This is a genomic window from Vibrio sp. MarTm2 (assembly GCF_027587055.1).
In the GTDB taxonomy this organism is placed as follows: Bacteria; Pseudomonadota; Gammaproteobacteria; order Enterobacterales; family Vibrionaceae; genus Vibrio; species Vibrio sinaloensis_D.
The window spans coordinates 57672-288357 of sequence record NZ_JAPPTK010000002.1; the positions used below are offsets into that span (position 1 = coordinate 57672).

At 46.5% G+C, this 230686-nt stretch carries 215 protein-coding genes, 1 tRNA gene and 1 pseudogene (2 of these 217 only partly in view); 130 read left to right on the forward strand and 87 right to left on the reverse strand.

The features are described 5' to 3' along the window. Together purL and OH458_RS04675 are read left to right on the forward strand one after the other, a co-directional pair. On the forward strand, positions 1-3250 hold the 3' portion of the coding sequence (gene purL, locus OH458_RS04670) for a phosphoribosylformylglycinamidine synthase (RefSeq protein ID WP_269977438.1). It extends 647 nt beyond the left edge of the window; only the last 3250 of its 3897 coding nucleotides appear in the window; the start codon falls outside the window, past its left edge; it ends in the stop codon at positions 3248-3250. A gap of 208 nt (positions 3251-3458) precedes the next feature. Then, complete coding sequence (locus tag OH458_RS04675) at positions 3459-3785, forward strand: DUF3622 domain-containing protein (RefSeq protein WP_269977439.1); 327 nt, start codon at positions 3459-3461, stop codon at positions 3783-3785. A gap of 72 nt (positions 3786-3857) precedes the next feature. Here OH458_RS04675 and OH458_RS04680 read toward each other — a convergent pair whose 3' ends face one another. From OH458_RS04680 to purM, 5 genes are all read right to left on the reverse strand, one after another. After that, positions 3858-4049 (reverse strand): DUF4250 domain-containing protein, encoded by a 192-nt coding sequence (locus OH458_RS04680; protein WP_269977440.1) that lies wholly within the window; start codon positions 4047-4049, stop codon positions 3858-3860. Beyond that, complete coding sequence (locus OH458_RS04685; RefSeq protein WP_005476399.1) at positions 4049-4255, reverse strand: YaeP family protein; 207 nt, start codon at positions 4253-4255, stop codon at positions 4049-4051. Before OH458_RS04685 ends, OH458_RS04680 begins: the two co-directional genes overlap by 1 nt. Before the next feature lie 106 nt (positions 4256-4361). Beyond that, positions 4362-5018, reverse strand: coding sequence for a tellurite resistance TerB family protein (locus OH458_RS04690; protein ID WP_269977441.1), 657 nt, complete (start codon positions 5016-5018; stop codon positions 4362-4364). A 103-nt stretch (positions 5019-5121) separates the two neighbouring features. Then, complete coding sequence (purN, locus tag OH458_RS04695; RefSeq protein WP_269977442.1) at positions 5122-5766, reverse strand: phosphoribosylglycinamide formyltransferase; 645 nt, start codon at positions 5764-5766, stop codon at positions 5122-5124. Between the two features lie 2 nt (positions 5767-5768). After that, positions 5769-6809 (reverse strand): phosphoribosylformylglycinamidine cyclo-ligase, encoded by a 1041-nt coding sequence (gene purM, locus OH458_RS04700; protein WP_269977443.1) that lies wholly within the window; start codon positions 6807-6809, stop codon positions 5769-5771. Between the two features lie 178 nt (positions 6810-6987). On the opposite strand from purM, the gene upp reads away from it, so the two are divergent. Continuing rightward, on the forward strand, positions 6988-7614 hold the full coding sequence (upp, locus tag OH458_RS04705; RefSeq protein WP_045953772.1) for a uracil phosphoribosyltransferase: 627 nt from the start codon (positions 6988-6990) through the stop codon (positions 7612-7614). Positions 7615-7675: 61 nt separating this feature from the next. On the opposite strand, the gene rluF is transcribed toward upp, so the two are convergent. The 3 genes from rluF to OH458_RS04720 form a co-directional block, all read right to left on the reverse strand. Further along, entirely contained in the window at positions 7676-8713 is a 1038-nt protein-coding gene (gene rluF, locus OH458_RS04710) for a 23S rRNA pseudouridine(2604) synthase RluF (protein ID WP_269977444.1), read from the reverse strand. Between the two features lie 94 nt (positions 8714-8807). After that, positions 8808-9389: a DNA endonuclease SmrA gene (smrA, locus tag OH458_RS04715; protein ID WP_269977445.1), complete on the reverse strand. Its 582-nt coding sequence runs from the start codon at positions 9387-9389 to the stop codon at positions 8808-8810. 157 nt (positions 9390-9546) lie between these two features. Further along, positions 9547-9687, reverse strand: coding sequence for a DUF3149 domain-containing protein (locus OH458_RS04720; protein ID WP_005476401.1), 141 nt, complete (start codon positions 9685-9687; stop codon positions 9547-9549). A 265-nt stretch (positions 9688-9952) separates the two neighbouring features. Here OH458_RS04720 and OH458_RS04725 point away from each other — a divergent pair. Further along, positions 9953-10029 (forward strand) — tRNA-Pro (locus OH458_RS04725). A gap of 279 nt (positions 10030-10308) precedes the next feature. On the opposite strand, the gene OH458_RS04730 is transcribed toward OH458_RS04725, so the two are convergent. Continuing rightward, positions 10309-11178 (reverse strand): TraB/GumN family protein, encoded by an 870-nt coding sequence (locus OH458_RS04730; RefSeq protein ID WP_269977446.1) that lies wholly within the window; start codon positions 11176-11178, stop codon positions 10309-10311. 403 nt (positions 11179-11581) lie between these two features. Between OH458_RS04730 and OH458_RS04735 the strand changes: the two genes are divergently transcribed. Further along, on the forward strand, positions 11582-14233 hold the full coding sequence (locus OH458_RS04735; protein ID WP_269977447.1) for a beta-N-acetylhexosaminidase: 2652 nt from the start codon (positions 11582-11584) through the stop codon (positions 14231-14233). Between the two features lie 97 nt (positions 14234-14330). Here OH458_RS04735 and OH458_RS04740 read toward each other — a convergent pair whose 3' ends face one another. Further along, entirely contained in the window at positions 14331-15722 is a 1392-nt protein-coding gene (locus OH458_RS04740) for a peptide MFS transporter (protein ID WP_269977448.1), read from the reverse strand. Positions 15723-16030: 308 nt separating this feature from the next. Between OH458_RS04740 and rfaH the strand changes: the two genes are divergently transcribed. Then, on the forward strand, positions 16031-16528 hold the full coding sequence (gene rfaH / locus OH458_RS04745; RefSeq protein WP_269977449.1) for a transcription/translation regulatory transformer protein RfaH: 498 nt from the start codon (positions 16031-16033) through the stop codon (positions 16526-16528). A 41-nt stretch (positions 16529-16569) separates the two neighbouring features. Here the strand turns inward: rfaH and asnB are convergent, their stop codons facing one another. From asnB to nagA, 4 genes are all read right to left on the reverse strand, one after another. Continuing rightward, positions 16570-18234 carry an asparagine synthase B gene (gene asnB / locus OH458_RS04750; RefSeq protein ID WP_005476726.1) on the reverse strand — a complete coding sequence of 555 codons (1665 nt, stop codon included), beginning with the start codon at positions 18232-18234 and terminating at the stop codon, positions 16570-16572. 221 nt (positions 18235-18455) lie between these two features. After that, positions 18456-20045, reverse strand: a complete 1590-nt coding sequence (locus tag OH458_RS04755) for a cation:proton antiporter family protein (RefSeq protein WP_269977450.1) — start codon at positions 20043-20045, stop codon at positions 18456-18458. Between the two features lie 84 nt (positions 20046-20129). Further along, positions 20130-21344, reverse strand: a complete 1215-nt coding sequence (nagC, locus tag OH458_RS04760) for a DNA-binding transcriptional regulator NagC (RefSeq protein ID WP_038140102.1) — start codon at positions 21342-21344, stop codon at positions 20130-20132. 2 nt (positions 21345-21346) lie between these two features. Continuing rightward, the gene (gene nagA / locus OH458_RS04765; protein ID WP_038140103.1) at positions 21347-22483 is read right to left on the reverse strand and encodes an N-acetylglucosamine-6-phosphate deacetylase; all 1137 of its coding nucleotides are present in this window, start codon (positions 22481-22483) and stop codon (positions 21347-21349) included. A 479-nt stretch (positions 22484-22962) separates the two neighbouring features. Between nagA and nagE the strand changes: the two genes are divergently transcribed. Then, the gene (gene nagE, locus OH458_RS04770; RefSeq protein WP_269977451.1) at positions 22963-24537 is read left to right on the forward strand and encodes an N-acetylglucosamine-specific PTS transporter subunit IIBC; all 1575 of its coding nucleotides are present in this window, start codon (positions 22963-22965) and stop codon (positions 24535-24537) included. Positions 24538-24795: 258 nt separating this feature from the next. After that, on the forward strand, positions 24796-26466 hold the full coding sequence (gene glnS / locus OH458_RS04775) for a glutamine--tRNA ligase (RefSeq protein WP_039624227.1): 1671 nt from the start codon (positions 24796-24798) through the stop codon (positions 26464-26466). Positions 26467-26586: 120 nt separating this feature from the next. Here the strand turns inward: glnS and fcrX are convergent, their stop codons facing one another. Then, positions 26587-27036 carry a ferric iron uptake transcriptional regulator FcrX gene (fcrX, locus tag OH458_RS04780; protein WP_038140106.1) on the reverse strand — a complete coding sequence of 150 codons (450 nt, stop codon included), beginning with the start codon at positions 27034-27036 and terminating at the stop codon, positions 26587-26589. 199 nt (positions 27037-27235) lie between these two features. On the opposite strand from fcrX, the gene OH458_RS04785 reads away from it, so the two are divergent. After that, entirely contained in the window at positions 27236-27736 is a 501-nt protein-coding gene (locus OH458_RS04785; RefSeq protein ID WP_039478002.1) for a DUF4442 domain-containing protein, read from the forward strand. A gap of 47 nt (positions 27737-27783) precedes the next feature. On the opposite strand, the gene fldA is transcribed toward OH458_RS04785, so the two are convergent. The 3 genes from fldA to OH458_RS04800 all read right to left on the reverse strand — a co-directional run bounded on the left by fldA (position 27784) and on the right by OH458_RS04800 (position 29441). Further along, positions 27784-28317 carry a flavodoxin FldA gene (fldA, locus tag OH458_RS04790; protein ID WP_038140110.1) on the reverse strand — a complete coding sequence of 178 codons (534 nt, stop codon included), beginning with the start codon at positions 28315-28317 and terminating at the stop codon, positions 27784-27786. A 44-nt stretch (positions 28318-28361) separates the two neighbouring features. Next, entirely contained in the window at positions 28362-28583 is a 222-nt protein-coding gene (locus OH458_RS04795) for a DUF2788 domain-containing protein (protein WP_004413180.1), read from the reverse strand. 93 nt (positions 28584-28676) lie between these two features. Next, positions 28677-29441 carry an alpha/beta fold hydrolase gene (locus tag OH458_RS04800; RefSeq protein ID WP_269977452.1) on the reverse strand — a complete coding sequence of 255 codons (765 nt, stop codon included), beginning with the start codon at positions 29439-29441 and terminating at the stop codon, positions 28677-28679. A 92-nt stretch (positions 29442-29533) separates the two neighbouring features. Here OH458_RS04800 and seqA point away from each other — a divergent pair, with 92 nt between their 5' ends. Then, positions 29534-30076 carry a replication initiation negative regulator SeqA gene (gene seqA, locus OH458_RS04805; RefSeq protein ID WP_269977453.1) on the forward strand — a complete coding sequence of 181 codons (543 nt, stop codon included), beginning with the start codon at positions 29534-29536 and terminating at the stop codon, positions 30074-30076. An 89-nt stretch (positions 30077-30165) separates the two neighbouring features. Continuing rightward, positions 30166-31812, forward strand: a complete 1647-nt coding sequence (gene pgm, locus OH458_RS04810; protein ID WP_269977454.1) for a phosphoglucomutase (alpha-D-glucose-1,6-bisphosphate-dependent) — start codon at positions 30166-30168, stop codon at positions 31810-31812. 57 nt (positions 31813-31869) lie between these two features. Here the strand turns inward: pgm and OH458_RS04815 are convergent, their stop codons facing one another. Then, complete coding sequence (locus tag OH458_RS04815) at positions 31870-32619, reverse strand: DUF1853 family protein (RefSeq protein WP_269977455.1); 750 nt, start codon at positions 32617-32619, stop codon at positions 31870-31872. A 122-nt stretch (positions 32620-32741) separates the two neighbouring features. On the opposite strand from OH458_RS04815, the gene OH458_RS04820 reads away from it, so the two are divergent. After that, positions 32742-33500 carry a Nif3-like dinuclear metal center hexameric protein gene (locus OH458_RS04820; protein WP_269977456.1) on the forward strand — a complete coding sequence of 253 codons (759 nt, stop codon included), beginning with the start codon at positions 32742-32744 and terminating at the stop codon, positions 33498-33500. Positions 33501-33582: 82 nt separating this feature from the next. On the opposite strand, the gene OH458_RS04825 is transcribed toward OH458_RS04820, so the two are convergent. Beyond that, positions 33583-34872, reverse strand: coding sequence for a citrate synthase (locus OH458_RS04825; protein ID WP_005476008.1), 1290 nt, complete (start codon positions 34870-34872; stop codon positions 33583-33585). A gap of 397 nt (positions 34873-35269) precedes the next feature. Between OH458_RS04825 and sdhC the strand changes: the two genes are divergently transcribed. The 8 genes from sdhC to sucD all read left to right on the forward strand — a co-directional run bounded on the left by sdhC (position 35270) and on the right by sucD (position 44899). Continuing rightward, entirely contained in the window at positions 35270-35662 is a 393-nt protein-coding gene (gene sdhC / locus OH458_RS04830; RefSeq protein WP_038140119.1) for a succinate dehydrogenase cytochrome b556 subunit, read from the forward strand. After that, positions 35656-36000, forward strand: a complete 345-nt coding sequence (gene sdhD / locus OH458_RS04835) for a succinate dehydrogenase, hydrophobic membrane anchor protein (protein ID WP_038140120.1) — start codon at positions 35656-35658, stop codon at positions 35998-36000. Before sdhC ends, sdhD begins: the two co-directional genes overlap by 7 nt. Then, positions 36001-37767: a succinate dehydrogenase flavoprotein subunit gene (gene sdhA, locus OH458_RS04840; protein WP_038190004.1), complete on the forward strand. Its 1767-nt coding sequence runs from the start codon at positions 36001-36003 to the stop codon at positions 37765-37767. 18 nt (positions 37768-37785) lie between these two features. Further along, a complete protein-coding gene (locus OH458_RS04845) occupies positions 37786-38496 on the forward strand; it encodes a succinate dehydrogenase iron-sulfur subunit (RefSeq protein ID WP_005476046.1) in 711 nt (236 codons plus the stop codon). A gap of 96 nt (positions 38497-38592) precedes the next feature. Beyond that, positions 38593-41418, forward strand: coding sequence for a 2-oxoglutarate dehydrogenase E1 component (gene sucA, locus OH458_RS04850; RefSeq protein ID WP_269977457.1), 2826 nt, complete (start codon positions 38593-38595; stop codon positions 41416-41418). Positions 41419-41446: 28 nt separating this feature from the next. Continuing rightward, complete coding sequence (gene odhB / locus OH458_RS04855; RefSeq protein WP_038190006.1) at positions 41447-42655, forward strand: 2-oxoglutarate dehydrogenase complex dihydrolipoyllysine-residue succinyltransferase; 1209 nt, start codon at positions 41447-41449, stop codon at positions 42653-42655. Between the two features lie 205 nt (positions 42656-42860). Beyond that, positions 42861-44027, forward strand: coding sequence for an ADP-forming succinate--CoA ligase subunit beta (gene sucC / locus OH458_RS04860; protein ID WP_004744517.1), 1167 nt, complete (start codon positions 42861-42863; stop codon positions 44025-44027). Further along, a complete protein-coding gene (sucD, locus tag OH458_RS04865) occupies positions 44027-44899 on the forward strand; it encodes a succinate--CoA ligase subunit alpha (protein ID WP_005476019.1) in 873 nt (290 codons plus the stop codon). The genes sucC and sucD overlap by 1 nt, the downstream gene beginning before the upstream one ends. Positions 44900-44963: 64 nt before the next feature. Here sucD and OH458_RS04870 read toward each other — a convergent pair whose 3' ends face one another. The 3 genes from OH458_RS04870 to OH458_RS04880 all read right to left on the reverse strand — a co-directional run bounded on the left by OH458_RS04870 (position 44964) and on the right by OH458_RS04880 (position 47999). Beyond that, complete coding sequence (locus tag OH458_RS04870; protein WP_269977458.1) at positions 44964-46460, reverse strand: diguanylate cyclase domain-containing protein; 1497 nt, start codon at positions 46458-46460, stop codon at positions 44964-44966. Positions 46461-46462: 2 nt separating this feature from the next. After that, entirely contained in the window at positions 46463-47449 is a 987-nt protein-coding gene (locus OH458_RS04875; RefSeq protein ID WP_269977459.1) for a BMP family ABC transporter substrate-binding protein, read from the reverse strand. Positions 47450-47717: 268 nt separating this feature from the next. Continuing rightward, complete coding sequence (locus OH458_RS04880; RefSeq protein WP_269977460.1) at positions 47718-47999, reverse strand: hypothetical protein; 282 nt, start codon at positions 47997-47999, stop codon at positions 47718-47720. 832 nt (positions 48000-48831) lie between these two features. Between OH458_RS04880 and OH458_RS04885 the strand changes: the two genes are divergently transcribed. Continuing rightward, complete coding sequence (locus tag OH458_RS04885; RefSeq protein ID WP_038140142.1) at positions 48832-49350, forward strand: GNAT family N-acetyltransferase; 519 nt, start codon at positions 48832-48834, stop codon at positions 49348-49350. Here OH458_RS04885 and OH458_RS04890 read toward each other — a convergent pair. Together OH458_RS04890 and OH458_RS04895 are read right to left on the reverse strand one after the other, a co-directional pair. Beyond that, the gene (locus OH458_RS04890) at positions 49298-49597 is read right to left on the reverse strand and encodes a DUF3301 domain-containing protein (RefSeq protein WP_039477971.1); all 300 of its coding nucleotides are present in this window, start codon (positions 49595-49597) and stop codon (positions 49298-49300) included. The genes OH458_RS04885 and OH458_RS04890 overlap by 53 nt on opposite strands. Positions 49598-49600: 3 nt before the next feature. Then, positions 49601-50638, reverse strand: coding sequence for a DUF3549 family protein (locus OH458_RS04895; protein ID WP_269977461.1), 1038 nt, complete (start codon positions 50636-50638; stop codon positions 49601-49603). Positions 50639-50714: 76 nt separating this feature from the next. Between OH458_RS04895 and OH458_RS04900 the strand changes: the two genes are divergently transcribed. Together OH458_RS04900 and truC are read left to right on the forward strand one after the other, a co-directional pair. Next, positions 50715-51029 (forward strand): YqcC family protein, encoded by a 315-nt coding sequence (locus tag OH458_RS04900; RefSeq protein ID WP_269977462.1) that lies wholly within the window; start codon positions 50715-50717, stop codon positions 51027-51029. Beyond that, positions 51029-51751 carry a tRNA pseudouridine(65) synthase TruC gene (truC, locus tag OH458_RS04905; RefSeq protein WP_269977463.1) on the forward strand — a complete coding sequence of 241 codons (723 nt, stop codon included), beginning with the start codon at positions 51029-51031 and terminating at the stop codon, positions 51749-51751. Before OH458_RS04900 ends, truC begins: the two co-directional genes overlap by 1 nt. Before the next feature lie 53 nt (positions 51752-51804). Here truC and dxs read toward each other — a convergent pair whose 3' ends face one another. From dxs to xseB, 3 genes are read right to left on the reverse strand one after another with little or no spacing between them, the layout of a single operon-like run. Continuing rightward, positions 51805-53670 carry a 1-deoxy-D-xylulose-5-phosphate synthase gene (dxs, locus tag OH458_RS04910; RefSeq protein WP_269977464.1) on the reverse strand — a complete coding sequence of 622 codons (1866 nt, stop codon included), beginning with the start codon at positions 53668-53670 and terminating at the stop codon, positions 51805-51807. Positions 53671-53690: 20 nt separating this feature from the next. After that, entirely contained in the window at positions 53691-54575 is an 885-nt protein-coding gene (gene ispA / locus OH458_RS04915) for a (2E,6E)-farnesyl diphosphate synthase (RefSeq protein ID WP_269977465.1), read from the reverse strand. Between the two features lie 20 nt (positions 54576-54595). Beyond that, positions 54596-54838, reverse strand: a complete 243-nt coding sequence (gene xseB / locus OH458_RS04920; RefSeq protein WP_269977466.1) for an exodeoxyribonuclease VII small subunit — start codon at positions 54836-54838, stop codon at positions 54596-54598. Between the two features lie 250 nt (positions 54839-55088). Between xseB and pomA the strand changes: the two genes are divergently transcribed. The 7 genes from pomA to rlmM all read left to right on the forward strand — a co-directional run bounded on the left by pomA (position 55089) and on the right by rlmM (position 61805). Then, positions 55089-55853 carry a flagellar motor protein PomA gene (pomA, locus tag OH458_RS04925; RefSeq protein ID WP_269977467.1) on the forward strand — a complete coding sequence of 255 codons (765 nt, stop codon included), beginning with the start codon at positions 55089-55091 and terminating at the stop codon, positions 55851-55853. 10 nt (positions 55854-55863) lie between these two features. After that, positions 55864-56808: a flagellar motor protein MotB gene (locus OH458_RS04930; RefSeq protein ID WP_038217777.1), complete on the forward strand. Its 945-nt coding sequence runs from the start codon at positions 55864-55866 to the stop codon at positions 56806-56808. A 165-nt stretch (positions 56809-56973) separates the two neighbouring features. Beyond that, entirely contained in the window at positions 56974-58422 is a 1449-nt protein-coding gene (gene thiI / locus OH458_RS04935) for a tRNA uracil 4-sulfurtransferase ThiI (protein WP_269977468.1), read from the forward strand. A 379-nt stretch (positions 58423-58801) separates the two neighbouring features. Further along, positions 58802-59710 (forward strand): transcriptional regulator GcvA, encoded by a 909-nt coding sequence (locus OH458_RS04940; protein ID WP_038140155.1) that lies wholly within the window; start codon positions 58802-58804, stop codon positions 59708-59710. Further along, positions 59703-60329, forward strand: a complete 627-nt coding sequence (locus OH458_RS04945; RefSeq protein WP_269977469.1) for an alpha/beta fold hydrolase — start codon at positions 59703-59705, stop codon at positions 60327-60329. Before OH458_RS04940 ends, OH458_RS04945 begins: the two co-directional genes overlap by 8 nt. Next, positions 60319-60717 carry a DUF423 domain-containing protein gene (locus OH458_RS04950; RefSeq protein WP_038140158.1) on the forward strand — a complete coding sequence of 133 codons (399 nt, stop codon included), beginning with the start codon at positions 60319-60321 and terminating at the stop codon, positions 60715-60717. The genes OH458_RS04945 and OH458_RS04950 overlap by 11 nt, the downstream gene beginning before the upstream one ends. Beyond that, positions 60714-61805 (forward strand): 23S rRNA (cytidine(2498)-2'-O)-methyltransferase RlmM, encoded by a 1092-nt coding sequence (gene rlmM / locus OH458_RS04955; RefSeq protein ID WP_038217771.1) that lies wholly within the window; start codon positions 60714-60716, stop codon positions 61803-61805. Before OH458_RS04950 ends, rlmM begins: the two co-directional genes overlap by 4 nt. Before the next feature lie 66 nt (positions 61806-61871). Here the strand turns inward: rlmM and OH458_RS04960 are convergent, their stop codons facing one another. The 6 genes from OH458_RS04960 to queF all read right to left on the reverse strand — a co-directional run bounded on the left by OH458_RS04960 (position 61872) and on the right by queF (position 70020). Next, on the reverse strand, positions 61872-62621 hold the full coding sequence (locus OH458_RS04960) for a DNA/RNA non-specific endonuclease (RefSeq protein WP_269977470.1): 750 nt from the start codon (positions 62619-62621) through the stop codon (positions 61872-61874). Positions 62622-62835: 214 nt separating this feature from the next. Beyond that, complete coding sequence (gene xni, locus OH458_RS04965) at positions 62836-63615, reverse strand: flap endonuclease Xni (RefSeq protein ID WP_269977471.1); 780 nt, start codon at positions 63613-63615, stop codon at positions 62836-62838. A gap of 63 nt (positions 63616-63678) precedes the next feature. Beyond that, positions 63679-65040 (reverse strand): nucleotide 5'-monophosphate nucleosidase PpnN, encoded by a 1362-nt coding sequence (gene ppnN / locus OH458_RS04970; protein WP_269977472.1) that lies wholly within the window; start codon positions 65038-65040, stop codon positions 63679-63681. 173 nt (positions 65041-65213) lie between these two features. Then, positions 65214-66779, reverse strand: a complete 1566-nt coding sequence (locus OH458_RS04975; RefSeq protein WP_038190042.1) for a GGDEF domain-containing protein — start codon at positions 66777-66779, stop codon at positions 65214-65216. 110 nt (positions 66780-66889) lie between these two features. Beyond that, a complete protein-coding gene (locus OH458_RS04980) occupies positions 66890-69160 on the reverse strand; it encodes a tetratricopeptide repeat protein (protein ID WP_269977473.1) in 2271 nt (756 codons plus the stop codon). A 14-nt stretch (positions 69161-69174) separates the two neighbouring features. Further along, on the reverse strand, positions 69175-70020 hold the full coding sequence (queF, locus tag OH458_RS04985) for an NADPH-dependent 7-cyano-7-deazaguanine reductase QueF (protein ID WP_269977474.1): 846 nt from the start codon (positions 70018-70020) through the stop codon (positions 69175-69177). Between the two features lie 82 nt (positions 70021-70102). Between queF and syd the strand changes: the two genes are divergently transcribed. From syd to OH458_RS05010, 5 genes are all read left to right on the forward strand, one after another. Beyond that, on the forward strand, positions 70103-70648 hold the full coding sequence (gene syd / locus OH458_RS04990) for a SecY-interacting protein (RefSeq protein WP_269977475.1): 546 nt from the start codon (positions 70103-70105) through the stop codon (positions 70646-70648). Between the two features lie 2 nt (positions 70649-70650). Further along, positions 70651-71427, forward strand: a complete 777-nt coding sequence (locus OH458_RS04995; protein WP_269977476.1) for a Zn-ribbon-containing protein — start codon at positions 70651-70653, stop codon at positions 71425-71427. Between the two features lie 232 nt (positions 71428-71659). Continuing rightward, positions 71660-73807: a TonB-dependent receptor plug domain-containing protein gene (locus tag OH458_RS05000; protein WP_269977477.1), complete on the forward strand. Its 2148-nt coding sequence runs from the start codon at positions 71660-71662 to the stop codon at positions 73805-73807. 2 nt (positions 73808-73809) lie between these two features. Next, positions 73810-74340, forward strand: a complete 531-nt coding sequence (locus OH458_RS05005; protein WP_269977478.1) for a YfiR family protein — start codon at positions 73810-73812, stop codon at positions 74338-74340. Then, complete coding sequence (locus OH458_RS05010) at positions 74337-76241, forward strand: sensor domain-containing diguanylate cyclase (RefSeq protein WP_269977479.1); 1905 nt, start codon at positions 74337-74339, stop codon at positions 76239-76241. The genes OH458_RS05005 and OH458_RS05010 overlap by 4 nt, the downstream gene beginning before the upstream one ends. A 17-nt stretch (positions 76242-76258) precedes the next feature. Here OH458_RS05010 and OH458_RS05015 read toward each other — a convergent pair whose 3' ends face one another. From OH458_RS05015 to OH458_RS05030, 4 genes are read right to left on the reverse strand one after another with little or no spacing between them, the layout of a single operon-like run. Then, positions 76259-76432, reverse strand: a complete 174-nt coding sequence (locus OH458_RS05015) for a DUF2897 family protein (protein WP_005471631.1) — start codon at positions 76430-76432, stop codon at positions 76259-76261. Positions 76433-76440: 8 nt separating this feature from the next. Beyond that, positions 76441-77115 carry a M15 family metallopeptidase gene (locus OH458_RS05020; RefSeq protein WP_269977480.1) on the reverse strand — a complete coding sequence of 225 codons (675 nt, stop codon included), beginning with the start codon at positions 77113-77115 and terminating at the stop codon, positions 76441-76443. Between the two features lie 2 nt (positions 77116-77117). After that, positions 77118-78251, reverse strand: coding sequence for a succinyl-diaminopimelate desuccinylase (gene dapE / locus OH458_RS05025; RefSeq protein ID WP_005471663.1), 1134 nt, complete (start codon positions 78249-78251; stop codon positions 77118-77120). A 21-nt stretch (positions 78252-78272) separates the two neighbouring features. Further along, positions 78273-78620, reverse strand: coding sequence for an ArsC family reductase (locus OH458_RS05030; RefSeq protein ID WP_038140188.1), 348 nt, complete (start codon positions 78618-78620; stop codon positions 78273-78275). A 201-nt stretch (positions 78621-78821) separates the two neighbouring features. On the opposite strand from OH458_RS05030, the gene OH458_RS05035 reads away from it, so the two are divergent. Beyond that, positions 78822-79109, forward strand: a complete 288-nt coding sequence (locus OH458_RS05035; protein WP_038140190.1) for a winged helix-turn-helix domain-containing protein — start codon at positions 78822-78824, stop codon at positions 79107-79109. On the opposite strand, the gene OH458_RS05040 is transcribed toward OH458_RS05035, so the two are convergent. Both OH458_RS05040 and OH458_RS05045 read right to left on the reverse strand, forming a co-directional pair. Continuing rightward, positions 79106-79459 carry a DUF4156 domain-containing protein gene (locus OH458_RS05040; protein ID WP_269977481.1) on the reverse strand — a complete coding sequence of 118 codons (354 nt, stop codon included), beginning with the start codon at positions 79457-79459 and terminating at the stop codon, positions 79106-79108. The genes OH458_RS05035 and OH458_RS05040 overlap by 4 nt on opposite strands. Further along, positions 79440-79781, reverse strand: coding sequence for a DUF2956 domain-containing protein (locus OH458_RS05045; protein WP_269977482.1), 342 nt, complete (start codon positions 79779-79781; stop codon positions 79440-79442). Before OH458_RS05045 ends, OH458_RS05040 begins: the two co-directional genes overlap by 20 nt. Before the next feature lie 88 nt (positions 79782-79869). Here OH458_RS05045 and OH458_RS05050 point away from each other — a divergent pair, with 88 nt between their 5' ends. Then, positions 79870-80409, forward strand: a complete 540-nt coding sequence (locus OH458_RS05050) for a TPR domain-containing protein (RefSeq protein ID WP_269977483.1) — start codon at positions 79870-79872, stop codon at positions 80407-80409. A gap of 81 nt (positions 80410-80490) precedes the next feature. On the opposite strand, the gene nrfA is transcribed toward OH458_RS05050, so the two are convergent. Further along, a complete protein-coding gene (gene nrfA / locus OH458_RS05055) occupies positions 80491-81858 on the reverse strand; it encodes an ammonia-forming nitrite reductase cytochrome c552 subunit (RefSeq protein WP_005471723.1) in 1368 nt (455 codons plus the stop codon). Between the two features lie 534 nt (positions 81859-82392). On the opposite strand from nrfA, the gene nrfB reads away from it, so the two are divergent. The 33 genes from nrfB to flhB all read left to right on the forward strand — a co-directional run bounded on the left by nrfB (position 82393) and on the right by flhB (position 114335). Continuing rightward, complete coding sequence (nrfB, locus tag OH458_RS05060) at positions 82393-82980, forward strand: cytochrome c nitrite reductase pentaheme subunit (protein ID WP_269977485.1); 588 nt, start codon at positions 82393-82395, stop codon at positions 82978-82980. 1 nt (position 82981) lies between these two features. Then, positions 82982-83674 carry a cytochrome c nitrite reductase Fe-S protein gene (gene nrfC / locus OH458_RS05065; protein ID WP_269977486.1) on the forward strand — a complete coding sequence of 231 codons (693 nt, stop codon included), beginning with the start codon at positions 82982-82984 and terminating at the stop codon, positions 83672-83674. After that, positions 83671-84642 carry a cytochrome c nitrite reductase subunit NrfD gene (gene nrfD, locus OH458_RS05070; RefSeq protein ID WP_269977487.1) on the forward strand — a complete coding sequence of 324 codons (972 nt, stop codon included), beginning with the start codon at positions 83671-83673 and terminating at the stop codon, positions 84640-84642. The genes nrfC and nrfD overlap by 4 nt, the downstream gene beginning before the upstream one ends. Positions 84643-84644: 2 nt before the next feature. Then, positions 84645-86552, forward strand: a complete 1908-nt coding sequence (locus OH458_RS05075; protein ID WP_269977488.1) for a heme lyase CcmF/NrfE family subunit — start codon at positions 84645-84647, stop codon at positions 86550-86552. After that, positions 86530-87078, forward strand: a complete 549-nt coding sequence (locus OH458_RS05080) for a DsbE family thiol:disulfide interchange protein (RefSeq protein WP_269977489.1) — start codon at positions 86530-86532, stop codon at positions 87076-87078. Before OH458_RS05075 ends, OH458_RS05080 begins: the two co-directional genes overlap by 23 nt. Next, positions 87068-87502 carry a cytochrome c-type biogenesis protein gene (locus tag OH458_RS05085; protein ID WP_269977490.1) on the forward strand — a complete coding sequence of 145 codons (435 nt, stop codon included), beginning with the start codon at positions 87068-87070 and terminating at the stop codon, positions 87500-87502. Before OH458_RS05080 ends, OH458_RS05085 begins: the two co-directional genes overlap by 11 nt. Before the next feature lie 73 nt (positions 87503-87575). Then, a complete protein-coding gene (locus OH458_RS05090; protein ID WP_269977491.1) occupies positions 87576-88034 on the forward strand; it encodes a DUF2919 domain-containing protein in 459 nt (152 codons plus the stop codon). An 81-nt stretch (positions 88035-88115) separates the two neighbouring features. Continuing rightward, positions 88116-89018, forward strand: coding sequence for a Dyp-type peroxidase (locus OH458_RS05095; RefSeq protein ID WP_269977492.1), 903 nt, complete (start codon positions 88116-88118; stop codon positions 89016-89018). A gap of 113 nt (positions 89019-89131) precedes the next feature. Next, positions 89132-90265, forward strand: coding sequence for a flagellin (locus OH458_RS05100; protein ID WP_269977493.1), 1134 nt, complete (start codon positions 89132-89134; stop codon positions 90263-90265). Positions 90266-90529: 264 nt separating this feature from the next. Continuing rightward, on the forward strand, positions 90530-91663 hold the full coding sequence (locus OH458_RS05105; protein WP_269977494.1) for a flagellin: 1134 nt from the start codon (positions 90530-90532) through the stop codon (positions 91661-91663). A gap of 259 nt (positions 91664-91922) precedes the next feature. Beyond that, a complete protein-coding gene (locus tag OH458_RS05110; RefSeq protein WP_269977495.1) occupies positions 91923-93053 on the forward strand; it encodes a flagellin in 1131 nt (376 codons plus the stop codon). A 69-nt stretch (positions 93054-93122) separates the two neighbouring features. Then, positions 93123-93551, forward strand: a complete 429-nt coding sequence (gene flaG / locus OH458_RS05115) for a flagellar protein FlaG (protein WP_005471797.1) — start codon at positions 93123-93125, stop codon at positions 93549-93551. 21 nt (positions 93552-93572) lie between these two features. Then, a complete protein-coding gene (gene fliD, locus OH458_RS05120; RefSeq protein ID WP_269977496.1) occupies positions 93573-95594 on the forward strand; it encodes a flagellar filament capping protein FliD in 2022 nt (673 codons plus the stop codon). Continuing rightward, entirely contained in the window at positions 95581-95904 is a 324-nt protein-coding gene (locus OH458_RS05125) for a flagellar protein FliT (RefSeq protein ID WP_038140227.1), read from the forward strand. Before fliD ends, OH458_RS05125 begins: the two co-directional genes overlap by 14 nt. Positions 95905-95915: 11 nt before the next feature. Further along, positions 95916-96326 carry a flagellar export chaperone FliS gene (gene fliS, locus OH458_RS05130; protein ID WP_269977497.1) on the forward strand — a complete coding sequence of 137 codons (411 nt, stop codon included), beginning with the start codon at positions 95916-95918 and terminating at the stop codon, positions 96324-96326. Positions 96327-96583: 257 nt separating this feature from the next. Next, a complete protein-coding gene (locus OH458_RS05135; RefSeq protein ID WP_269977498.1) occupies positions 96584-98050 on the forward strand; it encodes a sigma-54 dependent transcriptional regulator in 1467 nt (488 codons plus the stop codon). Between the two features lie 124 nt (positions 98051-98174). Then, a complete protein-coding gene (locus OH458_RS05140; RefSeq protein ID WP_005471760.1) occupies positions 98175-99233 on the forward strand; it encodes a sensor histidine kinase in 1059 nt (352 codons plus the stop codon). Between the two features lie 2 nt (positions 99234-99235). Further along, a complete protein-coding gene (locus OH458_RS05145) occupies positions 99236-100642 on the forward strand; it encodes a sigma-54-dependent transcriptional regulator (protein ID WP_269977499.1) in 1407 nt (468 codons plus the stop codon). Positions 100643-100739: 97 nt separating this feature from the next. Beyond that, entirely contained in the window at positions 100740-101051 is a 312-nt protein-coding gene (fliE, locus tag OH458_RS05150; RefSeq protein ID WP_005471738.1) for a flagellar hook-basal body complex protein FliE, read from the forward strand. Between the two features lie 75 nt (positions 101052-101126). Further along, entirely contained in the window at positions 101127-102815 is a 1689-nt protein-coding gene (fliF, locus tag OH458_RS05155; protein ID WP_443088496.1) for a flagellar basal-body MS-ring/collar protein FliF, read from the forward strand. Then, entirely contained in the window at positions 102808-103866 is a 1059-nt protein-coding gene (gene fliG / locus OH458_RS05160) for a flagellar motor switch protein FliG (RefSeq protein WP_269977501.1), read from the forward strand. Before fliF ends, fliG begins: the two co-directional genes overlap by 8 nt. Before the next feature lie 23 nt (positions 103867-103889). After that, the gene (fliH, locus tag OH458_RS05165) at positions 103890-104690 is read left to right on the forward strand and encodes a flagellar assembly protein FliH (protein WP_269977502.1); all 801 of its coding nucleotides are present in this window, start codon (positions 103890-103892) and stop codon (positions 104688-104690) included. Beyond that, positions 104690-106012, forward strand: a complete 1323-nt coding sequence (gene fliI, locus OH458_RS05170; RefSeq protein ID WP_005471816.1) for a flagellar protein export ATPase FliI — start codon at positions 104690-104692, stop codon at positions 106010-106012. Before fliH ends, fliI begins: the two co-directional genes overlap by 1 nt. A 6-nt stretch (positions 106013-106018) precedes the next feature. Continuing rightward, a complete protein-coding gene (gene fliJ / locus OH458_RS05175) occupies positions 106019-106459 on the forward strand; it encodes a flagellar export protein FliJ (RefSeq protein ID WP_269977503.1) in 441 nt (146 codons plus the stop codon). Positions 106460-106568: 109 nt separating this feature from the next. Then, complete coding sequence (locus OH458_RS05180) at positions 106569-108818, forward strand: flagellar hook-length control protein FliK (RefSeq protein ID WP_269977504.1); 2250 nt, start codon at positions 106569-106571, stop codon at positions 108816-108818. A gap of 35 nt (positions 108819-108853) precedes the next feature. Further along, positions 108854-109351 (forward strand): flagellar basal body-associated protein FliL, encoded by a 498-nt coding sequence (fliL, locus tag OH458_RS05185; protein ID WP_269977505.1) that lies wholly within the window; start codon positions 108854-108856, stop codon positions 109349-109351. A 7-nt stretch (positions 109352-109358) separates the two neighbouring features. Next, on the forward strand, positions 109359-110408 hold the full coding sequence (gene fliM, locus OH458_RS05190; protein ID WP_269977506.1) for a flagellar motor switch protein FliM: 1050 nt from the start codon (positions 109359-109361) through the stop codon (positions 110406-110408). Positions 110409-110428: 20 nt separating this feature from the next. Next, positions 110429-110839 carry a flagellar motor switch protein FliN gene (fliN, locus tag OH458_RS05195; protein ID WP_005471831.1) on the forward strand — a complete coding sequence of 137 codons (411 nt, stop codon included), beginning with the start codon at positions 110429-110431 and terminating at the stop codon, positions 110837-110839. Between the two features lie 3 nt (positions 110840-110842). Then, a complete protein-coding gene (fliO, locus tag OH458_RS05200; protein ID WP_269977507.1) occupies positions 110843-111259 on the forward strand; it encodes a flagellar biosynthetic protein FliO in 417 nt (138 codons plus the stop codon). After that, the gene (fliP, locus tag OH458_RS05205; RefSeq protein WP_038140250.1) at positions 111246-112121 is read left to right on the forward strand and encodes a flagellar type III secretion system pore protein FliP; all 876 of its coding nucleotides are present in this window, start codon (positions 111246-111248) and stop codon (positions 112119-112121) included. Before fliO ends, fliP begins: the two co-directional genes overlap by 14 nt. Positions 112122-112133: 12 nt before the next feature. Then, positions 112134-112403, forward strand: coding sequence for a flagellar biosynthesis protein FliQ (gene fliQ, locus OH458_RS05210; RefSeq protein WP_005471695.1), 270 nt, complete (start codon positions 112134-112136; stop codon positions 112401-112403). Positions 112404-112406: 3 nt separating this feature from the next. Then, positions 112407-113189, forward strand: a complete 783-nt coding sequence (gene fliR / locus OH458_RS05215) for a flagellar biosynthetic protein FliR (RefSeq protein ID WP_038140252.1) — start codon at positions 112407-112409, stop codon at positions 113187-113189. Between the two features lie 15 nt (positions 113190-113204). Next, complete coding sequence (gene flhB / locus OH458_RS05220; protein WP_005471693.1) at positions 113205-114335, forward strand: flagellar biosynthesis protein FlhB; 1131 nt, start codon at positions 113205-113207, stop codon at positions 114333-114335. A 113-nt stretch (positions 114336-114448) separates the two neighbouring features. Here the strand turns inward: flhB and smrB are convergent, their stop codons facing one another. Beyond that, a complete protein-coding gene (gene smrB / locus OH458_RS05225; RefSeq protein WP_005471744.1) occupies positions 114449-114979 on the reverse strand; it encodes an endonuclease SmrB in 531 nt (176 codons plus the stop codon). Between the two features lie 62 nt (positions 114980-115041). Here smrB and prmB point away from each other — a divergent pair, with 62 nt between their 5' ends. Both prmB and aroC read left to right on the forward strand, forming a co-directional pair. Beyond that, positions 115042-115974, forward strand: a complete 933-nt coding sequence (prmB, locus tag OH458_RS05230; RefSeq protein ID WP_269977508.1) for a 50S ribosomal protein L3 N(5)-glutamine methyltransferase — start codon at positions 115042-115044, stop codon at positions 115972-115974. A gap of 190 nt (positions 115975-116164) precedes the next feature. Then, positions 116165-117250 (forward strand): chorismate synthase, encoded by a 1086-nt coding sequence (gene aroC, locus OH458_RS05235; protein WP_269977509.1) that lies wholly within the window; start codon positions 116165-116167, stop codon positions 117248-117250. Between the two features lie 53 nt (positions 117251-117303). On the opposite strand, the gene OH458_RS05240 is transcribed toward aroC, so the two are convergent. Both OH458_RS05240 and OH458_RS05245 read right to left on the reverse strand, forming a co-directional pair. Next, positions 117304-117528 carry a hypothetical protein gene (locus OH458_RS05240; protein ID WP_269977510.1) on the reverse strand — a complete coding sequence of 75 codons (225 nt, stop codon included), beginning with the start codon at positions 117526-117528 and terminating at the stop codon, positions 117304-117306. Positions 117529-117716: 188 nt separating this feature from the next. Continuing rightward, complete coding sequence (locus OH458_RS05245) at positions 117717-119723, reverse strand: DUF885 domain-containing protein (RefSeq protein ID WP_269977511.1); 2007 nt, start codon at positions 119721-119723, stop codon at positions 117717-117719. A gap of 563 nt (positions 119724-120286) precedes the next feature. Here OH458_RS05245 and OH458_RS05250 point away from each other — a divergent pair. Continuing rightward, a complete protein-coding gene (locus tag OH458_RS05250) occupies positions 120287-122191 on the forward strand; it encodes a bifunctional metallophosphatase/5'-nucleotidase (RefSeq protein WP_269977512.1) in 1905 nt (634 codons plus the stop codon). Positions 122192-122227: 36 nt separating this feature from the next. Here the strand turns inward: OH458_RS05250 and OH458_RS05255 are convergent, their stop codons facing one another. Then, positions 122228-122851 (reverse strand): trimeric intracellular cation channel family protein, encoded by a 624-nt coding sequence (locus OH458_RS05255; protein ID WP_005471875.1) that lies wholly within the window; start codon positions 122849-122851, stop codon positions 122228-122230. A 219-nt stretch (positions 122852-123070) separates the two neighbouring features. Here OH458_RS05255 and OH458_RS05260 point away from each other — a divergent pair, with 219 nt between their 5' ends. Beyond that, positions 123071-123601: an elongation factor P hydroxylase gene (locus OH458_RS05260; protein WP_269977835.1), complete on the forward strand. Its 531-nt coding sequence runs from the start codon at positions 123071-123073 to the stop codon at positions 123599-123601. 74 nt (positions 123602-123675) lie between these two features. Here OH458_RS05260 and OH458_RS05265 read toward each other — a convergent pair whose 3' ends face one another. Together OH458_RS05265 and OH458_RS05270 are read right to left on the reverse strand one after the other, a co-directional pair. Further along, positions 123676-124122 (reverse strand): hypothetical protein, encoded by a 447-nt coding sequence (locus tag OH458_RS05265; protein WP_269977513.1) that lies wholly within the window; start codon positions 124120-124122, stop codon positions 123676-123678. A gap of 10 nt (positions 124123-124132) precedes the next feature. Beyond that, positions 124133-126271, reverse strand: coding sequence for an LruC domain-containing protein (locus OH458_RS05270; RefSeq protein ID WP_269977514.1), 2139 nt, complete (start codon positions 126269-126271; stop codon positions 124133-124135). Positions 126272-126428: 157 nt separating this feature from the next. Between OH458_RS05270 and OH458_RS05275 the strand changes: the two genes are divergently transcribed. Both OH458_RS05275 and OH458_RS05280 read left to right on the forward strand, forming a co-directional pair. After that, a complete protein-coding gene (locus tag OH458_RS05275; RefSeq protein WP_005471697.1) occupies positions 126429-126692 on the forward strand; it encodes a YfcL family protein in 264 nt (87 codons plus the stop codon). Positions 126693-126822: 130 nt separating this feature from the next. Beyond that, entirely contained in the window at positions 126823-127344 is a 522-nt protein-coding gene (locus OH458_RS05280; RefSeq protein ID WP_269977515.1) for an NADPH-dependent FMN reductase, read from the forward strand. Between the two features lie 59 nt (positions 127345-127403). Here OH458_RS05280 and mnmC read toward each other — a convergent pair whose 3' ends face one another. Then, on the reverse strand, positions 127404-129422 hold the full coding sequence (gene mnmC / locus OH458_RS05285) for a bifunctional tRNA (5-methylaminomethyl-2-thiouridine)(34)-methyltransferase MnmD/FAD-dependent 5-carboxymethylaminomethyl-2-thiouridine(34) oxidoreductase MnmC (RefSeq protein WP_269977516.1): 2019 nt from the start codon (positions 129420-129422) through the stop codon (positions 127404-127406). 128 nt (positions 129423-129550) lie between these two features. Between mnmC and fabB the strand changes: the two genes are divergently transcribed. The 10 genes from fabB to purF all read left to right on the forward strand — a co-directional run bounded on the left by fabB (position 129551) and on the right by purF (position 144594). After that, complete coding sequence (fabB, locus tag OH458_RS05290; protein ID WP_269977517.1) at positions 129551-130762, forward strand: beta-ketoacyl-ACP synthase I; 1212 nt, start codon at positions 129551-129553, stop codon at positions 130760-130762. A gap of 248 nt (positions 130763-131010) precedes the next feature. Then, positions 131011-132144: a 4-phosphoerythronate dehydrogenase gene (locus tag OH458_RS05295; protein WP_039477388.1), complete on the forward strand. Its 1134-nt coding sequence runs from the start codon at positions 131011-131013 to the stop codon at positions 132142-132144. Further along, positions 132141-133154: an aspartate-semialdehyde dehydrogenase gene (locus tag OH458_RS05300; protein ID WP_269977518.1), complete on the forward strand. Its 1014-nt coding sequence runs from the start codon at positions 132141-132143 to the stop codon at positions 133152-133154. Before OH458_RS05295 ends, OH458_RS05300 begins: the two co-directional genes overlap by 4 nt. A 203-nt stretch (positions 133155-133357) precedes the next feature. Beyond that, positions 133358-138631: a FimV/HubP family polar landmark protein gene (locus tag OH458_RS05305; protein WP_269977519.1), complete on the forward strand. Its 5274-nt coding sequence runs from the start codon at positions 133358-133360 to the stop codon at positions 138629-138631. Positions 138632-138729: 98 nt separating this feature from the next. Then, on the forward strand, positions 138730-139524 hold the full coding sequence (truA, locus tag OH458_RS05310; protein WP_005471645.1) for a tRNA pseudouridine(38-40) synthase TruA: 795 nt from the start codon (positions 138730-138732) through the stop codon (positions 139522-139524). Between the two features lie 176 nt (positions 139525-139700). Beyond that, complete coding sequence (gene accD / locus OH458_RS05315) at positions 139701-140627, forward strand: acetyl-CoA carboxylase, carboxyltransferase subunit beta (RefSeq protein ID WP_269977520.1); 927 nt, start codon at positions 139701-139703, stop codon at positions 140625-140627. A gap of 44 nt (positions 140628-140671) precedes the next feature. Beyond that, the gene (gene folC, locus OH458_RS05320) at positions 140672-141937 is read left to right on the forward strand and encodes a bifunctional tetrahydrofolate synthase/dihydrofolate synthase (RefSeq protein ID WP_269977521.1); all 1266 of its coding nucleotides are present in this window, start codon (positions 140672-140674) and stop codon (positions 141935-141937) included. Continuing rightward, positions 141938-142489: an SPOR domain-containing protein gene (locus tag OH458_RS05325; protein ID WP_269977522.1), complete on the forward strand. Its 552-nt coding sequence runs from the start codon at positions 141938-141940 to the stop codon at positions 142487-142489. Positions 142490-142552: 63 nt separating this feature from the next. Next, complete coding sequence (locus OH458_RS05330; protein ID WP_269977523.1) at positions 142553-143044, forward strand: CvpA family protein; 492 nt, start codon at positions 142553-142555, stop codon at positions 143042-143044. A 35-nt stretch (positions 143045-143079) separates the two neighbouring features. Beyond that, entirely contained in the window at positions 143080-144594 is a 1515-nt protein-coding gene (gene purF / locus OH458_RS05335) for an amidophosphoribosyltransferase (RefSeq protein ID WP_269977524.1), read from the forward strand. 49 nt (positions 144595-144643) lie between these two features. Here the strand turns inward: purF and znuB are convergent, their stop codons facing one another. Both znuB and znuC read right to left on the reverse strand, forming a co-directional pair. Next, a complete protein-coding gene (znuB, locus tag OH458_RS05340) occupies positions 144644-145429 on the reverse strand; it encodes a zinc ABC transporter permease subunit ZnuB (RefSeq protein WP_269977525.1) in 786 nt (261 codons plus the stop codon). Continuing rightward, on the reverse strand, positions 145422-146207 hold the full coding sequence (znuC, locus tag OH458_RS05345; protein WP_269977526.1) for a zinc ABC transporter ATP-binding protein ZnuC: 786 nt from the start codon (positions 146205-146207) through the stop codon (positions 145422-145424). The genes znuB and znuC overlap by 8 nt, the downstream gene beginning before the upstream one ends. A 78-nt stretch (positions 146208-146285) precedes the next feature. On the opposite strand from znuC, the gene znuA reads away from it, so the two are divergent. The 5 genes from znuA (at position 146286) to OH458_RS05370 (ending at position 154098) form a co-directional block, all read left to right on the forward strand. Next, entirely contained in the window at positions 146286-147164 is an 879-nt protein-coding gene (gene znuA, locus OH458_RS05350; RefSeq protein WP_269977527.1) for a zinc ABC transporter substrate-binding protein ZnuA, read from the forward strand. A gap of 222 nt (positions 147165-147386) precedes the next feature. Beyond that, positions 147387-150713, forward strand: coding sequence for a helix-turn-helix domain-containing protein (locus tag OH458_RS05355; RefSeq protein ID WP_333482662.1), 3327 nt, complete (start codon positions 147387-147389; stop codon positions 150711-150713). Positions 150714-151367: 654 nt separating this feature from the next. Further along, a complete protein-coding gene (locus OH458_RS05360; RefSeq protein WP_005471674.1) occupies positions 151368-151595 on the forward strand; it encodes a FeoA family protein in 228 nt (75 codons plus the stop codon). After that, a complete protein-coding gene (gene feoB / locus OH458_RS05365; RefSeq protein ID WP_269977528.1) occupies positions 151595-153871 on the forward strand; it encodes a Fe(2+) transporter permease subunit FeoB in 2277 nt (758 codons plus the stop codon). Before OH458_RS05360 ends, feoB begins: the two co-directional genes overlap by 1 nt. After that, positions 153868-154098, forward strand: coding sequence for a FeoC-like transcriptional regulator (locus tag OH458_RS05370; RefSeq protein WP_038191740.1), 231 nt, complete (start codon positions 153868-153870; stop codon positions 154096-154098). The genes feoB and OH458_RS05370 overlap by 4 nt, the downstream gene beginning before the upstream one ends. A 45-nt stretch (positions 154099-154143) precedes the next feature. Here the strand turns inward: OH458_RS05370 and OH458_RS05375 are convergent, their stop codons facing one another. Both OH458_RS05375 and argS read right to left on the reverse strand, forming a co-directional pair. Continuing rightward, positions 154144-154572: an HIT family protein gene (locus OH458_RS05375; protein WP_269977529.1), complete on the reverse strand. Its 429-nt coding sequence runs from the start codon at positions 154570-154572 to the stop codon at positions 154144-154146. 106 nt (positions 154573-154678) lie between these two features. Then, positions 154679-156412, reverse strand: coding sequence for an arginine--tRNA ligase (argS, locus tag OH458_RS05380; RefSeq protein WP_269977530.1), 1734 nt, complete (start codon positions 156410-156412; stop codon positions 154679-154681). A 242-nt stretch (positions 156413-156654) separates the two neighbouring features. Here argS and OH458_RS05385 point away from each other — a divergent pair, with 242 nt between their 5' ends. Then, positions 156655-157254 (forward strand): VOC family protein, encoded by a 600-nt coding sequence (locus tag OH458_RS05385; RefSeq protein ID WP_269977531.1) that lies wholly within the window; start codon positions 156655-156657, stop codon positions 157252-157254. 12 nt (positions 157255-157266) lie between these two features. Here OH458_RS05385 and OH458_RS05390 read toward each other — a convergent pair whose 3' ends face one another. Continuing rightward, positions 157267-160041 carry an insulinase family protein gene (locus tag OH458_RS05390; protein WP_269977532.1) on the reverse strand — a complete coding sequence of 925 codons (2775 nt, stop codon included), beginning with the start codon at positions 160039-160041 and terminating at the stop codon, positions 157267-157269. 317 nt (positions 160042-160358) lie between these two features. Between OH458_RS05390 and sixA the strand changes: the two genes are divergently transcribed. From sixA to OH458_RS05505, 23 genes are all read left to right on the forward strand, one after another. Further along, positions 160359-160823 carry a phosphohistidine phosphatase SixA gene (sixA, locus tag OH458_RS05395; protein WP_005471726.1) on the forward strand — a complete coding sequence of 155 codons (465 nt, stop codon included), beginning with the start codon at positions 160359-160361 and terminating at the stop codon, positions 160821-160823. Positions 160824-161023: 200 nt separating this feature from the next. Continuing rightward, positions 161024-163117: a flagellar biosynthesis protein FlhA gene (gene flhA, locus OH458_RS05400; RefSeq protein ID WP_269977533.1), complete on the forward strand. Its 2094-nt coding sequence runs from the start codon at positions 161024-161026 to the stop codon at positions 163115-163117. 30 nt (positions 163118-163147) lie between these two features. Further along, entirely contained in the window at positions 163148-164629 is a 1482-nt protein-coding gene (gene flhF, locus OH458_RS05405; protein ID WP_269977534.1) for a flagellar biosynthesis protein FlhF, read from the forward strand. Positions 164630-164641: 12 nt separating this feature from the next. Beyond that, entirely contained in the window at positions 164642-165529 is an 888-nt protein-coding gene (locus OH458_RS05410; protein ID WP_038141016.1) for a MinD/ParA family protein, read from the forward strand. Next, a complete protein-coding gene (locus tag OH458_RS05415) occupies positions 165522-166256 on the forward strand; it encodes an RNA polymerase sigma factor FliA (RefSeq protein ID WP_038141019.1) in 735 nt (244 codons plus the stop codon). The genes OH458_RS05410 and OH458_RS05415 overlap by 8 nt, the downstream gene beginning before the upstream one ends. Before the next feature lie 43 nt (positions 166257-166299). Further along, on the forward strand, positions 166300-166668 hold the full coding sequence (gene cheY / locus OH458_RS05420; protein ID WP_009600177.1) for a chemotaxis response regulator CheY: 369 nt from the start codon (positions 166300-166302) through the stop codon (positions 166666-166668). Positions 166669-166704: 36 nt separating this feature from the next. Continuing rightward, positions 166705-167424: a protein phosphatase CheZ gene (locus OH458_RS05425; protein WP_005471768.1), complete on the forward strand. Its 720-nt coding sequence runs from the start codon at positions 166705-166707 to the stop codon at positions 167422-167424. Between the two features lie 9 nt (positions 167425-167433). Continuing rightward, positions 167434-169659 carry a chemotaxis protein CheA gene (locus OH458_RS05430; protein ID WP_269977535.1) on the forward strand — a complete coding sequence of 742 codons (2226 nt, stop codon included), beginning with the start codon at positions 167434-167436 and terminating at the stop codon, positions 169657-169659. Between the two features lie 24 nt (positions 169660-169683). Next, positions 169684-170805 (forward strand): protein-glutamate methylesterase/protein-glutamine glutaminase, encoded by a 1122-nt coding sequence (locus OH458_RS05435; RefSeq protein WP_269977536.1) that lies wholly within the window; start codon positions 169684-169686, stop codon positions 170803-170805. 9 nt (positions 170806-170814) lie between these two features. Then, a complete protein-coding gene (locus OH458_RS05440) occupies positions 170815-171591 on the forward strand; it encodes a ParA family protein (protein WP_005471673.1) in 777 nt (258 codons plus the stop codon). Beyond that, a complete protein-coding gene (locus OH458_RS05445) occupies positions 171584-172708 on the forward strand; it encodes a chemotaxis protein CheW (RefSeq protein ID WP_269977537.1) in 1125 nt (374 codons plus the stop codon). The genes OH458_RS05440 and OH458_RS05445 overlap by 8 nt, the downstream gene beginning before the upstream one ends. A gap of 37 nt (positions 172709-172745) precedes the next feature. Next, the gene (locus tag OH458_RS05450) at positions 172746-173240 is read left to right on the forward strand and encodes a chemotaxis protein CheW (RefSeq protein WP_005471655.1); all 495 of its coding nucleotides are present in this window, start codon (positions 172746-172748) and stop codon (positions 173238-173240) included. After that, positions 173240-173734: a DUF2802 domain-containing protein gene (locus tag OH458_RS05455; protein WP_269977538.1), complete on the forward strand. Its 495-nt coding sequence runs from the start codon at positions 173240-173242 to the stop codon at positions 173732-173734. Before OH458_RS05450 ends, OH458_RS05455 begins: the two co-directional genes overlap by 1 nt. Positions 173735-173926: 192 nt before the next feature. Next, on the forward strand, positions 173927-174547 hold the full coding sequence (ccmA, locus tag OH458_RS05460; protein WP_269977539.1) for a cytochrome c biogenesis heme-transporting ATPase CcmA: 621 nt from the start codon (positions 173927-173929) through the stop codon (positions 174545-174547). A gap of 1 nt (position 174548) precedes the next feature. Beyond that, entirely contained in the window at positions 174549-175217 is a 669-nt protein-coding gene (gene ccmB / locus OH458_RS05465) for a heme exporter protein CcmB (RefSeq protein WP_269977540.1), read from the forward strand. A 110-nt stretch (positions 175218-175327) separates the two neighbouring features. After that, positions 175328-176080, forward strand: a complete 753-nt coding sequence (locus OH458_RS05470; RefSeq protein ID WP_038139038.1) for a heme ABC transporter permease — start codon at positions 175328-175330, stop codon at positions 176078-176080. 2 nt (positions 176081-176082) lie between these two features. Next, positions 176083-176289 (forward strand): heme exporter protein CcmD, encoded by a 207-nt coding sequence (ccmD, locus tag OH458_RS05475; protein ID WP_038139035.1) that lies wholly within the window; start codon positions 176083-176085, stop codon positions 176287-176289. Next, positions 176286-176771: a cytochrome c maturation protein CcmE gene (gene ccmE / locus OH458_RS05480; RefSeq protein ID WP_005471672.1), complete on the forward strand. Its 486-nt coding sequence runs from the start codon at positions 176286-176288 to the stop codon at positions 176769-176771. Before ccmD ends, ccmE begins: the two co-directional genes overlap by 4 nt. After that, positions 176768-178726 carry a heme lyase CcmF/NrfE family subunit gene (locus OH458_RS05485; RefSeq protein ID WP_269977541.1) on the forward strand — a complete coding sequence of 653 codons (1959 nt, stop codon included), beginning with the start codon at positions 176768-176770 and terminating at the stop codon, positions 178724-178726. Before ccmE ends, OH458_RS05485 begins: the two co-directional genes overlap by 4 nt. Beyond that, the gene (locus OH458_RS05490) at positions 178726-179280 is read left to right on the forward strand and encodes a DsbE family thiol:disulfide interchange protein (protein ID WP_269977542.1); all 555 of its coding nucleotides are present in this window, start codon (positions 178726-178728) and stop codon (positions 179278-179280) included. The genes OH458_RS05485 and OH458_RS05490 overlap by 1 nt, the downstream gene beginning before the upstream one ends. Next, on the forward strand, positions 179277-179756 hold the full coding sequence (locus OH458_RS05495) for a cytochrome c-type biogenesis protein (protein WP_038192981.1): 480 nt from the start codon (positions 179277-179279) through the stop codon (positions 179754-179756). Before OH458_RS05490 ends, OH458_RS05495 begins: the two co-directional genes overlap by 4 nt. Then, complete coding sequence (gene ccmI / locus OH458_RS05500; RefSeq protein WP_269977543.1) at positions 179756-180973, forward strand: c-type cytochrome biogenesis protein CcmI; 1218 nt, start codon at positions 179756-179758, stop codon at positions 180971-180973. Before OH458_RS05495 ends, ccmI begins: the two co-directional genes overlap by 1 nt. A 64-nt stretch (positions 180974-181037) precedes the next feature. Beyond that, entirely contained in the window at positions 181038-181808 is a 771-nt protein-coding gene (locus OH458_RS05505; RefSeq protein WP_269977544.1) for an MlaA family lipoprotein, read from the forward strand. A 68-nt stretch (positions 181809-181876) separates the two neighbouring features. Here OH458_RS05505 and OH458_RS05510 read toward each other — a convergent pair whose 3' ends face one another. The 4 genes from OH458_RS05510 to OH458_RS05525 form a co-directional block, all read right to left on the reverse strand. Next, positions 181877-183181 carry an outer membrane protein transport protein gene (locus tag OH458_RS05510; RefSeq protein WP_269977545.1) on the reverse strand — a complete coding sequence of 435 codons (1305 nt, stop codon included), beginning with the start codon at positions 183179-183181 and terminating at the stop codon, positions 181877-181879. 324 nt (positions 183182-183505) lie between these two features. Then, on the reverse strand, positions 183506-184816 hold the full coding sequence (locus OH458_RS05515; RefSeq protein ID WP_269977546.1) for an outer membrane protein transport protein: 1311 nt from the start codon (positions 184814-184816) through the stop codon (positions 183506-183508). A gap of 265 nt (positions 184817-185081) precedes the next feature. Then, positions 185082-185813, reverse strand: a complete 732-nt coding sequence (locus OH458_RS05520) for a DUF3379 domain-containing protein (protein WP_269977547.1) — start codon at positions 185811-185813, stop codon at positions 185082-185084. Beyond that, complete coding sequence (locus OH458_RS05525) at positions 185806-186369, reverse strand: sigma-70 family RNA polymerase sigma factor (protein ID WP_038139014.1); 564 nt, start codon at positions 186367-186369, stop codon at positions 185806-185808. The genes OH458_RS05520 and OH458_RS05525 overlap by 8 nt, the downstream gene beginning before the upstream one ends. Positions 186370-186990: 621 nt before the next feature. Here OH458_RS05525 and fadI point away from each other — a divergent pair. The 3 genes from fadI (at position 186991) to OH458_RS05540 (ending at position 191067) form a co-directional block, all read left to right on the forward strand. After that, positions 186991-188298, forward strand: a complete 1308-nt coding sequence (fadI, locus tag OH458_RS05530; RefSeq protein WP_269977548.1) for an acetyl-CoA C-acyltransferase FadI — start codon at positions 186991-186993, stop codon at positions 188296-188298. Next, a complete protein-coding gene (gene fadJ, locus OH458_RS05535; protein ID WP_269977549.1) occupies positions 188298-190421 on the forward strand; it encodes a fatty acid oxidation complex subunit alpha FadJ in 2124 nt (707 codons plus the stop codon). Before fadI ends, fadJ begins: the two co-directional genes overlap by 1 nt. Before the next feature lie 97 nt (positions 190422-190518). Next, entirely contained in the window at positions 190519-191067 is a 549-nt protein-coding gene (locus tag OH458_RS05540) for an NAD(P)H nitroreductase (protein WP_269977550.1), read from the forward strand. A gap of 41 nt (positions 191068-191108) precedes the next feature. Here the strand turns inward: OH458_RS05540 and OH458_RS05545 are convergent, their stop codons facing one another. After that, positions 191109-191984, reverse strand: a complete 876-nt coding sequence (locus OH458_RS05545) for a LysR family transcriptional regulator (protein ID WP_038139001.1) — start codon at positions 191982-191984, stop codon at positions 191109-191111. A gap of 250 nt (positions 191985-192234) precedes the next feature. Here OH458_RS05545 and OH458_RS05550 point away from each other — a divergent pair, with 250 nt between their 5' ends. The 6 genes from OH458_RS05550 to recR all read left to right on the forward strand — a co-directional run bounded on the left by OH458_RS05550 (position 192235) and on the right by recR (position 197946). Then, the gene (locus OH458_RS05550) at positions 192235-193335 is read left to right on the forward strand and encodes a response regulator (RefSeq protein WP_269977551.1); all 1101 of its coding nucleotides are present in this window, start codon (positions 192235-192237) and stop codon (positions 193333-193335) included. A 341-nt stretch (positions 193336-193676) separates the two neighbouring features. Then, positions 193677-194042, forward strand: a complete 366-nt coding sequence (locus tag OH458_RS05555) for a YbaN family protein (RefSeq protein WP_269977837.1) — start codon at positions 193677-193679, stop codon at positions 194040-194042. A gap of 170 nt (positions 194043-194212) precedes the next feature. Continuing rightward, the gene (gene apt, locus OH458_RS05560) at positions 194213-194758 is read left to right on the forward strand and encodes an adenine phosphoribosyltransferase (protein WP_005471880.1); all 546 of its coding nucleotides are present in this window, start codon (positions 194213-194215) and stop codon (positions 194756-194758) included. Between the two features lie 28 nt (positions 194759-194786). Beyond that, entirely contained in the window at positions 194787-196925 is a 2139-nt protein-coding gene (dnaX, locus tag OH458_RS05565) for a DNA polymerase III subunit gamma/tau (RefSeq protein ID WP_269977552.1), read from the forward strand. A 72-nt stretch (positions 196926-196997) separates the two neighbouring features. Continuing rightward, positions 196998-197327 carry a YbaB/EbfC family nucleoid-associated protein gene (locus tag OH458_RS05570; RefSeq protein ID WP_004413339.1) on the forward strand — a complete coding sequence of 110 codons (330 nt, stop codon included), beginning with the start codon at positions 196998-197000 and terminating at the stop codon, positions 197325-197327. Positions 197328-197343: 16 nt separating this feature from the next. Beyond that, the gene (gene recR, locus OH458_RS05575; RefSeq protein WP_005471790.1) at positions 197344-197946 is read left to right on the forward strand and encodes a recombination mediator RecR; all 603 of its coding nucleotides are present in this window, start codon (positions 197344-197346) and stop codon (positions 197944-197946) included. 57 nt (positions 197947-198003) lie between these two features. Here the strand turns inward: recR and OH458_RS05580 are convergent, their stop codons facing one another. The 5 genes from OH458_RS05580 to OH458_RS05600 form a co-directional block, all read right to left on the reverse strand. Continuing rightward, entirely contained in the window at positions 198004-199047 is a 1044-nt protein-coding gene (locus OH458_RS05580; protein WP_269977553.1) for a PKD domain-containing protein, read from the reverse strand. Positions 199048-199062: 15 nt separating this feature from the next. Then, the gene (locus tag OH458_RS05585) at positions 199063-200064 is read right to left on the reverse strand and encodes a DUF2860 family protein (RefSeq protein ID WP_269977554.1); all 1002 of its coding nucleotides are present in this window, start codon (positions 200062-200064) and stop codon (positions 199063-199065) included. A 116-nt stretch (positions 200065-200180) separates the two neighbouring features. Continuing rightward, positions 200181-201779 carry an ATP-binding protein gene (locus OH458_RS05590; protein WP_269977555.1) on the reverse strand — a complete coding sequence of 533 codons (1599 nt, stop codon included), beginning with the start codon at positions 201777-201779 and terminating at the stop codon, positions 200181-200183. Position 201780: 1 nt separating this feature from the next. Continuing rightward, positions 201781-202488, reverse strand: coding sequence for a winged helix-turn-helix domain-containing protein (locus OH458_RS05595; protein WP_269977556.1), 708 nt, complete (start codon positions 202486-202488; stop codon positions 201781-201783). 145 nt (positions 202489-202633) lie between these two features. Then, positions 202634-202882: a YkgJ family cysteine cluster protein gene (locus tag OH458_RS05600; protein WP_072016683.1), complete on the reverse strand. Its 249-nt coding sequence runs from the start codon at positions 202880-202882 to the stop codon at positions 202634-202636. A gap of 134 nt (positions 202883-203016) precedes the next feature. On the opposite strand from OH458_RS05600, the gene OH458_RS05605 reads away from it, so the two are divergent. Beyond that, positions 203017-203454 (forward strand): YcgN family cysteine cluster protein, encoded by a 438-nt coding sequence (locus OH458_RS05605; RefSeq protein ID WP_038138978.1) that lies wholly within the window; start codon positions 203017-203019, stop codon positions 203452-203454. 139 nt (positions 203455-203593) lie between these two features. Further along, positions 203594-205267 carry a mechanosensitive ion channel domain-containing protein gene (locus tag OH458_RS05610; protein ID WP_269977557.1) on the forward strand — a complete coding sequence of 558 codons (1674 nt, stop codon included), beginning with the start codon at positions 203594-203596 and terminating at the stop codon, positions 205265-205267. A 31-nt stretch (positions 205268-205298) separates the two neighbouring features. On the opposite strand, the gene OH458_RS05615 is transcribed toward OH458_RS05610, so the two are convergent. The 16 genes and pseudogenes from OH458_RS05615 to gap all read right to left on the reverse strand — a co-directional run bounded on the left by OH458_RS05615 (position 205299) and on the right by gap (position 221457). Beyond that, positions 205299-205586 (reverse strand): putative quinol monooxygenase, encoded by a 288-nt coding sequence (locus OH458_RS05615; protein ID WP_269977558.1) that lies wholly within the window; start codon positions 205584-205586, stop codon positions 205299-205301. 11 nt (positions 205587-205597) lie between these two features. Further along, positions 205598-205993, reverse strand: a complete 396-nt coding sequence (locus OH458_RS05620; RefSeq protein WP_038212887.1) for a VOC family protein — start codon at positions 205991-205993, stop codon at positions 205598-205600. Positions 205994-206074: 81 nt separating this feature from the next. After that, positions 206075-206380 carry a ribbon-helix-helix domain-containing protein gene (locus OH458_RS05625; protein ID WP_005471854.1) on the reverse strand — a complete coding sequence of 102 codons (306 nt, stop codon included), beginning with the start codon at positions 206378-206380 and terminating at the stop codon, positions 206075-206077. 123 nt (positions 206381-206503) lie between these two features. Then, positions 206504-208081, reverse strand: coding sequence for an alkaline phosphatase (locus OH458_RS05630; protein WP_269977559.1), 1578 nt, complete (start codon positions 208079-208081; stop codon positions 206504-206506). Positions 208082-208247: 166 nt separating this feature from the next. Continuing rightward, on the reverse strand, positions 208248-210137 hold the full coding sequence (locus OH458_RS05635) for a BCCT family transporter (RefSeq protein ID WP_039626200.1): 1890 nt from the start codon (positions 210135-210137) through the stop codon (positions 208248-208250). Positions 210138-210251: 114 nt separating this feature from the next. Continuing rightward, positions 210252-210605, reverse strand: a complete 354-nt coding sequence (locus OH458_RS05640) for a hypothetical protein (protein WP_269977560.1) — start codon at positions 210603-210605, stop codon at positions 210252-210254. A 176-nt stretch (positions 210606-210781) separates the two neighbouring features. Then, positions 210782-211711, reverse strand: a complete 930-nt coding sequence (locus OH458_RS05645; RefSeq protein WP_269977561.1) for a ChaN family lipoprotein — start codon at positions 211709-211711, stop codon at positions 210782-210784. A 79-nt stretch (positions 211712-211790) separates the two neighbouring features. Beyond that, positions 211791-212612 (reverse strand): 23S rRNA (guanine(745)-N(1))-methyltransferase, encoded by an 822-nt coding sequence (gene rlmA, locus OH458_RS05650; RefSeq protein ID WP_269977562.1) that lies wholly within the window; start codon positions 212610-212612, stop codon positions 211791-211793. A gap of 95 nt (positions 212613-212707) precedes the next feature. After that, positions 212708-214744, reverse strand: a complete 2037-nt coding sequence (locus OH458_RS05655) for a methyl-accepting chemotaxis protein (RefSeq protein WP_269977563.1) — start codon at positions 214742-214744, stop codon at positions 212708-212710. A gap of 321 nt (positions 214745-215065) precedes the next feature. Further along, on the reverse strand, positions 215066-215821 hold the full coding sequence (locus OH458_RS05660) for an SLC13 family permease (RefSeq protein WP_269977564.1): 756 nt from the start codon (positions 215819-215821) through the stop codon (positions 215066-215068). Next, positions 215767-216153, reverse strand: a complete 387-nt coding sequence (locus OH458_RS05665) for an SLC13 family permease (protein ID WP_269977565.1) — start codon at positions 216151-216153, stop codon at positions 215767-215769. Before OH458_RS05665 ends, OH458_RS05660 begins: the two co-directional genes overlap by 55 nt. A gap of 278 nt (positions 216154-216431) precedes the next feature. Beyond that, positions 216432-217789: pseudogene (locus OH458_RS22130) on the reverse strand (sigma-54-dependent transcriptional regulator). Next, positions 217776-218072 (reverse strand): ATP-binding protein, encoded by a 297-nt coding sequence (locus tag OH458_RS05675; RefSeq protein WP_269977566.1) that lies wholly within the window; start codon positions 218070-218072, stop codon positions 217776-217778. Before OH458_RS05675 ends, OH458_RS22130 begins: the two are co-directional and overlap by 14 nt. Positions 218073-218176: 104 nt before the next feature. Then, the gene (locus tag OH458_RS05680; RefSeq protein WP_269977567.1) at positions 218177-219262 is read right to left on the reverse strand and encodes a sensor histidine kinase; all 1086 of its coding nucleotides are present in this window, start codon (positions 219260-219262) and stop codon (positions 218177-218179) included. A 197-nt stretch (positions 219263-219459) separates the two neighbouring features. After that, positions 219460-220335 (reverse strand): D-hexose-6-phosphate mutarotase, encoded by an 876-nt coding sequence (locus tag OH458_RS05685; protein WP_269977568.1) that lies wholly within the window; start codon positions 220333-220335, stop codon positions 219460-219462. A gap of 126 nt (positions 220336-220461) precedes the next feature. Beyond that, the gene (gene gap, locus OH458_RS05690; RefSeq protein ID WP_269977569.1) at positions 220462-221457 is read right to left on the reverse strand and encodes a type I glyceraldehyde-3-phosphate dehydrogenase; all 996 of its coding nucleotides are present in this window, start codon (positions 221455-221457) and stop codon (positions 220462-220464) included. A gap of 335 nt (positions 221458-221792) precedes the next feature. On the opposite strand from gap, the gene msrB reads away from it, so the two are divergent. Next, positions 221793-222197, forward strand: coding sequence for a peptide-methionine (R)-S-oxide reductase MsrB (gene msrB / locus OH458_RS05695; RefSeq protein WP_269977570.1), 405 nt, complete (start codon positions 221793-221795; stop codon positions 222195-222197). Between the two features lie 39 nt (positions 222198-222236). Here the strand turns inward: msrB and OH458_RS05700 are convergent, their stop codons facing one another. Then, a complete protein-coding gene (locus OH458_RS05700; RefSeq protein WP_269977571.1) occupies positions 222237-223064 on the reverse strand; it encodes a DUF2989 domain-containing protein in 828 nt (275 codons plus the stop codon). A 105-nt stretch (positions 223065-223169) separates the two neighbouring features. Here OH458_RS05700 and OH458_RS05705 point away from each other — a divergent pair, with 105 nt between their 5' ends. Beyond that, positions 223170-223454 carry a YeaC family protein gene (locus OH458_RS05705; RefSeq protein WP_038138929.1) on the forward strand — a complete coding sequence of 95 codons (285 nt, stop codon included), beginning with the start codon at positions 223170-223172 and terminating at the stop codon, positions 223452-223454. A gap of 36 nt (positions 223455-223490) precedes the next feature. Here OH458_RS05705 and OH458_RS05710 read toward each other — a convergent pair whose 3' ends face one another. The 4 genes from OH458_RS05710 to OH458_RS05725 all read right to left on the reverse strand — a co-directional run bounded on the left by OH458_RS05710 (position 223491) and on the right by OH458_RS05725 (position 226587). Then, positions 223491-223985, reverse strand: a complete 495-nt coding sequence (locus OH458_RS05710; protein WP_269977572.1) for a YchJ family protein — start codon at positions 223983-223985, stop codon at positions 223491-223493. A 14-nt stretch (positions 223986-223999) separates the two neighbouring features. Further along, positions 224000-225214, reverse strand: coding sequence for an EAL and HDOD domain-containing protein (locus OH458_RS05715; protein WP_269977573.1), 1215 nt, complete (start codon positions 225212-225214; stop codon positions 224000-224002). Positions 225215-225307: 93 nt separating this feature from the next. After that, positions 225308-226039 carry a UDP-2,3-diacylglucosamine diphosphatase gene (gene lpxH, locus OH458_RS05720; RefSeq protein WP_269977574.1) on the reverse strand — a complete coding sequence of 244 codons (732 nt, stop codon included), beginning with the start codon at positions 226037-226039 and terminating at the stop codon, positions 225308-225310. A 53-nt stretch (positions 226040-226092) separates the two neighbouring features. Further along, positions 226093-226587: a peptidylprolyl isomerase gene (locus OH458_RS05725; protein WP_038138919.1), complete on the reverse strand. Its 495-nt coding sequence runs from the start codon at positions 226585-226587 to the stop codon at positions 226093-226095. 203 nt (positions 226588-226790) lie between these two features. Between OH458_RS05725 and cysS the strand changes: the two genes are divergently transcribed. Together cysS and OH458_RS05735 are read left to right on the forward strand one after the other, a co-directional pair. Continuing rightward, positions 226791-228173: a cysteine--tRNA ligase gene (gene cysS / locus OH458_RS05730; protein WP_269977575.1), complete on the forward strand. Its 1383-nt coding sequence runs from the start codon at positions 226791-226793 to the stop codon at positions 228171-228173. A 75-nt stretch (positions 228174-228248) separates the two neighbouring features. Then, positions 228249-228827, forward strand: a complete 579-nt coding sequence (locus OH458_RS05735; protein ID WP_269977576.1) for a thymidine kinase — start codon at positions 228249-228251, stop codon at positions 228825-228827. 349 nt (positions 228828-229176) lie between these two features. Here OH458_RS05735 and infA read toward each other — a convergent pair whose 3' ends face one another. From infA to aat, 3 genes are all read right to left on the reverse strand, one after another. Beyond that, complete coding sequence (infA, locus tag OH458_RS05740; protein ID WP_001040192.1) at positions 229177-229395, reverse strand: translation initiation factor IF-1; 219 nt, start codon at positions 229393-229395, stop codon at positions 229177-229179. 80 nt (positions 229396-229475) lie between these two features. Continuing rightward, the gene (locus OH458_RS05745; RefSeq protein WP_269977577.1) at positions 229476-230174 is read right to left on the reverse strand and encodes an arginyltransferase; all 699 of its coding nucleotides are present in this window, start codon (positions 230172-230174) and stop codon (positions 229476-229478) included. Continuing rightward, positions 230164-230686 carry the 3' portion of a leucyl/phenylalanyl-tRNA--protein transferase gene (gene aat / locus OH458_RS05750; protein WP_269977838.1) on the reverse strand. Its footprint extends 206 nt past the window's final position, so only the last 523 of its 729 coding nucleotides appear in the window; its start codon lies off the right edge, out of view — the gene reads right to left on this strand; the stop codon is at positions 230164-230166. The genes OH458_RS05745 and aat overlap by 11 nt, the downstream gene beginning before the upstream one ends.

A 230686-nucleotide genomic window follows, 5' to 3' on the forward strand; every position in this document is an offset into this window, starting at 1 on the left:
GCACTGTCGTCACAAGATCTTCAACGCAGACTGGACTATCGACGGCGTTAAGCAAGAGAAGTCGCTGTTCAAAATGATCAAGAACACTTTCGAAACCACACCAGAAAACGTGCTGTCTGCGTACAAAGATAACGCAGCAGTTATGGTGGGTTCTGATGTAGGTCGTTTCTTCCCGAACCCAGAAACTCGCCAGTACGGTTACAGCCAAGAGAAAGCGCACATCCTAATGAAGGTGGAAACGCACAACCACCCAACCGCTATCTCTCCATGGCCAGGTGCTTCTACAGGTTCTGGTGGTGAAATCCGTGATGAAGGCGCAACGGGTATTGGTGGTAAGCCAAAAGCAGGTCTTGTTGGTTTCACTACATCTAACTTGCGTATTCCTGGTTTTGAACAGCCATGGGAAACAGATTTTGGTAAGCCGGGTCGCATCGTTAACGCTTTAGATATCATGCTAGAAGGTCCACTTGGTGGCGCTGCGTTCAACAACGAATTTGGTCGTCCAAACCTATTAGGTTACTTCCGTACTTACGAAGAAAAAGTTAACTCTCACGCCGGTGTTGAAGTTCGCGGTTACCACAAGCCAATCATGATTGCTGGTGGTATGGGCAACATCCGTGATGAGCATGTTCAGAAGAAAGAGATCCCAGTCGGCGCAAGTCTAATCGTTCTTGGTGGTCCTGCAATGAACATCGGCCTTGGCGGTGGTGCTGCTTCTTCAATGGCATCTGGCCAATCAGCAGAAGACCTAGATTTTGCTTCTGTACAGCGTGAAAACCCAGAAATGGAGCGTCGCTGTCAGGAAGTGATCGACCGTTGTTGGCAACTTGGTGATGCTAACCCTATCGCATTTATCCACGATGTGGGTGCGGGCGGTATCTCTAACGCACTTCCAGAGCTCGTAGACGATGGCGAGCGTGGTGGTATCTTCCAACTGCGTGACGTACCAAATGATGAACCAGGCATGAGCCCACTTGAGATCTGGTGTAACGAATCTCAAGAGCGTTATGTAATGGCAGTTGCACCAGAGAACATGGAAGTATTCGATGCTATCTGTAAGCGTGAGCGTGCACCATACGCAGTTGTTGGTATCGCAACAGAAGAGCGTGAGCTTAAACTTGAAGATTCACATTTCGAGAACACGCCAATCGACATGCCAATGGATGTGCTTTTAGGTAAGACACCTAAGATGCACCGTGATGCGAAAACGCTAAAAGCGAACAACCCAGCGGTTAACCGTGATAGTATCGAGCTAAACGAAGCCGTGGATCGTGTACTACGTCTTCCAACGGTTGCAGAAAAAACATTCCTAATCACTATCGGTGACCGCACGGTGACTGGTCTTGTTGCGCGTGACCAAATGGTTGGTCCGTGGCAGGTACCAGTAGCAAACTGCGCAGTAACAGCAGCAAGCTACGACACTTACCACGGTGAAGCAATGTCGATGGGTGAGCGTACGCCAGTTGCTCTACTAGACTTCGGTGCTTCGGCTCGTCTAGCGGTTGGTGAAGCAATCACAAACATCGCAGCGACTAACATCGGTGATATCAAACACATTAAACTGTCTGCAAACTGGATGTCTCCAGCTGGCCACCCGGGTGAAGATGCAGGTCTTTACGAAGCGGTTAAAGCGGTGGGCGAAGAGCTATGTCCAGCACTTGGTCTGACTATCCCTGTGGGTAAAGACTCAATGTCGATGAAGACTAAGTGGGAAGAGAACGGTGAGCAGAAAGAAGTAACGTCTCCGCTATCTCTAATCATCACTGCGTTTGCTCGTGTTGAAGATGTTCGTAAAACAATCACACCTCAGCTTCGCACAGATAAAGGCAATTCTAGCCTTGTCCTAATCGACCTAGGTAACGGTCAAAACCGTCTAGGTGCAACGGCTCTAGCACAGGTTTACAAGCAGCTTGGTGATAAGCCAGCAGACGTAGATAACGCAGCACAGCTAAAAGGTTTCTACGAAGGCGTTCAAACTCTAGTTGCGAACGATCAAGTAATGGCTTACCACGATAAGGGCGATGGCGGTCTATTCGTTACGCTTGCTGAGATGGCATTTGCCGGTCACTGTGGTGTTAAAGCTGACATCGCTGACCTTGGCGAAGATGCGTTAGCAGCACTATTTAACGAAGAGCTAGGTGCGGTACTTCAGGTTAAGAACGATGACCTAGACGTTGTACTTTCAACGCTAGCAGCCAACGGCCTTGAAGCATGTTCACACGTAATTGGTTCAGTAGAAGCTTCTGATGAGCTAGTGATTACTTCTGGTGAGACAGTGGTTCTTGAGCGTAACCGTACTGAACTACGCACTATCTGGGCAGAGACAACGCACAAGATGCAAGGTCTACGTGATAACCCAGCATGTGCTGACCAAGAGCACGAAGCGAAGAAAGACAACTCAGACCCTGGCCTAAACGTTAAGCTAAGCTTCGATGTAAATGAAGACATCGCAGCGCCATATATCGCGAAAGGCGTTAAGCCTAAGATGGCAATTCTGCGTGAGCAGGGCGTTAACTCTCACGTTGAGATGGCAGCAGCCTTTGACCGTGCAGGCTTTGAAGCAACAGATATCCACATGAGCGATATCCTAACCGGTCAAGCGGTTCTAGAAGAGTACCAGGGCCTAGTCGCTTGTGGTGGATTCTCTTACGGTGACGTTCTAGGCGCTGGTGAAGGCTGGGCTAAGTCTATCCTGTTTAACGAGCAAGCTCGCAACCAGTTTGAAGGCTTCTTCCAACGTGAAGATACGTTCTCTCTAGGGGTATGTAACGGCTGTCAGATGTTATCGAACCTGAAAGAGCTAATCCCAGGTGCAGACCTATGGCCACGCTTTGTTCGCAACGAATCTGAGCGTTTTGAAGCTCGTTTCAGTCTAGTTGAAGTCCAGAAGTCTGATTCTGTATTCTTTGATGGTATGGCAGGTTCTCGTATGCCAATCGCAGTGTCTCACGGTGAAGGCCGTGTAGAAGTACGTGATGCTGACCACCTAGCGGCGATTGAAGCATCAGGTACGGTTACCGTTCGCTACGTGGACAACCACGGTAACCCAACGCAGCAATACCCGAACAACCCGAACGGTTCGCCAAACGCAATCACCGGTCTAACAACTCAAGATGGCCGTGTAACTATCATGATGCCACACCCTGAGCGTGTATTCCGCACAGTAGCGAACTCATGGTCCCCTGAAGGTTGGGGTGAGAACGGTGCTTGGATGCGTATGTTCCAAAACGCGCGCAAGAACTTAGGTTAATTTGAGTTAGTCGAAGGTTCACGAAAATAGTAAAGCGCTGGTTGAGAGACCAGCGCTTTATTTTTGGTACAATACGACGAAAAATTTGCAGCATAGATCTCACTTTTATGCTCTAATACCGCGCTACCAAGGGATGGTGTTAAACAGCTCAGCTTAGATGGAGTGATCAAGTTGACCGAATCCCTGATTAATCCCTTAGGAATGAAAAATGTCTAAAAATAGAAAATTTGCCATCCGTACTACTGAAAAACGTAACGGTTGGTGTGCAGAAATTACTCGCCAAGTTACATCACGTAAGACGACAGTATCAAAGCGTGAATCAGGTTTTGAAACAGAAGCTGCAGCTCAAGAATGGGCAGAAAAAGAGTTAGCGGGTTTCATCAAAAACCAAGCCGCGCGAAATGATCGTAAAGGCGAAGCTCGTAAAGAGCGTGAAGAACGCGAAGCGCGTCTAGCTCAAGAAGCGGCTGAGAAAAAAGCGCGTTATCTTGCGGCAAAAGCAGCACGCGAAGAAGAGATGTTTGACGAAGAGTAATCGTCTAGATTGTCTTAAAGAAAAACCGCCTCAAACAGGGCGGTTTTTTTGTAACTGAATAGAGGATTTTAATTATCTGAATTGGCCAGCATCAGGTAAGAACTCAAAGCCAGCGTTTGCTAATTTTGCTTCAAGTGCCGCTTTGTCGATATCGAAGTAAGCAGCCAGTTTGTGCAGATCACCACCAAAGTCATCACGTAGTTTCATGTTCACGATGCTCATCAACATGATAGGATCCATTGTTTCAAAGTTGGCTAAGTTCATTACTTATCCTCGAAGTCCGAGATAAGTAGATTAGCAGCAGCAAAAGCGGCTTTTTCTCTGGCTTCCTTTGGTAAAGAGTCATCCGCAGCGATGTCATTTAGTGCTCGTACTGCACAAGATATTGCCTGAGGGACATAAGCTTGATCGCCACTACCGATCTGAGCGTACAGCTCACGAACCAATTCACAACAGCCGTATACTTGCATGGCTAATTCTCCAATAAATGATAACTGCTCTCAAATATACACACTCGTCTGAACAAACTCAAAAGCTAAGGTTGTTCTAGCGCAAGACCAAGAGGCTGTCGACCAATTATTGCTCAATACGCAGTTGTGTCTCAAGCTGGTTGATAACTTCTGGCGCCAGTTGCATTTGTTTAGCAAGTTCTTGCAAATAGGCTTTTTCCATAAAGTTCTGCTCGTCTATCACTATCAAGGAGGCGAGGTAAATTTCAGCGGCTTGCTGCGGTGTCGCGGCTAAACGTGCGACTTCATTTGGGTCGAGTGGTTTATTCAGCTCATTGTGGATAATGCTTTGAAGTTGATGGCCAACTCCCGACTCTTTGAGTGCGTTCTCGATGCGCTCCATTTCTTGTGTGTCTACATGACCGTCAGCTTTTGCAGCTGCGATCATGGCTTTTAAGATGAGTTCACTATGTATCGGATCATCTTCGCGAAACTCACTTTGAGGTTCAGGAGACACCTGATTGGTTTGAGAGTCGTTGTATACCTTATAGGCCAGTGCGCCAAGCGCAGCGACACCTCCAATTTTTAACGCATTGACCCCCATTTTTTTGCCAAGCTTCTTGCTCTTCTTGGAGCCCATCAGAAGGTTCACTAATCCGCCGCCAACTGCTCCAGCGCCAAGTGATTTGAGCGTACCTGAGCTGGATTGCTGTTTGAGTTGTTTTTGACCTTGCTGGACTATATCTGAGTTGAGTGCTTGATTGAGTAAACTTTTTAAATCCATGACTATTCTCCTATGCGTTCAATCTGAATTTACCTAACCCAAGATGAACGAGAGATGAAAAAAAGGCGAGCATGAAAGCTCGCCAAACGGATTGAAAACCAAATTACTCTTGGGCAGCGTAGCCATGAATCCCCAGAAGCTCTCCATCAAGGTAGGCTTCCTTTTCATCTTTCATTACTAGGCGTTCTTCCACTAGCCATTTTACGACCAATGGGTAGATTCTGTGCTCTTGCGTTTGTACGCGTTCAGTCAATGTTTCGACCGTATCCTCATCGAAAATTGGCACTTTAGCTTGTAGGATGACAGGGCCGCCATCAAGTTGCTCTGTTACGAAGTGAACACTGGTGCCATGCTCTTCATCACCAGCATGAATGGCACGCTGATAGGTATTTAAGCCAGGGTATTTGGGCAGAAGAGAAGGATGAATATTGATCATACGTCCTTGGTAGTGACGAACAAACTCACCGCTCAGAATACGCATATAGCCAGCAAGTACAACGACATCAGGTTGATATTCGTCGATCTGCTGCATGAGCTCTTTATCAAACGCGTCACGAGTATCGAAAGCTTTAGGATCAAGGAAGTGAGCGGCTGCCCCTGCTTTTTCTGCTCGCTCTAAGGCAAAGACATTCGCTTTGTTGGAAAAGACCGCCGTGACACGACCGTTAGTAATGTCTTTGCTGCAAGCATCAATAATTGCTTGTAGGTTAGAACCGTTTCCTGAAACTAAAACAACGATACTCTTCATGCTTATTTGATCTCTACTTGTTCTTCGCCGGATTCAGCTGAAGCGATCTCACCGATTACCCAAGCGTTTTCACCTTCTGCATTTAGAAGTTCAACCGCTGCATCAGCTTGATCTTTCGGAAGAGCAATCACTAGGCCAACACCACAGTTGAATGTGCGATACATTTCGTGAGTCGTTACGTTGCCTTTCTCTTGTAGCCATTTGAAGATGATTGGCCATTCCCAGCTGTTACCATCAACAACCGCTTTAGTACCTTCAGGAAGTACGCGTGGGATGTTTTCCCAGAAACCACCACCTGTGATGTGAGAAATCGCGTGGATGTCGTGTTTCTCAATCATTTTCAGTGCTGATTTGATGTAAATCTTTGTTGGTTCTAGTAGGTGCTCGCCGATTGTGCGACCTGCTAGCTCTTCGTTTTTGTCTGCGCCAGATACTTCAAGGATCTTACGGATTAATGAGTAACCGTTTGAGTGTGGACCGCTTGAGCCGACCGCGATAAGTGCGTCACCAGCGGCTACTTTAGTACCGTCGATTACATCTTCTTTTTCTACAACACCAACACAGAAGCCGGCAACGTCGTAGTCTTCACCTTCGTACATGCCTGGCATTTCAGCAGTTTCACCACCGATTAGCGCACAGCCTGCCTGAATACAACCATCAGCGATGCCAGAAACAACGTCTGCTGCGGTGTCAACGTCGAGTTTGCCCGTAGCGTAGTAATCTAGGAAAAATAGAGGCTCCGCGCCTTGAACAATAAGATCGTTCACACACATTGCAACAAGGTCAACGCCGATTGTGTCGTGCTTGTTCATATCCAAAGCGAGGCGAAGTTTGGTTCCTACGCCATCAGTACCTGATACCAACACAGGTTGTTTGTATTTTGTTGGCAGTTCACACAATGCGCCAAAACCACCAATACCACCCATTACTTCTGGGCGACGTGTGCGTTTTACTGCACCTTTAATACGGTCAACAAGCGCGTTGCCTGCATCGATATCTACGCCAGCGTCTTTATAGCTAAGAGATGTGTTATCAGCACTCACAGGGAAGTCCTCGGTTTTTAAGTTGGATATGAAAACGGCGCTATTCTAACAGCGGATAAACCCATATAGCAAACGTTTGCGTGTGTTTTTTCTTTTGTCTTTACGCAAGAAATTGAGAACGAAATCGTTTATAATCTGTAGGTTTGTTTAAAAATCACCACATAAGCCGGAGATGGAAATGAAAGTTGTTGAAGTAAAACACCCTCTTGTTAAGCACAAACTAGGTCTAATGAGAGAAGGTGACATCAGCACGAAGCGCTTTCGCGAGCTAGCCACAGAAGTTGGTAGCCTACTAACGTACGAAGCGACTGCAGACTTTGAAACGGAAAAAGTAACCATTGAAGGTTGGAATGGTCCTGTTGAAGTTGACCAAATCAAAGGTAAAAAGGTAACTGTTGTGCCTATCCTACGTGCAGGTCTGGGTATGATGGATGGTGTTCTTGAGCACATGCCAAGTGCTCGTATCAGCGTTGTTGGTATCTACCGTGATGAAGAGACACTTGAGCCAGTACCATACTTCAACAAGCTAGCGTCTAACATGGATGAGCGTATTGCGCTTGTTGTTGACCCTATGCTAGCGACTGGTGGTTCAATGATTGCTACGATCGACCTACTTAAAGAGAAAGGTTGTAAAGCGATAAAAGTTCTCGTTTTAGTTTCTGCTCCTGAAGGTATCGAAGCGTTAGAAAAAGCACACCCAGATGTTGAGCTATACACTGCTGCGATCGATGAGAAACTAAACGATAAAGGCTACATCGTCCCTGGTCTTGGTGATGCAGGCGATAAAATCTTCGGTACGCTATAAGCTATCGATAGTTACTGATTTAAAAAGGGAGCCGATTGTTGGCTCCCTTTTCGTTTGCTAATTATTTCTTCAGACTTAATGTGCCGCCGCGCTTTGGCTTGCTAGGGCGTTGACTATTCTCAGACGCAGGCTTATGGAAGGCCTTCCCTTTATTGCCACCTGGCTTACCTTTAAACTCACTTTGCTTACCGCTGTGGCGACCTTTCTTAGAGTTCGGTGCGTGACGGAATTCATCCGCGTTACGGCCTTTGAAGGTTCGTTGTTTCTGGTTGCGACGAGCGGTCGAGTCTTGGTTTTCTTCTCGGCTATCAAACAGTTTAGCGTCTGTCGCTTTGCGAATACGTTTACCTTTCGCATCGATCTTTGAAGCTTCTTCAGTGTTGCTTGAGTCTTCACACATGGCAAGAATCTCAGCCACTTCTGCATCTGTTAAATAGCGCCACTGGCCATTCGGAATACCATCAAGAGAGATATTCATAATACGCACACGGCGAAGTTTGAATACTTCATAGCCCAAGGCTTCACACATGCGGCGGATTTGGCGGTTGAGGCCTTGAGTTAGAACAATACGGAATGAAAACTTGGTCTCTTTGGTCACTTTACACGGCAAGGTGATGGTATCGAGAATATTCACGCCCGAAGACATTTTCTTGATGAAGTCATCGCTGATTGGTTTATCGACTCGAACCACATACTCTTTTTCGTGGTTATTGCCAGCACGAAGAATTTTGTTAACGATATCACCATCGTTGGTCAGAAAGATAAGACCGTCTGAAGGCTTATCAAGGCGACCAATAGGGAAAATGCGTTTTTTATGGCCAACGAAATCAACGATATTGCCCGGAATATCGGGCTCCGTGGTGCAGGTAATACCTGTTGGCTTGTTTAGCGCAATGTAGACAGGCTTATCAGTGACCGCGTTGATTGGTTTATCATCGACGCGAACATCGTCTCCTGGCATCACTTTTGTCCCCATTTCAGGAACTTGACTATTGATGGTGACGCGACCTTGCTCAATCAATCGATCAGCTTCTCGGCGAGAGCAAAAGCCCGTTTCGCTGATGAACTTATTGAGGCGTTTTGCATTATCTTGTGACATGTTGTTCTCCTAACGTTTCACAACGGCGGTTAATAAAAAATGCTGATGAAAACATCAGCACATTAAGGGCGCGCATTCTAGCACCGTAGGGGCGTTAACCCAATCGTTTTTGATGTCGCTCACGTGTCTCAATCTTCTTCTCAGCGCTTTTTCGCAACAAAACATACACCGCTCCAGTGCCACCATGAAAGCGTTGGGCACTGTGAACACATTGCACCTCTTTGATTTGCATCAGCCACTGCGCGACGAAACTTTTCATAAGAGCTGGTGGGTTAGAGCGTTCACCCTTGCCATGAACAATGACTACGGTGCGGATGTCCAGCCGCATACATTGCTTTAAAAACTTGACGACTTCATCTCGCGCTTGCTCTAGGGTCCGTTTGTGTAGGTCTAGTCTGGCTTGAATAGGGTACTTTGCTAGACGCAGTTTTTTATAGACGCCGTCTTGTACGCCATCTCGCTTAAACTCGATAATGTCGTCAGGCTTGAGCATTTCAGCGTGATCGATAGAGAGGTATTCTGGATCCTCTTCGGTCAACCAAATAGCGCCTTCACGCTTGGCAAGTTGAGCTTCAGATACTTTATGTTGTTTCTTTAGCTCTGCTGTATCGTTATGGATAGGTTTTACGTCGCCCATCATTTGTTGAAAGAGGGCGAAATCGTCATCGTGAGACATAGTGATATCTCAGAGTAGGAAATCAATACCGACATTATACCTTTGGCCGCATAGGATGATCACTATTTGACTGACCAAAAAATAAAAAACCGAAGCAGACAATGTATCTACTTCGGTGCATAGCGAATATCTATTCTGTGAATAGGGCTAAGCGATTCTAGTGAGGAGATTTGTCGTTCATCACTTTGTAGATGATGAAACCGCCATAGAATAGCATTAGACCTAAGGCGCCAAAGATCACAATCATTGAAGATAGACCTACCGCATTACCAAATAGGAGATCAAGCCAAAAGTCCATAGTTCCTCCATCGAGTACAAAGTGAGATGACAGGAGATACCGTAAACTGTGGTCAATTATGCAACACTGATCTGGATCAAATGTTGTTATTAGGTTGCAGCTTTGTTTTTGTTGGTGTGTTTTTGCTCACAGTTTGTGGCCCGTTGATGTTGTTTTAGTCAAACAAACTAATATTTTGAAAAAGTTAATCGATAGGGGTTGCGTTAGCTTCGAGAATCCGTAATATACGCTCTCGTTGACGGGCAATGAGCTCGAAGAAACATCTCGGTGAATAGCGCAGCTTGGTAGCGCATCTGGTTTGGGACCAGAGGGTCGGGGGTTCGAATCCCTCTTCACCGACCACATTAAGAAAGCCTGCTTTTATAGCAGGCTTTCATCGTTTTAGAGCATAGGAAATAGGATTAGAACCCGAGTGGGGTTCGTCTGAAATTAGAATCTGGCTCGTAACCGGTCATATTTAGAGAAGGGCTCTGCAGAAATGCAGAGCCTTTTTCGCATTTGTGGTTTAGATATCCGAGCCGAGGTGGGTTCGCCTGATGTTCAAAGAATGTCTCTTCACTAACCACATTAAGAGAGCGTGCTTTCGTAGCAGGCTAGTGAACTGGCGGGAGACCTGCGGGACTAATACTGAAACTCACAAAATGCCTGTTTACTCTCTGAAAGTTGTTTTACCGCAAAGCCATCTTGTTTGAGTAACTCAATCACACTGTGCTCACCAATGAGGTGTAGTGTGCCGACGACCATCATGTAAGAGCCTTTATTGCCTTTAGACCAAGCTGGATTGGCCAACTGTTTCATCCAATTTAGGTTGCGATCTATTAAAAATGACTGTTCAAACTCTGGTGACATTTCCGTAAGAGAGGAAAACTCGATTAATTTATCTAAGTCACCCGCTTGCCAACTTTTAATCAAGCAGCGAGTTGCGTCTTCAGAGTGGTCAAACTCTTCAATCGCACTCATGAGTAGTTCTTTTCCTGATTGAGTTTGCCCTGTCAGCAAATCGATTTGCGACTGAAGGCTTTCTAGGCTGATGATAGGTGTATTTTTTAACGATGCCTTGTTCATTAGGTGCGTGTCGACTCCCTTCTCGGCTTGATAGCCTAAGTACTCAATTTGTTTCATCTGAATGGCCAAGGCGGCTGCCCATGGCGGTGAGTTGAGTAATTGGTCGGAGTTCAGTTCGAGCAAGGTCGCGATGCCCTTCAACTCATCCTGATGTTTGTTCGTTAGGACATCTTTGCTCAAAAGGGGGATGGGTGGATAACTGATCCCTTGTGTATTTCGAATATCGGCTTCAATAATCAACCCATCGCTCTCCTGAAGCTTATTTGTCACTTTATTGGGGAGAGGGTACATACTCTCATCACCGACATGGACTGAACCGAATATGTAGTAGGTGAGCGCGCCTTTGTTCGCTTGCCAAAAAAGCGGTTCGGCTACCAATGCGGGGCTAGTTAGTAAGCCAGCCAGCGTGGCGATGAGAATTCGCATATGAGATACAGCCCTTACTGAAAAATTGTTTAAACTAAAAAAAACGACGTGTTTTGACGAGTGGAAAGTGTGCGTTAATTCACGCTTTTCACGTCAAGGGTCAATTTTATTTTAAGACATGAATTAAGCCAGTGTGATCTTTATTCGTCATTCAATCTAAACCTAATGAAAAGCTGTGACTTACTTCTCAGTAATCCCGTCAAAATAAGTCCGACGAAATTGACGTTAATTATAAGTTTATGTTTTATATGACTTTAGAAGTTTGTGGATTTATAAAGTTTGAAATTGATCACTTTCGAAGATGATTAATTTTACGATGAAAAATAACTCGAGTTATTGTGATTACATCTTGATTTTGACGCCTACTTTTTCAGGCTTCGCTCCACTTTTAAGGGTAAGTAAGATGTTTAAACAAACGCTCATCGCGACTTCTGTGTTGGCTACGCTAGCAGGTTGCGCATCATTCCAGTCTACTGAACAAAATGTTGTGAACTCACTTGCAGCAAACTTAGATGTTCAATACGAAGTACTCGCTAACCACGGTGCAAATGAAGGTCTTGCATGTCAAGAGATGGGCGCAGAATGGGCTTCTTGTAACAAAGTAAACGTGACGCTAGTTAACCAAGGTGAAGCGGTTGACTCTAAAGATTGGGCTATTTACTTCCACAGCATTCGTCTGATTTTGGATGTTGAAAACGAGCAGTTCAAAATCTCTCGCGTAACGGGTGACCTACACAAACTAGAACCAACAGATAAGTTTGATGGTTTTGCTGCGGGTGAAGAGGTTGTGCTTCCTCTTGTTGCTGAATACTGGCAGCTATTTGAAACTGACTTCATGCCAGGCGCTTTCGTTGCTGCACCAAATGCAGAGCCTAAGATGATTGCTTCTCTTAACACAGAAGACGTTGCATCGTTTGTGACTGGCCTTGAGGGCAACAACCTAAAACGTACGCCAGATGACAACAACGTATTTGCAAACGCTGTGTCTCGTTTCGAGAAGAACGAAGACCTAGCAAAACAAGACGTATCAACCACGTTACTACCAACGCCAATGTCTGTTGAAGCAGGTAAAGGTACGGTAGATATCGCGGCGGGTATCGCGCTGCCTAAAGACGCATTCGATGCGACTCAATACGCAGCAATTCAAGATCGTGCAGAAGTGGTAGGTGTGGATGTTCAAGGCTCCCTTCCTGTAAGCATCACTGTTGTTCCTGCAGACTTCACCGGTGAATTAGCAAAATCTGGTGCTTACGAAATGAGCATCAAAGGCGACGGTATTGCGATTAAAGCGTTTGACCAAGCAGGTGCTCTCTACGCAGTACAATCTATCTTTGGCCTGGTAGATAGCCAAAATGCTGATTCTCTACCACAACTGTCTATTAAAGATGCGCCGCGTTTTGATTACCGTGGTGTGATGGTGGACGTGGCTCGTAACTTCCACTCTAAAGACGCAATTCTTGCAACGCTAGACCAAATGGCAGCGTACAAGATGAACAAATTACACCTTCACCTAACGGATGATGAAGGCTGGCGTTTAGAAATCCCGGGTCTGCCTGAGCTGACTGAAGTGGGTGCTAACCGTTGTTTCGATTTGGAAGAGAAAAGCTGTTTACTGCCTCAGCTTGGCTCAGGTGCAACGACAGACAACTTCGGTTCTGGCTTCTTCAGCAAAGCAGACTACGTGGACATCTTGAAGTACGCGAAAGCGCGTAACATCGAAGTGATTCCTGAAATTGATATGCCAGCGCACGCTCGTGCAGCAGTGGTATCAATGGAAGCTCGTTACGACCGCCTAATGGAAGAAGGTAAAGAAGCAGAAGCGAACGAGTACCGCCTGATGGATCCTCAAGATACATCGAACGTAACGACGGTTCAGTTCTACAACAAGCAAAGCTTCATCAACCCATGTATGGAATCTTCAACTCGCTTTGTTGATAAAGTGATTTCAGAAGTAGCAGCAATGCACCAAGAAGCGGGCACGCCGCTAACAACATGGCACTTTGGTGGTGACGAAGCGAAGAACATCAAGCTAGGCGCTGGTTTCCAAGATGTGAATGCTGAAGACAAAGTAAGCTGGAAAGGTACGATTGACCTGTCTAAACAAGACAAGCCATTCGCACAATCTCCACAATGTCAGACGCTAATTGCTGACGGTACGGTAAGCGACTTTGCTCATCTACCAAGCCACTTTGCAGAAGAAGTGTCTAAGATTGTGGCAGAGAAGGGCATTCCAAACTTCCAAGCTTGGCAAGATGGTCTTAAATACAGTGAAGGTGAGAAAGCGTTCGCTACAGAAAACACACGTGTTAACTTCTGGGATGTTCTTTACTGGGGGGGCACATCATCAGTGTACGAGTGGTCTAAGAAAGGTTACGACGTGATCGTTTCTAACCCAGACTACGTGTACATGGACATGCCATACGAAGTTGACCCGAAAGAGCGTGGTTACTACTGGGCAACACGTGCAACAGATACTCGTAAGATGTTTGGTTTTGCACCAGAGAACATGCCTCAGAACGCAGAAACCTCTGTAGACCGTGATGGCAATGGCTTCACTGGTAAAGGTGAAATCGAAGCGAAACCTTTCTACGGTCTATCAGCACAGCTTTGGTCTGAGACAGTACGTAACGACGAGCAATACGAGTACATGGTATTCCCTCGCGTACTAGCAGCCGCTGAGCGTGCATGGCACCGCGCTGATTGGGAAAACGACTACAAAGTGGGTGTTGAATACTCACAAAATTCTAACCTAGTCGACAAAGCTGCGCTAAACCAAGACTACAACCGCTTTGCGAACGTACTTGGCCAACGTGAACTGGCTAAGCTAGAGAAATCAGGTATCGACTACCGCCTACCTGTACCAGGTGCGAAAGTAGAAGATGGCAAGCTAGCAATGAACGTTCAGTTCCCTGGTGTGAAGCTTCAATACTCTCTAGACGGCAAGAACTGGCTAACTTACGCAGACAGCGCGCGTCCAGCAGTAGAAGGTGAAGTATTCATCCGTTCAGTGTCTGTGACTGGCGAGAAAGCGAGTCGAGTGACTAGCGTGAAATAATTCCCCCTCCCTGCCAATCTAAACAGAATGGAAAGGGAAAAACGCCCGGCCAGTGATGGTCGGGCGTTTTTATTTTTTTATAGCGAGTAGGCTGCTATTAAGCGATTTGCGTTTGCTGTTCTTCAACTTGCTCAGCATTGCTCATTGGGCTTTCTGCGCCATGCATCCAGCGAACTAGCGTGTTTGAGAACAATAGCAAGATGACACCAGATACCGTTGCTGTCACCGCAATACCGCTAAAGATTGCCATTGCACCTAGTTCACCAACGTGAGAGCCCACATAGCCAGCAACGTAGTTGGCAATTGCATTACAGCCAAACCATGCACCCATCATCAACGAGGCTAGACGTAGTGGGGCTAGTTTAGTTACCAGAGAAAGGCCAATTGGCGATAAGCAAAGCTCACCAAGGGTATGGAAGAAAAATGCACCGACTAACCATAGCATTGATGTTTTCACTGCCGTGTCGCCACCTTGTTCCATTACAGCGCCAACCATACATAAGAAGCCAAGCGCTAGGAAGAACATCGCCATTGCAAATTTCACTGGAGAATTTGGCTCACGTTTACCGAGCTTAACCCATAGCACAGCTAATACTGGCGCTAAAGTGATAATGAAGAATGGGTTCAAAGACTGGAACCAAGCGGCTGGAACTTCAAATCCACCAATCATGCGATCGGTGTACTGTTGGGTGTAGATGTTCATTAGGCCGCCAGCTTGCTCGAAACCTGCCCAGAATACGATAGTGAACAAGCTCATCACTAGAATAACTTTGATGCGGTCAAATTCTTCTTTTGTTAGTGGCTGCTTTTGGACCGAGTTCTTAGTCGATAAATCTCTTTTCGCTGCGGGTTCACGGCCAATATCACCGAGCCATGATTGAGCCAAAGTCATTTGCATCACAAGGCTAATGACCATACCAATACCTGCAACGGCAAAACCTGCTTTCCAGCCAAAAGAGGTGGTGACTGAACCTGACACGAACCCTGCTAGCAGAGCACCAATGTTGATCCCCATATAAAAGATGGTAAAGGCGCCATCGCGACGGTTGTCTCCCTCTTGGTACAAATTACCGACCATAGTAGAAATGTTTGGCTTAAACATACCGTTACCAGCAATTAATAGCGCCAGGCCAAGGTAAAAGGCACTGAGGGTATCAAGGCCAAAAGCGTTTGCTGGCATTGCGAGGGTGAATTGGCCACAAGCCATCAGCATACCGCCAATCAAGACAGAGCGACGTTGACCTAAATAGTTATCCGCTAAGTAACCGCCAATCAAAGGTGTAATGTAAACAAGCCCTGTATAAGTACCGTAAAGGTCAAGGGCATCCTTAGTTGTCCATCCTAACCCACCATTTATCGTTGTATCGGTTAAATAGAGCACCAAGATTGCGCGCATCGCATAGTAAGAAAATCGCTCCCAAAGTTCGGTTCCGAACAATAGGAACAGGCCACGAGGGTGGCCAAAGAATTGTTGATGTTGGTTTGACATAAATATTACTAATCTTATCTATTAAAGAATTTTATTTTTGATTACATATACCTCTCAGATTAATTGACTGCAATGGGTGGTTTGATGGTATCTGTTCTCATGTTTACTGTAAGTGATTGAAAATGCGAAATTAAAGCCAAGATAGGGAAGGGGTGGCGCTGTGCTACAAACTAACTTTGCAAAATCGGTGGTTGTAAATGACAGTCAGCTGTTATTTTTCGCGCTTAAATATGCTTGCAATTTTAGCCTTACTAACAATAGTGAAAATTGCTAGGATGTTAGACAAAACAACAGTTGGCTAAATAATAATGAAACAGTGGTATTTGCTTTACTGTAAACGCAGTGAACAGCAGCGTGCGAAGGTGCACTTAGAAAATCAAGGGGTAGAGTGTTACTACCCGGAAATACAAGTCGAAAAAATGGTTCGTGGTAAGAGACAAGTAAAAAAAGAGCCACTCTTCCCGTCATACATATTTGCTCGGTTTGATGTAGAGCAGGGACCGACGTTCACGACGATCCGTTCTACTCGTGGTGTTGTCGATTTCGTTCGTCGAGGAGCGCTTCCTCAAATTTTACAAGGGGACTTGATTGTTACTCTTAAGGAGATCGAAACAGAGCAAGAGGGCTTAATGCAAGCTGGATTACCTGAGAAGGGAGACACAGTGAACGTCGCCACGGGGCAGTTCGCTGGGATGAAAGCGATTTATCAAGAGCCTGACGGTGAGAGACGCTCTATATTGCTTGTCAATATGCTAAGTAAGCAAGTCGAAGTGACGGTCGACAACAAAGATTTAGATTTACAGTAAAGAAATAAGGCTCCTAACATTAGGAGCCTTATTTTTAGAGGTTAGTACGAATCATTGTGGACGCTTTGTACTGCGCGGCCAGATGGGTCTGCCATGTTCTTAAATGATTCGTCCCACTCGATAGCTTTTGCCGAAGAACAGGCGACTGAAGGGCCACCAGGGACACATTCAGCTGCTGACGGTAGTGGGAACAACTCTTCGAAAATTTCGCGGTAAACGTAACCTTCTTTAGTCGTTGGTGTGTTGTACGGGAAGCGGAATGCCGCTGTTTCCATCTGTTGATCAGTGACTTTCTCTTCAGCAACCTCTTTCAAGGTATCAATCCAGCTATAACCTACACCATCAGAGAACTGCTCTTTCTGGCGCCATGCGATTGACTCTGGTAGGTAGTGTTCAAAACATTCACGCAGGATGTGTTTTTCCATCTTACCGTTACCACACATCTTGTCTTCTGGGTTTAAGCGCATCGCAACGTCGATAAATTCTTTATCTAGGAAAGGAACGCGACCTTCGACACCCCATGCAGCCAGTGATTTGTTCGCACGAGCACAGTCAAACATGTTCAGAGCAAGCAGTTTACGTACTGTCTCTTCGTGGAACTCTTTAGCGTTCGGCGCTTTGTGGAAATAGAGATAACCACCAAAGATCTCATCCGCACCTTCGCCAGACAGAACCATCTTGATACCCATAGCTTTGATCTTACGGCCCATTAGGAACATAGGGGTAGACGCTCGAATGGTTGTGACATCGTAGGTTTCGATGTGGTAGATAACGTCACGAATTGCATCTAAGCCTTCTTGAATCGTATAGGTCATCTCGTGGTGAACCGTGCCGATTTGGTCCGCAACTTCACGAGCGGCTTTTAGATCCGGCGCACCTTCTAGGCCGACAGCGAAGGAGTGCAGTTGAGGCCACCATGCTTCCGACTTTTCATCGTCTTCAATACGCATTGCCGCAAATCGTTTCGCTACCGCAGAAGTAATAGAAGAATCAAGACCACCAGAAAGAAGGACGCCGTATGGTACATCGGTCATTAGCTGACGTTTCACCGCGGCTTCCAAAGCTTCCGTCAGTTCTTCTTTACTTGTGCTGTTACCTTGAACAGCAGCATATTCATTCCAGTCACGGATGTAATAGCGTTGTGGTTCTGTATCTGCGCTGCTGTAATGACAACCAGGAGGGAACTCACTGACCGTTTTACACACTGGCACCAGTGCTTTCATCTCTGAAGCGACATAGTAGTTACCATGCTCGTCATAACCTTGGTATAGAGGGATGATACCGATATGGTCGCGACCTACTAAGTATGTGTCTTTTTCTTCGTCATAGAGAACGAAGGCAAAAATACCGTTTAGCTCTTCAAGTAGATCGGCACCCATATCTTGGTATAGCGCTAGAATGACTTCACAGTCGGAATCGGTTTGGAAGTCATATTTACCTTCGTAACGTGCGCGAATCTCTTTGTGGTTATAGATTTCACCGTTTACGGCAAGGATGTGTTTTTTATCTGGGCTGTAAAGTGGTTGTGCACCACTGTTTAGGCCAACGATGGCTAAACGTTCGTGCGCTAGAATCGCTTTGTCTGAGGAGTAGATACCTGACCAATCAGGCCCGCGATGGCGAAGCTTTTTAGACATTTCTAGTGCGATTGGGCGCAGCGCCGCAGCATCACTTTTTATATCTAAAATACCGAAAATCGAACACATACAACTTCCCTTTAATAATTAATTAACTTGCTGAGTTCAATTTGCCATTCTGATTAAAAAAATCAACCGTGATTGATGAAAAAAGTACTACAAAGCGCCTCTTGGTGAATTTTGTTTAATATAAATGGATTTTTGGTGAATGAAATTGATGTTTTGGTGGTTAAGTGAGCGTTTTCTGAAAAAAAAGGCTGCCAAATGGCAGCCTGAGAATTGAGTTTGAATTAACGAAGTGGATTGAACTCGGGTTTCAATTGGTCACATACGTGACGGGCAAAACCGCTACCAGCCTCGTTGTAAATGTTAAAGGCAGCATCAACGCCTTTTTCTGTTAAAGCTTCTAATTGGTCGGGGTATTCTGCGATAGCCGCGATTTGACCTTTAAAGTGTCGGCGCTGTAGCTGCTCAAGTGCGATTTGGTTACCTTGGTGATGGGGCATCGCAAGTAGCACGAGTTTTACGTTTGCCGTGTCGAGAATTCGCTCCCAGAAGTCAGGGTCGGTTGCATCACCCGCAATGACGTTCCTGCCTTGAGCTTTGTGCTCTTTTGCGGCTTCCTCTCGCACTTCAATCCCTAAACTGATTTTTCCGTATCGATTGCGAAGCTCGTCGTACGCGCCTGTTCCAATACGTCCCATGCCCAAGATAAGAATTTGTGCGTGGCCAGGATTAATTAATTGGTCTCGAGTATTGAGTTTTTCTGCGGCAGTCTCTTTTAACCAACGGCTTGAGCGCTGATAAATTTGGTGTCCATAGCGGTTGATTGGCGCAGAAAGAACAAATGAAATCGACACCGCAAGTGCAAGAGCGACCAGAATGTCACCACTCATCCAGCCCATTTTAAAGGCTAAACCACTGACGATTAGGCCAAATTCACTAAAGTTGAACAGGCACAGAGAGGCAAGCAACGAGGTGCGCACGCGGAATTTAAACGCGTTTAAAACCACGAAATAAAGAATGCCTTTTAGTGGCAACAGCAATAAGAACAGAATTGATAGGGCGAAGCCTGACAGGGTTGGCTGCTCAGATAATCCTATATTGAGGAAGAAGCAGACTAAGAACAGTTCTTTCAAATTGAATAATGATTTGGAGAGTTCTGAAGCCTTTTTGTGCCCCGCAAGTAGCATCCCCAATATCAGGGCGCCGAGGTCCGGCTTCATTCCAACGAATTCAAACAAGCCTGCACCAACAACGAGCGCGAAGAATATGCCAAATAGCACTAGCATTTCTCCATGCCCCACCCAGTCTAATAACCGATAGAAGAGTGGACGCATCAATGGAAGTGCGAATAGGGCAATAGCATACCACTCGGGCAATTTACCTGTTGATGCCGTTAGGAATACCACCGCAAAAATATCTTGCATGACTAAGATACCGATAGCGATGGTACCGTAAGTCGCATTCATTTCGCCTTTTTCTTGCAATGATTTCACCGCAAACACAGTACTGGAGAATGACAATGCGAAGCCAAGCAAGACGACTTGGTCAATGGTCATTGCTGCCAGAGAGCTGATCCCGAGAAACTTAAAGCAGAGAAGCGCACCACTAAACAGAGCAGTAGACAAAAGGTTATGTATGGTTGCGCCTGCCCAAATCTCTTTAGACAGTAGAGTTTTGATATCGAGCTTCAAGCCGATAGTAAACAGCAGCAGAGTCACGCCCAAATCGGCGAGAGTGATGATGGTGTCATTAGTTTGAAAGCCGATTGCGTGCAAGCCAAAGCCCGCGAGCAAAAAACCGACTAATGGCGGAAGGTTGCATTTCAGCGCAATAAAGCCCGCGACAAAAGCGGTGGTGATTAAGATCAGTTCCATAGTTGTTTGTATTCTATCCTAAAAAAACAGGGCCATGTTTTTCAACATAGCCCCGTATTCTAACTCAACTAATTGCGTAGGCGATCAGTCTTCGAGTAATTTTTGTAACAAAACGCCGTTTAACATCGCACGTTTGATCATTGCGAATGCACCTAAGGTTGGTTGTTTGTCTATCTGAGAGGCAACAATCGGTAGGTCACTGTGGAACGTTGTTAAAGATTGGTTTTCAACGTTGCGGCGAATTGCAGGGAAGACGATATCCTCACACTGAGTAATGTTACCCGCGATGATAACTTTTTGCGGGTTGAACAAGTTAATGGTTATCGCGATCGCTTTACCCAATTGATTACCGACGCGCACTAAGCTTTGTTTGGCCAGCTCATCGCCAAGATTTGCGTGCTCACACACGTCACCAATGGTGATGGATTCTAAGGCTGTTAAACTCGATTCATAACCTTGCGCAATCAGTTTGTTGACGCGCTCAACAATTGCTGGGTTTGCGGCAACGGTTTCTAAACAACCAAAGTTCCCGCATTGACACTGTTCACCGAGTGGGTCGATTTGAATATGACCAATCTCACCAACATTTCGGTTATAACCAAGGAAAACTTGCCCATTAACAATGATGCCCGCACCGGTACCTCTGTGAACACTGACTAAAATGGAGTCTTGGCAGTCTTTGCTGGCGCCAAAGTAATGCTCTGCGAGCGCCATGCCACGAACGTCGTTACCCACGAAACACTGAACGTGGAAGGTATTTTTAACGAGTTCAGCCAAACCAAGGTTATCAATAGTGATGTTAGGCATGTATTCGACAACCCCTGTTTCTGGGTTGACTAGACCAGGTAAAGAGATGCCGATGGCGATAAGTTGATTGATAATCGTGTGGTTATCAGTGATGAACTGTTTGAGATGAGAGAGTAAACCGTCAACGAGTTCATCTTGGGTGGTGTAGAAGAATTCTGTGTAGTCAGAAGCAAGCTCTTTACCACCCAAGTTGTACAAACTGAATTGGATGTAGTCTCGCCCGATCCTTACCGCTACTGAATGGAACGGTTCCACTTCTGTTGTCAAAGAGATCGCTCTGCGTCCCCCTGTCGAAGCTTGTTGCGCGACCTCCTTAATTAGGCCGCGCTCGAGAAGTTGGCGGGTAATTTTGGTAACACTGGCAGGAGCAAGTTGGCTGACATCAGCGACTTGGATCCTAGAAATCGGGCCTTGCTGGTCAATCAATCTGTATACAGCTGCACTGTTTAGTTGCTTAACTAAATCTACGTTACCTATTTGTCCGCCATTCATTCTTAATTTTGCTCGTATTGTCCGTTAACAACAGTCGCTTGAACATTGAAGTCACGATCAAATACGGTCAGGTTAGCAACCATGCCTTTCTTAACGCGGCCTAGTTTATCTTCCATACCGATCGCTTTCGCTGCATACAAAGTAGCCATACGAAGTGCTTCGTCCAATGCGATTCCGACGTGCTCAACTGTATTTTGAACTGCTTCAATCATAGTGAGTGCTGAGCCGCCAAGTGTGCCATTTTCATCAACACACTTACCATCACGGTAATATACTTTCTTACCTACAAAAATAAAGTAATCCATGTCAGCGCCTGCAGGAGCTGTGGCATCGGTCACTAATACTAATTTTTCACCCTTAATTTTGTGAGCAATACGGATGTTTGCATAATCCACATGGAACCCGTCTGCGATGATACCGGCGTATACGTCAGGCGTGTCGTAGATTGCACCAACGACACCTGGTTCACGACCAACCATTGGCGTCATCGCGTTAAATAGGTGAGTCGCAAAAGTAATACCTGCATCGAAGCTACGGCGAGCTTCCGCGTAAGTCGCATTGGTGTGACCAATCGACACAACAATCCCCGCATTCTTTAAGCGTTCGATGTGTGCTGGCTCATTGTGTTCTGGTGCTAGCGTCACTTTAGCGATGACATCTGCATTTTCACACATGAAATCGATCATGCTGTCATCGGAAGGGCGAATGTAATCGACGCTATGGATACCTTTTTTCGCTACGTTAAGGTAAGGGCCTTCAAGGTGAAGACCAAGTGATTGGTTTTGGTATTTTGCGTGATAGTCACGAGCTGCTGCAACCGCTTGGCGCATGTCTTCATCTGATGAAGTGATGAGCGTAGGAAGGAAGCTTGTACAACCTGACTTAAGGTTAGCTTCGTGCATGATTTGCATGGTGTCTGCGGTGATCTCATCGTTTAGCATAACGCCACCGCAGCCGTTTAACTGTAGGTCAATAAAGCCTGGGCTAACATTCGCGCCGCCAAGATCGCGTGTTTCAATGCCCTCAGGTAGCTCTGAAATTGGGCAAACAGCGTCAATCAACTCATTCTTGATGACGACCGCATGATCAACGAGAACTTCGTTACCGGTATAGATTTTACAGTTAGTTAGCGCATACATGGTTAGCTAATCCTTATGTTTAGATTCTTAATACTTTTTAGTCATCTAATTGAAGTCATTATGCCACAAACTGAGACTTTATTTGTACGCTTCAATTAGGTTGCAAAATATCTTTAGCAAACGAAAAATGATTCAATCTATGTCGTGCTTTCGAGCGACAAAAGCTTGCCACGAAAAGAATAAGAGTAAAAGGATGGGAATCTATTCACCCGTTGTATGGCAATACTTGAAAGCTTTTCTACGATAAGAGAATACTTCGAATCTTATCCGATATTGCTATTTTTTTGTATTGTAAAATAAGTTTTATGATCTAGCTAGCAAAAACCTTCCCGATTGGCTGTTTCTGGTGATTAGGATCACAAATGATGAGGTTTTAATTTGCGGAGCAAAATTAATGTCATAAACTGACCCTGACTAAATTGAGCGACTAAAAAAAGTGGCTCGGCCAAAATACAAAAATCCTATAGGGGGAACTTAAGGTGAATATTCTTGGATATGCGCAAAAGTTAGGTAAAGCTCTTATGCTACCTATCGCAACGCTTCCAGTTGCGGCGCTTTTACTACGTTTAGGTCAAGGTGACCTATTAGACATTCCGTTTATGGCACAAGCTGGTGGTGCTATCTTCAGTAACCTTCCACTACTATTCGGTCTAGGTATCGCGATCGGTCTTTCTAAAGACGGCAACGGTGCTGCAGGTCTTGCGGGTGCGGTTGCGTACTTCGTACTAACTGCTACGGCAACAACAATCGACGCAAGTGTAAACATGTCGTTCTTCGGCGGTATTATCGCTGGTATCATCGCGGGTCACTCTTACAACGCTTTCCACGCAACTCGCCTTCCAGAGTGGCTAGCATTCTTTGCTGGTAAACGTCTAGTTCCGATTATGGCTGGTCTGTTTGCTCTCGTAGCAGGTGCTATCGGTGGTGTTGTATGGCCAACTATTCAAGGTGGTCTTGACGCTCTAGCACACGCAGTATCTACATCTGGCGCTATCGGTCAGTTCGTATACGGTACTCTTAACCGTGCACTTATCCCTGTAGGCCTTCACCACGTTCTTAACTCATACTTCTGGTTCGGTATGGGTACTTGTCAAGAGATCCTAGTTACTGGCGCGCAAGCTGCTGGTCAGGCTCTACCGTCACTACAACAGCTTTGTGTTGACCCAGCTCTAGCGAAGACTCTTGTTGCTGGTCAATCACACACATTCGAGTTCGCTAACTCTGTAACGCCAGAAATCACTGCAACAGTTAAAGAAGTTACTGAAACTGTTAAATCTGGTGACCTACACCGCTTCTTCGGTGGCGATAAAGGCGCTGGTGTATTCATGAACGGCTTCTTCCCAATCATGATGTTCGGTCTACCAGGTGCAGCTCTTGCAATGTACCTAGCAGCTCCTGCTGAAAAACGCAGCCAAGTTGGTGGTGCACTATTCTCAGTAGCGTTCTGTTCTTTCCTAACAGGTATCACTGAGCCGCTAGAATTCATGTTCGTATTCCTAGCGCCAGCTCTATACGCAATGCACGCTGTATTTACAGGTCTGTCTCTAGTTGTTGCTAACATGTTTGGTACGCTACACGGCTTCGGTTTCTCTGCGGGCCTAATCGACTACCTATTGAACTTCGGTCTTGCAACTAAGCCTCTGTTACTGGGTGTAATCGGTCTTGGCTTCGGTGCTCTATACTTCTTCACATTCAGCTTCGCAATCCGCGCTTTCAACCTGAAATCACCAGGTCGTGAAGATGACGAAGAAGCAGCAGGCTCAGCGTCAACTGGCGAAGCGAAAAATGGTGACCTAGCACGCCAATACCTAAAAGCTCTAGGTGGTCACGACAACCTAACTTCTATCGACGCTTGTATCACTCGTCTACGCCTTACTCTTAAAGACCGCTCTGTTGCTGACGAAGCTGTGCTTAAGAAACTAGGTGCGAAAGGTGTGGTTAAGCTAGGTGAAAACAACCTTCAAGTTATCTTAGGTCCTCTAGCGGAAATCGTTGCTGGCGAAATGAAAGCAATCGGTGCAAACGAAGACCTATCGGATGTAAAACTTCCTTAATTACCTCGAGTAAGTAAAGTAATTAACAAAAGCCTCCTTCGGGAGGCTTTTTTGCGTTTATGAGCTTTGTGATGAAATTTGAGGACAAACAATGCTAGCTTCTTAACCAGACAATGAAAAAAAAGGTGTTTTCGATCGAGATATTGTTGTGTATTCCACCAGAATTGTGGATCATTAGTCGCTATGTGCTTGACGGAGGGAGATGCCGTCAAGATAAAGAATTATCTGAACAATACTACAACAATTGAGGTGCTATAGATGAGTGAAGCTGAGGCTCGTCCATCGAATTTCATTCGCCAAATCATCGATAAAGATTTAGCGGATGGTACACACACAAGCGTGCATACTCGTTTTCCGCCAGAGCCGAACGGTTATCTGCATATCGGTCACGCTAAGTCAATTTGCTTGAACTTTGGTATTGCTCAGGACTACCAGGGCCAGTGTAATCTACGTTTTGATGACACAAACCCAGAAAAAGAAGACGTTGAATACGTTGAGTCAATTAAGAATGATGTGAGCTGGTTAGGCTTCGAGTGGAGCGGTGATGTATGTTACTCATCAAACTACTTCGACAAGCTTTATGGCTACGCAGTGGAATTAATTAACAAAGGCTTAGCGTACGTTGAAGAGCTAAGTCCTGAGCAGATCCGCGAGTACCGAGGTACTCTGACTCAACCTGGTAAGCCAAGCCCGTACCGTGACCGCACGCCTGAAGAGAACCTAGCGTTATTTGAAAAAATGCGTGATGGTGGCTTTGAAGAAGGTAAAGCGTGTCTACGCGCGAAGATTGACCTTGCGTCTTCTTTCATCGTATTGCGCGATCCTGTTCTTTACCGTGTTCGTTTTGCAGAGCATCACCAAACGGGTGATAAATGGTGCATTTACCCAATGTACGATTTCACGCACTGTATCTCTGATGCGTTAGAGGGCATTACGCACTCTATCTGTACGCTTGAGTTCCAAGATAACCGTCGTCTGTACGACTGGGTTCTAGACAACATTACGATTGATTGTCAGCCTCGTCAGTACGAGTTCAGCCGTCTGAACCTTGAGTACACGGTAATGTCTAAGCGTAAGCTAAACCAGTTAGTGACTGAGAAATTGGTCGATGGCTGGGATGACCCACGTATGCCAACCATTTCGGGTCTGCGTCGTCGTGGCTTTACGCCAGCATCTATTCGCGAGTTCTGTAAGCGTATTGGTGTAACTAAACAAGACAACATGATTGAAATGGGTTCATTAGAGTCTTGTATTCGTGATGACCTAAACGAAAACGCACCGCGTGCCATGGCTGTTCTTGACCCTGTTAAGATCGTGATTGAAAACTTCGAAGAAGGTAAAGTTGAGTCACTAACGGTTGCGAATCACCCGAACAAGCCAGAAATGGGCGAGCGTGAAGTGCCGTTTACTCGTGAAGTTTGGATTGAGCGTGAAGACTTCCGTGAAGAAGCGAATAAGAAATACAAGCGCTTGGTTCTAGGTAAAGAAGTTCGCCTACGTGGTGCGTATGTGATTAAGGCTGAACGTATCGAGAAAGATGCAGAAGGTAACATCACAACTATCTTCTGTACGTACGACAATGAGACGCTAGGTAAGAACCCAGCAGACGGTCGTAAAGTGAAAGGTGTAATCCACTGGGTATCAGCGGATAAAGGTCTTCCTGCTGAAATTCGTTTGTACGATCGTCTATTTACAGTACCTAACCCGGCTGCAGCAGACAACTTTGCAGAAACGATAAACCCTGACTCTTTAGTTAAGCTTAATGGTTTTGTGGAACCAAGCTTGGCTAATGCGAAAGCTGAAGCAGGTTATCAATTTGAACGTATGGGTTACTTCTGTGCCGATGCTAAAGACTCAAAGCCAGAAGCTCTCGTCTTCAACCGTACAGTAGGTTTGCGTGATACATGGGCTAAGATTGAATCCAAATAATCACGATTTGTAAACGCCATAAAGCCAGTCCTTGAGACTGGCTTTTTTATCGATATCTAAAATGAGTAATAAAAAACGCCAGCTTATCGCTGACGTTCTCATTTGGGTGTTTAGATCGAATTACTTTTTCGATTTATGTGCATCTGGGTTGTCTTTGCAACTGCCATCAGCGCATTTTCCGTATAGGTACAAACTGTGGTTGGTCAAGGTTACATTGTATTGTGCGGCAATTTCTTTTTGGCGCTCTTCAATGACATCGTCTGAAAACTCAATCACTTCGCCACAGTCTAGACACACAAGGTGATCGTGGTGGTGCTGAGTTGAAAGTTCGAACACAGACTTGCCACCCTCAAAATGGTGGCGGGTCACAATACCTGCGTCATCAAATTGGTTCAAGACACGATACACAGTCGCAAGACCGATCTCTTCCCCAAGATCAATCAGCTTTTTATATAAATCTTCAGCGCTAATGTGTTGGCATTCTGGCTGCTGGAGTACTTCTAAAATCTTTAGTCTAGGAAGGGTTACCTTTAGACCAGCATCCTTAAGCGCTTGGTTATTGTCTGACATATACTTTCCTGTTGATGATCTGCAGTAATTAACAGAATTCAATATTCCGATCATTATAGGGCAGTCGCAAGCAACAATAAACCACGAAGTTCAAAGGGTTACTAGGGATTTTTAATAAACAAGGTTTACGTCACTGATATTAGAGGTCTAACCAGTTACAATTGTGTAACATTGTTCATATTTATTCAGGGTAGTTTGAATGGGAAACTGGATGTCTAAGATCTACAAACCGAAGATCGTTAAACTTGCATTGAACAGTTGGCCGCCATTCTGGGGAGCTGGCATTAAGATTCTCTCCATCAGCGATGATTTCCGCGAAGTTAAAATGAAACTTAAGTTGCGTTGGTGGAATAAAAATGCCAATCGTACGCAGTATGGCGGAAGTATTTTTTCGCTCACAGATCCCGTCTATTCTCTGATGCTAATGGGAATTTTGGGTGACCAATACTATGTTTGGGATAAAGAAGCGAGCATCAACTTCATCAAGCCTGGACAAAGCGATTTGTATGCAGATTTTATTGTGCCTTCTGAGCAACTGGAAGAGATACTTCGCCAAACCGCTAACGGAGAGAAGTGCTTTCCAGAGTTTGTCATTCACGTTAAAGATAGAAATGGCAATGTGGTTTCTGAGGTTCAACGTAAGCTGTATGTACGAAAAAAACCAAAATATAGGGAAGAGGCTCAGCAGCAGACGGCATAAAAAAACCTCCGCACGCGGAGGTTTTGAATGTTATATGAAGAAAGCGATTAGTCTTCTAATTCGGCAAGACACATCTCTTCGTGAATTTGCTTACACCAATTGTTTACGCGCTCTTCGGTCAATTCTGGTTGACGATCTTCATCAATACACAAACCGACAAATAGGCTGTCGTCGCCTTCAACCAAGCCTTTAGAAGCTTCGAATTCATAGCCTTCAGTTGATGTGTAACCTAGGATAGTACCGCCTTTTGCTTCAACGATGTCACGAACCGTACCCATCGCATCACAGAAGTACTCAGCGTAGTCCTCTTGGTCACCACAACCAAAAATAGCGACTAGCTTAGTCGAGAAATCGATTTGCTCAAGCTCTGGGAAAAAGTCATCCCAATCACACTGTGCTTCACCGTAGTACCAAGTTGGAATACCTAGTAGCAGAAGATCGAAGTTGTCGATATCTTCTTTGCTGCTTTTCGCGATATCTTGTACGTGAACCAGTTGTTTACCCAGTTGCTTTTGAATCATCTTTGCAACAGCTTCAGTGTTACCTGTATCGCTACCAAAGAAGATGCCTACACTTGCCATAGATTCGTTACCTTTACTAATTTCTGTTGTGGGCACGGATAATATCAGCCGATACCACCACCTTCCCAACTAAGCTGAATAATACCTTTGGCGATAAACCCAGCACAGCCTAGGAAAAGGACTAACCATACAATACGACGACCGAAAGGGGGAACATTACCCGCTTTTAAGACATCTTTTATTGCCATACCGATAAGAAAGAAGATAGACGCAAAAAGTAAATCGAGACCAATTGACTCGAGCATGTTCATGTAGTCGTAGAGCATGGAATCCCTTTATGCCAAATTACTTGCGCCGCACTATACCACTGTTAGTAGATAAAGTTAACGGTGAGAATGTAACTCATCTCTCAATCTTTTTTACCTAAGATGCTTTCGTATTACACGCAAAACTTCGGTAGGTTTTTCTGCGTGTAACCAGTGTCCAGTATTTGCAATCACGTGTGCCTTTACATTGGAAAACTGTTGTTGAACTTGAGTCTGGTGCTCGGCAGTCAGATAGTCGGAATCACCGCCCTTTACGAACAAGGTAGGAGTATCGACTTGTTGGATTGGGGTCCAACCGAGAATCTGCCAATAGTTTTTCCAAAGGCTCTGAACGTTGAAACGCCAGGTAAAGTGATCACCAGAGTTGTAGAGCGATTTTCCGAGAAACTGTCGAACGCCATCTAGCTCAATATGGTTGGCTAAAACTTCGAGTGCTTGTTTGCGACTTGTTGGACGCTCGCTCAGTACCGCTTTTAATCCATTGAACACGTTATCGTGGCGGCTCTGTGTATATTGTACTGGGGCCATGTCAAGGACGATCAATTGTTCCACACGATCGTGGTCGATGGCACATACTTGCATGGCGACTTTACCTCCCATCGAGTGGCCAATAAGAGTGTACGTCTCGAGCTTGAGTTCATTCACCAGTTGGATCAAGTCTTGAGCCATTAAGTCGTATGTGTGTTGGTCGCTTTGAAATGATTGACCGTGGTTGCGCAGATCGACACTAATCACTTGGTAGTCTGCGCGTAGGTCGCGTGCAAGCAATCCAAGGTTGTCCAAGTTACCAAAGAGACCGTGGATCAATATGATCGGATGGCCATTCCCTTCGACTTTGTAGTTGAGCAGTTGTGACATTTTATTATATTCGTAGCAGGTTAACCGTAGAGTCTCTGTAAAGATCTCGCTATAATCCCCCAGAGTTTAAACATAGAGATTGTGAAAAGCGAATGAAAACAATTGAGGTTGATGAGGATCTATACCGTTACATCGCAAGTCAAACCCAACACATTGGTGAGAGTGCGTCCGATATTTTGCGCCGTCTTTTAAATGTTGACGGTCAAAATGCGCAACCAACACCTGTTGCAAATCCGGTTGAGCCAAAAGGCATTATCGTAAGCCGTGATGCAGGTATGGAAGAGACAGTCGATACTGTCAAAGAGATGCGTTCTTTATTGATTTCAGATGAGTTTGCAGGGCTTAAAAAAGCGATTGATCGATTTATGTTGGTGTTATCAACTCTTCATCGCATTGACCCAAATGGTTTCTCCGAAGCAACACAAGTGAAAGGCCGTAAGCGCGTTTACTTTGCCAATGATGAGCAAACCCTTCTAGCTAGCGGCAATACGACTAAACCGAAAGCGATTCCACATTCACCATTTTGGGTGATTACAAACACAAACACGAGTCGTAAACGGCAGATGGTCGATCAACTGATGGGAAGAATGAATTTCCCGTCAGATTTGACAGAAAAAGTTGTCAACTCAATTTAAGGAAGTCTGATAAAAACCTCATAATGCTCAAGTAACTTCCAGTATTATGAGGTTTTTTGTTTTATATAATTTTAAGAAAGGATGTCAACATGGCTATGCACCCACGTGCTGGAGAAAAAGCCCAACAACAGGATTTACACAATATTCCTGCTTTGGTCTCTAACTACTTCTTACTTCAACCCGATCCTGCAAACACTGATCACAAAGTCGAGTTCGGTACATCCGGTCACCGCGGAACGGCGGACAAATCCACTTTCAATGAACATCATATTCTTGCAATCGCTCAGGCAATTGCAGAAGTCCGCGCTGAAAAAGGCACAACAGGCCCTCTGTTTGTTGGTAAAGATACGCATGCGTTGTCTGAGCCTGCGTTTTCAAGTGTTGTTGAAGTTTTGATCGCAAATGGTGTGCAGGTGATTGTGCAGCAAGATAATGGTTACACTCCAACTCCGGGTGTGTCGCACGCAATTCTGACATATAACCTTCAGCATGAAGATAAAGCGGATGGTATCGTCATCACGCCATCACACAACCCGCCGCAAGATGGTGGTATTAAGTACAACCCGACACACGGTGGCCCAGCGGAAGGTGAGCTTACTAAAGCGATTCAAGATCGCGCGAATGTTCTCATTGCTGAGGGACTGCAAGGTGTTAAGCGTATGCCGCTTGCGGATGCAAAAGCGTCAGAACTGTTCGTTCAAATGGATCTCGTTAATCCGTACATTGATGACCTAGTCAATGTTATCGACATGGAAGCGATCCAAAAGGCGAATCTAAAGCTTGGTGTTGACCCACTTGGTGGCAGTGGTATTGATTATTGGCGTCAAATTGCTCAAGCGTACAATCTTGACCTGACGCTAGTGAGCGAAGCCATCGACCCATCGTTCCAGTTTATGTCGTTAGATAAAGATGGCGTGGTTCGTATGGACTGTTCATCTCCTTACGCGATGGCAGGCTTGCTAGCACTTAAAGATGAGTATGATCTAGCGTTTGGTAATGACCCAGATTATGACCGTCATGGTATCGTGACGCCAAAAGGTCTGATGAACCCTAACCACTTCCTAGCTGTATGTATCGATTACTTATACCGCCATCGCGAGGGTTGGGGTAAAGAGGTTGCCGTCGGTAAGACGCTAGTATCAAGTGCGCTGATTGACCGTGTTGTTGCAGATCTTGGTCGCGAACTGTGTGAAGTGCCAGTAGGCTTTAAGTGGTTTGTTGATGGTCTTTATGAAGGTAAGTTCGGCTTTGGTGGTGAAGAGTCTGCAGGTGCTTCATTCCTACGCAAAGACGGTACGCCTTGGTCAACTGATAAAGATGGTATCATCTTATGTCTGTTAGCCGCTGAAATCACAGCGGTAACAGGCAAGAACCCACAAGAATATTACGAAGAGCTAGCAGCGAAACACGGTGCGTCTGAGTACAACCGTATTCAAGCTGTGGCAAATGGCCCACAAAAAGCCGTGTTGTCCAAGCTTTCTGCTGAAATGGTAACGGCTGAGACGCTCGCGGGTGATGCAATTACGGCTCGCCTTACGCATGCTCCAGGTAATGGCGCTGCGATTGGCGGTCTTAAGGTGACCACTGAAAATGGCTGGTTTGCTGCGCGTCCGTCGGGCACTGAAGATATCTACAAAATCTACTGTGAGAGCTTTAAAGGTGCCGAGCACTTAAAGCAGATCGAAGCAGAAGCGCAAGAGATCGTAAATCAGGTATTCGCTAACGCAGGCCTATAGTTCAAGCGATGAACTGTTTTATTTAGGGCTGACAATTGTCAGCCCTTTTTTATACCTTTAATTTGGCCAACTATCAGGCACAACAAACCAGAATTGACCACCTTGGGTCTGAGCATGAACAAATCGGCCATTGGGTTTGTCGATTGGATTATTGAACTCTTCCAAACCAATAGCCCAAAGCGGCTTTTCAAGTTCATATAGCGGTTCGTCTATCAGCTCCCATTGACTTTGATAGCACCAATAACCAGTAATTTGGTTAGGGTTTATCGTAAGCCCTAGGCATTCTTTCGGAGTCGTCTCTGGTGAAAAAGGATTGATATATAGCCGCCCTTGAATTAGCAGACGCTCAGTGAGATCAGAGTAGTGAGGGTACTGTTCAAGGAACTCAGGGGAAGCGCTCATTTTTAGTTGATGAGAGAGCATCCTAGCGAGCTTTTTATCGAGTTGATCATGAGCATTAGGACCATACCAGATCCCTTGGTGTAACAAGTAAAACTTGATGGCGACTTCCCAATGTTCATTTTGTTGGGATTGACGGTTTTTTAAAATGAGATCAATCGCCCCTAATGTTTGGCCTGACGTTTTGTTGATTTGAATCTCTTCTTCTAGCAGCGAGTACTCTTCGCTATTCCTTAAGAGCTCTGTACATAGGTGTTGGTAGATGAAACCGAGTCGAGGGTTTCCCTGATAATCATCTTGTTTTAGAGGAGTGATATTCAGTGCTTTGATATCGACAAATGGTGGAGTTATCTCAAACAGTGACGGCGTCTCATGGACCCAGTGATAAAAACGTTCTAAAGTGTTCATCCTTAAACCTACATCTACTCAAACACCGGTATTGTAGCGAGGTGCTGGTAAGGTTGCTATGGTTCGAATACACTTTGCTCACTAAGATAAAGCACAATGTTAGCAATTAGATGGAAGCTGTCATGAACAACTTGCAATTAGAAAGAATCCTTAACGAGAAGCTCTCTCCACAACTAATCAAAGACTATGCACCGAACGGTTTGCAGGTGGAAGGGAAGGAGCAGATAAGAAAGATCGTAACCGGCGTGACGGCTTCGCAGGCATTAATTGACAAAGCAGTTGAGCTCAATGCTGACGCGGTGTTAGTTCATCATGGCTATTTTTGGAAGGGTGAACCTGAACCAATCCGCGGTATGAAGGGCAAGCGTATACGCACCTTGATTAAAAATGATATCAACTTGTTTGGCTATCACTTGCCGTTGGATATCCACCCTGAGCTGGGTAACAATGCGGAGCTGGCAAGGCTGCTAGATATTCAAGTGGAAGGAGGGATAGAAGGGCACCCTCAATCTGTTGCCATGTATGGTCGTCTCAAGACGGCTATTTCTGGTGAAGAATTTGCTGAGCGTATCAACAAGGTGTTGCAACGTGCGCCATTACATATTGTTCCCGAAGGGGCGGATAAGATGATCGAAACCGTAGGTTGGTGTACTGGTGGTGGTCAAGATTTTATTGAGCTAGCTGTTCAGCAGGGGTTAGATGCCTTTATTTCAGGTGAGATCTCGGAACGTACTACATACACGGCACGTGAAATGGGTATCCATTATTTCTCCGCGGGTCACCATGCGACAGAGCGATACGGTGTGAAAGCGTTAGGCGAGTGGTTGGCACACGAGCATGGCTTGGATGTTGAGTTTATAGATATCGATAATCCCGTATAGGGCCAAGATATTCTTGAATGTTGAAGATAAAAGAAAGGGTTGATGTTTGCGCATCAACCCTTTTTTAGTTACTTGTTAGCGATTATTCACGTTCATGAATAGGCTGGAAGTCACGTTGTACTTCACCAGTGTAAAGCTGACGTGGACGACCGATGCGGTTTAGAGGATCACTGTGCATTTCGTTCCAGTGTGCAATCCAACCGATAGTACGAGAGATAGCGAAGATCACGGTAAACATTGATACCGGGATGCCGATCGCTTTAAGAATGATACCTGAGTAGAAATCTACGTTCGGGTAGAGTTTCTTAGACACGAAGTAATCATCAGAAAGTGCGATACGCTCAAGTTCCATCGCTACGTCTAGTAGTGGATCTTTGATATTGAGCTCTTTCAGTACTTGGTGACAAGTTTCACGCATTACCGTAGCACGTGGGTCGTAGTTTTTGTAAACACGGTGACCAAATCCCATTAAGCGGAACGGATCATCTTTGTCTTTCGCGCGCTCAACATACTCAGGAATGTTTTCAACGCTGCCGATTTCTTCAAGCATCTTCAGACATGCTTCGTTAGCACCACCGTGCGCAGGGCCCCATAGCGAAGCAATACCTGCAGCGATACATGCGAATGGGTTAGCGCCTGAAGAGCCAGACAAGCGAACCGTAGACGTAGATGCGTTTTGCTCGTGATCCGCGTGTAGCGTGAAGATTTTATCCATTGCCTGAGCAACAACAGGGTTAACTTCATATTCTTCACAAGGATTTGCGAACATCATATGTAAGAAGTTCTCTGCGTAGCTTAGATCGTTGCGAGGGTAGATAAATGGCTGGCCGATAGAGTACTTGTAACACATCGCTGCCAGTGTTGGCATCTTCGACAGTAGACGATATGCCGCAATTTCACGGTGCTCGTCATTGTTGATGTCTAGTGAATCGTGATAAAACGCAGCGAGTGCGCCAACCACACCACACATAACCGCCATTGGGTGAGCGTCGCGACGGAAGCCATGGAAGAAGCTTGCGATTTGCTCATGTACCATTGTATGGCGCGTTACTGTGGTTTTGAATTGCTCGTATTGTTCACGGGTAGGGGCTTCACCATAAAGAAGGATGTAACACACTTCTAAATAATCAGCATTATTAGCTAACTGATCAATCGGGTAACCGCGGTGCAAAAGAATACCTTTGCCGCCATCGATGTAGGTGATTTGAGATTCACAAGATGCAGTGGCAAGAAAACCTGGGTCAAAAGTGAAAAATCCATTCGCTCCAAGTTTACGAACGTCAATTACAGGTGTACCTAGGGCACCTTCCATAATTGGCAGTTCGATTGGCGCTTGACCTTCAACATGAAGGGTAGCTTTCTTATCCGCCATAACAATCTCCTTTGTTTTATTATTTAATCCGTCCAGGATGTTTGTGTGACATTTTTGTACGTGTATTCGTTATCAAAGTCAATTTCTCTCCTCTGATGTGTGCACTTGTTATGATTTTTTGAACACGTAAGGTTAAAAATCTGTGCTGTGTAGCAAAAATTGTTACATCAATTGTATTAGAATGTTGCCAGCCGTATAGTGGCGCAGTAAATTTTGGTGGAAACCTAATAAATTCAAGGCTTGAAACAAATGTGAGGTGAAGTTTTTAGTCTTGTTGTTAACAAATATTTTACAAAATACCCAGTCCAATATGAGGGTTGATTGTTAAGTAAATGTTAACTTTTGCAGGTTTTGCAACCAAAATTCGTTCATAACTATAAATGCTCAATGGAGCTGAGTGAGCAAGCCCGTGAAAGAAAGAAAGTCAAGACCTGTTAATTTAGATTTACAGACCATCCGCTTTCCGATCACAGCAATCGCATCTATCTTACACCGTGTCTCCGGTGTAATTACGTTTGTCGCGGTCGGGATCCTACTTTGGTTACTATCCATATCCTTATCTTCTCCTGTCGGTTATGCAGAAGCAGTCGACATCGTAGATGGCTTCTTTGTGAAGTTTATCTTGTGGGGAATCCTAACGGCATTGGCCTACCACATTGCTGGTGGTATCCGTCACTTGTTGATGGATCTTGGTCATTTTGAAGAGCTGGAATCTGGCGCAATGAGCGCTAAGGTTGCATTCGCAGCGACAGCCGTATTGTCATTATTAGCGGGGATCATGGTGTGGTAAAACATATTTCATCTTTTGGTCGTAATGGCGTGCACGATTTCTTACTGATTCGTGCTACTGCGATCATCATGACACTTTACACAATTTATCTGGTTAGCTTTTGTGCTTTCACAGATATTTCTTACGTATCTTGGACTCAGTTCTTTGGTGGCACGTTCACTAAAGTGTTCACGATGCTAGCGCTGGTTTCAGTACTTATCCACGCTTGGATAGGCTTATGGCAGGTACTGACGGATTACATTAAATGCGCGAAGCTTCGTGGTGGCCTCCAACTCGGTGTGATTGCTGTGTTGTTAGGTTATTTCTTCTCTGGTCTATTTATTTTGTGGGGTGCGTAAGTGTCTATTCCAGTTCGTGAATTTGATGCCGTAGTAATCGGCGCAGGTGGTGCAGGTATGCGTGCTGCACTGCAAATCTCTGAGCAAGGCCTTTCATGTGCATTGCTCTCAAAAGTATTTCCAACTCGTTCACACACAGTTTCAGCTCAAGGTGGTATTACGGTAGCGCTAGGTAATGCGCACGAAGACCACTGGGAACAGCACATGTACGATACAGTCAAAGGTTCTGATTACATTGGTGATCAGGATGCGATCGAGTACATGTGTAAGAACGGCCCAGAATCTGTAATCGAACTAGAGAGAATGGGTCTCCCATTTTCACGCTTCGACAATGGTAAAATCTATCAACGCCCATTCGGCGGGCAGTCTAAGAACTTTGGTGGTGAGCAAGCGGCTCGCACCGCAGCGGCTGCTGACCGTACTGGTCACGCGCTTCTTCACACGTTGTATCAACAAAATATCAAGCACAAGACAACGATCTTTTCTGAATGGTATGCGCTTGATCTAGTTAAGAATGAAGATGGCGCTGTGCTTGGCTGTACGGCCCTTAGCATGGAAACCGGCGAAGTTTGTTACTTCAAGTCTAAAGCGACCGTTCTTGCCACTGGCGGTGCTGGTCGTATTTACGCGTCTACCACTAATGCTCACATTAACACGGGTGACGGTGTTGGTATGGCGCTACGTGCGGGTGTACCAATGCAAGACATGGAAATGTGGCAGTTCCACCCAACAGGTATCGCTGGTGCGGGTGTTCTTGTTACAGAAGGTTGTCGTGGTGAAGGTGGTTACCTTCTTAATAAAGATGGCGAACGCTTCATGGAGCGTTACGCGCCTAACGCAAAAGACCTTGCTGGTCGTGACGTCGTAGCACGTTCAATGATGATCGAAATCCGTGAAGGTCGCGGCTGCGATGGCCCTTGGGGTCCTCACATTAAACTGAAACTGGATCACTTAGGTAAAGAAACGCTTGAGTCACGCCTACCGGGTGTTTGTGAACTGTCGCGTACCTTCGCACACGTTGACCCAGTGAAAGAGCCAATCCCAGTAATCCCAACATGTCACTACATGATGGGTGGCATTCCAACGCAGGTATCAGGTCAAGCGATTAAGCAAGACGAAGCTGGCGCAGATGTCGAAGTTCAAGGCTTATTCGCTTGTGGTGAGATTGCCTCTGTATCTGTACACGGCGCAAACCGTTTGGGTGGCAACTCGCTACTCGACTTAGTGGTGTTCGGCCGTGCAACAGGTTTACACCTTGGCGAAACGCTAGCGAAACAAGCAGATGCGAAACCAGCGACTGAAGCCGATATTGAGCGTTCTCTAGAGCGTTACAACCGTTGGGAAAACAGTACTGAAGGTGAAGACCCAGCACAAATCCGTAAAGATCTACAGCAGTGTATGCAAAACAACTTCTCGGTATTCCGTGAGGGCGACGCAATGGCTAAAGGTCTAGAAGAGCTAAAAGTGATTCGCGAGCGTCTGAAAAACGCACACCTTGCGGACAAATCGACAGAGTTCAACACTCAACGTATTGAATGTCTAGAGCTTGAAAACCTGATGGAAACAGCTTACGCAACGGCTGTTGCAGCAAACTACCGTACAGAAAGCCGTGGTGCTCACGCTCGTTTTGACTTCCCAGATCGTGATGACGCGCAGTGGTTATGTCACTCGATTTACAATCCGGAAACAGAAGCGATGGCGAAACGTGACGTGAACATGGAACCTGTTCATCGTGACGCATTCCCGCCAAAAGCTCGTACGTACTAAGGAAAGGAGGACATAATTATGAAACTGAATTTCTCTTTGTACCGCTACAATCCGGATGTCGACCAAAAGCCTTACATGAAAGACTACACGCTTGAGGTAGAAGAAGGTTCGGACATGATGCTATTGGATGCTTTGATTCTGCTTAAAGAGCAAGATCCGAGCATTTCATTCCGTCGCTCTTGCCGTGAAGGTGTATGTGGTTCAGATGGTTTGAACATGAATGGTAAAAATGGGCTAGCGTGTATCACGCCACTATCTGCGCTAAAAGCAGACAAGATAGTGATTCGTCCACTACCAGGCTTACCTGTTGTGCGTGATCTTATCGTTGACATGACACAGTTCTATGATAACTATGCGAAAGTTAAGCCATTCTTGATGGATGATGGTGCGTTGCCACCTTCACGAGAGAATCTACAAACACCAGATGAGCGTGCTCACTTAGATGGATTGTATGAATGTATCATGTGTGCATGTTGTACAACATCTTGCCCATCTTTCTGGTGGAACCCGGACAAATTTATCGGCCCTGCGGGTCTACTTGCAGCGTATCGCTGGCTAATTGATAGCCGAGATACAGCGACAGATGAACGTTTGTCAAATCTTGATGACGCATTTAGCGTTTTCCGTTGCCACGGCATCATGAATTGTGTAAGTGTTTGTCCTAAGGGGCTAAATCCGACGAAAGCTATTGGCCACATCAAGACAATGCTGGTAAACCGCTCCGTCTAATTTAACAACAAAAATTGCCGACCCACCAACGGGTCGGCTCTTAATAGCTCGGCATAAGACCGAAGCAAACGTGAAAACTACTGGTTAAGGGAAAATATGCACAACGGCGTGATGAAGGCATGGCTCGAGTCTTCACACTTGGCTGGCGCCAATGCAACTTATGTAGAGGACCTCTACGAACTGTATCTAAGTGACCCCGATCTGGTAAGTGAGGAGTGGAAACGCGTATTTGATGGTTTACCTAAGCCATCAGAAGAAGTGGTTGAACAACCACATTCGCGTGTCCGTGACTACTTCCGACGACTCGCTCAAGAAACAAAGCATTACAGTGTCCAGGTTAGTGATCCAGATGTCGACGCTAAACAAGTAAAAGTACTCCAATTAATCAATGCTTACCGATTCCGAGGACACGAAGCGGCACAGCTTGACCCTCTTGGTTTATGGCAACGCCCACCTGTGGCTGAGCTTGACCCAGCATTCCACAATCTTACCGAAGATGACCTCGAAGAGACTTTCAACGTAGGTTCTTTTGCCGTTGGCCAAGAGACCATGCCGTTGAAAGATATCTATTCAGCTCTTAAAAAAACCTACTGTGGTTCTATCGGTGCAGAGTACATGCACATGACAGACACAGAGCAGAAGCGTTGGATCCAGCAACGTTTAGAGTCTGTAGTTGGTCAGCCTTCTTTTACTAATGAAGAAAAGCAAACCTTCCTAGATGAGCTGACAGCAGCTGAAGGCCTAGAACGTTACCTAGGTGCAAAATTCCCGGGTGCGAAGCGATTCTCATTAGAAGGCGGTGATGCGCTGATTCCGATGACGAAAGAGTTGATTCGTCACGCGGGTGCGAGTGGAATGCGTGAAGTGGTTATCGGCATGGCTCACCGTGGACGCCTGAACATGTTGGTTAACGTGTTGGGTAAGAAACCACAAGACCTATTCGATGAGTTTGCTGGTAAGCACGATGAAACGTGGGGTACGGGTGACGTTAAGTATCACCAAGGTTTCTCTGCGGATTTCGCAACGCCAGGTGGTGATGTTCACTTAGCGTTAGCGTTTAACCCGTCTCACCTTGAAATTGTAAACCCAGTAGTTATTGGTTCAGTTCGTGCGCGCCAAGACCGTTTAGGCGACACGACAGGCAGTACAGTTCTACCAATTACCATTCACGGTGACTCTGCAATAGCGGGTCAAGGGGTTGTGCAAGAGACATTCAATATGTCGCAAGCTCGCGGTTTCTGCGTTGGTGGTACTGTGCGTATCGTTGTGAACAACCAAGTTGGTTTCACAACCTCCAATCCTAATGACACCCGATCGACCATGTACTGTACTGACATCGCTAAAATGGTACAGGCACCAATTTTCCACGTGAATGCTGATGATCCAGAGGCGGTTGCTTTTGTAACTCGTATCGCGCTGGATTACCGAAATGAGTTCAAGCGTGATGTTGTGATCGATCTGGTTTGTTATCGCCGTCACGGCCACAATGAAGCGGATGAGCCTAATGCGACTCAGCCTCTGATGTACCAGAAGATTAAGAAGCACCCAACACCACGCAAGCTATACGCTGATGTGCTAATGGAAAAAGGTGTTCTCGGTATTGATACCGCTACTCAACTTGTCAACGAGTATCGCGATGCGCTTGACCATGGTGAAGTTGTGGTTAAAGAGTGGCGTCCGATGGCTCTGCATTCGGTTGACTGGTCTCCATACTTAGGGCATGACTGGGACGTAGAGTGGAACAGCAAGTTTGATACGACCCGCTTAGTTGAGCTTGGTCAACGCTTGTGTAACTACCCAGAGAGCCACAAGCTGCAAAGTCGAGTTAACAAGCTCTACAATGATCGCAAAGCGATGGTTAGTGGTGAGAAAGCGATTGACTGGGGTATGGCTGAAACGTTGGCATATGCGACACTTGTCGACGATGGCAAGCGTATCCGTATCTCGGGTCAGGACTCTGGGCGTGGTACTTTCTTCCATCGCCACTCCGTACTTCATAACCAGAATGATGCTAGCACGTTTGTTCCTCTTGCAAATATTCACGACAAGCAAGGCCCTTTCCAGGTCTTCGACTCTGTATTGTCAGAAGAAGCGGTACTCGCATTTGAGTATGGCTATGCGACAGCAGAACCAGGTGGTTTAACCCTTTGGGAAGCACAATTTGGTGACTTTGCCAACGGTGCTCAGGTCGTTATTGACCAATTCATCTCGTCTGGTGAGCAGAAATGGGCGCGCCTATGTGGTCTGACTATGCTTCTTCCACATGGTTATGAGGGGCAAGGTCCAGAGCACTCATCCGCACGTTTAGAGCGCTACCTTCAGTTGTGTGCTGAGCAAAACATGCAGGTTGTTGTTCCATCAACTCCGGCGCAGGTTTACCACATGATTCGCCGCCAGGTTGTTCGCCCAATGCGCCGACCATTGGTTGTTATGTCACCTAAGTCACTGCTTCGTCACCCACTGTGTACGTCGACATTAGAGGATCTGGCGGAAGGTACATTCCAGCCAGCGATTCCAGAAATCGACAACTTGGACGCATCGAAAGTGAAACGTGTTGTGTTCTGTTCAGGTAAGGTTTACTTCGACCTTCTAGAACAGCGTCGCAATAATGAGCAAGACGATGTGGCAATTGTTCGTATTGAGCAGCTATACCCATTCCCGATGGATGAAGTGAAAGCGGCGATCGAACAGTACACCAATGTAGAAGACTTTGTATGGTGTCAAGAAGAGCCTCAAAACCAGGGTGCTTGGTACTGTAGTCAACATAACTTCCGTGCTGCCATTCCAGCAGGTGCAGATCTTAAATACGCTGGTCGTCCAGCATCAGCATCACCTGCAGTAGGTTACATGTCAGTACACTTGAAACAACAGAAAGCGTTAGTTGAAGACGCACTAAACGTGAATACAAAAACTTCGGACTAAGAACTAGAAGTTAAAGGAAGAAACCGATATGACAATTGAAATTCTGGTTCCAGATTTACCTGAATCTGTCGCTGACGCTACAGTAGCGACATGGCACAAACAACCAGGCGACACGGTAGAGCGTGATGAAGTTCTGGTTGATATCGAAACAGACAAAGTTGTACTTGAAGTACCAGCTCCAGAAGCGGGCGTACTTGAAGCAATCATCGAGGAAGAAGGCGCGACAGTACTGTCTAAGCAGCTAATTGCTAAGCTTAAACCAGGTGCAGTTGCTGGCGAGCCTACGACGGACACAACTGAATCAACAGAAGCGTCTCCAGATAAGCGCCACAAAGCGTCTCTAACTGAGGAAAGCAACGATGCGTTAAGCCCAGCTGTTCGCCGTCTTCTAGCTGAACATAGCCTAGAAGCTAGCCAAGTGAAAGGCACTGGTGTGGGTGGTCGTATTACTCGTGAAGATATTGAAGCTCACATAGCGAATGCGAAAGCGGCGCCTAAAGCAGAAGCTCCAGCAGCAGTAGAAGCGCCAGCAGCGGCTCGTAGCCAAAAACGTGTACCAATGACTCGCCTACGTAAGACTGTTGCAAACCGCCTTCTAGAAGCGAAGAACAACACGGCAATGCTAACGACGTTTAACGAAGTGAATATGAAGCCAATCATGGACCTTCGTAAGCAGTACAAAGACCAGTTCGAAGAGCGTCACGGTATTCGTCTAGGCTTTATGTCTTTCTACGTGAAAGCGGTAACGGAAGCACTAAAACGCTACCCAGAAGTGAACGCGTCTATCGACGGTGATGACATTGTTTACCACAACTACTTCGACATCAGCATGGCGGTATCTACGCCACGTGGTCTAGTAACGCCAGTACTGAAAGACTGCGACACACTAGGTTTTGCTGACGTAGAGAAAGGCATCAAAGAGCTAGCAATCAAAGGCCGTGACGGCAAGCTAACGGTTGATGAACTAATGGGGGGTAACTTCACTATCACTAACGGTGGTGTATTTGGTTCACTAATGTCTACGCCAATCATCAACCCGCCGCAATCTGCAATTCTTGGCATGCACAAGATCCAAGAGCGTCCTATGGCAGTTGATGGCAAAGTAGAAATTCTACCTATGATGTACCTAGCGTTATCTTACGACCACCGTCTAATCGATGGCCGTGAGTCAGTGGGCTTCTTAGTAACCATTAAAGAGCTACTAGAAGATCCAGCACGTCTGCTATTAGACGTTTAATATCGCTAAAACGTCTAGTTGCCGTTGGTAACTAGACGTTCGATAGTTTCAAAGGCTAGACTGGCTCAGCGTCTGGCCTTCACTTGAGTCACTATTTGTTGTTGAAATAATTAGTGATTTATTTGAGAAGACCCTACAGACGCCCGCAACATAGCGGCGTTATGGAAATAATAATCCCTTAAGGGAAAATAAACGGAATATCAAAATGAATTTGCATGAATACCAAGCCAAACAGCTGTTTGCAGAATTCGGTTTGCCTGTACCGGAAGGTTACGCGTGTGATACACCTCAAGAAGCTTTCGAAGCTGCGGGTCGTATTTCTACAGAGAAGAAAGTCGTTAAATGTCAGGTTCACGCTGGTGGACGTGGTAAAGCGGGCGGTGTTGAACTGCACGACACGAAAGACGGCGTGAAAGAGTTCGCACAGAAGTGGCTAGGTAAAAATCTAGTGACTTACCAAACAGATGCAAACGGCCAGCCTGTAACAAAAATCCTAGTTGAAGAAGCGTCGAACATCGCGAACGAACTATACCTAGGTGCAGTGGTAGACCGCGCAACGCGTAAAGTTGTATTCATGGCTTCTACTGAAGGTGGTGTAGAAATCGAGAAAGTTGCAGAAGAAACTCCAGAGTTGATTCACAAAGCAGCTATCGATCCACTAGTCGGCCCTCAAGCTTATCAAGGCCGTGAGCTAGCATTCAAGCTAGGTCTTGAAGGCGACCAAATCAAACAATTTGTTAAGATCTTTATGGGTCTTGGCAACATGTTCTCTCAATACGATCTTGCTCTACTAGAGATCAACCCTCTTGTTATTACTGGTGAAGGCAACTTGCTATGCCTTGACGGTAAGATCAACATCGATTCAAACGCTATGTACCGTCAGCCTAAGCTACGTGAAATGCACGATCCTTCGCAAGAAGATGAGCGTGAAGCTCATGCTGCTCAGTGGGAACTGAACTACGTAGCACTAGACGGTAACGTTGGCTGTATGGTTAACGGTGCAGGCCTAGCAATGGGTACGATGGATATCGTAAACCTACACGGTGGCAAGCCAGCTAACTTCCTAGATGTAGGTGGCGGCGCAACGAAAGAGCGTGTAGCAGAAGCATTCAAGATCATCCTATCTGATGACAATGTAAAAGCAGTACTAGTCAACATCTTCGGTGGTATCGTGCGTTGTGACATGATTGCTGAAGGTATTATCGGTGCGGTTAAAGAGGTAGGCGTAAGCGTACCAGTAGTTGTTCGTCTAGAAGGTACTAACGCAGACCTAGGTCGCGAAGTTCTTGCTAATTCTGATGTTGATATCATTGCAGCTGAGTCGCTAACTGACGCAGCTCAGAAAGTTGTTGCTGCTGCGGAGGGCAAATAATGTCTGTACTAATTAATAAAGACACGAAAGTAATCTGTCAGGGTTTCACTGGGGGTCAAGGTACTTTCCACTCTGAGCAAGCTATCGCATACGGTACACAAATGGTAGGTGGTGTTTCTCCAGGTAAAGGCGGTCAAACTCACCTAGGCCTACCTGTATTCAACACAGTACGTGAAGCTGTTGAGGCAACTGGCGCAACAGCGACGGTAATCTACGTGCCAGCACCTTTCTGTAAAGATGCAATCCTAGAAGCGATTGATGCAGGCATTGAGCTTATCGTAACAATCACGGAAGGTATCCCTACAACAGACATGATCGATGTAAAAGTGAAGCTAGAAGAGACTGGTGTTCGCATGATCGGTCCTAACTGTCCGGGTCTAATCACTCCAGACGAGTGTAAGATTGGTATCATGCCTGGTCATATCCACAAGAAAGGTAAAGTGGGTATCGTATCTCGTTCAGGTACACTAACTTACGAAGCGGTTAAGCAGACTACAGACGAAGGTTTCGGCCAGTCTACTTGTGTAGGTATCGGTGGTGACCCAATCCCTGGTTCAAACTTTATCGATATCTTGAAACTGTTCCAAGAAGACCCTGAAACAGAAGCCATCGTAATGATTGGTGAAATCGGTGGTACAGCGGAAGAAGAAGCGGCGGCATTCATTAAAGAGAACGTCACTAAGCCAGTGGTTTCTTACATTGCAGGTGTTACTGCTCCTCCAGGTAAACGTATGGGCCACGCAGGTGCAATCATCTCTGGTGGTAAAGGTACAGCGGAAGACAAGTTTGCAGCTCTAGAAGCAGCAGGCGTTAAGACCGTGAAGTCTCTAGCGGACATCGGTAAAGGTCTACGTGAAATCACAGGTTGGTAATCAAACCTATTAGTAAACAAAGGCTTGGTTTGACCAAGCCTTTTTTGATCGTCGACTCTAACTTCTAAAAGGAGTTTTCAGGGTGTTCACTCGCGTAAACAATACCTGTTTTGCTCGTTTTTGCTAAATACATTGCGGCGTCGGCATTATTTAGGCAACGCTCTAAGTCGAGATGAATGTCGCTGTTAAAACTTTCGACACCAATACTTAGGCTAACGCTAAAGCTTTTGTTTATGTACTGAACGGGCTGGCTGCACGCTGCTTGTATTCTCATGGCGAGATCTTGTACTTCATCTCTTGTGATTGAATCGTGGACGGTTACGACGAATTCATCACCTCCAAGTCTATATACCGTTTGAGTCGACAGCTTAAGTTGTTGCTTTATGCGCTTGGCGATTTCTACCAGCAGATAGTCACCAGCGGCGTGTCCGTACGTATCATTAATCTGCTTAAAGCCATTCAGGTCGATCATCAGCACAGTGACCGTATTTAGCTCACCATTGTTCACTCGCCAGATTAATTGATTAAAACGATAGCGATTAGGTACTTGCGTAAGTACATCTGTAACCAGCTGCGACTCCAAAGTCTGCTTTGCGGTTACCAGTTCGGTGATGTCGAGCGCTGAGCACTCAATTTCATGGTTGTAGATATCACTTCGGTTGATTTGAAAGTATCGTTGTTTACCACCGACGTCGAGTGAGTGTCGAAAGCTCTCGGTGGAGGCGCAGGTAAGCAGTTCATCAACGAAGTGCTGAAGCGCTGATTGTCTGACTGATTGAGGAATTCGCTCGAGTACCTGATTGAACTTTTGGTTTGAACGCACGATCTTGCCATGTTTTACGTTGACAACGAACAAGCAGACTTGAGTCAAATTATAGGTGCGTGAATAACGCTCCTCACTCAATTTTAGCTTGCTGATTGATTCTTTTAACTTTGCACGCATCGTCTCTAACGCGCGGAATATATTGGTGATCTCAACAAAGCTGGAGTCGGTTTTCGAAGGTGTTTGGTAGTCACCACTTGCGATCTGCAGGGCGAACCGCTGTAAGTCTAAAAATGGTTTTTTCAGTGTAGAAGTGAGTATTCGGCTAAACAGCAGTGAGATAGCGCATAAGATAACTAAAAAGCCGATAGCCCTAGGAAGCACATTGTAGATTACTTGAGTGTAATAGGCTGAATAATCCTTGACGACGATGAGCTGGCCGATCTGTTGACGTTGATCATCAAATATAGGGTAGTAAAGAGGGACACCTCTGGTGGAATTGGAGTTGATAATCTCCGCCATTTTCATCCCGTATTGATAGGAGTCGAGCGTAACTGAGACGATGTAATCGAGCTGAGAAATACGCGTTGCCACGAGCTCTGCTTCCAATAAGTCGAAGTTTAGTAGCGCCCGTTTTGAATCGGTTTGTTGCTGAGCGATAACCCGTTGATATTGTGCATTCTCCACATTGTGGGTAAAGTAAATATCGTTTGCGATATCCAACCCGCCGAAAATGAAGAATGGGATGGTGGTCAGCAATAAATAGTTCTTAATGACGTAAGAGTATAGGTTTTGCATCTTTAGCTAGCACAGCGCTGGTCAATTCGTTGAGAGATGACGCTGCTTTTTCCTTTGAGATCGAGCAAGATGTTCTTAACTGCTTGCTTGTCGTCTTCGCTTAAGTTTGGATTGTCTTGATTTAACGAGATGGAGATAACGCCCTGTTTCACGCCAAATTTTTTCTGGTTTCCATTCCAAATACCATTTTTGAGTTGCATTAGAGCGGCGTAAACGGCTAGGTCAACCTTCTTTTCCATCGACGCTAGGGTTGTTTCTGGGTAGCGTTGAGAGTAGTCGTAATCAACCCCGAAGCTAAAGCCATGGCCACTGTTTTTAATGGTTTCAACCACACTTAAACTTGCGAACCCCGCCACAGGGAAGATTACGTCAACCCCCTGGTCTAACAAGGATTGAGTGATGGTCTCAGCCCCTTGAGTATCTTCCCAAGAGAATGCGCCTTTGTTTATATATTGCGCATTAACCGTTGCTAGCGGGTTGGCATCTTGAGCGCCGAGTTCAAAGCCGCAGCGAAACTGATTGATGACATCAACATCTACACCACCGACAAAACCAAGCTTATTGCTTTCAGTCTTACGACCGGCTAGGTAGCCAATGACATAGGCTCCTTCCGCATGGCTGAAAGTAAGGCCGAGGATATTGGGTACGTGATAGGCGACATCGAGCGAAATAAACCGTGTAGACGGATAACGCAGAGCCACATCAGGAAAGGTTGTGATGATGTTCGATTCTTGGACGATGATTGGACTCAATCCGTCTTTGGCCGCCTGCTCGAGCTCAGCTAGATATTTCTCATTATTGGGTTTTAAATGAATTCGCTTAACCAAAATCCCAGTGTTTTGCTCGAACCTTGCCACGCCTTGCTCGATCAGCTGCAGGTATGAGCCAGGCTGAACCTCACCTTGGAACAATACAACAGGCTTAAAGCTGTCATCGCTTGCGACTGCCGAAGTTACCAATGACAGACACAGTGAAAAGAGGAGAAACAAAGGTTTCATCCGAGTGAAATAATGGGGGATTGATGTTTGATTAATTTCATGACCGCATAGCATCATCTTGATACACACTTTTTCGCATAAAGTTAGGCATCACAGATTCAGGAAACAGTAATGCAATTAATAAGTTAAGTGTGGATTTTATTATCAGATGTGACGCTAAACAATGACCTGAATCGCAATTATTGGTGCATATGCGGTGAATTGCATTTCGAATTTGAGATGTCGTGAATGTCAGCTTCAAAAGTGAAGCTGACATCGATTAACTGAACTTTGATTCTAGTTGCGCAATTCGTTTAGTCAGATCGGCGACCTGTTGTTCCAACTCACTGATGCGATCCTGCTCTGTCTTCGACGCGGCTGCCACTTCAACTTTTGGTACTCGTTTGGAGCTCTTCCAACTTTTGATCGTTGTGATCAGGGCTGGCATAGGGACTGAGGTTGTTAGGCGCGCCTTGACTAGCGCAACGGTCGGCTCTTTTCCCTCTTGATGCAGTTGTTCTAATACATCTTTTAGCTCTTGGCTTACGTTTTGTGTGAGCATACTGCCTCCATTTCTATCGTTGGCTTCATATTACTGCGGCCCCCAACATTTGGCGAATGGAAATTTTGGTAACCGCGCGTGCGAGATCTCTTACAAATGATGTAAGACAAGCAGAGTTGATACGAAGAGTTTTCTTATGATTTCATTTTAAGTGTCTGATTTATATTTAAATGATGAGTTGTATAACAATTGTTACTTAAAAAAATGACCATTCCTCCATTGTTTAAATAAGTGGTTGGAGTAAATTGGAAGGTGTCGGAAGGATGCTGACACGGAATAGGAATAACCAAGGATGCGGTTATCTTCAGGAAGAAGATTTGATTGACTAGGAAGTCGATCGCCAGGATGCGAAGGACGCTGTATGGATACGTTCATCGATAGGAAATCGGTGACAAAGGATTGAGATGGACACCTCTTGGAAGAGGCAGGACTGTATCAGGACGATACTAAGGACACCGCTCAAGGAACAAGTGAAGTGCGCTAACGGGGAATGTTGGCTTTCAGGATGATTAGGACACCGCTAGGACGGCGATGAATGGAAATTGCTGATGGAATCAGCAACTATTATGGAAGATGCATGGAGCAACTTTTGTAGCCGGACTGCTGCGAGTAAGACTATAGCCCCGATACGTGAGTGTCGGGGCTTTTCTTAATACTCTTTTTCTTTATCACTTCGACCAAAAAACAACCTAGATCAATAATATATTTGTCCAGTTGGTATAACTTTTCGGCTTTGTTTTCTACCATAGCTCGCGTTTATCATTTTAGTGATGTGAGTTCTCTATGGTGATGATTAAAACAATAGACAGCACGCTGTTTACAAGGATGTCTTATGACAATAGTGACTCGCCGTTCGTTATTGGTCCCCTATAACGAGTCGTTACAATCAGACTTCTTATTACTTAATTGCTGCGCCAAAAACCGTGCTCAGATGAATGGGCCTCATACCGTGTCGTCTGCAAAGCAGTTGTTTGAACGAGTAATGCATGATCCAAATATCTACGCCAGAGCGGTATTAGATAGCCACACTCGCGAGTACATGGGACATGTATTCATTAGTGATTTAGACAACAAACCTGAGCTTGGCTATTTGTTCGATAAAGCATTTTGGGGGAAGGGAATTGCGACCGAAGTACTGGCTGCTTTTTTTCCTAAAGCAGTCAGAGATTTAAACCTGACTCAAGTATCAGCAACCTCCAATGTCGAGCATCATGCTTCTATCAAGCTGCTGAGAAAATTGGGCTTTCAGTTCTCTGCACATAAGCGTGATACATTCGGCCCTTATGACGAGTTTGTTTTCACATCCGATGCGGTGGAAGGTCAATCTTGGTTAAGTGGAATCCCTGCATAACAAGAGAGCCTTGGTAGCAGTCATCGCCTAAAGATGAAAACTCAAACTGATAGATAGAATGCCAACGCCAGATACCCTCTGGCGTTTTTAGTTTATGGCCTTTTAACGCCACACTGATCAGTTGCAACTCCATCTGCTCGCACTTTCTTGCTGCGATCATTTTTGCCAGTTCGGCCTGACGTCGTTGCTGCCAAAAGGCAAAGCAGACAATAGCAAGGGTGAGAATAGCAAGGAGGTCTCCGATCATAGGTTACCCTCGCGCAGCTTGTTGCAATGAAAGAAGCGCTTTTGCGAGTTCTTCTGAAGGACTAGAGTGAAGCAGGGGTAGCAATACCATGCGAAGCTCCGGTAGCATGACCAAATCTGCAAATAACTGATTGAACAAGGTTTGATTGCCTGTTTGTGCCAAGCGCAGTAAGTAAGATTCTGCGATGTCACTATCTGCTAATAGGTGCCAGCTTCGCCCTGCGATGCCAATGAGGACCTCTTGATGACTTAAGCGAGGGGAGCTAAGTATCTGTTGTAAAATTGGCGTAGCGATACTATCTTCCGCGCCAGAGAGTGCTCGACTTAATGCGCCTAGTAAAAAAATATCTGGGTCGTTACTGTTGATTTGATCCATCGCCAGTTCAGCAAGCCGATGGGCCAGTTTGGTCGGTAATGTGCTATGTTCGAGCGCGCCGAGCAGGGCATAGAGAGGCTCATTGGGAAGGTATTTTAACGCTTTACGAATATTCACCCCATTTTGCTCTTGCCCCAACCGAGCACACATATCAGTCACACCTTGCAGACCAACGGTCTGCCACTGATCCCACCCCAAGCCTCCAGCAAAGTAGTGCTGTGCGTGTTCGTAATATTGGCTACACGGTAAATCCAGTTGGGCGCGAATTTGGCTGTGGAAAACCGCCATTTTGTCTTCAGATGGCTTGAAAGTATACGGATTGTTCGACAGTTTTTGTTGTTGCTCTTCGCTCATATCTTGGCTAATGCGAGTACCCATTGCTTCGATAACGTATTTGAGGAAGTTGCCAATATCCGCTTGCTTAAATAGCCCGCGCTCATCCAGTTCGAACTTTAGAAACCAAATCCAAGGCTGTTTTTGCTCATTCCAATAAGCGATGGCAAGGTGAGCCTTGCGTTGCATTGGAAATGGATAGGGCATTGAGCCTTGCTCGACATCAGCAAATACTTTGCTGTCAATATGGCGAATACGACGTCCGAGGTCATAAACTTGATACTGACAGTGACTGTTGGTGAGAAGTTGGGTCAGAGTATGAATGGTTTCCATTAGAGAATAGTCCTAACTTTATTTCTACTATAAATGGTACCCTTACAGCATTTTTCAAGGCCAACACGAACGGTTTATGACAAAAGCACAACAATTGTTACCTCTTTTACAGCAACTTCCTCTAGCAATGCGCCAATTAGGGCTGTGGCAGCAAGACGCCCCATCAACGGAAGAGCTGTCAAGTAATGAGCCTTTTTCTGTCGATACTTTGAAGCCAGAGCAATGGTTGCAATGGGTTTTCCTTCCTAAAATGACGGCTATAGCCGAGCAAAAAATGCCTTTGCCGACGGGGTTTTCGATTTCCCCCTACTTTGAGGAGAGCTGGAAATCTTGCCCAGAATACGCATCTGTGCTCAGTTTATTAGTTTCCATTGATGAGGTGTGCCGATAATGCTCGAGATTATTTATCAAGACGACTACTTTGTTGCCGTCAATAAGCCCGCAGGGATGCTCGTCCATCGCAGTTGGCTCGATAAGCATGAAACACAGTTCGTCATGCAAACTCTACGTGACCAAATTGGTCAGCATGTATTTCCACTTCATCGCTTAGATAGGCCGACTTCGGGTGTGCTGATTTTTGCTTTATCCAGTGAAGTGGCTTCACAGGTTATGCCGATGTTTGCCAACCATGAGATGGAGAAAACCTATCATGCAATCGTGCGCGGTTGGATAGAAGAGTCTGGGCGGCTGGATTACGCACTGAAAGTGGAGCTGGATAAGATTGCCGACAAACACGCGAGCCAAGACAAAGAAGCGCAAGAAGCGATTACGGACTATTGGCCTATTGCCAAAGTAGAGGTTCCTCACTCGACAGGTAAATTCCCAACGACTCGTTATTGTCTGATGGAGATGAAGCCACTGACAGGACGAAAACACCAGCTTAGGCGGCATATGGCCCATTTAAGGCATCCCATTGTTGGTGACACCACTCACGGTGATGGAAAACACAATAAGTTGTTTAGAGACGTGTATGACTCGCACCGATTACTGCTTCACGCGTCAAGTCTAGAGTTTGTTCACCCCTTCACCAATGAGAAACTACTCATTAAAGCGAGTGTGGATGAGACGTGGCAAGCGCTGTGTCAGGAGTTTGATTGGCAGATGCCTAACTAGACAAAAAAGCCCTCACAGCAGTGTGAGGGCTTTTGGATTTGAGAGAGCCTACTTTATTTAGCGAGATACTCTAGGATCGATTTCTCTATGCCCTTGGCGTCTAAGCCGAGCTCTTCATGGAGCTCATCTTGAGTCCCTTGAGCAATGAATTTGTCCGGTAAGCCAAGGTTTAAGACGGGCTTGATGATTTTCTCTTTCATCATAAACTCAACGACACCCGCACCTGCGCCGCCGGCAATAGCATTCTCTTCGAGCGTAACAATTACGTCGTGCTCATCGGCCAGCTGCTTAATGAGTGCTTCGTCGAGAGGTTTTACAAATCGCATATCCGCCACAGTAGCGTTCAATTTCTCGGCGGCTTCTAGCGCGTTCGCCAAGAATGTACCAAAGCTCAATATCGCGACTTTTTCACCTTGGCGAATCAGGCGTCCTTTACCAATCTCTAGTGCGGTAAATTCTTGTTTTATCTCGGCTCCCATGCCTGTACCACGCGGGTAGCGCACTGCAGAAGGGCCAGTATGCTTGTGGCCAGTGTAGAGCATTTGGCGACATTCATTCTCATCGCTAGGCGCCATGATCACCATGTTTGGTATGCAGCGCATGAAGCTAAGATCGAACGCACCTTGGTGAGTCTGGCCATCGGCGCCCACCAAACCAGCACGGTCAATGGCAAACATCACAGGAAGGTCCATGATGGCCACATCGTGGATTAACTGGTCATAACCACGCTGAAGGAACGTTGAATAAATCGCGACGATAGGGTTATCACCAGCAATCGCCATACCCGTAGCTAGCGTCACAGCATGTTGCTCAGCGATCGCCACATCAAAGTATTGGTCTGGATACTCTTTCGAAAAGCGTACCATGCCAGAGCCTTCACGCATGGCTGGCGTAATTGCCATAAGCTTAGGATCTTGCGCAGCCATGTCACATAGGAAATCACCAAAAATCTTAGAGAAACTTGGCTTTCCGCCGCTGCTCTTTGGCAGTGAGTTGTGGCTAGGGTCGAACTTAGGCACGCCATGATAACCGATTGGATCTTTCTCCGCTGGCTCGTACCCTTTACCCTTTTTCGTCATAATGTGGAGGAACTGTGGGCCTTTAAGCTCTCGCATATTCTTGAGAGTTTTGACCAGCTCGTTCACGTCATGGCCATCAACTGGGCCTATGTAGTTAAAGCCAAGCTCTTCAAAAAGTGTCCCTGGAACAACCATGCCTTTCAAGTGCTCTTCTGTGCGGCGCACCAACTCTTTGATTGGCGGAACTCCCGACAGTACTTTTTTTCCGCCTTCGCGAATCGAGGTGTAAAGGCTACCGGAAAGGACTTGTGCTAAGTGGTTGTTCAGTGCTCCAACGTTTTCTGAAATAGACATTTCATTGTCGTTGAGAATCACCAGCATATCAGGGTGGACATCACCCGCGTGGTTCATTGCCTCGAAGGCCATGCCTGCGGTGATAGCACCATCACCAATCACGCTGACAACTTTACGATTCTTGTCCTCTTTGCCTGCACTGATCGCCATGCCCAGCGCGGCACTGATAGAGGTAGACGAGTGGCCAACAGACAAGGTGTCATATTCACTTTCTTCTCGCCATGGGAAAGGGTGTAAACCGTCTTTCTGACGAATGGTCGACAACTGATCGCGACGTCCAGTCAAAATCTTATGCGGGTAGGCTTGGTGGCCGACGTCCCACACCAATTGGTCAAACGGCGTGTTGTAGACGTAATGAAGTGCAACGGTCAGTTCGACCGTACCTAAGCCAGAGGCAAGGTGACCACTAGATTGGCTAACTGAGTTTAAAAGGTAAGTACGTAACTCATCACACAGCTTAGGCAGCACTTCTTTCGGAAGGCTGCGTAACTCATCTGGCGTATCAGCCAGTGCCAGTGTTGGGTACTTTGAAATATCAAGAGTCATAGTTTTGCGCGCTTATTCTGTTAGTTCTTGCGCTCGATGACGTATCGGGCGAACTCTTCGAGTAACTCTGTATTGTATGGGATAGCATCCAAGGCTTGAAGTGCTTCTTTTAACAGAGTGTGAGCTTTGTTAATAGCGCCTTCCAGTCCAAGCAAGGCTGGGTAGGTGCTCTTGTTTAATTCTTGGTCAGAACCTTGCGGCTTACCTAAGGTTTCTGTATCGCTAATGACGTCTAAAATGTCGTCTTGAACTTGAAACGCCAGACCAATCGCGTCGGCGTATTTATCAAGCAGAGGAAGAAACTCAATGCCTTTTTCTCCGGCTGCTAACGCGCCCATACGGATGGCGCATTTCATTAATGCTCCGGTCTTGTTGCGGTGGATTTCTTCGAGCTCTTGCAGTGAAACAACACGGTTTTCCGCCGCCAAATCGAGCGCTTGCCCCATACACATACCTGCAGCGCCAGAGGCTTCTGCCAGTACTTTAACCATCATTATACGTTGAGCTTCTGCCTCAGGGCTCAATTGACCTTCTGCCAAAATTGTAAACGAAAGTGTCTGTAGAGCGTCGCCAGTCAGGATTGCAGTCGCTTCATCAAACTTAATGTGACAGGTTGGCTGTCCGCGACGCAGTTCGTCGTCATCCATCGCAGGCAAATCATCATGGATCAATGAATAGGCGTGAATACACTCAATGGCTGCTGCGGGCGTATCAAGTTGCTCAAGTGAGCAGCCTAGCATTTGGCCTGTAATATAGACCAAAAATGGTCTTGCACGCTTGCCACCGAGCAGCAGTCCGTAGCGCATTGCGTCGATAAGCGATTGTTGCTGGTGAGGGAGCGTGTCAAGCCAACGTTCAAGCTGTTGGTTGCTACGTTGTTGGAGTGAGGTTAGAGCCTCTTGCATAGGGGTATCTTCTAAATCAATTATTCTGGCTGAGCGTTAAAGTCAGTAACTGGTGATTGGTCATCATTATTGAGCAAAATGCTGACGCGCTGTTCGGCATCTTGAAGTTTGCTTTGACCTGAGCGTGCTAGGGCAATGCCGCGTTCAAATTTTTTGAGTGCATCATCTAAAGCTAAGTCACCATTTTCCAAACTGTCTACGATAACATCGAGCTCTTCGATAGTGGCTTCGAAGGTCATATTTTCAGGTTTTTTGCTCGCCATAATATGTCTACGTTGATAAAGATGCACGAAAGTTACCTTAGCGGCCAATGATGGTCAAATTTAACCGAGTAAATTTGTCAGAAAAGTCGAACTGAGACGTTGATAAGCGAGGGAAAGGTCAACAGTTGACGAAAGGCTAGTTTACTAGTTGGGATAAGTATCTATAGTAGAAGTAGAGAAAACACTAAAGATCTGAAGATGTTGCCGATATAATTTGGTAGAAGCTTTGAGATAGCATGAGGAGTGCTTTGTGGATTTAGCAACGCTGGTAGGACTGATCGGTGGTTTTGCTTTCGTTATCATGGCGATGATACTGGGCGGAAGCATCATGATGTTCATCGACGTAACGTCGATTCTGATCGTAGTAGGTGGTTCAACATTTGTTGTGTTGATGAAGTTTACTATGGGCCAGTTCTTCGGAGCCGCGAAGATCGCGGGGAAAGCTTTCATGTTTAAAGCGGATGAACCAGAAGATCTCATCGCTAAAGTCGTCGAAATGGCAGATGCAGCGCGTAAAGGTGGCTTCCTTGCTCTAGAAGAGATGGAGATCACCAACAGCTTTATGCAGAAAGGCATCGACTTGCTGGTCGATGGTCACGATGCGGATGTGGTTCGAGCGGCCCTGCAAAAAGACATCGCCCTCACGGACGAGCGTCACGATTTTGGTTCCAGTGTATTTAGAGCCTTTGGTGACGTAGCACCAGCAATGGGAATGATCGGTACCCTCGTAGGTCTGGTAGCCATGCTGTCCAACATGGATGATCCGAAATCGATTGGTCCGGCAATGGCGGTAGCACTTTTGACCACTCTCTACGGTGCAATCCTGTCAAACATGGTTTTCTTCCCGATTGCCGATAAACTGTCGCTTCGTCGTGAACAAGAAAAACTCAATCGCCGCCTAATTATGGATGGCGTGTTAGCAATTCAAGATGGCCAGAACCCTCGTGTCATTGATAGTTATCTGAAGAACTACCTCAACGAAGGTAAACGTGCTCTTGATGTAGATAACGAGTAAGGGTGAAGGGATGGAAGAAGAAGAACCAAAATGCCCGCCCCCCGGCTTACCGCTATGGATGGGTACCTTTGCTGACTTAATGTCTCTGTTGATGTGCTTCTTCGTACTTCTGCTCTCGTTTTCTGAGATGGATGTACTGAAGTTCAAGCAGATCGCGGGTTCGATGAAATTTGCCTTTGGTGTACAAAACCGTTTGGAAGTGAAAGACATTCCAAAAGGGACCAGTATCATTGCGCAAGAGTTTCGTCCGGGGCGTCCTGAGCCCACGCCAATTGATGTCATCATGCAACAAACCATCGATATTACTCAGCAGACGTTGGAGTTCCACGAAGGGGAGTCTGACCGAGCAGGGGGCACACAGCGTGACCAAGGTAAGTTAACGGGTGGGCAATCGCCAGATACGTCAACCCAGAACAATCAGAACTCGGAATCAGACAGCCAGCAGCAACAGTCAGCGGAAATGTCTCAAGAGCTTGAAACCTTGATGGAAAGCATCAAGAAAGCGCTCGAGCGAGAGATTGAACAAGGGGCCATTGAAGTGGAGAACCTTGGTCAGCAAATCGATATTCGAATTCGAGAAAAAGGCGCATTTCCTGAAGGCTCTGCATTCTTGCAGCCTAAGTTCCGCCCATTAGTGAGGCAGATTGCGGATCTCGTCAAAGACATTCCGGGTATTGTGCGAGTATCGGGCCATACGGACAATCAGCGAATTGAGTCAGAGCTGTATCGTTCAAACTGGGATCTTTCTGCTCAACGCGCCGTTTCGGTTGCCCAAGAGATGGAAAAAGTCCGTGGATTTACCTCGCAGAGGTTGCGTGTTCGAGGCATGGCAGATACTGAGCCTCTCGGTCCAAACGATACTGAAGCGCAGCGTTCGCGTAACCGCCGCGTGGAAATCAGCATCATGCAAGGCGAAGCGCTCCAAAGTGACGAAGTGCCTGTCCTCAATAATTGATCCCCGCTAAACAATGAGACGAGCATCACGCTCGTCTTTTTTATGTCTGTCGCTTAATGTATAATCTTGCGCCCTTAGTGGGTGGTGACCGTACAAATAGTATGACTACTATTATGGTAGCGACCCAAAGCGAATCTACAAACCTGTTAACTTGTGAAGTGAACCATGAAATTTATCGTTAAGCCCCATCCAGAAATCTTCGTTAAAAGTGAATCGGTGCGCAAGCGCTTCACAAAGATTCTTGAATGTAATATTCGCAACATCATTAAAAGCCGCTGTGAGTCTGTCGCTGTTTTCAACCGCCGTGACCATATTGAAGTGACGTCAGAGTCCGATCAATATCGCCAGGAAGTGATTGAAGTCTTAACGCACACGCCAGGTATTCACCATGTTCTGGAAGTGCAGCAGTCTGGCTTTAAAGATCTGCACGATATCTTTGAACAGGTATTGGAACTAAACCGAGACAGCTTGGTTGGCAAAACGTTTGTTGTTCGTGCTAAACGTCGTGGCAAGCATGACTTTACCTCAATTGAGTTAGAGCGCTACGTGGGTGGCGGCTTAAACCAAGCGATCGAAAGCGCGAGCGTTAAGCTGCGTAATCCTGATGTTACGGTGAACGTTGAAGTGTCAGGTGAGACACTCAACCAAGTGATCGCTCGCTACAAAGGTCTTGGTGGCTTCCCACTGGGCACTCAAGAAGATGTGCTTAGCCTTATCTCGGGTGGATTTGATTCGGGTGTTTCAAGCTACCTGCACATCAAACGTGGTTCTAAAGTGCACTACTGTTTCTTCAACTTAGGCGGTCCTGCGCACGAGATTGGGGTTAAGCAAGTTTCTCACTACTTATGGAACAAATACGGCTCTTCAGCCAAGGTGCGTTTCATTTCTGTCGACTTTGAGCCAGTTGTGGCGGAAATTCTTGAGAAAGTGGATGATGGCCAAATGGGCGTTATCCTAAAACGTATGTTTATGCGTGCGGCAGGTATGGTAGCCAGCAAGTTTAAGATTGAAGCCTTGGTAACTGGTGAAGCGCTTGGTCAGGTTTCAAGCCAAACACTGACAAACCTTCGTCATATCGACAACGTGACTGATACATTGATTCTGCGTCCACTGATTAACTGGGACAAAGAAGACATCATCAATCTTGCACGTGAGATCGGTACGGAAGATTTTGCGAAAACGATGCCAGAATACTGCGGCGTCATTTCTAAGAAGCCAACAGTCAAAGCGGTGAAAGCCAAGTTGGATGAGGAAGAAGCGAAGTTTGACTTTGATATCCTAGAGCAGGTTGTTCGTGACGCACGTATGATGGACATTCGTGATATCGCTAAAGAGACCGAGCAAGCAGCACCAGAAGTTGAACAGGTTCAAGCGGTCGAAGAGCACGCAATCGTGCTGGATATCCGCAGTCCTGAAGAGGAAGACGATAACCCGCTTGAAATCGATGGCGTAGAAGTGAAGCACATCCCATTCTTCAAGTTGGGCACGCAGTTTGGTGATTTAGACCAATCTAAAACGTACCTTCTGTACTGTGACCGTGGTGTGATGAGCCGCCTACAAGCTCTCTACTTACAAGAACAAGGTTTCAACAACGTTAAGGTTTACCGCCCTTAGTCGATGAGACTTGCCTTCAGAATAAACAAAGCGCAAATCGTTCATTCGGTTTGCGCTTTTTTCATTGTATTGGGTAATCGCAGGCATAAAAAAAACACCGCCATATAGGCGGTGCTAAAAAATTTGACAGACAGGTCAAAATAAATACAGGAAGTATATGTTTCGTCTCGGGAGACAAAACTTGGTAGAAACCTACCTAACTCGAAATACGAGTTTGCAAACACAACATCGCAACAATATGCCAATTGATTCGAAAAGGAATCAAGCCGTTCTGGCTCTTTGCTGCGGGGTGAAATATAGAATTTCTCTGGTCGTCAGGCAATGGACATTTTATAATGTTTCAGATTAAAAAAACTAATCCAATTTATAGAAGGCCAACATGTCCAGAAGATTGCCTCCACTTAACTCACTAAAAGTGTTTGAAGCCGCCGCGCGCCATCTCAGTTTTACGCGTGCCGCGGAAGAGTTATTCGTCACACAAGCTGCAGTGAGTCATCAAATCAAAGCGTTAGAAGAATTCCTTGGCTTAAAACTCTTTCGTCGTCGAAATCGCTCTTTGCTTCTTACTGAAGAAGGGCAAAGTTACTTTCTCGATATCAAAGATATCTTTACCTCACTAGCAGAAGCGACTGATAAAGTGCTTGAACGTAGTGAAAAAGGTGCATTGACCATTAGCTTACCACCAAGTTTCGCTATTCAATGGTTGGTGCCGCGTTTGGCCGATTTTAACCAACAAGAGCCTGATATCGATGTACGCATCAAAGCCGTTGATATGGATGAAGGTTCATTAACAGACGATGTCGATGTCGCTATTTACTACGGGCGAGGAAATTGGCCTGGGTTAAGAGCCGACAAACTTTACCAAGAATTCCTAATCCCGCTCTGTTCCCCGTCGCTTCTTCTTGGACCCAAACCATTAGAAACGCTAAGTGATTTGAAACAACATACGTTATTGCACGATACATCTCGAAAAGACTGGAAACAATTTGCCAAGCAGAATGGTATTGAGGGGGTGAACGTCAATCATGGTCCTATCTTCAGTCACTCGACAATGGTTCTGCAAGCAGCCGCCCATGGCCAAGGGGTGGCATTAGGGAACAACGTTCTTGCTCAGCCAGAGATGGAAGCGGGGCGTTTGATTGCGCCGTTTGACGAAGTGCTCGTCACTAAGAATGCGTTTTATGTCGTGTGTCACGAAAAACAAGCTGATATGGGACGAATCGCAACGTTCCGAGATTGGATGTTGGCGAAAGCGCAAAGTGAACAAGAGGAGTTGTTGGATGAGTAGCTATCTTATTGATGGGCAGAAAACACAGCCGATTTTTGTTTTCGCGCATGGTGCGGGGGCAGGGATGGATCATCCTTTTATGGCGGCGGTGGCCGAAGGGCTGGCAAGTAAAGGCATTCAAGTGGTGCGCTTTAATTTCCCATACATGATTAAGCGTGCGGAAGATGGCAAAAAGCGTCCGCCAGATCGTGCTCCAAAGTTGCTGGAAGCGTATCAAGCTGTGATTGCTGATGTCGCAGGCCAGAAGCCGGTCGTGATTGGTGGCAAATCGATGGGGGGGCGAATGGCAAGTCTTCTATCAGGTGAGAGCCAAGTGGCTGGAGTTGCTTGTTTGGGTTTTCCATTTCACCCTCCTGGCAAACCTGAAAACTATAAAGGTGCGCACTTAGCCGAACTCGATAAGCCAACACTCATCCTTCAAGGGGAGCGTGACACCTTTGGTAAAAAGGAGGAGTTCTCCGATTTTGACTTGTCTTCAGCGGTGCAAGTTGAGTTTATTCCTGAGGGGGACCACAGTTTTAAACCACGCAAAAGCTCTGGCTACACGGAGCAAGGCAATATTGAGTTAGCGGTCGAAAAGTTAGCTAAGTTCATCTTCGAGGTTCAGCGTGAAAAGTAAGCAGTTACTTACCATCGGTGGTTTGTTTGCGGGTACTGGCGTAGCGCTTGGAGCATTTGCTGCGCATGGGCTAAAGAAAATGCTCTCTCCGTATTTGTTAGATGTGTTTAATACAGGCGTTCAGTATCAATTTATCCATGCTATTGGGATAGTGTTATGCGGCGCTCTGTTGCTGATAAAATTACCACCTAAGTCACAAAAATATTTCTTCCTAGCCGCGATTTGCTTTATCATCGGCATCTTTTGTTTTAGCGGCAGCCTTTACGCTTTAGCCATAACGGGAATCAAATGGTTCGGTCCAGTCACGCCATTCGGTGGATTGACGTTTATGCTTGGGTGGGGAATGTTCGTTTACGCAGCACTACAGATTAAAGAGGTGAATCAGTGAAACAATTAATGCTCTATTGCCGCAGCGGCTTTGAAAAAGAGTGTGCAGGTGAAATTCAAGATCGTGCCACTCAGCTAGAAGTGTTTGGTTTCCCTCGCGTTAAGAAAAACAGTGGCTACGTTATTTTTGAATGTTACCAAGAAGGTGACGCGCAGCGATTGGTTAAAGAACTCGATTTTAAGTCTTTGATCTTTGCTCGCCAGATCTTTGCGGTTGCGGCTGAAATCCAAGAGTTGCCACGTGAAGACCGTATTTCCCCAATCTTGCACGATCTGAGCTATGTAGAAACCATGCCTCGTTGCGGCGATATTCGTGTTGAAACGCCCGACACCAATGAAGCAAAAGAGTTACTGAAATTCTGCCGTAAGTTCACCGTACCTATGCGTCAAGCACTTCGCGGAAAAGGCATTTTGTTTCCAAAAGACAGCCCGAAAAAGCCTGTGTTACACATCTGCTTTGTTGCGCCTGGCCACTGTTTTGTCGGTTACTCTCTGCCAACAAACAACTCGCAGTTCTTTATGGGTATTCCTCGACTCAAGTTCCCAGCGGATGCACCAAGTCGCTCTACGCTAAAACTTGAAGAAGCATTTCATGTCTTCATCCCTCGTGAGGAGTGGGACGAGCGTCTTGCTGCTGGCATGTGGGGAGTGGACCTCGGTGCTTGCCCTGGCGGTTGGACGTATCAGCTTGTGAAACGCTCGATGTTTGTTCATTCAGTTGATAATGGCATGATGGCAGACAGCCTGATGGAAACCGGTCAAGTAAAACATCACCAAGAAGATGGCTTCAAATTTGAACCTGCGCGTAAGAACGTTACTTGGCTTGTTTGTGACATGATTGAAAAGCCGTCTCGCGTTGCTCAGTTGATGGGTGAGTGGATCATCAGTGGATGGGCTAAAGAAGCGATCTTTAACCTTAAATTGCCGATGAAAGGGCGTTACGATGAAGTGCTTCAGGATATTGAAAACCTGAAAATCTTCTTAAAAGACAATGAGGTAAAGTTCAAGCTGCAGGCGAAGCACCTTTACCATGACCGTGAAGAAATCACCGTCCATGTCCAGTGCTTGTCGAATATCTCGCCGCGATAGTTAAACCCACAAAAACGCTCCGATTGGAGCGTTTTTTTGTAGCAGAAGTACTAGGGTTAATAGACCCTAATTAGACGTTGGCCACATTTCCCATAGTTGTGACTCCATCGTGTTTTCAGCGCTGTCACCAATCATCGAGAAGAAATCTAACCCTGTCTGCTGTTCCACGTCATCTACCGTAGTGACAAAGTTTGCTAGCTCGCTGCCAGACACATCACGGTGCGGCACGATAAACGCAATCGCGTCATTAAAGTAAGGGTCTAAGATGACCTTGTAAAACGCACTTGGAATCACCACGCCATTGCCAATGGTGCTTTCATTGCCGTTATAAATTGGTCCGGTGACTACGTACACTTCATTGTACTCATTAGTGACATCGCGCACGTGCTCTTCAAGTAAACGCCATCCTACACGGTTGAACCCCGGAAGTTGTGGCGACATATTACTCATAAGAAAACTCTGCTTCATAGATTCTTGAGTAAAGTCCATCGCCGCTGACGGGGCCAAATGACCGCGGTCGTACCCAGAGCTTCGATAGTCATCCAAGGTTGATTGCGCATAGTCAGGCAGCTCAGCGTCGATTTTAAAGCTGTTGCTCCGCTTGTAACTGGCGTTAACGCTTTCAGCAGTGAGGTGATACGCCACCCAGTCTGCGTTCTTCGTCTGATAGTTGTAGCCAACGGCATATCCGTCACGGCATAACAGTTGATCCGAAAGTTCTGAGGGGGTGCCCATCGCAAGATGCTGACCACATGTAGCAGCCAAAGCGGGTAGTGAGAATAGACACGTAAGGGAGAGAATTAGACCTTTTTTCATTATTGTGCTCCTTATTAGTGGAGCACTAAAAATAGATTAATCAGTAGCGGCTTCTGTGATGAAAGTGCGACTTTACACCGTACTTGGTCGGGTAAGAGTTAGGTAACTGTCGAAGTTGAGAGGGCAACGGTTTACCCAACAGCTAAATTTAACAACCGTAAACTAATCAATAATTTACTAATAAATACGCCGTGAGAACGTGATGTGCTGAGTCTTAAGCGCTTTGCGGACCAGTATAGCGAATCGCTTGCAAGTTAAAGCCGAGTTCAATGTCTGTTTTTAACGCGGCAATCTGTTTGCAACGTCGAGCCGAATCAATGTGTTCGTCGAGCTTCTTCCGATATTTGCTTGGCAACTCGTCGCTGGCGTAGGCGGCTTCGATATCGTTAAACTGGGTCAAGATCTCTTTCGCAGCTTTCGGACCAATACCCGGCACTCCTGGAACTTGGCTCGAACTCACCCCTGTAAGACCCCAGTAATCGGCCAGTTGCTTTGGCGTGACACCAAACTCTTTTTCGATAAAAGGCGCATCTAACCAACGGTGCTGGAAGTAGTCTCGGATCTGCAGTGTTGGAGAGAGCAACTGACAGTATCCTTTATCCGTGGAAATGATGGTGACCTTTTCACCATGATTGGCCACCTTCATGGCGAGCGTCGCGACCAAATCATCCGCTTCATCGCCATCCGACAGGAGTGAATCAATACCCAGTTGCCACCAAGCGTCTTGAATGGACTCTAGTCCGTTTAACAGCGGCTCAGGCATTGGCTTTCGGTTCTGTTTATATTCAGGCAGGATCTCTGCGCGCCAGCCACGTTCTTGGAGGTGGTGATCGAAAACCGCAATCATGTGACTCGGTTGGGATTCTTTGATGATTTTATTCAGCGTTCGCGTCGTGGTGGTGATGGTTCTTGCAATATCGTTAGGATCCGGTTGTGCGGAGTGAACGCGTCGGATTAAGTTAAGGGCATCGATAATAACAAGATGAATAGACATAAAACTCAAAAAAATAAGGGCATTAAGCCCTTATTGTATCGAATGAGAGTGAGAATACCACCGCTAGCCTGTCTTGATCTCGTAGCAAGGCTTGTAAGCTGAGCCTCCAGGCAGTTTCATTCTATCTTGCTCAACGAAATCGCGGAGTAACTTGTCCATTTTCTTCATTAAGCTGCTATCGCCGTCGAGTTTGAATCGACCGTGACGCTCAATTTCACGAATGCCTTCTGCTTTTACGTTACCCGCGACAATACCTGAGAAGGCTTGGCGTAAAGCGGCGGCGAGATTCTCTGGTCTTTGATTAAGATGCAAATCGAGGCTAGCCATATTGTCATGGGTTGGCTCAAAGGGAAGCTGAAACTCAGGTTCGATTTTGAGCGACCAGTTAAAGCTGTAGGCATCACCCGTATCTTTGCGATACTGGCGAACATCCGTCATGCTTTGCTTCATGATTTGTGCAACGCGAGCTGGATCATCGACCACGATCTCATAGTGTTTTTGTGCATCTTCACCCAGAGTCTCACCGATAAAGCGGTCAATAGAGCGGAAGTACTCTTCACTCTCTTTTGGCCCGGTCAGAACAATTGGCAACGGTTGATCTTTGTTCTCTGGGTGCATCATGATGCCAAGAATGTAGAGAAGTTCTTCAGCCGTTCCTGCGCCGCCAGGGAAAATGACGATACCATGCGCCATACGCACGAATGCCTCGAGACGCTTCTCAATGTCTGGCATGATCACCAGCTCATTGACGATAGGGTTTGGTGGCTCTGCCGCGATGATTGATGGTTCTGTAAGGCCGAGGTAACGCTGATCGTAGTAGCGCTGTTTGGCATGACCGATCGCCGCCCCTTTCATTGGTCCTTCCATCGCACCTGGGCCACAACCAGTACAGATATTGAGTTCACGTAAGCCTAGCTCATGGCCGACTTCACGTGTGTATTGATACTCTGTTGCATTTATTGAGTGACCGCCCCAACACACTACTAGGTTTGGTTCAATACCCGGGGTCAGCGCGCCAGCATTGCGTAAGATACCAAAGACGAGGTTAGTAATGTGGCTGGCGTTGGTGAGGTTGAGCCGCTGGTTGTCGGCCAAATGCATGTTAACGTAGACGATGTCACGCAGAACAGAGAACAAGTGCTCCTGAATTCCTTTAATGATTTCGCCGTCGACAAACGCATGCTCTGGTGCATTGTGCAGCTCGAGCTTGATGCCGCGCTCTCGGCGCACCACATTAACGTCGAAGGATTTGTATTTGTCTAATAGCTCTTTTGAGTTATCGGTGTGACTGCCTGAATTCAAAACCGCCAACGTACAGTTGCGGTAAAGCTGGTAGAGATCACTGGCAGCGGTTTTTTTAAGGCGCTCAACTTCAAGTTGAGAGAGTAGATCCATACTACCAGCTGGACTGATATGAGTGATCATAAGAACCTCCTTGACTAGAGACGAACTCTCCAAAAGTCGCTAATTATTATTGTCCTCAGTCATTGTTGTTATTGTTCAATAAACAGGTAGGACTTTAGTTAGCTTAGCACGCTTAAACGGTTTTATAGCTAACTATCTGATATTTCTATGACAATGGTAGGAATTTATTAGGACTATTTCCAGACAAGCTGATTGGTGCCAATCGCTTTGCCTTCTTTAAGGAAGAGATTCAAACGTTCCAGTAATTCTTCTGGTGTATCAGATTCTTTGAACGCAGTACTGGATGCCGACAAGGTAATGGTGAGGTGCTGATCTCTAAACTTGAATGGCAGTTTAGACACTTGACTTTGGATGGTTTGGATTAGGTTAAAGCAGTCGGAGTCAGAGCGTTCAGGCAAAAGAATAATAAACTCCTCGCCACCAAAACGAGCCACGGTATCGGTCTCTGAAAGCTCTTTTTTGATCGTTCGGGCGATGATCTTGAGCGCTTTGTCACCTGCAGTATAACCAAAGCTATCATTGATGGTTTTAAAGCCATCGACATCAAATAGAATGACTCTTAGGTTGTGCTGCGCACGAATCCAACGACGATACTCGAGCTCCATACGGTCGCCAAATGCGGTTCGGTTATAGACTTTTGTGAGTGGGTCTAACAGCATTCGTTGCGCTTGGTCTTCCAGTCGGCGTCGGTAATCTTGAGTCATTTCAAACAGTGCCTCAAGTTGACCTTTGCCATAATTCATTCGCTCTATCAGCGCTTGTTCTCGCTGTTCAGCATGACGAAGACGCTCAGAGAGAGAGTTTAACTGAGCCACAAGTGGGTTAATTTCAGATTTCAGTTGGCTAAGATCTGTCGCGGAAGCCACTTTTACTTCGGTTTGCTCGATCAGCCCAGACAGTTCGTCGTTCATCTCTTGGCGCTGTTCAAAGTAACTTTGCGATTGACTGACGTTTTGCTCAGAGCTTTTCATCGAAGAAGAGAGTGAGCTGTTGACTTGCTCTAGGAATTGCTCCGATGTTTTACGCTCAAACTGAGTGCCTTCAATGACGAGTTTGAGCGTTTGGAGCGTCAGCTCAAGTAACGAGTGGGTATTCACGCCCACAAGAAGTTTGGCGCGAATGTCGATCAGCAGTTCACCCGATTCACCCTCGAAATCGAGTTCGGTGATCAGATGCTGGAGTTCGTCAGAGAGCCGAGTGAGAAGTTCACGATCAGAGCTGCTTGAAATTTGGCAAAGTGGGGTGTCTGGGTTTGAGGTGATGATTTTGATTGAGCGCTCGTACAAACCAAGCAGCTTCATGGCCTGTTCGGCTTTCGGTCGTTGAAGCCCTTTCGAGTAACTCAGTAGATCACGCAGATCGCGTTTCACCTTGGCTGGTAACCCAGTCAGGCGCAGTAGTGTTTCGCCGCTGTGTTGAATCTGAGCGTCGAGATGTTCCGTCTGTTTTTCCATAGCCAAGCCTTGTTGTTTAAGCAAGCGCTCAAGCACCGCAAGTTTGGGTATGAGGGAGCTGACATCTTGTTGTTGTTCGAGTGCCTGTTTTAGCTCAATCAGCCCAGTTTTAAGTCGCGGGTCTTCACTTCTGTGAGCGTCAGTCATAGATGCAATGATGCGCTTGAGTACCTTCTGCTCTCTCTTAAATTTGAACGAGGTATCTCTCTGTGTCAATCGGACTTGTTCCAATTGAGATTTCAGATTGTGCAGCTGTGACTGAAGATCTTGCTCTAGGACGCCCATCAAAACTTAACTTACAGACAGGCGGAATGGTCCACCTCTATTTATGAATTTATTGATAATATCAAATAAAACTCATCCGTCACGGGTTACAACGTTTGATTGATGAGGTTTTACTCATCTTTTAATAGTTTTTTGATGCTGTCCTCATTCTTGTACGAAGAGTGCACCTTTATTAACCCTTGATTTATAGAATGCTTGCAGGCCTTGCGTATATTACCTGTTGCTAAACTGGCTGCTGGCGCATTTTCGATGGCTTTTAGGTAGACCCATTGGCTGCAATGTTCTTTCATGCTAAGCGTGCGTGCGGTGCTGGTTGACATTAGTAGCACATCAACTAGTTCCTTATCATTAACCGCGGTATACGCTCTAGGTAGGAAAGGATAGTCAGCCATGCCCATACGAATGATGCGATTGATGCGGCGTTCTGGCTCAAACTCCATCACCCACTGTTGAATTTTGTTGAACAACTCTTCTGGGTCACTCATTTGCTCTTTATTCGGTTCTATATAAAGCAGGTTCGCGTCCGAGAAGTGATAGATACGCGCAGGTGACTCTACTTTCTCTCGTAAGTAATCGCCAAATGCGCGCTCAAGTTTTAGCCCTTCTTCATAACCGTGTTGCAAATACATGTTGCGAAGGAATGGGACGTCAATCATCACGAAGCGAAGCCGATCATTAAGCGGTTCGTGGATCAATTCGCCCACGTGCCACTGCTCGAACTTGCTGATGCTCTCTTCAAGTGATGCTGGTAAACGGGCATTGAGCATTCTTAAATTGCGTAGGCCAGATCGAGAGTGAGTGAATAAGTCTTGGTTTAATCTGTCCAGTTCTTCACGCTGAACATTAATTATGTGGCCGCGACGAAGAATAAATACAAACAACAACGCACATAGTACAAACAGCGTGAAGGTGATTTTTTGGAACTTGTGATACTCAGTTCGCGTCTGTTCTAACTCTTCTTTTTGACCAGTGAGATGCAAAGTTTGCTCGACAAACTCTTTTTGCTGGCGAAACGCATCTTCGTTCAAGAGATCAATCTCTTGCTGTTCAATGTTCGCTAGCGAGTTGTATTGCTTGAGGTACTCGAGTGATTGTCGATAATCGCCCTTGAGTTCATAGCCCAAGTAGAGCAACTGATAGGCGGATTTCTGGGTACTGATATCGGATGATTGCTGGGCAATTTCCAACGCTTGTTGCGCTTTTTCGATCACCTTGTCGGCGTTAAATTGATGCCTCGCCAACCCAGATTCTAGCAATAGGGCGTACGCTTTTAGGCGCGGGATATCAGCATATTCGAGTAGCTTTTGTGCTCGGTTCAAGTACTGCTCAGCCAAGGGGAAGTTGACCAAATGCAAATAGGTCGCGGCGAGTGATACGCGAATGTCGATGACGCTTTCAATGTTGTTTTGAATGCGCTCATGGTCCATGGCGTTAAAGTAATGAACGAGAGCGAGGTTGTATTTACCTTGGTGGTAATAAATATCGCCCATTCGCTTTAAAATTGGAGCGAGTAGCGGAGAGTGTTCGTAATTGTCGTAAAAGTCTGCGGCTTGAGATAAGTGCTCGTTGGCTTTATCCAGCACTTTTCGTTCATAGAACAACTGGCCAAGTAAGCGGTTTACTTTCGCCAGTTCAACACCTGAATCACTTTCGATGGCTCTCCAGTAACTGAAGAGTAACTCAGAGAGTGCTGGGTTGTATTTTTTCGCGGCGAGATAGTGGCTTCCCAGCGTTGTGTGGTAGCTGATCATGACTTGGTTGGATTTTGCTTCGTCGGCATAGGGTTTTGCCTGCAAGTAAAGTCTATCGGCAACGTTCATATCCCCTTCCGCAGAGGCGATGTCAGCCAGCAGCATGGTGTGCTTGTATTGTAGACCACGCGCCAATTGCTGCGGGTTTTGGATTTCTCCAAACGACGTTTCCCACTCTTCCAGTGTTTTTCTTGCCGTAATGGCATCGCCCGAAATTTGCCAACGAAGTCGGATATCAACCAAGCGAATATCCAGCAGTAAGTAAGGAAGATTGTAGTTGGTGGCCAGCACTGCCGCTTCTTTTAAATGGCGAAGCGCGTCACGCTGGTTACCGAGGTTGAACTCGGCACGCGCGAGAATTCGCAATGCGTCGATTGTCCCGCCGGGTGTACGTGTTCGGGCATCCGTTTCATCACGTGAGATGGAAGAGGGGCTTTTCTCGGTTTTGTCAGTCAAAGTACGCTGAGTAATATAGTCAGTCGCGAGCTGCTTGGCTTGCTTAGGGACGATATCCACCAAACTGTTTGCTTCGCTTAACATTGGCGATGAATAAACAGTCGCAAATGCCAGCGAAGAGGAGAACAGCAGTATTAGTGCACCAATATGGCGTGCCCAGCGTAGTAAATTCATGCTTGTCCGAGTCCTTATTGACGGGCCATACGTTGGTTGTGTGCCGGCTGAGCATCTTGATTGGAGCGGTACGGGTTGATGTCCAATCCACCTCGACGAGTGTAGCGAGCATAGACAGTTAATTGCTGCGGCTGGCAGAACTTCATGATGTCAGTAAAGATACGTTCAACGCATTGCTCGTGAAATTCATTGTGCTCTCGGAAAGAGACAATGTAACGCAACAGCGCTTCACGGTTGATTTTATTGCCTCGATAGCGAATCTCGACGCTGCCCCAATCTGGTTGGTTGGTGATCAAGCAGTTTGATTTTAGCAGGTGGCTGTGAAGGCTCTCTTCAACAACCTCATTGTCGGTGGCATTTTGCAGCAGAGTTTCGTCGAAATCGTAGTGGGTGATTTCAATGTCTTGGTCATCGATACATTCACCATCCATCGATACGATGACTGAATCTGTGTAATCGATCACCGAGCGTAGTGTAACGGCAACGGTTTCACCAGCGCACTGAGACAGATCTTGGATGAGTGTGTTTTCTACCTCATCCCAGCTAGAAAAACGCGTTTGATTGAAGCTGTTTAAGTAGAGTTTGAACGATTTGGATTCGATCAGGTTCGTGCTGGTGGCAGGGATCGAGACTTCACCGACCGCGACTTGCGGCAAGCCTTTCTCATTAAGCCAAGATAGCTCATACAATGTCCAAATATCGCAGCCTTGGAATGGCAGTTCGTCACCAAGGTTGAGGTCGTTTCGGTTCAAGCTGCGTGGTACAGGTTGCAAAAGGCTAGGGTCGTATTGATTTGAGTAATCTGTTTTTTGGCCAAGGGTTAGGCCAGCAAGCTCTTTTGCGTCAGAATATTTGCTCATACTTTTGTTCATTTTCTATTAGAATGTCGAGAATTTTACGCAATCTCGCCTCTAAAAGCGACCATTCATGTTGGAGAATCTAATGGCTGATAATGCTCAACAAGCGTTACTCACATTCACTGAAAACTACCACCAAGCTTACCTTGACGCTCATGGTCATCTTCCACGCAGTGAAGAGTTGTACGATCTTGTCTCACCATGTGTTGAAAGCAAAAGTGCCGGTGCAGTGGATTGGAAAGCGTTTGTAAGAGAGCAGCAAGCTGATTTTTCGAACGTTGAAGCAGGCATTGAGTTGACGCTACATGAAGACATCAAACTCTTTTACGGCGTCCAATATTGCGGAGATATGGAGGCAACATGGAATGGCAACGAACTGACGTTGCTGCAAGTTTGGAGTGACGATGATTTTGTCCGCTTACAAGAAAACATTCTTGGCCACTTGGTGACTCAGCGCCGACTCAAACTGAAACCTACGGTGTTTATTGCGGCGACTGATGCGGAATTGGATGTTATTTCAATTTGCAACTTAACCGGTCAAGTTGTTCTTGAACGGTTGGGGACCGATAAGCGCGATGTTTTGGCTCAAAACGTAGCCGAATTTTTAGCTAAGCTTGAGCCTGCGGTGTAACCATGTACGTAGTTGAACTTCAATTTGAGTGTTTCGATAACACCACTATCTCTGCGGTAGATAAGGCGATTAATGGCTTAATGGATGCGCTGCGTTACAACGGTCAAGTGTTAGGGCGAGAGTTTCCCATTGTGATGGGCGACGGTGAGTTTTTCGTTCGCGCAGTGTGCCCAGAGCAGCAGAGTTTGCATCCAAACAACCACTCTGACTTTGTGAATGTTTGTATCCGCCGCCTTGCGGATGCATCTCTTTTGGCGCCTAAGGTCCGTTTGCTGGGGCGAGATATTAACTCAGAGGAAGTGGCAGAAGAGGGCGCCCCAAGTTGGCAAGTGCTATACACGACTTACGTTCACACCTGCTCACCGCTTAGAAGTGGTGATACCTTGCTGCCTATTCCACTGTATCGAAATGGTCCGACTCTTAACGGTGATCACAAAGCGGTGATTAAGTGGCAAACGGAGTGGCAAGCTTGCGATGAAATCCAAATGGCGGGGGGATGTCGAGCAGAGCATGCCGCATTGCACGAGATTTGTGATGCTGAAAGTGTGCTGTTTAAGCGCGGTTGGGACCTGCGTGGTCGAATTGAATACATCACTAAAGTCCCTACCTATTACTACCAGTATCGAGTGGGGGGCCAAAGTCTTGCTGATGAAAAAGCTCGCAAGTGCCCCAAGTGTGGTGGTGATTGGTTGCTAGACGAACCGATACACGACATCTTCTATTTCAAATGTGATGACTGCCGGATAGTCTCCAATATGTCGTGGGACCATATAAAGTAATGATAATAAACCTCTCTTCGGAGAGGTTTTTTGTAGTTAAAGCGCGACAGAAAGTGTGAAAACAAATCCTTTTTGTCGTGAGGATTTGAAACTCGATAGGAGATCATGCGGTTAGCAAATGATTGAATAATATGAAAACGCTATACTGTTTTTTGTTTAAAACTGTTCATTCGTTGCGCGCGGCTTAAGGGAATATTGCCGCTTGTTGGCAACGTGCTACGAGAAACCAACCATGCGTTTTACATTCCCAATTGCGATCGCCTCATCGCTATTGACTGCTCCGTTCGCGGCTGCTGATTTTGACCTCGACTCATTGCTTGAAATGCCCCTCTGTTCGTTAGCGGATACAAAAGTTGTCTCGGCTACCCGAACCGCGCAGAGTCTGGCTGATACTGCCGCGTCTGTATATGTGATCACGGCGAAAGAGATCAACCGCTCTGGAGCCCGCTCTGTCGCAGATGCGTTAGCTCTGGCGCCAGGGTTACATGTCGCCAAATATTCAAACTATGACTGGGGTATTACCGCGCGAGGTCAGAACCAAGCGTTGAGTAATACACTTCTTGTGATGGTGGATGGTCGCAGTGTATTCAACCCAATGTTTTCAGGTGTCGACTGGGATCTGATTCCGGTAAGCATGGACAATATTGCCCAAATTGAAGTGGTACTCGGGCCGGTTGGCACCATCTGGGGAGGGAACGCAGTTAATGGGGTTATCAACATCATCACCTCTGAAGCCGAGAGCGCACCCGATGGCAAGTTCGCGATTAAAGAAGGCAACTATGGTTATTCTGAGTATCAGCTACATGAGTCGACCCAGATTGGTGAGTATGGCTATCTAAGCGGATATTTTGAGTTTGTCGACCATATGCCGTGGACCAGTGACGAGGAGCGCGTACAGCCGGTTCAAGATTACAACGTCTATACCGAGCGTTTTGGTATGCGGTTCGACTATCAAAAGTTTGCCCACACCGTGAGTGTCCAAGCTGGCGGGATTCGCTCTCGTGAGGATTATCAATGGATGAAATACCACCCTCACTTTCTCAATCCCGGTCTGCCAAGTGCCAGCGTTTACGATACTGAGATGACGATGCAAGAGTACTTCTCTGGCTTACAACACATTTATGATGTTGAAAATGGCGATAGTTGGGAAAACAAACTATGGCTCACTTACAGTTCAAACGATAGTACCGCTCGAGATGCGCAATTTTGGCGTGTCGATCTTGATTCTCACTACACCATTAAAGATTGGTGGGGAACACAGCTTAGTTTAGGTGGCAATGTTCGGATAATTGATGAGCAACTAGGTCAATACAGTAACAGTGAGCGCTATTCTGTTCCTTATATTAGAGTGACGGATAACGCCGATTTCTTGAATCAAAGTTACGGTTTGTATGCGAACTGGAACATTGATATCAGCGATAAGTCGACGTTAACCTTGGGCAACCGCTGGCAATACAACAACTTGACGCATAGTGTCGATGCCCAGCCTCAGATTAGATTGAGTTACCAACTGTCCGACAACCAACGTTTGTGGGCAGGATGGGGACGCGCGGTGGTGACCCCTTCGCGATTGGAGTTGGAGACCACCTTCCAAGAGAACTACTACGTTGAATCTGGGGCGCACGATGGCGCAGAAAACAAGTACGACTACATTGCTACGTATCTCTATCGAGGTGGAGATGACCTTAGTATAGAGAGTGTTGAAACTTACGAACTTGGTTATCGCTTCTGGGACACTAACAAAGTGCAGCTTAATATGAGTGGTTTCTACAGTGTTCACGAGAATATTCGAGCCTTAAAAGGGGTGAGTGCTCAAGGCTGGGTGATTGCAGGTGACTCATCACCAGGTACGGTCGGGACGTACATTGAACAGTACGTATCAGAATACGTTGACCCTCTTTGGTCTGAAACCATGGGGGGAGAAATAGCACTTAAATGGCAGCCGATTGAACCACTTCAAATCAACACCAACTACAGCTATAAGCGCATTGTTGGTCATTGTGAAGGTGCGATATGTGGATCTAACGATGCGGTAAAACGTCAGTTGGAAAACCAACCTAATCATTATGTGAATGCCCAAGTGATGTGGGACATCACTCCGCAGTGGTGGGCAAGTGCGTCTATGCAGTATGTCTCTGAGTCAAAATTGCATCGTGATTTTGTCGATGATCCAAGTTACATCTGGCCGAAAGTATTAAGTTTTGATGCCTCGGTGAGTTGGCAGTACGCCGACTGCACACCAAGAATTACCGCTTCGGTTGAGAATCTAGGCGCAGAACAGTCGACGGAATTCCCAGATAGCCTGCAGCCATTTCAAAATGGCACCCAGTACTGGTTGACGCTTGATTGGAATTACGGCGCCGTCGACTGGACAAGATAAACATGAGCTCACATTTTTCTATTTTGGCGACCAAATGTTTGGTCGCTTTGGGTTTATTGATTGTTCCACTCCTCGTGCAGGCAAAAGTAGATGATGTTGATCTAAAAGCGGTCTACCTGTTTCGTTTTGCGCTGCTGTCGGACTGGAATCACACCAATATAGCGACTGATCACATTGACTACTGTGTTGCTCAACAAAGTGATGTCGGCTTTCGGTTGGAAGCGATTGTGGCGACAAAGCCGGATATGGCAAGGTTTCATGACATGTTAAGTGGTGTTGCGCCTTCTGTATGCCATATCTTGTTTATCGAAAACGGCGATGAGGCGATCATTGCCAACATGCATGTTAGATATCCTAATGCACTGCTGGTTGGCAATGGCGTTGAATTTGTCGCTAACGGCGGTATGGTCGCCTTCATTAAAGTTCGCAACCGCATTCGCCCGTTGATCTCACGCCAAAACGTCGAAAAGTCTCGGGTACAGATTCGCTCTCAGCTGCTTGAAGTCTCTGAAATTTATGAGAAAGCGACATGATTAGCGCACGTTTTACTCAGCTCCCATTGCGCTACAAGATGATCTTACCGACTTGGTTTATGGTGATGTTCATTGTCTTGATCATAGGCACTCCCGCGATTCACTTATTGTTCTTGTCTCAGAGAGAAGCGCAAGAGCATCGCGTTCATATCTTGTCTCAAGGCGTGGCAAGTACACTACAAGCCGCTCTGATGTTTGATGATCCGATTACCGCCAAAGAGCAGTTGGTCAATCTTACGTTTGACCCAGACATCATTGCTGCCAAGGTGATCAACGAGTATGGCGAGACCATCACAAGCATTCACCAACTTCCATCGCAGTGCCAGTGGACACAAGAATCGGTGACCTGTGCAGATACCAGGTTTCAGGTGGATAATACCGATATTTTCCTTGAAGGAGAAAAGCTTGGTACGCTCGTCGTGTGGGAATCGTTGGAGTCTATTCAAAGTAATGAAAGGCGACTGTTTAGCTATTTAGGCGCGTTGACAGTGTTTATTTCTCTGCTGTCTTTGGCATTTGCGCAGTTGTTGCACGGTGTGATTGTCAAGCCTTTAACCGCCTTGCACAGCACCATGGAAAGAATGATTACTCAAGGGATTGCAAAAAGCTCGATAGATATTGTTCATGATGATGAAGTGGGCAAGCTGACCCGTTGCTTCAACGAAATGATCGCCAACCTCCTTGACCGAGAGAGCCAGCTGCAAAGTGCATTGCAGCGTGTTGAACAGAAAAATCGCTACATTCACGGCGCCCTCGATGCGATGAAGCGAGGGGTTCTTGTGGTTTCTCCGGGCAATAAGATCAACTACGGCAATCCGGTGGCGATCAGTGAATTGATGGAAAGCCAGAGCCGACTAACAACGCGTGAAATGTTGGCAAGCCGTTTTGAGCCCAAAGCGGCAATTGAGCAGGTGATTGACGCGATTGAGAGACATCAGCCACTGGCGGCAGTAGAGTTCCGTACATTGGATGGACAAAAGTGCTATCGAGTGAGTTGTCACCCGATGGAAGAGGCGAGTCAGTCTCTGTTGCAGTTTCAAGATGTCACGTCCCAAAATCTGTCAGAGCAAAGACGTAAGTTATTAGAGCTCATGTTCGATCAAAACCAAGACGCAATTTTTGTTTTGGATAGAGACTTAAACGTAACGACGCAAAATACAACCTCGCTGGAACGATTTGGTGTGTTGAGTGCCATTCAAGAGCTGGCGGTGAAAAAGCCACTCTATTTCTCGCTAGCCTTGACCAAAACCTTGCTCAACAGTGGCGTCATGATCAGCAAAACCATTATTCGACATACCAATCAGACTTGGTCGCCCTATCGCTTGAAAGCGAAAGCGTTAAAAAGTGGCGAAGGTCGAGTTGAAGCCTTCGTGATCAGTTTGACGGATTTGACTCTGGGTCTTGAGCTGGAAAGACTGAGCTTTGCGGCTAATCATGACACCTTGACCGGGCTGGCAAATCGCTCTAAAGCGCTGAAGAGTTTGCAAGCTCGTCATCGCAAAGGGCAAGCTCAGTTTATCTTTTTCCTCGATCTTGATGGTTTCAAAGCGGTGAACGATCAATATGGGCATGGTGTGGGAGATGAGTTGCTGCGCATTGTCGCTAAGCGGCTATCGGGTTGCATATCGGCAAAAGATTTGGTCGCGCGTATTGCTGGGGACGAGTTCTTAATCGCGATTCGCAGTTCTGGCCAATGTCAGCCAATCGCTCAGCGCATCATTGATACATTGGCCGTTCCGATTGTGATCAACGAGAAAACCTGTCAAGTGACGGCAAGTATAGGTATCAGCTATTGGGCGGCCGAGGATGAGGTGATTTTGGATGAGAAAATTGACCAAGCTGATCGCAATATGTATGTCGCGAAGCGTTTAGGGAAAAACCGTTTTTATTACGCACTCTGAGCGAAAAAGAAAAGACGCTAGGGTGCGTCTTTAGGGATGTCGTCTTCTTTCTCTTGTTCGTCTTTGGGTTTGGGCTGTTTGGGTTTGTAATCAAACTTCATTTTTGCGGTGTACTTCAGCGCCATGATATTGCCAACGACCACGCTTAATACAATCGCAATAATCACCCAAGGGTTGGTCAATAAATCCATAACGGCTCCTAGCGAGAAAGATTAGTAATATACTGATTGTAGATGGTTTCTAAATTATCTAACACGACTTGTTTGCCAATAATTGCGCTAGATTCGATCTCTTTGTGTAACACATCTAAAGTCATGTGATTGAGGCACCGCTGCGCCGTCGCGCGATGGCTAATGTGCCAAGGTTCAATCGCAACACCGCCGTTATCCTCTTGGTACGGAAAATAGAAGCCAAACTGCGCCAAGTTTTCTTTTAACCACAGATAAAACGGTCGCTGGTGAGCGTTGAAGTACTCCCAAGGTTCTAGCTGTAAGGCCTCCCCTTGAGGAAGCGCATCACGATCGAATAGGTCAAAATCGCTGCCCCAGTGATGTCGACTGGCGCCTGGCAGTGCCGACCAGCGCAGTATCGCGAATACCTTGTCTTGCTCGCTCAATGTTTCTGGGGCGAGCGGTTGGCTTTGCGTGTCTAAAATTGTTGCAGCGCCCGTCATTTTGCGATTCCAAATCATCAATTGACGCTCGAAATCCCGAAACCCACTGGCGATATTGAGGTTAAAACCTGCCCCATCGGCAGCCTGCTTGAGCGCGAGTAAATCCTCTCGCACCTCAGGGTGAACCAGAAAGTGTTTTTGGCCAATCAAAGTATCCACCAAATGGGTGGATACTTTTCCGGTTAGTTGCGCTGCGTTCATTGTTAAGCGAGCAGGTTTTCGAGGGTTTTTTGATACATCTGGGTGAGTTTTTCCAGATCATCAATTTTCACGCACTCGTTCACTTTATGAATGGTTGCGTTAACAGGGCCAAGTTCGACCACTTGGCAATCCATTCGGGCGATGAATCGGCCATCAGACGTACCACCAGTGGTGAGTAGCGCTGGTTTGGTTTGGTTAACTGAATCCACCGCATCGACGACTGCATCTAATAACGCGCCAGTATCGGTCAAGAATGGATCACCATTGAAGGTCCATTTGAGGTCGTAGTCCAGCTCATGTTTATCCAAGGTCTCAACAACACGGTTAACGATCATGTCGTTATTAAGTTCGGTGCTGAATCGTAGATTGAACTGAACGTTAAACTCACCTGGAATGACATTCGACGCCCCAGTGCCTGCATGAACATTTGGGATTTGGAAACTGGTTGGTGGGAAGTAAGCGTTGCCTTGATCCCATTCGGTGGTCGCGAGTTCGTGAATCGCCATTAGTGACTGATGGACGGGGTTATTCGCAAGGTGAGGGTACGCCACGTGACCTTGCGTACCTTTGACCGTGAGATCGCCAGTTATCGAGCCGCGACGACCGTTTTTTACTACGTCTCCCACCACTTCGGTACTTGATGGTTCGCCGACAATACACATGTCGATGTTCTCACCTCGTGCCATTAGAGTTTCTACCACACGGACAGTACCATTAATGAATGGCCCTTCTTCATCCGACGTAATCAAGAAACCGATCGACCCTTTATGATTTGGGTTGTCTGCGATGAACTGCTCTACGGCGACAATCATACTGGCTAACGAGCCTTTCATATCGGCCGCGCCACGGCCATGCAGATAGCCATCAATTTCAGTAGGTTCGAATGGGGGCGTGTGCCATTGGTCTAAGTTACCAGCCGGTACGACGTCAGTATGACCCGCAAATGCAAACAGTGGAGCCTCCGTACCACGGCGTGCCCAGAAGTTAGTGGTGTCTTCAAACACCATCACTTCAATTTCGAAGCCGAGGGCTTTTAAACGTTCGATCATCGCATCTTGGCAACCGGCATCTTCTGGGGTTACTGACTGGCGGCTGATTAAGTACTTTGCGAGAGCCAGTGTCGGGCTATCTGTCATCCTTGAAATCCTTTACTTACTTTATGAAAAAATCGCAGCGTATTGATCTGCTTTAAAACCTAGGTGGTAGCTATCACCTGACAGGAGAATAGGGCGTTTAATCATTGCCGGTTGTTCTACCAGCAACGCAATCGCATTGGCTTCGTTTAACCCATCTTTTTGCTCTTGGCTCAGTTGGCGGTAGGTGGTTCCACGTTTATTGAGGACATTTTCCCAACCGAGCTGTTGGCAAAACGTTTCCACCATGGCTTTGTCTACGCCTTGCTTACGGTAGTCGTGAAACTGGAACTCAATGCCTTCTGCTTCTAACCATTTCTTAGCTTTTTTAATGGTGTCGCAGTTAGGAATACCGTACATGGTAATTGTCATAATAAACCCTTTGAAGTGACTTTTTTGTTATTTCAGCATCCTATCAGGAACTCTGTGTCGAGACAAAAAGTGTGATCGATATATTTCAATGGGCAAAAAAAATGTGTTTCAGGAAGTTGGGATTGTAGAGTTATTGATCAAACGCAACACATGACCCGACAAAACAGAAATAATGACTCTAGAATTTTATAGGAGGTATCAATGGAATTGAGTCCTGTTTTTGCAAGGCGACTGTATTTAGCGCTACTTGTCGAGAATCTAGAACGACCTAACGTTCCAAAACTGATTGAAAAGACTGGGTGGCCACGCCGAACAATTCAAGATGTCATTAAGGCTCTTCCTGGCATAGGTATTGAGTTGATGTTTGTTCAAGATGGGCGACGTCACAATGATGGGTATTACCAACTTTCTGATTGGGGCCCATTTGATAGCCAGTGGGTAATAGACCGAGAGCCAGACATCGCCGCAAGTTTAGGTTTTAAAGCCTAGTCTTTATTACTGCACCGATAAGCACTCCCCATCACAGTAAAGGAGGTGGTGAAGTCTTGAGGAGCAGTGACAAACACAGTATTCGCGCCAAGTTTCTTGGCGCGATTTTTTATGTCATTCATCGCACCTTGCACCATCACATCATTGGTAAAAAACAGATAGCTGTACCAATGCCCCTCACTGCCAGTCACTTCGCCCAGCCATTGGCAATCATCAGCATCAAATCCAGCATCCATTCTTAAGTGAACGGTTTGAGCAGGGCTGTCTAGACGGTTCATCGGCGAGGTACAACCTGCCATGAACACGGCAACCAGAGAAAGGATTAGTGCATTATTGAATTTGAGTAACATAGGCGATAAATCCTATCCAGCTCAGGGCTAGCAACACCCAAGGTAATCGAGTTGGGGTTGAGGGTTGTGAGTGAGAATCCATTGGCAGCTCTGCTTCAACGTCGGTTTGCTCAACACGTTTAGCTTTCTGCGCTTTTTTTCTCGCTTTGTCGGCTTGGCGGGACTTCTCTTTTTGCTGCTTTTTGTATTGCGCAATCCCTTTTTCAATCCCTTGGGCGATCAGTTTGGTTTGCTCTTTGGTCTGTCCGGGCTTTTGGGTGGCTTTGGCAATTCTCATTGCTTCTTGCTGAGTTTCTTGCGACGGAACGACTTTTTTGTTCATGAGATAAATACTGCTGGATCAAAGATACGTTTATCCTAACACGATATAATTAAAGCGGAATTGAGATTTACAGCATGAGGCGTATTGTGTGAAAAAAATAGTGCTTTTCAGTGCGGGTATCGCCGTGCCTCTGTTTATGTGGTTTAAAGGTTCACCGCCTCTCCCTCCCGAAGCCTCTGAGCAGGTCACTTCTCAGCGTGATCCTATGAGTGATATTCAGGGCAAGCTCAAGCAAGATCCAAATCAAGCGCCATTGTGGTTTCAATTGGGGCATGGTTATCTGAACCAGCAAGAGTTTGATGCTGCCTTGACGAGCTTTGACTACGCAATTCGACTGAGCCCAGAGCCAGTGGCCAGCCACTACGCGGCGAAAGCAACCGCGCGTTACTACTTGAACAACCAAGTGCTCGATGTTGAGGTCACCGCATTGTTGAACAAAGCTCTTAAGATAGAACCGCTCAATTTAACCGCCCTTTCTTTGATTGCCAGTGATCATTTTATTAGCTTTCGTTATCAGCAAGCGATTGACACTTGGACAAAGATGCTCGATTCACAAGACCGTGATTTAGACCGAGCTTCCATCATTCATTCTTTAAACCTCGCTAAGCAGATGCAGAAAAACCAGTAGCATTTTTCTTGGCCACGAGTTGATAAATGCAACGAACATAAAAAACCGGCGAAGTTCGCCGGCTTTTTTGGTTGTTAACGCTTAGTACTGAGATTCACGTTCTTTTGCGGCTTTGTCCCATTCTGGCACTACGGTATCTAAGAAGTGCGCCTTATCTGCGTTCATCTTCTCCATATCCATCCCTAGAGCTTTCTGGGCTGCTTCTTTGGTAGAGATGTCCGGCAGAACAACGGGATCGGTGATGCCTTTTTTCGCTAACAAACGGACCAACTTGGTTCGCGCGTCGGCGGCTTTATCTACCGCGGTACCCAGCACTTCAAGCGCGACTTCTGGAGCGTGCATGTGAACGCCGTGTGATGCAATCGCATAGTCCCAGCGCCATTGCGCATGGCGAATGTCTTGCAAGATATCTTTCATCTCCGCGTCAGTCGCGCCAGCATCCCACGCCGCTCCTGCTTCAAAGTGAGCTGCAACAATTTGCTTCTCAGCCGTCAGCTTCATGTTGAGAACTTGCGCTTTGCGGCTCGAAACGATTTCATACATTTGCTCTTTGCTTTGAGTGTGGCAGTTAGCGCAGGTGTCTTCGAAGCGATCAAACGGATTGCCTACTTTGTGGTCGGTGTAAACCGTGCCATCTTCTTTGGTCACTTTAGGCATATGGCAATCCACACAGACCACTTTGTTTTTACCATGAACGCCGTCACGCCACGTCTCATACCCAGGGTGCTGAGCTTTTAGCATTGGCGCTTTTGAGACTTTATGCGTCCAGTCTTTAAAATTGAGCGCGTCATAGTACTGTTCCATTTCATCGACAGAGGTGCCCATATCCCAAGGGAATTTGACCGCTTTGGTTGGCCCAGTAAAGTAGTACTCAACGTGGCACTGTGCGCAAACCGACGCTTGTTGATCAAGGCGAGACTGTTTTTCAAACGGTTTATTGATGGCTTGGAACGCGCGATCAACATAAGGTTTTGCAAGCGCTAGTGCAGGCTCTCCCTTTTTGAAACCCTCGCTACGAGTGTCGTGACAGTCGGCGCAACCAATTGGATTGGCAATTTCTTCACCTAAGCGAGCCCACTTACCTTCGAAGTAGCCATCTTCTCCACGTTCGTCAATGACTCGCCCCACATCAGGGCTTTTACAGCTCCAACATGCCATTGGCATAGGGCCAGATTTATCGTCTTGGGGAGCGCCCGTACGCAGCGTTTGACGCACATCGTCGAGTGCATAAAAGTGGCCGCGAGCTTTATTGTAGTCTTTGGCAAACCCATACCCCGCCCACATGATCACCATATTGGGGTCTTCGGCTAGTGCGTCTTCAATGTGGTCACTTTCAGACGTTGCTTTCCAGCTTTGGTATTGATCCGGGTGGTTTTGCTCATAGGCATCGTTTCTAGGATCGATGAGATCATTGTTTTCAGACGCCGCGAAGCTGGCTGAGCTCATCATTGAGCCTGCCAACAGGAATATTGCCGCGGCGGATGATGGTATCCAGTGCAATTTTTTCACAGTGCTATCTCCGTAATTCCGTTTGTTATAAACAGCGTTGTGAACTGGCTATATCCAAATTAAGAATTGGAGAACTGAAATAAATTGTAATAAAGAGAAATAAATAAAATAACTTGGTAACAACTCATCATTGCGTTAGATCAATTTAGCTAAGTGACGCAGTTCAAATTACCTCGCCAATACCTCTAAAGGGGTATGTGAGAATTTACTTATTGTTAATGAAAGTTATTATCATCAAATGCTTATGGCGAAAACTGCGCTAAATTTATGGTGATTTAGATCGTTTTTTAGACAGTAAACACTACCTCTAAAGAGTGGGTGGAGTAGACTATTTATATAGCGTTGTGGCTTTTCCAAAATAAGAATTGATCTCATTTGATATGGATATTTTGTCGATATCGAAGGGCATTAATTTTGACCAGATTTCTATTGTTGCTTTCGGCGATGGTGGGTCTGGAATAAGGAAAGGATAATATGGGCAATATAAAGTTGGCCATAGTCATAATGCTAAAGTCTCTCCTAGCATTCTGCCTCTATGGTTATTCGCTTCATGCCGTTGCCGACACTTCAAGCTTGCAAACTGAAGGCCAAAGCGCTCGCCATGAAGTCACGCTTATCCGTGACAAGGACTATAAATGTGTCCAGTGTCATAAGGATTCGAAACAATCTTTACAAGGTTCACACGGTGAGGATGCACACAAGATCCTTAGCCGTGAAGTAACGTGTACCGAATGTCATAACAACATTGGACCAGACCACCGTGAAGGTGCTCCGATTGTCACGAAGTATTCTAGTGCTCAGTCACAACCAGGGACCGATAAAGTCTTCCTCGATCCTGAGCAGATACTCAAAGCGAATAGTCAATGTACAGACTGTCACCAGCCTAAGTATTTGCGCGAAGATAGCTGGACTCACGATGTGCACGCAAAGAATTTGACCTGTTCGAATTGTCACGATGTACATGCCAGCAAAACCAAAGTGCTTGGTTTAGAACGCAAAGAGAAAATTAAGCTTTGTGTCGACTGCCATTCTGACTTTAACCAGCAGAAAAAGGAGCAGTGATATGAGTTGTTCTAGACGAAACTTTTTAGCCGGTACAGGGGCGCTTATCTTTACGATAGGCGTCGCGGGTACTGCGGTGTTAAGTAGCCGAAAAACATTGGCCAATGTTGAAGAAGACGGAAACAAACTCTACGGCATGGTTCACGACGAAACCGCATGTATTGGTTGTACAGCATGTACTGATGCTTGCCGTGAAGTGAATAAGGTCCCTGAGGGTGTCTCGCGCTTAGAAATAGTTCGTAGTGAGCCCCAAGGTGAGTTCCCAAATGTTGATTACCGTTTTACTCGCAAATCTTGTCAACACTGTGAAAATCCACCTTGCGTTTATGTTTGCCCAACGGGAGCTGCCTACAAAGGTGAGAAAACGGGCATTGTGGATGTTCATAAAGAGAAGTGCGTGGGGTGTGGCTATTGCTTGGCGGCATGCCCTTATCAAGTGCGTTTCTTTAACCCTGAAGACCATTCCGCTGACAAGTGTAACTTCTGCCGCGATACCAATTTAGCACAAGGCAAACTTCCAGCCTGTGTGGAATCTTGTCCAACGAACGCGTTGATTTTTGGTGATCTCAATGATCCCAATAGTGACATTAACCAAGTGTTGAATACCGAAGTGGTTTATCGCGATAAGGCGCATTTGGGGACGAAGCCCAAACTGTACAAAGTGCCTCATCAGAAAGGGGAGATCTCATCATGAATGGATTTGAAAGTGCGTTTCACTTTGACTCGTTAGTGTGGGATTGGATCATCGCCATCTATCTCTTCTTAGCGGGTATGTCTGCGGGGGCGGTGATGATTGGTCTCTACCTACGCCGCAACGTTATTGACGGTGACCCTGCTAATAATGGCATTTTGAAAGCAGTGGCTTGGCTTGCGCCGTTTGGCATTATCGTCGGGTTATTGATCTTGGTTTTCCACTTAACCAAGCCGCTCGAGTTTTGGAAGATTACGATTTACTTCAACGTGACCTCGGTTATGTCGATGGGCGTCATTTTATTCCAAGTCTATATGGCGGTATTGTTTGTTTGGATTGGCGTGCTATTTCGCCACCAAATCATCAGCTTCTGTGAAGGAAAATTGCCAAGCGGGTTGCTGGATTTGGTGGATGGTTTGCTTATTAAAGCCAAGCAAGTCAATAATCCGTTGGAGCTGTTTCTTGGTTTCCTTGCCTTGGTTTTGGCTGCCTATACCGGCTTCTTACTGTCGGCATTGAAGACGTACCCGATGCTAAACAACCCAGTGTTACCGATACTGTTTTTGTTCTCGAGCCTCTCTTCCGGCGCGGCAGCCTGCTTGCTGTTTGGAATCTTAGTCTTTAGAGAATCAGCGAGCAGCCCTAGCGTGTCTTGGGTACATGGCTTTGAACGTCCAGTTGTGCTGTTTGAGTTGTTTGTTCTGGTTACCTTCTTTACGGGGTTGATTTTCAGCGGCGGACAAAACGAAGTGGCGGCTTGGAATGCGATTGGAGGCGGGTTTTGGTCTAACTGGTTCTGGTTTGGTGTCGTGCTGATTGGGATGTTATTGCCACTCACATTGAACGCGGTGTCGCCAAAAGAGGTTCGCCATAATGGTGGGTACATCTTTGTTGTGACCATGCTGAGCCTAGTTGGCGTACTCATGTTGCGTACCTTTATTTTGTACGCTGGCCAGATGACGGTCGTGTAACTATGGTGGGAGAGCTAGGACTATTGTCGCTGGTGTGGATCACAGTGCTCAGCAGTTTGAGCGTAGCGATTTTTGCTTGGCAACGCTATCGCAATGCAGTCTCAGTGCTCTCCCTTGTTTGCATTGCACGCTTGGTTGCGGTGGGGGCGATTCTCAGTTTAGGGCTTCTGGCGTTCCTATTTTTAAATGATCAGTTCCAGTTTGCCTATGTCGCTACCCATTCCAACTCGGCGCTCCCTCAATTTTTCAAACTCGCTGCGGTGTGGGGTGGGCATGAGGGCTCCATGCTGTTTTGGGTGTTTACCTTAAGTTTATGGAGTGCGTTAATCTCATTTCATCCACGTAAATCGTCGCGCTACATTCAGCATGTTCTGTGGATTATGTTGGCGTTTGTCGCGGCGTTTAGTTGGTTTACCTTGTTGGCGTCAAACCCGTTTAGCTACAGTGATGTTTACGTCACTGAAGGACGAGATTTGAATCCGATGCTGCAAGATGTCGGGCTGATCTTTCACCCGCCTTTGCTTTATCTCGGCTATATAGGATTCTCTACCGTCTTGGCTTTTGCTTTAGCGGCATTGCTTGAACCCAAATTTGATGCTCACTGGGTGAAAGAGTGTCGACTATGGGCGGTGTCATCATGGATGCTACTGACATTAGGCATCTTGGTTGGCTCATGGTGGGCATACAATGAACTAGGGTGGGGCGGCTGGTGGTTTTGGGACCCAGTAGAAAACGCGTCGCTACTGCCTTGGCTCACGGGGACGGCATTGCTGCATACCTTGATTGCTTCATCGCGCTATCAGCAGCTTACATTGTGGTCGCTCAGCTTGGCGTTGGTGACATTCAGTTTGAGTATTCTCGGGACTTTTATTGTCCGGTCAGGAATTTTAACCTCGGTGCATGCATTTGCGGTTGACCCTAGCAAAGGGATTGCCTTGCTCGCGATTTTAGCCCTCACCTTACTCGGCTCATTTGTTCTGCTTCTTCGCCAAAGCGATGCCATTCGTAGCGAAGCATTGCACTCGGTGCTGGGTCGAAGCTACTTGATATTGGTGTCTGCAGGCTTATTGGTTGTGGCAACGTTTACGGTGTTTTTGGGTACCTTTTATCCGATGCTCTATGAGCTGCTGGGTTTAGGCTCCATATCGGTCGGAGCGCCTTACTTCAATACTCTGATTCAACCTTTGGCTTTGCTCGCTTTGTTGGGGATGGGGATTGCGCCTCTTATGAAGTGGCATCATGGGAGCTATGTGAGTTGGCGCGCGATAGTGCTTTTGTTTGCGACTGCCTCATTCGTTGGGGCTGCGGCGTATCGGCTTCAAGCGACGGATTGGCGCTTCGCTACCTTGCTAGTTTGGGTACTCGGCGCATGGGTTGTTGGTAGTCATTTGCTGATCGCTGCCAAAAACCGAACGGTGAGCTTTATGGTGCTGGCTCATGTTGGGCTAGCCGTAGTTTGTATTGGGGCGAGTATGAACAGCCAACACTCTTATGAGCTCAATCGTAAAATGGAGCCAGGCACAAGCACTGAACTGGCGCAGTGGCAAGTGACCTACCTTGCTACCGAATGGTACGTTGGCCCCAATTATACTGCTGAGCAGGGGGTGATAGAGTTTTCGTCTCCGGCAGGCGCGAGCTTTAGGCTGGCACCAGAACGTCGCCACTATCCAGTGCGTGTCATGAATATGAGTGAGCCAGCGATTCGCTCAACATGGCATGGTGATTACTATGTCACATTGGGCGCGAAGGTTGATAGCAAGGCGTACGCGGTCAAAATACAATATCGTTCCTATATTGCATGGATTTGGGCGGGCGCAATTATGGCGATACTAGGTGGATTGTTGCCATTGCTGCGCTCTTTTTCGTTGATCAAGTCGAGAGTGACTCATGGCGCTATTCAACAATCGTAAAGTGTTTATTTTTGTCCTGCTATTGGCGGGCTTTATTGGTTTCTTGGTGGCGGGGCTTCAATCGGGAAACTTTGGTCCTAGTCAGCAGCCGGTCGTTCGTCAACTTCCTTTCATACCTGTCACATTGCTAGCCAGTGGCTCTGTGGTTCACAGTGATACGCTTCTCGGACAAGATTATCAGTTAGTGAATGTGTGGGCGTCTTGGTGTGGAGTGTGTAAGGCCGAGCATGCTTTTCTCAATCAACTCGCCAGTGCGGGGGTTCCAATCATTGGTCTAAACTATCGAGACAAAAAAGCCGCGGCGCAAAACTACTTAGCCTTGGGGGGCGACCCTTATCGACACGTCATATTTGATCCCAAGGGTCAGTTTGGGATAGAGCTAGGAGTCGTGGGGACGCCGGAAACGTATGTAGTCAATCGTGAGGGCGAAATCGTCTACAAGCATTTTGGTCTACTGAATCAAACTTCATGGGATGCTCGGTTCGCCCAATATTTTAGCCAAGAAGCGGATGACCATGATTCGTAATATAGGGATTGTCGTTGCGGTGTTGATGTCGCTCAGCCTATATGCCCAAGAGCCACAAGTCTTCGCTGCATCAGACAGTGAGCTTGAAGTCAAAGTCGAGTTGTATGAGTTTGAAAGCCCGGCTCATCAAAAGCGAGCGATTGCACTGGCCAAATCATTGCGCTGTCCTCAATGCCAAAATCAAAACCTTGTCGAGTCAAACTCCCCCCTTGCCAAAGATTTGCGCTTAATTGTGTTCGAGAAAATAAATGCAGGGGAAGATGAGCAACAAGTGATTGATTTTATGACGGCAAGGTACGGTGAATTTGTCCGCTACAAGCCAAGATTTTCTTGGCAAAATAGCCTGCTTTGGGGGTTACCGGTTTTGTTGTTGGTTGGATTCTTTTGGCTCTCCGTAAAGTCGGTGCGAAATCGACAGGCTTAACAAAAATCTGATAGATCTTTTTTCTCATTGGGTTACATTGAATCCCATTGAAATGAAGATGTTGTAGGAATCAGTGCGGTACTCAATAGAACAATACGACAAACATGGATTTTTGAAAGCGCCGAAATGGCTGTGGCTGGGATGGTTATTTATGGCCAAAGCTTGGGTCGTTTTTGTTGTCGCAGGCGCCAGTCGTGAAAGTGGCAGTAAGATTCTCAATATCGTCTATCCTGATCATTCCATGCTGTATCTAGGCTTGGCAATGGGCTTACCGAGCATCTTTTTGATGTGGTTAATTAGCTTACGAAACCCTGAAAGGGGCTGGGTAAACAAATTAGTAAGCTGGGGAAAAAGCATTACGCTTGTGACCGTGGTCAGCCAATTTTCGCAAAGCGTTTATCATGTATATCTAGAGCAAGGGGCCTTTAGTTGGGCAAATGGCGTCACCATGCTTGTCCTGCTTTGGTTTGGTCTTTACGTGATGAAAAGCCGCAGCGTGCGAGACAGCTTTTACAATCCGCCAGCTTCCTAATTGAGTGGGCTCTGATCGGTGTCAATATCCCAAACATAAAACAAAATACACTGTGCAAAATAACAATGTGAGGAATCTTCTATGTCAAACCCTCAAAGTGCAATACTTCCTGAAGCGGGCCCATTCGCTCAGTATACGTTACTGAAAATCAAACAAAACCCGCAGTCGGTCGTAGAGAAACTCAAAGCATTACCGAAACTCGTCGAAGAGCTTAACCAGCAGCAACCTGGTGCAGATTTGACGCTGTCGATTGCTTTCACCAAGTCGTTCTGGACTCAGCTCGACGCTGCAACGCCGCCAGAACTGATTGACTTCCCGGTTCTCGGTGAAGGCGAGGTGGTCGCGCCGAGCTCAGATGTTGATGTGTTGCTTCATTGCCACTCAAACCGTCATGATTTGCATTTCTATCTACTGCGCAAGTTGATGGCTGACGTTGAGCAAGACGTGCAAGTGGTCGATGAAACTTACGGTTACCGTTACCTTGACTCTCGCGATATGACGGACTTTATCGACGGTACCGAGAATCCGAAGGAAGGCCAGCGTGCGGAAGTGGCGATCATTCCTGAAGGTGAGTTTGCTGGTGGCAGTTATGTCATGGTACAACGCTTCATTCATAACCTGCCTTCTTGGAATCGCTTGAATGTGTCGGCGCAAGAGAAAGTGATTGGTCGTACTAAGCCAGATTCTATCGAACTAGACGATGTGCCTGCGGCTTCCCATGTTGGTCGCGTTGATATTAAAGAAGAAGGCAAAGGGTTGAAGATTGTTCGCCACAGTCTTCCATATGGCAGTGTTTCTGGCGAACATGGCCTACTGTTTATTGCCTACTGCAACACTCTCCATAACTTTAAAGCCATGCTAGAAAGCATGTATGGCGTGACTGACGGTAAAACCGATCAACTTCTGCGCTTTACTAAAGCGGTGACGGGGGCTTATTTCTTCTCACCTTCTGCACAGATGCTTCAGTCACTGAAACTAAAGTAAGCAATCAATGAAACCACAGCCGAGCAACTCGCTCGGCTTTTTTGTGCAATTTTTCTAAAGATCTCGCGTTTAGGCCGATAACTTAGGTAGCCCATAAAAGGAAACCGTCATTCATGGCCATCACTGTTAATACCAATGTTTCTGCAATGACCGCGCAGCGTCACCTGACGAATGCGACGGATTTGCTGAACCAATCTCTGGAGCGTTTAGCTTCGGGGAGCCGGATTAATAGTGCAAAAGATGATGCGGCTGGCCTGCAAATATCTAACCGACTCGAAACTCAAATGAGTGGTTTGGATGTGGCGGTGCGAAACGCCAATGATGGGATCTCCATCATGCAGACGGCGGAAGGGGCGATGAATGAAACCACCAACATTCTTCAGCGTATGCGTGACTTGTCACTTCAATCGTCCAATGGCTCCAATAGCCAAGCTGAGCGAACCGCATTACAAGAAGAAATGGCAGCTTTGAACGATGAACTGAATCGAATCGCTGAAACGACCTCTTTTGGTGGTCGAAAATTGCTCAATGGTTCGTTCGCTTCGTCATCTTTTCAAATTGGTGCCAGTTCAGGTGAAGCGGTTCAAGTGTCACTTAAGAACATGCGTTCTGATAGCTTAGAAATGGGCGGTTTTAGTTACGTTGCAGCGGGCAAAGCTGATGCCAGTTGGCAGGTTGGGCAGGGAAATCATGTGTTGAACATGGAATACACCAATGCTCGCGGCGAACAAGAGGTCATTCAAATCAAAGCCAAAGCGGGCGATGACATAGAAGAGTTGGCGACCTATATCAATGGTCAAACCGATAAAGTCTCCGCTTCGGTGAATGAGGAAGGCCAGCTACAAATCTTTATGGCGGGTAAAGAAACCTCAGGGACACTCTCGTTCTCGGGTAACTTAGCCAATGAACTGCAAATGAACCTAGCGGGTTATGAAGCGGTTGATAACCTCGACATTTCTGATGTCGGCGGCGCTCAGCGAGCGGTATCCGTGATTGATACGGCGCTAAAGTATGTTGATAGCCATCGAGCAGAACTTGGCGCACTGCAAAACCGATTCAATCACGCCATTACCAATCTGGATAATGTGCATGAGAACCTAGCGGCGTCGAACAGCCGAATCAAAGATACAGACTACGCGAAAGAGACCACACAGCTGGTCAAGCAACAGATCTTGCAACAAGTGAGCACGTCGATATTGGCGCAGGCTAAACAACAGCCGAACCTTGCGATTACCTTGTTAGGTTAATCGAATCTGAGAATCTGTTTTTCTCATAAAAGAGAACGGTATCGACTGGCGAAAAGAAAGCTTTAGTAAAAAAAACACTTTTTTTAAGTTTTTCTCCTGTTGGTCACGCTTTCCTCCCCAAATGCACTTTTTTCAAAAAAAACTTAAAAAAATTCTCAAGGTTTTCCAAACCGTGCCGTTAATAAAAGTAACTTTGAGAGAACTACTTGGTTTTCCGAGACGTCGGAAACCGGAAACATCGGAAAATCAATTGGAGAAATCACCATGGCAGTGAATGTAAATACTAACGTAGCAGCGATGACAGCACAGCGTTACCTAAATAGCGCAACGAACGCACAGCAAACTTCAATGGAGCGTTTGTCATCAGGTTCTAAGATCAACAGTGCAAAAGACGATGCAGCGGGCCTACAAATCTCGAACCGCTTAAACGTACAAAGCCGCGGTCTAGACGTAGCGGTACGTAACGCGAACGACGGTATCTCAATCGCGCAAACTGCTGAAGGTGCGATGAACGAGACAACCAACATCCTGCAACGTATGCGTGACCTATCGCTACAATCTGCTAACGGTTCAAACTCTAAGTCTGAGCGTGTAGCAATTCAGGAAGAGGTTACGGCACTAAACGACGAGCTTAACCGTATCGCGGAAACCACATCATTTGGTGGTAACAAACTGCTAAACGGTACGTTTACAACCAAATCAATGCAGATTGGTGCGGATAACGGTGAAGCAGTTATGCTGACTCTGAACGACATGCGCTCAGATAATGTTGGCATGGGTGGTACGAGCTACCAAGCTGAAAACGGCAAAGATAAGAACTGGTCTGTTCAAGCTGGCTCAAATGACCTAACAATCACGTTAACACCAAAAGACGGTGAAGAGCAGACGATCAATATCTCTGCAAAAGAAGGTGATGATATTGAAGAGCTAGCGACTTACATCAACGGTCAAACAGACATGGTAAAAGCGTCTGTCGATGAAGATGGTAAGCTGCAAGTGTTTGCGGGCACCAACAAAGTTGAAGGTGAAGTAAGCTTCGGTGGTGGTCTAGCTGGTGAGCTAGGTATGCAAGATGGTCAAGCGGTAACCGTTGACACTATCGACGTAACATCTGTAGGTGGTGCGCAAGAATCGGTAGCGATTATCGACTCTGCTCTAAACTATGTTGATAGCCACCGTGCTGAACTGGGTGCATTCCAGAACCGTTTCAACCACGCGATTAACAACTTAGACAACATCAACGAAAACGTGAATGCGTCTAAGAGCCGAATCAAAGATACGGACTTCGCGAAAGAAACAACGGCAATGACTAAGTCGCAAATCCTATCTCAAGCATCAAGCTCGATTCTTGCTCAAGCGAAGCAAGCACCGAACTCGGCACTAAGCCTACTAGGTTAAGCGTCAGCTTTAGAAAAAAATCCAGCTTCGGCTGGATTTTTTGTTTTTAGCTAAGTGATTGATATTGAATAGCACTATAGGAACCACTTTTAGACCCGAATCACACTTTAGTGTTCAATCTAGAAAAATTCGTAAAAAAGTTAATTTTCTCCTAAAGGTTAATCTAAGTCCGCCGTTAAAGGATTGAGAGAAATGAGATGTGCCAATGCGAGGTGAGAGACGCAAAGGCACATCGCCCTAATGCCTAAGGAGATCAAATATGGCAATTAACGTAAACACTAACGTGTCTGCGATGACTGCTCAGCGACACCTGAACGGTGCAGCTGAAGGTATGCAGAAATCGATGGAGCGTTTGTCATCGGGCTACAAAATCAACAGTGCTCGTGACGATGCTGCTGGCCTACAAATCTCAAACCGTTTGACATCACAAAGCCGTGGTTTGGACATGGCGGTGAAAAACGCAAACGATGGTATCTCTATTGCACAAACTGCTGAAGGTGCAATGAACGAGAGTACCAACATCCTGCAACGTATGCGTGACCTAGCGCTGCAATCTTCAAATGGTTCAAACTCCAAATCTGAACGTATCGCAATCCAAGAAGAAGTAACGGCTCTAAATGATGAGCTTAACCGTATCGCGGAAACCACTTCTTTTGGTGGTAATAAACTTCTAAATGGTACTTACGGTAGCCAATCGTTCCAAATCGGTGCGAGCTCAGGGGAAGCGGTACAGCTTTCTATGGGCAATATGCGTTCTGACACGGCAGAGATGGGCGGTAAAGCGTATGTTGCTGAAGATGCCAAAGATGCAAGTTGGAGAGTCTCAGGCTCTACAGATTTGACTCTTGGCTATACTGATGTACATGGTGAAGAGAAAGAAGTCACTATTAACGCGAAAGTCGGCGACGACATTGAGCAGGTAGCGACTTACATCAACGGTCAAACTGAAGATGTAAAAGCATCTGTTGGCGAAGATGGTAAACTTCAACTGTTTGCTGCGAACAATAAGGTAGCAACTGAATTAGACATCGGTGGCGGTCTTGGTGGCGAAATCGGTTTTGGTGATGCACAGAACAAAACAGTTGCTGACGTAGACGTAACTTCAGTTGCTGGTTCTCAAATGGCCGTATCGATCATTGATGGCGCATTGAAGAACGTAGACAGCCAGCGTGCTGGTCTGGGTGCTTTCCAAAACCGTTTTGGTCATGCGATCAATAACCTAGATAACATTAACGAGAACGTAAACGCATCTCGTAGCCGTATCTTGGACACAGATTTTGCGAAAGAAACAACCGCAATGACTAAGTCTCAGATTCTGCAGCAAGCGAGTACTTCAATCCTAGCTCAAGCTAAGCAGTCACCATCGTCTGCACTTAGCTTGTTAGGTTAATCGATAGGTTCGACGGAGCTTATTGGTAGCAGCTTTGTGCTGTGACCTAAAGGTGGAAGGGAGATCGTTATGGACATATCATCCTACACATCGAACATCCAGCCTTACGGCTCAGAAAGTGGCACTAAAATTGCTTCAAAAAACGAAGGAGTACTGCTCGATTCCTTGAAAAAGGAACCGCAAGTAAATGAAAAGGTAAGTGAATCTGCCGCTCAAGCAGTCGAAAGAGTGATCGAAGCAACGAAAGAGCGAGAGAAACTCAATCGAGAAGAGCGCGAGCGGGTTGTTGAACAGGTGAATGACTTCATCTCATCCATCAACAAAGGCTTATCGTTTCGTGTCGACGAAGAGTCCGGTCGGGACGTCGTGACCATTTACGAAGCGGATACCGGTGATATTATTCGCCAGATTCCTGATGAGGAACTGTTGGAGATTCTTCGACGCCTAAGGGACCAAACCGCGAGGTATTCGTCGGGATTGGTGAACCAAACGGTGTAATCGTAATTTGAGGTGATGTAGATGAGTTTTGGCCCTATAGGGATGAATTCTGGCATGGATATCAATTCCATGGTCAGCAAAATTGTAGATTCGGAGCGCGTACCTAAGCAGCAACGTATCGACAATGAGCGGGCCCAAATTGATACCGGGATCAGTGCCTATGGTCGGCTCAGAGAGTCGCTGGATACGATGAAAAACTTGATGGCGAGCTTTCGTCAGGAGAAAGCTTTCGCCGCAAGAAAAGTCGAAACGACAAATGATACCGTTGTATCAGCGACAGCAACCACTGATGCCATCGCTGGTCGCTATGCTATCGATGTGTTGCAGCTTGCGCAGAGCCATAAAATTGCGTCAGACGTACTTCCTGAAGACGCAAAGTATGGCCCTGGCAAGCTGCAGGTTTCGCTTGGCGACAAAAAATTCACCGTCGAAATCTCTAATAACTCCAAACTGGTTGATGTCGTTAGAGGCATTAACAACAGCAAATCTAACCCTGGGGTTCGGGCGTCTATCATCAACGACACCGAAGGCCCACGACTCATTGTCGCTTCAACCAAATCCGGTGAAGCGAACGACCTCTCGATTGTCGCTGATGCAAAAGTGGGCGATAACCTAAATAGACTTGAATATAAAACGCTAGAACAGCGTGTTAAAGACCTCGAGAAAGCGCGGTCTGCTGCTCAAGAGTTGTTGAATCCTCTTTCCCCGAAAGAACAAGAATTCGCCGATAAGATTGCCCAGCGAAACATTGAAGCGGCAAAAATTGTCGATCAAGAAATTGCCGACAACTCAAAACAAGCGGCAATCAAAGTCGATCCTAAAGCTGCAAAAGATGCGAGTGCTGATAATGAGTTATCGACGCAAGCGGCGGCCGCAGCAGCTAAAGCTGGCGTGGAAGCAAACAAATATCTCAAACCAGAAGAGCGTATCCCTGGCTGGACAGAAACGGCATCTGGAACGCTTCTGGATTCTTACTGGGAGCCAGAGCCAGAGCTAGACGATAAAGCGATTGAGAAGTCGGGTGATGTTCCAGGCTGGTCAAACACCGCATCTGGTACTCTTACCGACTCTTACGTGACTCCAAAAGAAGCGCAGGCCAAGCTCGAGGAAGAGAAAGCTCAGATCGAGCAGAAGTTGGTTAATGAAAAAGTTGAGCTTGAGCGAAAAGTTGCCAGTGGTGAGTTGACGCCAGAGCAGGCGAAGCAGCTTGAACGAGCTAAATTGACCCAAGAAGAGCGGGACTACCTTGAGCGTGTGGATAAAGCTCAAGCGGATCTGGAGGCGGCACAAGCGTCTTTTGATACTTATAATGGTATGACCGAAGTTCAAAGCGCCCAAGATGCGAAAGTGATGCTCGATGGTGTGGCGCAATTGTCCAGTGACAACAACATCATTGAAGATGCCATTGAAGGGGTCGATTTGACACTCAAAGGCCGCACCGAAGTTGGAAAACCGGTATCGGAAATTGACATTGAATATGACCGTCAACGAGTAAGAGACGATATTGAACGATTCGTGGCTGCCTACAATCAGTTCTACCAACTTTCGCAAGAACTCGCGGGGGTTGATCCTCGAACCGGTATGGCGGGGCCATTATCGGGTGACAGTGTGGTTCGTAATGCCGATGCTCGCCTAAAGTCGGTTTTCTCTGCTGATGTCGAAACAGCACCGGAAGATCTTAAAACCTTGACTGAGTTTGGTGTGACCACGACTCGTCAAGGTAACTTGGAAATCAATTACGACATGCTCGACCGCCAGCTAAACAACAACTTCAATAAACTTGAAGGTTTCTTTGGTGGCAACAAAGGCTTTGCCAAAAAAGTGGAAGATGCGATTCAAGGGCTCACTGGTGTGACAGGTGCAATCCGCACACGTGAAAAGAGCATGCTAGAGCGAACTTACTCATTGCAAGATGATCAAGCGGCATTGGATCGCCGTATGGAGAGTTTAGAAAAGCGGACTCACGCCAAATTTACGGCAATGCAAGATGCAACGAGCAAAATGCAGTCTCAACTGGCTGGGATGATGAATGCACTTGGTTGAAGAGTTTGAGCAAAATCTTGGTGAATTGCGTGATGTAAATCACACTATTTCATCAGTAATTACACAAGAGGCGTTTGAGACTGAAGAAATCCTCGCTTTGGTCGATACAAGGGAACGAATATTGCAGAACTTGTTCAGCTTGATAGAACGCGATGCCGAGTTGGCGCAAACGGCGCAGTGGCACTCAGCAATTCAAGAAACAAAAGCTATCGTAGAGTTGATGCAAGTAAAAACGGCTGAAGTCGGCAAATCATTACAAAAGTACCGACATGGTCAACGTTCTGTTCAGCAGTACAAGAAATTTTTATAGAGAGGTTATTTATGCGTGGTTCATTACAGGCTTACAAAAAGGTATCAGTTGATAGCCAACTGAGTGCGGCCTCCCCGCATAAAATTGTGCAAATGCTTATGGCAGGCGCAATCGAACGTCTGATTCAAGGCAAAGCTGCAATGGAGCAGGGCAACATTCCTGTCAAAGGTGAGCGCATAGGTAAGGCTCTTGATATTATCATTAGCTTACGCAGCTGTTTGTCGATGGATGATGGTGGTGACATCGCACAGAACTTAGACCAACTGTATGAGTTCATGATTACGCAAATCACAGAAGCGAATCATCAAAATAACCCTGCTAAGATCGATGATGTGATCGATATTATTCGCGAGATCAAATCGGCATGGGATCAAATTCCAAATGAATATCACAATTTAACTGCGTCAGATGTGGGTATTTAGAGTCAAATAATCACCAATTGGTTGCTTATATAGTCAAAATCGCGCCAATTGGTTTTGGGCTAACATCACACCGACTAATTGCTTGGTTGCCTTATTTTTTTTATCAAATAGAATAGAAGCCACTCACGAGCCTAGTGGCTTATTTTGTTGCTGAAATTTATAAATTGTTAATCGTTATTTCTGTTCTATAGTTAGAATTGACGTTAGAAACATAAATCAGCCACAACGTTTCAAAAGAAAGGCAATTATTCTCACCCATGCAAGGTTTAGCGAAACTACTTGTGATTGAGGACGACGCACAAGCGCGGACGAATCTCAGTAATATTTTAGAATTTGTTGGAGAGCAGTGCGAAGCGATCAGCTCTGACCAAGTTGAAGAAATTGACTGGTCGGCGATTTGGGCTGGATGCATTGTCGGCTCTGTGGCTGGTGGAAAGCTAGCCCCTAACCTAAGCGAGAAGCTAGCCCGTGCAAATCATGTCCCACTCTTGATTGCTGGTCAACACTCTTACCCTGTCGATGAACTGACTCACTATGTTGGTGAGCTCGATTTCCCTCTTAACTACCCACAACTAAGCGAAGCACTAAGACACTGTAAAGACTTTCTTGGCCGTAAAGGCATGAATGTCGTCTCATCAGCGCGCAAAAATACCTTGTTCCGTAGCCTTGTAGGCCAAAGTCATGGGATTAAGGAAGTGCGTCATCTTATAGAGCAGGTGTCGAGTACAGAAGCGAATGTGCTCATCTTGGGTGAATCGGGGACAGGTAAAGAAGTTGTTGCAAGAAACATTCATTACCATTCCACTCGTCGAAGCGGTCCGTTTGTTCCGATTAACTGTGGCGCAATCCCACCTGACTTGCTAGAGAGTGAGTTATTCGGTCACGAAAAGGGCGCATTTACTGGTGCCATTACCTCGCGAAAAGGGCGCTTTGAACTGGCGGAAGGCGGGACACTGTTCCTTGATGAAATTGGTGATATGCCAATGCCGATGCAGGTCAAGCTGTTGCGCGTGCTGCAAGAGCGATGCTTTGAGCGTGTTGGTGGCAATACCACTATTAAGGTTGATGTTCGTGTCATCGCGGCAACACACAGAAACTTAGAGTCAATGATCGAAGATGAGTCGTTCCGTGAAGACCTCTATTATCGTTTGAATGTGTTCCCAATTGAGATGCCAGCGCTTCGTGATCGCAAAGATGACATCCCACTTCTACTTCAAGAACTAATGACACGGATGGAAGCGGAAGGCGCGCAACCGATCTGCTTCACACCACGCTCTATTAACTCTTTGATGGAGCACGACTGGCCAGGTAACGTTCGAGAGCTTGCCAACTTAGTTGAGAGAATGATCATTCTTTATCCGAACAGTCTTGTCGACGTGAACCACTTGCCAACCAAATATCGCTACAGTGATATCCCTGAGTTTCAACCTGGGTATAACACCGGACGCACGGTTGAAGAACAAGAGCGCGATGCGTTTTACGACATCTTCTCTGAAGATTTTAGCTTAGAGTCGAATGACCTATTCCAAGATAGCGAGGCAGCGCCGCAAAACTTACCTCCTGAAGGGGTTAATTTGAAAGAAATGCTCGCCGATTTGGAAGTGAACATGATCAACCAAGCACTTGAAGCACAGGGTGGTGTTGTCGCGAGAGCGGCCGATATGCTCGGTATGCGCCGGACAACCTTGGTTGAAAAAATGCGCAAATACAATCTGCAACGTTAGAAAACTGCACGTTCAAGAGACTGTCAAAATCTCGACCTTTCTCTAACTGCTTGAAAATAATGAACAATAGCCTGGAATGATTTTTGCATCTAGGCTATTGTAGTTTTTAAGGCAGAAATACGTCATGCAGCCCAACCCAGTTACTGAGAATCAAACCTCACTTGGTACCTTAGAAGAACAAGTAGAACGTTATCAGCAAGTGCTCAATGTGATGCCTGCAGGCGTAATTCTACTCGACACTCAAGGTACGGTGTGTGAAGCAAACCCAGAAGCGCAGCGCTTACTTGAAGTGCCTCTTGTCGGTCAAAAGTGGTTCGACATCATTCAACAAGCTTTCGCCCCACGTGAAGATGACGGGCACGAGATCTCTTTGCGTAATGGACGTAAGGTTCGCCTTGCGATCTCGGCGTCGGCAACAGGCCAGCTTATTCTGATCACGGACCTCACCGAGACGCGCTTGCTTCAGTCGAGAATCAGTGATTTGCAGCGTTTGTCATCTCTGGGTCGAATGGTAGCCTCTTTGGCTCATCAGGTACGAACTCCATTATCGAGTGCCATGTTGTACGCTTCAAACCTTGGTGCTCCAAATCTGCCGCCTGCAACCAAAGATCGCTTTCAAAGCAAGCTAATGGATCGTTTGCATGATTTAGAAAAGCAGGTCAACGACATGTTGTTGTTTGCAAAAGGCGGCGACAATAAAGTCGTCAAACCCTTTACCATCTCAGACCTTGTGGCTGAATACTCGCCCATGGTGGAAACTGCGCTGAAGAATAATCAGATCGATTACTTCATCGAAGTGGAACAAGAGGAGACGGAGCTCCTTGGTAACGCGAACGCGATTGCGTCTGCTTTAAGTAACTTGGTGATGAATGCGATCCAAATCGCGGGCAAAGCCTCTCAAGTTGACGTCTTTTTTAGACCCGTAAACAACGAATTAAGAATTTCGGTGCAAGACAGTGGCCCAGGCGTGCCCAAGGAATTGCAAAGTAAAATTATGGAACCTTTCTTTACGACTCGCTCTCAGGGGACCGGCCTTGGTTTAGCGGTGGTACAAATGGTTTGTCGTGCTCACGACGGAAGGTTAGAGCTGATCTCAGAAGAGGGGGATGGTGCCTGTTTTACCATGTGCATCCCGCTAGAGCGCCACACCACTTCTGAACAACATATTGAGACTGGAGAGTAATAATGGCTCAAAGTAAGGTACTGATTGTTGAAGACGATGAAGGTCTACGCGAAGCCCTAGTCGACACGCTCGCTTTGGCTGGTTACGAATGGCTAGAAGCAGATAGCGCAGAAGATGCGTTGGTTAAACTTAAATCCAATACGGTTGATATTGTGGTCTCCGATGTTCAGATGGCGGGGATGGGAGGACTGGCTCTCCTGCGTAATATCAAACAGCATTGGCCAAACCTCCCAGTACTGTTGATGACGGCGTATGCAAACATTGAAGATGCCGTTTCGGCCATGAAAGATGGCGCGATCGACTACATGGCGAAACCTTTTGCGCCAGAAGTGTTGCTTAACATGGTCAGCCGCTATGCGCCGGTAAAGTCGGATGACAATGGCGATGCGGTGGTTGCCGACGAAAAGAGCATTAAGTTGTTGGCACTGGCCGATAAAGTGGCGAAAACCGACGCCAGTGTAATGGTCTTAGGGCCTAGTGGCTCAGGCAAAGAAGTGATGTCTCGCTACATTCACAACGCGTCAAATCGTAAAGATGGGCCTTTTGTGGCGATAAACTGTGCAGCAATTCCTGACAACATGCTCGAAGCGACCTTATTCGGCTATGAAAAAGGCGCGTTTACTGGCGCGGTTCAAGCGTGTCCGGGTAAGTTTGAGCAAGCGCAAGGCGGCACTATTTTACTTGATGAAATCAGTGAAATGGATTTGAACCTGCAAGCCAAGCTGCTGCGTGTTCTTCAAGAACGAGAAGTCGAGCGTTTAGGCAGTAGAAAGAGCATTAAGTTGGATGTTCGTGTTTTGGCTACCAGTAACCGAGACCTTAAGCAATATGTTCAAGAAGGTAACTTCCGCGAAGACTTGTACTACCGTTTAAATGTGTTCCCAATTGCGTGGCCTGCATTGTGTGACCGTCCTGGAGATATTGAGCCTCTCGCTGTTCATCTTATTGAGCGTAACTGCAAAAAACTGGGGATGCCGGTACCGACCCTGAGCCCACAAGCGATTAGTAAACTTGCCGCGTATGCTTGGCCAGGTAACGTTCGTGAACTCGACAATGTGGTTCAGCGTGCGCTTATTTTGAGTGAAAACAATCACATTGGCGCAGAGCAGATTTTGCTTGAAGGGTTAGATTGGCAAGACGCCTCGGGTTTACAGCAAGTGGTGGAAAATTCTGACGTCCGTGCGCCTGTGATTCAGCCTGTTGCAGAGGTGGATTCGAGCAAAGTGGCCTCATCGGTTGGTGGACTGGGTGGTGAACTAAGAGACCAAGAATTCGCCATCATTCTTGAAACTTTAGTGGAGTGTAACGGACGCCGAAAAGAAATGGCGGAAAAACTTGGAATCAGTCCGAGAACTTTGCGCTACAAGTTAGCAAAAATGCGCGATGCGGGGATTGATATTCCAAACTAACATGCTATTTTCGACGCTCATAAGGAAATGGCACACACTTTGCAGCGTCATAAATACAACAAAAGTTTTAGTCAAAGAGTTGACGACCGAGGTATCGATGAAAATTGATGGTTTCCAAAGCGAAATGCAAGCGATGATGTTTGAAGCAGGGAATACCAAGCCCGCAGTAACAGGCCATACGGTCGGCGCGGATTTTGGTGAGCTGCTCAATAATGCGATTAACAACGTCAACAGTCTTTCTAAAGCATCAGGTGATCTACAAACACGTTTTGATCGAGGTGATGAAAACGTATCACTGTCTGATGTCATGATCGCCCGAAATAAGTCCAGCGTGGCGTTTGAAGCAACAATTCAAGTACGTAACAAACTTGTGGAAGCGTACAAAGAATTGATGAATATGCCAGTGTAAAGATAGGTAACACCTGTGTCAGAGCAAAATCAATCAACAGACCTAACCGTAGCAGAAGCGGGTGCTGACAGCGCAATGTTGGCGACATCTGATCTTGATTCAGGTGTGCAAAACCCCGATCTCGACGAGAAAAGCAGCTCCAAGTTCGACATGGCGGTGGGTGACCTCGACCTGCTTCGTCAAGTCGTGTTAGTCCTCTCTATTTCCATTTGTGTTGCCTTGATCGTGATGTTGTTCTTCTGGGTGAAAGAGCCCGAGATGAGACCTCTTGGAGCTTATGAAACCGAAGAGCTGATTCCTGTTCTGGACTACCTTGATCAACAAAAACTTGATTACAAACTTGATGGCAACACTATCCTAGTGCCTTCAAGTGAATACAACACGCTTAAGTTGGATATGGTTCGTGCTGGATTGAACCAAGAGAAAAACGCGGGCGATGATATTTTGCTTCAAGATATGGGTTTCGGCGTTTCTCAGCGTCTTGAACTTGAGCGTTTGAAGCTCAGTCGCGAGCGCCAGCTTTCTAAAGCAATTGAAGAAATGAAGCAAGTGCGCAAGGCTCGTGTACTGCTTGCGCTACCAAAACAAAGTGTGTTTGTTCGTCATAACCAAGAAGCATCTGCGTCTGTCTTTTTGACCTTGGCAACCGGGGCGAACCTCAAACAAGAAGAGGTCGACTCTGTGGTCGATATGGTGTCGAGTGCCGTTCCTGGCATGAAACCGAATCGCATTACGGTCACCGATCAACATGGTCGATTGTTGAGTTCGGGGTCCCAAGATCCTGCCTCTGCCGCTCGCCGTAAAGAACACGAGCTTGAGCGCAAGCAAGAGCAAGCGCTTCGTGACAAAATCGATTCTGTATTAATTCCTATTCTTGGTTTTGGTAACTACACCGCTCAGGTTGATATTCAGCTCGATTTCAGCGCTGTTGAACAAACACGTAAAAGCTTTGACCCCAATACCCCATCAACGCGAAGCGAATATACGCTTGAAGACTATAATAATGGAAGTGTGGTAGCGGGCGTACCGGGTGCGTTGAGTAATCAACCGCCAGCGGATGCCTCAATTCCACAAGATGTCGCGCAAATGAAAGATGGGACAGGTTTAGGGCAGGGCTCTGTTCACAAAGAAGCAACGCGCAATTACGAGCTTGATACGACCATCAGCCATGAACGTCGCCAGACAGGTGTGGTGAACCGTCAAACCGTAGCCGTCGCTATCAAAAATCGCGCGATTGTGAATCCAGATACGGGTGAGACAACGTATCAACCTTTATCGGACGCTGACCTATCTTCGATCCGCCAAGTACTGATTGGGGCAGTTGGATACAGCGAAGCGCGCGGCGATCTACTAAACGTATTGAGTATGCAGTTTGCAGAGCCTGAAGTTGAAGCGCTGCAAGATGTGCCGATTTGGGAACACCCGAACTTCAATGATTGGGTACGTTGGTTCGCAAGTGCACTCGTAATTATTGTGGTTGTGTTGGTGCTTGTTCGCCCAGCGATGAAGAAACTTCTCAACCCTGCGTCGGATGATGACGACGACCAGTTGTATGGACCTGATGGATTGCCAATTGGCGCTGATGGTGAAACCAGCTTAATTGGTAGCGACCTTGAAGGTGGTGAGCTGTTTGAATTTGGTTCAAGCATTGACTTGCCTAACCTACACAAAGATGAAGACGTATTGAAAGCCGTCCGTGCTCTTGTGGCAAATGAACCAGAGCTTGCGGCTCAAGTAGTGAAGAATTGGATGCAAGATGCCTAACGAAATAGTGCCTCAACAAGAGGGCGGTGGTGACGTTGCCGAAAACGCCGTAGACATATCAACCATTCCTGGGGAAGAGCGTGCAGCGATTCTTCTTCTAAGTTTGAACGAGGAAGACGCCGCGGGCATCATCCGCCATTTGGAGCCGAAACAGGTTCAACGCGTGGGTAGTGCAATGGCGCGTGCTGCGGATCTCAGCCAAGATAAAGTCGGTGCGGTACACCGTGCATTTTTGGAAGACATTCAAAAATACACCAACATTGGTATGGGCAGTGAAGACTTCATGCGTAATGCCCTTGTTGCGGCGCTGGGTGAAGACAAAGCGAACAACCTTGTTGACCAAATCCTGTTGGGTACAGGCTCAAAAGGTCTCGACTCATTGAAATGGATGGACCCACGCCAAGTGGCCAGCATTATTATCAACGAGCACCCGCAGATTCAGACTATCGTACTCTCCTACTTAGAGCCGGACCAATCAGCCGAAATCTTGTCTCAGTTTGCTGAGCGTGACCGCCTCGATTTGATGATGCGTATTGCCAACCTTGAAGAAGTTCAGCCATCGGCACTGGCAGAGTTGAACGAAATCATGGAGAAACAGTTCGCGGGTCAAGCAGGTGCACAAGCGGCCAAGATTGGCGGCCTGAAGGCTGCGGCAGAGATCATGAACTACATGGACAACAACGTCGAAGGTATCTTGATGGATCAAATCCGCGATCAAGACGAGGACATGGCGACTCAGATCCAAGACTTGATGTTCGTGTTCGAAAACCTTATCGAAGTGGACGACCAAGGTATTCAGAAATTGCTGCGTGATGTACCACAAGATGCGCTACAGCGCGCGCTTAAGGGTGCAGACGATGGCTTGCGTGAGAAGATCTTCAAGAATATGTCTAAACGTGCCGCTGAGATGATGCGTGACGACCTTGAAGCGATGCCACCAATCAAAGTGTCTGATGTTGAAGCCGCGCAGAAAGAGATTCTGGCAATTGCTCGTCGTATGGCGGACTCCGGTGAGATCATGCTAGGCGGCGGTGCGGACGAGTTCTTATAATCAGTTGAGTAAATAAGGTGTCTATGTCTGGGGAAAGAAAACGCGGTTTCTTGCGTTTAGATGATGACGAAGTCGTTCAAAAAGCCGAGCGTTGGGGAATGCCTGACTACACGTCTAAAACGCACGCCAAAGCAAAACAAACGGCGATGAACTATGACCCTAGCTGGACACCAACAGTCTCGGAGCCTGTTGATGAAGCGCCTGTTGAACTGACTGAAGAAGAGATCGAGCTAATCAAGCAGCAAGCCTACCAAGAAGGTTTGCACCAAGGTCAAGAGGCGGGCTTTAAGCAAGGTTATGAAAAAGGCAAAGAACAAGGTTTAGAAGAAGGTCATCAAGAAGGGCTTGAAGCGGGCAAACTTGAAGGTGTTGCTGCAGGGCAAGAGTTTATTCAGCAACAAGTTCAAACCTTCATTGGCTTGGCTAATCAGTTTGCGCAGCCACTTGAACTGATGAACGCGCAAGTTGAAAAGCAACTGGTCGACATGGTTTTGACACTAGTGAAAGAAGTGGTTCACGTCGAAGTGCAGACCAATCCACAAGTGATTCTAGATACCATCAAACAATCGGTCGAATCTTTGCCTATTTCGGGGCATGCCATCACATTAAAGCTTCATCCAGAAGACATAGAAATTATCCGCTCTTCCTATGGTGAAGAGGAACTGAACTTCCGTAACTGGACACTGACGCCTGAGCCTGCACTCAATCGCGGTGATGTCCAGATTGAAGCGGGCGAATCAAGTGTCAACTACCGTATGGAAGAACGCATTCGCAGCGTGATTCAAAGTTTTTGTGGGGTGAATCGTCACCAAGGTGGTGAGTAGTGCTCGCCCTCGCAGAACGCCTTTCTCAATACACCACAAGCGGCTTAACATGCCGTCCTGTTGCCTCAGGCAAGTTGGTTCGTGTCGTGGGATTAACTCTCGAAGCGACAGGGTGTCGAGCGCCTATCGGTAGCTTATGCCGCGTTGAAACCATGCATGGAGAAATGGAAGCCGAAGTGGTTGGCTTCTCTGGCGAAAGCCTCTATTTGATGCCGAGTGAGCAAATCACTGGCGTACTTCCAGGAGCGAAAGTTACCCCTTTGACCAGTGAAACTGGCTTACCTGTTGGTATGGAACTGCTCGGAAGGGTGATTGACGGGGTGGGAAATCCGCTTGATGGACTCGGTCCTATTTACACGGAAAAACGCGCGTCGTTCAACGCTCAACCAATCAACCCTCTTGCGCGCAAGCCCATTTCTGAACCTCTCGATGTCGGCATCAAAGCCATTAACGGTCTTCTTACCGTCGGTAAAGGTCAGCGTATCGGTCTGTTTGCGGGTTCAGGTGTCGGTAAGTCGGTAACCTTGGGTATGATGACTCGAGGCACCACTGCCCAAGTGGTTGTGGTAGGGCTTATCGGTGAACGTGGACGAGAAGTTAAAGAGTTTATTGAAGAAATACTGGGCGTTGATGGTCGTCAGCGCTCTGTTGTGGTTGCCGCGCCCGCCGACGCTTCACCTTTGATGCGTTTGAAGGGGTGTCAAACTGCTCTAACTATTGCTGAATATTTCCGTGACCAAGGTTTGGATGTGCTACTGCTGATGGATTCACTGACCCGCTTTGCCCAAGCTCAGCGTGAAATTGCTCTGTCGGTTGGTGAGCCGCCAGCCACCAAAGGTTATCCACCTTCGGTGTTTGCTAAGCTACCAGCGCTTGTGGAGCGAGCGGGGAATGGCAGCCCAGAACAAGGCTCTATCACCGCCTTCTTTACCGTCCTGACCGAAGGGGATGACTTACAAGACCCTATCGCCGATGCATCCCGAGCGATTCTAGATGGTCACGTTGTGCTGTCTCGTGAAATGGCTGATGCGGGGCATTACCCAGCTATCGATGTCGAAAAATCAGTCAGCCGTGTTATGCCTCAGATTACCTCGGAAGAGCATGTACTGATGTCGAAAGCGGTTCGCCAAGTGCTGTCAGTATGTCGTAAGAATCAAGATTTGGTATCGATCGGTGCCTATAAGCCAGGGACCGATCCCGCCATTGATGGCGCGTTTACCATCAAGCCGAAGCTCGACGCCTATTTGCAGCAGTCGATGAAAGAAAGCGTCCCTTACGATATGTGTGTCAACATGCTTCGTGGTTTGCTGCAAGGGGAGTAGTAGACAATGGACAATGCACTAGAGTTTCTACTTGAACAGGCAAAAGAGCGCGAAAATCAAGCCGTTTTGGCGCTTAGTCAAGCACGCAAAGAGCTTGAAGGCTATTACCAGCAACTAGAGCAAATCGAAAAGTACCGTTTAGACTATTGTAAACAATTGGTCGAGCGTGGACAGCAAGGCTTAACGGCTAGCCAATACAGCCATTTGAATCGATTTTTGACCACCTTGGATGAAACACTCGCCAAACAAAAGCAAGCAGAAGAGCACTTTAAAGGTCAGGTGGAAGGGTGCGAGCAGCATTGGCTTGAAAGCCGTAAGCAGAGACGCTCTTACGAATGGTTGATTGAAAAGAAACAGAAAGAAAAAGCCCACCTAGAAAATGCACGTGAGCAAAAGCAAATGGACGAGTTTGCGACGCTGCAATTTTCTCGTCGTTTACCGAACTAACATCACCTTTATAAACAAGCAATGTGGCTCACTTCTTGCAGAGTAAGTGAATAACTTGGCGATCTTGCCACCCTAACAGAGCGTTACGTTCAGCCGCAGGTGTTTGACTATGAATATAAACCTATCAACAGTGACTGAGAGCCCAAAGGCGACCAAAGCTGCCGTTGTTGACGGCAGTACCGAAGTCAGTGAGGAATCGAGCTCAGAGGGCTTCTTCTCTAAGTTGGCTGCATTGATCAAAGGTGAATCAGCGACTGACGAGAAATCCGTCAAAGCCGACGCAACAAAAGAAGCAGAGGTTTCCGAAGAACCTGCGGCAGTGAAAGGCGCTGGAGATACTACGAGCGCGGATAAAATCAAAAATAGCTCGGCAGATGAACTGCTTAGCGACGATGCCTCAAGCGATAATGCGCAGCATACCGATTCGAAATCGGTCAAAGAGTCGGATGTTACCCACACTGAGCGCGCTAAGACTGACCAAGAATCGAGCTCTGTGAGTCAAGAACAATCGCAACCAAAATTGTCTGCGTCGAGCAACACCACTGAGGCTGACGAGAAACAGCCTGTTCAAGCGCGCGACCTAGAAACAAAACCCGCTCCAAGTGATGCCGAAAAAATAGTCGCGGATAATCAAGAAATCCTTAAACGCCTAGATCAGTCTAACAGTGCCTTGCAATCGAACAACGGCAAGGCTTTGCCTCAGGAAGAGAGTCAAACTCAAGTGACAGCGGCAGCGACCCACGCAGAAAAAGTGAGCCGTTCCAAGCCTTCCGAAGTTGCCTCCCTCCAAGCTGAGGCACAAATCGTAGATGAGAAAGCAAAGGGCGCCGAATCATTGCAGTCGCAACCTAAGTTGCAAGCTAGTGCTGGCAAAATCACAGAGCAGCCTGATCCAAGTGTTAAGATGACTGCTTCGGAATTGGCTTCCGCACAACCGTCGAATGAACCTGATGCCGCTATCCCCGCAGCGATAAAACCGTTTGTCGAACAGCAAGTTTCTGATGAGCAAGTTGCGCAGCAAGGTCCCAATGCACTCAATCCAGATAACGTAAGGGAACAGCGCATTACCGCTACTGTTCAAACAGGTGCTACAGACGCTGAAGTGCTCGAAAATGTTGAGGTGCAGCTAAACGGCGGTGAAGTAAAACCTCTGAATGTAGACGCGAATCAGCGTGATACAGCAACGGAGAAGGACGCGGTTGGAATGCAGCACGGGGCTCAGAGTGTCGCTGTCGATGAGCTGCCAGAGGGACAGACGCCAGAAAGTGAAACTGCGGTCTCACCCGAATTAGTCGCGGCATCAGCCACTCCGGTAATGATGGAAAAAGCCAAACCTCAGGAAGTGCCCGTAGAGAGTGGAAACTCGCCTAAATTGAACGCTCAATCTGCTGCCGTCACCCCGAACGTTGTTGAATCGGCCACATTAAGCGCTGAAACACCGGTGGCGGCATCCGTAGCGGCTGCAACAGCCATCCCGTGGGCCGTCAGTAGTGATGAAGTTATTGTGGATGAGGACGCAGTCCTGAAACATAAACAACCGCAAGTTCAGCAGGCGGCGGTGGCTCAATCTGTTCATCAAGCTCTTAGTCAGTCACAAGCAACACAAATGGCAAACGCAGCGCAGCTGAATGCGGCGTCGACCATGCCAGCGGCAAGTGCTGAAGCGTTGGCAGGACAACTGCAAACCGTGGTGAATTCGCCAGTAAACGTAGCGGCTTCTCCAGTTGTGACTGAGCAAGCCATGCTAAAAGCTGCGATGGGCGCGAAAGCGACAGGTACAATGCTTAATAATGGTAAAGGTGCGCCTGGTGAACAAGGCGGCACAGAATCAGGATTCTCGCAACAATTGGCGCAAGCAGCAGGTGTTCAACAGGCGAACTCCCCAACGGGACAACTTCGCGCTGATCAAACTGCTCAAGTCCCGCTACAATTGAATCGTGAGATTGCCAGTGATCAAGTGGCGGAGCGCGTTCAGATGATGATGTCTAAGAACCTCAAAAACATCGATATACGCCTTGACCCGCCGGAACTGGGGCGCATGCAGATTCGTATGAACATGAATGGTGATGGTGCGACCGTCCATTTTACCGTTGCGAACCAGCAGGCTCGTGATGCGCTAGAACAATCGATGCCTCGCCTTCGTGAAATGCTTGCTCAGCAGGGGGTTCAATTAGGCGATACCTCCGTTCAGCAACAAGCAAGTGGACAGCAGCAAAACCGCTATGCTGCGAACGGGCAGGGGCAAGGTGGTCAACCAAGCAGCAATCAGGCAGGGTTGGGCGAAGAAAACCTTGAACCAGACATCAATCTTGATTTGAATGTCGCAGCAAAGCGTGATGGAATTAGTTATTACGCTTAAACTATAAAATACCAACATAAAGAGAACGTTAAGTTATGGCAGTTGAAGAAGTCGAAACGGAAGCGCCCAAAGGAAAAGGTAAACTGATCATCATTATTGTTGCAGTCATCGTTCTTTTACTCGGTGGCGGTGGTGCGGCGTTTTTCTTGATGGGGTCAGATGAAGAAGCGGCAGCTGAAGAATCCGTTGAGCAAGAAGTGGTGGTGTCTACTGAGCCGGTTGCTTATGTCAATATCGCTCAACCCTTCATATTTAACGTGACCGGCGATAAACGAGACCGCTTGGTGCAGATTAAAGTCCAGTTGATGGTACGCGGATCTGAAAACGAAAACTTGGCGCGTTATCATTCGCCATTGGTTGAAAGCTCATTGCTGAGCACCTTCGCATCGGCAACGGTAGAGCAACTGCGCAGTGCTAATGGTCGTGTTGAACTACGAGAAAAAGCCACTGAAGACATCAAAGCCAGCTTAACTCGAGCCGTTGGGCAACCCGTAATTGAGCGTGTTTTATTTACCGACTTTGTCATCCAATAGGTGAGCTGTGACAGATCTATTAAGCCAAGACGAAATTGATGCGCTACTTCACGGTGTTGATGACGTTGATGAGGTAGAAGAAGAGTCGGTTGCTGGCGACACCAGCGCTGTTGATTTCGACTTTTCATCTCAAGACCGCATTGTTCGTGGTCGAATGCCAACACTGGAGCTTATCAACGAGCGCTTCGCTCGACACATGCGCATTAGCTTATTTAACATGCTAAGAAAGACCGCTGAAGTGTCGATCAACGGCGTGCAGATGATGAAGTTTGGTGAGTACCAAAACACCCTGTATGTACCGACCAGTCTTAACATGGTGCGCTTTAGACCTTTGAAAGGGACAGCGTTGATCACCATGGAAGCTCGCCTAGTGTTTATTTTGGTGGAGAACTTCTTTGGTGGAGATGGACGCTTTCACGCGCGAATCGAAGGCCGTGAATTTACTCCAACCGAACGTCGCATCGTCCAACTGCTGCTCAAAATCGTTTTTGAAGATTACAAAGAAGCGTGGTCACCGGTGATGGGGGTCGAGTTTGAGTATTTGGATTCAGAAGTGAACCCAAGTATGGCGAACATTGTTAGCCCAACAGAGGTTATTGTCGTTAGCTCATTCCATATTGAAGTGGATGGTGGCGGTGGTGATTTCCACGTAGTTATGCCTTACTCCATGGTGGAGCCAATCCGTGAACTGCTCGATGCGGGTGTCCAATCCGATAAGATGGAAACCGACGTTCGTTGGAGTACAGCTTTGCGTGAAGAGATCATGGATGTGCCTGTTAACTTCCGAGTGAACTTACTCGAGCAAGATATTTCGCTGCGTGACCTGATGGAGTTGAGACCTGGCGATATCATCCCAATCGCGATGCCAGAGCACGCAACTATGTTTGTTGAAGAGCTGCCAACGTACCGAGTAAAAATGGGGCGCTCAGGTGATAAATTAGCGGTACAAGTGTCAGAAAAAATCAAACGACCGGATGTGGTCAAAACTGACATTGCCTTCCTTGGTAAAGATGTCATCTCTGAATTAGAAGATGATGACGGTGAAATCGAAGATTAAAAGAATTGTAGGTAATAGGTATGGAACCAAGTGACGACCAAAAACTGGCTGACGAATGGGCGGCAGCCTTAGGTGAAGATCCAAGCGCACCAGAAATCGATGTTGATGAGGTGATGTCGGCTCAACTTGATGAGCTTGAAGATACCTCAAGCCCGATCTCTGACGACGAGCGCCGCAAGCTCGATACGATTCTCGACATTCCAGTCACGATCTCGATGGAAGTTGGGCGTTCACAAATCAGCATTCGTAACTTGTTGCAGCTAAACCAAGGCTCTGTAGTAGAGCTAGAGCGTTTAGCGGGCGAATCTCTGGATGTGTTGGTTAACGGCACCTTGATCGCTCATGGCGAAGTGGTGGTGGTGAACGATAAGTTTGGTATCCGTCTCACTGATGTGATCAGCCAGACCGAGCGTATTAAGAAGCTAAGGTAAACTATGGCTTATTTGGTGAAAGGGTTAGGGCTCGGGTCTCTGGTTTTCTTTTCCTCATCCGCACTGGCTGCGACACCAAGTAGCCAGCTCGATTGGGCGACCACGTTTGGGTCGCTCTTATTCGTTATTGTCTTCATTCTATTTCTCGCATGGCTTTTAAAAAGAATGCGCATTCCTGCTTTGGTTAATCAACAAGGTTTGAGTGTGGTAAGGCAAATCCCTGTTGGGACTCGAGAGCGAATCATGATTGTTCAAGCGGGTGAAGAGCAATTTCTGGTTGGTGTCACCGCGCAATCCATTCAATTGATTTCCAAGTTGGATAAACCCATTTCTCAGGAGGAGCTGAACAAACCGGCGTTCGCGGCTAGTCCATTCGCCAGTCAACTCAGTCAGCTATTGAAAAAGCATGATAAAAACTAGCTCCATACTTGCCTTTGTCTTGACGCTTTTTGTCCAGCTATTTTCCGTTTCTTCGTTTGCACAAGAAGAGATCGACACGCCAATCCCTGCCAATGCGGCGGCGTCAGAGTCGGTCACAGTGAGCGCCATGACGCAAGAACAAGGCGCGGCACGAACCCTCACGACGGGCAGCTTTACGGGCGGGGGAGGCGGAGTTCCTGCCTTCACCATGACAACCAATGCCGATGGCAGCGAAGATTACTCAGTTAACCTACAAATCTTAGCTTTAATGACAATGCTGGGCTTTTTGCCTGCCATGGTCATTTTGATGACGTCGTTCACTCGCATTGTCGTTGTTATGTCGATATTGCGTCAGGCGATGGGTTTGCAGCAAACACCATCGAATCAGGTGATCATCGGTATCGCGATTTTCTTGACCTTTTTTATCATGTCACCGGTTTTGAACAAAATTAACGATGTTGCTGTGCAGCCCTACATCAACGAGCAAATCACCGCTCGCGAGGCGTTTGATTTGGCCCAAGCGCCAATGAAAGACTTCATGCTTAAGCAGACGCGCGTAAAAGATCTGGAGACGTTTGTGAATATTTCTGGGTCGACGGCAACGGCCCCCGAAGATGTCTCAATGGCGGTGTTGATCCCAGCATTTATCACCTCTGAGCTAAAAACCGCGTTCCAGATTGGCTTTATGCTTTTCTTGCCGTTTTTGATTATCGATTTGGTGGTCGCTTCTGTTTTGATGGCGATGGGTATGATGATGCTCTCGCCGATGATTGTATCTTTACCATTTAAGCTCATGTTGTTCGTCTTGGTTGATGGCTGGAACTTGATACTCTCCACCTTGGCCGGCAGTTTCGCCTTGTAGCGGGAGATAACAATGACGCCTGAGATATTTGTTGAGCTGTTTCGTGATGCACTTTGGATGGTACTCATCATGGTGTGTGCCATCATTATTCCCAGCTTGCTGATTGGTTTGGTGGTTGCCATCTTCCAAGCGGCGACCTCGATCAACGAACAAACCTTGAGTTTTCTGCCGCGTTTGATCGTGACCTTATTAGCTTTGATGCTTTTTGCTCACTGGATGACGCAGATGATGATGGAATTTTTCTTCGGCATCATCGAGCGACTTCCTCAGGTGCTGTACTAGGCTATGGAATTCCCAGCAAGCGTCGTATTGGATTGGCTCGCCAACTACTTTTGGCCCTACACCCGCATATCGGCGATGCTTATGGTGATGTCAGTCACTGGCGCACGTTTTGTTCCAACCCGAGTTCGTTTGTACTTGGGGCTTGCCCTGACTTTTGCTGTGATGCCAGTGATCCCTGCTGTACCCGAAGAGATTGAACTGCTCTCATTTGAAGGCTTTTTGACCTTGCTAGAGCAAATTGTCATTGGCGTGGCCATGGGGACAGTCACCCAATTTATGATTCAAACCTTTGTTATCTTGGGTCAAATACTGGGTATGCAGTCGAGTTTGGGTTTTGCGTCAATGGTGGACCCTGCCAATGGACAGAATACCCCGTTGCTTGGTCAGCTATTTATGTTTCTCGCCACAATGTTTTTCTTAGCGACCGATGGGCACTTAAAGATGATCATGTTGGTGGTGATGAGTTTTCAATCGCTACCTATCGGCGCCGGCTCCTTGACGACCGTTGATTTTCGAGAGCTTGCCTCATGGCTTGGTATCATGTTTAAAGTGTCGCTGAGTATGTCTCTCTCCGGCATTATTGCTTTGTTGACCATTAACCTATCGTTCGGTGTGATGACGCGTGCTGCGCCTCAGTTAAATATTTTCTCGTTGGGTTTTGCGTTTGCATTGATGGTCGGTTTGCTGCTGTGTTGGTACATCCTTGGCGGATTGTACAGCCACTATGAGCTATTCTGGTTACAAGGTGAGCAGCAAATATGTCGCTTTATCCGTTTGAATTGTTAACTGCTGGGAGATTAAATGGCAGAGTCTGACGGTCAAGAACGTACCGAAGACGCCACGCCCAGACGCTTGCAACAGGCTCGAGAAAAAGGGCAGGTTGCAAGGTCAAAAGAGCTGGCGTCCGTATCTGTGTTGGTAGTGGGTGCCGTCGCGCTGATGTGGTTTGGCGACTCGTTAGCGCGTGGGTTATATACTGTTATGGAACGCCTTTTCTCGCTCTCAAGAGAAGAGATATTCGATCATGTAAAGCTGTTCGATATTGCGCTCGGCTCGTTGACCAGTCTTATCTTGCCTCTGATTCTTATCCTTGTGACGCTATTTGTTGCTGCTGTCGCAGGTGCTGCGGGGGTGGGGGGCATCAGCTTTTCCGTTGAAGCGGCCATGCCAAAACTGTCCAAAATGAATCCATTGAGCGGCTTAAAACGTATGGTTGGGATTCAAAGTTGGGTCGAGCTGATCAAATCGATACTAAAAGTAGCCTTGGTATCGGGCATGGCGTTTTACCTTATCAATGCTGCCAAGGAAGATTTGTTTCAGCTGAGTATGGATGTCTTCCCGCAGAATATTTTCCACGCGCTCGATATTTTGCTCAACTTTGTTTTATTGATTAGCTGTTCTTTGCTGATCGTGGTGGCGATAGATATTCCATTCCAGATTTGGCAACACGCCAACCAACTGAAAATGACCAAGCAAGAGGTCAAAGACGAGTACAAAGAGACAGAAGGTAAGCCGGAAGTTAAAGGTCGTATTCGGATGTTGCAGCGTGAAGCTGCCCAACGCCGAATGATGGCAGAAGTGCCGCAAGCGGACGTAATTGTCACCAACCCAGAGCACTTTTCTGTTGCACTTCGTTATAAGCAAAATACCGATCGCGCTCCGATTGTCGTGGCGAAAGGTACTGACCATATGGCGCTGAAAATCCGCGAAATTGCCCGCGAGCACGACATTTACGTTATTCCTGCGCCGCCATTAGCGCGTGCGCTTTATCACTCTACAGAGCTCGAGCAAGAGATTCCTGATGGACTTTTTACGGCAGTAGCACAAGTGCTGGCTTATGTATTCCAGCTTAAGCAGTACCGCAAGCGTGGTGGTCAGAGACCTAATCTTAAAACGTCTGAACTACCAATTCCGCCTGATTTGAGGAAGTAGGCGCTATCTATCTTATTCGATAGTGTGACGCGCACTTAGATAAGATTGTGCGACTATCAACTAAAAAGGCTGACGAATGATGCGTCAGCCTTTTTACGTTATCTCTCTTCTCATTACTTCTCTGGAATCGAGAGAAGCACTAATAGCGCACCATCGCCACCAAACTCGAGTGGTGCTTGGTGAAAGGCCATCACATCGGGATGCTGAGCCAGCCATAGCGGCGCTTTCTGCTTCAAAATATGCTTACCAATACCGTGTTGTACACAGGCACACGAAATTTCGTTTTTCACACAATAGGCGATCATGGAGCCGAGTTCGCGCTTGGCTTCAAGTTGCGTCATGCCATGCATATCCAAAAAGACATCCGGCACATAGACGCCTCGGCGAAGGCGCTTGACCTCGTAGGTCGACACGTCATCACGTGCGTAGCGGGTTGGGCCATCCTCGCTAAGCAGCGGCACAAATTCATCTGAAAAGTAGAACTCAGAATCACTGGCTTCACGGCTGGTTCGGACGATTTCTTTTTGCTTAGTATTTCTTTTTGGTTGCTGGACTATGGTATCCTGTGACAACTTTTTTACGCCTTGTACTGCATCCCTAAAAAGGGCGAAATCATCGTCGATATCGGTCTCTTTTTTACTCATGGGTCATTTATACGTATTTAAAAATGCGATTGGCAGTATTGTAGCGCTTTTCGGAGGCAATTTTGGATAAGATTTTTGTAGAAGAAGCGGTATCGGAACTTCACACGCTTCAAGATATGATTCGTTGGACAGTGAGTCGTTTCAACGCCGCTAACCTTTTTTATGGTCACGGTACTGATAACGCATGGGATGAAGCGGTTCAGCTTGTCCTGCCAACACTGTACCTGCCAATTGATGTGCCTCCGCATGTTCTTCATTCTCGCTTAACGAGCAGCGAGCGTCTGCGCGTTGTTGAACGAGTGGTGAAACGTATCAATGAACGTACACCAACAGCTTACCTGACTAACCGAGCATGGTTCTGTGGTTTGGAGTTCTTTGTTGATGAGCGCGTACTTGTGCCTCGCTCGCCAATTGGTGAGCTAATCCAAGCTGAGTTCCAACCTTGGTTGATTGAAGAACCGGCTCGTATTATGGACTTGTGTACAGGTAGCGGTTGTATCGCGATTGCTTGTGCGCACGCCTTCCCAGATGCAGAAGTGGATGCGATTGACATTTCAACCGACGCCTTGCAAGTTGCTGAGCAAAACATCCAAGACCACGGCATGGAGCAACAAGTTTTCCCTATCCGTTCTGATCTGTTCCGTGATCTACCAAAAGAGCAGTACAACCTGATTGTTTCGAATCCTCCTTACGTGGATGAAGAAGACATGAACAGCCTGCCAGAAGAGTTTACCCATGAGCCAGAACTGGGTTTGGCTGCCGGTACAGACGGTTTGAAATTGGTACGCCGCATTCTTGCAAACGCGCCAGACTACCTAACTGAAAACGGTATTCTTATCTGTGAGGTTGGTAACTCAATGATCCACATGATGGAGCAATACCCGCATATTCCATTTACTTGGTTAGAGTTTGAAAATGGTGGTCACGGCGTGTTTATGCTAACGCGTGAGCAAATGTTAGAGCACGCAGCCGAGTTTTCTATCTACAAAGACTAACGCGACGCTTAGACAAACATATCAACGCCAAGCCGAATGTATCGTTCGGCTTGGCGTTTTTTTATGCGTGGCAAAAGCAAAATAGTTGCCGTTTGGGGGTTTACATCAATCGGTAATAAAGACACTATGAAATTATGAAAAATTAAAGTGTAAAGCTCTGTGTACAGAGTGAAACCAGTTTGAGGAAGTAATGGCAGGAAACAGTATCGGACAACATTTCCGCGTAACCACATTCGGGGAAAGTCACGGTATCGCACTAGGATGTATCGTCGACGGATGCCCTCCAGGTCTGGAAATTAGCGAAGCAGATATTCAGATTGACTTGGACCGTCGTCGTCCGGGTACTTCTCGTTATACCACCCAACGCCGCGAACCTGATGAGGTGAAAATTCTTTCAGGTGTATTTGAAGGCCAAACCACAGGCACTTCAATTGGCTTGTTGATTGAAAATACCGATCAACGTTCTAAAGATTATTCAGAAATCAAAGATAAGTTCCGCCCAGGTCATGCGGATTACACTTACCATCAAAAATATGGGGTGCGTGATTACCGCGGCGGCGGTCGCTCTTCTGCACGTGAAACCGCCATGCGTGTTGCAGCAGGCTCGATTGCTAAAAAGTACCTTAAGAAAGAGTTTGGTGTAGAGATTCGTGCTTATTTGTCGCAAATGGGTGATGTGTCGATTGATAAAGTCGACTGGGATGAAATCGAAAACAACGCTTTCTTCTGTCCAGATGCAGATAAAGTGGACGCATTCGACCAACTAATTCGTGACCTTAAAAAGCAGGGCGACTCCATTGGGGCGAAACTACAAGTGGTTGCTACCAATGTACCTGTAGGCTTGGGTGAACCAGTATTTGACCGCTTGGATGCCGATATTGCGCACGCGTTAATGAGTATCAACGCGGTGAAAGGCGTTGAAATTGGAGATGGCTTTGATGTTGTCAGCCAAAAAGGCAGTGAACACCGCGACATTCTTACTCCGGATGGATTTGGTAGTAACCATGCGGGTGGTATCTTAGGCGGCATTTCAACAGGCCAAGATATTGTTGCTAACATTGCACTTAAGCCAACTTCGAGCATCACTGTGCCGGGTGAGACCATCACTAAGCAAGGTGAGTCAACGGAGCTGATTACTAAAGGGCGTCATGACCCATGTGTGGGTATTCGTGCAGTGCCGATTGCGGAAGCGATGCTAGCGATTGTGGTACTGGATCATTTACTGCGCCATCGTGGTCAAAACCATGGCGTGACGACAGAAACACCACAAATCTAGTTATAGATAGTGTTTAGATAAGGTAGCCCCGACAGTCATGTCGGGGCTATTTTTTATGCGGTCAAAACGTCGTGGAAATCGATCTTTTTACCCGTTTCTCTATCCATGAGTAGCACACGTGTTTCTTCTTCAATAGCGGCGTTGATCGCTAGCGGCGCAAGGTCAGCAAGCTCGAATGTGCAGTTGGTTTCAAGAAGTCGAGGCTGTCCATTCTGGAGAACAGTGATAGTACGTAGCTCTGGGCTAACAAAGGCGAAGCGAGGCTGTGTTTGAGTCATGGTGATCTCTAATTTATATTTTTGTAAATTTCAGCACGTTATTCGACCAACCACAAAACTTTGTTCGTAAGCATAAGTAATTAATTTGCTTACGTGTGCTTACGTCTCATGTGCGACATACCACACACGCCCCCTCTCCAAAAAAAGCCAAAAGCCGATAGGAGATCAACTTTTGGCTACGCGGAGGATTACGATTTAGACGCTATCCAGTTGTTGATACTTTCTTCTACCACTTCCATCGGTTGTTGACCGTAACGAAGTAACTGATCATGGAACTCAGCATAATCGAACTTGTTACCTAGTTGCGATTGCGCTTTGTCGAGCATCTCCTTAATCACCAAATAGCCAGATTTATAGGAAACGGCTTGTCCCACATGAGCGGCGTAGCGATAGCTTTCCGATTCAATATCACCATCTCCGAGGGCAGAATTCGCCCGCATATAGTCGCGAGCTTGTTGAATACTCCAACCTTTGGCGTGAATGCCTGTGTCGACGGCTAGGCGCATATTTCTCAATTGGGCTTCGTTGAGGCTACCAAAGTACTGTAAGGCATTGCACTCTTGCTCATTGGTATAGATGCCACCTTGGAATTGACTGTAGTCCAAGTTTGGCAAACACATGCCGTTACCATTGGTGAAGTTAGGCACGCCGTTGTCGTTCAGCTTTCCGTAGATACCCATTTCTAATCCTAGCCACTCGGTGTAAAGCGCCCAACCCTCGCCATAGGCGGTGTACCAAATGTCATCCATATAGCTTGGGATATTTGCTGGTGGATACTCGCTTGCATAGGCGTGCTGGAAGTGATGACCTGGCGCTGCCTCATGGAGCAGAAGGGTTGAAACGTTCCATTTTTGTAAACTGTAGTCTGGGTTGGTATTGAGGGTGAACACATTGTTGTCGTAGGACGCGACGCCATCGTAGCGCTCGCCGCCAGCTGGGGTTGGTTCAATCGTGTAGTCTGTCTTGATGGGTTTAAAATATTGCGCAACCACGTCGTTTGCGTTGTTTTTGAACGCATAGTAATCGAGCAGTGCGCTTTCACAAGCTGATTGATCCGAAGCCGCCTTACAGGTTGTTTCATGAGGTGTTCCAGAGATAAGTGCGCCATCTCGACCATAGAAAAATTGCTCACTGTTCAAGTAAGCAAAAAATTCTGGCAGGTCAATTTCTCCCGTATTGGTGACAAGATGGAATGTACGAATTGTCACCGCTTGCGTGTCTGGATCTCTAAATGCCGCTTTTACTGTGGAGCCGCGTTTGTCGACGACCAATCGCGCGACTCGGATCATCTCAGCCTTTGCCTCGGCGACCAGTTTTTCGCCTAACGAGTAGAGCTCCTGAGCCGGCTTCCCTGTGGTACTGTTTCTATCCAAGTGCCACTGATACCAAGCTTGCCCATTGGGTAAATCACCCCAACCGATATGTTGATCGCTCAGTGTGCCTTCTCCACGTGCCGTTTGCAGGTAGTCGGTACTTAGATAGTTGAGCAAGTCGTCGCTCGCTTTGATGGCACTATCTACAGCAGACTGATACTCCTCAACAAAACTTGGTTCATATCCTGATTGCGTTTTCAAATCGTTCAAGCCGACTTTCAATATCGCCCAATCATCAGCCGCTATGGTAGCAAGGCTATTTTGATAGAGTCTTTCCACCAGTACTTTGGGTAGTTGGATCTGCTCCAACTGACCAAGTTGGTATTGACTATGTAGGTTGCGCACCCAGGACGTGTATTCATTGAGTTTGGTTAACTGAGCAAAATAGCTTTGGTGATTTTCAGCATCATTTGCAATCGCTGCGCCGGCGTCTTCAGCGTTCCACTGCATATAGTTGTAGAAATGGGTCAGGGGTACATCAGGGTTGCCAAATCTGGCATTGGCAAAGGTCGCTCCTCGAATAGCGATTTCCCGATCGAAGCGGAAGGTATCGAAGTAGACCTTTTCCTCATCGGTCAGCTGTGTGCGATCAATTTGCATCAGTTGGTCAAGGTAGCTTCTATCCAGCGTCTGACGTGTCAACGCCATTTGATCATTCACGAGACCATATTCTGTCGCGTCGAGTTGAGCGCTTTGTGCCGAATAGTTATCGATAAGTTGATTTAACTGCAAAGAAGCTGAAGGGGTAGGTGCAGTCGAACAGCCTGAGAGTACAAAGGTGATGAGAGCCGAACATGCAGTAACAGATAAGTGCTTTTTCATCGTTGAGTCCTTATTTGGATTAGTGGTCAGCGCTGTGGTGAACGGTATGTCGATTGTCGTTATTAGGAGGTGACACACGATGGGCACCAAAGCTCATGATTACTCCCTGTCTGTTTAGATTATCGAACCCATCCGCAAAAAATTGTGTATTGGTTCACAGTCGATCTAGCCGAATTTTTAGTCCATTTACGTTGGTTTTATGCATGATGAATGGATATCCGATATCGGTGTGAATCGTTACCAAGTGTCTTTTTCTGAGTGCAGATTCAAGCGCAAGAACTGCATATATTTCAATAATGTCCTGAAGCTTGTGATGGCATTTTGTTCAATAGTGCCAAAGCGTTCACATAAATGGCAGTTTGATTATTGATTGGTGGATATTTATGTGGTGAATGATTTTGGGACGTTATTAGGGACAAATCCCTGTTGAATGTGAGCGTTCTCTCTCATATGTGTGCAATTGAATGTTACAGGGATGTTTTTAGGAGATTTAAATCACATTTGAGGTGTGGTTAAGTTAATAATATTCACGCTGTTTATTAACAACATAATGAATAATGCAAATGAAAAAGACCCTACTATCCAGCGCGATCTTTTTATCGCTCTCTTTTCCCGCGTTAGCCGCAGACGGCGATATTCACCAAGTCACGATCCTTGGTACCTCTGATTTACATGGTCATTTCATGCCGTGGGATTACGCTGCGGACAAACTGAACATGCGTGGCAGCTTGAGCCAGATAGCAACCAAGGTGAAAGAGATTCGAACAGAGCAACCAAACACCATTCTTGTTGACGCAGGTGACACCATTCAAGGCAACTTTGTCGAGACATTCAAAGATGAACCTGTTGACCCAATGATGCTTGGTTTCAACGAAATGAAATACGATGTTTGGGTATTAGGCAACCACGAGTTTGATTTTGGCTTGGGCGTGTTAAATCGTTCACTAAAGCAGTTTAAAGGCCAGTCGCTAGGTGGAAACATCAAACGTCCAGACGGCAATCCATTTCTTCCAGGTTACACAGTGATTGAGCGCGGAGGCATCAAAATTGGTGTGATAGGGATGGATACGCCGATGACACAAGTGTTTGCAGAAGGGACGAATCGTCTCGAAGGCGTAACGTTTACCAATCCGACGCTAGAAGTGAAAAAAGTCATTGAGCAAATTGATGACAAGGTTGATGCCATCGTACTTGTCGCACATATGGGCGTAGACAATGAAAACGATATTGCCAATACCGGCGTGACTGATATTGCTAATGCCAACCCAGAGCTTGATGCCATCGTCGCAGGTCACATGCATACTCGCATTGATAAGGCAGTGGTCAATGGTGTGATTATCACAGAGCCAGATAAATATGGTCGAGCGCTCTCTCGTGTCGATTTGCAATTTGAGGAGCGAGATGGCCAGTTCACTCTCGTCAACAAAGACAGCTTTACCTATAAAATCAAAGGTATCGACTCCGACGAGGAAATGGAGGCGTTGTATCAGCCATATCATAAGCGTTTAAGAGAGATGGCTAACAGAGAGGTTGCTGAGTTAACGGGCGTTGACTTGGTTCCTGAAAATGAAATCCGCGGTATCCCTCAGGTACATATTCAAGATACAGGTATCAGTGCTCTGTTCCAAGAAGCGAGCTTCCATTACGCGCCAAAGGCGAATGTGATTGCTCTGCAAATTGATAACGACAACGCCGAGCTTGATGTCGGTCCTATCAAAGCGAAAGATATTGCTTACAACTACCAGTATGCGGGCGGCGAAATTACGGTTTACCAAATGACGGGTAAAGAACTGAAAACGTATATGGAGTGGTCTGCGGGTTACTTTAACTCTGTGAAACCGGGAGATGTGACTTACAGCTTTGATCCAGAGCGACGAGCGTCTAAATACTCGACCAATGACTTTTTTGCCGGTGTGACGTACAAGATTGACTTGACCAAGCCAAAAGGAGAGCGCATTACCGACCTTAAATTTTCTGATGGCTCAGCCGTTACTGACAAGAGTGATGTGCGCATTGGTATGAATAGCTATCGTATGGGCCACCTGACCAAAAAAGGCGGTGTACTTGAAGGGCGTTCGTTCCCTGTGTTGTTTGATACAGAGGCGGAATATGGTGAAGAGCAGGGCACCATTCGCAACCTGACGATTCGCTACTTAACAGAGCAAAAGCAAGGTACCTATGAAGGTAAGCCACAACAGCGCTGGCAACTTGTCGGGTTGGATGATAGCTACAATGAACAACGCGAGATCGTTAAGACGCTGATTAATAGCGGCGAAATTTCTGTGCCAAGCAGTGAAGATGGTCGATACACCAACATAGCTTCTATCAACGTGAAAGATTGGTTGTTTACTTCGGCGAAAGAGCAACAAAATGCGTTGGCTCTTCGCGAAGCTCAGTTGGTTGATGCGTCTGAGGGGGAAAAACACAAGCTTGAGCGAGAGATAGCCTTGATTAAAGCGTTAAACTAATAGCGAAAAGGCTTGGGATTCCCAAGCCTTTTTTAATCAATGAATCGAGCTCTCAGCTTCCAATTGGAAGGAAGGGAGACGCCATTTGAATCGCACCGCCGCCATACGCAGCACGTAGCCAACGACCAAGGTGGATATGGTGGCTGTGACATCATTGATGCCAAACTCGAGCAGAGCAAGGTACAGCCCAGAGGCAACGAGGGCGACAGACGCATAGAGCTCTTCATGTAGGACTAACGGGGTTTGACGACAAATCAGGTCGCGAAGAAGACCACCAAAAACGCCAGTCACAAGAGCGGAAACCATACAAATCATCGCATGATGTCCCATGCCCATCGCAATCTTAGTGCCGATGATACTAAAGACGATTAAACCCAGCGCATCTAGGCGGATGAACAAACCTTTCAGTTTAATCACCCATTTCGCCAAGCCAGTGGTAAGCACGCCCGCAATGCAGGTGATCGCCAAAAATTCAGGATTCTTCACCCAACCTAGCGGGTAGTGACCCAGCAAAATATCACGCACAGTACCGCCACCAATCGCGGTCGCACTGGCTACCAACATAACCCCAAACCAGTCCATTTTTCTGCGACCGGCGCTCAAAGCCCCAGTCATCGCTTCTGCTGTGATACCAATGATATATAAAACGCTGAGTAACATTGTTGTTGCCTTAAATCGTGCAGATTTATGCTTCTGCCATCATATAAATTAAGGCGTGAGTGTAGTGGGAAATGTGATCGGTGACGAATGAGTTTTTGTGACCGCGAAAACGTTTATCCGATAACTTTTTCTAATGCCAGTATCATTTGTGTGGGGATTTGCATTGAAGACAGAACATGCGACAATGCTCGCGCTGTAAATATCACCGAATATCAAGCTATGACCCACGAGTATCAAGACTTAATCACCATTTTTAACCGTACATTTTTGGCTGAGTACAACACCCAATTAGAACTGGGTGGTGACGAACCCATTTACCTGCCTGCCGATGAGTCTCATCCCCATCATCGGATTATTTTTGCTCGTGGTTTTTACGCCTCTGCTTTGCATGAAATTGCGCACTGGTGTGTCGCAGGTCCTGAGCGTCGGTTACTGGAAGATTTTGGTTATTGGTATGAGCCTGATGGACGTACCGAGCAAGTCCAAGCTGAGTTTGAAAAAGTAGAGGTTCGTCCGCAAGCCTATGAGTGGATACTCGCAATGAGTGCTGGGTTTCCATTTAGCGTCAGTTGTGACAACTTAAATGGCGACTTTGAGCCAGACCGAATTGGATTTATGACCAAAGTGCATGCTGAAGTGGAAAAGATTTTCGACCAAGGCATACCTCTACGAGTCAAAATGCTATCGGATGCAATGAGAGACTTTTATCAAATACCACCGTTAACCATTGATCAATTTGTTGTTCAGTAAATTCAAAGAAAGAAGCCGCTTGGAGCGGCTTCTTTGTGTATCCTCTTTGTGGATATAGGCGAGTAAGTGTAAGCTTATTGGATGTACCAAACCGTCTTCGCTTGACCATCATGCTGATGTTGATAGTAACGGACTGGTACCCCTTGCTCCATAACGGAAACAACCGCCACCAATGAGTCACAATGATTCGCAACCCGAAGATCAAACTGCCCACTGCCTTGTTTCAAGCTGGCTTTGATTAAACACTGGTCATAGTCAATGTTTGCTTTACCCGCGCTGTTGTCACAAATCGCAATGTAGGCTTGTTTGCCATCAAGGTCGGCGAGGTCGACATCCACTGACAAGTGGTACACAGACTCAAGCGTGTTTTCTTTGTCTATTTTAAGATCTTGCAGTGTAGGGGTTGCTGCGCCAGAACTTCCAGCGCTTGGCGAGGAAGAACCGCCACCACCGCCACCACCACAGGCAGTCAGACTTAATGAGAAGCAGGTGACTAGGTAAAGTTTCGTTAACGTGTTCATCGGCTTCTCCTTAGTCTTGATAAATTTTGTTGAGGTTTGAGTTGGCGTACCAGGTCGGAGACGTACCGCCTGAGCTGTCTTGTGCGAAGCCAGCAAATTGAGAATAGGCTTCAAGAATGTTGACTCTTTCCAGCGGGTGCTTCCAACTGATAGGGATCTCGATTGCCCAAGGTAGACCGTTAGCGTCGTGATAGTGAGTGTTTCCCGATGACGCATCTACGCCTTTGGACTTGTACGCTGGGTTGAACTTACTGGTCGGTGCTTTATTCTTAAGGTGAATCTCGAGTCCACGGCCAGGATAGCCGCCAGACACTTCCAGACCAACATCGCCGTAGTAATGACCTGGCGCAGCAAAGATGAATGGGTCATAAGGGAACGCAGGCATCACATCTGTGCTGATGGCATTTTTCATCGACAGCGTGAGCTGCCAAGTGGGTCGGTAGCTGGTTCCACAGTTTGTTTGAGTTCGGAACATGGTACAGTTTTCGGCTTCGCCAGCTTCTGTTATGTCCCACAGGTCTTCGTGAATGATAAAGACGGCATCTGTTGTGCCTTCTTCCAGCACTGCGCCTTCTGCTTCAACGTTGTTGACCGTCAACACAACTGAGTCTTGTTTAATGTCGCTGCGAGCAACGTTAGGTAAGCGGATCGCGAAACCTGAACGGTTGTCCCCACCCAATGCGGCGATTTGACCTTCAATCTTAAGTCGAATCACCTGATCGTTTAACTGATACTCTGTGAACTTGACGTTCATCAGGACGTCGTTCATGTCATAGTCTCCGACAAGTGGGTACTGATCTTCATAAGCGAAGGTGACGTGAGATGCGCCCGTTGGGTAGCTTTCCGTTACCACTCCACTTTCGGTAATGTCTATCTGGTAATCTTCGACCTCACCAGCTGGCACGCCGCCAGATGGACCGATCCCCGATGTGTTGGACAGTCTAAATCTTGCCCAAGTTTGCCCTACATTTGCCCATGTCGGGACTGAGAAAAAGACATCACTGGTACCGTCACTGACACTGAGATCGCTAATGATGCGTTCGCTACTTTCAAAGCTGCCATCTCGATCGAAGTCTATCCACGCATTAAGGACAGAATCACTGCTTGCACCATTAACGGTGGCGATGATTTTACTGGTTTGTCCGACCTGAACTGGGACGGGAAACTGGATACCATCGTCGTCATTGCTGCCATCTGATTCATCATCGCTGAGTGGATATGGGCTGCCATCTGACTCACCATCCACTAATGCGCCGAGTTTAAGATCCGATAGACCGTGTCTTGCCCCAAGCTGAGCGTAAGAGGTTTGATAGCTATCCGGGGCATCGCCGAAATCGGTGTAAATGCTCGGTTCTACAGGAGCGAGAGCACAACGCGCACCATCGTTCGAATTACTTGATGGTCCGTAAGCGAAAAAGGCGGCGCTTGAAGCATTGCCATTGATGTCTATCCGAAATACGTAACCGTTGCTGTTGTTGCTTCCGTAAAGATTGCCATCGACATCAAAATAGATCGCGCCAAACGTCAATTTGTATCCCAGTTCGACTTTGTCTAACACTTGATTGAGTCGTGTTGATGTGCCGCTGTTCACATCAATTTCCCACAAATATCCGTTCGCATCGATGGAGTAGGCGAGGCCGTTATCGGGATGAAAGGCGAGATCATAAATGGCTAGATTACCAAATTGGCTTGAGTTGGCGACGAGCGTCATTACTTGCGTGACTAGATCAACTTTATAGAGTCCATAGTTCGGGCGATAGCCATACCAAGCGTTTTCATCCAAAGCCACATCCCCCACGTAAATTGAGGCAGGAACGCCTGTTGGTTTGCTGATAGATAGCGGGTATTTGACAAAGTTCGCGTCAATTTTGGTCAGAGATTGTGATCCGTAATCCCAACCGTAGATAAAGTCATCATGCTGGCTGTACCCTACCGCGTTAATTTTGTCTGCTCCCAACGAAGAGTCGAGCACAACGTAGCTGCCCAAATCGATATTCACGCCATAGGCGACAGGCGCACTTGATGGACTTTGAATAAGAAATGCTTCTGATGGGCAATCCGTAAAAGGCGTTTCTGCGTTGGTGTACGTGGTGAAACCTTGCGCGGTTAAGAATAGCGTTAACCCTTGGAGGATCTGATTTAATTTCATTGTACTTCCTCGGTCTGGTGTGTGGTTATCACTGAAATTGCACAGAGCGTGCCATAGTCTCAAGCCTTGCTGTATATAGGGTTTGCGTTCACATTCTCAATGTGAGAAGCTTCATCATCCTTTTTGAGACGCAAACTGATTTAGGCAACGCATCACCATGATTATTGAATTTGAAGAGAAGCTTCTTGAGCTGATTGACGCACGAATTTCCTCCGCCTCAGATGATGAACTGTTCGCGGGTGGTTACTTGCGAGGCCATATTTCCTTGTCTGCTGCTGCTTGTGAAGAAGAGGGCATCAATGACATTGAAACGCTGCGAGCTCGCATTGAAGCAAGTCTGGATGCGGCTCGCTCAGAGTTAACGCCAGCAGACAGAACCATCGTCAATGATCTGTGGCAAGAGCTTGCAAACATGGCGTGATGCCGGGCAGAATTGTATTGGATAAGGGGTTGTTCGAATTTTTCGAACAACCCCTTTCTATTTTTGCGCTTGTTGGTCTTTCGCTCGCTCGATAATCTAGTCATACAAACCAAGAGACAGGATAGACATCATGAGAATCGTAGCATTTGGCGCATCAACCAGTTCAACTTCAATCAACAAAGCACTAGCAACCTATGCTGCTCAACAAGTAGAAGGCGCAGAAGTGCAAGTTCTCGACATCAATAATTATGATGTCCCAATGTTTAGCGAAGACAAAGAGAAAGAAATTGGCCAAGCAGAGGGCGCGCAGCAGTTTTTGGCAGATTTAGCTGAAGCGGACGCAATTGTCGTTTCATACGCAGAGCACAATGGTTACTACCCAGCGGCGTACAAAAACTTGTTTGACTGGGCTAGCCGTATCGACCGCAGTGTGTTCCAAAACAAACCAGTGGTGTACTTAGCGACTTCTCCAGGTCCTGGTGGCGCGCAAACGGTGTTGGCCTCGGCAGTTGCTTCAGCTCCTTATTTTGGTGCAGAGGTGAAAGCGTCGGTTTCCGTACCAAGCTTCTACGACAACTTCGACTTTGCAACGTGTAGCATCAACAACCCAGAGATTGCAGCCGAGATTAAACAAGCGGTTAGTCAGCTATAATCAACAGACAAATTCAAAAAAGGAACGCATATGCGTTCCTTTTCTTTTTTAGCCGTTGTTTACAGTTCGGTAATAGCTTTGCCTTTTTTCAGCTTTCGAACCCACATTCGACTTGGGTGGAGTTGCTCCAATACATCGACAGGCAAGGGAAGCGGGTCGCCACAGATCTGCGAAGCCAACGTTTCTGCCATTAACGGTGCTGAGCTCAATCCGCGTGAGCCCAAACCAAGTAAGCAGAACAAGTTGTCGTACTGAGGAACCGGTTCAATTTGATCGTCGTGTTTTTGGTTTAAATCCTGATACGCATCCAAGATCTGTTCGAACTGGCCAACGTTGCCAACAAACGGCAAGTGGTCACGACTGACGCAGCGAATACCTTGGCGTGATTGGTTGCTGGTAGTATCGACCTCTTGTGGCCAAGTTTGGTTTGGAATGCAGTGACGGAGCTTGTCGCCGTTTTCCTGTTGAGCGACAGGGTCAAATACGTTGTCTAAATTTGAACGATCATAGCTCGCGCCAATGCAGTGGTGCCCGTTATTGGGATTAACCGGCGTCATATACCCGTCGTAGCACAATACCGTTTTCAGATTCTTTAGAGCATCCGTGGTTGGTATATGGCTGACTTGGCCTTTGACTTGCCCTAGTGGCACTTTGGCCGTTTGCATCAGTTCGTCAAATTGATGGCCATTAGCAATCACTACTGTGTCGTGTTGGAAGGTGTTGTCTCCCGAGGCCACAATCCAAGCTTGCGTCTCTTCGTTCCACTCTAAAGAGTCAACCTTGCAATCAAAATGCGCAGTGAACTGACCGCTCTGCGATAAATGGGAGAAAAGCCCTTGGGTTAATTGGAACGGGCACAACCAACCTGCGAGCGGGTAGTGGACGCTCGACATATCAATGGGCAATCCAATCATTTCGCTGGTTTTTTCAGGGGAAAGCTTATGGATGAGTTGGGCGTCAAAATTGCCTTCTAGCATCTTATCGAGTTTTTTGCTTGATGATTCGTCCCACATCAACTGTGTGACGCCGCACCAATCATGGTCAAAATCAATGTTGTCCGCAGCTTGCTCTACGAACTGACGTGCAAAAAGAAAACCAGGCGCAAAAACGCGAGAAACGCCACTGTGTGAGCCATTCAGTAATGGATAAACGGCGCCTTGTCGATTGCCCGATGCCCCTTGTGCAGGCTCCTCATCTTGGCAGTATAGGGTGACAGATTTACCGCGGCGAATCAGCGTTGTGGCGAGGGTCGCGCTGGCGATGCCACCACCAATAATAGCAATCGATTCGGCTTTACTACTCTGGCTACGAGCAAACCAAGGCTTGATGTTGCTGTTTTTTACTCGTTGGTTCAACGTACCAGCAATCATTTCTCGCTTAGTGCCAAAACCTTTAACCTTTTTCATCTCGAAACCGGCTTCGATCAATCCTCGGCGTACGAAACCAGCGGCGGTGAACGTCGCGCAGCTACAATCCTCTTTGGCTAAGCTTGCCATGCCGTTAAATAGATCTTGGTTCCACATTTCCGGATTTTTGCTTGGCGCAAAGCCATCAAGGAACCAAGCATCAATGATGCCGTTCTCTGTGACTGGAACTTTGGGCATGCAGTCTTTGATATCACCAAACCACAAATCAAGGGTGATCGCGCCATCTTCAAGCACGATACGGTGACATTCAGGCACTGCGATAGGGTAGTGCTGCTGAAGTTTCTGAGCGAAGTCTGCAAGTTCTGGCCACGCTTCATGCGCTTTGATGAGATCGGCTTTACTTAGGGGGTACTTCTCAAAACTGATAAAATGCAGCTCTTTTAGTGGAGCTTGCGGGTTTTGCAGCCTAAATTGATTGAACCATTGCCAAACAGCCAGAAAATTAAGCCCAGTACCAAAACCCGTTTCACCAATCACAAAGCGTTGTTGGTCAAATTCTTGCCAACGTTGTGGCAGATGATTTTGCTGTAAAAACACGTAACGAGTTTCTTCTAACCCATTAACGTTAGAAAAATAGACATCGTCAAATTGGTCAGAAACGGGGGTGCCAGCGTCATTCCAGTCAAGTTGTGCATTGGTAATCGAGGTCATAGCGTCTGATTTTTTGTGATAAAGGCAATAAAGTTGGTGCGATTGTACGGATTTATGGGAAAGCTGACCACTTTTCCGGGGTAACTTAGTTATTATCTAGCGGATTTTAGAATTATAGGAATGTCATAATGAAACGTGTCGTAATCACCGGTATGGGTATTGTTTCAAGTATCGGTAACAACGTCGAAGAAGTTTTAGCGTCTCTACAAGAAGGTAAATCTGGTATTACTGCCTCTGAGCAGTTCAAAGAGCAAGGTCTTCGTTCTCAAGTTTGGGGTGATCTAAAAATCAATCCTGCTGAGCACATTGATCGCAAACAGATGCGCTTTATGGGTGATGCGGCTGCGTATGCATACCTATCCATGCAGCAAGCGATTGAAGACGCTGGCCTATCTGAAGACCAAGTATCAAACGAACGTACAGGTATCGTTGCAGGCTCTGGTGGTGCTTCTGCGCTAAACCAAGCACTGGCAGTAGATACCATGCGCGCGAAAGGCGTGAAACGCGTAGGTCCTTACATGGTACCTCGTACAATGTCTTCAACGGTTTCTGCATGTCTAGCTACTCCATTTAAAATTCGTGGTGTGAACTACTCAATGAGCTCTGCGTGTGCGACGTCTGCTCACTGTATTGGTCACGCGATGGAGCTAATCCAACTTGGTAAGCAAGACATCGTATTCGCAGGTGGTGGCGAAGAGCTAGATTGGTCTCAAACCATGATGTTTGATGCGATGGGTGCACTGTCGACTAAGTACAATGAAACGCCTGAGAAAGCCTCTCGTACCTACGATGCAAACCGCGATGGTTTCGTTATCTCTGGTGGCGGCGGCATGCTAGTGGTTGAAGAACTTGAGCACGCATTGGCTCGTGGCGCGAAAATCTACGGTGAGATCGTGGGCTACGGTGCGACTTCTGATGGCTACGACATGGTTGCGCCATCAGGTGAAGGTGCGGTGCGTTGTATGAAGATGGCAATGCAAGATGTTGACGGTATCGACTACATCAACACTCACGGCACTTCAACGCCGGTTGGCGACGTGAAAGAGCTTGGTGCTATTCAAGAGCTATTCGGTGAGAGCAGCCCTGCAATCTCCGCAACAAAAGCAATGACAGGTCACGCACTAGGTGCAGCTGGCGTGCATGAAGCAATTTACTCAACACTGATGCTAGACAACAACTTTGTCGGACCAAGTATCAATGTCGAGAATCTAGACGAAGCTGCTCAAGGTCTTGATATCGTAACAGAAAAACGCGATGTAGAATTGACCACAGTAATGTCTAACAGTTTTGGTTTTGGTGGTACTAACGCAACTCTAGTTATCAAGAAGTACCAAGGCTAACTGAACTTGCTGAGTTATCTCGGCAATCCAGTTTCCAGAGCTGACTGGTTCTTTTGTTAGTACTGGTCGAACAGACGCAGACTCTGACCCATGGAGAGCGGGTCAGGATCCTTTTGTTCTGGAACTTTGCCCGGCTTAATGCCGGGCATTTTTCTTTCTGCTCAACAATCACCTCGACACCGTGAGTGCTTTTCTGCACAATCAAATAAATTTTTTACACTTCACATGAAAGTCGCGCATTTAAAGTCATGAAAATCCTTATCGATGAAAATATGCCTTACGCCGAGCAGCTTTTTAGTCAGCTTGGTGAGGTAGTCTTAAAGCCTGGTCGAACACTTACCGCCGATGATCTGATTGATGTCGATGCATTGATGATTCGTTCAGTCACTAAAGTTAACGCAGAACTCATTTCTAAAGCCAATAAACTGAAGTTTGTTGGCACCGCAACCGCAGGTATGGATCACGTTGACCAAGCTTTGCTGACAGAGAAAGGCATCTTTTTTACGGCGGCACCTGGCTGCAACAAAGTTGGCGTGGCTGAATATGCGTTTAGCGTGATGATGGTATTGGCTCAGCAGCATGGTTTCTCTGTGTTTGATAAAACCATAGGTATCATTGGTGCAGGACAAGTGGGAAGCTACCTTCAGCAATGCCTTGAAGGTATCGGTTTAAATGTATTGATCAACGATCCGCCTAAACAGGCAGCGGGCGACCCACGTGAATTTACTGAGCTTGATACCCTGTTGGAGCAAGCTGACATCATCACACTGCACACTCCGATCACTCGTGACGGTGAGTATCCAACTCACCATATTCTTGATTCGGCGCGTTTGGAGCAACTGCGTGGCGATCAGATTCTGATCAATGCAGCACGTGGCCCTGTGGTCGATAACGCTGCGTTGAAAGCGCGTTTACAGCGAAATGATGGCTTTATTGCAGCGCTGGATGTATTTGAATTCGAACCAGAGGTTGATATGGAGCTTCTGCCTCTGCTAGCATTCGCAACCCCTCATGTTGCAGGCTATGGCCTCGAAGGGAAAGCTCGCGGTACGACGATGATCTTTAATAGTTACTGCGAGTTCTTAAACAACGAATTACATGCGCATGCCAGTGATTTGCTGCCAACCGCGCCTGTTCCTACTATGGTACTGGACAGAGCGTGGGATGAAGCAACGCTGCACAACATCACGCAGTTAATCTATGATGTGCGTAAAGATGACGCCTTGTTCCGTCGAGAAATCAGTAAGCCAGGTTCATTTGACCTGATGCGTAAAAATTACTGGGATCGTCGAGAGTACAGCGCGGTCACGCTAGTCGGTGATGAGTCATGTAACTTAGCGCCACTGGCTAAATTAGGTTTTCAGGTTGAGGTAAGTCAATGAGCCAACAGTATAATGTTGCCGTTTTAGGTGCGACCGGTGCGGTCGGTGAAACAATTTTGGAAGTGCTTCAAGAGCGCAAATTCCCTGTCGGTGAGATCTTTCTTCTAGCCAGTGAGCGTAGTGAAGGCAAGACCTACCGCTTCAATGGTAAGACAGTTCGCGTACAAAACGTCGAAGAGTTTGATTGGTCTCAAGCGCACATTGCCCTATTCTCTGCAGGCGGAGAGCTATCTGCAGAATGGGCGCCAATCGCCGCAGATGAAGGCGTGATCGTGATCGATAACACCTCGCAGTTCCGTTACGAATACGATATCCCGCTCGTGGTTCCAGAAGTGAACCCAGAAGCGATCGCCGAGTTTCGTAACCGCAATATCATTGCTAACCCGAACTGCTCAACCATCCAAATGCTGGTGGCACTAAAACCAATTCATGATGCAGTAGGTATCGAGCGAATCAACGTTTCGACATATCAATCTGTTTCTGGTGCTGGCAAAGCGGGTATTGATGAGCTTGCAGGACAAACAGCAAAACTGTTGAACGGTATGCCAGCAGAAAATAATCAGTTCTCTCAACAGATTGCATTCAACTGTATTCCACAAATCGATCAGTTCATGGAGAACGGCTACACCCGTGAAGAAATGAAAATGGTGTGGGAGACGCAAAAAATCTTCAACGATCCAGCTATCACAGTGAACCCAACGTGCGTTCGTGTGCCGGTTTTCTACGGTCATGCAGAAGCCATTCACCTAGAAACCTGTGCGCCAATCGATGCTCAAGAAGTGATCAACTTACTTGAAAATACTGACGGTATTGAAGTATTCCAAGGAGAAGATTTCCCAACGCAAGTGCGTGATGCAGGCGGTAAAGATCACGTAATGGTTGGTCGTATTCGCAATGACATCAGCCATCACAGTGGCGTGAACTTGTGGGTGGTTGCTGACAACGTTCGTAAAGGGGCGGCAACCAATGCCGTGCAGATTGCAGAAGTGCTGATCCGCGATTACTACTGATTTGCATATTGATACGATTGTCAAAGCCTCACCGTTGTGTGAGGCTTTTTTAATCGATTAAAGAAAAAATGTGTGAGATTACTGCGATTATCGCTTTAGCCACACATTTTTTGGTTCTATATCTATAGTTTTGCCCGCTTTATCCGATATATTTAACAGATCACTGTATATTTAAATTAATTGAGCACATAGCTGAGCCTTATATGCGTCGACTTCTACAGCGTCTACTATTGCCACTCGCAATGGTTGCCGTGACTCAAACATCTATCGTAAGCGCAGAGAGTATCCGCCTAAAGGGACCGAATGGCGAGATCCAATCGTCTCCTCAATTCTCTGAGTCTGTATCTAATGGCCTGCGCAGTGCAGAGCCTTCTCTTTTCTATGGCCCAACAACAGGGCAAGAAACCTTATGGGGAATCGCTACTCAACTGCGCCCCAATACGTCTGTTTCAATTCAACAAACGCTTTATTCCATTTTCCAGCTTAACCCTCAAGCGTTTGACAACCAGAACATCCATGAACTCATACCAGGCAGCACACTGCGTGTTCCATCACTAGCGCAGATTCAAGGCGTTTCCACTCAGCAAGCCGTTAATGTTATGGCGGCGCACAAAGCTCGATTAGAACAGGTGACTCAAAATTCAACGCCAACGGCGGTTCAACCGAGTGCACCTGAAGCTCCAGTGACTGAGGCTAGCACCTCTACTCCACCAAAGACTGAAGCCGTTGTTGAGACAAAGCCTGAAACGCCACTTGAGCAAATTGCTCAGCAGGAAAAGACCGCGCAGGTCAATACGCTAGAGCGCCAACTAGAAAGCTCCGAAGGCGAGCTAATGGCGCTAGAAGAAAAGAACCACAAGCTTCGATTAATGCTAGCGCAGGTTCAGTCAGAAGTTGACGTGCTTAAAGACGAGCTCGGTGATGAAGAACGCATCCGCAACGAAGTCGAAAAACTGTTAGAAGCAGAGAGAATGCGTGTTGCGGAAGAGCAAAAAATGGCGCCTTCGTCTCTCGATAAATTCTTCTCCAACACTTGGTTGGTGGCTGCGCTCGCAATTATTCCTGGGCTACTTATCGGCTTGTTAGTGGTTATGCTACTTGGCCGCCGTAATAAGCAAGAAGAGAGTGCGCCAGAGGCTCAGCAGGAGACGCCGCAACCTCAAACCGTTGCTCCGGTTGCCGCAGAAACGATGAATGAAGACATCGATGATGATTTGTTACTCGATGACGATCTGTTCGGCGACTCAAATGACGATGAAGCCTTGTTTGGTGATGAAGGTGAATTAGGTAAATCGGACGAAGATGATGTCTTCGCTGATTTGGACGATAGCGATTTAGATTTTAACCTAGAAGGTGAGGACGGCGATGACCCATTCGCGGGTATCGGTGACGATGGGGATCTAGATGAATCCCTCACTGATGGTGATATGGGCTCTAGCGGCATCAGTGTCAACAGCGACGACAAAGCGCTCGGTCTAGAAGAGATGGAGCGTGCGCTGGACGAAGTCGTGATCGATGACGGAGATGACGAAGGTTTCGATCTCTCTGATGAAGGCGATATGTCGCAAGAAGCGCTCGACTCATTGCTTGCTGAAGACGGTGAGTCGGAAGAGCTTGATGGCGGTAGTCTTGACCAATCAATGTTGGATGATCTGTTCAGTGAGATCGAAGATGATGGCAATGAAAGTTTAGATTTCGATAATTTGCTAGATGAAGGGGACGACTTCGATCTTAGTGATGAAGACGAAACATCGCTAGAAGAGCCGAGTTTGGCCTCCGATAGTGAAATCGACGATATTTTCGCTCAGATGGAAGCTCAGGCTGACTTAGAAACACTTGAAGCCAATTCAATCGATGAAACGGCTCTCCTCGATGAGATGCTTGAGGAAGAGACCACTGCGATTGATGAAAATAGCACAGATCTTCTTGATGAGTTGCTGGCGGATAACGTTGAAGAGCCAGAACAACCAGCTTCAGAGTTGGAAGGTGAAGACCTCTTTGACGAACTGATCGGCCTAAATGATGACGAATCGGCCATTGACACTGAAAGCACCGACCTGCTGGATGAGTTGGTTGATGAGTCTGAAGAGAGTGACGAGTTTAATCTTGATGGCGAGTTAGATGAGCTGATTGGCGCCGATGCAGTCAGTGAAGAGTCGAGCTCGCTTGATGATAGTACAGATTTACTTGACGAACTTTTTGACAGTGCAGATGAAGAAGAGTCGTTAGGTGATGAAGGAACCGATCTATTTGAAGAGTTGCTTGAGATTGAAAAGCAGAATCTACAAGACGATGCGCAACCTGAGCCTGAAGCCGATATCACCGAAGCGAGCCAACCACAAGAGTTGGAAGAGCAACCTCTGGCTGAAGAGTCTCCTGCAGAGCAGGATCAAGAGTTAAGCGCTGAAGACTACTTATTAGATAACGAACAACCTGAGGCAAGTGATGAATCACTTGATGAGTCAGATATTGCCAGTTTATTAGATGAAACTGCGCAGATTGACTCTGAAGCTGATTCTGAGAATAACCTCGAGCCGTTGAATGAAGAGCCACAAACGCTAGAGACCTCTGCAGACTTCTCTAGCCAAGACTTTATGGATGACATGTTGAGTGTTGCCCCTGAAGCCGACCCTCTTCTGGATGAGCTCGACCTCGATGACCTTGTTGACACGCAACCAAGCTCTGAACTAGACGACATTTCCGTTGACTTGTCGGATGACGCACAAACACTTGCAGAGCCAGAGCCAGAGCCAGAGCCAGAGCCAGAGCCAGAGCCAGAGCCAGAGCCAGAGCCAGAGCCAGAGCCAGAGCCAGAAGATGACGAAGATGACTGGCTAACGGCGGCGATAGAAGAAGTTGAAAGCCCAGACGTTGACACCATCGAACAAGCATTAGCAAACGATGACGAATCGATCATCGATGAGTCGGCCAATGAGCAACAAGATGTCGACGTATCATCAAGCAACGATGAGGACGACGATTGGCTGACCGCTGCGATTGATGAAGTTGAATCCCCTCAGGATACCCAACCAAGCCTTGAGCAGGAAGACGAATTGCACAAGGAGCTAGATGAGCCTTTGCCTGTTAGCGGCGAAGAAAACATTGCTGTAGAGCAAGAAGATACACTTGCACAACAAGAGCAAGCACAGGCACCATCTAAAGAGACTCCAGAGACTCCAGAGACTCCAGAGACTCCAGAGACTCCAGAGACTCCAGAGACTCCAGAGACTCCAGAGACTCCAGAGACTCCAGAGACTCCAGAGACTCCAGAGACTCCAGAGACTCCAGAGACTTCAGAGACTCCAGAAGTGGACGAAAGTCGCCCACCAATGCCAGAAGCGATTCCAAACGAGTTTGGTATTCCGCAAGATGATGACTGGTTAGTAGATGAACCTGAACAAGCAATTGCTCAGGAAGACTCAATTGCATCATTGTCACAAGAAGCGCCTTCTTCTGATGTAAGCGCAGAGTCTGTTGATGAATCCATTGAGCTAGACGAGCTCGATCTTCCTGAATACAGCGAAGAAGACGCGCTGGCCGATATGGCGTCAGAGCCAGAGATGCCAGCAGAAGAGCAAGCTGATGTGGAGCCAAGCGCTGAGTCTGCCGATGAATCCATTGAGCTAGACGACCTCGATCTTCCTGAATACAGCGAAGAAGACGCACTGGCGGACATGGCGCCAGAGCCAGAGCCAGAGATGCCAGCAGAAGAGCAAGCTGATGTGGAGCCAAGCGCTGAGTCTGTTGACGAATCTATTGAACTAGACGATCTAGACCTTCCAGAATACAGCGAAGAAGACGCGCTGGCGGATATGGCGCTAGAGCCAGAGATGCCAGCAGCAGAGCAAGCTGATGTGGAGCCAAGCGCTGAGTCTGCCGATGAATCCATTGAACTAGACGATCTAGACCTTCCTGAATACAGCGAAGAAGACGCGCTGGCGGACATGGCGTCAGAGCCAGAGATGCCAGCGGCAGATCAATCGGACTTGGAGCCAAGCACTGAGCCTGTCGATGAATCCATTGAGCTAGACGATTTAGACCTTCCCGAATACAGCGAAGAAGAGGCGCTGGCGGATATGGCGCTAGAGCCAGAGATGCCAGCAGCAGAGCAAGCTGATGTGGAGCCAAGCGCTGAGCCTGCAGACGAATCTATTGGGCTAGACGACCTCGATCTTCCTGAATACAGCGAAGAAGACGCGCTGGCGGATATGGCGTCAGAGCCAGAGGTGCCAACAGCAGAGCAATCGGAGGTTGAGCCAAGCGGCGAGTCTGCCGACGAATCTATTGAGCTAGACGATCTCGACCTTCCTGAATACAGCGAAGAAGACACGCTAGCGGATATGGCGTCAGAGCCAGAGTTGCCAGCAGCAGAGCAATCGGAGGTTGAGCCAAGCGCTGAGCCTGCAGACGAATCTATTGGGCTAGACGACCTCGATCTTCCTGAATACAGCGAAGAAGACGCGCTGGCGGATATGGCGTCAGAGCCAGAGGTGCCAGCAGCAGAGCAAGCTGATGTGGAGCCAAGCGCTGAGCCTGTTGACGAATCTATTGAGTTAGACGACCTCGACCTTCCAGAATACAGCGAAGAAGACGCGCTGGCGGATATGGCGTCAGAGCCAGAGATGCCAGCAGCAGAGCAAGCTGATGTGGAGCCAAGCGCTGAGCCTGTTGACGAATCTATTGAGCTAGACGATCTCGACCTTCCTGAGTACGACGAGCAAGACGCGCTTGCGGATATGTTCAGTGAGAGCAGTGAAGAACTCTCTGAGCAAGATGATGAGACAAGCTTCAATCTTGATGATATTGAACTTCCAGATTTGGAAGACGCAACAGAATCGGTTGAAGGTTTGTCTGAAAGCGAGTTCGATGAACAAGCGTTTGATGAACTGCTCTCTGATACAGAAGAGAACCAAACGGCAAGCTTCTCATTTGATAACCCAATTGATGCGACAACGTCAGATAGTGCTGGTATGGACATCGACGCTATGTTGGAAGTGGGTGGAGAAGATTGGAATGGATTTACACTGTCTGATGATCAACAAGCGCAAATCAGTGATGATATTCCAGAAGAAGAGCAAGATATTTGGTCTCAAGAAAACCTTCCAGAGCAAGCTCAAGTTCTTGATGAAAATTGGGAAGACCAACAATCACTCGACGATTTCAATCCTCGAGAAAACCAGTTCCGAACCATTGATGAACTGATGGCGGAAGTGGACGCCGAAGAAGCACAAGAGATTGATGACTCGCTGAAGCTTGATGTTGGTCTGAATGATTTCCCTGACGTTATCGGTGATATTGGCAGTGAAGATGTTGACTCAAATGCAGAGGCTGCGGGAAAACTGGATCTCGCTAAAATTTACATGGAAATGAACGACGCTCAAGGAGCGAAAAAGTTACTTGAAGAAGCCATTGTAGATGGAAGCGATGAAATTCGACGCGAAGCAAAACGCTTAATCGACGATATAAACCGCAGCTAACCAATCAAACTCAAGGGGGACAGGCGTCCCCCTTATTTTTTTTCTGGAAAGTGTTTATACTTGCCGCCCTTACTGAGCAGACCCTGAGAGATCCCCTGATGAGAATAGCTTTAGGTATCGAATACAACGGTACTCAATACTATGGTTGGCAGCGTCAACAAGACGTGAAAAGCGTTCAAGAGGAATTGGAGAAAGCGCTGAGTGTTGTCGCAAACCATCCGGTCGAAGTTCAATGTGCAGGCCGAACAGATGCAGGTGTGCACGGTACAGGTCAAGTGGTCCACTTTGATACGACGGCAAGCCGTAAAATGGTGGCTTGGACAATGGGCGCCAATGCGAATCTTCCCGGTGATATTGCCGTGCGTTGGGCGAAAGAAGTGCCTGAAGAGTTTCATGCGCGCTTTACTGCAACCGCGCGTCGCTATCGCTACATTATCTTTAATAGCGCGCTACGACCAGGCATCCTCTCTACGGGTGTAAGCCACTATCATGGTGAGCTAGATGAAAAGAAAATGCATTTAGCGGCACAATACTTACTTGGTGAAAACGATTTTACTTCGTTTCGAGCGACCCACTGTCAATCACGTAGTCCTTGGCGCAATATGATGCACATTAATGTCACACGGCATAACCAGTACGTGGTGATTGATATTAAAGCCAATGCGTTTGTTCACCACATGGTTCGCAATATTACAGGCAGTCTGATTTGTGTTGGTCGTGGCGAGCAAGAGCCTGAATGGATTCAATGGTTGCTTGGGGCGAAAGATCGCAAGCTCGCAGGTGCAACAGCAAAAGCGGAAGGGTTGTACCTAGTCGATGTGGATTACCCTGAAGAGTTTGAATTGCCAAGAGTGCCGATTGGGCCACTATTTTTGCCCGATAACTTGAACTAATTCGTGTTAAATTGTCGAAACAATCAGTTGTTTAGGGTGTGAGAGATAGGTACAGAAAATAGGTACAACCAGTTTTTTGTGCACAGCTGGCATTTTATATGCTTTAATCCTCACGCATAAATTCAGAATTTGTATCCTTCGCACTTTGCGCGGGAGTAGTAGAGAAAAGGTCTTCCATGAGTTGGCTTGAAAAGATTTTAGAAAAAAGCAACATCGGTAGTTCACGCAAAGCTTCTATTCCAGAAGGTGTATGGACGAAATGTACGTCATGTGAACAAGTGCTATATCACGCTGAGCTAGAGCGTAACCTAGAAGTGTGTCCAAAATGTGACCATCACATGCGCATGAAGGCTCGTCGTCGCCTAGAAACGTTTCTAGATGAAGGTGAGCGCGTTGAACTAGCAGATGAGTTAGAGCCGAAAGATAAACTGAAGTTCAAAGACTCAAAGAAATACAAAGATCGTTTGTCAGCGGCTCAAAAGAGTAGCGGCGAAAAAGACGCGCTTGTGGTTATGAAAGGTGAGCTACTTGGTTTACCGGTTATCGCCTGTGCGTTTGAGTTTTCCTTTATGGGCGGTTCAATGGGCTCTGTTGTTGGTGCTCGTTTTGTTCGTGCTGTGGAAGCAGCAATGGAAAACAATTGCGGTCTTGTTTGTTTCTCAGCAAGTGGCGGCGCACGTATGCAAGAGGCACTGATGTCGCTAATGCAAATGGCCAAAACCAGTGCGGCGTTAGAGCGTTTATCAGCGAAAGGTTTGCCGTTTATCTCAGTGATGACAGATCCAACTATGGGCGGTGTCTCTGCGAGTCTTGCAATGCTTGGTGATGTGAACATCGGTGAGCCTAAAGCTCTGATTGGTTTCGCTGGTCGTCGTGTTATCGAACAAACGGTTCGTGAAGATCTACCAGAAGGCTTCCAGCGTAGTGAGTTCTTACTTGAGCACGGTGCGATTGATATGATCGTCGACCGTCGTGAAATGCGTCAGCGTATCGGTAGTCTATTGGCTAAAATGACCAACCAAGCGTCGCCTTTGGTAGTTTCTGTGAATGATTCGCCAAATGAAGCGCACTATGATGTACCAGAAGTAGAAGAAAAAGGGTAAAGTAACACACTAACAAACCACCACTAATTTTTGGTTTTAGTTAGATGAGTCAAACCCAAATTCCTCAAGCCACATCCCCACTTTCGATGTGGCTTCATTATTTAGCAAATATCCATACGTCTGCCATTGATCTTGGTTTAGAACGTGTTCAAGCCGTGGCAGAGTCTGCCAATCTTACCAAACCCGCACCTACCGTTATCACTGTTGCAGGAACCAACGGCAAAGGTTCTACTTGTGCATTAATGGAAGCCATCTTACTTGATGCTGGCTATTCCGTTGGTGTCTACAGCTCTCCTCATTTGATTCGTTACAATGAACGGGTTCGAATCAATGGCCAAGATTTAAGCGATGAAAAGCACACCGAAGCCTTTGACTTTGTTGAACAGCAGCGTGGTGATATCAGTTTAAGTTTCTTTGAGTATGGCACTTTGGCCGCTTTACGGTTATTTCAAACTGAAAAAGTCGATGTTGTTTTGCTTGAGGTTGGTCTTGGTGGGCGCTTGGATGCGACTAATGTTGTTGCTCACGATGTGTCTGTGATCACCAGCCTTGCTCTCGACCACATCGATTGGCTTGGCGATGACATCAATGTGATTGGTTTCGAAAAAGCAGGGATCTACCGTAGTGGTAAACCCGCTATTTGCGGTCAGCCAAAAGCGCCTTCTACCGTCGCTGCACACGCAGATGACATCGGTGCTGAGCTTTATCAAGTCGATATTCAATACCGATATGAGCAAACTTCCGAAACCGAGTGGACGTGGACTCATGGGTCTTATGACCTCGAAGCGCTCCCTATACCGAGTTTACCTTTGCAAAATGCTGCCACGGCGTTAATGGCGCTTGCAACAGCGAATCTAGACATCACAGACGTTAACATCGTCAACGGATTGAACAACGCTCAGCTTCCTGGTCGAATGCAAATCATCAATCATTCGCCAACCGTTTTGCTTGATGTCGCTCATAACCCGCACTCTGCGGAGTACTTAGTTGGCCGCGTTCACCGACAATACCCTGGCAAAACGATACATGCAGTGGTCGCGATGCTGCATGACAAAGACATTAAAGCAACGCTTGAAGCACTAACGCCAATTGCGACGCACTGGTATCCGGCGTCACTCACTGGACCAAGAGCAGCAACGGCGGATGAGCTTTGTCAGCACCTACCCGCAGGCAATGTCCAGTTTGAATCCCCTATGGCTGCTTTTGATGCGGCAATGACACACGCGGCCCCCGAAGATGTCATCCTCGTGGTAGGCTCTTTCCACACGGTAGGGGAAGTGCTTGAACACTGGGAAAGAAAAGGAGAGTAAATGGCCAGTAAGTTTCAAAGCCGTTTAGTCGGTACCATCATCTTGGTTGCAATTGGGGTGATTGTTTTACCTGATGTCTTAGATGGTAAGAAAACACATTACAAAGAAGAGATTGCGAGTATTCCGATTAAACCTGAAGTCGGCAATGATCTTGAGTCATTCGAAGTTCTTGACCCCATTGACGACTCTGCGAGTTTACCCGAAACACCAGTAGAGGTGACGCTTGAGGACACTTCTCTAGCACAGTCCGAAGGGGCAAAAGAAGAACCGTTACCTGTTATCGTTAAGGAAATTCCGCAGCGTAATGAGTATCAAGAAAACGCGTGGATCATTCAGTTGATGGCCCTCAAAAATGCTGACAATGCGAAGAACCTTGTCAAAGATCTGCAAAAGCGTGGCTATCAAGCGCATGCGAAGCCAGAGAACAATTTTACGCGAGTAATAATCGGCCCAGATGTGTCGAAGAGCAAACTTGAACGCCAAGTGATTGAACTCGAAAAAATTACCGGCTCAAAAGGTCAATTGCTCAAATTTAAACCACTAAACCCATAAGAAAACGTTTGCGTCAGCGTTTTTTCTGTTAAAATGCGCGCCAACTTAAGATGTAAGTAAAGAATGAATCCGTTAGATATTGTCATTTTAAGTGTGATCGGCCTTTCGGCTTTGATCAGTTTAGTTCGTGGTTTCGCTAAAGAAGCGTTGTCATTAGTGATTTGGTTTGGCGCTTTTTTTATCGCCAGTCAGTACTACGCAAAGTTAGCGGTGTACTTTACCAATATCCAAGATGAGATGTTTCGAAACGGAGCGGCGATTGCAGCCTTGTTTGTAGCAACACTCATTGTTGGAGCGGTCGTGAACTACGTGATCGGACAATTGGTGCAAAAAACAGGCTTATCAGGAACTGACCGAGTACTGGGTATTGTGTTTGGTGCTTTACGCGGTGTTCTGATTGTCTCGGCTGCACTATTTTTTCTGGATACGTTTACATCGTTTCCAGATACGGAGTGGTTTGAGGGCTCGCAATTGGTGCCGCAGTTTAAGCACATCATTGCTCCGTTCTTTGAACACTTACAAGCAACATCAAGTTTCTTATCTGACGCGCTTTAGCGCGTCAGCCATTGTCGAAAATCGAGGGTTAGGACATGTGTGGTATTGTTGGAATCGTGGGCACAACGCCTGTAAACCAGTCTATCTATGATGCATTGACGGTCTTGCAGCATCGTGGCCAAGATGCCGCGGGTATTTGTACCATAGAAAGCAATCGTTTTCGTCTGCGCAAGGCGAATGGTTTGGTGAAAGATGTGTTTGAAGCAAAGCACATGCAAAGACTGCAAGGCACAGTTGGTATTGGTCATGTTCGCTACCCAACGGCAGGCAGCTCAAGTGCGTCTGAAGCGCAGCCTTTCTATGTTAACTCTCCTTTTGGTATTACGTTGGCTCATAACGGTAACCTAACGAATGCCAATGAAATTCGTCAGAAATTATTTGATAAAGACCGTCGTCACCTTAACACGACGTCGGATTCAGAAGTATTGCTTAACGTACTGGCGCATGAAATAGATACGGTTAAAGGCAATGTGACAGCCGAAGATGTTTTCCGCGCTGTAACGAATGTTCACCGTGCAATTCGCGGAGCGTACGCGGTAACGGCAATGATCATCGGCCATGGTATGATTGCTTTCCGTGACCCACATGGCATTCGCCCTCTATGCCTAGGTAAGCGTGAAGTGGAAGGTCGTACGGAATACATGGTGGCTTCTGAATCGGTCGCACTAGATGCGGTTGGTTTTGATTTCATTCGTGATGTGGCTCCTGGTGAGGCGATCTACGCTACGTTTGATGGTGAGCTACATACCAAGCAGTGCGCTGACAACCCAGTACTTAACCCATGTATCTTCGAGTTTGTTTATTTCGCTCGCCCTGACTCGTTTATCGATAAAATCTCGGTGTACAGTGCTCGAGTAGAAATGGGTAAGAAACTTGGTGATCGAATTCGTGATGAGTACGCGCATTTAGATATTGATGTGGTTATTCCAATCCCAGAGACATCGTGCGATATTGCCCTGCAGATTGCTCAAGCGATTGACAAACCATATCGTCAAGGTTTTGTGAAAAACCGTTATGTTGGACGTACCTTCATAATGCCTGGTCAGCAGCAGCGTAAAAAGTCGGTTCGTCGCAAGCTCAACGCGATTCGTTCAGAATTTAAAGATAAGAATGTCCTGCTCGTGGACGACTCCATTGTGCGCGGTACGACCTCTGAGCAAATTATCGAAATGGCGCGTGATTCAGGTGCTAAGAAAGTGTTCATGGTCTCTGCTGCCCCAGAAATTCGTTTCCCGAACGTTTACGGTATCGATATGCCAAGCGCAAATGAGCTGATTGCTCATGGCCGCGATAACGATGCAATCTGTAAGCAGATTGGTGCCGATGAACTGATTTTCCAAACGCTTGAAGATTTAGTAGAAGCAGTTGGCATTGGTAACAGTGACATTGCTCGTTTCGAAACATCTGTGTTTAACGGCGAATATGTCACCGGAGATATCGACCAGAAGTATCTAGAGTTTTTGGAGTCTTTACGCAACGATGATGCGAAAGTCCAGCGTGAGATTCAACAAGAACTTGCTAACCTAGAGTTACATAACGAAGGCGCGTAAACGCAAGAGTTAGACTGAAAAGCCGACGTATATTACGTCGGCTTTCTATTTATGCCTTGGTTCTGACTAGTTGAGAGAGCATAAACATGGCGGTCGCGCTAATCACTACCGATGGTCCTGCCGGTGTATCAAAGTGCCAAGATAAGCTTAAACCAAACACGACAGCGAGAGCACCAATAAGTGAAGCCAACAGTGCCATCTGTTCTGGCGTTGATGAGAATCGACGCGCAGCAGCAGCAGGAATAATCAATAGCGATGTCATTATCAACGCACCGACAAACTTCATACCAATAGCGATAACCAAACCGACCATCAGCATCAAAACAAGGCGCATCAAATCAACATTATGGCCGTCAACCGCTGCTAAATCCTCACTGACAGTTGTCGCAAGTAGCGAGCGCCAGAAGATTGCCAATATCGTGGAAACAACAATCACACCGCCGTAGATATACATCAAGTCGGTGGGGGTTACGGAAAGCAAATCACCGAAGAGGTAGCTCATCAAATCAATTCGTACATCGTCCAAAAAGCTAACGGCAACCAAACCGAGAGACAAAGCGCTATGGGCCAAAATGCCGAGTAGGGTATCCGTCGCAACCAGTTGTTGTTTTTGCAGAGTCACCAGAATCAGCGCAAGAGCGAGACAACAAACCACCAGTGCGAGATAGAGGTTTACATTCAGCAAAAAACCAAATGCAATACCCATGAGTGATGCGTGTGCCAGTGTGTCACCGAAGTACGCCATTTTGCGCCACACGACAAAGGAGCCAAGCGGGCCCGCAATGATGGCAATGCCAAGCCCAGCAAGCAGGGATGGTAGTAAAAACTCAATCATGGTGGTGTCCGTGTGAATGATGTGAACAGCTTGAAGCATCGCCAGACACTGGTTGCCCTGCCAAATCATGGTGGTGGTGAGTATGCTGATGGTTATACAGAGCAAGCGCCTCTTGGTAGCCATGGCCGAAGAGTGCGATATAGCTTGGGTGCTGGCTTATTGCTGCTGGCGATCCAGAGCAACAAATGTGATGATGCAAACAAATGACATCATCGGTTTTCGCCATAACAAGATGCAGATCATGAGACACCATAAAAACGGCGCAATTGAAACGATGGCGAATGGTGTCGATTAAATCATAAAGATCTATTTGCCCTTGAACATCAACGCCTTGTGCTGGCTCATCAAGCACCAATAAATCTGGACGTTGCAGTAGAGCACGAGCGAGTAAGACACGCTGGTTTTCACCACCTGATAGGCTGTGCATGTTTGAAGTTAGCAAGTGCTCGGCGCCAACCAGTTTCAATGCTTCTATGATCTCTTGTTGGCTGAATCGGCCAGAGAGTTTCAAAAACCTTGTTACGTTGAGCGGCAGTGAATCATTAAGCTTGAGCTTTTGAGGTACGTAGCCGATCTTTAGACCTTTGCTCTTGGTTACTTTTCCTTGATACTTGCGCTGTAAACCGAGTAGCACTTTTACTAGCGTTGATTTGCCTGCACCATTAGGGCCGATTAACGTGGTAATTTCTCCACGGTTCAGTTTTAAAGAGACTCTATCTAGAACTTTGCGCTCTTCAAATTGAACGCAGATGTCAGTGAGTTCGACCAATGTCGACATGAATAGCACTCATTTGCAATTACTTAATGTTATAATGTAACATTTAATCCCTTGTTAGACTAGACGACTGTTCCCTTTATGAAGCGTATTTTTTCTTTTGCCAGTGTTTTATTGGCGGCATTTAGTGCAAATGCTGCGACCGTGTTAACCAGTATCAAACCCATTCAAATGATAGCTACCGAGTTGACGCAAGAAGTGTCCCAAGTTGATGTTTTGATCCCAGCGAATGCTTCCCCTCATGATTACGCGTTGAGACCATCTGACGTAAAGCGTATTCAAAGTGCCGATATGATTGTTTGGTTTGGCAATGACCTCGAACCGTTCCTTGCTAAAATTCTTGAAAATCGCGATCGCGTACTCACTCTGAGTGACGTTGATGGATTGGAGCTACGAGAGTACAACGGCGATCATCATGACCATCACGGCCATGATCATGGCAGCCACGACCCTCATTTTTGGTTGGGTTACAAAACCACTCAGCAGGTAGCAAAAGCGATCGTTGCCAAGTTGAGTCGTTTAGATGAGAAAAATGCTCCGCGATATCAGGATAACTTGGCCGCGTTCTTACTAAAGCTAGAGAAGCAACAAGTGGCATTGATGTCTCAGCTTACTCCCGTGAAAGAGAAAGGTTACTACGTTTTTCATGATGCGTACGGATACTTTGAGAGTGATTTTGAACTGAACCACTTAGGTCACTTTACGGTAAGCCCTGACAGAAAACCGGGGGCAAAAACACTAATTAAAATTCGTAAAGCCTTGTCCTCTAAGCAGGCGATTTGTGTCTTCTCTGAGCCACAATTTACACCTGCTGTCGTAAAATCTGTTACTCGAGGGAGTGACGCTCGTGTTGGAGTCCTTGACCCTCTGGGTACTGAGGTGCCAGTAGAGCCTGGAGCTTATTTTCAGTTTAGGCAGAACTTAGCCGACAGCTTTTCCAGCTGTTTAGGTTACGAGTAAAATGAAAGGGAGCGTTGGCTCCCTTTTTCAACATTTTTCTTCAGCAAGCCATTTAGATGTGAATTTCGCTTTAAAAGTCAGCGTAATGTCGCAGACTCACTTGTTTATTATCCCTATTCTTAGATAATTATCTTCACAAAATAAATATTCAGTTGTTCGGCGTTACCATTAGTGAACGAACACTATTCTGTTTCAATTCTATTGCTGTTAGGGAAAGTTTAGGTGATAAGAGCCTTATGGGTTACGGTTCTAATTTGGTTGGCGCCTATCGTCAGTGCTGTCGAGTCAACGCCAACTGTTTTCTACCCGTTACCCACACAAGCCCAAGGAAAAGTATTTGCCGCTAAGGATCTGTTTTTAGCCGATGGTGGTGGCGTTTGGTTCCAAGATGTTCGCAATCAAATACTGTTCTTTGATGGTCAAAATATCATGCCTCAGTCTGGCTCTGCGTTGGAGCATGAGGTTGATCGCGTCGCCTTTTTAGACAATGCTTTTTGGTCATTTTTCCGCAATGAGATTTATCGTACTGAACCAAATAAAGAGCGAGAGCTCATTTTCAGTCTCCAACCCGGCGTCGAAATCAAGAGAATAGGGGCATCCAAGCGCTATATTTGGCTCTCTGACGATACTAGTTTTTACACCTATGACGTTGATAGCGGCAGCTTCAATACTTATTCGCTGCTTTCCCTTTATCAGTACAGCCAATCCGCATCGATTGAGATAAATGACGCAAAATTCATCCTGTCAAAATGGGTGTTAGGTACGAACGCAGGGGTTTACCTTTCTCAGAATGAGAACTTTGAACATGTAGCGAGTTCAGGGAAAAAGCACGTTGAAAAGATCTACTTTTCTGACAAGCGTCGAGAACTTGTGATCGGCTCACTTAAGGGCGCTTTGATCTTTGATATCCAAAACCCCAACAAACCCATACAAAAGATACCCGGCTCACATGTGCTAAGTATCGCTGAAACGAGTCAAGAATACTGGATCGGGACCGAGAAAGGTCTCGTTGTCTATTCCTTTTTGACTGGCGAAAGTAAGCGTCTGACGTCCTCTGGCTTCAATGACAATGTTGTCAGCCAAGGCAAAATATATGCGCTGCTAAACGATCAATCTGGTGGTATTTGGATTGCGACCGATCGAGGGGTGCGTTACTTCTCGCTTTTTTCGCACAAGTTCGAACGATTCCCCGATCGTCTACTCTCGACGAATTTATCCATGGACGAGCCTCGTTATCTGACTCGTATGAAGACCAAAGACGGTTATTGGATGATCAGTGATAATGGCGTGTATCGATTGAGCTTGAATAAAGTCAGCAGACGCGAGCTTTTTTACCGAGGGAAAGTGCACGATTTGGTTGAACACAATGGTGTCTTGTGGCTTGCGACAAACAACGGGATAGTGTGTGTCGACTCGATGACTGGGCAGGTTATTAAAGATGACAATCTACCTATCTATCTGAAGTCTTTCCCAACCAAACTGCTCGAATTGGATGGAAAGGGGCTGTTGTGGGGAGCAAGCGATCAGCAGCTGTGGAGTTATGAGATGACGACCAATACGCTGACGCAATATGGCTCTGAGTGGATGATTAAAAGATACTTGCCTGCTCAGCTCACGCAAATGATGGTTACGTCTCAAGGTCATCTGGTTCTGGGTACAGAGCACGGAGTGTATGTAATGCGCGACGGGCAAGTGAACTTCGTAGGTGAGAGTGTTCCGTTTGGATTGGTCATTAATCTTGTTCAGGTTGCGGATGAGCAAGTTTGGGTTGCCAGCCGCTACGGCCTTTATCGTTTTGGTCTCTACAACGGACATGTCGATCCGATTCCTTTACTTGATGGACACATCACGTCCAAGTGCTTAATCAAAAATCAAGATGGCATTTGGCTGACGTCATCTGCTGGATTTACACGATATTCTGAGCAGGGCGACCTGATACGCCACTACGGCGAGCCCTTTGGTTTGATAAGCAACGAGTTTTCTCCACGCCTGTGTAGTTACAGCATTGATAGTGAGCGTACTCTGCTATTGGGAGCCAAATCGAGTTTGATTAAAGTGAATACTCACGAACTGGTTGTGAGCCGTTTGCCTGATATTAAAGTCATCATTAGCCAAGTAAAAGTCAATCAAACCCTTCATTCGCTCGGTGAAACCTCAGAGCAACTATTAGAAGTTGGCTACGGTGAATCGGTATCGTTCCAATTTGGTGTATTACCTCAAGTCAATAAAGTCTCCGTAGAGTACCGTCTCAATGAGGAACAGTGGCAGCTTCTCGATGGCGCGACGCTGAATATTGACCATATGATGCCCGGCCACTACAGGCTAGAGGTTAGAGCGGTGATCAACACGAACCAGCGTGGTCAAAGCAACGAGTTCCTGTTTTATGTTACCAAACCGTGGTTCTTAACGACTTATGCACTTCTAGCCTATGCACTTATAACGCTGTTTGTTTTGGCCACGATTGTTTATTGGCGTTCACGAATCATGACCAAAGCCAACAGACAGCTTAAAGCTCAGGTAGCCCTGAAAACCAACCAGCTGCGTCACCAAAGTCGTATCTTGTTGAGTAATAACCAGCAATTAAGAAAGCAGCTGCAAATTCGACGCTTAATCACAACGCAGTCTATTGAGGCGATGAAACAACGTCTGATCAGTTCGTCCGTAGAGCACCCTTCAGAGCAGAGTGGTGGTCATCAACATATGCTTAATTATCTGGTCAAAGAGTTGGATCTACTACTCCATGTCAGAACAACCAATGGTCAAGCGGTTCCGGTTTACAACCTCAATTTGATTTTGCACTCGGTACTGAATGGTTGGGAAGAAGAATTGATTAAATCGGGTATTCAGGTTGAATTTCAGCGTAATGATGACTCGGATCATTATATCACTCTGGCGACGTTTAATCTCGACGAGTTGCTCAATACGTTACTGGATAGCATTACCAAACGTTGTTACCGAAACCAAGTCGTGATCATCTCGATACGTAAAGAAGAGCAGTGGGTGACACTGTCGGTTGTTGAACAAGGTGAGTCACTAGAAAACTACAGTCACTCTTCAACCCTGCAAACCCTTCATTCCTTGGTTGATCAAAGTGGTGGTTCTATTAGCACTCACAGTTCGGTTGAGCGAAATCTAATGGAAATCACTTGGCAGGGCAGTGAATCGTTTGATGAAGAGTCAGTGATCGAGCTACCTACTGAGGAAGACCGCCTTGAAGCGCCAGCTGAAGACCCATGGCTCATAAAAGTAAAAGCATTAGTGCAAGAGAGCTACTCTGACCCAGAATTCAGTACGTCTGTTGCAGCGAAGATGTTGTATGTTTCAGAGCGTAGTTTACAGAGACGAGTCAAAGCTGCGATTGAAAAAACCTTCACTGAATATTTAACGGAGGTGCGCCTGGATCAAGCTTGTCGCCGTTTATTGGCTGGCGAGAAAGTGTCTGACGTTGCCTTTGAGTGCGGATTCAACGACCCTTCCTATTTTAGTCAACGTTTCAAACATCGCTTTGGCGTCCCACCTACGCAGTTTGTTGAGCAGCAAGAGTCGTAAAGTCCACTTTATCTTGGCTAGAGAAGGACTTCGTGTCCTTTTTCGTCGTAAGCTCTAATCCCGAAATCTACAACCGAATTAAGCCATAGAACTACATCGTAGCAGTCTTATTGCGCAAAAATGATTATACGTTCAATAGTTATCTTAGACGAAAACTTAGTGGTTGAAGCTAGTCAGTGGATTGAGGTTTGAAGTGTAACAATTGAGATGAGATGAAAAAAATATCGTGGTATAGCCGGGGGGACTATACCACGGGTGCCAATGACACCTTCGCTTGCTGCCGGAGTGACGCTGGATGCGCCACCTCTGGAATTCTTGTCTTAAGGTCTCCCTCTCGACGTGATTAACTATAAATCCTTGGCCTTTTTTTACTTATAAAATTAACGCCAGTATTACATAAGAAAAGCGACAAGTTATTTAACCCTATGAATTTAAAGGATTAAAAGTCAATTCTGTCTGGTTTTTTTTGTTTTTGGTAATTCTACTTCCTTTTTCATTTCTAGTTTTTAACGTTTTTGACGACGTTTCTTTTAACGAAAATGACATTTTCAAAAGTGCAAAGATTGATTTCAGACAAGAATTGTTACATTTGAAGGAAGTACTATTAGAAGCGTTAATAAAAATACTTTTCATTTGTATATAGCTGGCCTGTTTATGACATTATCAGAACTACAACAAGGGCAAAAAGCCATTATTACTGGATTCAATGAGCTCTCTATTGATGTGAGAAAAAAACTTATGGTGATGGGGCTGTTGCCACAAACATCGGTGACTTTGATTCGCCGAGCGCCAATGGGCGACCCACTTCAAGTTGAAGTTCGTGGTGTATCACTTGCTGTTCGCGAAAATATTGCCAGTGCAATTAGCGTGGAGGTGAACTAGTGGACTATCAAATTCTCACTGTAGGTAACCCGAACAGTGGTAAAACAACACTCTTTAATGGGCTAACAGGGGCCAAGCAGCAGGTTGGCAACTGGGCGGGCGTAACGGTCGAAAAGAAAACCGGTAAGTTCTTCCACTCTGGGGATCAATTTTCTTTGACAGACTTACCCGGTATCTATGCGCTTGATAGCGGCAATGACAGTAACAGTATCGATGAATCTATCGCTTCTAGAGCAGTATTAACTCATCCAGCGGATCTGATCATTAATGTCGTTGATGCCACCTGCCTTGAACGCAGTCTCTATATGACTCTTCAGCTGCGTGAACTGGGTCGTCCTATGATTGTTGTGTTGAACAAGATGGATGCACTGAAGCGCGAGCGGCAAACGATCGACATCAAAGCGCTTGAAAACATGTTGGGTTGCCCAGTCTTTGCTATCTCAGCCAACAGTCGAAGCCAGGTGCTCACTCTAAAAGATCGGCTTCACAAAGCCGTCGTGCAAGGGGTTGCGTTGGATGAGTTGCGTTTGGACTATGGTTTTGAGTTTGAAAGCGCCATTAAAGAGTTGGAGCCAGTATTCGCTGAAGAGAGAGATGTTGCGGCGCGAGCGATGGCTATTCGTGCTCTAGAAAATGATCGCCTCGTACTCAACGCATTGTCACAGCAAGAGAGAGAGCGGGTGATTAGTACGCAATCTCAAGTGAGCATCGACATTGATTTGTTGGTTGCAGATACGAAGTACACCTTTTTGCATGACCAATGTAAAAAAGTGCGTCGTAGTGAGGGAAAACTTAGCCACAGTTTTACCGAAAAAGTGGATAGCATCATCTTGAATAAATGGATTGGCGTGCCGTTTTTCTTTGTGGTGATGTATTTAATGTTCATGTTCTCTATCAACATTGGTGGCGCATTTATCGATTTCTTCGATATTGGCGTGGGAGCCTTGCTGGTTGATGGCGGGCATTATTTGTTGGATAGCCATCTCCCTGTTTGGTTGGTGACTTTAATCGCTGATGGTTTAGGTGGGGGTATTCAAACGGTAGCCACCTTTATTCCCGTTATCGCTTGTTTGTACTTGTTCCTTGCTGTGCTTGAAAGCTCAGGTTACATGTCTCGTGCTGCGTTTGTATTAGACAAAGTGATGCAAAAAATCGGCTTGCCGGGAAAAGCCTTTGTTCCGCTTGTTCTTGGGTTTGGTTGTAACGTCCCATCAATAATGGCGACGCGTACATTGGATCAAGAGCGTGAACGTAAGCTAGCTGCCTCTATGGCGCCATTTATGTCATGTGGTGCGCGACTGCCTGTCTATGCATTGTTTGCAGCGGCGTTCTTTCCAGAGAGTGGTCAGAATGTGGTTTTCGCCCTGTATTTAATCGGTATTTTTGCCGCTGTGTTGACGGGCCTCGTGCTCAAGCACACCATCTATCCCGGTTCTAGCGATAGTTTGGTTATGGAAATGCCAGACTATGAATTGCCGACCATGCGTAATGTGGTGATTAAGACTTGGCAAAAACTGAAGCGCTTTGTTTTGGGGGCGGGAAAAACCATAGTGGTGGTAGTGACCATCCTTAGCTTCCTCAATTCTGTTGGCACAGATGGAACATTTGGCAACGAAGATAGCGATAACTCGGTACTCTCCAAAGTATCCCAAGTCGTCACACCAGTCTTTGCTCCTATCGGTATCGAGAACGACAACTGGCCAGCAACGGTGGGTATTATTACGGGTATTTTTGCTAAAGAAGCGGTTGTCGGGACTCTCAATAGTCTCTACGCACCAGCAGAAGATGAAGCGGGTGAGTATGATTTAATCGCAAGTCTTGAAGAGGCCGTAATGTCAATCCCTGATAACCTTTCCGGCTTGAGTTACTCAGACCCACTCGGTATTGAGGTTGGTGATTTGACAAACAGCCAAGCTGTTGCGCAAGAGCAGGAAGTTGATGCGTCTATCTTTGGTAATCTAAAGTCCCACTTCGCTTCTGGTCACGCTGCATTTGCCTATTTACTGTTTATCTTGCTCTACACTCCTTGTGTCGCGGCAATGGGAGCTTATGTGCGTGAATTTGGCAGCAAATACGCGAGATTTATTGCGGTTTGGACGATGGGACTGGCCTATGGAAGTGCCGCCCTCTATTACCAAGTAACTCACTTTGCTGATCATCCAGTAACCAGCGCAGCTTGGATTGGTGGTGTGATGTTGACAAGTTTGATCGTTTTCAAGCTATTGAAAAGAGCTGGTCAGAAGGCGCAGCCAGAGCTTGAGGTGCAAGTCGCATGATATTGTCTGAGTTAAAGTACTACATCGAGCGCAACGGCACTGCTTCTCAACGTGAATTAGCCAAGCAGTTTGCGCTGAGCGAAGATGGGGTGGATGCCATGCTATCCGTTTGGATTAGGAAAGGGGTGATATCTCGCTTGGTTGATACCAATGCGGCGAATCATATCACTCGTGTGCGTTACTCAATGGTTGCACGTAATGCTTTAGCCGTGACAGTGACAATGTAGTCGAGCCAATTAAATGGGCCGTTCTAGCAATAGAACGGCTTTTTTTTATGCGCGAGTGAACAGCTTACTTAATGAAAGGACGTTGCCGATTCTTGTTTGGATCTCAGACTGCTCTTGCTCAGTCCGAAACTTTCCCTTGGTATTTCCCCATACCGGCCCTGGCCATGCAATGTCGTCTTCAAATCGAGCGATGTGATGGATGTGGAGTTGAGGAACCATGTTACCAAGCGCGCCGAGGTTGAGTTTCTTTGGCTGGAAGGTCGCTTCTAGCGCTTGGCTTACCGCTTGAGATTCATGCAAAAATTGCTGCTGTTCTTGCATTGGTAAGTGATGCAGCTCTTTTAGATTGGCACGCTTAGGCACCAAGATGACCCAAGGCACTGCATTGTCTTTATGCAGCAGTGCAACACACAGCGGAAAGTGGCCAATGATGGTGGTATCTTTTGCCAATTGAGGGTGCAGTTCAAAACTCATTATTGTTTTCCATTTTGAATTGAATGACGTCAGTATACGCCAGATAAAACAAAAGGTTGACGCTTTCACGCCAACCTTTCTGATTATCTAAAAGCTTGATGCTTAATTACATGCGCTCTAGCGTTTCGATACCTAGTAGAGATAGACCTTGCTTAATCGTCTTCGCAGTCAGTGCTGCAAGTTTCAGGCGGCTCTGCTTCACTGAATCGTCTTCAGTGTTAAGAATAGGGCACGCTTCGTAGAAGCTAGAGAACTGACCAGCTAGTTCGAATAGGTAGCTACACATGATGTGTGGTTGACCTTCACGAGCAACAGATTGTACCGCTTCTTCAAACTGTAGCAGTTTAGCGATAAGCGCTTTTTCTTTCTCTTCAGTCACTTTGATTTCGCCTGCTAGGTTATCCATAGAGATACCTGCTTTAGCGAAGATAGAAGAGACACGAGTGTAAGCGTACTGCATGTAAGGCGCCGTGTTGCCTTCAAACGCTAGCATGTTGTCCCAGTCAAACACGTAGTCTGTTGTACGGTGCTTAGACAGGTCAGCATACTTAACCGCTGCCATAGCAACAGTGTTAGCGATTTTGACTTTCTCTTCTGAATCAAGACCTGCGTTCTTAGATTCGATCAGCTTGATTGCGCGCTCTTCTGCTTCATCTAATAGATCAGCAAGACGAACCGTACCACCTGCACGAGTCTTAAATGGACGACCGTCTTTACCTAGCATCATGCCGAACGCGTGGTGCTCAAGTGATACTTCTTCTGGCACATAACCCGCTTTACGAACGATAGTCCAAGCTTGCATTAGGTGCTGATGTTGACGTGAGTCGATGAAGTAAAGTACGCGGTTTGCGCCTAGTGTTTCGTACCGGTACTTAGCACAAGCAATATCCGTCGTGGTGTATAGGAAGCCACCATCACGTTTTTGGATGATAACACCCATCGCTTCGCCATCTTTGTTCTTGTATTCTTCTAGGAAGACAACTTGAGCACCATCATCTTCTTGAGCAATACCACGCTCTTTCAGATCGGCAACAATGCCAGGTAGCATGTCGTTGTACATGCTTTCGCCCATAACATCGTCACGCGTTAGAGATACGTTTAGGCGGTCGTAGTTACGTTGGTTTTGAACCATAGTAACGTCAACCAGTTTCTTCCACATCTCAGCGCAGTATTCGTCGCCGCTTTGTAGTTTCACTACGTAGTTACGTGCGCGAAGGGCGAACTCTTCGTCTTCGTCGTAGAGCTTTTTCGATTCGCGGTAGAAGGCTTCAAGGTCAGACAGTTCCATTGAAACTTCGCCAGACTCTTTTTGTACGCGTTCCAGGTTAGCGATAAGCATGCCAAACTGAGTACCCCAGTCACCGATGTGGTTAGCACGGATCACTTTGTGACCTAGGAATTCAAGAGTACGAACAACTGCGTCACCGATGATGGTTGAACGTAGGTGACCGACGTGCATTTCTTTAGCAACGTTTGGCGCAGAGTAGTCAGCAACGATCGTTTGCTGTTCTTCTTTCGCGACACCTAGGCGAGCATCTGCCAATGCAGACTCGGCTTGCTTCGCTAGAAACTCTTCACTTAGGAAGATGTTAATGAAACCAGGACCTGCTATTTCAGTCTTGCTTGCGATACCGTCTAGGTCCAGAACATCCAATACTTTCTGTGCAAATTCGCGTGGGTTTGTGCCTAGCTTTTTCGCTACGCCCATTACGCCATTCGCTTGGTAATCACCAAACTGTGGTTTTGCAGATTGGCGGACTGCGGCAGGGCTGCCTGCAGGTGCGCCAGCGGCTTCTAGAGCCTGAGAAACTTTGTCATTAATAAGTGCTTGGATATTCACACGCGCTTCCTTCAATTCTAGGGAATTGGTTGGGTATACATTCGCTATTGATAGGCTTGCAGTCGTTGCCTGAATAATATCCACCGAAATGGAATGAATGTATATCTCGATCTAGTTCATAATTTGGAGCACATAATAGCAACTTTATTGGATTCCTTATAGGGAGTGAACTGGGAAATTTTCTACTTTTCCTGATGATCTTGTTAGTATTGAAGAAAAATTAATGTTTTAGGTGAAATTAAATGTCTCAAAGACTGATTGATGCTGAATTAATGCCCCAACAGATGAAGCAAAAATTGCACGATTTTATGCATAAAATCCAACAGTTAGGCGAAATCTTGCATATTAATTTGTCGGATTTTCAAGCAGATCATATTGCGCTGCGCATCAACGAAGCAGAATTGGCACATTTAGCCCATCAAGAATGGCTAAAAGCAGGGAAAGAAATTTCGAACGCGATGATCAATGGTCGACCGATCATCGTTCTTGAATTCAATCAGCCACTTAACGCATTAGAGTGGAAAATCGAGTGCTTGGAGCTACCCTATCCCGCAGAGGGTAAGTACTACCCCGAACAAAGCTGGGAGCATGTGGAGTTTGTTGTACCATCTCAAGCTAAAACGGCGGAAGAATATTTGGCAGATCTCAAGCGCCAATTTCCATGTTTCGCTGAGAAGTATGATGTTTTGCCGGAGCAAGGTGTGAAAATCAAGCTCTCAAGCCCAAAAGGAGAAGGGGAACGTTTGAACAATCCGACGGTGGCATTTAAACGAAACGGGGTGTGCATCAAGCTACACCCACATTCGTTAAAGAAGATTGTTGAATCTGAACAAGCGAGTTAATGGCGTCACGAGTTAACCGAGTTCGATGTCTTTTGGTCTTAACTGAAACTCTTCAATTGATCCGATCTCAGAGCCAAGCTCGAGTTTCTCTGACTCGTGGTGCGCATTGCCTTGCGTGTGCATTATGAGTCTATTGGCGGTACGAGGTTTGAGCTCGTTGACAACAAAACGAATCATGTCGGAGCGATCCAGAGTTTTGAGTTCTTCTAGCACTTTTTCTTTTTGGTTAAAGTCGAGATCTTTGTTACCAATCGCAACCCACAACCGCTGTGCCCGAGACCTCAATGTCGTATCGGGTGCCGCGATTTGGTTCCATAGCCCTCGTTTACTGCTATGCCACTGGTATTCATTTAGCTCGAGTAGGACCATATAAAAGGCGTTTAAAAACTCATCAATGGACTGAATCAGCTCGCTTGGAGCGGCATTGGGTGATTGAACATAGAGCACAATACCTGGATGTTTGTTTAGTGGTAAGTTCCCTGTGCCTACCATGTAGCCAAGCTGCTGCTTTGTTCGAATCTCATGGAAAAACGTCGCCGACATTAAGTGGTTGGCCAGTGAATACAGTGCAATACTACGGGGGCTCTTATCTTCACATTGATAGTAAAGCACCACGGCTGAGTCTTCTTGGTCACAAAATACTTCCCGCTGAAACGACCCGTTTTTACCCAACATGACAAGCGGTCGTAACGATTCTTCGTACTGTTGATTCTTGACTCTTAGCGCGTCTTTTAGCGTATTACCGAGGCTGAGCGCTTCTTTTTTCGTCCAGTCACCATACACAAACATCTCAACATGCAACTCGGAAAGAATGTCTTCAACAAAGCTGGACAACTCTTCAACGCTTATGGACTCTAACGCGTCGACTAGCACCGAGTAGGGGGGATTGTTCGGTTGTAAAATTCCGGTTAGAGCATTAAAGAGCTGCGAAATTGGACGATCTTGCGAAGCATTGCGCCAATTTCTTAGCATTTGCGTTTTTATCGTGTCAAAGCGTTGCTGACTAAAGTCCCGTTTAGCAAAGCGCTGCAAAATGAGTTGCATTAATTCAGGTTGCTTCTGGGTGAAACCCGACACGGTTAAGGTAACGCCACCTTGATGGGCGTACATGTTGTAACCCATGCCCGCAATTTCTGCTTGGTATGTCTCTTTTGCCAAGCTGTCTAAGAACATCTCAACGCAAAGTCTTGTTTTTACGATGTTTGTCGGGGTTGAAACCGCTTGGGGGCTGTCGATAGCAACGTACAAGACGCCTTTCGGTACTCGGTATTCGGTGTCTTGTAAATGCCAAAGCTTAAAGCCGGGTAACTCTTCAATCACTTGAGGCACAGTGTCATTGCCCTCAATGGGTTGAGGGTCGAGATCGTAGCAAATGAAAGGGTTTTTATCGGGCAGAGAAAATTTGAGCGGTGATGGCTGTTGATAATGTGATCGCAGCTGGTCACTAATCGGGTGAACCGCGTAGGGTGTGAAGTACCACTTTGCTTCTTTATCGTAATCTAGCCCTTGAGCAATCAGTGTGACACGAAGATTGTCGACTGAGAAATAATCAGTCAGAGAAGTGAGTAGTTGCTCGTTATAGCCTTGCATCATGTAGTCGCCGTAAACCACATCTTCGGCCTGATAGTGCTGCATATTAATGACAAGGTGGCTGACCAGATCAAGTGGTCTTGTGGGCTCTTGAAAGCGAAATGCAGATTCAAGAACAGCTTTTTTCTCGAGGTATCGCCATTCATCCATACCTTGTGTCTTGATAAGGGTTATGTAGCTGAATACCGACTGAATGATATCGTCTGTATGCGACATCCCTTCCTGCGTCAGTGAGCAACTAATGGTGAAATCCCGATAGTTACTGCCGCTCGCGCCTCCACCTGCGGAGAGGGATGTAATCCAGCCTTGCTCTTTGAGTGCGACCATCAGGCTTCCAGGTCCTTCATCTCCCAGCAGGTGCGCGAAGTAAGAGAGTGGTTTGGTTTGGTAGTACTCATCCATACCAAGCATTGGGAAGGCGAGAATCAGCTTGCGCAGATCTTTTATCGGTTCTACATGCACCGAAATTGCAGTTGAATCAGCGTCCGAGTATTCAGCATCGATTTTTTTGCCCGCAAGTTGGTGATTGGGAATGTCGTTAAACATCTCTTCGCACAGGGTTTGAAGCTCATCAAGCTCTTGTGGACCAATGATGGCCAATGTCATCAGATCCGCAGAGTAATGCGAATAGTGGAAGTCGATTATCTCATCTCGAATGGATTTGCCGTCCCGATCGCCCAGCGTTTCCAGATTACCAACTGAAAACTTACTGAACGGATGCGCTTGGTTGATCACTTCTTTATTGACTTGATATAAGCGACGCGAGTCATCATTGAGTTTCAACTTGTATTCAGAGTCAACCGCTTGGCGTTCTTTATCCAATGCTTCCGGATTGAACAGTGGAGCGGTAAAGAATTGACTGAATCGATCTAAGGCTGATGGGAAAGCGTTGGGGGATACATCGAAAAAGAAACAAGTATGTTCGGTCCCAGTCCATGCATTGTTGCTGCCACCATGTTGATTGATATAACTTTGAAACTCGCCCACTTTAGGGTACTTTTCGGTCCCCAAAAATAGCATGTGTTCCAAATAGTGGGCTAACCCTTCTCGGTCTTGAGGATCATCGAAGTGGCCCACGTTGACGGCCAACGCCGCGGCACTCTTTTGCGCATTGACGTCATGCGTCAGCAACACTCTGATACCATTAGGTAAAGTGAGGTAACGGTATGTATTGCTATCATTGGGGCTGATGTGCACGTGATTGTCTCCGATGAGGTAATTATGTGTAAGCCAATTCAGTATTGATAATGTCAACAGGCCCTAATAATTATGACTCGGATATCCATCAGTGCAAACTATCTGTTTGAGAAATCTGAGCAAAATAGGGTTTCGCTGGCTGTGGGATTTGTCGCAAAGAGTGTTAACGAAGTCTGAGTCTTTGCCACAGTACTTGATATAATTATTGATGAGAGTGATCGATTTGAAGCTCCCAACGCGCATTGTGTGGGCGACAATTCAAATAATATTAATTCTGATCACCAATAATAATTCAGAGAATAGTTTAGGATGAAGCCATGAAAATTTTTATCATGCGTCACGGAGAAGCGGAGCATTACGCGCCCAGTGACGCAGAGCGTGAGTTAACCGACCGAGGCCGAAGCGCTTCAGTTGCAGTTGCGAAGGCTTGTGCTCAGCAAGGATTCCAGCAGTTTGATAAGGTAATCGTTAGCCCATACATTCGTGCCCAGCAAACATGGCAAGAGATTTCGACCTATTTAAGTGCCAAAAGCATCGAAACGAATGAAGATATTACGCCTTACGGTCAAGCTGAAGAGGTTGCGGATTACCTACAAGCCGTAGCCGATTTGGAAAAGCTGGATTCGGTTTTGCTGGTTTCTCATCTGCCGTTAGTGGGCTATTTGACGGCGGAGTTTGTTCCCGGGATGGTGCCACCAATGTTCCCAACTTCAGGGCTCATTTGTATCGACTATTCACTTGAAAAGCAGCGCGGTGACGTCGCTTTTAATATTCAACCGTGACCTTCTTGTAAACACCTTAAATCACTACGCATTGTGCCAACGACAATGCGTACTTATCAAATCGGAAGTTACCTTTGTTTCTCCGTATTACGGTGGGGTGTTTATCCATCATTGCCAGTCATTTATTTGACATGATAAATGGACTGAAACTTGCATATTCCAATAAGTTTCTCATTCCATAGAAAATTTAACGCCTATCTATGAAGTTTTCTTTACCATTTGCGGATAAATTACCCTCTATCCCACAAAGAGCGATGCCTGCGATTGGCGCCCCCGTCATGGTTTTGGCCACGTTGGGGATGGTTGTATTACCTATCCCTGCATTTTTGCTCGATTTATTCTTTACCTTCAATATTGCGCTTGCAATGGTTGTCTTGCTGGTCACGGTTTACACTCGCAGACCCCTTGATTTTGCTGCATTTCCAACAGTACTTCTGATTGCGACCTTGTTGCGCTTAGCGCTAAACGTCGCATCAACTCGAGTGGTATTGCTCTATGGTCATGAGGGTTCTGGTGCGGCAGGTAGTGTGATTGAAGCCTTTGGTAGCGTGGTTATTGGCGGTAACTACGCAGTTGGTTTGGTCGTGTTCCTTATCTTGATGATCATCAACTTCATGGTTGTAACCAAGGGTGCTGGGCGTATATCTGAGGTAAGCGCTCGTTTTACGTTGGACGCATTACCTGGTAAACAAATGGCCATCGATGCCGACTTGAATGCGGGGTTAATCGATCAAGACCAAGCCAGAACCCGTCGCCAAGAAGTGACGAAAGAGGCGGACTTCTATGGTTCGATGGACGGTGCATCTAAGTTTGTTAAAGGTGATGCCATTGCCGGTATTTTGATTCTGTTTATCAATATTATCGGTGGTCTCTCAATCGGTATGGCGCAATACGGTTTAGGGTTTGGTGAAGCGATTCAAATCTATACCCTACTGACGATCGGTGACGGCTTAGTTGCACAAATTCCATCGTTACTCCTTTCGATTGGCGCAGCCATTATGGTAACACGCCAAAATACCGATGAAGACATGGGACAACAGCTTGTCTTTCAAATGTTTGACAACCCTAAAGCTCTGACGATTACAGCGATAATCTTGGGCGTAATGGGCATTGTTCCAGGCATGCCTCACTTTGCATTCTTACTGCTGGCTGCTTTGGCTGGTGGCGCGGCGTACTGGATCAATCGCAAACACAAAAAAGCAGCAGAAAAACCCAATCTACCCGCCACGACAGAAGCAGAAGCGCCCACGCCAAAAGAGCTCTCTTGGGACGATGTTCAGCCTGTCGATATTGTCGGCCTAGAAGTCGGTTATCGATTAATTCCTTTGGTCGATAAAGACCAAGGCGGAGAGCTGTTAGAGCGCGTGAAAGGTGTACGTAAGAAACTTTCCCAAGATTTCGGATTCCTCATTCCTGCGGTACATATTCGTGACAATCTAGAACTGACGCCAAACAGCTATCGCATCACTTTGATGGGCGTCGCTGTTGGAGAAGCTGAAATTCGCCCTGATATGGAGCTCGCGATTAACCCAGGACAGGTGTATGGAATGATTGATGGTGAGCCCACGATTGATCCTGCCTTCGGCCTAGAGGCTATCTGGATTCGAGAAGAGCAGCGCGAACATGCTCAAGCGTTAGGGTACACGGTTGTCGATTCTTCGACGGTCCTTGCGACGCACCTGAGCCAACTGCTGACCAACAATGCGTCGCAGTTAATTGGTCATGAAGAAGTACAGAACCTACTTGAGATGCTGGGCCGCAGTACACCTAAACTGGTGGAAAGCTTTGTACCCGACCAACTCCAATTGGGCGTTGTGGTTAAAGTGCTACAAAACTTGCTTAACGAAGGTGTGCCAATCCGAGATATTCGTACTATCGTTCAAACCTTGTCCGAATACTCGAGCAAAAGTCAAGAACCTGACATTCTCACCGCTGCGGTTCGCATTTCCCTTAAACGCTTAATTGTTCAAGAAATCAATGGTATAGAGCCAGAATTGCCAGTGATTACTCTAATTCCGGAGTTGGAACAAATTTTGCATCAGACCATGCAGGCTTCTGGTGGTGAATCTGCTGGGATCGAGCCTGGTTTAGCTGAGCGACTACAATCATCATTGAGTCAAGCCACTCAAGAGCAAGAGCTCAAAGGCGAACCTGCGGTGTTACTAACCTCCGGAGTTTTGCGCTCAACCTTGGCGAAGTTTGTTAAGAACACGATTCCGTCTTTGAGAGTACTCTCATATCAGGAAATCCCAGACGAGAAACAAATTCGCATTGTTCAGGCGGTTGGTAACTAGCTCTAAATGCGAGAATAAACGGTACCCAAATTGAAGATTAAACGATTTTTTGCCAAAGACATGCGTACAGCACTGCTCCAAGTGAAAGGGGAGCTCGGTGATGATGCGGTGATCATGTCTAATAAAAAAGTCGCAGGTGGTGTGGAAATTGTTGCCGCTGTAGACAGCGATGGGTCGACAAATCGTCCGGCAAACAACAGCTATGGTTCCAGCCCAAGACATGCTCCTCGCCAAGCGCCTGCTACGATACCGACGCCGTCAAAACGTCAACTTGAAGATGATCGTGTTACCTTGCAAGCACAAGCGGATTCTGGACGCTCGATGACGCAACGTTTCGCCAATATGCTCAAGCAATACAGCGGCGGTAAGCCGGAGCATGAAGATGAAACCGATGAAAGAGAGACCGACTCGCTTTCTGCCTTGCTTCAAAGGCAAGCGGCTTCTCGTTCAAACAGCAACGAGCGCGTGCAGCTCAAAGAAGATTCTCCATTAGCCCGTCTTATCGCGGAAGATCGCCGAATAGAAAGACCACAAACCAAGCTAGACCCTAGCCGTTATGAGCGTGGCAAGCCGAACGAGCAAGCCGTATCCAACGAAGACCTTGAAGAAATGAAAGAAGAGATGATGTCCATTCGTCGTCTTCTTGAGCACCAAGTGTCTGGCTTAATGTGGCAAGAAGTGGAGCGAAGAGAACCGCTCAGAGCGATGTTGATTAAGCGTCTTGAGCGAATGGGTGTCTCGTCAGATCTTGCTGACCAGCTTGCTTGCTACATCCCTGAAGACACGCCACCAACCAAAGCGTGGAAGGCGCTGCTAGGTCTTGTCTCGGACCAGATCCCAATATCTAAGCAAGATATCTTGAAGCGAGGTGGTGTTGTTGCACTGCTTGGCCCAACGGGGGTGGGGAAAACCACCACTGTTGCAAAACTTGCTGCGCGAGCGGCAATGGAGTGGGGAGCAGACAACGTTGCTTTGGTCACCACGGACACATACAGAATTGGTGCCCATGAGCAGTTGGCCATATATGGTCGAATTATGGGATGTGCCGTAAAAGTCGCTAAAGATTCCAAAGAGTTAGCCGATGTAATATATCAGTTAAGGAATCGCCGCCTGATTCTTGTCGATACTGCGGGTATGGGACAGCGTGATGTCAGGCTGTCTGAGCAGCTCGACACCTTAATGCACGAAAGCGGTGAAATGATCCATAGTTATCTGGTATTGCCTGCAACGGCGCAGAGAAAAGTCCTACAGGAAACGATTGATCATTTTAAGCGCATACCGTTATCGGGGTGCATTATGACTAAGCTTGATGAATCTCTAAGCCTTGGCGAATTTGTAAGTGTGGTAGTGCAAAATGCCCTACCTGTCGCCTACATCGCGAATGGACAGCGTGTCCCTGAAGACATAGTGATTGCACAGCCAAAATACATGGTAGCTAAGGCAAACGAATTATTAGAGAAGTCGGCAGACGACGAGCCTCACTACTGGAATAGTGAAGCGGAAAGGTTCTAGCGGCGGACGATTATGACAAATACTATGATACAAGACCAAGCAAGCGGATTACGCCGCTTAACACAACCTTCGTTAACAAAGGTCATATCAGTCACAGGCGGTAAAGGTGGCGTTGGTAAATCTAATGTAACGTTAGGAATGGCCATTTGCATGGCGCGTCAGGGCAAAAAAGTCATGGTTCTTGATGCCGACTTGGGCCTAGCTAACGTCGATGTCATGCTAGGGATTCGACCGAAGCGAAACTTAGGGCATGTACTTGCTGGCGAATGCGACCTAAAAGACGCCATCGTTGAAGGTCCGCACGGAATTAAAATTATTCCCGCGACATCCGGTACGCAGTCGATGACAGAACTGTCTCATGCGCAGCACATCGGTTTGATTCGTGCCTTTGGCAGCCTTGAAGACGAAATGGATGTATTATTAATTGATACGGCCGCTGGTATCTCTGATATGGTAGTCAGCTTTTCGCGCGCTGCCCAAGATGTTGTTGTTGTTGTGTGCGATGAACCTACGTCGATCACCGATGCATATGCTTTAATTAAACTATTGAGCAAAGAGCATCATGTCCAGCGTTTTAAAATCGTTGCAAATATGGTCAGAAGTTATCGAGAAGGGCGAGAATTGTTCGCAAAGTTGACCTTGGTCACAGAGCGATTCTTGAATGTTAGCCTTGAGCTCGTAGCATGTATTCCATTAGATGATAAAGTGCGACAAGCGGTTAAGAAACAAAAGATTGTTGTTGATGCTTTCCCGCGTTCACCTGCGGCTTTGGCGATTGGTTCACTGGCGAATAAAGCGTTAACTTGGCCAATTCCGAAAACCCCGAGTGGACACTTGGAGTTTTTTGTCGAACGATTACTAAATAGAACAGAAATGCTAGAGGAACCATTTGGTGAATAAGGCCCTGACCTATGACCAATATGCAAACCAAAACAGTCAGCGAGCTTTTTTAGAAAAGTATTCGGTGCTAGTGAAGCGTATTGCCCACCATCTACTCGGGCGGTTACCTCCTAGTGTTCAGGTCGAAGACCTTATTCAAGCAGGCATGATTGGTTTGCTTGAAGCCCAGAAAAACTACGATGGTACAAAAGGCGCCAGTTTTGAAACTTATGCGGGTATTCGTATCCGCGGTGCTATGCTAGATGACATAAGACGTGGAGACTGGGTGCCACGTTCTGTACATAAACACAGCCGCGAGATTAGCCAAGCGATCTCGGTACTTGAAGGGGAACTCAATCGAGACCCAACAGATGCCGAAGTCGCACAGCACTTAGGGTTGAGTTTAACTCAATACCATACCGCGTTAACGGACATAAATTGTTCGAGATTGGTTGGGATTGAAGACCTAGGAGTCTCGGAAGATGTCATCACCCCTGATGGTGACGAAGAGGCAAACACGCCTTTTCAAGGGGTTGCAGACGAATATTTTCGCAAAGCGTTAATCGATTCGATCAAATCTTTACCAGAACGAGAGGCACTAGTACTTTCGCTTTATTACGATGAAGAGTTAAACTTAAAAGAAATCGGCGACGTTATTGGGGTTAGCGAGTCACGCGTTAGCCAAATACTAAGTCAATCAATGCAGCGTCTACGCACTAAATTAAGTGCATGGACAAATAATGAGTAAAACACTGATATCGAACTCAGTGGAGGCAATTTTGAATAAAAACATGAAGATCCTTATTGTTGATGATTTTTCAACAATGCGCCGTATCGTTAAGAACCTACTTCGCGACTTGGGTTTCAATAATACCCAAGAAGCTGATGACGGCTTAACGGCGTTACCGATGTTGAAGAAAGGCGACTTCGAGTTTGTCGTAACAGACTGGAATATGCCTGGTATGCAAGGTATCGACCTTCTGAAGCATATTCGTGCAGACGATGAGCTGAAGCACCTACCTGTATTGATGATTACCGCTGAAGCAAAACGCGAGCAGATCATTGAAGCTGCACAAGCAGGTGTAAACGGTTATATCGTTAAGCCTTTTACTGCCGCTACGCTTAAAGAAAAGCTAGATAAGATTTTTGAGCGTCTATAGTCAAGGTAAGACTTAGCGAAGCTAAAGGTCAAAAGAATGATTTCATTAGAACAGGCAAAGCAACTCGTCGAGCTGTTGGAAAATGACCAGCAGCAAGAAGCAGATACTCTTTTTCGAGAGGTTTACGAGACGTCGACCAACCCTATGCTTCAAGAAATAGGGGAGTTAACTCGTGATCTGCATGAGTCAATCAAGCAATTCACAATTGATGAACGCATGAGTGAAATTGCCAATGACGAAATCCCGGACGCAAGGGATCGCCTTCAATACGTCATTGACAAAACAGAGGTTGCTGCAAATAAAACCATGGACGCTGTCGACCGCTGTATGCCGATTGCAGACAATTTGCATGAAGGCCTACTGAAAGTGCGACCACAATGGAATGAGCTGATGCATGGCAGAATTGATCTCGCCGAATTCAAAGCGCTGTGCCATCGAATTGACGACTTACTGAGTCAAGTCGAAGGGGACAGTTCAGAACTTCGAGGTCAGCTGACGGAAATTCTAATGGCTCAGGACTTCCAAGATTTAACCGGCCAAATCATTTCTCGCGTTATTACGTTAGTTAATGAAGTTGAAGGCCGGTTGGTTGAAATCCTAACGGCGTTTAGCACCACCCAACTGGATGACAACTCAGATAACAAGAAAGATGCATCTACGGCGCCGGAAGGTCCGATTCTTAACCCTCATGAAAGGGATGATGCCGTTTCATCACAAGACGAAGTAGACGATTTGCTCTCGAGTCTTGGGTTTTAGAGGTAACATATGAGCTACGATTTAGACGAAGATATTCTTCAGGATTTTTTGGTGGAAGCAGGGGAGATTCTAGAACTACTCTCCGAGCAGTTGGTAGAACTAGAAAATAACCCTGAAGACAAAGATCTACTGAACGCGATATTCCGTGGTTTCCACACCGTTAAAGGTGGTGCGGGCTTCCTGTCATTGACTGAACTGGTTGACACCTGTCACGGTGCAGAAAACGTGTTCGATATCTTGCGTAATGGACAGCGTTCTGTTAGTGCAAGCTTAATGGATACGATGCTTAAGGCGTTAGATACTGTCAATGAACAGTTCCAAGCCGTTCAAGATCGCGAGCCTTTGCCACTCGCTGAGCAATCTTTGCTAGATGAACTTCATCGTCTAAGTAACCCTGAATCACAAGACGAAGCTCCCGTAGCTCAAGAGCCGGCGCCTGTAGTAGCTCCAGAGCCTGTTCAGCAAGAGCCGGTCGCTGCGCCTGAACCAGCGCCAAGTGCCGACGTTTCTGCAGGTTCTATTGACGAAATTACGCAAGATGAATTCGAAAAACTGTTAGACGAGTTGCACGGTAAAGGCAGTGCGCCTGGCACAGTAGAAGCGCCTGCTGCGCCTACGCCACCCGCTTCGCAGCCTGCTGCTGATATGAGCGGTGACATTACCGATGATGAGTTTGAGAAGTTGCTGGATGAACTGCATGGTGTTGGTAAAGCGCCAGGCGAGAACGAACCAGCGGCTGCTTCTGCTCCACCACCACCTCCAACTTCTCCATCAGCACCTTCTGCAGCGATGGCTGGCGATAGCGATTTGATGACTGACGAGGAGTTTGAAAAGCTGCTCGATGAATTGCATGGTTCGGGTAAAGGCCCGTCTATTGAAGAACTGGAAGCGGCGACCAAACCAGCAGCAGTTAACGCTCAAGCTGCGTCGACTCCTGCTCCTGCACAACCTGCCGCTCCTGCGCCAGCGCCAAAACCTGCCGCGCAACCAGCAGCAAAGGCTGAAGTGAAACCAGCAGCGAAGAAAGAAGTCGCCGCTCAAGCTAAGAAGCCTCAAGCAGAGGCAACGGTTCGTGTTGATACCTCGACGTTAGACATCATTATGAATATGGTGGGTGAGCTGGTTCTGGTTCGAAATCGACTGCTGAGTCTTGGCTTAAATAGCAACGACGAAGAGATGTCGAAAGCGGTTGCTAACCTTGATGTTGTTACAGCAGACCTTCAAGGCGCGGTGATGAAGACGCGTATGCAGCCAATCAAGAAAGTGTTTGGTCGCTTCCCTCGCGTTGTACGTGATTTGGCGCGTAGCCTAAACAAAGACATTACGCTTGAAATGCGTGGTGAAGATACAGACTTAGATAAAAACTTGGTAGAAGCGCTTGCGGATCCACTGATCCACTTGGTTCGAAATTCAGTCGACCATGGTATCGAGATGCCTGATGACCGTGTTGCTGCTGGCAAGCCTAGAACGGGTAAAGTGATTCTGTCTGCAGCCCAAGAAGGTGACCATATTGAACTTGCTATCGTCGATGATGGTGGCGGTATGGACCCTGATAAACTTCGTGGTATCGCGGTTAAACGTGGCCTCATGGATGAAGACGCTGCATCTCGCTTGACCAACAAAGAATGTTTCAACCTTATCTTCATGCCTGGTTTCTCAAGTAAAGAGCAAATCTCAGATATTTCTGGTCGAGGCGTGGGTATGGACGTAGTGAAGACGGCCATTAATACGTTGAACGGTTCTATTGATATCGACTCTGAAATGGGTAAAGGAACGAAGATCACCATTAAAGTACCGTTAACATTGGCTATTTTGCCAACGCTGATGGTCGGTGTTGCTGGTCACCCATTTGCGCTTCCGTTAGCAAGTGTGAACGAAATATTCCACTTGGATTTAAGCAGAACTAACGTGGTTGATGGTCAATTGACAATTATTGTTCGTGACAAGTCAATTCCATTGTTCTACTTGCAAAACTGGTTAGCTCCGCAGGCGGGGCGCGTCGAGTTACGCAAAGGTCACGGCCACGTCGTGATTGTTCAGCTTGGTAGTCAGCGCGTTGGTTTTGTTGTGGATACCTTAATCGGTCAGGAAGAGGTGGTTATTAAACCTCTAGATAACCTCCTACAAGGTACTCCAGGCATGGCGGGTGCAACAATCACCAGTGATGGTCATATCGCGTTGATCCTCGATGTGCCTGACTTGCTTAAGCAGTATGCCGCTGCTTCTCGAATCTAAGTCGCGAGATATAAAAGGAAATATATGGCGATCAAAGTATTAGTTGTTGACGATTCGAGTTTTTTCCGCCGCAGAGTGAGTGAAATTATCAACTCTGAAGCGAGGCTGGAAGTCATTGATGTAGCAACCAATGGTAAAGAAGCGGTAGAGAAAGCGCTCAAAATAAAGCCTGACGTTATTACTATGGATATTGAGATGCCAGTCATGGACGGTATAACCGCCGTCCGTGAAATCATGGCAAAATGTCCTATTCCAATTTTGATGTTCTCATCACTTACGCATGATGGAGCAAAAGCGACACTAGACGCGCTAGATGCTGGTGCGTTGGACTTTTTACCGAAGAAGTTTGAAGACATAGCTCGCAATCGAGATGAGGCTGTTTCTTTGCTTCAACAACGTGTTATTCAAATTGCGTCGAAGCGTACGTTTATGCGTCGCCCAACGATTGCTCCGGTAACCAAGCCAAGAACATCAACCACTCCAGCCGCTCCGAGTCGTACACCGTTGCAAACGAAAGCGGCTCCTCAGGTAAAAGCAAAGCCTGCGGCGCGTTTTAAAGCTACGGGTAAAAAATATCAGTTAACCGCGATTGGTACGTCAACAGGCGGTCCGGTTGCATTGCAAAAAATATTGACAAAATTACCGGCAAATTACCCGCATCCAATTGTGTTGATCCAACACATGCCTGCGACATTCACTGCTGCTTTCGCTAGTCGCTTGAATTCATTATGTAAAATTCAGGTTAAGGAAGCGGAAGATGGTGATGTTCTAAGACCAGGTGTCGCTTATTTGGCGCCAGGCGGTAAACAGATGATGATCGACGGTCGCCCAGGGAATGCGAAGCTTCGCATTATCGATGGTGGTGAGCGTATGAACTATAAACCTTGTGTTGATGTTACCTTTGGAAGTGCGGCGAAAATTTATGCAGATCAAGTACTTTCAATGGTTCTGACCGGAATGGGTGCAGATGGCCGAGAAGGCGCACGCATGCTCAAGGGCACTGGTGCGACAATCTGGGCGCAAGATGAAGAAAGTTGCGTGGTCTATGGTATGCCCCAAGCGGTGGCTAAAGCTGGCATTTCAACAGAAGACCTACCGCTCGACCGTATTGCAGAGCGCATGTTAGTTGAAGTTGGTCTAGCATAGAGGTTACGCATGATTGTATGGAGCATAGCAAACCAGAAAGGCGGTGTAGGTAAAACTACAACCACCATTACGTTGGCTGGTTTGCTAAGTAAGCAAGGAAAACGCGTTCTACTTGTAGACACGGATCCGCACGCTTCATTGACGACTTATCTTGGTTATGACTCTGACGGTGTGCCAGCAAGCCTCTTTGATCTGTTTCAGCTTAAAGAGTTTAACGAGCATACAGTGATGCCGTTAGTCATGAAGTCAGATATTGAGGGTATCGATTTGATACCCGCTCACATGTCGTTAGCAACCTTAGATCGTGTGATGGGTAATCGCAGTGGCATGGGTTTGATTTTGAAGCGAGCATTGAATGCGTTACGACAGCGCTACGACTACGTGCTCATCGATTGTCCACCAATTTTGGGTGTCATGATGGTCAACGCGCTTGCTGCGAGCGATCGTATTCTTATCCCTGTGCAAACCGAGTTTTTAGCAATGAAAGGCTTAGAGCGTATGGTTCGTACGCTGGCGATTATGCAGAAATCTAGAGGCCAAGAGTTCAAAGTTACGATCGTACCAACCATGTACGACAAGCGAACGCGCGCATCGTTACAAACGCTTCAACAACTCAAAAAAGATTATCCAAGCCAAGTTTGGTCTTCTGCGGTACCGATCGACACTAAGTTCCGTGATGCAAGCTTAAAGCACTTACCTGTGTCTCACTTTGCATCGGGAAGTAGAGGTGTATTCGCTTACAAGCAGTTGTTGATTTATTTAGAGAGGCTGTCTATCGATGAGTAGCCAGTCGTTGCTTTCCAGTGAGCAAGCGCTAGACGATTACTTCACTGCGCTACTCGAAGAAAGTGTAGAAGAGGAAGAAATACTGGTTGCCAAAGAGCAGTCAAAGGCTACTCTCTCTGCAGAGCCAGAGCCAGAGCCAGAGCCAGAGCCAGAGCCAGAGCCAGAGCCAGAGCCAGAGCCAGAGCCAGAGCCAGAGCCAGAGCCAGAGCCAGAGCCAGAGCCAGAGCCAGAGCCAGAGCTAGAGGAGCTTGAAGATTACTCTTTGCAGCCGATGCTGCAGTCTGTCGATGAAAAAAGCTATTTCCAGTTGCCATCAGAAGAGATAGAAGTCCCAAATCTTGATGATGTCGAAAGGCTGCTAAAGCAGTTGGAAACGACTAACCCTGTTGCAGAGCTTGATTTAGAAGAGGTCTTAGAGCAAAACACGGTAGAGATCGCTCAAGCTCAAGTTGTTGAAGAAGAGGTTCAAGAATGGGATATTTCCGAGCCTGACATTGTCGCCGAGAGCGTATCTCAAGAAGCGCTAGCAGAACCAGCCGTCGAGATTGAAATTGCTGATGACGTCGCTGAGGTCGATCAGATTGGCGAAGTTGAACCGGAAGTTAGTGTTCAGCTAGAAACCGAGACTGGTGGTAATGGGCTGGATAACTGGCAATCCACGGCGAGAAGTACCGATTTTCAAGTCCTCTACTTTGATGTCAATGGTGTGACATTTGCGGTTCCGCTCGATGAGTTGGGGGGAATACATCGCATTGCTGAGCTTAATCATCTGATTGGTCGACCTGTTTGGTATTTAGGGTTACAAACCAGTCGAGAAGCGCAACTTGACGTTGTCGACACCGCTAAATGGGTCATGCCAGAAAAACTTAAAGATGATTCTCACAAAGAGGCTTATCAATACATTGTGATGCTAGGTGCGAGTATGTGGGGCCTTGCCTCTACAGAGTTAAAGGGCACCGAAGCTCTCGACCCAAGCATGGTTCGCTGGCGAGAAACGGCGGGTAAACGCCCGTGGTTAGCTGGAATGGTAAAAGAAAAAATGTGTGCATTGATTCATGTTGAAGCATTGATAGCTATGCTTAATGCAGGACTTGATGTAAAAGCGTTAGACAAATAGTACATGAGTGCCAATTTAGGCGTAGAGAGGAATAGGTATGTCTCAAACTAGTGAAGTAGAAGTAAGAAAAGACCAGTCTAATGACGAAGTGCTTCAGTGGGTGACGTTCCAGTTAGAGGAAGAAACTTACGGCATCAACGTAATGCAAGTTCGTGAAGTTCTTCGTTACACTGAAATTGCGCCAGTACCGGGTGCTCCAGATTACGTACTAGGTATTATCAACCTACGTGGTAATGTTGTTACCGTTATCGATACACGTTCTCGTTTTGGTTTGATCGAAGGCGAAATTACGGATAACACGCGTATTATTGTTATTGAATCTGAACACCAAGTTATCGGTATTCTGGTAGACAGTGTCGCTGAAGTGGTTTACTTGCGTTCTTCAGAAATCGATACCACGCCAAGTGTGGGTACCGATGAAAGTGCGAAGTTCATTCAGGGTGTGAGCAACCGAGACGGTAAGCTGCTTATCCTTGTTGATCTGAACAAGCTGCTAACTGATGAAGAATGGGATGAGATGGCTCACCTATAATGGATGAGAGTATGTTAGCCAGTATGCCAGTGATCGCTGGCGTAGTGGCTCTGGTCATTCTGTTATTTGTTCTAGCACTGATACGTTTGCGATCAGGGCAAACAAAGGTGGCTGATCAACTGCGTCAACAGCATCGCCACTTAGATAAAGAGCTGCAAAAGTCAAACAAACAACTACTTGAAGTCCGTTCAGTGGTTGTTGGGTTGGGGCAGCGAGTTAGTGAACAGCAGGATATCATTCAGCATCTAAACGAGCGTATTACCGAACTAGAGCAAGAAGATAGCGACGGTCGTCTTTACTCAAGAGCGAGTAAAATGGTACAGCTTGGGGCAGATTTAAACGAGCTCATTGAAGAGTGCGAGCTACCTAAAGCCGAAGCTGAACTTATGATGTCACTGCAGAAAAAGATAGCAGGTAAAGAGAAAGTTCCTCCGTTGGAGGGCAGTCCTGAACGGCAAAAATCTCAACCTCGTCAAAGACGTGCTAGAAAATAACCAAACTTATGAAGGTGCCATACGGCACCTTTTTTAATGTAAGTATGTAACCATTTAGTGGTAGTTGAGTCACGATATGTTTAATTGTTAACAGATTCTTACTTAGTTTCGTGATTCGTATAGGTCTAATGCTGTGTTGTGGCGATATGGCTGTGGTAATATAGCGACTCAAAAATTTAGTAGTGACCGACCATGTTAGAAGTATCACAACTTACCGCCATCCGAGATGAAAGAATTCTCTTCGAATCCCTCTCTTTTAGTATAGATTCCGGTGAATTAGTCCAAATAGAAGGACGCAATGGTACGGGTAAAACGACTCTCTTGCGCATTATCACCGGACTAGGTGACCGCGATCAGGGAGAAATTTTTTGGAACGGCGAGAGTATTGAATCTAACCGTGATGCTTTTCATGAAGATTTGCTGTTTTTAGGTCATTCAACAGGCGTAAAACGCGACTTAACAGCTTACGAGAATTTACGCTTTTATCTGTCGGTTCATTCAAAAGTGTCAATTGATAAAGAAACTATTTACCAAGCTTTGACCAAAGTAGGCTTGGCTGGTCGAGAAGATGTTCCCGTTGCCCAACTCTCTGCGGGTCAGCAACGACGTGTAGCGTTAGCCAGATTGTGGTTGAGCCAGCACAAGTTGTGGATCTTAGATGAACCGCTAACGGCGATTGATAAGCAGGGTGTGAAGGTATTGGAAGCGCTGTTTCTCAACCATGCGGAGCAAGGCGGCATCGTCATGTTAACGACGCACCAAGATATGTTCACTGACAACCCGAAACTTAGAAAAATTAAACTGGGTGAATAACATGATAGGAACCATGAATAGTATCGTTCGTCGAGAGCTTTTAATCGCTTTTCGTCGACAAGCTGATGTTCTGAATCCTTTGTGGTTTTTCATCATTGTTATCACTCTGTTTCCGTTGAGTATCGGACCAGAGCCTAACCTGTTGGCGAGGATCGCAGCTGGTATTGTTTGGGTAGCAGCATTGCTTTCAGCGTTATTGTCTTTGGAGCGATTGTTCCGTGACGACTTTCAGGATGGCTCGCTAGAGCAGATGATGCTAATGCCTGTTCCATTGCCTGTCGTGGTGATCTCCAAAGTTGCAGCACATTGGATTTTAACGGGCTTACCTCTAATTTTAATCAGCCCTCTTTTAGCAATATTATTGTCGTTGGATTTTAATACTTGGCTTTCGGTTGTTTTAACGTTATTTGTCGGTACACCAACCTTAAGTTTCATAGGTGCGATTGGTGTGGCGTTAACAGTTGGCTTGCAAAAAGGCGGAGTGCTACTCAGTCTTCTAGTGCTTCCGCTGTACATTCCAATTTTGATTTTTGCGACGTCTGCCATTGATGCAGCCTCGCTGGGTATTGCGTATAACGGTCAATTGGCAATCTTAGGAGCAATGTTTATGGGAGCGTTGACTCTGACACCTTTTGCGATTGCGGCAGCGCTTCGAGTAAGCGTCAATTAATTGTTTTTGATCAAGCACGAATTTTTCCCTTTCTATAAATTACAAAACTAATAATTGTCTAAGTTGTGAATACGATGAAAGACAGACTGAAGTAAGAGTGAGAACTAAACATGTGGAAATGGCTCCATCCCTATGCCAAGCCTGAATCTGCTTACCAGCTCAGCGGTAAGCTATTGCCCTGGTTTTCCATACTAGCCCTGCTGTGTTTATCCGTAGGGACCGTATGGGGACTTGCATTTGCTCCGTCAGATTACCAACAGGGTGACAGTTTCAGAATTATCTATATCCACGTCCCGTCCGCTATTTGGTCGATGGGTGTCTATATGTCGATGGCGATAGCAGCCTTTATTGGCTTAGTATGGCAAATTCGCTTGTCAGATTTGGCCGCATCGGCGATGGCACCAATCGGAGCCGTGTATACCTTTATTGCCCTTCTAACAGGGGCTATCTGGGGAAAGCCAATGTGGGGTACTTGGTGGGTGTGGGATGCACGTCTTACCTCAGAACTGATTCTTTTGTTCCTCTATCTTGGCGTTATCGCGCTCTATCACGCGTTTGATGACCAAAAAACAGCCTCAAAAGCGGCTGGTATCTTGGCAATTGTTGGCGTGGTTAACCTGCCTATCATCCACTTCTCTGTTGAATGGTGGAATACATTGCACCAAGGCGCGACCATCACCAAATTTGAAAAGCCATCAATTTCAAGCAACATGCTTTGGCCGCTGTTACTAAACATATTTGGTTTCGCATTCTTCTTTGGTTCTGTAACTATGATCCGTTTCCGTAACGAAATCATTAAAAACGAGAGTCATCGCCCTTGGGTGGCGAAGCTTGCGGCAGCTAAGTCTCAGAGAGGTAACTAAACATGCATTTTGAATCTTTGAGCGACTTTTTCGCTATGGGCGGTTACGCCGGTTATGTATGGAGTGCTTTTGGCATTACGTTTTTATCCATGTTGATTATTCTTTGGACCAGTGTCCGTCGCGGTAACGCGTTGTTAAAAGAAGTCCAATCAAAAATTGATCGACAAGCACGCATTGACGCAGCTAAGAATTTGGAGAACACATTATGAACCCAAGACGTAAAAAGAGGCTCGGCATTGTTCTTGCCATCTTTATTGGTATCAGCGCGACCATCGGTTTAATGCTGTATGCGCTCAATCAAAACATGGATTTGTTCTACACACCGACTGAACTTGTCCATGGTAAACCAGACGGTACCAAACCAGAGGTTGGTCAGCGATTGCGTATTGGCGGTATGGTTGTTGAAGGTTCTGTAAAGCGTGACCCTAGTTCACTACAGGTATCGTTTGACCTGCATGATGTTGGCCCGAAAGTGACGATTCTCTACAATGGTATTCTTCCTGATCTATTTAGAGAAGGACAGGGCATTGTTGCACAAGGCGTTTTAAAAAACGCAACGACTATTGAAGCGTTTGAAGTGCTAGCGAAACACGATGAAGAGTACATGCCACCGGAGATCGCAGAAGCGATGAAGAAAACGCATGAACCTCTTCAATACACAGAACAACAAAAACAAGGAAGCGGTCAATGATTGCTGAAATTGGTCACTTTGCCCTTATCGTATCGCTAGCGATGGCAGTATTACTCAGTATTCTGCCGTTGGTGGGGGCCTCAAGAAACAATACCATGCTCATGAACACAGCAAGACCTCTATCTTGGGGTATGTTCTTGCTGATTCTGGTGTCTTTTATTGCGCTTCTTTGGGCGTTTTACACCAATGATTTCACCCTTAATTATGTAGCGACGAACTCCAATAGCCAGTTGCCTTGGTACTATCGTTTAACTGCGGTCTGGGGGGCTCACGAGGGCTCGTTATTACTTTGGGTTCTCATTCAAGCGGCGTGGACGGTTGCTGTTGCGAGTTTCAGTCGCGGTATGCCACAAGAATCTGTAGCCCGAGTACTCGCGGTGATGGGGATGATTACGGTTGGCTTCCTGCTGTTTATTATCGTTACTTCAAACCCATTCTTGCGCACACTGCCATTCTTCCCTGTTGACGGGCGAGACCTAAACCCTTTACTGCAAGATCCAGGGTTAATCATTCACCCTCCAATGCTTTACATGGGCTACGTTGGTTTTTCTGTGGCGTTCTCGTTTGCGATTGCCTCGTTAATGACGGGTCGTCTCGATACCGCCTGGGCACGTTGGTCACGTCCATGGACTACCGCAGCATGGCTTTTCCTAACGTTGGGTATCGCACTTGGTTCATGGTGGGCGTATTACGAACTTGGCTGGGGCGGCTGGTGGTTCTGGGATCCCGTTGAAAACGCTTCCTTTATGCCATGGCTCGCAGGTACAGCACTAATGCACTCATTAGCGGTGACGGAAAAACGCGGCACCTTCAAAGCATGGACTGTGTTACTGGCGATATCGGCGTTCTCTCTGAGTTTGCTGGGTACATTCCTCGTGCGCTCGGGAATCTTGGTCTCGGTACATGCCTTCGCGTCTGATCCATCTCGCGGTATGTTTATCCTTGGCTTCCTCGTGTTTGTCATTGGTGGCTCTTTGCTACTGTTTGCACTCAAAGGTGCATCGGTGCGAGTTCGAGGCAACTTTGATTTGGTCTCACGTGAAAACGCATTGTTGGCTAACAACGTCCTATTGATCGCTGCCCTTGTGGTTGTTCTTGTTGGTACCTTATTGCCTTTGGTTCACAAGCAAATCGGTCTGGGTTCAGTATCGATCGGTGCGCCTTTCTTTGACATGTTGTTTGCTTGGCTGATGATTCCTTTCTCATTCTTGCTAGGTATTGGTCCTCTGATCCGTTGGAAGCGTGATGATCTGTCATCTCTGAAAAAGCCTATGCTCATCTCAGGTGTAGCGTCGGTTGTTTTGGCGGGTATTTTCACCTTGATTTTCTCGGACTTCTTCTTGCCGATGGCTTATTTGGGCTGGTTGATGGCACTTTGGATCATCTTCATGCACGGCTTTGAGCTTCATCAGCGAGCGACACATCGCCACCCATTTATGGAAGGTGTTAAAAAGCTTCAGCGTAGCCACTGGGCGATGATGCTTGGTCATATCGGTCTTGCTGTTTCTATCATTGGTATCGCAATGGTGCAAAATTACAGTATCGAGCGAGATGTACGTTTAGCGCCCGGTGAACATTATCAAATCCAAGGTTACGATTTTTACTTCAAAGGTCTACGTGACAAAGATGGTCCAAACTATGACGGGTACATTGCTGATTTTGAAATTACGCTAGACGGAAAATATGTAAACACGCTCCACGCAGAAAAACGTTTCTACCGAACCGCTCGTTCAATGATGACTGAGGCTGCTATTGATCGCGGTATCACGCGTGATTTGTATATTGCGATGGGTGAGCGTCTTGATGACAACAAATCGTGGGCAGTACGCATTTACTACAAACCATTTGTTCGTTGGATTTGGGCTGGCTCATTACTGATGTCATTAGGTGGTGCGATTGCCATCAGCGATAGACGTTACCGTTTCAGAAAAAGCGCCAAAAAGCAGGAGGCATAATGAATAAGAAATTACTGTTTATTCCGCTCGTCGCATTTTTGGGTTTAGTGGCTATCTTTGCTACTCAGTTGGTAAAAAACTCTCAAGGTGACGACCCAACCAAACTGGAATCTGTCTTGGTGGGTAAACCTGTGCCAGAGTTTCGTCTCGAGGATCTTGTTGAACCGGGTAAATTGTACGATCAAGCAATTTTCAAGGGTGAACCTCTATTGCTGAACGTATGGGCGACATGGTGTCCTACTTGTTATGCAGAGCACCAATACCTAAACCAACTAGCTGGTGAGGGCGTGAAGATCATTGGTATGAACTACAAAGATGATCGAACCAAAGCGATTGGTTGGTTGAATGATCTTGGTAATCCTTACCTTATTAGCCTGTTTGATGGTAACGGTATGTTGGGATTAGACCTTGGCGTATATGGAGCGCCTGAAACTTTCCTGATTGACGCGAATGGCGTGATTCGATACCGACACGTTGGAGACGTCAACGATCGCAATTGGAACGAAAAGCTTAAGCCTATGTACGAAGGCCTACTTGCGGAGGCGAAACAATGAAAAAGCTAATGCTTTCACTGTTTGCGGCGATGGCATTCTCAATGGCAGCTCATGCGGCGATTGAAGTTCATGAGTTCGATACGCTTGAGCAAGAACAGCAATTTAAAGAGCTTGGAAACACGCTACGTTGTCCAAAATGTCAAAACAATACCATTGCTGATTCCAATGCAGAACTGGCTGTTGATCTGCGCGAAAAAGTGTATGAAATGACCAAAGCGGGTAAATCAAAGCAAGAAATTATTGATTACATGATCGCTCGCTACGGAAACTTTGTGACCTACAATCCTCCGTTTACCGCGGCCACTGCCATTCTTTGGCTTGGTCCGATCAGCGTGCTCTTATTTGGTTTCGGATTCATTGTATTGAGAAGCCGAGCTAAGAAAGTAACGCCTGAACAGGCTGAAGATTGGGACCAAGACAAAGAAGCGCGTTTAAAAGCGCTACTTGATGAAAAGAATGATGGAGACAAGCAGTAATGACACTATTTTGGATAGCTTCGATCATTCTTGTTGTATTCAGCTGCGTACTTATCGCATTGCCAGTGATGAGACAAAAAGCGAACAATGATGAAGCGCTACGCGATGAATTAAACAAAGCGTTTTATAAAGATCGCTTGACGGAACTCGAAGAGGAAGCAGAAGAAGGTTTAGTCGAAAATCAACAAGACCTGATTGACGACCTCAAGCAATCGCTGCTCGACGACATTCCAGCTGATAACAAAAACTCGCAGGAAAACGCGATATCACCAATGGCGGTGATGATACCTTCTATGCTCTTGGTTGTCGGTTTGTCTTATGGCATGTACTACAAATTTGGTGCGCAGCAAGATGTCCTACAATGGCAGGAAGTGACATCAAACTTGCCAGCGTTATCGAAGAAGCTCATGTCACCAGAAGGCGCTCAGCTGAGTGATGATGAAATGCGAGATCTTACATTGGCATTGCGCACTAGACTTCATTACGAGCCTGAAGACTCAACCGGTTGGTTGTTGCTTGGGCGAATTGCTTTAGCTAATCGTGACGTTGATACTGCTATCGGTTCAATGAAAAAGGCATACAACTTAGAGCCAGAGAGCAATGATATTATGCTGGGTTATGCTCAAGCATTGATGTTGTCTCAAGATGATGTTGACCAGGAAAACGCACGTCGCATTCTGGGTAACCTAGTTCAGAAAGATTATGTCGATTTGCGTGTCTTCTCGCTACTGGCGTTTGATGCGTTTGAGCGTCAAGACTTCCCAGCCGCGGTTCGATACTGGAGCATTATGCAGCAAATGATTGGTCCAGAAGACAGCCGTTATGAAATGCTTAGCCGAAGCATTGAGAATGCGCAAAAGCAAATGGGTCAACAAGTGGGTTCAGGGCAGTCAGTGTCTGTAACGATCAACATTGCGGATGACGTGACGGCAGATCCAAATGCAGCGCTGATCGTATCTGTTCACACGGCAGATGGTTCACCGATGCCTGTGGCGGCCGCGCGATACCCAGTTGGCAGTTTACCGCGCACCGTTGTACTCGATGACGGCAACAGTATGATAGCTGAGCGCAAGCTTTCTTCACTTGAATCTTTAATGGTACGAGCACGCATCGACAGTGATGGCAATGTGGCGACCAAAGAAGGGGACTGGTTTGGTGAAAGTGAAGCCGTTACAATGGGCGAACCTGTTGAAGTTATGATTGATAAGCGTTATTAATAGCAGCGGATTATCATTGATTAGAGGCCGGTGATTAACCGGCCTTTTTTATGGAAAAATAATAATGAAAAGCTTTACGTCTCAGATTTGGCTCGCATTGATTGCAAGTGTTCTACTTGCTGGTTGCGCAAGCGCTCCCGACACTACTGAAGAGTCTGAGTTAACGTCTTATGAGTCTCATAGTAGCGATCCCATCGAAGGTTTTAACCGTGCGATGTGGAGTATTAACTACGATTATTTAGACCCTTACTTAGTTAGACCAGTGTCATTGGCCTATGTGGACTACGTTCCTGTCCCTGTCAGGCAAGGTGTGGCTAACTTCTTAAGTAATCTTGACGAGCCATCAAGCATGATCAACAACATTGTGATGGGTAACGGCGAGAAAGCAGTGGATCACTTTAATCGCTTTTGGATTAACTCTACATTCGGCTTGCTTGGTTTAATAGATGTCGCGTCTGCTGCGGGAATTACTGATCACAATGAAAAAGCATTCAGTGATGCGGTCGGTCATTATGGTGTTGGCAATGGTCCCTATGTCATGGTTCCTGGTTACGGACCTTGGACAGTTCGTGAAGCGACAGACGTGGTGGATGGCATGTATGTTCCGCTCTCTTATTTGAATATCTGGGCAGGGCTAGGAAAATGGGCGTTGGAAGGAATGGAAAGCCGAGCTGCTTTAGTGCCACAAGAGTCAATGCTGCATAACTCTCCGGATCCTTATGCGCTGACCCGAGATGCGTATTTGCAACGTCAAGACTTCAAAGCGGAAATCGAAACTCAGCAGTACGATGAAGAAGAAGAAGCTTACTTAGACGAATACCTAGACGATTTTTAGTCTAACTCTTAAATAAAACAAAGGCTTGGATTGACCAAGCCTTTTTCGTTTTTGTCTTCTAGCGAGAGTTAAAAGGTGTAGTTGGCTTGTAGACCGATTAGCCAAACATTGCCCGTTGTCTCACCAACAAACTCACCACCCACAATCTGCGCTTTGTCATCTGACTCATAGCCGCGAGATTCAGTGATTGATGCGTCTTTAGCAAAGATGTAAGTAAAGCCGCCGTCTAGCGAGAACTGTTTGGTAAATTCGTAGCTTGCACCTAAGCTCAACCATGTACGATCCGTTTCTGGAATCGTGATAGTACGGTTTTTATCACTCACTGCTGATGTGTCATAGGCAATACCTGTGCGTAGCGCAAGCTTTGGATCTACTTGGTAAGTCGCGCCGATTGCAAAGCGGTAGTTGTCTTTCCAGTTTTCAACTTTCACCATTTGAGAGTCAAGTGTGTCCAGATCAGCATACAGCTCTTTAAAACTGCTCCAATCTGTCCAGTTAATACTAGCGTGCATAGCTAGTTTGTCTGTCAGTTGGTGGAAGCTCGCTAGTTCTGCTGTTTGCGGTAAAGTTAGATCCATAGAGCCTTTGCTTTCTTCAACTTTAAAAGTTTTAGAGCTAAAGATTTTTGCATCACCTTCAAGTTTGAGGTCAACGGCTGATTTATATGTAAAGCCGATGCGGTGCTGATCGTTGATTTGCCACGCAGTACCTAACTGCCAACCCCAAGCGGTATCTTCCCCTTCCATATACTTGAGATGTGTGCCTTCAGGAAGACCGAATGCGTTTGTTTTTGGAGCTGTTGCACCAAAGCTACCTTCGCCCATCACATAGCGAATACCGCCACCAATGCTTACCGCTTCGTTAAGTTGGTAAGCAAGGTTTAGGTTAGCTTCTTTTGTAATAATGCTTGCTTCGTTGCCAAAGTGAGAGGCAGCAAAGTCTTTACCTAAGTCGGTTTCCATCCCGTAGTTGGTACCAAGCGCAAAGCCAATCGCGAGCTCTTCAGAGTAACGGTGCGAGATATATAGGTTTGGAATAATAGCGTCGTGAGCAAAATCAGACGAAGATGCTTCAGTTTTAGGAAGCGTTGGATTTAGAGACTTACTGCCATCAACTTCTCCTTTCACATCAACATTTGGGTTCACGTAGATTGCACCAACAGACACTTGAGTGCCATCAAGTTGAGTTAGCATCGCTGGGTTGCGCCATTGTGCACTTGCGTTGTCTGCCATTGCTGCTTCACCAGCGTACGCACGGCCTAGACCTGTTGCTGAGTATTCTGCCAGTTGGAAGCCTGCAGCATTAACGGCTGAAGAGGTGCTCACTAGGCTACACGCCACTGCGAGTGATAAGAGAGTCTTGTTCGTTTTCATTATAATGTTCGCTGAGATTCGAATTAATCAGTCGGGTGATGATAAGGTTAGAGCTATTACTTTAAAAATTAAAAACAGTGTATTGCAGGTATTTGAAATTTAATTTGTCACAAATCGAATGCTAAAGATGAAAACACTAAATGTTAACGTCTTGTTTTGATATTTCAGCGTACACATGTAGTGTCTGAGAGGGGTTTATCGATACACGTGTAAGCTCAGTAACCGAAAGGGGATAGGGAAAGCTTGTTGTATCAGATGATTATTGTCGTGTAGATAGCAAAAAGGCCAGTGAACACTGGCCTTTGAAATAGAGTTTTCGTTTTATTAGAAGCTACGGCTGTATTGTAGACCTAATAGAATTGCGTCTGCGTGTGTTGTCGCTTCGATCGAAGAGACTAGAGCACCAGTTGCGTCATCATACTGAGACTCTTTCACGTCTACGTCTTTACCCATTAGGTAAGTAAAGCCGAAGTCAATGTTAGACTTTGAATCTAGGTGGTAAGTGAAACCTGCAGAGAACCACTGACGATCTGAATCTGGAACAGAAATCGAAGTCACTTTATCTTGAGCGCTTGTGTCATACATGTAGCCTGCACGCAACGTCCAGTCTTGGTTTAGGTAGTAAGTACCACCAAGTGCATAGTGCATGCCTGTTTGCCACTCGTAAGTGTTTAGTTCGCCAGCTTTATCAGCTTCTAGTTTGTCAAAAACACCCCAACCAATGTATTGAACGCTGTAGTGAACGGCAAACTTAGTGTCTTCAATACGGTGGTAGCCAGAGAACTCCGCCATATCTGGTAGCGGCATGTACAAAGTGTCGCTCTGCTCTTGACCGTCGTAGTAGATGTCGCCTTTAGCTGCTAGTGTTGGGCTGTAGCGGTATGAGAAACCAAAGCGGTTATTTTCATCAAGCTCGTAGACTGTACCTACATTGAAGCCTAGTGCAAAACCAGACGCATCCGCATCAAGCGCTTTAGCACCTGTAAGTTGCGGTTTGCCAGGAACGTTAAGTTCATTACTTAAGTTACGCTCGAGTTTACCTTGACCATAAATTAGGTCTAGGCCAGCACCAACACTCCATTGTTCATTGATTCTTAGAGAGCCAGCAAGACCAATGTTCATGCTTTTCACGTCTGTTAGGCCTGCATATTCGCTGGCTACGTAATCATCGCTAAATTCGGTTTTGGTTCCGAAATTAGAGTAGGCGTTAATACCCCAAGCAAATGTATCGTTAACTGGAACAATTAGGTGAATATTTGGTGCAATTGAGGTATCACCCGCGTCGTCGTAGTTAGCCTCAGTTGTTGAGTAAGCAGGTACTAGATTAGGAAGTTGAGAGAAATCAATTCCATCCATATGCGTATACTTTGCATCTTTCACTTCAATCATTGAAGTGATGCTTTCAAAACCTAAAGAAAGTTCTGTCTTGTCGAATAGCGCCATCGCTGCTGGGTTACGTGCCATAACAGAAGCGTTATCTGCAATAACAGCGTCACCGGCGAATGCTCGGCCGATACCAGTTGCTGATTGAGCGTTAAGTTGGAAGCCTGCAGCGAGAGCCTGCTGCGAAGCGAGAGTTGCTGTGGTAATGGTCACTGCTAATAGTGATTTTTTAAACAGACGCGTCTTGTTCATTTGTGCTTTTTCCTTTTTGGTTCGCCTCTAGTTGGGCGATATTTTTGAGCAAAAGCTCAGTTGTGGCTGATACTAGACCCAAGTATAGGATATAGAAATCCGACCATTGGCTAGTTGGAAGGGAAAATTACAGAAATGACGTCTATTTGGCAGGATTGTGCTGCAAAAAGCACTCTTTTAGAGTTTTAGCTCTATATGGTAGGTAAAAAATAAGGCTCAGATATTGAATCGAGCCTTATTTTATCTGTTTGAAGATTGTTTCCTATTAACCCATAGGTTTGATGATATCTAGGATGTTTTCGGCGATTTTAGCGACATTTTCACCTTTATCTCCAACCAAAATGAGGCTCACTTCGCCCATTGGTTCAATGATACCCACCATACCATCTTCCGCAAATTCGGATACGTCATTGGCGGCAATGCCTGTCAGAAACAGAGTCACTTTGCCTTTTTCGCCCCTAAACACCATATGCAGTGCATTAGACTCACCAAAACCACAGTGATTTAAGTAATACACGTGGTAAGGGAAGTGCGCACTCAATGAATGAGAAAACGGCACCATTTTCGCGTTGATTTGCGAGGATTTAACTTGTTCGTCTAGATGATTCACGAACGGCTTTTCGTCAACAACATGCTTGAGCGCTGTTGATGCTAAACTCGCTTGTGCCGGAGAAACCACGATGTTTCCCCAGTTAACTTGCCCAACCAACAAACCAGCGACAAAAGCGACTGATGCTGCCATGGCCATCGCTCGACGGGCAAAATTAGGGCGAACGACATTATCTTCTTGGACGTTCGAGGTTTGATTGAACAAAATACGATCAGCCAGATCCTCAGGGACCTCAACATTCATCGCTTTAGCGATTTGAGCATCCAGATCTAAAATCTCATCGGCGAATTTAGCGTTGGATTCACTCTCTTTTATCGCGGCGTTGAGTTCGCTGTCTCTGCATTTAGGGTCGGACATGATGCGGCGACGAAATTCTAAATCATCCATTATGCTGTCCTCTTTGGTTACTCTCTGGGTCGATCATCTCTTTTAGCTGATTGCGAGCTCTGAATAAGCGTGTCATTACAGTATTCTTATTAAGATCAAGAATCTCGCTGATCTCTTCACCGCTAAACCCTCCAACAACTTGAAGAAATAGTGGCTCTCGATAATCGGTATCAAGTTTCATTATTTGTGCCTGAATCCACTCGGTCTGATGATGCGGGTCATCGCTGACCTTAGCATCGTTTCCGTGGTCATCGATATCAACCAGATCAAACTGCTTGCGCTCGAAGCGACGAGCGTTTTCTCTGCGTAATATGGTGATTAACCAAGATTTGGCGGCTTTCTCGTCTTGAAGACTATCGAGAGACTTCCACGCACGTAAACAGGTCTCTTGTACTAAATCCTCTGAGATGGTGGGATCTTTGCACAACCAATACGCGTAGCGATAGAGGTCTCTGTGATAGGCTCTCACGAGCGCTTCATATTTTCTTTGTCTGTCCATATCCGAGTTGACCGGATCGGAAGACTTTTTCTTTCCAAAAAAATTGAGAATCGACACAAGAGCCTCCCTAACTGCTCTGTGGATGAGTTTGCTGAACGTTTTTAACGTGCGTTCAACCTGTCCCGTTGGAATCAAAAGCCAGCAAGCGATGGGTTACTGCTTCTATTTTATACAATGTGCGCCTTCTAGGAGCGCCTTCAACAATTTCGTTGCAACATAAATGCTATTGAGCTTTAGAAACTCACCTAAAATTGATCTATTTCAAAATCTACCGTCTCACAGCGGTTATAGTAACACCTGTCATCTAGTCAGTGTTTCACTGACATGTTGAGCAAGATGACACTTCCTTTTGAAGGCTGACTTTACTTTCTCCTAATCAGGAAACTGATTATTTCAATTGGCGTAAGTTAATTGCTTTATACATTCCGACCACACAGTTTTGTGTGGTTTTTTTTTGCCTCTAGATTCGCCAAAGATCTATTGATGTGGTCTTTGATTCAAAAGTCTAACAACATCTTGATAATATTTATATAAATAGCCGTTATTGTTTTCTCTTTTCGCAAAGTCTATGCGACCACTTTTCTATTCTAAATCACGTTTATTCAAACGATTGTTTGATTGCGTTAACAATCTCGTTACAATGACGTGGTCAGACCTCTTAATATCCAAGGAGAAACAATGGGCAAGCAGGAAGTGAAAACCCGCTCTGGTGAGCGCGTTGCAATTGTCGCTGGTTTGCGTACCCCTTTTGCGCGTCAAAGCACTGAGTTCAGCAAAGTGCCAGCTGTTGACCTAGGCAAAATGGTAGTAAGCGAAATGATGGCACGTACAGAGATCGACCCAAAATTGATCGATCAAGTTGTGTTTGGTCAAGTGGTTCAAATGCCTGAAGCACCGAATATCGCACGTGAAATTGTGCTCGGGACGGGTATGGACATTAATACTGATGCCTACAGCGTAACGCGAGCATGTGCAACGAGCTTTCAGTCTGCGGTCAATGTTGCGGAAAGCATCATGTCTGGGACTATTGATGTCGGTATTGCTGGCGGGGCAGATTCTTCCTCGGTATTGCCTATTGGCGTCTCCAAAAAGTTGGCTGCGAACCTATTAGCACTGAGCAAAACCAAAACAGTTGGCCAAAAACTCAAGATTCTAAAAAGCCTATCCCTGAAAGACTTAATGCCCGTTCCACCGGCGGTGGCTGAATACTCAACAGGCTTATCGATGGGCCAGACCGCAGAGCAAATGGCCAAATCACACGGCATTTCTCGTCAAGAGCAAGATGCTTTAGCGCACCGTTCTCACACGTTAGCGGCTCAGGCTTGGCAAGAAGGCAAGATTGAAGGCGAGGTGATGACCGCGTTCCCAGAGCCGTATAAGAAGTGGATCTCGCAAGACAACAATATTCGTTATGACTCGACGCTAGAAGGGTATGCGAAGTTGCGTCCGGCTTTTGATAGACAGTACGGCAGTGTGACCGCAGCAAACAGTACACCGCTGACTGATGGTGCAGCAGCAATCATGCTGATGCGTGAAGGGAAAGCAAAAGAGCTCGGCCTAGACATTATGGGCTATATCCGTTCTTACGCATTTTCTGCGATTGGTGTTGAAACGGATATGCTGATGGGGCCGTCATTCGCAACGCCTATGGCGCTAGAACGAGCGGGTATTGAGCTTTCTGATCTTACTTTAATTGACATGCATGAAGCCTTCGCTGCTCAAGCGCTTTCAAACGTGAAAATGTTTGCTAGCGATGCATTTGCACAACAACACCTTGGCCGCTCTAAAGCGATTGGTGAAATCGACATGGACAAGTTTAACGTCCTTGGCGGTTCTATCGCCTATGGCCACCCCTTCGCAGCAACGGGTGCACGAATGATTACCCAAACATTACGAGAGCTAAAACGCCGAGGTGGCGGTTTGGCGCTGAACACAGCGTGTGCGGCAGGTGGTCTTGGTGCAGCTATGATTTTGGAGGTTGAGTAATGAGCGAGCAGAAAGCATTTAAGCTAAACATTGACGAAAATGACTTCGCTTGGTTGGCGATAGACGTCCCAGGCGAGAAGATGAATACGCTTCAAGCGGCTTTTGCTGAAGAAATGGAAGACGTGTTTGCTCAACTTGATGAGAAAAAATCGTCCATTAAAGGATTGATCGTACACTCATTGAAGCCAGACAACTTTGTCGCTGGCGCTGATGTTCGAATGTTAGATGCATGTTCAACGGCAGCAGAAGCACAGGCATTGGCTGAGAAAGGCCAGCAAATGTTCCAACATCTTTCGGATTTGCCTTATCCCGTTGTTGCCGCGATCCACGGACCTTGTTTGGGTGGCGGTTTGGAGCTGGCACTAGCGTGTGATTACCGAGTATGTACTGACTCTGATAAAACTCGCCTAGGGCTGCCAGAAGTGCAGCTTGGATTACTGCCCGGTTCAGGTGGCACGCAACGTCTGCCTCGTTTGATTGGTTTACTGCCGTCGCTAGATTTGATTTTAACTGGTAAGCAGCTTCGTGCAAAAAAAGCGAAAAAGCTGGGTGTCGTAGATGCTGTAGTGCCTGAGACCATCTTGCTCGATGTCGCGAAAAGCTTTGTTGAAAAGAACGCGCGCAAAAGCAAAGGCAAGCGTAAAGTCTCGACCAAAGAGAAACTTATTTCAAACACAGGCCTTGGACGTAAGGTGATCTTTGAGCAAGCGGCAAAGAAAACATTCGAGAAAACTCGCGGAAACTACCCAGCCGCAGACGCCATCTTAGAAGTAATTCGCTACGGTTTAGAGAAAGGCTTCGAGCAGGGCCAGAAGAAAGAAGCCGAGCGTTTTGCTGAGCTTGTGATGACCTCTGAATCTAAGGCGCTACGTTCAATCTTTTTTGCAACAACAGAGATGAAAAAAGAGAACGGCAGTGACGCAGAGCCGTTACCTGTCAAGCGTGCGGCTGTTTTAGGCGGTGGTTTGATGGGCGCGGGGATTAGCCATGTCAGCGTGGCTAAAGCGAAAGTGCCGGTTCGCATCAAAGATGTCTCAGAAGATGGGGTATTGAATGCGTTGAAGTACAACTACAAGTTGTTCGAAACTCAGCGCAAGCGCCGTATTATCTCGAAAGCTCAATTGCAATCGAAGATGTTACAGCTTTCTGGCGGGACAGATTTCACCAGCTTCAACCATACCGACATTGTGATCGAAGCAGTGTTCGAAGATCTCGACCTAAAGCAGAAAATGGTCGCAGATATCGAAGAGAATGCCAAAGATAGCACCATTTTCGCAACAAATACGTCGTCACTCCCAATCGGACAGATTGCGGAAAAAGCGCAGCGACCTGAAAACGTTGTCGGTCTGCATTACTTCAGCCCAGTTGAAAAAATGCCACTAGTGGAAGTGATTCCGCACGAGGGAACTTCGGACGAGACGGTATCGACGGTCGTGGAATTTGCTCGCAAACAAGGCAAAACGCCAATTGTTGTCAAAGACTGCGCGGGTTTTTATGTCAACCGTATTCTTGCCCCTTACATGAACGAAGCGGCGCAAGTTCTAATGTCTGGTGAGCCGATTGGACACCTCGATAAAGCGCTGCTCAACTTCGGCTTCCCTGTCGGACCAATCACTTTGCTTGACGAAGTCGGCGTTGATATTGGCGCGAAGATTATGCCGATCTTGGTCAATGAGCTTGGCGAGCGATTTAAAGGACCAGACGTATTCGATACGCTTTTGAATGATGGTCGCAAAGGGCGCAAAAGCGGCAAAGGTTTTTACACCTACAAGGGCAAAAAGAAGGAAGTCGACAAATCTGTCTACAAACTGCTTGGACTGAGCCCTGAATCCAAGATGGCGCAAGAAGACATGGCGATGCGATGTGTGCTACCTATGCTCAATGAAGCCGTTCGCTGTTTGGATGAAGGCATTATTCGCAGCCCGCGTGACGGTGATATTGGTGCCATTTTTGGTATCGGATTCCCACCATTCTTGGGTGGCCCTTTCCGTTACATGGACCAAATCGGCGTGAAGAAACTGGTCGAGATCATGAATCAACACGCTGAGAAATACGGTGATCGATTTGCACCTTGCGATGGCCTACTGACGCGAGCAGGGCTAGATAAACCGTTCTACGAGTAATTTCATGTAACAGGCAAAGGCGAACCATAAGGTTCGCCTTTTTTCTATTTGAGAGTTATTATCAAGAAAAACAAGAAGTAAAGCTTAAGGATTTCAAATGGACGCTTTAGAACTATTGCTCAACCGTCGCTCAATTGCCAAATTGTCAGGGCCAGCTCCTGAGGGGAAAGCGCTAGAAAACATCATACGTGCCGGTTTGCGAGCACCTGATCACGCTGGCTTAACGCCGTGGAGATTTGTGATTTCACAAGGGTCTGGGCTAAACAAACTATCGGACATTCTGGTGAAAGCAGCGGTAGAAGATAAGAGTGACGACGCTGTCATTGAAAAGGTGAAAAACGCGCCGTTTCGAGCTCCGATGGTGATCACTGTGATCGCGAAAGTGACCGAACATGAAAAAGTGCCCGCCTTTGAGCAACATTTGTCTGCGGGTTGTGCCGTTCAAGCAATGCAAATGGCGGCTGTGGCGCAGGGTTTTCAGGCGTTTTGGCGCTCAGGGAAATGGATGTTCCATTCAGCCGTGCACAAGGCATTTGGTTTAGAGGGAGAGGATGAAATCGTCGGCTTCCTTTACCTAGGTACTCCAGGGTGTACGCCAATGAAGGTGCCAGAGCGCGACCTGAGTAAATTCGTAGAGTATTTGTAATCAAATCAAAAAGAGCTTGGTTATACCAAGCTCTTTTTTTGTCAGTGGATGTTGTAGGCGATAACAAAATCGATGAACAGGCGCACTTTTTCCGGCAGGTGATCTTTATGGTTGTAAAGCATATAGATATCGCGAGGGTTTGCGCTCCAGTCTTCGAGAACTCGTACCAAACTACCGTCGTCGATGAACTCTTTTAGCATCACATCAGGCATCAAGGTGATACCTAAGCCGTCACTACAAGCGCTACGAACTACATTAAGTGCGTTAGCTTGAAAGCGACCTTTGTCATTGTTAACCACTGTTTCACCATTTTGGTTAGACAGTTGCCACTTTAACAGTGGGGCGCCTTTTAACAGGCTGTGATTGTGCAACTCTTCTGCGTGTTTTGGTGCAGGGTTCGTTTTTAAATATTCTGGACTCGCGACCAAAATATCTTCCACCGAGTTAATTTTTCGAGCGATCAAGCTGGAATCTCGTTGAGGGCCGACTCGGAAGATTACGTCCCACTCCGTTGGATCAAGTTGTTCTGAATGGTTACTTGTTGTCAGCTCCAGATTGATATCTGGGTATTGTTTCATGAAGTCGTTAAACATTGGCATCATCATACGCTTGGTTAAGTTTGATGGCGCCGTTATACGAATCTTACCTGCAGCACCGCGACATTCATCAGAGATCTCTTCTGCGGTGAGCGTCAATCGGTCTAGCAGCGGTGAACATTCGCTGTAAAAGCGCTCTCCCGCCTCTGTCAGGGAAAGTTTACGCGCGTGCCTATTCAGTAGACGCAGGTTTAGAGAATCCTCCAAAGCCTGTATGCGTCGAGTAATCGTTGCAACAGGGATCATAGTTTTTCGGGAAGTCGCAGTGTAGCTTCCATTTTCGACCACAAGCCTGAACAAGTTGAGATCATCTAATTTCATTTTAGTAGACACATTTTTTTACGAATTTGGTTAATTTATATCTATATCAAATGTCAAAGGTTGAGACATATCAACATCTTTATCGATATTTGATATTCCATACATATAGTATGCAACCCAGAGCAAAAGTGGAAGATTTGTATAAACAGCCGTTCGTGACTACTTTTAAAGGGCGTTTGAAACAAAGGTCACTAGACCGAATAACAATAATAAACACGTTGTACTTTATAGTTGTGTGAGGCAAAGGTTTATGTATAAAACAGTTGAAGTTGCACCGAGCGATACTCCCAATATTGCCCCTGGTGAAAAACTTGTCATGTTGGTTGACGATGATCCTATCTTCCGTCGCATCACCTCGGGCTTCTTGCTATCTCAAGGATACAAAGTCGTCGAGGCTGAGAACGGGTTAGACGGTTTAAGGAAGCTTAAGAGCGCAGAGCCAGACATCATCATGTGCGATCTCGCCATGCCAGTACTCGATGGCATCGAGTTTGTAGAAGAGGTGAGCTTGGAGTATCCATCGCTGCCTTTGATTGTGGTGTCTGCGACAGACGATATGGCCGATGTTGCAAAAGCGCTTCGTTACGGAATAAAGGATTTCTTGCCCAAGCCGATTGGCAATTACGAGCATTTGATGTGCGCGATTGAGAATACCTTAGACGACTCGGATAATCATTTAAGTGACCAACGTGATTTTGCAAGTCAATGGTTCCGTGTTGATAGTGGGGATGTGCCCGAAGAGCAAGAGCTCCATTGGCATCTTGAGTTCTTGCAGGAAAATCGCAGTGCCGCCAAAGATTTGCTTCACGCCCTGCTTCCTGATCGGGATACCTCGCAAGGGGACTGGAAGTGCAGTTACCGCATTCTGCAGTCTACCGAAGTGATGCCTATTGTGTTTGATTACGCTTGGCTAATGAACGGGCAGTTTGCGTTTTATATCGTTGACTCAGCAAGTGAAGGGGAGCACGGTGCTGCAACCACACTATTGGTTCGTGCCTTGTTCCATGACTATTTACGCAACCTCAAGTGTTTCAACGCCGATGTAAAAGACATCGCCTATTTGCTGGAGAAGGGGATCAAATGCTCACAATGCTCTACGCCAGTTAAAGCCTTGTTTGGCGTTGCAGACCTCTCTGAAGGGACGCTATCCATTTTACCCGCCGGCCTTGATTGCCAGTGGTCAAATGGTTATATCTCTCAACATATTCAGCCCGGGGTTACGCTTGGCGATAACTGCGTGAAGAACTTTATCACCGACGAGTTGCCGATTCAGTCTGCTTGTCAGATTGCCCTTAGTTGCTTGGGATCGAGTAGCTTTACCTTAGACATCTACCGTGGTGGCAGTGCTTAAGCGCTGCTCGCCTCAGTCATAAAATCTTAATAACCCTTTTTTTACTCGGTGTTTCCAGAACACAGAATAGGGTATAGTCCGCCGAAACAAAAAAAGCCCATAGTGTTAACCCTTATTTCACTTGGTCTTAAATAAATCGTCACCTACATCAGAGAAGTAATCCATGGCAGACAAAGATTTTAAAGAACCTTATAATATCTTTTACTTTTTAGGTTTTATTGCAGTCCTACTTATCCCTACACTTCCAGCTACTTTGACTTGGATTCGTGTACTTAACGGATACGCGGGCTTCTAAATTTTTCTAGGGGCATGCCATCAGTATTCGCAGACTTAGCTTAAATATTGTTGGTATCCTGAGTTTGTGCCTGGGCATTCTGGGCATATTCCTACCTTTGTTACCGACCACACCCTTCATTTTACTTTCTAGCGCGTGCTTTATGCGCAGCAGTCCTCGATTTCATCGATGGCTGCACCAACACAAAACCTTTGGACCAATATTAGACAATTGGCACAACCACAAGGCGGTTACCACTAAGGTGAAAACCCGAGGTGCCGTTTACATTTTGCTGAGCTTCAGTTTCTCAATATGGTTTGTTCCCCATTTCTGGCTAAAAATTATGCTAGTGTTCATGCTGGTGGCACTTCTGGTTTGGTTTATTCGGTTGCCTGTGATTGAGCGCCTTGCTGACGAGCAAGAAAATCACTAAGATTGCAAGGAAGCGTGCCCACCTTCGAGTGGGCGTTTGTTTTTTAGGCACAAACCTTTTAGTCAGCATGTTGAATAGATTCAGCAATGCATTGTGCAGAGAACCCACGCTATTGCTTGAAAATACTAATTATATAAACCTACAAGCCTAGCCAATCTAAGTAATGAATTATGACAACTGAAACACTCCAACTGATCAAATCTAGTATTAAAAGCATTCAAGACTATCCGAAACCAGGCATTCTATTTCGCGATGTCACTAGCTTGATGGAAGATCCAGCGGCGTACCGCGCAACCATCAAACTTCTGGTGGAAAAATACCAATCGATGGGATTCACTAAAGTTGTGGGCACCGAAGCACGAGGCTTCTTATTTGGCGCGCCTTTAGCACTAGAGCTTGGTGTTGGTTTCGTTCCTGTTCGCAAGCCTGGCAAATTGCCACGTGAAACTGTCGCTCAATCTTATGAACTTGAGTACGGTACTGACACACTAGAAATTCACACAGACGCGATCAAAGAAGGCGACAAAGTCCTTGTGGTTGATGACCTACTGGCAACGGGCGGCACAATCGAAGCGACGACTAAATTGATTCGTCAGCTTGGTGGTGTGGTAGAGCATGCGGCGTTTGTAATCAATCTTCCTGAAATTGGCGGAGACAAGCGTCTTGAGGGCCTAGGTCTTAATGTTTACAGCATCTGTGAATTTGAAGGTCACTAATCGGGTAAGTTATTAATAGGTTTAATTCATGAGTTATCTTGCCTTAGCGCGAAAATGGCGTCCGACAAAATTTACGGAAGTTGTCGGTCAAAGCCATGTCTTAACAGCACTCGAAAATGCGTTAGCCCAGAATCGACTGCATCACGCGTATCTATTTAGTGGTACGCGAGGGGTCGGCAAGACGACAATCGGTCGTTTGTTTGCCAAAGGGTTAAACTGTGAAACAGGCATTACCTCGACGCCATGTGGTCAATGTGCCACTTGTAAAGAAATCGATGAAGGTCGCTTTGTTGATTTGCTAGAGATTGATGCTGCGTCGCGCACAAAGGTCGAAGATACTCGTGAATTGCTGGACAACGTTCAGTACAAACCGGCTCGCGGTCGATTCAAAGTTTATCTCATCGATGAAGTTCATATGCTCTCGCGCCATAGTTTCAATGCGTTATTAAAAACGCTTGAAGAGCCACCAGAGTATGTGAAGTTTTTGCTGGCGACCACGGATCCTCAAAAACTACCAGTGACAATATTGTCTCGCTGTTTACAGTTCCATCTGAAGCCAATCAGTGTGGATACTATACATGAGCAGCTAGACCACATTTTAGCTAAAGAGCAAGTGACCAGTGAGGCTCGTGCTCTTGGTATGATCGCACACGCTGCGGATGGCAGTATGCGCGATGCACTCAGTTTGACAGATCAAGCTATCGCACTTGGCAATGGTACTGTGTTAACTGATAGCGTTGCCCACATGTTGGGAACGCTAGATACGGATCAGGCACTGCATTTACTTGAAGCCATCAGTTCCAAACAGCCACAACAAGCAATGGAGATGGTTACCCAGCTCGCACAAAACGGGGTAGAGTGGGATGGGTTGCTGCAACAGCTTGCGACCCAACTGCATCGTATGGCGATGTTCCAAGCGTTGCCTTCAACGCTAGACAAAGCGCAGCCTGACGCTGAAAAAATAGAGCTACTTAGCCGAGCGCTCTCTCCGCAAGATGTGCAGTTGTACTACCAAATTGCGTTGAAAGGTCGTCAAGATCTGCCGTTAGCACCGTCGGAGCGAATTGGCTTAGAGATGGTTGTTCTGCGCATGATGGCATTTAGACCCGCCCCTCAGCCACAGGCGAACGCAATTTCAACCGCACCTGAGGTCAGCCCTGCGCCAGTTGCTAGTGCGCCGCAGGCAACGTCGCAACCTCAACCTGCTCCGGCTCCCCAAAGCGCGATGACTGAGCAAAGCCCTTCAGCGCCAATTCCGCACACTCAACCGTCGGCACCAGATCAAGGTTATGACGCTCCGCCTCCGAGCTACATGAATGAGCCTGTGCAATACGATGCGCCGCCAATGTATGATGATGCTCCAATGCAAGGGCATGTTCCTTCTCAAAGCGCGCCTCAACAGCGCCCACCTGCACAGTCAGAGCAGCCGCCTACGAGCAGAGGAACATCACCGATAAGCGGATTGCGCCATCAACTGCGATCTCAGCGTAAAGGTTTAACACCAAATCCTGACGCATCAGGAAACGCGCCAAAAAAGGCTAGAGCGACATCTGCTAAACCAGATTCTGTGCTCGACCGTGTTGCTCAAAAGCACGGTGGAGCATCGCAGGTGTCGCCTTTGTCAAACCCACAATCGACTGCAACACCTGTAGAAGAGAATGAGCCTTATCGCTGGAAGCCAACTCTGCCGCAAAAAGAGCCGCAGAAAACTGAGCTTACACCGACACAGTTAAAGAAAGCCCTAGAGCATGAAAAAACACCAGAAATGATACAGAAGCTGGTGGTTGAGAGCTTAGAGCAAAGTGACTGGGCGTCATTGATAAGTAAGTTAGAGACCGCCAAGCTGACCGAGCAGCTCGCGCTGAACTCGCATTTTGAGCGCAGTGGTTCTTCTATTTCATTGACGCTACGACCAGAACAGGCGCACCTGAACACCGACCGCGCACAGAGTGAACTGCTTCAGGCGCTCAATAGCGTATTGGGTGAAGAGTGCCACCTGAGCGTGGAAGTGGGCGATAAGGGGGAAACCCCGCTAGAATTAAGAGATAAACTTTATCAGGGCAAACTGCAGCAAGCATTCACCAGCCTAGAAAATGATGAACATGTTCGCTTTATCGAGCGACGTTTCGCGGCTGAACTTGATAAAGAGAGTGTACGACCAATTTAATTATCGGGGTTGAAAGCGATTGACTTCAACCCCATCTATAACGAAACAAGCTAACTAACCAGAGAGATAAACATGTTTGGTAAAGGCGGTATGGGCAATCTAATGAAGCAAGCCCAGCAAATGCAAGATCGCATGCAAAAGCTTCAAGAAGAAATCGCAAATATGGAAGTGACCGGTGAGTCTGGTGCTGGCCTTGTGAAAGTAACGATTACTGGTAGTCACAGTGTACGTCGTGTTGAAATCGATGAAAGCTTGATGGAAGACGACAAAGAGATGCTTGAAGATCTTATCGCTGCTGCATTTAACGATGCTGCTCGCCGCGTTGAAGAAACTCAAAAAGAGAAAATGGCTGGCGTAACTGGCGGTATGCAATTACCACCAGGTATGAAAATGCCGTTCTAATCGACAAGGTTAGTTAATGCGTACCAGTCATATGCTGGAACAATTGATGGAGGCCTTACGTTGTCTACCTGGGGTTGGCCCCAAGTCGGCGCAGCGTATGGCCTTTCATTTGTTACAGCGAGATAGAAAAGGTGGCTTGCAACTGGCGGATGCCCTAAGCCAGTCAATGACCGAAATTGGCCACTGTAGCGAATGTCGTACTTTCACAGAAGAGGAAGTGTGTCATATCTGTACCAACCCGAAGCGGCAAGAAAATGGCCAGCTTTGTGTGGTTGAAAGCCCTGCTGATATTGCAGCAGTGGAAGCAACGGGGCAGTATTCTGGACGTTACTTTGTCTTGATGGGGCACTTGTCTCCGTTAGATGGTATCGGACCGAGCGATATTGGTCTTGATGTGTTGGACTATCGTTTACGTCGTGGTGATATTAGCGAAGTGATTTTGGCGACAAATCCCACCGTTGAAGGCGAAGCAACAGCACACTACATTGCTGAGCTATGTAAAGAAAGCCAAGTATCGGCAAGCCGCATTGCTCACGGGGTTCCTGTCGGTGGCGAACTCGAATTGGTAGACGGTACAACGTTATCCCACTCGTTGTTAGGTCGACAAAAGTTAAGTTGAAAAAGCGATGCCAAGAGCATCGCTTTTGTATTGTGAGCCACTTTTACGTCTATAGGCTTAGTGTCTAAAGCGCTCTATTTCTTGAGTCACTGTGGGGCTTATCACAAGACGGCTTTCACCATTTTGGCTTGCAAGTAAAAATCGACTCAAAACGCTATCGCGACTGGTATCTGAAGCGAAGAGGCGTTTACCTTCAAGCCGTTTGTTGGCATTGACCGTGACGCAAGAGTTAGATTTCTCTCCATCCAGTAAGCACACATCCATCGTTTGTTGAGCGAATCTCTCCATCAAGGTCCATCGGATCTGTTCGGTAAGCGGCGAACTGCTTATCACGTTAATGTGAACCTCATGGCTATCGGTTAACGCTGCCCATAGTGAGTCTATCGCCTTACGCAGTTCGGTCGGTGTAACTTGATTGGGCTCGGATAGGGTGACAGCCGCGATACCATTTTTGCTCGACCAGTCAACGGCAAACGTCGGTTGATCATCTCGCACTGGTTGCTCTCGTTGATTATGCTCGCTTGCCATTTCACGTTTTAGGGTATCGATGAGTTGTTGCCACTCTAATTCATTGGCGACGTCTGCCGCTTTTACCCAGTAGGCTTGGTAGATTCGGTGCCACTGCTGCTCGACGTCATACTGATCGGCAAAACGATGGAACACTGAATCCCACATCAACTGGTAGTCATCAAGGTAAGTTGATGTCGATCGAGCGTTGACCAACACTTGCTGCTCTCTAAGAATGATTTTGACCCTATCAGTATTGGTTCTTCCGATACTGTCTTTTGCATACAGTTCAAACTCGTAAGTGCCTGCAATGGTTGGATTGATCAGTGTTGCGGTTAAGCTGTCACCGTTCAAAATAGCAAGTTGCTGAGGACCTGAAATCTGGCTCCATCGCGTCGTTTTAATCTTGTAGAGGTGTTTGGGGTAAGTTTTGGCTGAGCCTCTTAAGGTGACACTTGCCTGCGGAAGCGTGTGCAACTGATCCGAGCCTGCGTTCACAGTCGGTTTAGTGTATTTTTCAGTGTCGCTTGCATCATCGACACAGCCGAATGTGAACAGCACTAACGCAATACTCAGTACTTTCAAGTCGTTCATCGTGTTATTCCTTGGTTAAAAGTTGTAGCTAATGCCCGTTGAAAGAAAGGTATTTTCGCTATCGTAGAAGTTGATGTCGGAGTCCTGTTTTTGATAACCCGCCATCACATGCAACTGAGTACCTTGCCAGCCAAAGAGTTGCTGATAGCTATAAACAGAAAAGACGCCGACAGTGTTCTGATCTTGTTTTTGATTGAATACAGGGTTCTCTTTGTCAAAGGCGCTACTGCTATTTCGAATTGTGGTGGTAATACTATGTTGATGCAGATTTAAAATGACGGACAGTTGCGCGCTGAATTGTTCGAAGTCGTGCGCATCGCCCTTCGTATCTCTAACCGTGTAGTAAAGTGCAGGTGCCAGAATCACACTCGGATGAAGGGGGAAAGTTAATTCGGTCCCAAAGCGGTGATATTGGCTATCTCTAGCAAGTTGATCACGCTGCACGGGCGAGAGGCTGAGTGACAAACCAATATCATCTTGTTCTATGTCGCTGGTAGCGTACGCATATTTCACAGACACAGGGAAAGGAGCATTGAAGTCTAGTGAGAGGCGGCCACCCGATACGCGTTGGTCGGTCGTTTCTCTGTCTTGATTGGTTAGATATGGGTCCTCCCACACCTCATCCATTCCGGGTAAGTTGCCAAACAGAGCGCCAGTCGCCACAAGGTGTTTCGTGATTTTTTGGGAGACTCCTAGCTCGGCCTGAAACTGTGCTTGCGTGATTTGATCATCGCTATTTCCCAAGTAGATCAAAGTATTGCCAAAACTGTATTGCAAGCGACCAAGAATAAATGGCGCGGCTTGAGCGATGCGTTCACCTTCATCATCTAGGCTTGCAGTGCTGGCATTGTCATCGTGGGTGCTGGATTGCGACTGGTTTTGACTCCATCCTGCATTGATGCTGAGTGTACCGCTGAATCCGGGAGTAAATGCGTCGGTTTGTGCGAAACTACTCATGGGCAAGAGTGCGAGCAGCGTGCAGCATGACCAACGATATAGAGTGAAGCGAGAAATCATGTGACGTCCTTTTAATTAGCAATAAAGTAATGCGAATTAAAATTACCATTCACTCTGCTTATGGGTCGTTGGCGAATCGTGGACAGTTTGTGTCCATTTTGGTCACATTAAGATGATTAGGACGGTTGCATCGTAAAAGACTGAGGCCACTGAATGATAAATTTAGCGCCTCCGAGTGAAGAGTCGTCAACGAGTACTTGTCCACTGTGCCAATGGGCGATTTGTTTGACGATCGCTAAGCCTAATCCGTATCCTTTCCCACTGCTACGCTCTTGGTTTTCAAGTTGTGCAAAAGGCTCGAAAACGCGTTCTACATCCGTTTTCGCGATTCCAACCCCATCGTCTTCGACACAAATGACGTAGTGCTTGTGCTGGCACTGAAAACTGAGCGTGATGGTTGTGGCAGCGTAACGACTGGCATTACTCAGAAGATTTTTGACCGCCCGCATCAGTCCGTTTTGGTCAATGAATACCTGTCGTTGTTGCAGATCTTGCGACACCTCAAGGTTGATGATCAAGTTGGGATGCTCAAGGATGAAGTGCTCGACTTCTTGCTTTAGACAGTCGGCGAAATGGCAGTGAGAGAACTGGTTAATATCTGCGACTCGATTGTAGCGGGCCAACACCAAATTCTGATTGATGAGATGGTCGAGGTCTTCAATGCTCGAGTCGATGGTACGGCGATATTTTTCTCTTTGAGCTGCCGATGTTTGTTCGTCATCCAGCATTTCGAGGGCAAAGCGAAGCCGGTAGAGAGGCGTCCGTAAGTCGTGGGCGATGGCATTGGTCAGCTCTCTTTGGCCAGCGATTAAGTTCTCGATATTGTCTGCCATTTTGTTGAATGAAAGGCTAAGTTGGGATGCGACCGTCATTTTGCATGCTTTTGCTCGTCGTGACAGATGCCCACGCCCAAATTCATTGGCAGTAGCGACAAGCTGTTTTAAGTCGCGCCACAACGGGAAGATCCACAGTACCAGAGCAAGTGAGATCAATAAGAAAAACAGAACGCCAATGGCTGAGGTCAACTTCATCTGCGTTGTTTGCGATAGGTCGTCTTGTACATGAAGCCACAGCCCAGGCTCAATGGCGGCGAGTAACTCAACTTGTCCCATGTTGTTCACGTAGCTCACGGGGCCATTGATGGTTTGTTTAAGAGCAGACAGGGCGTCATCGGATAATTCAGACTGTGTTTTTAAGCGAATTGAGAAGGGAATCAACTGATTTTGCCTTGCCAGATCGGCATCCCATTCTTCCTTTGGGAGTGAACGAAGGTGCTCGGCGGCAAGAAATAACGTCCCTCTGGCTTGGTTAAGAACCGCAAGTTCTGTGGATTCATTAAGGGCAAAATAGATGACCTTATCACTTTCCCCGACACGTTGAATCAAAGCCATTGGATCGCCATACAGAAACGAGACATGCCCTTGCATGAGTGATTCGTGGAGCGATTGATCGAACGTGAAGTCAGAAAGAGATTCTAGCTTAAGCGGGTAGGCAAAATGGTTTGCATAGTGTTGAATCGTCTGGTGCCATTGATCTTGGGGTTGGTTAAGCAATTTTTCCGACAAAATGTCAAAGTTAACCGAATAGATTTGCTGGAAAAAGTTCTCAGAGAACGCTTCGTTGAGCCGCTGAATTGGGTTGATTTTCGTGGGAATGATGAGCAGGACAATCGGCACAAAAACCACTAGCCACAAAATAGAAAACGCTCGAATCATATCAAGTCCCTAGTGATGTCATGCAGAGTTGGTATCCAACGCCGCGGATTGTTTTTATCAATTCAGGTTGGTTTGGATCGTCATTGAGCGAACGCCGTAATCGAGAGATTCGTCTGTCAATCGAGCGATCTAAACCATCATACTCAAACCCTCTAATGTGCTGCGCAATGTCATCTCTTGAGACCACCTCACCAACATTCTTGGCTAATAAAAGCAGTAATTCGAATTCGGATGTCGTGAGTTTGATGGCTTGCTGATTGAGTTCGACGCTACGATGCCGCAAGTTGATCGCTAAATCACCAAAGCGAAGCTCGTGCTTGGAGGAGAGCGTCCGTTCTTGGCGACGCAGTAGCGCTCTTATTCGCGATAAGAGTAGCCTTGGTTTTACTTGTTTTACGATGTAATCGTCGGCACCCAACTCGAGCCCCATCACTTGATCAATATCGTCATCCAATGCGGTTTGCATCAATATCATTCCCGTGTATCCAGAACGAATCGCTCTGCATACATCCATGCCACTTTGTCCAGGTAACATAACATCAAGGATCACAAGATCGGGCTGTTGGCTAAGAATGGTATCCACGGCGCGAATGCCGTCACCGACGATGCTGACGCTGAATTCGTAGTTTTGTAAGAAGTCTTGAATCAACTCAGCGAGTTCATTGTCATCTTCAACTAGTATGATGTGAAAAGTAGGAGTGATGGTCATAGTTCCGCATCAGTGAATCTGTGATGTGGGAACTATAACCTGAATGAATGACCACCAGTGTGACCGATTGTGACGAAGAGAAAAACTTGTGATGAGTTTTATAAAATGAATGCAAAGGGCAGATGTAACTCGAGCGTGGTTGTTTTTAGGTCAGGCTCTCTAACTCTGCAATATTGTTCAGTGCTTGCTGATTGGTTTTTCCGCATACTACCGGACAAGGCTTAAACTCGTGGCAGACTTTGGGGCGTTCTGGTTTTCCAAACAATTTACACAGATTGTCGTCATTCAATTGGATACACCGAACCCCGGCAGGCTTGCCATTGGGCATTCCTGGGATAAAAGAAGAGATACTGGGCGCAATACAGCACGCGCCGCAACCTAAGCGACAATCCATCAAACTGACCTCGAAATTTGCAAGAGCGGGATAGTAGCAAAAAAGCCAAGTGTGATCAGCTCAAACTTTGCCCTTGAATTTTGGAAGTCTAAACGGTATAAATCGCACCCCTGTATGATAACGAAGTAACACCAATGAGCGCACCCTTTTGGCAAACAAAAAAACTAGAGCAGATGACCGAACAAGAGTGGGAGTCTCTTTGCGATGGTTGTGGTAAATGCTGCCTGCATAAGCTCATGGATGAAGATACCGACGAAATCTATTACACCAATGTTGCGTGCAGCTTGTTAAATAGTAAGACATGCTCGTGTAAAGATTATCCGAATCGTTTCAATTATGATGAAGAGTGTACCAAGCTGACTCAAGACGATATTGAAGACTTCACGTGGCTTCCTCACACCTGCGCGTATCGTTTGCTCGCCGAAGGGCAGAGCTTGCCAGAGTGGCATCCATTGATTACAGGCTCTAAATCGGCCATGCATGCGGCAGGGGAAAGTGTGCGCAACAAAGTGGTCTATGAGATAGAAGTGGTCAATTGGGAGGACCACATTCTAAATCATCCTAACCGTTAATCTCTTTGAAACAGCCGCATTATGCGGCTGTTTTTCTATTTGCTGTTCTTTAACGTTCAGCACGCATTTCTTTTTCTGTTTGTGGTGTACACTTACTGCTATCTACAAAAGAAACAAAGACTTATTGTTTGAGGTTGTCATGCGATTGCTTTCTCACCGTTGTTTAGGGTTACCAAAAGGTATTGTGTTTTTGCTACTGGCGGCCATGCTGAGTTTCTCGGCGTTTGCTGCGCAAGAAGTGACAGAGCCGGTTAAGTCTGAAGCTCAGTTGAAGATCGAAACCATCAACTCGGACTTAAAAGATCTCTCCGATGCGCTAATTAGTGCCAGTGGCGAAGAAAAAGACGCGTTGCAGCTTAAGCTTTTCCAGAAAAATGAGGATTTAAGAAGCGCTTTATCTGCGGCCATCAATCGAGACTCTATTCCGAAGAATGAGCTCGTTAGACAAGTTGAAATGCAGCAAAAGTATTCTCAAAATGCGTCAATTTTTCTGGAAGAGAAAATCAAAACGCTATCAGAAAAAATCAACACAGCAAAAGAAGAAGAACGGCTGGCGCTACTCAATGACTACCAAGAGTTGCAGCATTATCTCGATACCATTATTGAAGCCAACTGGCAGAATATTCAGTGGTTGAAGCAGTTGGGTGTGGACGAAACGCTCGCTGAGCAGACGTTTACTGAGTTAGTGAGTAAACGCTTACGCTTGATATCTGCCTCTGTCGAGTATTTCAATCAGCAGGTGAGTGTCGTTGGCAAGCAGTTAACGGTGAGCCCTGAATCTGAAAAGTCGTCGCTTCAATTGACTCAGTTGGTTATTAAGCAACGAATGAACATCGCGGTCGACAGCTTAAACTCGCTTATCTCGATCGCTGATCAGTTGAATATCGATACGTCTGAGTACAAGCGATTGATCTTTGATGTGACGGGCAGCATCACCCAGGATTTGCTCGACGGGCAAGTCTTGTTGTCGATTTTGTCCAATTGGTCGACCAATATTTGGGATTGGATTGCCAACAACGCGCCTCAGCACCTGTTCCAACTGTTTGTGTTTGCGCTACTGATTTTAGCGACCAGCATGGTGGCGAAGTTGACTCGCAAGGTCGTGAGTAAAACGGTGATATCGAAGAACTTAAAACTCTCTCAGTTGATGCAAGAGTTCTTTATTAACATGTCGGGTAACGTCGTGTGGGTGATTGGTATTTTGGTTTCGCTGTCACAAGTCGGCTTGAACCTTGCGCCAGTGTTAACCGGTTTTGGTATTGCTGGGGTCATTATCGGTTTTGCATTGCAAGATACGCTATCCAATTTTGCGGCGGGCATGATGCTGTTGATTTATCGCCCATTTGATGTTGGCGATTTCGTGTTTGCGGGTGGTGTGGATGGTAAGGTGAGCCATATGAGTTTGGTCAATACGACGATTAAAACGTTCGACAACCAAATCATCATCATTCCTAACAGCAAAATCTGGGGGGATGTGATTAAGAACGTGACCCATGAGCGAGTTCGTCGCGTCGATATGGTATTTGGGATCGGTTACAGTGATGACTTGCTCAAAGCAGAACAAGTATTGACTGATATCGTCACCTCGCACCCGTTGGTCCTACGTTCACCTGAGCCGAACATCAAAGTACACACCTTGAATACGTCATCCGTCGATTTTATTGTTCGCCCTTGGGTAAAAACGGACGATTACTGGGATGTCTATTGGGACGTCACTAAGGAAGTGAAACTGCGCTTTGACCAAGAAGGAATTTCTATTCCGTTCCCACAGCAAGATGTTCATTTGCATATGGTGAAAGAGCTAGAGGGATAAACAATAAGAGCGCCACTTAGGGCGCTCTTTGTTATTCGATTTCTTCAAAGAAAGTAATGACGGGTTCACCTTTCAAGATACCATCAAGCTGGCCGAGTAAGTTTTGCAAATAGGGTTGCTGGCTATGAAAGTCGAAAGCTTCTTGGTCGGCAAATTGTTCTTGAAAAACAAAACGGCCTGCTACGTTTGTATCTTTAAATAAACGGTAAGACACACAGCCTGGCTCATTGCGAGTGGGTTCAATTAACGCTGTTAATAGCGCTTGTAAATCTTGCTCGGCGCCATCTTTGGCATCAAAAGTCGCGGTTAAATGGATCATAGTCATATTCTTTAAAGATAACGCCCTTGGCGCTGCAAAAACTCGATTTTGTATCCGTCTGGGTCGGTGATGAAAAAGAAGGTCGCAAGGTGAGTGCCATTGTGATCGAGTGCTTTGACATCCGATGCGTCAATTCCCAGAGCTTTAATGCGTTTGTGTGCTTGCTCAATGTCTTCGACACTTACCGCCAAATGCCCATATCCAGTGCCATGACTGTATGGTTCTTCTTGGCCGTGGTTGTGCGTCAGCTCTAGCTCGAACCCGGTTTCCGCATTTGCCAAGTAGGTTAAGCTAAAGCCATCAAACATAAACTGGTCTTTGATTTCAAGCTCTAAGGCTTGGCGATAAAAAACGATTGAGCGGGCAAGGTCGCTAACCCTGACCATGGAGTGAATGAGTTTTGTCATAACTGCCTCTTACTTCTGATTTGGGTAGGATACGGGCAGCGAAAACAGATTAGGTAGTACTAGAGTACGACACGGCGATTTTTACGCGAACTCATGCAGTTGCTGTTTTACCTCTTCCATTACATTGTTTGGTTGGCGCAGGTAAATGAGGCACGCGCAGCGAAGTAGCGAAGTGAAGTTGCTAATCTCACCGTTGTGCTGCAAGGCTTCGTTGTGAATAGAGCTAATAAAGCGAGGGAGTGACATCTCTTGCTTTGCAGCGATCTCTTCGAGGATTTGCCAAAAGCTGGCCTCAAGTTTAATGCTGGTGGCGTGGCCATCAATGCGAATAGAGCGAGCGACCGTTTGGTAGTTTTCTTGAGGTTGTTGGGAGAATATTTCACACATGTTCGAAGACCTTAGTTATTGCTGGGTCTATTCTTATCTCTCACTCGCTGAGAGTCAATCACTGCGCCGTAAACAAAAAACGCCCCGAAGGGCGTGACTTAGTGCAAGTTGATAGTACTCGGGTTACTTAACCTGTTGTTTAATGTATTCACCGAGTTCTGAGTGGTGCATGATTTTGGATACAGGTAGGATCTTTTCAGCGGGTCCCCATGCAAACACGTTTACTGGCGTGTGAGTATGTGTCCCTGTTCCCCAGACGATGTTTTGCCCAGTAGCTTGCTCTCTAGCTAACAGGTTGCCACGGTCGTTGTATGGGAAGAAGGCGTCAAAGTCGTTGATCGCAGGGACGTTCTCTTCAGCCAAGTATTTGTGTTGCGCAAGACGATAAGGGTTTGGCTTGCTCGCCAGTACGTTTTCCGCTTGTTCTGCAGTAATTGGGAACGCGCTGTTTTGGTTCACAATCTCAGCCAGCTTCTGTGGAGTTTGCTGTGATTTTTCCAACTTTTGGAATTGACTGATCATGCCGTAGTAGCTTTGTTTTTGGTTGTACAATCCATCTAGGATATCAAATGAGCCAAAGTTGAAGTTCGGTGCGTAGTCTCGCTTAGCAAAGGCTTCTCCAGAACGCTTTTGAGGCTTCGGCAAGTTTTGAGACGAGTAACTGAAACCAAACGATCCGGTTTCATGATCTGCAGTGACAATCACGATGGTATCGTCACGATCTTTGGCCCACTGGTATACCGATTCAACCGCTTCATCAAACTTGATCATTTCATGCAGCATGGTGCCTGCGTCATTGCTATGACCTGCCCAATCTATTTGACCGCCTTCTACCATTAAGAAAAAGCCCTCTTTGTCTTTCGATAGAACATCGATCGCTTTCTCGGTCATCTCTTTTAGGCTTGGCTGAGTGCGTTTTGCATCCGCTTTTTTGTTGCTGTATGCGATACCGTCATCCATTCCTGAGTAGGAGAACAAGCCTAGCAATTTGTCACCGTTCGCATCATTGAGCATTGAGCGGTTGAAAGCCAGCTGATATCCGTCTTGCTGAGCTTCGGTAAGCAGGTTGCGTTCATCTTTACGTTTTGATTTGAGGTAAACGTCACCTTGCGTCAGGGTTTGAAGCGCTTTGTATGTTTCCCCTTTGTCATTGGTTGATTTCGGGATCCAATGGCGTAAGCCGCCAGACAGCATGACATCCACACCTGTCGCCAGCATATCTGACGCAATGTCGTTTTCCAGTGAGCGGTGAGGCTGATGCGCTGCAAAAGCGGCTGGTGTGGCGTGGGTTAAACGAGTATCCGAAACCAGGCCGGTCGCTTTACCTGCTTTTTTCGCTTTTTCCAAAACGGTTTCAATGTGGTTGCCCTGAGAGTCAACGCCAATCACTTCCGAGGCGGTGTATTGACCCGTTGCAAGCATGGTGGCTGAACAGGCCGAGTCAACGACAATCGCGTCTTCAGGGTGGGTGAGGGATGAACCAATCACACCCTCTTGAGCCAGTTTGTACAGCGCGGTTTTGTTACCGTTATAGATGGAGTTCGGCGCTTGATTGGCATAGGTCTCAAGCAGGCCAACTTGCTGGGGGCCCATTCCATCACCAATCATCAAAATCACGTTTTTGATTTCCGCTGAAAGTGCGTTGAACGAGAGCGTAGACGTTGCCACTGCGGCAATAACAGGTTTGATTAAGTGCTTCATTGAATTGTCCTTATTTGATAAGCGAGCTGATTAAAGCACTGGTTTGTGTCAACTGTGTTTCGTATTTATGTCATAAATATAAAACTGAGTATTTATTCGATTTTGATTGAAAAGAATGAAAAAAGCCTACGTTCAGTAGGCTTGAGTTAGGGAAGGTTAAAGAAAATTAGTTAGCGGCGTTGAGAACCACTTGATTGAACTCGCTTCGTGCGGTTTGCGCTTGTTCTGATGCTGCTTCTTTGGCATCTTGCGCTTTTGCTACGGCATCAAGCGCAGACTGAAGTTCGTCTTGCAGCTCTTGCGGCAAATGATGATCTGAAAATGCCTCTTCACCATCATGTTCAAGAGCAAATGCACGGATGCGCTTTTTCACTTTCATCACGTTTGCCAGCGCTTGACGTTCTTGTTCAGCCGCTTCTTGGGCTGCGTCACGGCTTCGCTCAAAACGTGCCAGTGCCATGCCTTCCAAAGACCAAGGGTCCATTTCAGGCAGCTCTTCGATATTGATGGTCGGTTCAACGTAATCCTCTTGATGGCGCAAGTCCAACGAGGTGGCACGAACGGCTGAAATCATCAACATAACCGAGATGCCAAGCAGTGGTAGACCACCAACAATGGCGGCGGTTTGCAGCGTGCTTAACCCACCTAGGAACATTAAAACCGTCGGCAAGAACGAAAGAGCAAACGCCCAGAACATACGGTTCCAACGCATCGGCTCTTCGGTAACGTTGTTTTGTACAACAGACGCCAAAATGTAAGAGATGGAGTCGAATGTGGTGGCAGTGAAAATGACGCAGAGCAGGGTGAACACCGCAATCACCAAGGTGCCCATTGGTAGTGCATCCAGCATCGAGAAAATGGCTTTGGTTGCTCCCTGTGTATTGAGGATGCTAACCACATCGAGTTGTCCTGATAGTTGAAGTGACAAACCGTAGTTGCCAAGCACCATGAAGAACAAAAAACAGCCCAATGAGCCAAAGAAGATTGAGCCCGACACCATCTGTTTGATTGTGCGGCCTCGTGAAATGCGAGCGACAAACAGGCCCATGCTCGGAGCAAAGACTAGCCACCATGCCCAGTAGAATATCGTCCAATCCTGAGGGAAATGTGTGTCATCAAAACTGCCATATCCCCCGAAAGGCTCTGCCCAAGTTGCCATGACAAAAAAGTTCGACAACATGCGGCCAATCGAGTCTAGACCGGTTTCCAGCATGAAAATGGTAGGACCAACGGCTAGGACAAAGGCGAGTAGGCCCATTGCTCCCCAAAAGTTGATGTTGCTGAGGATTTTGATGCCTTTTTCCATCCCCGCATACGATGAGTAAGCGAAGATTGCCGTACAAACCAGCAGAATAGCAATTTGGCTAAGTGTGCTTTGCTCTATCCCGAACAAGAAATAGAGTCCTTCACCAATGAGCGGGGCAGCCAAGCCAAGCGTGGTAGCAGCGCCGCCAAGAAGACCAAAAATAAACAGAACATCCACCACTTTGCCAGCGGTGCCTTGGGTGCGCTCTTCGCCAATCACAGGCATGAGTGCGCTAGACACTTTGAGTACCGGCTGTTTTCGGACATAGAAGAAGTAAGCAATTGGCAGGGCAGGGATGAGGTAAATAGACCAAGCGATTGGCCCCCAGTGGAAGATACCGTATGTCGCGGCCCAACGAACCGCCTCTTCGCTGCCAGGCTCTAGTTGAAACGGTGGGTTTTGGTAGTAATAGGCCCACTCGATACAGCCCCAGTAGAGGATACTTGCGCCGATACCGCCACAAAACAGCATGGCTGCCCAAGAAGAGGTCGCGAACTCGGGCTTTTCATCAGGATCGCCAAGTTTGATTTGGCCCATGTCGCTAAATACGACATAAATCATGAAGAAGAAGGCAGTAATACCAAGTGCAAGGTACAAGAAACCGAGTTTGTCGGTCATGAAGGTTTTGGCGACAGCTATCCAGTCAGCCCCTTGCTGCGGGAACAAAATGAGAGGGAATACAACGGCAAGCAGAAGGCCTATCGCGCCAAAAAAGGTGGGCTTATCTATAAGCGAAAATGCGTTTTTCACGATCTTTTTCCATAAACAAAAAACTGGTTGATTATGGAATGCGGCATGGCCCCTCAACAAACGCAATCGTTTGTCGATAAGAGCAATAATTCTAATCGGTTACAGTATACAGGGTTACAAAACAGCGAGTAGAATTCCGCCTACGGTTGCCGCAGCGGAAAGGAATTGCCCTGCTGTATATGAACTATCGTCTTCCTCTTTTATTTTATCGGGGTGATCCATCCCGAGCGCGCCGTGTGCAAAAGACTCGACTTTATCGCCAACTGTCTTGTCGCTTTTGTCTACGTTAGACTCTTTGTCTATTTCCTGTAGAGCCGCCAAGAGCGCTTTGCCTTCTTCTGACAGGGTAACTTTGTTTTGCTCGACTTTCAGTGGTGTCGTAGGTTGGGCGTTATCCATCGGACGTGTCTGAGGCTTAATCTGCTGGGTAGTCGCTAGCTTTGCTGGCTCCATTCCTACTGGCGTCATAGTGAACTCCTTATACTGTCCTCAGCCAATGTATCGGCCGTCATGTGAAAAACTTGTGCAAAATATGCGTAATTTGTATGAGATTTACACAAGCATAAAGTGTGCCCGTTTGGTGGAAGGTGAAGACAGGTAGGAGTATTGGCGGGCTACACGGTGAAATAGCCCGCCGTAAGGCTTTAGCGACAAGTCAGATTGTCGTTGCGTCCCTTCAATTTTTGGTAGGCTTTTATGCGGTTTTCCATTTGTACATAACGAACCGGAGGCGCGCTCACCAACAAGCGGTAGTCGTCGCCACTGTCAGTGTCGGTGCTTGCTACGGGCGTAATTACCACAACATTTAGATCAGGGTTACGCTTTAAAATGGATGCTTTGGTTCCTAGACCAAGCTCAGTGTGGAACTTGCCTGCCACATGAACGACCTGAGTGCCAGGATGCTGCGCCAAATAAGAGACAATGCTTTCTGCCATGGTTTCATCCCATGTGACTTGAGCGGCAAATTGTTTCTCTGTTTGTTCTGGTTTGCCATGGTGCATTGAAGCCATGAACTTCTCTTTGTATGGCGAGTTTGAGGTATCGATGTCGCTGGCGAGGAATGAGCGCTCTTTGATCGTCAGTTTATCGAGGTAATCGACACCTTGGCGTCCGATGCAGCGCACAATAGGCTTAGGCGCGTTGGCGGCAATGACGTCAAGGCCGCTTGTTTTGGCAAACTCAACCAATGGGCGATAGTCGCTCTCGTAATTTGGCCAAGCGTTGCCGTTACTGATAAGGACTTGCTCACCAATGCTCCCCGCTAGGTACTCATCCAGCACATTTTGTTTGTCGCGCGAGAATTGCTCCATAGAAAGGGCAATGGTTTTCTGCTCTTGCACCAACTGTCTCAATAGGTCGGTTTGAAAGCGATGAACACCTGCATGAGTGTGCCATTCACCGACTAAGATGACATCGGCGTTCGCAAGCGATTTTGGCAGTTGAGTCAACGAGACCGGTTGAGCGTCAGGAGAGAGCAAGCTGTAATCATAGAAGGTAGTCGGACGCTGCTCTGGCGTGGTTGAGCAGGCTGTTAGGAAAAGAGTAATAAGCGAAGTCGCGAATAGAGTACGCATTAAAAAGCCTCCAGAAATTAGTGCGTGCATACTACTGGAGGCTTATCGATGTTTCAATAATAATGAGAATTATTATCCATTAACTCTGTTTGCGATAAACGCGTAACATGAAATCTGCCTCACATTCGTACAGTGTAGCCGATTGAAGTTCTTCTCTTAGTGTGTCTGAGGCTTTCCATGCGAACGGAGTCATCTGTAGCAGATCGTAAGCATCACCCTGAGCAAGTGGCATCACGTAACTGAGCTTTTCTTCTCTCTCTAATGTGAAACCTAAAATTTCTTCAGGGGCTTCACTGTGGAGTCGCACATCTGAGTAGATCGCTTCGCGCAATTGGTAGAGGTGACGAGCCGCTGGTGTCACCGTGATAACAACGCCCTGATCGGTTACTACTCTCGCTAATTCGTCAGCGTTGCAAGGCGCGTATATTCGTACAACGGCATCTAAGCTGTTGTCGGAAAACGGCAGACGATGGCTCGAGGCAACACTGAACGCGCAGTTTGTGTAGCGTTTTGCCGCATAACGAATTGCGACTTTCGAAATATCTAGGCCATAGGTTTGTGCATTGGGATATTTTTTCGTTAAGCGCGTAGCCATTTCGGTAGTGTAATAGCCTTCGCCGCAACCGATGTCCAACAGGCTTGGCGTATCACTTTCTATAAATTCAGCACAAAGCTCAGCGACCTTTTGCTTCATAGGCTGATAGTAGTCTTTTTCCAAAAAACGTCGGCGCGCTTGCATCATCTCTTTGTTGTCACCGGGATCTTTAGAGCGCTTATGCTGTACTGGTATCAAATTGACGTAACCTTCTTTGGCTAAGTCAAAGGCGTGATTGTTGACACAGCGAAAGCTATGCTGTGAAAAGGAAAGTGCTTGATGGCATAGAGGGCACTGGTAGTTCATATCATGCTCAATACAGATTTGGGAGCGAGATTTTAACAAAAACAGGCAACAGAGGCGAAGGAAAAAGAGCCGAATGACTTCGGCTCTTGGTGAGGTTAGTGGAAGAAGTCCACTTGCTGCTTTAAGTCTTGCGCTTGCTTTTGAAGCTCTGCAGCACTCTCTGACGTTTTCGCACTGGTGTCTCGGCTTTGGCGGTTAAGTTCATTGATCGAATGCGCACTGGTCGCAATCTCTTGAGAGACTTGTGCTTGCTCTTCGGATGTCGCCGCAATCGCATCTGCTTGGGTTGCAATTGCTTCGACTTGGCTCGCGATAGCTTCCAGTGCATTGCCTGCCTCTTGGGCTTTATCCAGAACTTTGTTCGCATTTTGCTGGCTTTGCGCCATCATATTGACCGCATTACTGGTTGAGCCTCTTAATTTCTCGATAATGGAGACAACGTCTTGCACTGAGGTTTGAGTTCGATGTGCAAGAGTGCGTACTTCATCCGCGACTACCGCAAAACCTCGGCCTTGTTCTCCGGCTCTTGCCGCTTCAATCGCGGCGTTAAGTGCTAACAGATTTGTCTGCTCAGCGATTTCATCAATCATTTTGGTGACGGTCTGAATGCTTTCGCTATCAACATTGACTTGTTCAATAGCCGCAGCTGATTGATCGAGTTGATCATTCAATTGAGCGACGTCTATGCAAACTCCCTCAACGACTTCTAAACCTGATTGGCTATCGGTATTGGCTGAGCGAACGTTTTCAGCAATGCTTTCCACTTGTTGTGCGACAGATTGAGCTGACGCAGCCATTTCTTCGATGGCGGTAACGACTTGCTCTACTTGTTCTTGCTGTAAGTCGGATTGGTCGAGATTGCGCTGTGCATCGCTTACCACGCTGGTGGAGTTTTGCTCTACTTGATCGCTGGTTGAGCGAATTTGGCCGACTAGATTGTCTAGCTGACTGGCCATGTTTGCTACACCAAGGTTCAAGTTGTTGATCTCATTGCGTGATTGACTGCCTGTTTTCGGGATGGAGAGACTTACTTCACCTTTAGCAAGTCGACTCATATAACCATTGAGGATGGTCAGTGGTTTGAGTGTCTTGTTGAGCACGAGGGTCAGAATAGCAAATGTACCAACAGCCACGATCAGAGAAATAATGACGATGATATTCAGCAATGTGCGGCTGCCTTTTGTCACTTCGCTAATAAAAGTACCGCCTAGCAGTTTCCAATCCCACCCTGGCACTTCAGTATAAACAAGGTATTTCTCTCCAACGTTTCCATTACTTTCATAAGGGTAACGGATCAGTCCGTTTGTCTGTTCAAATATTTTGTTGAAGGGCTTATTGCCATTGTAGTCCTGAGTGTTTTGAATCGGTGGATCGGTCTCTTTATTATTCGGGTGCAGTAGGTAGCGCCCTAAGTTGTCTTTCGCATTGTCAAGAATAATGGTGTATCCAGTGTCACCCCATTTGACGTCTTCCAAAGAAGAAAACAAATTCTGAGTAGCGCGCTCTACGGGGAGGCCGATAAAGGTAATCCCGTTCACTTTGCCATTCACGTCTTTAAGTGGCGCGTAATAAGTAATGAAGCGTTGACCATACAGTTTTATCTGCGCGTAGTAAGGCTGACCATTCATAAGCTTTCGATAACCAGGGTGGTTTTGGCCAAGTGTCGTACCTACGGCTCGATTGCCTTGCGGGTCTTTAAGGGATGTGGAAACGCGAATAAAATCATTGCCCAGAGGCGCGAAAATGGTGGCAATTGCGCCCGTATCTCGAGTGAAGCTATCAACGATATTGGTATCATTGATCAAACTTTCACTGTATTGCGTGATGTTCGCAACCTGATGGCCTTGGAAATCAACGGTGTAATCTTCGATAAAAACGCCGGCAAGATAACCATTGCGAAATGTCGATTCCAGAACTTTCGCTGTATGCAGATAAGCATTGAATTGTCCTGCGATGGTTTTAGCCATAGCCTCAACCTTGGACTGATGCTCTTTAAGGGTACTTTCAAGTAATACATCAGACGCATTGCGGTAAACCAGTACCGATATGCTTGAAAATGCGACCGCCAGACACAAGGTGATCACCAACTTGAGTTGGAAACCAACGCTTTGATTTCTATATTTTTGCAACATGTCGTGTCTTTCCTAGTATTTATAATTAATTGGTTATTATGGAATGTATGCTATCGATTTATATAAACGACTTAATTGATATTTATTAAGTAATTTGTCAAAAGTAGGGCGTTAGCCAACGGCTAGCTAGGAGTAGACCCAAAGAGGAAGTGCTTTATTGCATGAGGGTGGAAATTTTGCCTTATGTATTTGTTGCGTCCACTGCTCAACTGGTTGCCCTTGAATTAACAAGGATTCCGTCAGGTCTCTACAACGTAACCTCCTGATAATGAAACTCAGCAGTTAAGCGAGCAGGAGTCATGGTTTCTCCTGCTGTATGGATTAGAACGATGTGCGTCGATAATGGCGGTATTGAGGTTGCCAGAAGGTAGTTTCAATCGCGTGGTTCAGTGCAGCTTCTGAAAGGGGAAGCGCCAGCCCTTCCTCAATAGCTTGTTTTCCAACTGCGAAGGCAATGTGCTTACTTATCGCTTGTATTTCGTCCAGTGGAGGAAGTATTGCACCTTGGTTGCTGCCCGATTTGACCGGAAGTGCGAACAGTAAGATCGCCGCCATCATTGCCACTCCCGTGTCTGATAGACCGATTCCCGTTGCCTTCGCGATGTAAGGACGGAAAATCCAACCGAGTGCAGCGAATGCAAAGATGAACAACACTTTCTTCTCGCCCGCTGACATTGCGCCTAGCTTGTCGAGTTGGTCTTTAAACACGGACTTAGAGCTCACCTCGCCAGCTTGATCGACTTTGTAGCTAAATTTGGTCAACCACAGCCAAGTGAATACCAGGAGCACGATAGAAAGAGGAAGACCAAGCATCACCCATTGGCCAAATCCAATCTCAATGTTATAGCTATCGGATAAGTAAGCCGCCATCAACGCGTTTGGTGGCGTACCAATGAGGGTGGCAATACCACCGATGCTAGCGCCGTAGGCAATCGCGAGGAGCATCGCTTTGCCGAACTGATTGTTGTTCGGGTCGCGGTCGGTAACGATCTTAATTACCGACAGGGCGATAGGGAGCATCATCACTGCGGTTGCGGTATTCGACATCCACATTGATAGAAACGTCGTGACCAGCATAATCCCCAATACCTGAATGCTGGGTTTGCTGCCTGCGTGAGCATGGTTTTGAGGGCCATTCGACGGTGTAGGTTCCAACGCTCCATGGCGATAGAAATGAGGAATCCGCCCAAAAATAGGAAAATTAGTGGGTGAGCATAAGGCGCGGCGACCTGTTTGATACTGGCAATGCCAGCAACAGGGACCACAACCAGAGGGAGTAGTGAGGCGGCGGGAATGGGGACCGCCTCCGAGATCCACCAACTCGCCATCCAAAATGCTAAACCTGCAGTGCGCCAAGCATCGACACTTAGCCCTGCTACAGGCGGTTCCATCACTAGGGTCGCGAGCATAACCAAAGGTCCGAGGCATAACATGAACCATGGTGTTTTTTATTATTATCACTCATTCTTTCATCCTTTAATAACACCAATCTTGCACTTGGTGAGAGGTTTTAAATAGGCTGCTGCTTCCGAGCAGACCTCCTGTAGTGCAAAAGTGTTGTCAGATTGTGAAAATAATATTTATGTAAATTAAAAAAAATGCTTACGTGTTATTTGGTTTGTCGATTTCGATTGTTTGTGTGGATTTTCACACAGAAATAAAAGTGTATTTGTCACCTTTTCCACACTCAAGGGGTGATGAACTTATTGCGTTCTATTCCGTATTTGGACACTTTATCGTAGAAGGTTTTCCGGGGCAGTTTTAGCAACTTGAGCGCCTCTTTGACCGACCCTGAGGTTTGACTCAAGGCTTCCTCAATCAGTGCGCACTCATAAAAGGCGACCTTCTCTGCAAGCGGCAGATCATCTGCTGGCATTTCTAACGCACTGGTTTGGCTTAGCTCTAGTGGTAGACCCAGTAAAACATGCCTCTCTGCAACGTTCCTTAACTCGCGTACATTTCCGGGCCAGTCGTAGCGCATGAGTTGTTCAAGCTCCTCACTTTTCAATGACCTCAATGGTTTATGAAATCTCCCAGCGGCTATCGAGCTTAAATGCCTAAACAAGAGTGGAATGTCTGCTTTGCGTGCCCTGAGAGGCGGGATATGAATGGTAACGAGATTCAAGCGATAGTAGAGATCTGAGCGAAAGAGCCCTTCGTCTGCCATCGCTAATAAATCGACCTTGGTAGCGGCGACAAATCGAATATCAAGATTGATCGCTTTGTTGCTACCTACGGGGGCACTTTGCGCTCTTCGATGACCCGCAGGATCTTAACTTGCATAGCCAGTGGCATGCTTTCGATTTCATCGAGAAAAACGGTGCCTCCTTGGGCAAATTCAAGTTTGCCAATGCGATTAGCATCAGCGCCTGTGTAGGCACCTTTGCGGCTGCCAAAGAGTTCGCTCTCTATTAAGTGCTCGGGCACGGCTCCACAGTTGATGGCAACAAAGTTCGCTTTGCAGCGCTGCTCGCTATGCTCATGGAGATAACGCGCGACCATCTCTTTGCCTGCGCCAGTTTCCCCTTGAATTAATATATCAGTTGGGGTGTCGACGACCGTATTGAGAAATTGCATCATCTTTTGCATTTCGGGCGTGTCACCGAGAATTTGTGGTCCTGTTTTTGCGCTTTTTAGGTAGTTTTTTAAATGGCGGTTCTCCAACACCAGTCGCCGTTTTTCTACCGCTCTGCTCACGCTGTCGAGCAAGGTTTCATTGATGGGTTTTTCGAAAAAATCGTAAGCACCTTCTCTAAGTGCTGTAACTGCGATTTGCACGTCGGCATAGCCAGTCAGCATTATCACCGGAATATCGGCGTCGATGGTTTGAATCTGCTTTAAAACGTCTAAGCCATGCAGTTGAGCCATGTTGAGATCGGTAATGACGATACCATCAAAATCTTTGTTGATGGCTTTCAACGGATCTTCACCGCGCTCATATGCTTGAGTCAGGTAGCCTTCAATGCTGAGAAGTTGAGATAGAGAATCACGAATGATTTGCTCATCGTCAATAATGATGATGTGGGCTTGTTTAGTCGTTGGCATCTGTTTTTCTTTTTAACCTCAATGTGAAGGTTGCCCCTTGATGGTCGGCGTTGTTTTGAGCGGTGAGATCGCCACCAAATGACTGGATAATGTTCTTCGATATCGCTAAGCCTAAACCCAGACCAATGTCGGATTTGGTGGTAAAAAAAGGTTCGAAAATAGACGCGATGGTTTGTAGATCGATACCTGTTCCAGTATCCGAGAGGGTTATGTCTACCCACTCCCCGTTTTCTTGGGCCCTACAACGATAAGGGCATTGTTGATACAGGTTTGTAGTGAGCACCAGCCTAGCTGATGTTCACTGGCGCGACTAAATTGCTTGAGCTGGGAGACGATACGATGAACTCGTGTAATTAGAGATTCAAGCTTGGCGATATTTTCACAGGCTTATTCGACCATACCCTTGCTTAGCATCCGTTTGGTGCTGACTAAGTAGGTACTCATCGCGCTAAGAGGTTGATTGATTTCGTGGTTAATACTCGCCGATAGTTGGCCAATGGTCGCCAGTTTGGTTGATTGAACCAGCGCATGATGGGCTTGTTCTAGCTGGTGGGTGCGTTGAGTGACCTCTTTCTCTAATGAGTTGCGGGTATAAATAAGTTGTCTATAGCCCGCCAATCGGCGAAAAACGAAAATGCCGACTCCTATCACTGTGAAATAGCTGAGTGTGGCGAGTATCAAAGCGACTTGTACTTTTTGATGAGTGTGGCTTATCGGTCTCAACACCACTAACGTGAAGTCGAGTAAATCTAGCTGTGTTTCGCCAAATACGTACCGGGATTGAGTGTTTGGTGAGTGCTCAAGCAACCATATCTTACCATCAAGGTAGGCGGTGGATTCTTGGGAATTTGGGATTCGTTGCTGCTTGAGGTCAAGGTATCGATAGGTCGCTTGAATGTCTTGCCAAGAATAATCTTCGCTCTCCCTAAGTTGTTTTAACCGCCAGTAGGGGTGGTTAGAGATAAACACGACTTCATCTCGGGCGAACATCATAAACTTGGTACTGGTTTCACCAGCAAGCCATTTAGTATCTTGCTCAAACTTGTCGATATCGACTTTGACCGCAATCGCTCCGATGATTTCCTCTTCGCTGTAAATCGGAGCCGAGAAGAATATACCTCGCTCTCCAGAACGAAGCCCAAGAGCGTAGTCGACCCAACGTTTTCCTTGCATAGCTCGATAGAAGTAGGGGCGAAAAGCGTAGTTGGAACCAATATAGCTGTCGTTTGAGTCGTAGTTACTCGAGGCAATCACATCGCCAGTGGCATTGAGTACATAAACATCGCTCGCGCCGCTGGTTTTCTGTATGTCGCTCAACACTTTGCTCAGCGCCAAAGCAGCGGTGTCTTGCTGTAGGGCTTGTCGGATTCTGTAGTGGCTGGTCAACAGATCAGGAATGTGCTCATAACGCTCGAGTTGAGTGTTGAAGTATTGCCCAACATTGATAGCTTCCATTGAAACCTGTTGGTTCAAACGCTGTACCCAATATCGCTCTGTGGCAAAAGCGGCACCTGGATATACGGGACAGGTAACCTATGTTGAGGCAAAAGTATAATGACAAGAATATAAAGAGGAACGCGAAAAAAAGATAGGCGTATATTGTTACGTCTTGAGAATGAGCATGGTGTAAAAGAAAGGCAGGTTGTTCGACCTGCCAATCAAGGAAAAGATTATGCTGAGATTTTGGTGATCAGTTGATGACGCTCACCAGGCTGTAAAGTCTTACCTTGCTCGAGACTTGGAGCATGCAGAGTCGATTCCACACATAGGAAGGTTTTATAGCCATCGTCTTGCATGTCACCCATGCTTTCTGCGCCTGCCGCCCATGGGTTCCAAAGTACAGCAGAGTTATGACCTTGGTTTTCAACGCTGATTGTACGGGTACCATCAGCAACATTGATTACCGATTCAGGTTTGGTGTATACGCGGTCGATGGTATCAGTCAGGACTAGTTCGTCTCCGCCTTGGCAAACTTTATTGTCGAGAAGGCTATCGATGTATTCTGCGCCCATACCTGTGGTTTTAGCTGTTTCAATATCAGCAACGTTTAGGTAGGTATGAAGTGCGCCAGAGAATGTCCAAGGTTGCTCGTCGGTGTTAATGACATCCAGAGTTACTTTTAACTCATCACTGATTTCAACTAATAAGTGAGCTTGGAACTGGTGCGGCCAAACAGATAAAGTGGATTCTGATGTCATCAAACCGAGTTCAATAATCACACCATGTTCATTTTCTCGGTGTTCAAGCAATGTCCATTCGCTGTTACGTGCAAAACCGTGAGCGGGTGCTGCAATGCGTCCAAACCAAGGCCAGCAGACAGGAATACCACCTCGAAGCGCCGCCTTTCCATCAAAGATTGCTTGTTCGCTCATCCAAATCAGATCTTCTTGACCTTCAGGCTTAAATGAAATGACATGCCCGCCGTGTAAAGCGATACCAGCTGTTGCTTTTTCATGGATGACGCGAACAACTTTAACTTGGTCAACTTCAACGATCGTGACGTTGTCCGATAGTACAGTAAGGGCAGGGAGAGTTTTCAAATCCATGTATGTTTCCTATCGCAGGGAGAGCATAGCTTGGGGAGCATGCTCTCAAATTCCAGATACAAAAAAGGCGACTCGAGAGCCGCCTTTTACAAGATTCTGCGCTAAACGCTTATCTTAAAGTAATAATTACTTAGAGATGTGAGCGATTAGGTCTAGAACTTTGTTTGAGTAACCGATTTCGTTGTCGTACCAAGATACAACTTTAACGAAGTTGTCAGTTAGAGCGATACCAGCTTTAGCATCGAATACTGAAGTTTGAACTTCACCGATGAAGTCTTGAGAAACAACTTGGTCTTCAGTGTAGCCTAGAACGCCTTTTAGTTCGCCTTCAGAAGCTTCTTTCATTGCTGCACAGATAGCTTCGTAAGATGCGCCTTTCTCTAGGTTAACTGTTAGGTCAACTACAGAAACGTTAGCTGTTGGTACGCGGAAAGCCATACCAGTTAGTTTGCCGTTTAGTTCTGGAAGAACAACGCCTACAGCTTTAGCAGCACCTGTTGAAGATGGGATGATGTTCTGAGAAGCACCACGACCACCGCGCCAGTCTTTAGCAGAAGGACCGTCTACAGTTTTTTGAGTTGCTGTAGTAGCGTGAACTGTAGTCATAAGACCAGAAACGATACCGAACTTGTCGTTAAGAACTTTAGCAACAGGTGCTAGACAGTTAGTAGTACAAGAAGCGTTAGAAACGATGTCTTGACCAGCGTAAGTGTCTTGGTTAACACCCATAACGATCATTGGAGTCGCGTCTTTAGAAGGACCAGTTAGAACAACTTTCTTAGCGCCAGCAGTGATGTGCTTACGTGCAGTCTCGTCAGTTAGGAAAAGACCAGTTGCTTCAGCTACAACGTCAACACCGATTTCGTCCCACTTAAGGTCTTCTGGGTTGCGCTCAGCTGTAACGCGTACAGTTTTACCGTTAACGATTAGGTTACCGCCTTCAACTTCAACAGTACCGTTGAAACGGCCGTGAGTTGAGTCGTACTTAAGCATGTATGCCATGTAATCTACATCGATAAGATCGTTAATACCTACTACTTCGATGTCTGCGCGCTCTTGCGCTGCACGGAATACGAAACGACCGATACGGCCAAAACCGTTAATACCTACTTTGATAGTCATTATAGTTGCTCCACAACTTAATTTCTGATTAAAGATAACTGGTAGTAAAATTACAGAATCCAGTCAAAATCTGCAACAGATAATCGGACTTAACTTGTTTAAAGTCAAAAAAAAGCGTCGCTTTTTTTCACAATTAGTCGCAAATGGTTATGTTTTGAACGGATTACTGGTTTTTTCCCTAACCAGTTGACGTAAAATAGTTCAGATGTTTACAGCGCTGCTGAAAGTTTAATCATCCTGTTATGGTGTCAAAGTATGTGCTACAAAAGTGATTATTCGCAAGTTTTTCGCGAAAAAAGTCATAACTAAAAATGAGAACATGGAGATCTAATCCAGTGAAACATAAGGTAGAAAAAGTCGTTAAGCCTGATGAATACTGGCGTGAGGCTTTAACAGAAGAGCAGTTTCGTGTGTGTAGAGAGCAGGGGACAGAGGCGCCGTTCTCTGGGAAACTGCTCCACAATAAACAGACAGGTGTCTATTCATGCACGTGTTGCCAAGCCCCTCTGTTCCAGTCAGATAACAAATATGACTCAGGTTGTGGGTGGCCAAGTTTTGATGCCCCTATAAATGATAGTGCTATTCGCTATTTAGAAGACTTAAGTCACGGAATGGTGAGAACAGAAATACGCTGCGCAGCATGCGATAGCCACTTAGGTCACGTTTTTCCCGATGGACCGCAGACAACCGGTGAGCGATTCTGTGTAAACTCAGTGTCGTTAATTTTCAACAATTCATAAAAAAGCGGTGATTTAATCACCGCCGTTTGTTTTATCCTTTCAACTGTCTTGTTGGAATCTAGGCACCTGCTCTTTTTTAAAGGTGCCTTGTTCTATCGATTCCTTAAGTTGCTCTGCAATCTGTTCCAACTGTTTGTATTTACCGCTCTCAAAACCATACAAAAGCTGCAGTTCTTGTTCTGTTGCAATAGGAACACCAAAATCACTGGCAACCATTGCCCAAATATAGGCTTCTTCCCGTTGATTCATTCGGTAGGTAATACTTGCCAATGATTTGAACACCTCATTGTTGATATTAGTTCGGTTGGTCAATTCGAGCGCTCGCAGCAACAATTGACGTGTTTTGAATAGATCACGGCTCGTGTAGAAGGTCGCGAGTGCATATTGCATCTCTGCGGTATCGAGTTGAGGGCTGCCTTCTAGTTGCAAAAATGCGCGTTTTGCTTGGTCACTGCCTATCCGGCTCCATAAAAAGTAGAGCGCATCTGGCGATGAGGACTTTGATAGCTCTTCAGCGATAGTCTCTAGATCGCTACCTGCGTTCACTAGGGCTTGGAATCGTCTTTGTTTGAGTTCTGTTTGGTCGATAGCTTGAATCTGAGAAGCGAGCTCTAAGCACTTCTTGTACTCCGCAACCAGTTCATATTCTTTTATTTTGTTAACTGGTGTTGGATTCTTAAGTACTTCGAATCGATGCCAAATCAAATCAGTTCTTGGTAATCGGCATTGGCCATCGTCCATGTTTAAGCGTTCGCATTTTAGCCCTGGGTTGCTCTCACAAAGTTGTTCTGTATTTTGTCGGCCTTCAAAACAGCCAACCAAGGGAAGGGTTAAAAGGCTGAGTGTAAGAGCATATCGTTTTTTCATAGTTTGGTCGCTTGTGATCCGTTAGACTTATTTGTTGTTCTTTCCTTGACTCAGGAGTGTAGCTCGCTATGTTCACTGCTGTTCGATTTATATTAAGGATACACCATGGACGCAAAGCAGTTAATTGATGCCATCACACCTGAGGCTTATGAGCGTCTACTTTTTGCTGTTGAAACAGGAAAGTGGCCTGAAGGTACGGTATTAACCCAAGAGCAACGAGATTCATGCATGCAGGCAGTGATGATGTATCAGTCAAAGCACAATAGTGATGCTCAGCATATGACTGTGGCTCAAGGTGGGGAAATTAGCTTTAAATCAAAATCAGAATTGAAAAAGCAGTTTCAACCCGAGCAACAAGACATTGTGCGAGTTAATCCCAATAAACAGTAGTGTAAAAAGGCAGGAAGGTTCCTGCCTTTTTAGTTATTAACCGCAGCACTTTTTAAATTTTTTCCCGCTACCACACAGACATGGATCGTTGCGGCCGACTTTAAGGCTAGACACTGTCTGAGAGAGACGCTCGTCTTTTGCCTCGTCTGGGAAGGTGCCATCGATGTAATACCACTGGCCATTTTCTCGCAGGAAGCGTGAACGCTCTTCCATGCAGTATTCATGACCATCCTGATAAAACCGTGCTTTGAAAGTGACAAAGCCTTCATCCTCGTTGTGACCAGGCTCGGTTGATATGACTTCCAAACCTCGCCAGTCCCCGTATACCGATTCTGCTATTTCATCTCGCTGGGATTGCGCATTGCAGCTAGGGTGGTAGGTGTCAACCACGAAGTCGACCAATTGTTTCACGTGAGCAGAGTACCTTGAGCGCATCAGTTGTTCAGGCTGTTGGGCAAGGCTTGGGTCAAGATGAATAGGCTCACAGCATTGCGCGTACTCTTGCATGGTGCCACAAGGACATAGAGACATGTTTACTCCAAGTTTTATCGTTGTACGGCGAGAAGTTCAGCGGTCCATTTAACGGACTTCTCGTAACTTTCGCTCAGTGCAGGTTGGTCTAATTTTAGCACTGAGCAGTACTGAGAGACATCATCCCATTGTGCTCTCTCATAAGCACGGATTAGCCCAAGAAGTTGCCCAAGTTCGCCGGCACCTTCTGTCAATGCGAGCTTGATTGACTCTTCGACGGGAACCTCATTAATGATTTGCTCGATTGGGCGATCAAGTAAGCTATCTAGTAGAGAAAACATCCCCATCAAAAAGGCTTGTCCAGCTTCGAGCTTTGGGCTTAATGAGCGGGAAAGTAATTCGCAATGACGGGCCCGTTGAATTGACAATCCATACAAGTAATCGGGTTTGTGTTCTTGGGTCGAAGCCAGCGCCACCAATGAGATGAACTTGCGAAGCTTGTCTTCTCCTAGATAAACCAATGCCTGCTTAAACGATTGAATCTTGTTGCTAACAAGTGCTGAAGAGTTGACGTAGGTGAGCAGTTTATAAGACAAGGTGACGTCTGTGCTGATCAGTGATTCGACTTTGGCATAGTTGATCTCTTGATGGGAAATTTCCGTCAACAGTTGTACAACAGTCATAAATGAAGGCTCAAGCGACTTTCTTTGAATCATCTCAGGCTTGCTGAAAAAGTACCCTTGAAAGTAGTCAAAACCCATTTTTTTGGCTCTAGCGAATTCCTCGTGGGTTTCTACTTTTTCAGCCAAGAATTGAATATTGCTATTTGAGAACCGATCAATAAACAGCTGTGCTTTGTCCAGCGAAATCGCTTGAATATCAAACTTTATGATGGATACAAAAGGCAGAAAAGCCCGCCATTCTTTGGAGGGAACAAAATCGTCGAGTGCGATTTTATAGCCGAGCGCAGCCATCTCTTTGACTGCGTCTAACAAGTCGCTTGTAGGTTCACAATCTTCAAGAATCTCAATCACCAAACTGTCTGCAGGGAACAATGTTGGCACCTTATTGATCAAACTTTGATAGGGAAAGTTCACAAACCCAAGTTTGTCGCCCAAGGTAGCGTAATGAGTAGACAGAAAGTGGTCGGAGAGTAATCGACTGGTTGCGTGCTCAGGGTCAATCGCGGGAAATGTGTTTTTGGGTCCGTCCCTAAAAAGTAGCTCGTAACCAACCGTTTTTTTGGATTTATCAAGTATAGGTTGTCTTGCAATGTACGAATATTTCAAGGTTTATGCCGCGCTCAATGAATAGGTTTACGACTCGCAGCAGATGTTCTGCTGCATAAAAAATATCAGAGCTGATTGAGAAAAATCAATCGTTTAGTCGGTGCTGAACGGTCTAGTTTGAAGTTCGAAGGATTCTTTATCAAAGCTCAACACGGAACCTTGAGTGTACCAATCCCCTAATACAATTCTAGTATTTGTCGTACCACTTCTATCAAATGTGTGAACCATAGGGCGGTGAGTATGGCCATGGATCATCAGATCAACACCATGAGCTGCCATTACGCGTGCGACTTCACTTTGAGTTACATCCATGATCTCTAACGATTTGGTTTGCTTGTCATCTTTAATATCAGACTGAACCTTAGACACGATCTTCTTTTTGATGAACATCGGAATGCGATTGAACACCCATTGGAGCCAAGGTTGGTGAACTTTCTCTCGATATTTTAGGTAATTGACATCGCGGGTACATAGTGTGTCGCCATGCAAGACAACGGCCTTTCTTCCGTATAAGTCTATCGTCGTTTCATCACCAAGCAGAGTAACACCAGTTTGTTTAGCAAAGCGTTTCCCCACTAGAAAGTCACGATTTCCTTGTGTGAAGAAGACAGGAACGCCGTTCTCTGTGAGCCTCTTAAATTCTTCGCGGATGGCGGAGGCAAAATCGGACTTGTCGTCATCGCCAATCCAAAACTCAAACAAATCGCCCAATACGTAAAGGGCTTCTGCATGAATCGCTTCTTCTCGCATGAATTTGCGGAAACAAGCATTGATCTCAGGAGTAGAAGGGGAAAGGTGTAAGTCGGAGATAAATAGTGTTGTCATGGGTGAGCTTACCTAAAAGAAAAGGAAGAGCGCGAGGCTCTTCCTAACTACCGTTATTCTTCGATAGTTGTGCCTGTGATTAGCACATCTTCTAGAGGTACGTCTTGGTGCATGCCGTATGAACCAGTGCTAACACCTTTAATTTTGTTAACGATGTCCATGCCTTCAACCACTTCACCGAATACGCAGTAACCCCAACCATCTAGGCTTTCGCTACGGAAATCTAGGAATGTGTTGTTGTTTACGTTGATAAAGAACTGAGAACTTGCTGAGTGCGGTTCCATAGTGCGAGCCATTGCTAGCGTACCCACTTTATTGCTCAGACCGTTATTTGCTTCGTTCTTGATTGGAGCGCGAGTTGCTTTCTCACGAAGGCCAGACTCCATACCGCCACCTTGAATCATGAAACCATCGATAACACGGTGGAAAAGAGTGTTGTCGTAGAAACCATCACGGCAGTACTGTAGGAAGTTCGCGCTTGTTTCTGGTGCTTTCTCTTCGTTTAGCTGAATTTTGATATCACCAAAATTAGTGTGAAGGGTGATCATGACTATGTCCTTTACATATGGTTTTTGATTTGAACCCAAGATTCTATCTTAACTTTTATGACATTAATACGTGAAAAGTGAGGGTTGAGACCTGAGTATCGGTGTTATTGACGGCTTTTTGCGCATTTGAGGGATTACCTTAGCGAAGACTAGTTGATATACTGGCACACTATTTTATTTCACCTAATTATTAGATAGAGATCATGTTAAAGATATACAACACACTCACGAGACAGAAAGAGGAATTCAAACCAATCACTGCCGGTAAAGTAGGCATGTATGTCTGTGGGGTAACCATCTACGATCTCTGTCATATCGGCCATGGTCGCACATTCGTTTCATTTGATGTGGTTTCGCGTTACCTACGTTACTTGGGCTACGATCTTACGTTCGTTCGCAACATTACCGACATCGATGACAAAATCATTAAGCGTGCGAATGAAAATGGTGAGTCATGCGACTCGCTAACCGAGCGTTTAATCGGCGAAATGCACGCTGACTTTGACGCGCTAAACATGAAGCGTCCAGACGTAGAGCCTCGCGCGACGGAGTTCATCGCAGAAATCATCGAGCTGGTTGAAAAGCTGATTGAGCGTGGTTTTGCATACGTTGCAAGCAACGGTGATGTGATGTTTGAAGTGGAGAAGTTTGACGAATACGGCAAGCTATCGAAGCAAGATCTTGACCAGCTTCAAGCGGGTGCACGTGTCGATGTTGAATCGGCGAAGCGCAGCCCGCTAGATTTTGTGCTTTGGAAAATGTCTAAACCAGGAGAGCCTACGTGGGAGTCGCCTTGGGGTGCAGGTCGTCCAGGTTGGCATATTGAGTGTTCAGCGATGAACTCGTCTATTCTAGGCAACCACTTTGACATCCATGGCGGTGGTTCAGACCTTCAGTTCCCGCACCATGAAAATGAGATCGCTCAATCTTGCTGTGCTCATGGTACAGACTACGTGAATACGTGGATGCACAGTGGCATGGTGATGGTCGATCGTGAAAAGATGTCTAAGTCACTTGGTAACTTCTTCACAATTCGTGATGTACTAGGTCATTACGATGCCGAAACGGTTCGCTACTTCCTAATGTCTGGCCACTACCGTAGCCAATTGAACTACAGCGAAGAGAACCTTAACCAAGCCCGCGCTTCTCTAGAGCGCCTATATACTTCACTTCGTGGTTTAGATGCATCGGTAGATGCCGCTGGCGGTGAAGAGTATGTGACACGCTTTACGGATGCGATGAATGACGACTTCAATACACCAGAAGCGTATTCAGTTCTGTTCGATATGGCTCGTGAGATCAACCGTCTTAAAACGGAAAACATCACAGCAGCGAGTGCATTGGGTGCATTAATGCGTGAACTCGCTGACGTGATCGGTATTCTCCATCAAGATCCAGAGGCCTTCCTAAAAGGTGATGCAGGCAATGACGATGAAGTGGCTGAAATTGAAGCGCTCATCAAACTGCGTAATGATTCGCGTGCATCAAAAGATTGGGCAAATGCTGATATGGCGCGCGATAAGCTTACTGAAATGGGCATCGTCCTAGAAGATGGCCCAGAAGGCACGACATGGCGTCGCAAGTAAGAGTCAAGCATTCATAAGGGCTGTTCATTCAGCCCTTTTCTTTAGTTTTTATACATTTCTAAACAGGAAACCCCAGTGGCTCAGATGTACTTCTATTACTCGGCAATGAATGCGGGTAAATCAACCACTCTTCTTCAATCATCATTTAATTACCAAGAGCGCGGTATGACACCAGTCATCTTTACTGCAGCACTTGATGATCGTTACGGAGTTGGAAAAGTTAGCTCTCGAATCGGTTTGCAGTCTGACGCGCAGCTATTTAATGGCGAAACGAATCTTTATAAAGAAATCTCTGCTCTTAATGAAGTCGAAAAACGTCATTGTATTTTAGTGGATGAATGCCAGTTTTTATCGAAAGAGCAGGTGTATCAACTTACGGAAGTGGTGGATAAACTCCATATCCCTGTACTTTGCTACGGCTTAAGAACGGACTTTCTGGGGGAGCTTTTTGAGGGGAGTAAATATCTGCTGTCATGGGCAGACAAACTGGTTGAGCTAAAAACCATTTGTCACTGTGGTCGTAAAGCAAACATGGTTATCCGTACCGACGAGCATGGCGTGGCGATTGCGGAAGGTGATCAAGTTGCGATTGGTGGCAATGACCGATACGTGTCTGTATGCCGTGAGCACTACAAAGAAGCACTGGGTAAATAGCTTAAGAGTCAGAGGGCGCCTAAGTAGGTATTATTCCACAAGCCGCTAAATCAATATTGCCACCTAGTGATGAGTTATCCGAATTTGGCCCATGCATGTTGCATAATACCTACTCAGAAGCCCAATCATGTTCATCTGACGTGACGGGCGCATAAATGGGTATTGTGAACAAGCATGCGATACCTGCTGTTCTATCGGGGGATTATTTATCATGAACAAGCGGCTTGTAGAAGTAATACCTATTTATGTGGCTGAGAACAGGATAATCATGAGATACAAAAAAGCGAAGCACTAGGCTTCGCTTTTTTGTTGTATTCGACTAATTCTGATTGCACGAGGCAGTCGGAGATTAACGAGCACGGAAGACGATGCGACCTTTAGATAGATCGTATGGAGTCATCTCTACAGTTACTTTGTCACCAGTAAGAATACGGATGTAGTTCTTACGCATTTTACCAGAGATGTGAGCTGTAACTACGTGGCCGTTTTCTAGCTCAACACGGAACATTGTGTTTGGAAGAGTATCAAGGACAGTGCCTTGCATCTCAATTACGTCTTCTTTAGCCATTTAATCCTCTTTTCAAAATGGGCAATTTTTACCAGCGCATAATGCCGCTAAAAATGAATTATGTAAAGTTGGGGCGTATTCTACCCTTGCCAACGCTGATTTACTAGCCTTTGATGGCGTTGAAAGCGGACTTTGTAATTCATCGCTGGGCATTCATCAATTTGATAGCCTAAATAGAGCCACTGTTTGCCTTGTTGTTGACAATATTGAAGCTGAAACAACACGCCTAACGTACCAAGAGAGAGGTCATAGTCGGGGTCAAAGAAGGTATAGAAAGCACTGGCACTATTGGACAAAATGTCGGTCACGGCAACAGCGATCAGCTTTCCATCATCGTAGACGTGCAAGTATTGAGTATTCAGCCACGCACAAGCAGAAAATGAGGAAAATTCATTTTTCCTGGGAGGGTACATGGAGCCCGCTTGATGGCGCGCCTCAATGTAACGGGCGTAAAGCTCAAACCAATCCTCATCCATGTTTTCTTTCAGCGTCCATTCAAAGGATTTGGCTTTGTTTAACAGTCGCTTTTGACTCTTTGACATCTGAAAGTCAGGGACAGAAACTCGCAACGCATGACAAGCACTGCAGTTGTCGCAGTAAGGTTTATAAATGGTATCACCACTGCGACGAAATCCGTTGGCAAGCAGAACTTCGTAACTCGAACCACAATGCATTGATGGATCGAGCGCAACGGCGACGCGCTCTTGTCTGTCGGTTAAATAACTGCATTGATGGCTGTCTGTGAGTCCAATTCGGATCTGTTGTAGATCAGAGCTCATTTATTCCCTCAATTGGTGACTTTAGCCACTGTTGTTTAAAACAATCTTTCATTACGGGGTGTTGATTAAATGATAGCAGGCTTTGAGCAAATTCTTCTCTTTCAAGTTCAAACGCGCCTAACGATTGAAGGTGTGGATTCATCACCTGGCAATCGATCAATTGACCACCATGCTCTTTGAAGTGTTGGCAGAAAAACCAAAGTGCCATTTTGGACGCGTTGGTTTTTACGCTAAACATCGACTCACCACAAAAGATCTGGCCAATGGATAAACCGTATAGACCGCCTACTAACTCATCGTTTGACCAAACTTCCACAGAGTGACAATAACCTAAACTAGCAAGGCGTTTATAGGCAGACCGCATATCGGGATTCAGCCAAGTTTCTTCTGGGCTCCTTAGCGCTGCACATTGGTCAATGACTAACTCTGTTGCTCTATTTATACTGACGGAGTAACCGTGTTTACGTTGAAACTTTTTGAGACTTTTGGCGGGTTTGAATGTCTTAGGGTTA

What these genes read in the sequence shown, in the direction of transcription:
- OH458_RS05495 (WP_038192981.1), top strand. Translation starts at nt 179,277, where the DNA reads ATGAAAAAGCTAATGCTTTCACTGTTTGCGGCGATGGCATTCTCAATG.
- OH458_RS04675 (WP_269977439.1), top strand. Translation starts at nt 3,459, where the DNA reads ATGTCTAAAAATAGAAAATTTGCCATCCGTACTACTGAAAAACGTAAC.
- mnmC (WP_269977516.1), bottom strand. Translation starts at nt 129,422, where the DNA reads ATGACCTCGATTACCAATGCACAACTTGACTGGAATGACGCTGGCACC.
- folC (WP_269977521.1), top strand. Translation starts at nt 140,672, where the DNA reads ATGAGTCAAACCCAAATTCCTCAAGCCACATCCCCACTTTCGATGTGG.
- glnS (WP_039624227.1), top strand. Translation starts at nt 24,796, where the DNA reads ATGAGTGAAGCTGAGGCTCGTCCATCGAATTTCATTCGCCAAATCATC.
- flhB (WP_005471693.1), top strand. Translation starts at nt 113,205, where the DNA reads ATGGCAGAGTCTGACGGTCAAGAACGTACCGAAGACGCCACGCCCAGA.
- OH458_RS05100 (WP_269977493.1), top strand. Translation starts at nt 89,132, where the DNA reads ATGGCCATCACTGTTAATACCAATGTTTCTGCAATGACCGCGCAGCGT.
- znuB (WP_269977525.1), bottom strand. Translation starts at nt 145,429, where the DNA reads ATGATTGAGTTTTTACTACCATCCCTGCTTGCTGGGCTTGGCATTGCC.
- OH458_RS04960 (WP_269977470.1), bottom strand. Translation starts at nt 62,621, where the DNA reads ATGAAAAAAGGTCTAATTCTCTCCCTTACGTGTCTATTCTCACTACCC.
- smrA (WP_269977445.1), bottom strand. Translation starts at nt 9,389, where the DNA reads ATGTCTCACGATGACGATTTCGCCCTCTTTCAACAAATGATGGGCGAC.
- nrfD (WP_269977487.1), top strand. Translation starts at nt 83,671, where the DNA reads ATGAATGGATTTGAAAGTGCGTTTCACTTTGACTCGTTAGTGTGGGAT.
- dapE (WP_005471663.1), bottom strand. Translation starts at nt 78,251, where the DNA reads ATGACAGATAGCCCGACACTGGCTCTCGCAAAGTACTTAATCAGCCGC.
- ccmI (WP_269977543.1), top strand. Translation starts at nt 179,756, where the DNA reads ATGACACTATTTTGGATAGCTTCGATCATTCTTGTTGTATTCAGCTGC.
- OH458_RS05470 (WP_038139038.1), top strand. Translation starts at nt 175,328, where the DNA reads ATGTGGAAATGGCTCCATCCCTATGCCAAGCCTGAATCTGCTTACCAG.
- OH458_RS05700 (WP_269977571.1), bottom strand. Translation starts at nt 223,064, where the DNA reads ATGAAAAAACGATATGCTCTTACACTCAGCCTTTTAACCCTTCCCTTG.
- OH458_RS04755 (WP_269977450.1), bottom strand. Translation starts at nt 20,045, where the DNA reads ATGGAACTGATCTTAATCACCACCGCTTTTGTCGCGGGCTTTATTGCG.
- OH458_RS05030 (WP_038140188.1), bottom strand. Translation starts at nt 78,620, where the DNA reads ATGACAATTACCATGTACGGTATTCCTAACTGCGACACCATTAAAAAA.
- nrfA (WP_005471723.1), bottom strand. Translation starts at nt 81,858, where the DNA reads ATGATGAGCTCAGCCAGCTTCGCGGCGTCTGAAAACAATGATCTCATC.
- OH458_RS04945 (WP_269977469.1), top strand. Translation starts at nt 59,703, where the DNA reads ATGAGTAGCTATCTTATTGATGGGCAGAAAACACAGCCGATTTTTGTT.
- purN (WP_269977442.1), bottom strand. Translation starts at nt 5,766, where the DNA reads ATGAAGAGTATCGTTGTTTTAGTTTCAGGAAACGGTTCTAACCTACAA.
- smrB (WP_005471744.1), bottom strand. Translation starts at nt 114,979, where the DNA reads ATGAGTAAAAAAGAGACCGATATCGACGATGATTTCGCCCTTTTTAGG.
- OH458_RS05375 (WP_269977529.1), bottom strand. Translation starts at nt 154,572, where the DNA reads ATGAGTTTTGAACTGCACCCTCAATTGGCAAAAGATACCACCATCATT.
- OH458_RS05590 (WP_269977555.1), bottom strand. Translation starts at nt 201,779, where the DNA reads ATGATTCGAGCGTTTTCTATTTTGTGGCTAGTGGTTTTTGTGCCGATT.
- OH458_RS05180 (WP_269977504.1), top strand. Translation starts at nt 106,569, where the DNA reads ATGAATATAAACCTATCAACAGTGACTGAGAGCCCAAAGGCGACCAAA.
- fldA (WP_038140110.1), bottom strand. Translation starts at nt 28,317, where the DNA reads ATGGCAAGTGTAGGCATCTTCTTTGGTAGCGATACAGGTAACACTGAA.
- OH458_RS05520 (WP_269977547.1), bottom strand. Translation starts at nt 185,813, where the DNA reads ATGGATGATTTAGAATTTCGTCGCCGCATCATGTCCGACCCTAAATGC.
- OH458_RS05410 (WP_038141016.1), top strand. Translation starts at nt 164,642, where the DNA reads ATGACAAATACTATGATACAAGACCAAGCAAGCGGATTACGCCGCTTA.
- fadI (WP_269977548.1), top strand. Translation starts at nt 186,991, where the DNA reads ATGGGCAAGCAGGAAGTGAAAACCCGCTCTGGTGAGCGCGTTGCAATT.
- fliL (WP_269977505.1), top strand. Translation starts at nt 108,854, where the DNA reads ATGGCAGTTGAAGAAGTCGAAACGGAAGCGCCCAAAGGAAAAGGTAAA.
- OH458_RS05610 (WP_269977557.1), top strand. Translation starts at nt 203,594, where the DNA reads ATGCGATTGCTTTCTCACCGTTGTTTAGGGTTACCAAAAGGTATTGTG.
- odhB (WP_038190006.1), top strand. Translation starts at nt 41,447, where the DNA reads ATGACAATTGAAATTCTGGTTCCAGATTTACCTGAATCTGTCGCTGAC.
- asnB (WP_005476726.1), bottom strand. Translation starts at nt 18,234, where the DNA reads ATGTGTTCGATTTTCGGTATTTTAGATATAAAAAGTGATGCTGCGGCG.
- OH458_RS05275 (WP_005471697.1), top strand. Translation starts at nt 126,429, where the DNA reads ATGATTATTGAATTTGAAGAGAAGCTTCTTGAGCTGATTGACGCACGA.
- OH458_RS05620 (WP_038212887.1), bottom strand. Translation starts at nt 205,993, where the DNA reads ATGACAAAACTCATTCACTCCATGGTCAGGGTTAGCGACCTTGCCCGC.
- sucD (WP_005476019.1), top strand. Translation starts at nt 44,027, where the DNA reads ATGTCTGTACTAATTAATAAAGACACGAAAGTAATCTGTCAGGGTTTC.
- OH458_RS05360 (WP_005471674.1), top strand. Translation starts at nt 151,368, where the DNA reads ATGACATTATCAGAACTACAACAAGGGCAAAAAGCCATTATTACTGGA.
- OH458_RS05080 (WP_269977489.1), top strand. Translation starts at nt 86,530, where the DNA reads ATGGCGCTATTCAACAATCGTAAAGTGTTTATTTTTGTCCTGCTATTG.
- OH458_RS05625 (WP_005471854.1), bottom strand. Translation starts at nt 206,380, where the DNA reads ATGTGTGAAATATTCTCCCAACAACCTCAAGAAAACTACCAAACGGTC.
- OH458_RS04845 (WP_005476046.1), top strand. Translation starts at nt 37,786, where the DNA reads ATGAAACTGAATTTCTCTTTGTACCGCTACAATCCGGATGTCGACCAA.
- sixA (WP_005471726.1), top strand. Translation starts at nt 160,359, where the DNA reads ATGAAAATTTTTATCATGCGTCACGGAGAAGCGGAGCATTACGCGCCC.
- OH458_RS05685 (WP_269977568.1), bottom strand. Translation starts at nt 220,335, where the DNA reads ATGGATTTGAAAACTCTCCCTGCCCTTACTGTACTATCGGACAACGTC.
- OH458_RS05595 (WP_269977556.1), bottom strand. Translation starts at nt 202,488, where the DNA reads ATGACCATCACTCCTACTTTTCACATCATACTAGTTGAAGATGACAAT.
- OH458_RS05105 (WP_269977494.1), top strand. Translation starts at nt 90,530, where the DNA reads ATGGCAGTGAATGTAAATACTAACGTAGCAGCGATGACAGCACAGCGT.
- OH458_RS05485 (WP_269977541.1), top strand. Translation starts at nt 176,768, where the DNA reads ATGATTGCTGAAATTGGTCACTTTGCCCTTATCGTATCGCTAGCGATG.
- OH458_RS05305 (WP_269977519.1), top strand. Translation starts at nt 133,358, where the DNA reads ATGCGTCGACTTCTACAGCGTCTACTATTGCCACTCGCAATGGTTGCC.
- OH458_RS05370 (WP_038191740.1), top strand. Translation starts at nt 153,868, where the DNA reads ATGATATTGTCTGAGTTAAAGTACTACATCGAGCGCAACGGCACTGCT.
- lpxH (WP_269977574.1), bottom strand. Translation starts at nt 226,039, where the DNA reads ATGACAACACTATTTATCTCCGACTTACACCTTTCCCCTTCTACTCCT.
- OH458_RS05000 (WP_269977477.1), top strand. Translation starts at nt 71,660, where the DNA reads ATGCGTTTTACATTCCCAATTGCGATCGCCTCATCGCTATTGACTGCT.
- OH458_RS05510 (WP_269977545.1), bottom strand. Translation starts at nt 183,181, where the DNA reads ATGAAAACGAACAAGACTCTCTTATCACTCGCAGTGGCGTGTAGCCTA.
- OH458_RS05580 (WP_269977553.1), bottom strand. Translation starts at nt 199,047, where the DNA reads ATGAACGACTTGAAAGTACTGAGTATTGCGTTAGTGCTGTTCACATTC.
- flhA (WP_269977533.1), top strand. Translation starts at nt 161,024, where the DNA reads ATGAAGTTTTCTTTACCATTTGCGGATAAATTACCCTCTATCCCACAA.
- OH458_RS05630 (WP_269977559.1), bottom strand. Translation starts at nt 208,081, where the DNA reads ATGAAGCACTTAATCAAACCTGTTATTGCCGCAGTGGCAACGTCTACG.
- fliO (WP_269977507.1), top strand. Translation starts at nt 110,843, where the DNA reads ATGGCTTATTTGGTGAAAGGGTTAGGGCTCGGGTCTCTGGTTTTCTTT.
- OH458_RS04825 (WP_005476008.1), bottom strand. Translation starts at nt 34,872, where the DNA reads ATGGCGGATAAGAAAGCTACCCTTCATGTTGAAGGTCAAGCGCCAATC.
- OH458_RS05490 (WP_269977542.1), top strand. Translation starts at nt 178,726, where the DNA reads ATGAATAAGAAATTACTGTTTATTCCGCTCGTCGCATTTTTGGGTTTA.
- OH458_RS05385 (WP_269977531.1), top strand. Translation starts at nt 156,655, where the DNA reads ATGTCTCAAAGACTGATTGATGCTGAATTAATGCCCCAACAGATGAAG.
- OH458_RS04995 (WP_269977476.1), top strand. Translation starts at nt 70,651, where the DNA reads ATGTACGTAGTTGAACTTCAATTTGAGTGTTTCGATAACACCACTATC.
- fliD (WP_269977496.1), top strand. Translation starts at nt 93,573, where the DNA reads ATGAGTTTTGGCCCTATAGGGATGAATTCTGGCATGGATATCAATTCC.
- queF (WP_269977474.1), bottom strand. Translation starts at nt 70,020, where the DNA reads ATGAGCAAATATTCTGACGCAAAAGAGCTTGCTGGCCTAACCCTTGGC.
- accD (WP_269977520.1), top strand. Translation starts at nt 139,701, where the DNA reads ATGAGTTGGCTTGAAAAGATTTTAGAAAAAAGCAACATCGGTAGTTCA.
- OH458_RS05280 (WP_269977515.1), top strand. Translation starts at nt 126,823, where the DNA reads ATGAGAATCGTAGCATTTGGCGCATCAACCAGTTCAACTTCAATCAAC.
- OH458_RS05145 (WP_269977499.1), top strand. Translation starts at nt 99,236, where the DNA reads ATGGCTCAAAGTAAGGTACTGATTGTTGAAGACGATGAAGGTCTACGC.
- fliG (WP_269977501.1), top strand. Translation starts at nt 102,808, where the DNA reads ATGCCTAACGAAATAGTGCCTCAACAAGAGGGCGGTGGTGACGTTGCC.
- OH458_RS04940 (WP_038140155.1), top strand. Translation starts at nt 58,802, where the DNA reads ATGTCCAGAAGATTGCCTCCACTTAACTCACTAAAAGTGTTTGAAGCC.
- OH458_RS05010 (WP_269977479.1), top strand. Translation starts at nt 74,337, where the DNA reads ATGATTAGCGCACGTTTTACTCAGCTCCCATTGCGCTACAAGATGATC.
- OH458_RS05585 (WP_269977554.1), bottom strand. Translation starts at nt 200,064, where the DNA reads ATGATTTCTCGCTTCACTCTATATCGTTGGTCATGCTGCACGCTGCTC.
- ispA (WP_269977465.1), bottom strand. Translation starts at nt 54,575, where the DNA reads ATGCAAGAGGCTCTAACCTCACTCCAACAACGTAGCAACCAACAGCTT.
- OH458_RS04685 (WP_005476399.1), bottom strand. Translation starts at nt 4,255, where the DNA reads ATGCAAGTATACGGCTGTTGTGAATTGGTTCGTGAGCTGTACGCTCAG.
- OH458_RS05270 (WP_269977514.1), bottom strand. Translation starts at nt 126,271, where the DNA reads ATGAAATTAAATCAGATCCTCCAAGGGTTAACGCTATTCTTAACCGCG.
- OH458_RS05245 (WP_269977511.1), bottom strand. Translation starts at nt 119,723, where the DNA reads ATGAAAAAGCACTTATCTGTTACTGCATGTTCGGCTCTCATCACCTTT.
- OH458_RS05540 (WP_269977550.1), top strand. Translation starts at nt 190,519, where the DNA reads ATGGACGCTTTAGAACTATTGCTCAACCGTCGCTCAATTGCCAAATTG.
- OH458_RS05330 (WP_269977523.1), top strand. Translation starts at nt 142,553, where the DNA reads ATGAATCCGTTAGATATTGTCATTTTAAGTGTGATCGGCCTTTCGGCT.
- OH458_RS05645 (WP_269977561.1), bottom strand. Translation starts at nt 211,711, where the DNA reads ATGCGTACTCTATTCGCGACTTCGCTTATTACTCTTTTCCTAACAGCC.
- truA (WP_005471645.1), top strand. Translation starts at nt 138,730, where the DNA reads ATGAGAATAGCTTTAGGTATCGAATACAACGGTACTCAATACTATGGT.
- nrfB (WP_269977485.1), top strand. Translation starts at nt 82,393, where the DNA reads ATGGGCAATATAAAGTTGGCCATAGTCATAATGCTAAAGTCTCTCCTA.
- ppnN (WP_269977472.1), bottom strand. Translation starts at nt 65,040, where the DNA reads ATGATCACTCATATCAGTCCAGCTGGTAGTATGGATCTACTCTCTCAA.
- OH458_RS04870 (WP_269977458.1), bottom strand. Translation starts at nt 46,460, where the DNA reads ATGCAAAACCTATACTCTTACGTCATTAAGAACTATTTATTGCTGACC.
- sucC (WP_004744517.1), top strand. Translation starts at nt 42,861, where the DNA reads ATGAATTTGCATGAATACCAAGCCAAACAGCTGTTTGCAGAATTCGGT.
- syd (WP_269977475.1), top strand. Translation starts at nt 70,103, where the DNA reads ATGGCTGATAATGCTCAACAAGCGTTACTCACATTCACTGAAAACTAC.
- fliS (WP_269977497.1), top strand. Translation starts at nt 95,916, where the DNA reads ATGCGTGGTTCATTACAGGCTTACAAAAAGGTATCAGTTGATAGCCAA.
- OH458_RS05450 (WP_005471655.1), top strand. Translation starts at nt 172,746, where the DNA reads ATGTCTCAAACTAGTGAAGTAGAAGTAAGAAAAGACCAGTCTAATGAC.
- truC (WP_269977463.1), top strand. Translation starts at nt 51,029, where the DNA reads ATGCTCGAGATTATTTATCAAGACGACTACTTTGTTGCCGTCAATAAG.
- OH458_RS05545 (WP_038139001.1), bottom strand. Translation starts at nt 191,984, where the DNA reads ATGAAATTAGATGATCTCAACTTGTTCAGGCTTGTGGTCGAAAATGGA.
- fliN (WP_005471831.1), top strand. Translation starts at nt 110,429, where the DNA reads ATGGAACCAAGTGACGACCAAAAACTGGCTGACGAATGGGCGGCAGCC.
- OH458_RS05435 (WP_269977536.1), top strand. Translation starts at nt 169,684, where the DNA reads ATGGCGATCAAAGTATTAGTTGTTGACGATTCGAGTTTTTTCCGCCGC.
- OH458_RS05430 (WP_269977535.1), top strand. Translation starts at nt 167,434, where the DNA reads ATGAGCTACGATTTAGACGAAGATATTCTTCAGGATTTTTTGGTGGAA.
- OH458_RS05095 (WP_269977492.1), top strand. Translation starts at nt 88,116, where the DNA reads ATGTCAAACCCTCAAAGTGCAATACTTCCTGAAGCGGGCCCATTCGCT.
- fliR (WP_038140252.1), top strand. Translation starts at nt 112,407, where the DNA reads ATGGAATTCCCAGCAAGCGTCGTATTGGATTGGCTCGCCAACTACTTT.
- fadJ (WP_269977549.1), top strand. Translation starts at nt 188,298, where the DNA reads ATGAGCGAGCAGAAAGCATTTAAGCTAAACATTGACGAAAATGACTTC.
- OH458_RS05125 (WP_038140227.1), top strand. Translation starts at nt 95,581, where the DNA reads ATGCACTTGGTTGAAGAGTTTGAGCAAAATCTTGGTGAATTGCGTGAT.
- OH458_RS05085 (WP_269977490.1), top strand. Translation starts at nt 87,068, where the DNA reads ATGATTCGTAATATAGGGATTGTCGTTGCGGTGTTGATGTCGCTCAGC.
- infA (WP_001040192.1), bottom strand. Translation starts at nt 229,395, where the DNA reads ATGGCTAAAGAAGACGTAATTGAGATGCAAGGCACTGTCCTTGATACT.
- fcrX (WP_038140106.1), bottom strand. Translation starts at nt 27,036, where the DNA reads ATGTCAGACAATAACCAAGCGCTTAAGGATGCTGGTCTAAAGGTAACC.
- OH458_RS04795 (WP_004413180.1), bottom strand. Translation starts at nt 28,583, where the DNA reads ATGCTCTACGACTACATGAACATGCTCGAGTCAATTGGTCTCGATTTA.
- flaG (WP_005471797.1), top strand. Translation starts at nt 93,123, where the DNA reads ATGGACATATCATCCTACACATCGAACATCCAGCCTTACGGCTCAGAA.
- OH458_RS04740 (WP_269977448.1), bottom strand. Translation starts at nt 15,722, where the DNA reads ATGTCAAACCAACATCAACAATTCTTTGGCCACCCTCGTGGCCTGTTC.
- sucA (WP_269977457.1), top strand. Translation starts at nt 38,593, where the DNA reads ATGCACAACGGCGTGATGAAGGCATGGCTCGAGTCTTCACACTTGGCT.
- OH458_RS05325 (WP_269977522.1), top strand. Translation starts at nt 141,938, where the DNA reads ATGGCCAGTAAGTTTCAAAGCCGTTTAGTCGGTACCATCATCTTGGTT.
- OH458_RS05445 (WP_269977537.1), top strand. Translation starts at nt 171,584, where the DNA reads ATGAGTAGCCAGTCGTTGCTTTCCAGTGAGCAAGCGCTAGACGATTAC.
- OH458_RS05240 (WP_269977510.1), bottom strand. Translation starts at nt 117,528, where the DNA reads ATGACTCAAACACAGCCTCGCTTCGCCTTTGTTAGCCCAGAGCTACGT.
- OH458_RS05005 (WP_269977478.1), top strand. Translation starts at nt 73,810, where the DNA reads ATGAGCTCACATTTTTCTATTTTGGCGACCAAATGTTTGGTCGCTTTG.
- OH458_RS05570 (WP_004413339.1), top strand. Translation starts at nt 196,998, where the DNA reads ATGTTTGGTAAAGGCGGTATGGGCAATCTAATGAAGCAAGCCCAGCAA.
- OH458_RS05655 (WP_269977563.1), bottom strand. Translation starts at nt 214,744, where the DNA reads ATGTTGCAAAAATATAGAAATCAAAGCGTTGGTTTCCAACTCAAGTTG.
- OH458_RS05725 (WP_038138919.1), bottom strand. Translation starts at nt 226,587, where the DNA reads ATGATCACCCTTCACACTAATTTTGGTGATATCAAAATTCAGCTAAAC.
- xseB (WP_269977466.1), bottom strand. Translation starts at nt 54,838, where the DNA reads ATGGCGAGCAAAAAACCTGAAAATATGACCTTCGAAGCCACTATCGAA.
- OH458_RS05040 (WP_269977481.1), bottom strand. Translation starts at nt 79,459, where the DNA reads ATGTTACTCAAATTCAATAATGCACTAATCCTTTCTCTGGTTGCCGTG.
- OH458_RS05135 (WP_269977498.1), top strand. Translation starts at nt 96,584, where the DNA reads ATGCAAGGTTTAGCGAAACTACTTGTGATTGAGGACGACGCACAAGCG.
- upp (WP_045953772.1), top strand. Translation starts at nt 6,988, where the DNA reads ATGAAAGTTGTTGAAGTAAAACACCCTCTTGTTAAGCACAAACTAGGT.
- znuA (WP_269977527.1), top strand. Translation starts at nt 146,286, where the DNA reads ATGAAGCGTATTTTTTCTTTTGCCAGTGTTTTATTGGCGGCATTTAGT.
- OH458_RS05045 (WP_269977482.1), bottom strand. Translation starts at nt 79,781, where the DNA reads ATGAACAAAAAAGTCGTTCCGTCGCAAGAAACTCAGCAAGAAGCAATG.
- OH458_RS04680 (WP_269977440.1), bottom strand. Translation starts at nt 4,049, where the DNA reads ATGAACTTAGCCAACTTTGAAACAATGGATCCTATCATGTTGATGAGC.
- OH458_RS04735 (WP_269977447.1), top strand. Translation starts at nt 11,582, where the DNA reads ATGTTTAAACAAACGCTCATCGCGACTTCTGTGTTGGCTACGCTAGCA.
- OH458_RS05705 (WP_038138929.1), top strand. Translation starts at nt 223,170, where the DNA reads ATGGACGCAAAGCAGTTAATTGATGCCATCACACCTGAGGCTTATGAG.
- gap (WP_269977569.1), bottom strand. Translation starts at nt 221,457, where the DNA reads ATGACTATCAAAGTAGGTATTAACGGTTTTGGCCGTATCGGTCGTTTC.
- OH458_RS05660 (WP_269977564.1), bottom strand. Translation starts at nt 215,821, where the DNA reads ATGCTGGTCACGACGTTTCTATCAATGTGGATGTCGAATACCGCAACC.
- OH458_RS05665 (WP_269977565.1), bottom strand. Translation starts at nt 216,153, where the DNA reads ATGCTCGCGACCCTAGTGATGGAACCGCCTGTAGCAGGGCTAAGTGTC.
- OH458_RS05745 (WP_269977577.1), bottom strand. Translation starts at nt 230,174, where the DNA reads ATGAGCTCTGATCTACAACAGATCCGAATTGGACTCACAGACAGCCAT.
- OH458_RS05035 (WP_038140190.1), top strand. Translation starts at nt 78,822, where the DNA reads ATGGAATTGAGTCCTGTTTTTGCAAGGCGACTGTATTTAGCGCTACTT.
- OH458_RS04895 (WP_269977461.1), bottom strand. Translation starts at nt 50,638, where the DNA reads ATGGAAACCATTCATACTCTGACCCAACTTCTCACCAACAGTCACTGT.
- OH458_RS05295 (WP_039477388.1), top strand. Translation starts at nt 131,011, where the DNA reads ATGAAAATCCTTATCGATGAAAATATGCCTTACGCCGAGCAGCTTTTT.
- OH458_RS04980 (WP_269977473.1), bottom strand. Translation starts at nt 69,160, where the DNA reads ATGAATTTACTACGCTGGGCACGCCATATTGGTGCACTAATACTGCTG.
- OH458_RS04820 (WP_269977456.1), top strand. Translation starts at nt 32,742, where the DNA reads ATGAACAACTTGCAATTAGAAAGAATCCTTAACGAGAAGCTCTCTCCA.
- fliE (WP_005471738.1), top strand. Translation starts at nt 100,740, where the DNA reads ATGAAAATTGATGGTTTCCAAAGCGAAATGCAAGCGATGATGTTTGAA.
- xni (WP_269977471.1), bottom strand. Translation starts at nt 63,615, where the DNA reads ATGTCTATTCATCTTGTTATTATCGATGCCCTTAACTTAATCCGACGC.
- nrfC (WP_269977486.1), top strand. Translation starts at nt 82,982, where the DNA reads ATGAGTTGTTCTAGACGAAACTTTTTAGCCGGTACAGGGGCGCTTATC.
- OH458_RS04720 (WP_005476401.1), bottom strand. Translation starts at nt 9,687, where the DNA reads ATGGACTTTTGGCTTGATCTCCTATTTGGTAATGCGGTAGGTCTATCT.
- OH458_RS05300 (WP_269977518.1), top strand. Translation starts at nt 132,141, where the DNA reads ATGAGCCAACAGTATAATGTTGCCGTTTTAGGTGCGACCGGTGCGGTC.
- OH458_RS05425 (WP_005471768.1), top strand. Translation starts at nt 166,705, where the DNA reads ATGATTTCATTAGAACAGGCAAAGCAACTCGTCGAGCTGTTGGAAAAT.
- rlmA (WP_269977562.1), bottom strand. Translation starts at nt 212,612, where the DNA reads ATGAACTACCAGTGCCCTCTATGCCATCAAGCACTTTCCTTTTCACAG.
- nagC (WP_038140102.1), bottom strand. Translation starts at nt 21,344, where the DNA reads ATGAATGGCGGACAAATAGGTAACGTAGATTTAGTTAAGCAACTAAAC.
- OH458_RS04730 (WP_269977446.1), bottom strand. Translation starts at nt 11,178, where the DNA reads ATGCGAATTCTCATCGCCACGCTGGCTGGCTTACTAACTAGCCCCGCA.
- OH458_RS05505 (WP_269977544.1), top strand. Translation starts at nt 181,038, where the DNA reads ATGAAAAGCTTTACGTCTCAGATTTGGCTCGCATTGATTGCAAGTGTT.
- OH458_RS05455 (WP_269977538.1), top strand. Translation starts at nt 173,240, where the DNA reads ATGGATGAGAGTATGTTAGCCAGTATGCCAGTGATCGCTGGCGTAGTG.
- OH458_RS04690 (WP_269977441.1), bottom strand. Translation starts at nt 5,018, where the DNA reads ATGGATTTAAAAAGTTTACTCAATCAAGCACTCAACTCAGATATAGTC.
- OH458_RS05265 (WP_269977513.1), bottom strand. Translation starts at nt 124,122, where the DNA reads ATGAACACGTTAACGAAACTTTACCTAGTCACCTGCTTCTCATTAAGT.
- OH458_RS05075 (WP_269977488.1), top strand. Translation starts at nt 84,645, where the DNA reads ATGGTGGGAGAGCTAGGACTATTGTCGCTGGTGTGGATCACAGTGCTC.
- znuC (WP_269977526.1), bottom strand. Translation starts at nt 146,207, where the DNA reads ATGTCGACATTGGTCGAACTCACTGACATCTGCGTTCAATTTGAAGAG.
- ccmB (WP_269977540.1), top strand. Translation starts at nt 174,549, where the DNA reads ATGATAGGAACCATGAATAGTATCGTTCGTCGAGAGCTTTTAATCGCT.
- rluF (WP_269977444.1), bottom strand. Translation starts at nt 8,713, where the DNA reads ATGTCACAAGATAATGCAAAACGCCTCAATAAGTTCATCAGCGAAACG.
- purF (WP_269977524.1), top strand. Translation starts at nt 143,080, where the DNA reads ATGTGTGGTATTGTTGGAATCGTGGGCACAACGCCTGTAAACCAGTCT.
- OH458_RS05600 (WP_072016683.1), bottom strand. Translation starts at nt 202,882, where the DNA reads ATGGATTGTCGCTTAGGTTGCGGCGCGTGCTGTATTGCGCCCAGTATC.
- OH458_RS05605 (WP_038138978.1), top strand. Translation starts at nt 203,017, where the DNA reads ATGAGCGCACCCTTTTGGCAAACAAAAAAACTAGAGCAGATGACCGAA.
- fliJ (WP_269977503.1), top strand. Translation starts at nt 106,019, where the DNA reads ATGGACAATGCACTAGAGTTTCTACTTGAACAGGCAAAAGAGCGCGAA.
- nagA (WP_038140103.1), bottom strand. Translation starts at nt 22,483, where the DNA reads ATGTATGCGCTAACTAACTGTAAAATCTATACCGGTAACGAAGTTCTC.
- OH458_RS05515 (WP_269977546.1), bottom strand. Translation starts at nt 184,816, where the DNA reads ATGAACAAGACGCGTCTGTTTAAAAAATCACTATTAGCAGTGACCATT.
- fliP (WP_038140250.1), top strand. Translation starts at nt 111,246, where the DNA reads ATGATAAAAACTAGCTCCATACTTGCCTTTGTCTTGACGCTTTTTGTC.
- recR (WP_005471790.1), top strand. Translation starts at nt 197,344, where the DNA reads ATGCGTACCAGTCATATGCTGGAACAATTGATGGAGGCCTTACGTTGT.
- OH458_RS04890 (WP_039477971.1), bottom strand. Translation starts at nt 49,597, where the DNA reads ATGATCGGAGACCTCCTTGCTATTCTCACCCTTGCTATTGTCTGCTTT.
- OH458_RS04800 (WP_269977452.1), bottom strand. Translation starts at nt 29,441, where the DNA reads ATGTCACAACTGCTCAACTACAAAGTCGAAGGGAATGGCCATCCGATC.
- rfaH (WP_269977449.1), top strand. Translation starts at nt 16,031, where the DNA reads ATGAAACAGTGGTATTTGCTTTACTGTAAACGCAGTGAACAGCAGCGT.
- ccmD (WP_038139035.1), top strand. Translation starts at nt 176,083, where the DNA reads ATGCATTTTGAATCTTTGAGCGACTTTTTCGCTATGGGCGGTTACGCC.
- OH458_RS05255 (WP_005471875.1), bottom strand. Translation starts at nt 122,851, where the DNA reads ATGTTACTCAGCGTTTTATATATCATTGGTATCACAGCAGAAGCGATG.
- dxs (WP_269977464.1), bottom strand. Translation starts at nt 53,670, where the DNA reads ATGACTCTTGATATTTCAAAGTACCCAACACTGGCACTGGCTGATACG.
- OH458_RS04880 (WP_269977460.1), bottom strand. Translation starts at nt 47,999, where the DNA reads ATGCTCACACAAAACGTAAGCCAAGAGCTAAAAGATGTATTAGAACAA.
- fliF (WP_443088496.1), top strand. Translation starts at nt 101,127, where the DNA reads ATGTTGGCGACATCTGATCTTGATTCAGGTGTGCAAAACCCCGATCTC.
- OH458_RS05615 (WP_269977558.1), bottom strand. Translation starts at nt 205,586, where the DNA reads ATGATCCATTTAACCGCGACTTTTGATGCCAAAGATGGCGCCGAGCAA.
- OH458_RS05020 (WP_269977480.1), bottom strand. Translation starts at nt 77,115, where the DNA reads ATGAACGCAGCGCAACTAACCGGAAAAGTATCCACCCATTTGGTGGAT.
- thiI (WP_269977468.1), top strand. Translation starts at nt 56,974, where the DNA reads ATGAAATTTATCGTTAAGCCCCATCCAGAAATCTTCGTTAAAAGTGAA.
- OH458_RS04975 (WP_038190042.1), bottom strand. Translation starts at nt 66,779, where the DNA reads ATGGGCGTCCTAGAGCAAGATCTTCAGTCACAGCTGCACAATCTGAAA.
- OH458_RS04900 (WP_269977462.1), top strand. Translation starts at nt 50,715, where the DNA reads ATGACAAAAGCACAACAATTGTTACCTCTTTTACAGCAACTTCCTCTA.
- OH458_RS05550 (WP_269977551.1), top strand. Translation starts at nt 192,235, where the DNA reads ATGTATAAAACAGTTGAAGTTGCACCGAGCGATACTCCCAATATTGCC.
- OH458_RS05015 (WP_005471631.1), bottom strand. Translation starts at nt 76,432, where the DNA reads ATGGATTTATTGACCAACCCTTGGGTGATTATTGCGATTGTATTAAGC.
- seqA (WP_269977453.1), top strand. Translation starts at nt 29,534, where the DNA reads ATGAAAACAATTGAGGTTGATGAGGATCTATACCGTTACATCGCAAGT.
- fliQ (WP_005471695.1), top strand. Translation starts at nt 112,134, where the DNA reads ATGACGCCTGAGATATTTGTTGAGCTGTTTCGTGATGCACTTTGGATG.
- dnaX (WP_269977552.1), top strand. Translation starts at nt 194,787, where the DNA reads ATGAGTTATCTTGCCTTAGCGCGAAAATGGCGTCCGACAAAATTTACG.
- pgm (WP_269977454.1), top strand. Translation starts at nt 30,166, where the DNA reads ATGGCTATGCACCCACGTGCTGGAGAAAAAGCCCAACAACAGGATTTA.
- OH458_RS05260 (WP_269977835.1), top strand. Translation starts at nt 123,071, where the DNA reads ATGACCCACGAGTATCAAGACTTAATCACCATTTTTAACCGTACATTT.
- OH458_RS04885 (WP_038140142.1), top strand. Translation starts at nt 48,832, where the DNA reads ATGACAATAGTGACTCGCCGTTCGTTATTGGTCCCCTATAACGAGTCG.
- OH458_RS05640 (WP_269977560.1), bottom strand. Translation starts at nt 210,605, where the DNA reads ATGACGCCAGTAGGAATGGAGCCAGCAAAGCTAGCGACTACCCAGCAG.
- ccmA (WP_269977539.1), top strand. Translation starts at nt 173,927, where the DNA reads ATGTTAGAAGTATCACAACTTACCGCCATCCGAGATGAAAGAATTCTC.
- fabB (WP_269977517.1), top strand. Translation starts at nt 129,551, where the DNA reads ATGAAACGTGTCGTAATCACCGGTATGGGTATTGTTTCAAGTATCGGT.
- cysS (WP_269977575.1), top strand. Translation starts at nt 226,791, where the DNA reads ATGTTAAAGATATACAACACACTCACGAGACAGAAAGAGGAATTCAAA.
- aroC (WP_269977509.1), top strand. Translation starts at nt 116,165, where the DNA reads ATGGCAGGAAACAGTATCGGACAACATTTCCGCGTAACCACATTCGGG.
- cheY (WP_009600177.1), top strand. Translation starts at nt 166,300, where the DNA reads ATGAAGATCCTTATTGTTGATGATTTTTCAACAATGCGCCGTATCGTT.
- ccmE (WP_005471672.1), top strand. Translation starts at nt 176,286, where the DNA reads ATGAACCCAAGACGTAAAAAGAGGCTCGGCATTGTTCTTGCCATCTTT.
- OH458_RS05250 (WP_269977512.1), top strand. Translation starts at nt 120,287, where the DNA reads ATGAAAAAGACCCTACTATCCAGCGCGATCTTTTTATCGCTCTCTTTT.
- apt (WP_005471880.1), top strand. Translation starts at nt 194,213, where the DNA reads ATGACAACTGAAACACTCCAACTGATCAAATCTAGTATTAAAAGCATT.
- fliH (WP_269977502.1), top strand. Translation starts at nt 103,890, where the DNA reads ATGTCTGGGGAAAGAAAACGCGGTTTCTTGCGTTTAGATGATGACGAA.
- OH458_RS04815 (WP_269977455.1), bottom strand. Translation starts at nt 32,619, where the DNA reads ATGAACACTTTAGAACGTTTTTATCACTGGGTCCATGAGACGCCGTCA.
- OH458_RS04785 (WP_039478002.1), top strand. Translation starts at nt 27,236, where the DNA reads ATGGGAAACTGGATGTCTAAGATCTACAAACCGAAGATCGTTAAACTT.
- OH458_RS05440 (WP_005471673.1), top strand. Translation starts at nt 170,815, where the DNA reads ATGATTGTATGGAGCATAGCAAACCAGAAAGGCGGTGTAGGTAAAACT.
- OH458_RS04930 (WP_038217777.1), top strand. Translation starts at nt 55,864, where the DNA reads ATGGAAGAAGAAGAACCAAAATGCCCGCCCCCCGGCTTACCGCTATGG.
- OH458_RS05710 (WP_269977572.1), bottom strand. Translation starts at nt 223,985, where the DNA reads ATGTCTCTATGTCCTTGTGGCACCATGCAAGAGTACGCGCAATGCTGT.
- OH458_RS05140 (WP_005471760.1), top strand. Translation starts at nt 98,175, where the DNA reads ATGCAGCCCAACCCAGTTACTGAGAATCAAACCTCACTTGGTACCTTA.
- OH458_RS05110 (WP_269977495.1), top strand. Translation starts at nt 91,923, where the DNA reads ATGGCAATTAACGTAAACACTAACGTGTCTGCGATGACTGCTCAGCGA.